Annotated in this window: 197 protein-coding genes and 3 pseudogenes (1 of these 200 cut by a window edge); 121 read left to right on the top strand and 79 right to left on the bottom strand. The window is 69.6% G+C overall.

The window, feature by feature from the left end; genetic code table 11:
* Nucleotides 1-311: pseudogene (locus OV208_RS07710) on the top strand (hypothetical protein); the annotation flags it as partial.
* A gap of 166 nt (nucleotides 312-477) precedes the next feature.
* Nucleotides 478-651, top strand: coding sequence for a hypothetical protein (locus tag OV208_RS07705; protein WP_167509822.1), 174 nt, complete (start codon nucleotides 478-480; stop codon nucleotides 649-651).
* Nucleotides 652-755: 104 nt separating this feature from the next.
* On the opposite strand, the gene OV208_RS07700 is transcribed toward OV208_RS07705, so the two are convergent.
* The 3 genes from OV208_RS07700 to OV208_RS07690 form a co-directional block, all read right to left on the bottom strand.
* The gene (locus OV208_RS07700) at nucleotides 756-1,976 is read right to left on the bottom strand and encodes an ABC transporter permease (protein ID WP_267573167.1); all 1,221 of its coding nucleotides are present in this window, start codon (nucleotides 1,974-1,976) and stop codon (nucleotides 756-758) included.
* Nucleotides 1,977-2,003: 27 nt separating this feature from the next.
* Nucleotides 2,004-3,230 carry an ABC transporter permease gene (locus tag OV208_RS07695; protein WP_267573166.1) on the bottom strand — a complete coding sequence of 409 codons (1,227 nt, stop codon included), beginning with the start codon at nucleotides 3,228-3,230 and terminating at the stop codon, nucleotides 2,004-2,006.
* Between the two features lie 159 nt (nucleotides 3,231-3,389).
* Complete coding sequence (locus OV208_RS07690) at nucleotides 3,390-5,399, bottom strand: lysyl oxidase family protein (protein WP_267573165.1); 2,010 nt, start codon at nucleotides 5,397-5,399, stop codon at nucleotides 3,390-3,392.
* Between the two features lie 253 nt (nucleotides 5,400-5,652).
* Here OV208_RS07690 and OV208_RS07685 point away from each other — a divergent pair, with 253 nt between their 5' ends.
* The gene (locus tag OV208_RS07685; protein ID WP_267573164.1) at nucleotides 5,653-7,425 is read left to right on the top strand and encodes an MDR family MFS transporter; all 1,773 of its coding nucleotides are present in this window, start codon (nucleotides 5,653-5,655) and stop codon (nucleotides 7,423-7,425) included.
* 21 nt (nucleotides 7,426-7,446) lie between these two features.
* On the opposite strand, the gene OV208_RS07680 is transcribed toward OV208_RS07685, so the two are convergent.
* The gene (locus tag OV208_RS07680; RefSeq protein WP_267573163.1) at nucleotides 7,447-8,970 is read right to left on the bottom strand and encodes a M20/M25/M40 family metallo-hydrolase; all 1,524 of its coding nucleotides are present in this window, start codon (nucleotides 8,968-8,970) and stop codon (nucleotides 7,447-7,449) included.
* A 280-nt stretch (nucleotides 8,971-9,250) separates the two neighbouring features.
* Here OV208_RS07680 and OV208_RS07675 point away from each other — a divergent pair, with 280 nt between their 5' ends.
* The 3 genes and pseudogenes from OV208_RS07675 to OV208_RS07665 all read left to right on the top strand — a co-directional run bounded on the left by OV208_RS07675 (nucleotide 9,251) and on the right by OV208_RS07665 (nucleotide 14,084).
* Nucleotides 9,251-10,237, top strand: a complete 987-nt coding sequence (locus OV208_RS07675) for a hypothetical protein (protein ID WP_267573162.1) — start codon at nucleotides 9,251-9,253, stop codon at nucleotides 10,235-10,237.
* Nucleotides 10,155-10,817: pseudogene (locus tag OV208_RS07670) on the top strand (PAS domain-containing protein); the annotation flags it as partial. The gene OV208_RS07675 and the pseudogene OV208_RS07670, both read left to right, overlap by 83 nt.
* A 15-nt stretch (nucleotides 10,818-10,832) precedes the next feature.
* Nucleotides 10,833-14,084 (top strand): PAS domain-containing protein, encoded by a 3,252-nt coding sequence (locus OV208_RS07665; RefSeq protein ID WP_267573180.1) that lies wholly within the window; start codon nucleotides 10,833-10,835, stop codon nucleotides 14,082-14,084.
* Between the two features lie 3 nt (nucleotides 14,085-14,087).
* Here OV208_RS07665 and OV208_RS07660 read toward each other — a convergent pair whose 3' ends face one another.
* The 4 genes from OV208_RS07660 to OV208_RS07645 form a co-directional block, all read right to left on the bottom strand.
* A complete protein-coding gene (locus OV208_RS07660) occupies nucleotides 14,088-14,543 on the bottom strand; it encodes a hypothetical protein (protein ID WP_267573161.1) in 456 nt (151 codons plus the stop codon).
* Nucleotides 14,544-15,074: 531 nt separating this feature from the next.
* Nucleotides 15,075-15,527, bottom strand: coding sequence for a hypothetical protein (locus OV208_RS07655; protein ID WP_267573160.1), 453 nt, complete (start codon nucleotides 15,525-15,527; stop codon nucleotides 15,075-15,077).
* Nucleotides 15,528-15,591: 64 nt separating this feature from the next.
* Entirely contained in the window at nucleotides 15,592-16,035 is a 444-nt protein-coding gene (locus OV208_RS07650; protein ID WP_267573159.1) for a hypothetical protein, read from the bottom strand.
* A gap of 409 nt (nucleotides 16,036-16,444) precedes the next feature.
* A complete protein-coding gene (locus OV208_RS07645; RefSeq protein WP_267573158.1) occupies nucleotides 16,445-19,879 on the bottom strand; it encodes an amidohydrolase family protein in 3,435 nt (1,144 codons plus the stop codon).
* A gap of 178 nt (nucleotides 19,880-20,057) precedes the next feature.
* Between OV208_RS07645 and OV208_RS07640 the strand changes: the two genes are divergently transcribed.
* On the top strand, nucleotides 20,058-20,507 hold the full coding sequence (locus OV208_RS07640; RefSeq protein ID WP_120545859.1) for a PaaI family thioesterase: 450 nt from the start codon (nucleotides 20,058-20,060) through the stop codon (nucleotides 20,505-20,507).
* 5 nt (nucleotides 20,508-20,512) lie between these two features.
* Complete coding sequence (locus OV208_RS07635; protein WP_120545858.1) at nucleotides 20,513-20,965, top strand: PaaI family thioesterase; 453 nt, start codon at nucleotides 20,513-20,515, stop codon at nucleotides 20,963-20,965.
* 13 nt (nucleotides 20,966-20,978) lie between these two features.
* Here the strand turns inward: OV208_RS07635 and OV208_RS07630 are convergent, their stop codons facing one another.
* Nucleotides 20,979-21,329, bottom strand: coding sequence for a pilus assembly protein N-terminal domain-containing protein (locus OV208_RS07630; RefSeq protein ID WP_267573157.1), 351 nt, complete (start codon nucleotides 21,327-21,329; stop codon nucleotides 20,979-20,981).
* A gap of 342 nt (nucleotides 21,330-21,671) precedes the next feature.
* On the opposite strand from OV208_RS07630, the gene OV208_RS07625 reads away from it, so the two are divergent.
* On the top strand, nucleotides 21,672-23,165 hold the full coding sequence (locus OV208_RS07625) for a BTAD domain-containing putative transcriptional regulator (RefSeq protein ID WP_267573156.1): 1,494 nt from the start codon (nucleotides 21,672-21,674) through the stop codon (nucleotides 23,163-23,165).
* Nucleotides 23,166-23,430: 265 nt separating this feature from the next.
* On the opposite strand, the gene OV208_RS07620 is transcribed toward OV208_RS07625, so the two are convergent.
* Both OV208_RS07620 and OV208_RS07615 read right to left on the bottom strand, forming a co-directional pair.
* Nucleotides 23,431-25,152: a serine/threonine protein kinase gene (locus OV208_RS07620; protein WP_267573155.1), complete on the bottom strand. Its 1,722-nt coding sequence runs from the start codon at nucleotides 25,150-25,152 to the stop codon at nucleotides 23,431-23,433.
* A 37-nt stretch (nucleotides 25,153-25,189) separates the two neighbouring features.
* Nucleotides 25,190-26,074 (bottom strand): DUF2381 family protein, encoded by an 885-nt coding sequence (locus tag OV208_RS07615; protein ID WP_267573154.1) that lies wholly within the window; start codon nucleotides 26,072-26,074, stop codon nucleotides 25,190-25,192.
* A 162-nt stretch (nucleotides 26,075-26,236) separates the two neighbouring features.
* Between OV208_RS07615 and OV208_RS07610 the strand changes: the two genes are divergently transcribed.
* Together OV208_RS07610 and OV208_RS07605 are read left to right on the top strand one after the other, a co-directional pair.
* Nucleotides 26,237-26,587, top strand: coding sequence for a DUF2019 domain-containing protein (locus OV208_RS07610; protein ID WP_267573153.1), 351 nt, complete (start codon nucleotides 26,237-26,239; stop codon nucleotides 26,585-26,587).
* 124 nt (nucleotides 26,588-26,711) lie between these two features.
* Complete coding sequence (locus OV208_RS07605; protein ID WP_267573152.1) at nucleotides 26,712-27,302, top strand: imm11 family protein; 591 nt, start codon at nucleotides 26,712-26,714, stop codon at nucleotides 27,300-27,302.
* A gap of 21 nt (nucleotides 27,303-27,323) precedes the next feature.
* Here the strand turns inward: OV208_RS07605 and OV208_RS07600 are convergent, their stop codons facing one another.
* Nucleotides 27,324-27,605, bottom strand: a complete 282-nt coding sequence (locus OV208_RS07600; RefSeq protein ID WP_267573151.1) for a hypothetical protein — start codon at nucleotides 27,603-27,605, stop codon at nucleotides 27,324-27,326.
* Nucleotides 27,606-27,843: 238 nt separating this feature from the next.
* Between OV208_RS07600 and OV208_RS07595 the strand changes: the two genes are divergently transcribed.
* From OV208_RS07595 to OV208_RS07585, 3 genes are all read left to right on the top strand, one after another.
* A complete protein-coding gene (locus OV208_RS07595; RefSeq protein WP_267573150.1) occupies nucleotides 27,844-29,199 on the top strand; it encodes an RtcB family protein in 1,356 nt (451 codons plus the stop codon).
* Nucleotides 29,200-29,270: 71 nt separating this feature from the next.
* On the top strand, nucleotides 29,271-30,236 hold the full coding sequence (locus OV208_RS07590; protein ID WP_267573149.1) for a TIGR02266 family protein: 966 nt from the start codon (nucleotides 29,271-29,273) through the stop codon (nucleotides 30,234-30,236).
* Between the two features lie 264 nt (nucleotides 30,237-30,500).
* On the top strand, nucleotides 30,501-31,961 hold the full coding sequence (locus OV208_RS07585) for a metallophosphoesterase (RefSeq protein WP_267573148.1): 1,461 nt from the start codon (nucleotides 30,501-30,503) through the stop codon (nucleotides 31,959-31,961).
* A gap of 69 nt (nucleotides 31,962-32,030) precedes the next feature.
* On the opposite strand, the gene OV208_RS07580 is transcribed toward OV208_RS07585, so the two are convergent.
* Nucleotides 32,031-33,092: a hypothetical protein gene (locus tag OV208_RS07580; RefSeq protein ID WP_267573147.1), complete on the bottom strand. Its 1,062-nt coding sequence runs from the start codon at nucleotides 33,090-33,092 to the stop codon at nucleotides 32,031-32,033.
* Nucleotides 33,093-33,347: 255 nt separating this feature from the next.
* On the opposite strand from OV208_RS07580, the gene OV208_RS07575 reads away from it, so the two are divergent.
* On the top strand, nucleotides 33,348-34,628 hold the full coding sequence (locus tag OV208_RS07575; protein ID WP_267573146.1) for a clostripain-related cysteine peptidase: 1,281 nt from the start codon (nucleotides 33,348-33,350) through the stop codon (nucleotides 34,626-34,628).
* 42 nt (nucleotides 34,629-34,670) lie between these two features.
* On the opposite strand, the gene OV208_RS07570 is transcribed toward OV208_RS07575, so the two are convergent.
* Nucleotides 34,671-34,952 carry a thioredoxin family protein gene (locus OV208_RS07570; protein WP_267573145.1) on the bottom strand — a complete coding sequence of 94 codons (282 nt, stop codon included), beginning with the start codon at nucleotides 34,950-34,952 and terminating at the stop codon, nucleotides 34,671-34,673.
* Between the two features lie 498 nt (nucleotides 34,953-35,450).
* On the opposite strand from OV208_RS07570, the gene OV208_RS07565 reads away from it, so the two are divergent.
* Together OV208_RS07565 and OV208_RS07560 are read left to right on the top strand one after the other, a co-directional pair.
* Nucleotides 35,451-35,918, top strand: coding sequence for a cupin domain-containing protein (locus OV208_RS07565; RefSeq protein WP_267573144.1), 468 nt, complete (start codon nucleotides 35,451-35,453; stop codon nucleotides 35,916-35,918).
* Nucleotides 35,919-36,102: 184 nt separating this feature from the next.
* Nucleotides 36,103-37,002 carry an MBL fold metallo-hydrolase gene (locus tag OV208_RS07560; RefSeq protein ID WP_267573143.1) on the top strand — a complete coding sequence of 300 codons (900 nt, stop codon included), beginning with the start codon at nucleotides 36,103-36,105 and terminating at the stop codon, nucleotides 37,000-37,002.
* A gap of 10 nt (nucleotides 37,003-37,012) precedes the next feature.
* Here the strand turns inward: OV208_RS07560 and OV208_RS07555 are convergent, their stop codons facing one another.
* Nucleotides 37,013-39,271: a sensor histidine kinase gene (locus OV208_RS07555; protein ID WP_267573142.1), complete on the bottom strand. Its 2,259-nt coding sequence runs from the start codon at nucleotides 39,269-39,271 to the stop codon at nucleotides 37,013-37,015.
* A gap of 310 nt (nucleotides 39,272-39,581) precedes the next feature.
* On the opposite strand from OV208_RS07555, the gene OV208_RS07550 reads away from it, so the two are divergent.
* From OV208_RS07550 to OV208_RS07540, 3 genes are all read left to right on the top strand, one after another.
* Nucleotides 39,582-41,741 carry a tryptophan synthase alpha chain gene (locus tag OV208_RS07550; protein WP_267573141.1) on the top strand — a complete coding sequence of 720 codons (2,160 nt, stop codon included), beginning with the start codon at nucleotides 39,582-39,584 and terminating at the stop codon, nucleotides 41,739-41,741.
* 206 nt (nucleotides 41,742-41,947) lie between these two features.
* Entirely contained in the window at nucleotides 41,948-42,961 is a 1,014-nt protein-coding gene (locus OV208_RS07545) for a hypothetical protein (protein ID WP_267573140.1), read from the top strand.
* Between the two features lie 141 nt (nucleotides 42,962-43,102).
* Nucleotides 43,103-44,290, top strand: a complete 1,188-nt coding sequence (locus tag OV208_RS07540) for a peptidylprolyl isomerase (protein ID WP_267573139.1) — start codon at nucleotides 43,103-43,105, stop codon at nucleotides 44,288-44,290.
* 22 nt (nucleotides 44,291-44,312) lie between these two features.
* Here OV208_RS07540 and OV208_RS07535 read toward each other — a convergent pair whose 3' ends face one another.
* Nucleotides 44,313-44,810, bottom strand: coding sequence for a hypothetical protein (locus OV208_RS07535; RefSeq protein ID WP_267573138.1), 498 nt, complete (start codon nucleotides 44,808-44,810; stop codon nucleotides 44,313-44,315).
* Between the two features lie 212 nt (nucleotides 44,811-45,022).
* Here OV208_RS07535 and ppk1 point away from each other — a divergent pair, with 212 nt between their 5' ends.
* Nucleotides 45,023-47,194, top strand: coding sequence for a polyphosphate kinase 1 (ppk1, locus tag OV208_RS07530; protein ID WP_267573137.1), 2,172 nt, complete (start codon nucleotides 45,023-45,025; stop codon nucleotides 47,192-47,194).
* 12 nt (nucleotides 47,195-47,206) lie between these two features.
* Here the strand turns inward: ppk1 and OV208_RS07525 are convergent, their stop codons facing one another.
* From OV208_RS07525 to OV208_RS07510, 4 genes are all read right to left on the bottom strand, one after another.
* Complete coding sequence (locus tag OV208_RS07525; protein WP_267573136.1) at nucleotides 47,207-47,791, bottom strand: hypothetical protein; 585 nt, start codon at nucleotides 47,789-47,791, stop codon at nucleotides 47,207-47,209.
* Between the two features lie 124 nt (nucleotides 47,792-47,915).
* On the bottom strand, nucleotides 47,916-49,058 hold the full coding sequence (locus tag OV208_RS07520) for an App1 family protein (protein WP_267573135.1): 1,143 nt from the start codon (nucleotides 49,056-49,058) through the stop codon (nucleotides 47,916-47,918).
* A 33-nt stretch (nucleotides 49,059-49,091) separates the two neighbouring features.
* On the bottom strand, nucleotides 49,092-50,942 hold the full coding sequence (locus OV208_RS07515) for a glycoside hydrolase family 15 protein (protein ID WP_267573134.1): 1,851 nt from the start codon (nucleotides 50,940-50,942) through the stop codon (nucleotides 49,092-49,094).
* Entirely contained in the window at nucleotides 50,939-52,036 is a 1,098-nt protein-coding gene (locus OV208_RS07510; protein WP_267573133.1) for a glucose 1-dehydrogenase, read from the bottom strand. The genes OV208_RS07515 and OV208_RS07510 overlap by 4 nt, the downstream gene beginning before the upstream one ends.
* Nucleotides 52,037-52,259: 223 nt before the next feature.
* On the opposite strand from OV208_RS07510, the gene OV208_RS07505 reads away from it, so the two are divergent.
* The 4 genes from OV208_RS07505 to OV208_RS07490 all read left to right on the top strand — a co-directional run bounded on the left by OV208_RS07505 (nucleotide 52,260) and on the right by OV208_RS07490 (nucleotide 55,733).
* Nucleotides 52,260-52,802 (top strand): hypothetical protein, encoded by a 543-nt coding sequence (locus tag OV208_RS07505; RefSeq protein ID WP_267573132.1) that lies wholly within the window; start codon nucleotides 52,260-52,262, stop codon nucleotides 52,800-52,802.
* Nucleotides 52,803-52,932: 130 nt separating this feature from the next.
* The gene (locus OV208_RS07500) at nucleotides 52,933-53,850 is read left to right on the top strand and encodes an ABC transporter ATP-binding protein (protein ID WP_267573131.1); all 918 of its coding nucleotides are present in this window, start codon (nucleotides 52,933-52,935) and stop codon (nucleotides 53,848-53,850) included.
* Nucleotides 53,851-53,860: 10 nt separating this feature from the next.
* On the top strand, nucleotides 53,861-54,616 hold the full coding sequence (locus tag OV208_RS07495; RefSeq protein ID WP_267573130.1) for an ABC transporter permease: 756 nt from the start codon (nucleotides 53,861-53,863) through the stop codon (nucleotides 54,614-54,616).
* 106 nt (nucleotides 54,617-54,722) lie between these two features.
* Nucleotides 54,723-55,733 carry an ABC transporter substrate-binding protein gene (locus OV208_RS07490; protein ID WP_420714987.1) on the top strand — a complete coding sequence of 337 codons (1,011 nt, stop codon included), beginning with the start codon at nucleotides 54,723-54,725 and terminating at the stop codon, nucleotides 55,731-55,733.
* Between the two features lie 28 nt (nucleotides 55,734-55,761).
* On the opposite strand, the gene OV208_RS07485 is transcribed toward OV208_RS07490, so the two are convergent.
* The gene (locus tag OV208_RS07485; protein WP_267573128.1) at nucleotides 55,762-56,187 is read right to left on the bottom strand and encodes a hypothetical protein; all 426 of its coding nucleotides are present in this window, start codon (nucleotides 56,185-56,187) and stop codon (nucleotides 55,762-55,764) included.
* Between the two features lie 245 nt (nucleotides 56,188-56,432).
* Between OV208_RS07485 and OV208_RS07480 the strand changes: the two genes are divergently transcribed.
* Nucleotides 56,433-57,416 carry an NYN domain-containing protein gene (locus OV208_RS07480; RefSeq protein WP_267573127.1) on the top strand — a complete coding sequence of 328 codons (984 nt, stop codon included), beginning with the start codon at nucleotides 56,433-56,435 and terminating at the stop codon, nucleotides 57,414-57,416.
* A gap of 61 nt (nucleotides 57,417-57,477) precedes the next feature.
* Here OV208_RS07480 and OV208_RS07475 read toward each other — a convergent pair whose 3' ends face one another.
* Nucleotides 57,478-59,517, bottom strand: coding sequence for a PilZ domain-containing protein (locus OV208_RS07475; RefSeq protein ID WP_267573126.1), 2,040 nt, complete (start codon nucleotides 59,515-59,517; stop codon nucleotides 57,478-57,480).
* A 459-nt stretch (nucleotides 59,518-59,976) separates the two neighbouring features.
* On the opposite strand from OV208_RS07475, the gene OV208_RS07470 reads away from it, so the two are divergent.
* Complete coding sequence (locus OV208_RS07470; RefSeq protein ID WP_267573125.1) at nucleotides 59,977-60,450, top strand: YkgJ family cysteine cluster protein; 474 nt, start codon at nucleotides 59,977-59,979, stop codon at nucleotides 60,448-60,450.
* Between the two features lie 103 nt (nucleotides 60,451-60,553).
* The gene (locus OV208_RS07465; RefSeq protein WP_267573124.1) at nucleotides 60,554-61,294 is read left to right on the top strand and encodes an SH3 domain-containing protein; all 741 of its coding nucleotides are present in this window, start codon (nucleotides 60,554-60,556) and stop codon (nucleotides 61,292-61,294) included.
* 13 nt (nucleotides 61,295-61,307) lie between these two features.
* Here OV208_RS07465 and OV208_RS07460 read toward each other — a convergent pair whose 3' ends face one another.
* Entirely contained in the window at nucleotides 61,308-63,203 is a 1,896-nt protein-coding gene (locus tag OV208_RS07460) for a ribonuclease R family protein (protein WP_267573123.1), read from the bottom strand.
* Nucleotides 63,204-63,387: 184 nt separating this feature from the next.
* Here OV208_RS07460 and OV208_RS07455 point away from each other — a divergent pair, with 184 nt between their 5' ends.
* A complete protein-coding gene (locus tag OV208_RS07455; RefSeq protein WP_267573122.1) occupies nucleotides 63,388-63,879 on the top strand; it encodes a helix-turn-helix domain-containing protein in 492 nt (163 codons plus the stop codon).
* A 25-nt stretch (nucleotides 63,880-63,904) separates the two neighbouring features.
* Nucleotides 63,905-64,480 carry a PIN domain-containing protein gene (locus OV208_RS07450; protein WP_267573121.1) on the top strand — a complete coding sequence of 192 codons (576 nt, stop codon included), beginning with the start codon at nucleotides 63,905-63,907 and terminating at the stop codon, nucleotides 64,478-64,480.
* 12 nt (nucleotides 64,481-64,492) lie between these two features.
* On the opposite strand, the gene OV208_RS07445 is transcribed toward OV208_RS07450, so the two are convergent.
* Nucleotides 64,493-65,539: a hypothetical protein gene (locus OV208_RS07445; RefSeq protein WP_267573120.1), complete on the bottom strand. Its 1,047-nt coding sequence runs from the start codon at nucleotides 65,537-65,539 to the stop codon at nucleotides 64,493-64,495.
* A gap of 219 nt (nucleotides 65,540-65,758) precedes the next feature.
* Between OV208_RS07445 and OV208_RS07440 the strand changes: the two genes are divergently transcribed.
* The gene (locus OV208_RS07440) at nucleotides 65,759-68,623 is read left to right on the top strand and encodes a serine/threonine-protein kinase (protein WP_267573119.1); all 2,865 of its coding nucleotides are present in this window, start codon (nucleotides 65,759-65,761) and stop codon (nucleotides 68,621-68,623) included.
* Between the two features lie 112 nt (nucleotides 68,624-68,735).
* Entirely contained in the window at nucleotides 68,736-69,467 is a 732-nt protein-coding gene (locus OV208_RS07435) for a head GIN domain-containing protein (RefSeq protein WP_267573118.1), read from the top strand.
* 441 nt (nucleotides 69,468-69,908) lie between these two features.
* On the opposite strand, the gene OV208_RS07430 is transcribed toward OV208_RS07435, so the two are convergent.
* A complete protein-coding gene (locus OV208_RS07430; protein WP_267573117.1) occupies nucleotides 69,909-70,928 on the bottom strand; it encodes an aldo/keto reductase in 1,020 nt (339 codons plus the stop codon).
* A gap of 78 nt (nucleotides 70,929-71,006) precedes the next feature.
* Between OV208_RS07430 and OV208_RS07425 the strand changes: the two genes are divergently transcribed.
* Together OV208_RS07425 and OV208_RS07420 are read left to right on the top strand one after the other, a co-directional pair.
* Nucleotides 71,007-71,750, top strand: a complete 744-nt coding sequence (locus OV208_RS07425; RefSeq protein WP_267573116.1) for a DUF429 domain-containing protein — start codon at nucleotides 71,007-71,009, stop codon at nucleotides 71,748-71,750.
* Nucleotides 71,751-71,930: 180 nt separating this feature from the next.
* Complete coding sequence (locus OV208_RS07420) at nucleotides 71,931-73,184, top strand: hypothetical protein (RefSeq protein ID WP_267573115.1); 1,254 nt, start codon at nucleotides 71,931-71,933, stop codon at nucleotides 73,182-73,184.
* Between the two features lie 18 nt (nucleotides 73,185-73,202).
* On the opposite strand, the gene OV208_RS07415 is transcribed toward OV208_RS07420, so the two are convergent.
* The gene (locus OV208_RS07415; protein ID WP_267573114.1) at nucleotides 73,203-75,380 is read right to left on the bottom strand and encodes a tenascin-X; all 2,178 of its coding nucleotides are present in this window, start codon (nucleotides 75,378-75,380) and stop codon (nucleotides 73,203-73,205) included.
* A gap of 189 nt (nucleotides 75,381-75,569) precedes the next feature.
* Here OV208_RS07415 and OV208_RS07410 point away from each other — a divergent pair, with 189 nt between their 5' ends.
* From OV208_RS07410 to OV208_RS07360, 11 genes are all read left to right on the top strand, one after another.
* Nucleotides 75,570-75,860: a hypothetical protein gene (locus OV208_RS07410; protein WP_267573113.1), complete on the top strand. Its 291-nt coding sequence runs from the start codon at nucleotides 75,570-75,572 to the stop codon at nucleotides 75,858-75,860.
* Between the two features lie 8 nt (nucleotides 75,861-75,868).
* Nucleotides 75,869-76,195: a hypothetical protein gene (locus tag OV208_RS07405; protein WP_267573112.1), complete on the top strand. Its 327-nt coding sequence runs from the start codon at nucleotides 75,869-75,871 to the stop codon at nucleotides 76,193-76,195.
* Between the two features lie 388 nt (nucleotides 76,196-76,583).
* Nucleotides 76,584-78,254 (top strand): serine/threonine protein kinase, encoded by a 1,671-nt coding sequence (locus OV208_RS07400; RefSeq protein ID WP_267573111.1) that lies wholly within the window; start codon nucleotides 76,584-76,586, stop codon nucleotides 78,252-78,254.
* 99 nt (nucleotides 78,255-78,353) lie between these two features.
* The gene (gene gshB / locus OV208_RS07395; RefSeq protein ID WP_267573110.1) at nucleotides 78,354-79,307 is read left to right on the top strand and encodes a glutathione synthase; all 954 of its coding nucleotides are present in this window, start codon (nucleotides 78,354-78,356) and stop codon (nucleotides 79,305-79,307) included.
* 31 nt (nucleotides 79,308-79,338) lie between these two features.
* The gene (locus tag OV208_RS07390; protein WP_267573179.1) at nucleotides 79,339-80,088 is read left to right on the top strand and encodes a tRNA1(Val) (adenine(37)-N6)-methyltransferase; all 750 of its coding nucleotides are present in this window, start codon (nucleotides 79,339-79,341) and stop codon (nucleotides 80,086-80,088) included.
* Nucleotides 80,089-80,205: 117 nt separating this feature from the next.
* Complete coding sequence (locus OV208_RS07385) at nucleotides 80,206-80,712, top strand: DoxX family protein (protein WP_267573109.1); 507 nt, start codon at nucleotides 80,206-80,208, stop codon at nucleotides 80,710-80,712.
* Nucleotides 80,713-80,840: 128 nt separating this feature from the next.
* Nucleotides 80,841-82,889 carry a CapA family protein gene (locus tag OV208_RS07380; protein WP_267573108.1) on the top strand — a complete coding sequence of 683 codons (2,049 nt, stop codon included), beginning with the start codon at nucleotides 80,841-80,843 and terminating at the stop codon, nucleotides 82,887-82,889.
* A gap of 241 nt (nucleotides 82,890-83,130) precedes the next feature.
* A complete protein-coding gene (locus tag OV208_RS07375; RefSeq protein ID WP_267573107.1) occupies nucleotides 83,131-84,399 on the top strand; it encodes an MFS transporter in 1,269 nt (422 codons plus the stop codon).
* Between the two features lie 218 nt (nucleotides 84,400-84,617).
* Nucleotides 84,618-86,345 (top strand): hypothetical protein, encoded by a 1,728-nt coding sequence (locus OV208_RS07370; RefSeq protein WP_267573106.1) that lies wholly within the window; start codon nucleotides 84,618-84,620, stop codon nucleotides 86,343-86,345.
* Between the two features lie 12 nt (nucleotides 86,346-86,357).
* A complete protein-coding gene (locus tag OV208_RS07365) occupies nucleotides 86,358-87,974 on the top strand; it encodes a cytochrome c family protein (RefSeq protein ID WP_267573105.1) in 1,617 nt (538 codons plus the stop codon).
* Between the two features lie 108 nt (nucleotides 87,975-88,082).
* A complete protein-coding gene (locus OV208_RS07360; RefSeq protein WP_267573104.1) occupies nucleotides 88,083-88,460 on the top strand; it encodes a hypothetical protein in 378 nt (125 codons plus the stop codon).
* Nucleotides 88,461-88,764: 304 nt separating this feature from the next.
* Here the strand turns inward: OV208_RS07360 and OV208_RS41330 are convergent.
* Nucleotides 88,765-88,938 (bottom strand): annotated as a pseudogene (locus OV208_RS41330) (IS66 family transposase); the annotation flags it as partial.
* A 46-nt stretch (nucleotides 88,939-88,984) separates the two neighbouring features.
* Complete coding sequence (locus OV208_RS07355) at nucleotides 88,985-89,650, bottom strand: DUF6444 domain-containing protein (RefSeq protein ID WP_267573103.1); 666 nt, start codon at nucleotides 89,648-89,650, stop codon at nucleotides 88,985-88,987.
* Between the two features lie 371 nt (nucleotides 89,651-90,021).
* Between OV208_RS07355 and OV208_RS07350 the strand changes: the two genes are divergently transcribed.
* Nucleotides 90,022-91,209 (top strand): YqcI/YcgG family protein, encoded by a 1,188-nt coding sequence (locus tag OV208_RS07350; RefSeq protein WP_267573102.1) that lies wholly within the window; start codon nucleotides 90,022-90,024, stop codon nucleotides 91,207-91,209.
* Nucleotides 91,210-91,254: 45 nt separating this feature from the next.
* Here the strand turns inward: OV208_RS07350 and OV208_RS07345 are convergent, their stop codons facing one another.
* From OV208_RS07345 to OV208_RS07325, 5 genes are all read right to left on the bottom strand, one after another.
* Nucleotides 91,255-92,130 carry an HlyD family secretion protein gene (locus tag OV208_RS07345; RefSeq protein WP_267573101.1) on the bottom strand — a complete coding sequence of 292 codons (876 nt, stop codon included), beginning with the start codon at nucleotides 92,128-92,130 and terminating at the stop codon, nucleotides 91,255-91,257.
* 8 nt (nucleotides 92,131-92,138) lie between these two features.
* Nucleotides 92,139-93,731, bottom strand: a complete 1,593-nt coding sequence (locus OV208_RS07340) for a DHA2 family efflux MFS transporter permease subunit (protein ID WP_267573100.1) — start codon at nucleotides 93,729-93,731, stop codon at nucleotides 92,139-92,141.
* A 12-nt stretch (nucleotides 93,732-93,743) separates the two neighbouring features.
* Complete coding sequence (locus tag OV208_RS07335; RefSeq protein ID WP_267573099.1) at nucleotides 93,744-94,448, bottom strand: hypothetical protein; 705 nt, start codon at nucleotides 94,446-94,448, stop codon at nucleotides 93,744-93,746.
* A 200-nt stretch (nucleotides 94,449-94,648) separates the two neighbouring features.
* A complete protein-coding gene (locus OV208_RS07330) occupies nucleotides 94,649-95,731 on the bottom strand; it encodes a phosphotransferase (protein WP_267573098.1) in 1,083 nt (360 codons plus the stop codon).
* 17 nt (nucleotides 95,732-95,748) lie between these two features.
* Complete coding sequence (locus tag OV208_RS07325; protein ID WP_267573097.1) at nucleotides 95,749-96,384, bottom strand: HD domain-containing protein; 636 nt, start codon at nucleotides 96,382-96,384, stop codon at nucleotides 95,749-95,751.
* 87 nt (nucleotides 96,385-96,471) lie between these two features.
* Here OV208_RS07325 and OV208_RS07320 point away from each other — a divergent pair, with 87 nt between their 5' ends.
* Both OV208_RS07320 and OV208_RS07315 read left to right on the top strand, forming a co-directional pair.
* The gene (locus OV208_RS07320; RefSeq protein ID WP_420714984.1) at nucleotides 96,472-96,702 is read left to right on the top strand and encodes a hypothetical protein; all 231 of its coding nucleotides are present in this window, start codon (nucleotides 96,472-96,474) and stop codon (nucleotides 96,700-96,702) included.
* Between the two features lie 12 nt (nucleotides 96,703-96,714).
* Nucleotides 96,715-97,248: an imm11 family protein gene (locus tag OV208_RS07315; RefSeq protein ID WP_267573096.1), complete on the top strand. Its 534-nt coding sequence runs from the start codon at nucleotides 96,715-96,717 to the stop codon at nucleotides 97,246-97,248.
* Between the two features lie 12 nt (nucleotides 97,249-97,260).
* Here the strand turns inward: OV208_RS07315 and OV208_RS07310 are convergent, their stop codons facing one another.
* Nucleotides 97,261-97,590, bottom strand: a complete 330-nt coding sequence (locus tag OV208_RS07310) for a helix-turn-helix domain-containing protein (RefSeq protein ID WP_120536151.1) — start codon at nucleotides 97,588-97,590, stop codon at nucleotides 97,261-97,263.
* 52 nt (nucleotides 97,591-97,642) lie between these two features.
* Here OV208_RS07310 and OV208_RS07305 point away from each other — a divergent pair, with 52 nt between their 5' ends.
* From OV208_RS07305 to OV208_RS07280, 6 genes are all read left to right on the top strand, one after another.
* Entirely contained in the window at nucleotides 97,643-98,080 is a 438-nt protein-coding gene (locus OV208_RS07305) for an SRPBCC domain-containing protein (protein ID WP_267573095.1), read from the top strand.
* Nucleotides 98,081-98,165: 85 nt separating this feature from the next.
* Nucleotides 98,166-99,182, top strand: coding sequence for an alpha/beta fold hydrolase (locus OV208_RS07300; RefSeq protein WP_267573094.1), 1,017 nt, complete (start codon nucleotides 98,166-98,168; stop codon nucleotides 99,180-99,182).
* A gap of 4 nt (nucleotides 99,183-99,186) precedes the next feature.
* A complete protein-coding gene (locus tag OV208_RS07295; protein WP_267573093.1) occupies nucleotides 99,187-100,095 on the top strand; it encodes an AraC family transcriptional regulator in 909 nt (302 codons plus the stop codon).
* A 13-nt stretch (nucleotides 100,096-100,108) separates the two neighbouring features.
* Complete coding sequence (locus OV208_RS07290) at nucleotides 100,109-100,534, top strand: VOC family protein (protein ID WP_267573092.1); 426 nt, start codon at nucleotides 100,109-100,111, stop codon at nucleotides 100,532-100,534.
* 120 nt (nucleotides 100,535-100,654) lie between these two features.
* Nucleotides 100,655-102,481 carry an alkaline phosphatase D family protein gene (locus tag OV208_RS07285; protein WP_267573091.1) on the top strand — a complete coding sequence of 609 codons (1,827 nt, stop codon included), beginning with the start codon at nucleotides 100,655-100,657 and terminating at the stop codon, nucleotides 102,479-102,481.
* Nucleotides 102,482-102,493: 12 nt separating this feature from the next.
* The gene (locus tag OV208_RS07280; RefSeq protein ID WP_267573090.1) at nucleotides 102,494-102,985 is read left to right on the top strand and encodes a GNAT family N-acetyltransferase; all 492 of its coding nucleotides are present in this window, start codon (nucleotides 102,494-102,496) and stop codon (nucleotides 102,983-102,985) included.
* A 9-nt stretch (nucleotides 102,986-102,994) separates the two neighbouring features.
* Here OV208_RS07280 and OV208_RS07275 read toward each other — a convergent pair whose 3' ends face one another.
* From OV208_RS07275 to thrA, 4 genes are read right to left on the bottom strand one after another with little or no spacing between them, the layout of a single operon-like run.
* Entirely contained in the window at nucleotides 102,995-103,720 is a 726-nt protein-coding gene (locus tag OV208_RS07275) for a double-CXXCG motif protein (protein WP_267573089.1), read from the bottom strand.
* Nucleotides 103,721-103,747: 27 nt separating this feature from the next.
* Nucleotides 103,748-104,410, bottom strand: coding sequence for a TIGR02269 family lipoprotein (locus OV208_RS07270; protein WP_420714989.1), 663 nt, complete (start codon nucleotides 104,408-104,410; stop codon nucleotides 103,748-103,750).
* A gap of 2 nt (nucleotides 104,411-104,412) precedes the next feature.
* The gene (locus OV208_RS07265; RefSeq protein WP_267573087.1) at nucleotides 104,413-104,790 is read right to left on the bottom strand and encodes a hypothetical protein; all 378 of its coding nucleotides are present in this window, start codon (nucleotides 104,788-104,790) and stop codon (nucleotides 104,413-104,415) included.
* A gap of 31 nt (nucleotides 104,791-104,821) precedes the next feature.
* Complete coding sequence (gene thrA, locus OV208_RS07260; protein ID WP_267573086.1) at nucleotides 104,822-107,278, bottom strand: bifunctional aspartate kinase/homoserine dehydrogenase I; 2,457 nt, start codon at nucleotides 107,276-107,278, stop codon at nucleotides 104,822-104,824.
* Between the two features lie 438 nt (nucleotides 107,279-107,716).
* Between thrA and OV208_RS07255 the strand changes: the two genes are divergently transcribed.
* Nucleotides 107,717-108,016, top strand: coding sequence for a hypothetical protein (locus tag OV208_RS07255; protein WP_267573085.1), 300 nt, complete (start codon nucleotides 107,717-107,719; stop codon nucleotides 108,014-108,016).
* Between the two features lie 64 nt (nucleotides 108,017-108,080).
* Here OV208_RS07255 and OV208_RS07250 read toward each other — a convergent pair whose 3' ends face one another.
* Together OV208_RS07250 and OV208_RS07245 are read right to left on the bottom strand one after the other, a co-directional pair.
* A complete protein-coding gene (locus tag OV208_RS07250) occupies nucleotides 108,081-109,595 on the bottom strand; it encodes a M16 family metallopeptidase (protein WP_267573084.1) in 1,515 nt (504 codons plus the stop codon).
* A gap of 2 nt (nucleotides 109,596-109,597) precedes the next feature.
* The gene (locus tag OV208_RS07245) at nucleotides 109,598-111,004 is read right to left on the bottom strand and encodes a M16 family metallopeptidase (protein WP_267573178.1); all 1,407 of its coding nucleotides are present in this window, start codon (nucleotides 111,002-111,004) and stop codon (nucleotides 109,598-109,600) included.
* 132 nt (nucleotides 111,005-111,136) lie between these two features.
* On the opposite strand from OV208_RS07245, the gene OV208_RS07240 reads away from it, so the two are divergent.
* A complete protein-coding gene (locus tag OV208_RS07240) occupies nucleotides 111,137-111,964 on the top strand; it encodes a DUF4190 domain-containing protein (protein WP_267573083.1) in 828 nt (275 codons plus the stop codon).
* A 41-nt stretch (nucleotides 111,965-112,005) separates the two neighbouring features.
* Here OV208_RS07240 and OV208_RS07235 read toward each other — a convergent pair whose 3' ends face one another.
* The gene (locus OV208_RS07235; protein WP_267573082.1) at nucleotides 112,006-112,776 is read right to left on the bottom strand and encodes a hypothetical protein; all 771 of its coding nucleotides are present in this window, start codon (nucleotides 112,774-112,776) and stop codon (nucleotides 112,006-112,008) included.
* A gap of 498 nt (nucleotides 112,777-113,274) precedes the next feature.
* Nucleotides 113,275-114,630 (bottom strand): chromosomal replication initiator protein DnaA, encoded by a 1,356-nt coding sequence (dnaA, locus tag OV208_RS07230; RefSeq protein WP_267573081.1) that lies wholly within the window; start codon nucleotides 114,628-114,630, stop codon nucleotides 113,275-113,277.
* 485 nt (nucleotides 114,631-115,115) lie between these two features.
* Here dnaA and OV208_RS07225 point away from each other — a divergent pair, with 485 nt between their 5' ends.
* From OV208_RS07225 to OV208_RS07185, 9 genes are all read left to right on the top strand, one after another.
* The gene (locus OV208_RS07225; protein ID WP_267573080.1) at nucleotides 115,116-115,826 is read left to right on the top strand and encodes a hypothetical protein; all 711 of its coding nucleotides are present in this window, start codon (nucleotides 115,116-115,118) and stop codon (nucleotides 115,824-115,826) included.
* 203 nt (nucleotides 115,827-116,029) lie between these two features.
* Nucleotides 116,030-116,182, top strand: coding sequence for a 50S ribosomal protein L34 (gene rpmH / locus OV208_RS07220; protein ID WP_120537283.1), 153 nt, complete (start codon nucleotides 116,030-116,032; stop codon nucleotides 116,180-116,182).
* A gap of 12 nt (nucleotides 116,183-116,194) precedes the next feature.
* Entirely contained in the window at nucleotides 116,195-116,617 is a 423-nt protein-coding gene (gene rnpA, locus OV208_RS07215; protein WP_372241095.1) for a ribonuclease P protein component, read from the top strand.
* Nucleotides 116,614-116,832, top strand: coding sequence for a membrane protein insertion efficiency factor YidD (gene yidD, locus OV208_RS07210; RefSeq protein ID WP_120537285.1), 219 nt, complete (start codon nucleotides 116,614-116,616; stop codon nucleotides 116,830-116,832). The genes rnpA and yidD overlap by 4 nt, the downstream gene beginning before the upstream one ends.
* A 52-nt stretch (nucleotides 116,833-116,884) precedes the next feature.
* Nucleotides 116,885-118,705 (top strand): membrane protein insertase YidC, encoded by a 1,821-nt coding sequence (gene yidC, locus OV208_RS07205; RefSeq protein WP_267573079.1) that lies wholly within the window; start codon nucleotides 116,885-116,887, stop codon nucleotides 118,703-118,705.
* Complete coding sequence (locus OV208_RS07200; RefSeq protein ID WP_267573078.1) at nucleotides 118,702-119,493, top strand: hypothetical protein; 792 nt, start codon at nucleotides 118,702-118,704, stop codon at nucleotides 119,491-119,493. The genes yidC and OV208_RS07200 overlap by 4 nt, the downstream gene beginning before the upstream one ends.
* A gap of 59 nt (nucleotides 119,494-119,552) precedes the next feature.
* Nucleotides 119,553-119,780 carry a hypothetical protein gene (locus OV208_RS07195; protein WP_120545607.1) on the top strand — a complete coding sequence of 76 codons (228 nt, stop codon included), beginning with the start codon at nucleotides 119,553-119,555 and terminating at the stop codon, nucleotides 119,778-119,780.
* Nucleotides 119,781-120,074: 294 nt separating this feature from the next.
* Nucleotides 120,075-121,532, top strand: coding sequence for a tRNA modification GTPase (locus tag OV208_RS07190; protein WP_267573077.1), 1,458 nt, complete (start codon nucleotides 120,075-120,077; stop codon nucleotides 121,530-121,532).
* A gap of 77 nt (nucleotides 121,533-121,609) precedes the next feature.
* On the top strand, nucleotides 121,610-122,218 hold the full coding sequence (locus OV208_RS07185; protein WP_267573076.1) for a Uma2 family endonuclease: 609 nt from the start codon (nucleotides 121,610-121,612) through the stop codon (nucleotides 122,216-122,218).
* A gap of 256 nt (nucleotides 122,219-122,474) precedes the next feature.
* Here the strand turns inward: OV208_RS07185 and OV208_RS07180 are convergent, their stop codons facing one another.
* Nucleotides 122,475-123,470: a general secretion pathway protein GspE gene (locus tag OV208_RS07180; protein ID WP_267573075.1), complete on the bottom strand. Its 996-nt coding sequence runs from the start codon at nucleotides 123,468-123,470 to the stop codon at nucleotides 122,475-122,477.
* Between the two features lie 373 nt (nucleotides 123,471-123,843).
* Between OV208_RS07180 and OV208_RS07175 the strand changes: the two genes are divergently transcribed.
* Nucleotides 123,844-124,362 (top strand): cysteine dioxygenase, encoded by a 519-nt coding sequence (locus OV208_RS07175; RefSeq protein WP_267573074.1) that lies wholly within the window; start codon nucleotides 123,844-123,846, stop codon nucleotides 124,360-124,362.
* 3 nt (nucleotides 124,363-124,365) lie between these two features.
* Here the strand turns inward: OV208_RS07175 and sppA are convergent, their stop codons facing one another.
* Nucleotides 124,366-126,162 (bottom strand): signal peptide peptidase SppA, encoded by a 1,797-nt coding sequence (sppA, locus tag OV208_RS07170; RefSeq protein ID WP_267573073.1) that lies wholly within the window; start codon nucleotides 126,160-126,162, stop codon nucleotides 124,366-124,368.
* 366 nt (nucleotides 126,163-126,528) lie between these two features.
* Nucleotides 126,529-127,086, bottom strand: a complete 558-nt coding sequence (locus OV208_RS07165; RefSeq protein WP_267573072.1) for a hypothetical protein — start codon at nucleotides 127,084-127,086, stop codon at nucleotides 126,529-126,531.
* 249 nt (nucleotides 127,087-127,335) lie between these two features.
* Between OV208_RS07165 and OV208_RS07160 the strand changes: the two genes are divergently transcribed.
* From OV208_RS07160 to OV208_RS07130, 7 genes are all read left to right on the top strand, one after another.
* The gene (locus OV208_RS07160) at nucleotides 127,336-130,149 is read left to right on the top strand and encodes a M16 family metallopeptidase (RefSeq protein WP_267573177.1); all 2,814 of its coding nucleotides are present in this window, start codon (nucleotides 127,336-127,338) and stop codon (nucleotides 130,147-130,149) included.
* A 28-nt stretch (nucleotides 130,150-130,177) separates the two neighbouring features.
* Nucleotides 130,178-130,651 carry a macro domain-containing protein gene (locus OV208_RS07155; protein ID WP_267573071.1) on the top strand — a complete coding sequence of 158 codons (474 nt, stop codon included), beginning with the start codon at nucleotides 130,178-130,180 and terminating at the stop codon, nucleotides 130,649-130,651.
* Nucleotides 130,652-130,725: 74 nt separating this feature from the next.
* Nucleotides 130,726-131,400: a glutathione S-transferase family protein gene (locus tag OV208_RS07150; protein ID WP_267573070.1), complete on the top strand. Its 675-nt coding sequence runs from the start codon at nucleotides 130,726-130,728 to the stop codon at nucleotides 131,398-131,400.
* Between the two features lie 248 nt (nucleotides 131,401-131,648).
* Complete coding sequence (locus tag OV208_RS07145; protein ID WP_267573069.1) at nucleotides 131,649-132,215, top strand: hypothetical protein; 567 nt, start codon at nucleotides 131,649-131,651, stop codon at nucleotides 132,213-132,215.
* Between the two features lie 489 nt (nucleotides 132,216-132,704).
* The gene (gene mnmG, locus OV208_RS07140; protein WP_267573068.1) at nucleotides 132,705-134,552 is read left to right on the top strand and encodes a tRNA uridine-5-carboxymethylaminomethyl(34) synthesis enzyme MnmG; all 1,848 of its coding nucleotides are present in this window, start codon (nucleotides 132,705-132,707) and stop codon (nucleotides 134,550-134,552) included.
* A gap of 76 nt (nucleotides 134,553-134,628) precedes the next feature.
* Nucleotides 134,629-135,282 (top strand): 16S rRNA (guanine(527)-N(7))-methyltransferase RsmG, encoded by a 654-nt coding sequence (gene rsmG / locus OV208_RS07135; RefSeq protein WP_120533117.1) that lies wholly within the window; start codon nucleotides 134,629-134,631, stop codon nucleotides 135,280-135,282.
* Nucleotides 135,283-135,566: 284 nt separating this feature from the next.
* Nucleotides 135,567-136,415 (top strand): helix-turn-helix transcriptional regulator, encoded by an 849-nt coding sequence (locus OV208_RS07130; RefSeq protein WP_267573067.1) that lies wholly within the window; start codon nucleotides 135,567-135,569, stop codon nucleotides 136,413-136,415.
* Here the strand turns inward: OV208_RS07130 and OV208_RS07125 are convergent.
* Complete coding sequence (locus OV208_RS07125; RefSeq protein WP_267573066.1) at nucleotides 136,405-137,358, bottom strand: oxidoreductase; 954 nt, start codon at nucleotides 137,356-137,358, stop codon at nucleotides 136,405-136,407. The genes OV208_RS07130 and OV208_RS07125 overlap by 11 nt on opposite strands.
* A 92-nt stretch (nucleotides 137,359-137,450) precedes the next feature.
* Nucleotides 137,451-138,422: a hypothetical protein gene (locus OV208_RS07120; protein WP_267573065.1), complete on the bottom strand. Its 972-nt coding sequence runs from the start codon at nucleotides 138,420-138,422 to the stop codon at nucleotides 137,451-137,453.
* Between the two features lie 156 nt (nucleotides 138,423-138,578).
* Here OV208_RS07120 and OV208_RS07115 point away from each other — a divergent pair, with 156 nt between their 5' ends.
* Nucleotides 138,579-138,974, top strand: coding sequence for a VOC family protein (locus tag OV208_RS07115; RefSeq protein WP_267573064.1), 396 nt, complete (start codon nucleotides 138,579-138,581; stop codon nucleotides 138,972-138,974).
* 3,391 nt (nucleotides 138,975-142,365) lie between these two features.
* Here OV208_RS07115 and OV208_RS07110 read toward each other — a convergent pair.
* Nucleotides 142,366-143,847, bottom strand: a complete 1,482-nt coding sequence (locus tag OV208_RS07110; RefSeq protein ID WP_267571816.1) for a transposase — start codon at nucleotides 143,845-143,847, stop codon at nucleotides 142,366-142,368.
* A 1,107-nt stretch (nucleotides 143,848-144,954) separates the two neighbouring features.
* Between OV208_RS07110 and OV208_RS07105 the strand changes: the two genes are divergently transcribed.
* The 6 genes from OV208_RS07105 to OV208_RS07080 all read left to right on the top strand — a co-directional run bounded on the left by OV208_RS07105 (nucleotide 144,955) and on the right by OV208_RS07080 (nucleotide 148,787).
* The gene (locus OV208_RS07105; RefSeq protein WP_267573063.1) at nucleotides 144,955-145,746 is read left to right on the top strand and encodes a ParA family protein; all 792 of its coding nucleotides are present in this window, start codon (nucleotides 144,955-144,957) and stop codon (nucleotides 145,744-145,746) included.
* Between the two features lie 107 nt (nucleotides 145,747-145,853).
* A complete protein-coding gene (locus OV208_RS07100) occupies nucleotides 145,854-146,741 on the top strand; it encodes a ParB/RepB/Spo0J family partition protein (protein ID WP_267573062.1) in 888 nt (295 codons plus the stop codon).
* A gap of 3 nt (nucleotides 146,742-146,744) precedes the next feature.
* Nucleotides 146,745-147,185 carry a bactofilin BacM gene (bacM, locus tag OV208_RS07095; protein ID WP_120533124.1) on the top strand — a complete coding sequence of 147 codons (441 nt, stop codon included), beginning with the start codon at nucleotides 146,745-146,747 and terminating at the stop codon, nucleotides 147,183-147,185.
* Complete coding sequence (locus OV208_RS07090; protein WP_420714982.1) at nucleotides 147,186-147,728, top strand: hypothetical protein; 543 nt, start codon at nucleotides 147,186-147,188, stop codon at nucleotides 147,726-147,728. It abuts the gene before it with no gap.
* 107 nt (nucleotides 147,729-147,835) lie between these two features.
* Complete coding sequence (locus tag OV208_RS07085; RefSeq protein ID WP_267573061.1) at nucleotides 147,836-148,288, top strand: CoA-binding protein; 453 nt, start codon at nucleotides 147,836-147,838, stop codon at nucleotides 148,286-148,288.
* A 310-nt stretch (nucleotides 148,289-148,598) separates the two neighbouring features.
* The gene (locus OV208_RS07080; RefSeq protein ID WP_120533125.1) at nucleotides 148,599-148,787 is read left to right on the top strand and encodes a hypothetical protein; all 189 of its coding nucleotides are present in this window, start codon (nucleotides 148,599-148,601) and stop codon (nucleotides 148,785-148,787) included.
* Between the two features lie 121 nt (nucleotides 148,788-148,908).
* Here OV208_RS07080 and egtD read toward each other — a convergent pair whose 3' ends face one another.
* The 3 genes from egtD to OV208_RS07065 all read right to left on the bottom strand — a co-directional run bounded on the left by egtD (nucleotide 148,909) and on the right by OV208_RS07065 (nucleotide 152,171).
* The gene (egtD, locus tag OV208_RS07075) at nucleotides 148,909-149,931 is read right to left on the bottom strand and encodes an L-histidine N(alpha)-methyltransferase (protein ID WP_267573060.1); all 1,023 of its coding nucleotides are present in this window, start codon (nucleotides 149,929-149,931) and stop codon (nucleotides 148,909-148,911) included.
* A 7-nt stretch (nucleotides 149,932-149,938) separates the two neighbouring features.
* Nucleotides 149,939-151,273 carry an ergothioneine biosynthesis protein EgtB gene (egtB, locus tag OV208_RS07070; protein WP_267573059.1) on the bottom strand — a complete coding sequence of 445 codons (1,335 nt, stop codon included), beginning with the start codon at nucleotides 151,271-151,273 and terminating at the stop codon, nucleotides 149,939-149,941.
* Nucleotides 151,274-151,505: 232 nt separating this feature from the next.
* On the bottom strand, nucleotides 151,506-152,171 hold the full coding sequence (locus tag OV208_RS07065; protein WP_267573058.1) for a trimeric intracellular cation channel family protein: 666 nt from the start codon (nucleotides 152,169-152,171) through the stop codon (nucleotides 151,506-151,508).
* Nucleotides 152,172-152,303: 132 nt separating this feature from the next.
* Here OV208_RS07065 and OV208_RS07060 point away from each other — a divergent pair, with 132 nt between their 5' ends.
* Nucleotides 152,304-152,681 carry a response regulator transcription factor gene (locus OV208_RS07060; RefSeq protein WP_267573057.1) on the top strand — a complete coding sequence of 126 codons (378 nt, stop codon included), beginning with the start codon at nucleotides 152,304-152,306 and terminating at the stop codon, nucleotides 152,679-152,681.
* Nucleotides 152,682-152,745: 64 nt separating this feature from the next.
* On the opposite strand, the gene OV208_RS07055 is transcribed toward OV208_RS07060, so the two are convergent.
* Nucleotides 152,746-152,931, bottom strand: coding sequence for a hypothetical protein (locus OV208_RS07055; RefSeq protein ID WP_267573056.1), 186 nt, complete (start codon nucleotides 152,929-152,931; stop codon nucleotides 152,746-152,748).
* A gap of 399 nt (nucleotides 152,932-153,330) precedes the next feature.
* Here OV208_RS07055 and OV208_RS07050 point away from each other — a divergent pair, with 399 nt between their 5' ends.
* The 3 genes from OV208_RS07050 (at nucleotide 153,331) to OV208_RS07040 (ending at nucleotide 154,971) form a co-directional block, all read left to right on the top strand.
* Nucleotides 153,331-153,837 carry a hypothetical protein gene (locus OV208_RS07050; protein ID WP_267573055.1) on the top strand — a complete coding sequence of 169 codons (507 nt, stop codon included), beginning with the start codon at nucleotides 153,331-153,333 and terminating at the stop codon, nucleotides 153,835-153,837.
* Nucleotides 153,838-154,085: 248 nt separating this feature from the next.
* A complete protein-coding gene (locus tag OV208_RS07045; RefSeq protein WP_120544834.1) occupies nucleotides 154,086-154,466 on the top strand; it encodes a helix-turn-helix domain-containing protein in 381 nt (126 codons plus the stop codon).
* A gap of 28 nt (nucleotides 154,467-154,494) precedes the next feature.
* Complete coding sequence (locus OV208_RS07040) at nucleotides 154,495-154,971, top strand: cupin domain-containing protein (RefSeq protein ID WP_267573054.1); 477 nt, start codon at nucleotides 154,495-154,497, stop codon at nucleotides 154,969-154,971.
* Nucleotides 154,972-155,055: 84 nt separating this feature from the next.
* On the opposite strand, the gene OV208_RS07035 is transcribed toward OV208_RS07040, so the two are convergent.
* From OV208_RS07035 to OV208_RS07010, 6 genes are all read right to left on the bottom strand, one after another.
* A complete protein-coding gene (locus tag OV208_RS07035; RefSeq protein ID WP_267573053.1) occupies nucleotides 155,056-157,908 on the bottom strand; it encodes an Ig-like domain-containing protein in 2,853 nt (950 codons plus the stop codon).
* A 257-nt stretch (nucleotides 157,909-158,165) separates the two neighbouring features.
* Entirely contained in the window at nucleotides 158,166-158,969 is an 804-nt protein-coding gene (epsA, locus tag OV208_RS07030; protein ID WP_267573052.1) for an exopolysaccharide biosynthesis glycosyltransferase EpsA, read from the bottom strand.
* 9 nt (nucleotides 158,970-158,978) lie between these two features.
* Nucleotides 158,979-161,159 (bottom strand): GH44 family glycoside hydrolase EpsB, encoded by a 2,181-nt coding sequence (gene epsB, locus OV208_RS07025; protein WP_267573051.1) that lies wholly within the window; start codon nucleotides 161,157-161,159, stop codon nucleotides 158,979-158,981.
* 122 nt (nucleotides 161,160-161,281) lie between these two features.
* Nucleotides 161,282-161,818, bottom strand: coding sequence for a serine O-acetyltransferase EpsC (gene epsC, locus OV208_RS07020; RefSeq protein ID WP_267573050.1), 537 nt, complete (start codon nucleotides 161,816-161,818; stop codon nucleotides 161,282-161,284).
* Between the two features lie 5 nt (nucleotides 161,819-161,823).
* Nucleotides 161,824-162,861 carry an exopolysaccharide biosynthesis glycosyltransferase EpsD gene (epsD, locus tag OV208_RS07015; protein WP_267573049.1) on the bottom strand — a complete coding sequence of 346 codons (1,038 nt, stop codon included), beginning with the start codon at nucleotides 162,859-162,861 and terminating at the stop codon, nucleotides 161,824-161,826.
* Nucleotides 162,858-163,379 carry a hypothetical protein gene (locus OV208_RS07010; protein WP_267573048.1) on the bottom strand — a complete coding sequence of 174 codons (522 nt, stop codon included), beginning with the start codon at nucleotides 163,377-163,379 and terminating at the stop codon, nucleotides 162,858-162,860. The genes epsD and OV208_RS07010 overlap by 4 nt, the downstream gene beginning before the upstream one ends.
* Nucleotides 163,380-163,552: 173 nt before the next feature.
* On the opposite strand from OV208_RS07010, the gene epsE reads away from it, so the two are divergent.
* Entirely contained in the window at nucleotides 163,553-164,779 is a 1,227-nt protein-coding gene (gene epsE, locus OV208_RS07005) for an exopolysaccharide biosynthesis GT4 family glycosyltransferase EpsE (RefSeq protein WP_267573047.1), read from the top strand.
* A gap of 127 nt (nucleotides 164,780-164,906) precedes the next feature.
* On the opposite strand, the gene OV208_RS07000 is transcribed toward epsE, so the two are convergent.
* Nucleotides 164,907-165,746: a hypothetical protein gene (locus OV208_RS07000; RefSeq protein ID WP_267573046.1), complete on the bottom strand. Its 840-nt coding sequence runs from the start codon at nucleotides 165,744-165,746 to the stop codon at nucleotides 164,907-164,909.
* A gap of 394 nt (nucleotides 165,747-166,140) precedes the next feature.
* Between OV208_RS07000 and OV208_RS06995 the strand changes: the two genes are divergently transcribed.
* Complete coding sequence (locus OV208_RS06995) at nucleotides 166,141-166,689, top strand: RNA polymerase sigma factor (RefSeq protein WP_267573045.1); 549 nt, start codon at nucleotides 166,141-166,143, stop codon at nucleotides 166,687-166,689.
* 1 nt (nucleotide 166,690) lies between these two features.
* Here OV208_RS06995 and OV208_RS06990 read toward each other — a convergent pair whose 3' ends face one another.
* Nucleotides 166,691-168,343 carry a mechanosensitive ion channel family protein gene (locus tag OV208_RS06990; protein ID WP_267573044.1) on the bottom strand — a complete coding sequence of 551 codons (1,653 nt, stop codon included), beginning with the start codon at nucleotides 168,341-168,343 and terminating at the stop codon, nucleotides 166,691-166,693.
* A 157-nt stretch (nucleotides 168,344-168,500) separates the two neighbouring features.
* Here OV208_RS06990 and OV208_RS06985 point away from each other — a divergent pair, with 157 nt between their 5' ends.
* From OV208_RS06985 to OV208_RS06975, 3 genes are all read left to right on the top strand, one after another.
* The gene (locus OV208_RS06985) at nucleotides 168,501-169,559 is read left to right on the top strand and encodes a cation diffusion facilitator family transporter (RefSeq protein ID WP_267573043.1); all 1,059 of its coding nucleotides are present in this window, start codon (nucleotides 168,501-168,503) and stop codon (nucleotides 169,557-169,559) included.
* An 82-nt stretch (nucleotides 169,560-169,641) separates the two neighbouring features.
* Nucleotides 169,642-170,283, top strand: coding sequence for a hypothetical protein (locus tag OV208_RS06980; RefSeq protein ID WP_267573042.1), 642 nt, complete (start codon nucleotides 169,642-169,644; stop codon nucleotides 170,281-170,283).
* The gene (locus tag OV208_RS06975) at nucleotides 170,284-170,739 is read left to right on the top strand and encodes a hypothetical protein (RefSeq protein ID WP_267573041.1); all 456 of its coding nucleotides are present in this window, start codon (nucleotides 170,284-170,286) and stop codon (nucleotides 170,737-170,739) included. It abuts the gene before it with no gap.
* Between the two features lie 7 nt (nucleotides 170,740-170,746).
* Here the strand turns inward: OV208_RS06975 and wzy are convergent, their stop codons facing one another.
* Nucleotides 170,747-172,330 (bottom strand): exopolysaccharide repeat unit polymerase, encoded by a 1,584-nt coding sequence (wzy, locus tag OV208_RS06970; RefSeq protein ID WP_267573040.1) that lies wholly within the window; start codon nucleotides 172,328-172,330, stop codon nucleotides 170,747-170,749.
* A gap of 58 nt (nucleotides 172,331-172,388) precedes the next feature.
* On the opposite strand from wzy, the gene epsH reads away from it, so the two are divergent.
* The 4 genes from epsH to OV208_RS06950 are packed head-to-tail and all read left to right on the top strand — an operon-like array spanning nucleotide 172,389 to nucleotide 175,162.
* Nucleotides 172,389-173,696, top strand: coding sequence for an exopolysaccharide biosynthesis glycosyltransferase EpsH (epsH, locus tag OV208_RS06965; protein WP_267573039.1), 1,308 nt, complete (start codon nucleotides 172,389-172,391; stop codon nucleotides 173,694-173,696).
* 43 nt (nucleotides 173,697-173,739) lie between these two features.
* A complete protein-coding gene (locus tag OV208_RS06960; RefSeq protein WP_267573038.1) occupies nucleotides 173,740-174,180 on the top strand; it encodes a hypothetical protein in 441 nt (146 codons plus the stop codon).
* A gap of 57 nt (nucleotides 174,181-174,237) precedes the next feature.
* Nucleotides 174,238-174,678 (top strand): hypothetical protein, encoded by a 441-nt coding sequence (locus OV208_RS06955; RefSeq protein ID WP_267573037.1) that lies wholly within the window; start codon nucleotides 174,238-174,240, stop codon nucleotides 174,676-174,678.
* Nucleotides 174,653-175,162, top strand: coding sequence for a MerR family DNA-binding protein (locus OV208_RS06950; RefSeq protein ID WP_267573036.1), 510 nt, complete (start codon nucleotides 174,653-174,655; stop codon nucleotides 175,160-175,162). The genes OV208_RS06955 and OV208_RS06950 overlap by 26 nt, the downstream gene beginning before the upstream one ends.
* Before the next feature lie 174 nt (nucleotides 175,163-175,336).
* Here the strand turns inward: OV208_RS06950 and epsU are convergent, their stop codons facing one another.
* From epsU to glp, 10 genes are all read right to left on the bottom strand, one after another.
* Nucleotides 175,337-176,548, bottom strand: coding sequence for an exopolysaccharide biosynthesis GT2 family glycosyltransferase EpsU (gene epsU / locus OV208_RS06945; protein ID WP_267573035.1), 1,212 nt, complete (start codon nucleotides 176,546-176,548; stop codon nucleotides 175,337-175,339).
* A gap of 49 nt (nucleotides 176,549-176,597) precedes the next feature.
* The gene (epsV, locus tag OV208_RS06940; RefSeq protein WP_267573034.1) at nucleotides 176,598-178,097 is read right to left on the bottom strand and encodes a PCP family exopolysaccharide biosynthesis protein EpsV; all 1,500 of its coding nucleotides are present in this window, start codon (nucleotides 178,095-178,097) and stop codon (nucleotides 176,598-176,600) included.
* A complete protein-coding gene (epsW, locus tag OV208_RS06935) occupies nucleotides 178,094-178,504 on the bottom strand; it encodes an exopolysaccharide biosynthesis response regulator EpsW (protein ID WP_420714988.1) in 411 nt (136 codons plus the stop codon). Before epsW ends, epsV begins: the two co-directional genes overlap by 4 nt.
* Nucleotides 178,505-178,527: 23 nt before the next feature.
* Nucleotides 178,528-178,704: a hypothetical protein gene (locus OV208_RS06930; RefSeq protein ID WP_167508823.1), complete on the bottom strand. Its 177-nt coding sequence runs from the start codon at nucleotides 178,702-178,704 to the stop codon at nucleotides 178,528-178,530.
* Nucleotides 178,705-178,713: 9 nt separating this feature from the next.
* A complete protein-coding gene (epsX, locus tag OV208_RS06925) occupies nucleotides 178,714-180,033 on the bottom strand; it encodes an exopolysaccharide export protein EpsX (RefSeq protein ID WP_267573032.1) in 1,320 nt (439 codons plus the stop codon).
* Nucleotides 180,034-180,036: 3 nt separating this feature from the next.
* Nucleotides 180,037-180,678 (bottom strand): exopolysaccharide export protein EpsY, encoded by a 642-nt coding sequence (gene epsY, locus OV208_RS06920; protein WP_267573031.1) that lies wholly within the window; start codon nucleotides 180,676-180,678, stop codon nucleotides 180,037-180,039.
* Nucleotides 180,679-180,692: 14 nt separating this feature from the next.
* Complete coding sequence (gene wzx / locus OV208_RS06915; RefSeq protein ID WP_267573030.1) at nucleotides 180,693-182,246, bottom strand: exopolysaccharide biosynthesis flippase; 1,554 nt, start codon at nucleotides 182,244-182,246, stop codon at nucleotides 180,693-180,695.
* Between the two features lie 114 nt (nucleotides 182,247-182,360).
* Nucleotides 182,361-183,845: an exopolysaccharide biosynthesis polyisoprenyl-phosphate hexose-1-phosphate transferase EpsZ gene (epsZ, locus tag OV208_RS06910; protein WP_267573029.1), complete on the bottom strand. Its 1,485-nt coding sequence runs from the start codon at nucleotides 183,843-183,845 to the stop codon at nucleotides 182,361-182,363.
* Between the two features lie 323 nt (nucleotides 183,846-184,168).
* Nucleotides 184,169-185,662 (bottom strand): formate dehydrogenase accessory sulfurtransferase FdhD, encoded by a 1,494-nt coding sequence (gene fdhD, locus OV208_RS06905; protein ID WP_267573028.1) that lies wholly within the window; start codon nucleotides 185,660-185,662, stop codon nucleotides 184,169-184,171.
* Nucleotides 185,659-186,912 (bottom strand): gephyrin-like molybdotransferase Glp, encoded by a 1,254-nt coding sequence (gene glp, locus OV208_RS06900; protein WP_267573027.1) that lies wholly within the window; start codon nucleotides 186,910-186,912, stop codon nucleotides 185,659-185,661. The genes fdhD and glp overlap by 4 nt, the downstream gene beginning before the upstream one ends.
* Before the next feature lie 170 nt (nucleotides 186,913-187,082).
* Between glp and mobA the strand changes: the two genes are divergently transcribed.
* From mobA to OV208_RS06885, 3 genes are all read left to right on the top strand, one after another.
* On the top strand, nucleotides 187,083-187,694 hold the full coding sequence (gene mobA, locus OV208_RS06895) for a molybdenum cofactor guanylyltransferase (protein WP_267573026.1): 612 nt from the start codon (nucleotides 187,083-187,085) through the stop codon (nucleotides 187,692-187,694).
* A gap of 296 nt (nucleotides 187,695-187,990) precedes the next feature.
* Nucleotides 187,991-188,383: a response regulator gene (locus OV208_RS06890; RefSeq protein WP_267573025.1), complete on the top strand. Its 393-nt coding sequence runs from the start codon at nucleotides 187,991-187,993 to the stop codon at nucleotides 188,381-188,383.
* A 99-nt stretch (nucleotides 188,384-188,482) separates the two neighbouring features.
* On the top strand, nucleotides 188,483-189,094 hold the full coding sequence (locus tag OV208_RS06885; protein ID WP_267573024.1) for a TIGR02265 family protein: 612 nt from the start codon (nucleotides 188,483-188,485) through the stop codon (nucleotides 189,092-189,094).
* 9 nt (nucleotides 189,095-189,103) lie between these two features.
* On the opposite strand, the gene OV208_RS06880 is transcribed toward OV208_RS06885, so the two are convergent.
* A complete protein-coding gene (locus OV208_RS06880; RefSeq protein WP_267573023.1) occupies nucleotides 189,104-189,631 on the bottom strand; it encodes a DUF1440 domain-containing protein in 528 nt (175 codons plus the stop codon).
* 33 nt (nucleotides 189,632-189,664) lie between these two features.
* Complete coding sequence (locus OV208_RS06875) at nucleotides 189,665-190,045, bottom strand: phage holin family protein (protein WP_267573022.1); 381 nt, start codon at nucleotides 190,043-190,045, stop codon at nucleotides 189,665-189,667.
* Nucleotides 190,046-190,254: 209 nt separating this feature from the next.
* Here OV208_RS06875 and OV208_RS06870 point away from each other — a divergent pair, with 209 nt between their 5' ends.
* The 11 genes from OV208_RS06870 (at nucleotide 190,255) to OV208_RS06820 (ending at nucleotide 199,820) form a co-directional block, all read left to right on the top strand.
* Nucleotides 190,255-191,253 (top strand): SDR family NAD(P)-dependent oxidoreductase, encoded by a 999-nt coding sequence (locus OV208_RS06870; protein ID WP_267573021.1) that lies wholly within the window; start codon nucleotides 190,255-190,257, stop codon nucleotides 191,251-191,253.
* Between the two features lie 164 nt (nucleotides 191,254-191,417).
* Nucleotides 191,418-192,017, top strand: coding sequence for a hypothetical protein (locus OV208_RS06865; RefSeq protein WP_267573020.1), 600 nt, complete (start codon nucleotides 191,418-191,420; stop codon nucleotides 192,015-192,017).
* 120 nt (nucleotides 192,018-192,137) lie between these two features.
* Nucleotides 192,138-193,076 carry a protein kinase gene (locus OV208_RS06860; protein WP_267573019.1) on the top strand — a complete coding sequence of 313 codons (939 nt, stop codon included), beginning with the start codon at nucleotides 192,138-192,140 and terminating at the stop codon, nucleotides 193,074-193,076.
* A 150-nt stretch (nucleotides 193,077-193,226) separates the two neighbouring features.
* A complete protein-coding gene (locus tag OV208_RS06855; RefSeq protein WP_267573018.1) occupies nucleotides 193,227-194,063 on the top strand; it encodes an AAA family ATPase in 837 nt (278 codons plus the stop codon).
* A 131-nt stretch (nucleotides 194,064-194,194) separates the two neighbouring features.
* Nucleotides 194,195-196,483 carry a hydrogen gas-evolving membrane-bound hydrogenase subunit E gene (gene mbhE, locus OV208_RS06850; RefSeq protein ID WP_267573017.1) on the top strand — a complete coding sequence of 763 codons (2,289 nt, stop codon included), beginning with the start codon at nucleotides 194,195-194,197 and terminating at the stop codon, nucleotides 196,481-196,483.
* Nucleotides 196,484-196,486: 3 nt separating this feature from the next.
* A complete protein-coding gene (locus tag OV208_RS06845) occupies nucleotides 196,487-196,930 on the top strand; it encodes an MnhB domain-containing protein (RefSeq protein ID WP_267573016.1) in 444 nt (147 codons plus the stop codon).
* Nucleotides 196,927-197,292, top strand: a complete 366-nt coding sequence (locus OV208_RS06840) for a sodium:proton antiporter (protein WP_267573015.1) — start codon at nucleotides 196,927-196,929, stop codon at nucleotides 197,290-197,292. Before OV208_RS06845 ends, OV208_RS06840 begins: the two co-directional genes overlap by 4 nt.
* Nucleotides 197,292-198,659 (top strand): complex I subunit 5 family protein, encoded by a 1,368-nt coding sequence (locus OV208_RS06835; RefSeq protein ID WP_267573014.1) that lies wholly within the window; start codon nucleotides 197,292-197,294, stop codon nucleotides 198,657-198,659. The genes OV208_RS06840 and OV208_RS06835 overlap by 1 nt, the downstream gene beginning before the upstream one ends.
* Nucleotides 198,656-199,153, top strand: coding sequence for a Na+/H+ antiporter subunit E (locus OV208_RS06830; RefSeq protein WP_267573013.1), 498 nt, complete (start codon nucleotides 198,656-198,658; stop codon nucleotides 199,151-199,153). The genes OV208_RS06835 and OV208_RS06830 overlap by 4 nt, the downstream gene beginning before the upstream one ends.
* Nucleotides 199,154-199,164: 11 nt before the next feature.
* Nucleotides 199,165-199,452: a monovalent cation/H+ antiporter complex subunit F gene (locus OV208_RS06825; protein WP_267573012.1), complete on the top strand. Its 288-nt coding sequence runs from the start codon at nucleotides 199,165-199,167 to the stop codon at nucleotides 199,450-199,452.
* Nucleotides 199,449-199,820, top strand: a complete 372-nt coding sequence (locus OV208_RS06820) for a cation:proton antiporter (RefSeq protein ID WP_267573011.1) — start codon at nucleotides 199,449-199,451, stop codon at nucleotides 199,818-199,820. Before OV208_RS06825 ends, OV208_RS06820 begins: the two co-directional genes overlap by 4 nt.
* A gap of 61 nt (nucleotides 199,821-199,881) precedes the next feature.
* Here the strand turns inward: OV208_RS06820 and OV208_RS06815 are convergent, their stop codons facing one another.
* From OV208_RS06815 to OV208_RS06800, 4 genes are read right to left on the bottom strand one after another with little or no spacing between them, the layout of a single operon-like run.
* Complete coding sequence (locus OV208_RS06815) at nucleotides 199,882-200,346, bottom strand: hypothetical protein (RefSeq protein WP_267573010.1); 465 nt, start codon at nucleotides 200,344-200,346, stop codon at nucleotides 199,882-199,884.
* Nucleotides 200,347-200,395: 49 nt separating this feature from the next.
* Nucleotides 200,396-201,334 carry a proline dehydrogenase family protein gene (locus tag OV208_RS06810; RefSeq protein ID WP_267573009.1) on the bottom strand — a complete coding sequence of 313 codons (939 nt, stop codon included), beginning with the start codon at nucleotides 201,332-201,334 and terminating at the stop codon, nucleotides 200,396-200,398.
* Nucleotides 201,335-201,371: 37 nt separating this feature from the next.
* Nucleotides 201,372-202,247, bottom strand: a complete 876-nt coding sequence (locus tag OV208_RS06805) for an alpha/beta fold hydrolase (RefSeq protein WP_267573008.1) — start codon at nucleotides 202,245-202,247, stop codon at nucleotides 201,372-201,374.
* Nucleotides 202,240-202,962, bottom strand: a complete 723-nt coding sequence (locus tag OV208_RS06800; RefSeq protein WP_267573007.1) for a lysophospholipid acyltransferase family protein — start codon at nucleotides 202,960-202,962, stop codon at nucleotides 202,240-202,242. Before OV208_RS06800 ends, OV208_RS06805 begins: the two co-directional genes overlap by 8 nt.
* Before the next feature lie 202 nt (nucleotides 202,963-203,164).
* Between OV208_RS06800 and OV208_RS06795 the strand changes: the two genes are divergently transcribed.
* The 10 genes from OV208_RS06795 (at nucleotide 203,165) to OV208_RS06750 (ending at nucleotide 214,807) form a co-directional block, all read left to right on the top strand.
* Nucleotides 203,165-203,662, top strand: a complete 498-nt coding sequence (locus tag OV208_RS06795; protein WP_267573006.1) for a hemerythrin domain-containing protein — start codon at nucleotides 203,165-203,167, stop codon at nucleotides 203,660-203,662.
* A 180-nt stretch (nucleotides 203,663-203,842) separates the two neighbouring features.
* On the top strand, nucleotides 203,843-204,358 hold the full coding sequence (locus OV208_RS06790; RefSeq protein ID WP_267573005.1) for a cell wall protein: 516 nt from the start codon (nucleotides 203,843-203,845) through the stop codon (nucleotides 204,356-204,358).
* A gap of 127 nt (nucleotides 204,359-204,485) precedes the next feature.
* Nucleotides 204,486-205,352, top strand: a complete 867-nt coding sequence (locus tag OV208_RS06785; protein ID WP_267573004.1) for a tryptophan 2,3-dioxygenase — start codon at nucleotides 204,486-204,488, stop codon at nucleotides 205,350-205,352.
* A 404-nt stretch (nucleotides 205,353-205,756) separates the two neighbouring features.
* Nucleotides 205,757-206,350, top strand: a complete 594-nt coding sequence (locus tag OV208_RS06780) for a Uma2 family endonuclease (protein WP_324291354.1) — start codon at nucleotides 205,757-205,759, stop codon at nucleotides 206,348-206,350.
* Between the two features lie 13 nt (nucleotides 206,351-206,363).
* On the top strand, nucleotides 206,364-207,491 hold the full coding sequence (locus OV208_RS06775; RefSeq protein ID WP_267573002.1) for a hypothetical protein: 1,128 nt from the start codon (nucleotides 206,364-206,366) through the stop codon (nucleotides 207,489-207,491).
* Between the two features lie 137 nt (nucleotides 207,492-207,628).
* Entirely contained in the window at nucleotides 207,629-210,256 is a 2,628-nt protein-coding gene (locus tag OV208_RS06770) for a hypothetical protein (RefSeq protein WP_267573001.1), read from the top strand.
* Nucleotides 210,257-210,469: 213 nt separating this feature from the next.
* Nucleotides 210,470-211,933, top strand: coding sequence for an adenylate/guanylate cyclase domain-containing protein (locus OV208_RS06765; protein WP_120543836.1), 1,464 nt, complete (start codon nucleotides 210,470-210,472; stop codon nucleotides 211,931-211,933).
* A 66-nt stretch (nucleotides 211,934-211,999) separates the two neighbouring features.
* Entirely contained in the window at nucleotides 212,000-212,422 is a 423-nt protein-coding gene (locus OV208_RS06760; protein WP_267573000.1) for a type II secretion system protein GspG, read from the top strand.
* Between the two features lie 249 nt (nucleotides 212,423-212,671).
* A complete protein-coding gene (locus OV208_RS06755; RefSeq protein WP_267572999.1) occupies nucleotides 212,672-214,030 on the top strand; it encodes a universal stress protein in 1,359 nt (452 codons plus the stop codon).
* A 195-nt stretch (nucleotides 214,031-214,225) separates the two neighbouring features.
* Nucleotides 214,226-214,807, top strand: coding sequence for a Fis family transcriptional regulator (locus OV208_RS06750; protein ID WP_267572998.1), 582 nt, complete (start codon nucleotides 214,226-214,228; stop codon nucleotides 214,805-214,807).
* 98 nt (nucleotides 214,808-214,905) lie between these two features.
* Here the strand turns inward: OV208_RS06750 and OV208_RS06745 are convergent, their stop codons facing one another.
* Nucleotides 214,906-215,316, bottom strand: coding sequence for a hypothetical protein (locus OV208_RS06745; RefSeq protein WP_267572997.1), 411 nt, complete (start codon nucleotides 215,314-215,316; stop codon nucleotides 214,906-214,908).
* A gap of 216 nt (nucleotides 215,317-215,532) precedes the next feature.
* Between OV208_RS06745 and OV208_RS06740 the strand changes: the two genes are divergently transcribed.
* Nucleotides 215,533-215,985 (top strand): hypothetical protein, encoded by a 453-nt coding sequence (locus OV208_RS06740; protein ID WP_267572996.1) that lies wholly within the window; start codon nucleotides 215,533-215,535, stop codon nucleotides 215,983-215,985.
* Nucleotides 215,986-216,118: 133 nt separating this feature from the next.
* Complete coding sequence (locus OV208_RS06735) at nucleotides 216,119-216,535, top strand: hypothetical protein (RefSeq protein ID WP_120537795.1); 417 nt, start codon at nucleotides 216,119-216,121, stop codon at nucleotides 216,533-216,535.
* Nucleotides 216,536-216,958: 423 nt separating this feature from the next.
* Here OV208_RS06735 and OV208_RS06730 read toward each other — a convergent pair whose 3' ends face one another.
* Complete coding sequence (locus OV208_RS06730; RefSeq protein WP_267572995.1) at nucleotides 216,959-217,624, bottom strand: SCO family protein; 666 nt, start codon at nucleotides 217,622-217,624, stop codon at nucleotides 216,959-216,961.
* A gap of 169 nt (nucleotides 217,625-217,793) precedes the next feature.
* On the opposite strand from OV208_RS06730, the gene OV208_RS06725 reads away from it, so the two are divergent.
* Complete coding sequence (locus tag OV208_RS06725; RefSeq protein WP_267572994.1) at nucleotides 217,794-218,096, top strand: hypothetical protein; 303 nt, start codon at nucleotides 217,794-217,796, stop codon at nucleotides 218,094-218,096.
* On the top strand, nucleotides 218,093-218,619 hold the 5' portion of the coding sequence (locus OV208_RS06720) for a cytochrome c oxidase subunit II (RefSeq protein WP_267572993.1). 379 nt of this gene lie beyond the right edge of the window; the window shows 527 of its 906 coding nt (coding positions 1-527); its start codon is at nucleotides 218,093-218,095; the stop codon falls past the right edge of the window. Before OV208_RS06725 ends, OV208_RS06720 begins: the two co-directional genes overlap by 4 nt.

Here is a 218,619-nt window from a genome sequence, read left to right as displayed (position 1 = left end):
GGCTGGAGCTGGAAGTGGGCGCGTTCGGCGCCGCCTTCGTCATGACACCGCCCATCGCCGCGCTCGGCACCTGGGGCATGGGCGAAATCGCGTTCGGCGACAGCGAACATCGCGGCCACGCGTACCTGGGCGCGCTCGGCGGCGCGACGGTGGGAATGCTGCTCGGCATCGCCGCGCACGAAGGCCTGAAACACCTCGCGGGCACCAGCGAACGGCTGGACACCCTGCGCCGCTACCTCGCGTTCTCCCTCATCGGCTCCGGCGCCACCGTGGGCTACCAGTGGAGTCGCACGCCCACGCAGCGGCATTGACGCATTGTTTCGCCGCAGCGATGTTTCATTTTTCTTCCCGCGTCCGTCGCCTCGGCACCCTGCTCCCCACACCGGCGCACGGGCCTGAAACAACACCCGTGGCGCTGTCAGACGAGGGCCCTAGAGTGCCCCTCGCAGCACGAACACGACCCAGGGAGAAGACACCATGCAGGCTCGCAAGCACGTCCGCCACATCGCCTTCATCGCCGCTGTCGTCGCCACCGTGATGGGCATCGGCGTCGCCGTCGCGCCGGCCTCCGCCACCGCGGGGGACTGCACGCCCACCTGTTTCAAGAACCCCATCTCCGGGCAGATCACCTGTACGTACCCCTGCCCGTAGTCCTTCGCGGGCAGCGAACGTGAGTCCCAGGCCCCACCCACGCACTGTCGGGTCGGGGCCTTCTTCATGCCCGGAAACAGGCTCGGAGGCGCAAGACGGCGCGCCTACTCGGAGCGCATCGCGTCCACGGGGTCCAGCTTCGCCGCGCGCGCCGCCGGGTAGATGCCGAACAGCAGCCCCACCCCGCAGCTCATCCCCAGCGACACCGCCACGGACCAGAGCGGCACCTCCGTGGGCAGTTTGATCATCCACCGCGCCAGCAGCGACAGCCCCACGCCCAGGCCCACGCCCAGCGCGCCGCCCACCAGCGACAGCACCACCGCCTCCAGCGCGAACTGCGCGAGGATGCGGTAGCGCTTGGCCCCCAGCGCCTTGCGGATGCCAATCTCCCGCGTCCGCTCCGTCACCGCCACCAGCATGATGTTCAGGATGCCGATGCCGCCCACCAGGAGCGACAACAGGCACACGCCGAAGCTGGCCGCGGAGATGGCCGTCGACATGTTGTTGAACGTCTCCGTGGTGCTCGCATTGGAGAAGATGAAGAAGTCGTCCGCCTGGTCCGGCTTGAGCCCGTGACGCCGGCGCATGAGCAGCGTCACTTCATCCTGGGCGCGCAGGAGCACCTCCGCGGATCTCGCCTGGATGCTGATGCGCAGGTCCCGGACGCCGAAGATGCCCGCGTACGTGGTCAGGGGAATCATCGCCTGGTTGTCCTGGCTGCCCCCGCCCATGAACCCGCCCCGGCGCTTGAGCGTGCCCACCACCTGGAAGGTGCGCCCCAGGATGCGGAACTCACGCCCCAGCGGATCCATGCCGGGATACAGCGTGTCCGCCAGGTCCGCGCCAATCACCGCCACCCGCCGCCCGTCCACCGTCTCCGTGTCCGTGAAGGGCCGCCCGGTGGCGATGCTGATGGCGTTCGTCTGGAAGTAGCCCGGCGTGCCCGCCCACACGTTCACGTTGGCGCGGGTCTCCCGCTCCGACGTGGACGCCTTCTGGCCGCCCTTGGAGTCCTCCGCCGCCGCCACCTCGATGGAGGGCTGCAACCGGATGGCGTCCAGGTCCGCGTAGGTGAAGCGCGGCCGGCGCGCCAGCTGCGCCGCCGACAGCTCGCCCTGGCCGAAGGGCAGCCGCTGCACCTGGAAGCAGTTGGCCCCCAGGTCCGACAACTGGTTGTTCACCTGGTTCTTCAGGCCCTCGATGAGCGACATCATCGCCACCACCGTGGTGACGCCAATGACGATGCCCAGCAGCGTCAGGAACGAGCGCAGCGGGTTGGAGCGGAACGTGCCGAACGCCAGCCGCACCGTGTCCCAGAATGCCATCCACATCGCCAGCGTCTCCTTGCTGCTTCAGTCGTGGCGGAGGGCTTCCACCGGATCCAGGTTCGCCGCGCGCGCCGCCGGCCAGATGCCGAACAGCAACCCCACCACGGCGGAGAAACCCACCCCCGCCGCCACCGTCACCGGGTCCACCCGGGCCGCCAGTGGCGTCAGGAAGTTCACCAGCCACGCGAGCCCCATGCCCACCGCGGTGCCCAGAGCGCCGCCCACCGCGGACACGCTGGCCGCCTCCATCAGGAACTGGAGGATGATGGTGTGCTTGCGCGCGCCCAGTGCCCGCCGGACGCCAATCTCCCGCGTCCGCTCGCGCACCGACACCAGCATGATGTTCATGATGCCGATGCCGCCCACCAACAGCGTGATGAGCCCCACGCCCGTCGCCGCCCCGTAGAGCGCGCCGGTGAGCTGCTTGTAGATGCCGGCGAGCTGATCCGGCCGGTTGATGGCGAAGTCGTCCGGCGCGCCGGGCTTGGTGTTGCGCTCGCGGCGCAGCGCCTCCGTGAGGCGGTCCTGCACGACGGGGATGTTCTCCTGCGAGTCCACCGCGAGCACCATGTGGGGCGAGCGCTTGCTGCCGAACTGCCCCCGGAACGCGGGGTACGGGATGACGACCTCCATGTCCATGTTCTGCCCCAGCACCGTGCCGCGCTCCACCATGGTGCCGACGATGCGGTAGGGCCGCTGGTCCACGAGGATGCGGTGGCCTACCGGGTTGATGCCCGGGAAGAGCACCTTCACCACCTCCGCGCCCAGCACCGCCACCGTGGAGCGGTTGTCCACGTCCGCGTCGGTGAGGAAGCGCCCCGCGGACATCTCGATGGAGGAGGTCATCAAGTAGTCGGGGCTGGTGCCCAGGGTGTGCACGGAGTTGAGCTTGCGCTCCTGGAACGACACCTCCGCGCTCTCGAAGTACATGGGCGCCACCGCCACCACGTGCTCGGAGGCGTTGCGCAGGGCGGGCACCAGGTCCAGCGTCAGGTCCTTGCGGTTGCGGTACGTCCACCAGTCCCCGCCCATCACCCAGGGGAACTTGGCGACCTGGAGGGTGTTGGAGCCCAGCTTCCCCAGCTGCTCCGCGAACGAACTGTTCAGCCCCTGGATGATGCCCACGATGGCCAGGAGCGTGCACACGCCCACGCCGATGCCCACCGTGGTGAGCACCGTGCGCAGCCGGTTGGAGCGCAGCGAGGACAGCGCGATGCGCGCCCCCTCCCACACGTCGACCCGGAAATTCACCTGGACCACCCCTTTGACCGCGCTGGAAGCCGCGCGGCCCACCGCACCGGGAAACCCCGGCGGGCGGGCCGCGTCAGGCACTCTACGCCCGGGAAGGCCACCCATTGCACGCGGCCTTCACCGAAGGGGGTCCAGGCTCCGGTTTCCCGGGTTCAGGCCTCAGGGCAGCACGGTCACCGTGTCGCCAGAGAGGCGCACCTTGACGGTGACCTCGTTGGGCAGTTTGTCGTCCTCGTCCACGATGTGGTTCTCATCCACGCCCACACGCACGGTGTATTCGCCGTCCGGCGTGTCGGTGACGTCCAGCCACTGGCAGGCGGTGTCCGCGGTGTAGACATCCGACCAGCCGGGCGAGATGCCCGTGCCCGGGTCGTACCAGGTGAACGCACTGCCGTCCGCGCAGTACTGGGTGAAGTCGACGAGGTAGAAGCCCTGCTTGCGCCCCGCCGCGGACTGATTGCCAGACGCGTCGGTCAGCGAGTAGCCGGCGAAGTTCACCAGGTGGTCGTGTCCGTGGCACTCGTCGTAGACGAAGAGGTCCGGCCGCTCCTCCGGCGAGGGCACCACCACCGGCGCGCTGCCCATGTTCATGATGGAGGTGCTGAAGCGCAACAGGCGCCGCTCACCGCCCTCCGGCACGCAGCCTTCGCGCACCTCGCACGAGTCCTGGGCGAAGGTGCGGCGCTCCAGGTACAGCGTGCGCGCGAGCACGTCCCGGTCCACCGTCAGGTCCGGCCTGCCGTTCACCGGATCCACCGGGAGGTTGCACACCTTCGTGGGCGCCATGGCGGGGGCGGGCTCCTCCAGATCCGGCACCGCGCCACCGCCAAACACCACCACCCGGCCCGGGGCGCGGGTGCCGTCCTGCTCCTGCGGCAGCCCCAGCACCAGGTCGTCATATCCGTCCGCGTTCAGGTCTCCACGGCTGGCGACGACGGGGTTGACGAAGCCCAGCATCGTCTGGGGCAGGAGGCGGTTGGCACGAGGCCACGCCCACACCGGCGCCAGGGGGCCCGACACATCGGCCGTGGGACGGAAGAGGTACGCGCGGCCCACCCCGGTGAGGACGAAGTCATGGCCGGTGCTCCCCTCCGCCATGGAGCCCACGGGCGTGGCGCCCCCCAGGATGGGGAAGGCCGCGTCGTCCATCACCTGCCACGTGGGCGAGGCCGCATACCCCTGGACCAGGGCATCCGACAGGTGCAGGAGCAGGCTGCCGCGCAGGGACACGAACAGCTCCGGACGGCCATCTCCGCTCACGTCCGGCAGCGCCCTCAAGGAATCCGCGGTGCCCGTCCACACCGGCGCGGTGGTGAGGGGCCCGGTGCAGGCGCGCGCGCTGTCCGCCTTGCAGCCCAGGAAGAGCCCCTGGCCGTTCTCCTCCTCCACGAGGCTCGCGAACAGGTCCTGGGCGCCGTCCCCGTCCGTGTCCCCCGCGGGCGTCAGGTAGCCGGAGAACACGCGCACGTTGGTGAAGGGGCCCTCCGCTCCGCCGGGGGTCGAACGGTAGAGGGTGGTGCTGCCGCTGAAGGTGGTGACGAGGAGCTCGTCCTTCCCGTCGCCATCCAGGTCCAGCAACTGGGCGGCTCTGAAGCGCGTGTCGGAGGAGTCCGGCACGCGGAACAGCGGCTGGGCGAACACCTGGGACAGGTCCGGGCCACCCTTGAACACGCTGACGCCGTAGTAGCTCTTCACGACCACGTCCGCGTACGCATCCCCGTCGATGTCGCCCGTGGACAACGCCATCAGGTAACCCGACGTGCGCGGGCTGGGGTGCACCCACGTCATCGTCGCGGCGACGGGCACCTTGGAGAAGTCCTCGGCCGCTCCCGCGTACACCAGCACGCGGCCGGGGTCCGTCGCGGTGCTCTTGCAGGGCGGGGACCCCACGAGCAGATCCACGCGGCCATCGCCGTTGACGTCGCCCAGCGCCAGGCCCCGGCTGAAGCACTCCCGGGGGTTCGTGCCGTCTCCTACCACCTGCCAGCGCGGTGTTTCAGAGAGGGTGGGACCCGCCGGTCCGGCATCGGGGATGCCGCCGTCATCAGGAGAGCCCGCGTCCGGCGTACCCGCGTCCGGCGTACCCGCGTCCGGTTGGGGTTTCGGGTCCTTGCAGCCCGTCACCAGCGTCAGCATCACCGCACAGGCAAACACTCCGGGAATCCGCATGCGTCACTTCCTTTGGGGGACACGACCACCGGCCCGGCGCGTCGGAGCTGAGAGGGGCGGGAGGATATGGGCTCCCGCCAACGTCCTGAAAATGCCCTTGTCCCTTGAGTGGCATCCCCGCGCTGGCCCCGGGGTGCGCTTGACGGGCGTGCGCGTTGGTAGGAGGGCAGCCGGGCAGGCGGCCGTGGCCATCGCCCCCGCCCGTCTCCAGGTTTCGCGACGGGCAGCGCGCGAGCGTGTGCCCGCCCGCCATATGCCCGACACCGTCGCCGACACCGCCGCGGCCGCCCCGGCCTCCGAACGGTTCAGCCGCTCACAGAAGGCGTTCACGCTGGCGGGGGCGCTGCTGGGCCTGATGCTGGCCGCGCTGGACCAGACCATCGTGGCCACCGCCGGCCCGGCCATCCAGGCGGACCTGCGCATCGCGCCGGAGCACTACCCGTGGCTCACCACCGCGTACCTCGTGGCCTCCACGATGATGGTGCCGGTGTGGGGCAAGCTGTCGGACCTGCTGGGACGCCGCGCGGTGCTGGTGGCGGGCATCGCCGTGTTCCTCACCGGCAGCTTCCTGTGCGGCGCGGCCCGCTCCACGCTCGTCCTCATCCTCTGCCGCGCGGTGCAGGGCCTGGGCAGCGCGGCGCTCTTCACCGGCTCGCTGGCGGTGGTGGCGGACCTGTTCCCACCGCGAGACCGGGGCAAGTACCAGGGCCTGTTCGGCGCGGTGTTTGGCCTGTCCAGCGTGATTGGCCCGCTGGCCGGCGGCTTCATCACCGACGCGCTGGGCTGGCATTGGGTGTTCTTCATCAACCTGCCGGTGGGCGCGCTCGCGCTGGCGCTCATCCTCCTGCGCATGCCTCCGCTCAAGCCCGACGGACAGCACGGAGGCCGGCTGGATGTCGTGGGCGCGGTGGCGCTGGCCCTGGCGGTGGTGCCGCTGCTGCTCGCGCTCAGCCTGGGGCATGAGGCGTCCGCGCCGCGCGCGGGCGGGTTCGCGTGGAGTTCGGCGCCCATCCTCGGGTTGTTCGCGCTGTCGGCGGTGGCGGGGGCCCTCTTCATCTGGCGGGAGCGCCGCGCGAAGGAGCCGCTGCTGGACCCGTCGCTGTTCCGCCTGCGCGCGTTCACCGCGGGCAACGCGGCGGTGTTCACCATTGGCGCGGTGTTCCTCGCGTCCGTCACGTTCCTGCCGCTGTTCATGGTGAACGTGGTGGGGCTGTCCGCGACGCACTCTGGCCTGACGCTCACGCCCCTGACGCTGGGCGTGGTGGCGGGCAACGTGCTGTCCGGACAACTGGTGTCGCGCATGGGGCGCTACAAGACGCTGATGGTGGGCTCGCTGCTGTTCCTGATGGGCGGCTTCGCCGTGATGGCCTTCACGCTGACGCCCGACTCCAGCCAGGCCGAGGTCACGGTGAAGATGGTGCTCGTGGGCCTGGGCCTGGGCCCGTCCATCCCGCTGTACACCGTGGCCGTGCAGAACGCGGTGCCGCCCCAGCGCATCGGCGTGGCCACGTCCGCGACCACCTTCTTCCGGCAACTGGGCATGACGGTGGGCGTGGCGCTGCTGGGCACCGTGTTCGCGGGCACGCTGGGCCGGGAGCTGACGACGCGCACCGAACAGGCCACGCAAGGCCTGCCCCAGGACGTGCGCCAGGAACTGCAGGCCTCGTCTCCCAATGGCCTGGGCAATGCCCTGGGCGGCGAGGGCGCTCCCGCGGGCAGCCGGTTCCAGCCCGAGGAGGTGAAGGCGAAGCTGCGGCAGGGCTTCGCGGAGGAACGGCGGCAGGCCTCCCAGTCCCTGCACGGCACCGACGAGGCCCGCGCCCACGCGAAGCTGGACGCGAACGAGGCCCGCGCGCTGTCCACCGTGGACCAGGTGGAGCGCGCGCTGAAGGAGTCCTTCACCCGCGCGACGATGGCGGTGTACCGCTTCGCCATCTTCGTCGCGCTGGCGGCCCTGCTCGTCACGCTGCTGCTGCCGGAGATGCCGCTGCGGCGCGGTGCTCCCCGGCAGGCCGTGACGGAGTAGCCGCCAGTCAGGGGACCGCGACTACTTCTTCAACGGGGGCGGACCGTCGGACTCCGGCGCGGTGGGACGCGCGAGCACGCCTGGCGCCTCCGCCAGCGCGTACGCCATCCACGTCACCGCGGCGGTGCTGCGCGACAGGTCCTGCGGATCCACCTTGTCCAGCGTGTCCGCCATGGAGTGGTGCACGTCGAAGTAGCGGCTGCTGTCCACCCGCAGGCCCACGAAGGGCACGTGCGCGGGCTCCATCGGGCTCAGGTCCGCGCCCGTCGCGTGGCCCACCAGGAACGTGGCCGCGCCCAGGCCCTCCAGGGGCGCAAGCCACGGCCGCAGCAGGTCCTCCCCGCCCGGGCCCGCGTGCAGGCTGACGCCCAGGGGCCTGCCGCCGCCCGAGTCCATCTCCAACGCGGCCACGTGCCTGGGCAGCTCCTTCGCATGAGCCTGCGCGTAGGCGCGACCTCCGCGCAGGCCGTTCTCCTCGTTCATGAACAGCACCACGCGCACCGTGCGCCGGGGCGCCTGGGGCAGCTTCGCGATGAGGCGCGCCGCCTCCATCACCATCACCACGCCCGCGCCGTCGTCATGCGCGCCCGTGCCCACGTCCCACGAGTCCAGGTGCGCGCCCAGCAGCACCACCTCGTCTGGCTTCTCGCGGCCCCGAATCTCCGCGACCACGTTGGACGAATCCGCCTCCGGCAGGTCCGAGCATCCCAACACCAGACGCACCTTCACCGTCCCGCCCTGGAGCATCCGGTGCAGCGTGAGCGCGTCCTCCACCGACACCGCCGCCGCGGGCAGGCGCGGGCCGCCGTCATCGAAGCGCGTGGCGCCCGTGTGCGGCGTGCGCAGCGACGCCGTGGCCAGCGAACGCACCAGCGCGGCCACCGCGCCCTGCTTCGCCGCCGCCGCCGGCCCCCGGCTCCTCATCCCGGCGAAGCGGCCGTAGTCCACCGCCTCCGACATGGTGTGGTTGAAGAAGACGATCTTCCCCTTCGCCTTGTCACCCAGCGCGGCCAGTTCCTCCAACGAGCCCACCTCCACCACCTCCGCGGTGAGCCCCTCCGGCGGCGTGGGCGCGCTGCCTCCCAATGCCAGCAATGACAAGGGCAGGCCCCGCGTGCGTTCGGAGGAGAGGATTTCGCCGTGCTCCTCGCCGCGCACCCAGTGCGGCACCTTCACCGGCTCCTTCCACGCCTTCACGCCGTCCGCCTGGAACGAGCGCAGGGCCCACTGCACCGCGGCCTCCGCGTTCTCGGAGCCCGACAGGCGCGGGCCCACGCCGTCCGTCAACTCCGCCAGCCGCGCATACGCATGGCCTTCCGTGAGCGCGGGCCCCACCAGCCGTCCCGCCGTGGCCTGCTGCGCCGCGCTCAGGCCTTTGCTGGAACCGGGGGCAGGCGTCACGGGCGTCTTCACGGGGGCGGTGGCGGGCACCCTGGGAACCTGCGGCGGGTTGGGCGCGGCGGCGGGGGACTGGGGGGCGGGCGCCGCGGAGGTCAGCAGTCGCAGGGCCAGCGAGACAGGCAGGACGAAACCAGAGGTGGACACGCAAATCCTCGAACGTACTTGAGAGGAAGGCGGAGGCCGGAAGTCCCAGGGGCCACCGCGCGCCGAGAGGGGGAACGCGGCGCGCGGGGCTCAACTGGGACGTCACGCACCGGTTCCGCGGTTGGGGAACGCGAGGCCCGGTACATACGCCATCTTCCAAGAAGAAGAGGACGTGCGTGCATTCTTTAAAGAAATTCCTCGCACCGTCAAGGCACGAAGTGAGCATTGCGACTCCCGACCGATGTGAGTGTTCTCAAGTCTCCGCTACGCAGGAAGTCCCATGGCACCCACTCCTCCCTGGCAACCCGACGCGTCCTGCCAGAGCCTGGAGGCCCTGAGCGAACACCTGGCCACCCGTGATTTCGGTCGGTTGGAGGACGAAGCGCTGCTTTCGCTGCTGCTCGCGGTGAGTGGCAGGGACTTCACGCGGGACTTCCGAGAGGAGTTTGGCGCGGAGGATGACTGGACGCAGGCATTAGGACAGACAGCGCGCGCGGTCCGCCACGCCATTGAATTCCTCCGCCAGGACGCGGCCATTGCCCACCTGAGCCTCCTGCCGCGGCCGGACGTGCTGCCGCTGCTGAGCCGCTTCTTCCACCTGCATCCCCAGCCTCCGGCCGCCGTGCGCGCCCGGTTGTCCCACTGGCTGTGGCAGCGCGCCCTCTTCGACACGGAGCGTTTGTTTCCCGACGACGAGGCCCGCGCGAGCCTCGCCCTCCTCACCGGGGACGCGGACGCGACCGTGCGCGCGTTGCTGGCCCGCGTGGGCCCACCGCCCGAGCGCGGGTGGGAGCGTTATTCGCAGCCCGGCATGGCGGGGCTCGCGTCGGTGGCGGACCGGGTGGAGGCCAACGCGCTGCTCGCGCTGCATCCAAGGCACCTGCTCACCGGCGCCGTCCTGGAGCCGGGCCCGCTGCTGGAGGCGCAGGGCGCGGTCGCATTCCTGCCGCTGTTCCCCACGTCGCCTCCAGGCCTGTCCACGTCCTCGGGGTCCGGGGATTCGATGCTGCTCACGCTGGCCAACCAGCTCTTCCACCCCGTGCTCGCACCGGGCGTGACATTGCTGGGACTGGTGCGCAGAGGAGCGCTGCCGCCCGCCGTATTCCCCAGCCATGCCCTGCCGCCCGAAGCCCTGGTCGCCCTGCGTCAGGGCGACGCGTCCAGCTTCCTGGCCCACCGTCGGGATGCGCTCGTCGCCCACATCCGGGGGTTCATCCGGACGCGAACGGGAGCGGACGCACAGGAAGCGACCCCGACCGCGGAATGAAGCACCTGGAATTCTCCGTTGCCCACCCCTGAGGACCGGGCCACAGTTCCGCCGCCGAAGGTGTCCCCCGCCCCGGCCCCCCACACACATGAGCATCCCCCCTTCCGACACCGAACAGGCCTTGAGGGCGGAGCTCGAACGTCTGCGCACCCGCCTGCGCGACGCGGGCCTGGACGCGGGTGAGGCCCCTGCCACGACGGAGACGACCGCGCCCGCGTTTGACCGGGAGCGTTTGGCGGTGCTCTTCCAGCAGGCCAGCGTGGGCATCGCCCAGGCGGACCTCACGGGCACGCTGGAGCTGATGAACCAGCGCTACTGCGATCTGCTGGGGCGCTCGCGCGAGGACGTGCTGGGCCGCGGCCTGCTGTCGCTCACGCACCCGGATGACCGGGAGCGCAATGCCCATCTGTTCCAGCGCATGGTGGAGACGGGCGAACCCTTCACCGTGGAGAAGCGCCACGTGCGGCCGGACGCCAGCGTCGTCTGGGTGCACGACCACGTCTCGCTGGCGAGGGACACGGAGGGCAGGCCCCGCTTCGCCATCTGCGTCTCGCGAGACATCACCGAGAACCGGAACGCCGAGGAGCGCCTGCGCGTGAAGCGCGAGCAGCTGCGGCTGGCGCAGGAGGCGGGAGGCATTGGCGTCTTCACGCTGGAGATCGCCACCAACCTGCTGACGGTGACGCCGGAGTTCTGCCGCCTGTACGGCCTGCCGCGCACGGACACCGTGCCCGCGCAGGTCATCGAATCGATGGCGCGGGAGGAGGACCGGCACCGGCTGTCCAACGCGCGCACGCGGGCGGCCGGACAGTCCACCCTGTCGGTGGAGTACCGCATCCGCAAGCCGGACACCGGGGCGGTGCGCTGGATTTCCCGGCGAGCGTCATTCGTGCACGACGCGGCGGGACAGCCGGTGCAGCTCATTGGCGTCACGCAGGACATCACCGAGCGACGCCAGGCGGAGGACGCGCTGCGCGCGGCCAACGAACGGGTGCAACTGGCGTTGAACACCGAGGCGGTGATTGGCACCTGGGTGTGGGACGTGCCCGCCAACAACGTCATCGTCGACGAGCGCTTCGCGCGCGCCTTTTCGCTGAACCCGCTCCAGGCGCGCGACGGCCTGCCCATCGAACTCTTCGTGCAGTCCATGCACCCGGAGGACCGGCCGGGCGTGGAGGCCATCATCGGGCGCACCCTGAAGGCGGGGGGCGCCTTCCGCGCCGAGTACCGCGTGCGCCGTTGGGACGGCATCTACCGGTGGGTGGAGGCCAGTGGCCACTGCGAATTGACGCCCCAGGGCCAACCGCTGCGTTTTCCCGGCGTGCTGGTGGACATCGACGCGCGCAAGCGCATGGAGCTGCGGCAGACCGCGTTGCTGGAGATGACGGACCGGCTGCGCGAGGCGACGTCTCCGGATGTCGCGGCGCACCTGGCCATGGAGGTGGTGGGGCGCTTGTTGGGGGTTCCGCGCGCGGGGTACGGCACGGTGGACACCGCGCACGCGCTGGTGCGCATGCACCCCAACTGGGTGTCTGGCCCGAAGGTGTCCCGCGTGGAGGGCGTGCACCGCTTCCACGACTACGGCGTGTTCCTCCAGGACCTCCAGCGCGGTGAGGTCGTGGCCATCCCGGACGTGCGGTTGGATCCGCGCACGGCGTCGCAGGCGACCACGTTGGAGAAGGTGGGCATCCGGGCGCTGTTCAACATCCCGCTGATGGAGCACGGCGAGTTCGTGGCGGTGCTCTTCCTGCACGACGTGCGGCCGCGCCAGTGGCTGGAGGATGAAATCGAGCTGGCGCGCAACGTGGCGGACCGCGTGTGGTCCTCGCTTTCGCGGCTCAAGGCGCTGGCGGACCTGAGGCAGGCCAACGAGACGCTGGAGCAGCGGGTCGCACAGCGCACGCAGGAGCGGGACCGCGTGTGGAACGTGTCCCAGGACCTGCTGCTCGTGGGGGACCTGGAGGCGGGCCGATTCCTGAGCGTCAACCCGGCCTGGACCCGGATGCTGGGGTGGACGGAAGCGGAGTTGTTGGGGCGCACGTCCGAGTGGATGGAGAGTCCGGAAGACTACGCGAGGTCGCGCGATGAGGTGGACCATCTGGCGGAAGGCCGGCCGACGCTGAACTTCGAGAGCAGCTACCGGTGCAAGCACGGCGGGGTCCGTCGCATCGCCTGGACGGCGGTGCCGGTCCCGGAGGACGGCGTGCTGTACGCCAGCGGGCGCGACGTCACCGAGCAGCGGCAGACGGAGGACCAGCTCCGGCAGGCGCAGAAGATGGAGGCGGTGGGCAAGCTGACGGGCGGCGTGGCGCACGACTTCAACAACCTGCTCCAGATCGTCGGCGGCAACCTGCAGCTCCTGCAGCGCGACGTGGCGGGCAACGAGCGTGGGTTGCAGCGGGTGCGCACGGCGCTGGGCGCGGTGGAGCGCGGGGCGCGGCTGTCGGCGCAATTGCTGGCGTTCTCGCGGCGGCAGCCGTTGGAGCCGCGTTCGCTGAGCCTGGGCCGGCTGCTGCAGGGCATGGACGACCTCTTGCGCCGCGCGCTGGGCGAGGACGTGGAGCTGGAGACGGTCATCAGCGGCGGGCTGTGGAACACGCTGGCGGATCCGCACCAGTTGGAGAACGTCATCCTGAACCTGACCATCAACGCGCGCGACGCGATGGGTGGCCAGGGCAAGCTGACACTGGAGCTGAGCAACGCGTCGCTGGACGACCATTACGCGCAGCAGCACCCGGAGGTGCTGGCCGGGGCGTATGTGTTGCTGGCGGTGTCGGACACGGGCGGGGGCATGACGTCGCAGGTGATGGAGCGCGCGTTCGAGCCCTTCTTCACGACGAAGCCGGAGGGCCGGGGCACGGGCCTGGGGCTGAGCATGGTGTACGGCTTCGTGAAGCAGTCCGGCGGCCACGTGAAGCTCTACAGCGAGGTAGGGCACGGCACGACGGTGAAGGTGTACCTGCCGCGCGCCTTCCAGGCGGAAGCGCCGGTGCCGGAGGTGGTGACGGGGCCGGTGGAGGGTGGACAGGAGACCATCCTCGCGGTGGAGGACGACGCGGACGTGCGCGCGACGGTGGTGGAGCTGCTCACGGAGCTGGGCTACCGGGTGCTGCGCGCGGTGGACGGGCAGAGCGCGCTGTCCATCCTGAAGAGCGGCGTGGCGGTGGACCTGCTCTTCACGGACGTGGTGATGCCGGGGCCGGTGCGAAGTCCGGAGCTGGCGAAGCAGGCGCGGATGCTCCAGCCGGACATCGAGGTGCTCTTCACGTCCGGTTACACGGAGAACGCCATCGTGCACGGCGGCCGGTTGGATCCGGGCGTGCACCTGTTGAGCAAGCCGTACCGGCGCGAGGACCTGGCGCGCAAGGTGCGGGCGCTGTTGGATCAGCGCAAGCAGCGGCTGTTGACGCCGCCGGCGCCGAAGGTGACGTGGCCGGAGGTGCCACCGCGCCAGGAGTTGCCGGCGACGCTGGAGTCCACGCGGCGGATGCAGGTGTTGCTGGTGGAGGACGACGAGGACATCCGCACGTCCGCGAGCGAATTGTTGGACCTGCTGGGGCACGCCGTGGTGCCGGTGGCGAGCGCGGAGGAGGCGCGGGTGGCGCTGGCGTCGGGCCCGTTCGACGTGCTGTTCACGGACGTGACGTTGCCGGGCATGTCGGGTGTGGACCTGGCGCGCGAGGTGGCGCTGCGAAAGCCCGCCATGCGCATCATCATCGCCTCCGGGCACGGACGCGCGGCACTGGATGGGGATCCGCAGCAGTGGCTGGGCGTGGTGGTGTTGCCCAAGCCGTATGCACTGCCGGAGATCCAGCGGGCGCTGGCCCAGGTGGCCGCGACGCGCTGAGCGTCAGAGGCGCTTCAGGGAGGCCAACAGGCCCTCCGTGTTCCAGCGCTCGTGCTCATCCAGGGACGGCAGGGCCTCACGAACTTCCGCGAGCATGGCCTCGGCGGCGGGCAGATCCGCGGGGGAAACCTGAGACGCCCATCGCCAGTATTCAGCGGCCACGAAGGAGTAGAGCGCGAACCTCAGCGGGTATCGCAGCAGGTCACGCAGCGCGCCGCGTACGATGCGTGGAGTCTGCTCCCAATGCGCGGCACACAGGAATGCATCCTTCGCGAGGGCGCGATGCATCGAAGCCTCCGGTACCCGTCCGGCATGACGCCGCTCCAGGCGCCTGAGGTCCATGCGGAAACGTCGCCAATCCGCGGGCACGCTCATGCTCTCCATGTCCTGGATGAAGGCACGCCAGTGCGGGTCGTGCAGGGACGGATCGGCGAAGGCCTCTTTCATTTTCTCGGACATGTCAGCGGCTTCGCGTTCCAGTTGTAGATGTCGGTGGGCCAGAAGCCATGAGCCATACAGTAGGCCCGGCAGGAGTCACACCGGCTTTCGCCCTCCACCCGGCCAGCCAGACTTCCCCCGCCAGCGTCGATGCAGCGGACGTAATCATCGCCGCAGGAATCCCGGCGCCGTTCGGTCTCCTTCTCCCGTGCCTCCTCCGCCGCCCCGGGCGGTGGCAACGGAGGCGGCACTCGGGGGCGGGGGACGGTTCCAAGCTGCTCGCAGGCCACCACCACCCCATCCTTGCACTGACAATCCACCGTGCTCACGCAGCCCGGCCCGGGCCCAGGCCCCAGGGATTGTCGGAACTGCCGTGGGCCGACCGCGCAGCCCACGACACACCCACCCAGCGCCAACACGAACACCCATCGCATCCCCTCCCAATAGCATGCGTGGCCTCGCTCGGACTCCAATCCCTTCATGCATCCGAACCGGGAGGCCCGGAACTGGGAGCGAGGCGAAAGGTTGATCATTTCGGGCGCACACCGACCTTCAGCGCTTCAAGGAGGCCAACAGGCCCTCCGTGTTCCAGCGCTCGTGCTCATCCAGGGTGGGCAGGGCCTCACGAACTTCCGCGAGCATGGCCTCGGCGGCGGGCAGATCCGCGGGGGAAACCTGAGACGCCCATCGCCAGTATTCAGCGGCCACGAAGGAGTAGAGCGCGAACCTCAGCGGGTATCGCAGCAGGTCACGCAGCGCGCCGCGTACGATGCGTGGAGTCTGCTCCCAATGCGCGGCACACAAGAACACATCCTGAGCGAGGGCTCGGTGCATCGCGGCTGCGGGCACCCGTCCGGTATGCCGCCGCTCCAGTCGTCTGAGGTCCGCGCGAAAGCGTCGCCAATCCCTGCGCGCACTCGTGTCCTCCATGTCCATGATGAAGGCGCGCCAGTGCGGGTCGTGCAGGGACGGGTCGGCGAAGGCTTCTTTCATCTTCCTGGGCATGTCAGCGGCTTCCCGTTCCAGGGGCAGAAAGGCGAGAGGATGCTCGCCTCTGCCGTGCCGGCTTTCAGCGCTTCAAGGAGGCCAGCAGGCCTTCCGTGTTCCAGCGCTCGTGCTCATCCAGGGACGGCAGGTACTCGCGGACCTCCGCGACCATGGCTTCGGCGGCGGGCAGGTCGTCGGGAGAGACCTTGGATGCCCATTGCCAGTACTCCGCGGCGGTGTAGGAGTACATTCTTCTTCCCAGTGGATGTTTCAGATAGGCCCGCAATGCGCCGCGCACGACACGCGGAGTCTGCTTCCAGTGCGCGGCACAGAAGAACACATTCTCCGCGATTTTTCGGTGCATCGAGGCTGTTGGTACCCGTCCGGCATGGCGCCGCTCCAATTGCCTCAGTCCCGTACGGAAGCGTGGCCAGTCCGTGGAGGCAAGTCCCGTCGTCTCCTCTATCTCCTGCATGAACGCCTCCCAGTTGGGGTTGCTGTAGGGAGGATCGTCGAAGCCTTTCATTTTCTGCGACATTCCTGTCGGACTCCCTTCCAGGGATAGATGGCCTCAGGCCAGAATCCCTGAGCCACACAGTAGGCCCGGCAGGATTCACACAGGCTCTCGCCCATGACTCGTCCAGGCTTGCTTCCCCCGCCATCATCAATGCAACGAACATAGTCATCACCACAGGAATCCCGGCGCCGCTCGGTCTCCTTCTCGCGCGCCTCCTCCGCCGCCCCGGGCGGTGGCAACGGAGGCGGCACTCGGGGACGGGGGACGGTGCCAAGCTGCTCGCAGGCCACCATCACCCCCTCCTTGCACTGACAATCCACCGTGCTGACGCAGCCCGGCCCAGGCCCCGGTCCCAGGGATTGCCTGAACTGCCGTGGGCCGACCGCACAACCCACGGCAAACAAACACAGCAACAACCCTAATCGCATACCTGCTCATTGGCATGCGTGGAGGCCTTCGGGCTCCACCCTTCGTTGCCGTCCTTCTCGAAGAAGAACTTCGCCCGCGTGCGCTGCCGCGTGCCCACTTCATTCAACGTGTTGGCGTCGTACAGGTGCCCGTTCACCATCGTGTAGCGCACCGTCCGGCTGTTCGAGATGTCCTCCAGCGGGTTCTTGTCCAACACCACCAGGTCCGCCAGCTTCCCACCCTCCAGCGTGCCCAGGTCCGCGTCCATCCCCAGGTAGCGCGCCCCACTCAGCGTGCCCGCGCGCAACGCCTGCATCGGCGTCATCCCGCCCTGCACGAACATCGCCAGCTCCCAGTGCGCGGCCAATCCCTCGCGCTGGCCGTGCGCGCCCAACTGCACACTCACGCCCAGGTCGTTCAGCTCCTTCGCCACCCGCGCCACGTTCTGATGGTTGAACTCCTCGTCCGGCACCATCACCCGGCGCCGGGACCGCTCATCCACCACGCGCCGGGGCACGAAGGACAACAGCCGCGTGTCCTCCCAGACGTTCGTCTTCTGATACCAGTAGTTCTCCCCCATCAACCCGCCGTAGGACACGCCCAGCGTCGGCGTGTACCCCACGCGCGTGCCCTTCCAGAGCTGGCGCACGTCGTCGTAGATGCGCGCCACCGGCAGCGAGTGCTCCACGCCCGTGTGCCCGTCCACCACCATCGTCAGGTTGTGCTGGAGCAGCGAGCCGCCCTCCGGCACCACCAACATCCCCAGCTCGCGCGCCGCCTGGAGCACCTTCTGCCGCTGGTCGCGCCGGGGCTGGTTGTAGCTCTTCACGCTGAACCCACCCAACGCCTGCATCCGCCGCAGGTGCCGGCGCGCGTCGTCCAGCGAATCAATTTCCACGTGGGCCCCCGCGCTCGCCGCCCCGTACAGGATGGTGCCCGTGGAGTAGATGCGCGGCGACATCAGCATCCCCGCCTTGCCCAGCTCGCTCGCGGCGAAGATGGTCTCCGAATTGTTCGACGGGTCGTGCAGCGTCGTCACCCCGAACGCCAGCGACGCCGCCTGCACCCAGCTCTGCTCCGGCATCAGCCCGTCCACGCCCATGCTCCCGTGCCAATGCACATCCACCAGGCCCGGCATCAGCGTCTTGCCCTTCACATCCACCACCTTCGCCCCCGCCGGCACCGCCACCTTCCCCACCGGGCCCACCGCGAGGATGCGGTTGCCCTTCACCACCACCACGCCCTCCTCCAACACCTCGTCGCCCTTCATCGTGACGATGCGCCCCCCCACCAGCGCCAACGTCCCCTCCGGCACGTCCGACTTCGCCGTGAACGACACGTCCACGCCTTCGAAGGACGGCGGCGGCAACGTCTTCGGTGACCCGTCCAGGAACGTGAACGCATCCTTCAGCGCCCGCGTGTACAGCTTCGGGCCCAGCGCCCAGTTCAATGACAGACGGGCACCGTCCCCGGACCAGTGCAGGTATTCGCCCGCGTCACGGCTCACCTGCGTCACCGGCATCGCCTTGGTGCCCGGCCCCACCTGAGCTTCCTTGGAGCCCCGCACGAACGGCGTCACGTATGCGTTGAAGTCCTCGCGGAAGGCCACCCACCGGTCGTCGGGCGACACCCGCATCTCCACCGCGCCCGCGCTCTTCAGGTGCGTGCGCTCGTTGCCCCCGTCCAGTTCGATGCTCTGGAGCGTGCGGACGTCCTCCACCTCCTTCGACTCCACGCGCAGGAAGTACACGCGGTCCGACTTCGCGCCGAAGTGCGGCTGCTGCCCGTCCCGCGTCAGCTTGCGCCCCACGCCCCCACCCGCGGACGGCACCGCGAACAACCCCGTCTCCCGGCTCCACGTGCCCGGCATCAGGTAGCCATCCCCCGTCGCCCGGTACACCACCCACTTCCCGTCCGGGCTCAGCACCGGCTCCACGAAGTAGCCCGGCTGCGTTGTCACCACGCGCCCTTCCCCACCCGTCGCCGCCACCACGCGCACCGCGCCCAGCCGGTCGTCGTCCCACGTCGTGTAGACGATGGAGCGCCCATCCCGGGAGAACGACGGATGGAACTCCAGGTGCTCGTTCTGCCGCGTCAGCCGGCGCGGCGTGCCCGACGGCAGGTCCTTCACGTAGAGCCGGCCCAGCGCCTGGTACACCACGCGCTTGCCATCCGGTGACACCTGCATCCAACGCAGCATCTTCACGTCGAAGCGATCCGGCGCCACCGCCCTCGCGCTCCTCACCGTCTGGAACACCGTGCGCGTCCCCTTCACGTGGAAGGCAATGGGCGTCACCTTCTTCGTCGCCACGTCGATGCGGTGCAGCGTCCCGCCCGCCCAGAACACCAGCGACTTGTTGTCCGGCGTCCACGCCATCACCGGCGACACCCCGTGGATGGCCCACGTCTCCTGCATGTCCCGGTCAAGCCCGTCGTACAGCGGCCGCTCCGCCCCGGACGCCACGTCCGCCACGTACAGCACGCTCTTCGCGCGCACCCGCCGCACGAAGGCCAGCTGCTCCCCGTCCGGCGACGGCGTGGGCCGGATGGAACCGCCCGGGCCGGTGACGAAGGGCTCCACCTCCTTCGTCTCCAGGTCCAGCCGCTGGATGGCGTAGAGCTCCTTGTTCGGATCCTTGTCGTATTCGAAGGACTTCCCCGGCGTGACGTCCTGGCTGAAGTAGACGTAGCGGCCGTCGGGGGAGAACGCGGGCTCGCCCAGGTCCTTCTGGTCGTTGGCGCGCTCGGTGAGCTTCACGCCCTCACCACCCGCGCGGTGGTACATCCACACCTCGCCCGCGCCCAGCGAACGCCGGCCGGTGAAGTGCTTGCGCCCCACCAGGAACTGCCCGTCCGGACTCCACGCCGGGCTGTTGAGCAGGCGGAACTTCTCCTGCGTCACCGGCTTCGGGTCGGAGCCGTCGCGGTTCATCACCCAGAGGTTGTCGCCGCCGCCCCGGTCGCTCGTGAACGCGATGGACTTCCCGTCCGGGCTGTAGCGCGGCTGCATGTCCCAGGACGCGCCGGACGTCAGCGGACGCGCTTCACCGCCCGCGATGGGCAGCGCGTACACGTCCCCCAGCAGGTCGAAGATGATTTCGTCCCCGCGCGGGCTCACGTCCACGTTCAGCCACGTGCCCTCGCGCACGTCGATGGGCACCTGCGAGGCGGTCGCTCCCGGGGGCGCATCCACGCTCCACGTTTCCTTCTTCGCGTCCGGCGTCCCGGTGACGGCGACAGGGGCGGGGGTGCCGGCGTCTCCCTCGCTCGCTCGGGCGGCATCACGCGCGGTGTCCTTCGGCGCGGGCGGCGGAGGCGGCTCCTGGGGGGCTTCGCCCTTTGGCGGAGGGGCGGTCGCACCCGTGGGCCGGGGCAGGGGCTGCGCGGCCAGGAGCAGGCCCGGCACCAGCAGCGCGAAGCAGAGGGCGGAGATCAGTCGGTTCACTGGTGGAGTCCTCTTGGGGAGACGAAGGGCGCGGCAGCCTAACCGGCCTGCCCCGGGCGCGAAGCGGGAAGCACGCGTGCACCGGCGGACATGCGGGCGTGCGCCAGCCCCCGCGCAGCAGGCGCGGGCGGACGCGCTCCCCACCGCGCGCTCGAATCTGCTATCGCGAGTCATCCCTATGTCGGACCTCACACTTCCAACGGACAAGGCAGGACGGCAGGAGCAGCTCTCCGTGCTGTTCACCGAGGCAGTGCCCCACAACCACGCGCTCGGCCTGCGGCTGGTGGACGTGGGCACCACGGACGCGACGGTGGTGATGCCCTACGCGGACGTGCTGGTGGGCAACCCGGAGACCGGCGTCGTCGCGGGCGGCGCGGTGACGACGCTCATCGACGCGACGTGCGGCACCGCCGTGCTCGCGCGGCTGGGCACCTTCGCCGCCATCGTCACGCTGGACCTGCGCATCGACTACCTGCGCCCCGCGCGCCCGGGCCTGGAGCTGACCGCCCACGCCGAGTGCTACAAGGTCACCCGCCTCATCGCCTTCGTGCGCGCCCTGGTGCACCAGGGCGACCCGGAGCAGCCGGTGGCCTCCTCGCAGGGCACCTTCATGCGGGTGGAGGACTGAGCGCCATGAGCCCCCCTGCCCCTCCGCTCGCGGACCTCGTGCGCACGGTGCGCCAGTCACGCGAATACCACCGCCTCACCAACGCCATCCCCTACACGCGCTTCATGGGCATTGGCGTGGAGAACCTCGCCGGGGAGATGCTCTGCCGCATGCGGTACACCCCGCACCTCATCGGCAACAGCCTGCTGCCCGCGCTGCATGGCGGCGCGCTGGGCGCGCTCCTGGAGTCGTCCGCCATCTTCGAGCTGCTGCTCCAGACGGACACCGGGCGCGTGCCCAAGGTCATCTCCAGCACCGTGGACTTCCTGCGCTCGGGCAAGGCTCAGGACACCTTCGCGCGCGCCTTCATCACCCGACAGGGCCGGCGCGTGGCCAACGTGCGCGTGGAAGCATGGCAGGACGACCGCACCCGTCCCATCGCCAGCTCGCACGCGCTGTTCCTCTTGTCGGAGCCGTGAGCCTGCGGGGCCGCTAGCGGCCCACGTCGATGAGGTACGTGCGGCGCTTGCCCGCGTTGTCCCAGACGATGAGGGTCGTCTTTCCCACCGCCAGGCCGGAGACCTGGACGCCGTCGGCGCCCGTCGTCTCCACGTCCGCGATGGTCGGGTCGCCCAGCGCCACGCGGCTCAGGCCTGGCACCGTGAGCGTGCGCTTCGCGCCCTTCTTCAACGTGAGGGTCTCGTCCGCGGAAGGAGCATCCACCTTCTCCTGGGCCACCTTCTTCGCCGATTCCTTCGTCGCCCTGGACGGCTCCTTCGCGCCCACGGGCACGCACGCCAACACCAGGGTTGCCAACGTCAGGAGCGTGAATCGGGAGGACATGGTGCGACCTTTCAGGTGTCTCCGGTGGACTCCGGAGGAGCCCCAGCGTCGCATGCGTGCGCATCCGACGTCGCCAATGTCTCGCGTCATTCGCTGACGTCATGGAATGCAGCACTGGCGTTGTTACAGCGTCGTTCCCATTTCTACAGGGTCGCTGCCGCGTCTTGCATTGAACAGCGTGCACGGGCGCACGGAGTCTCGCCTCGGGGTCCGCCGGGTGCAGGACACGCGTTCCGGTCCCGGGTCCCGGTAGGGGCGCGCCAGTGAACGGGACCGCACGTCAAGGGCAGTCGGCACGTGCCCTGCTAGCTCCTGGAAGCAGCACTGACGCAGGGGCCTTCCATGAGCGAGCGCGAGACGAAGCTTCGGGAGTTGAAGGAAACCGCCCACGCCCTGTTCCAGCGGGGCAGGTATGCGCAGTGCGCGGAGACGTACTCGCAGTTGGCGAGGCTGCTGCCGCACGATGCGAACGTGCGCGTGCGACTCGCGGAAGCGTGCCGGCGCGCGGGGCAACGGGCCCAGGCGATCGCCGCGTACCGGGATGCAGCGACGATACTGATGTTGCTGGGTTGCGCTTCCCGCGCGCGGGGGGCGCTGAAGGCCGCGCTGGAGTTGGATCCGCGCGACCCCGTCCTCCAGATGGAGGTGGTGCGGATGGGCCAGGGCGAGGTCATCACGACGGCGCTGGAGGATGAACAGCCCTACACCTCCGCGAGCGACTTCTTCGACCGGCTGCCCCCCACGCCCCCGCCGGGGCACATCCGGAGCCTGCCCCCTCCTCCGCCTCCGCCCTTCGTGCTCAACGCCGCGCTGGAAGCGGGCCCTTCCGGGAGCCTGCCCGTCGCGCCGTCCATCACGCCCATGCATGCCTCCGGAGCCCGGAACACGCCGCCTGCGCGGATGTCGGGACCCAGCTCGGGTCCGGGCCGCGAGGCCCTGCTGCCGCATCACCGGCCCGCGCAGGTCGCGGCCCGGGCACCGGAGAGCGCGACGGAGCGCCTCGCGCGTTCCATCGCGCATGTCGCGGCGGGTGAGCACACGCACCCGGCGGTCCGGGCGCCGGGCGCCGCGCCAGTCGCGACGCCCGTGGGTGCACCTTTCGCGGGTCCGGTCCCGCATGGTGCTCCGGCCGTGCGGGGTTCCACGCCGCTCCCCCACGGAGCTCCAGTGCAGGGCATCGCGCCGACCGTGGTTCGGTCACCGGCTTCCAGTCCGGCTCCGCATGGGGCTCCGGTCCAGGGCACTTCGCCGACCGCTCGGGCACCGGCTTCCGGTCCGGCTTCGCACGGGGCTCCGGTCCAGGGCGGTTCTTCGGGCGTGACCGCGGTCCGTTCCCACAACCCCGGTCCGGTCCCGCACATCGCACCGCTCTCGGCGCCGCTTCCTTCCACCCGAGACACCCTCCCGTCGGCATCGTCCCACGCAGCGCCGCAGAAGGCCCTGCCCGGGGCGCTGCTGGCCCTGCCCGCGTTGTCCTGGACGCAGCCGGGGCCCGTGGCGCCCGCCTCCAGCGCGCCGGTGTCGAGGTCCGAGCTGCCTCCGGAGCGCCCCACCGTGAAGGTCATCGCGCTGCTGAACCGCTCGCCGGAAGCCGCGCCGACGCTGCCTCCTCCCGCGCCCCTGCCGCGCTCGCAGGTCGGGCATCCGCATGCGTCCTCGCTGACGATGCCGCCCCTGGCCACGTTGCCCTTCAAGCCGGAGATGCGCCGCCTGGCTCCGAACGTGGTGGCCCTGCGCGTGTCGCCCCAGGCTCGCTGGGTCATCATCCGCTCGGACAGCGACCTGCAGGTGAGCCGTTCGGAGGCACTGCCTGGAGACGCGACCGCGTCCCCTTGAGCGGAGCGGCTTCATGCAGGACGCCCGATGGGCCTCTCACGGCACACGGGACGAGAACACAGGGTTGCCAGCGGCACGCCTCGGACTGCCAGCGATGCATGCCGTGGCGCCGCCCGTACCCCAAGACGCACACTGGGCCTTCGACCTCGTCTTCAAGAGCAACAATCACTTCGAGCACTTCAAGGCAGCCACCTCGCCGAGAGCCTGGCCTCTTGGGACAAGGCACCCAGAGCGTGGGGGCCACGAGCCATCCGGCGACCGTTGTTCACGGCCAGCGCCACACAGAATACACCGTGAATTCGTTGGGCAGCACGGTGGCTCCGGGCTTGGAACCCGGCTGCTTGAGCACGCGCCCACTCTCGCCGCCCAGCACGAGACAGACGGGATAGACCCTCCCATCCGGCAGCCGGGCCTCGGTGTAGCGAGCGATGACGGCCTCCTCATCCCACTCGTAGATGCCTGGGCCCGTCCACAACCGCCCATAGAGCAACGTGCCGGCGGGCAGGGCCGGATCCGTCCAGGATTTGCCAACGATGCGCCCCACGATGGGTCCATCCTGGTAGGTGCCATCCTCACTGGGGTCACCCGGCTGGTTGATGTCGACAATGGCCCGGAGAGGCTTGGTCAGGCGGAGCTGCTGGAACATGGCCTGCGTTGCAGCCTCGGGGCAGCGCACGTTCGTGGCGGGGAGCGTTGGCACACTCGGGCAGGCGAGTCCCACGGTGGCGCACAGCAACGCAGCGGCTTGCCGCACTGGGGTAGAGCGCCGGAGAGCAGCGATGGATGAGGGAGGCGTCAGGGAGGTGGGCACGGACAAACTTCCTTTCTCAGGTGAGGGTACGAGCATGCTGAGCGCCGGCCACAGGGCCAGCAAAACCGCCAGCGCGCCGCACAAGCCCCACGTCACGACGCGACCGCGGGTACGCGGAGGAGGGGCGGCGGCGATAGGTTGAGCGGCGGCGGCCGGCTCCGATTCCTCCGGGACCGGCACGTCCACCTCCGTGCTTCCCGCCTCCCCCTGCACTTCTTGAGGGGCTGGTTCCTCTGGCAGCGGCTGCTCCAGGGAGACCTGCCACTCCGGCTTCCTCTTCTCCTTTGCTGCGTCCCACAGCGCCTGGAGGAGGGCTTCCGTATTGGCGAACCGGTCCTCGGGACGCTTCGCGATCAGGCGCAGGGAGATGTCGCTCAGCGTGCGAGGCACCCTGGGGTTGATGACGTGAGGGGCGGTCGGGTTCTTCGTCGCGATGGCGAGAACAAGCTGGTCGTAAGGTAGCTTCGGATCGAAGGCATAGACATCGGAGAGCGCCTCGTAGAGCAGCGTGCCCAACGCGTAGAGGTCGCCCGCGGTGCCCGGCTCGAAGGAACCCCCTCCCTCCCAAGCGCCTTCTGCAAGAAAAGCCAGACACTCGGGGGGCAGGAGGTGTGGCGACGTTGGTGGCACCCCCACCGTCAGGGTGACCATGCCCGGTTGTCGCGCCACGCCGAAGTCGATGAGGACGGGGTGCCCATCCTCCTTGCGGATAAGGATGTTGGCCCCCTTCAAGTCCCGGTGCCACAGGTGGCGGCGATGCAGCTTGTCGACGAGCCGCACCACCTCGGTGAAGACCTCCAGGAGGCGCGCGGCGGTGGGCTTCATCCGCCAACACCACTCGGTAAAGGTCTCTCCCTCCACGTAGTCCGTCACGAAGTAGAGGTAGCCGGAGGGCCCCAGCCAGTGGTCCAGCGCATGGACCTTCAGCCCGGTGTCATAGGCCATGTGGATGGCCGCCTCGCGTGAGACGCGTCCATCCGCGTTCTCCTCCTCGGACGCATGTTGGCCCGCGGGCCGCAGTGCCACCTTCATCGTGAACGGCCGGCCGGGGTGCTCCGCCCGCTCCACCTTGAAGAGGCGTCCTCCCCCGCCACCACCGAGAAACTCGAGGATCCGCCAGGGACCTACCTGGTTTCCGGCGGTGAGATGGTCGGGATGCAGGGGCGACATCGTCATGTTCGGGTCCTCTTCCCTCGTTCAATCGAGGGGATGCCTACAGCCGCACGCCCCTGATGGGCAGGGATCGTCCATTCGCGGTGTCCGACAATTCGAGGAGCAGTTCATCCTTCTCCTGCCAAACAGGCGCTCCGGTCTCCACGAGCACCAGTCCCTCTTCACCGGGTGCGAGCTGGGGCTTGACCGTGCGCAAGGACTTCACCTGGATGGACTGGCCGCGCACCGTCGACAGGCGCGCCACGCCCGGACTCCAGACGCGTTGGCCCACGAGGTTGCGTACGCGCACCGTGACGACGGCCCATGCCCTGGTCCGATAGCCCATGCCACGTTCCACATTGAGCCCGCTGGCGTTCCCGGGAGGAACCGCCGCAATGAAATCCGAGGTGCGGACGTCCGAATCCAGGAGCCCTGAGAGGATGAGCCCCGTCGGTCCGCCGTCACCGCATCGACCCTGCAACGCGACGAGCTGGGCTTGAACCTGCGTCAACTCCAACTGGAGTGCTTCCGCGTTCCGTGCACGGCGAAGAACCTCCACGGCCGCGTCCACCTGCTCGCCGGCGGGGATGAGGATGAAGATGGCCTCTTGGGGAGCAGCGCCATCCGCGAATCGCACGGTGAGCAGGAGCCGCTCGTCAGCGGTCAGGTCCACCTTGGGCTTGAAGGTGACGGTGCGCTCCTCCACGACGAATCGTTCGAAGTGGGTGTCACGGCCCTGCACCATCACGCTCTTGGGCAGGAGCTGCGAGTCGAAGGTGAGCGTGGTGAGCACCCCCTTCGCCACTTGCACCGAGGCATCCACCGGACTCGACATCAGTGAGACAGCACGTTGCCGAAGCAGCCGGGCAGGGGGAGCGGACTGAGCCGCGGCGGTTCCTGCCACCAGCAGAGCCAGGAGCGAGAGCCAACATGAAAAGTAGGGCACGTGCGGAAGGACCTCCAGGGTTTCATCCTAGCAGGGCGGGTCCGCGACCATCGTTCAGATGCACCTACCGACTCTTCGCCCCCTGAACGACTGGCTCGGGTCCAGCTCAAAGCCTTCGAGGAGCCATGCGATGGTCGAACATGTGCGCAAGGGGTTGTGGTGATGACGCTGGAGGAACGGGTGGCTCGATTCGCGCGGAACGTCGCGGCCCAGACCGATGCCATCCGGCAAGGCGACGCCAGGACGGGGAACCGCCACGCCAGGCAGTACACGGCGGCGCTTCAGGAGCTGCGTGCCCAGGGAGATGCCGGCCGGGAAGCCCTCACCGTCCTGCTGACGCATCCCCGCACGGACGTTCGCGCCATGGCCGCTGGCTTCATGCTGCGCTACCGCACGGCGGAAGCCAGGGCCGTGTTGGAAGCAGCGGCGAAGGAGGGAGGCGTGGGTGCTCTCGACGCCATCATGACCCTGCGACACTGGGACAACGGCACCTGGGCGCTGGATCCGGAGTAGCCCTCCGGCCCCTTCACGCCTCGGAGGCACTGCCTGGAGACGCGACCGCATCGCCTTGAGCGATGCTCTGTTGGCGGAGAGCCCCACCGTCGTCACCCGAAACAAATGACGCGAGGATCGCCTCATGCCGAAACGGTTCTTCAAACTGACCGATGATCCGTACATCTCGGGGCGTTGGGAGCTGGGACATCCCCTGGATGAGCAGGGACACAAGCTGGAGGACCCCTGGCAATTCAGGATCGGCCAGCGGGTCTCCACGCACGAGCGCATCCGGATCCCCATCGACATCGCCGGCGCGCCCCTCGACTACTCCCACGCGGCGTTCAGCATCCCCATCGTCCACGCCCGGGTGGCGTCCCTCTTCACCGCTATTGCCTCCGACGACGTGCAACTCATCCCGGTGGAGCTCGACACCCCGGCCGGGCAGCACTTCATCCTCAACGCCACGCGCCTGATGAAGTGCATCGACGACGCGGCGAGCGAGGAGGTGCGCTACTGGACCCCTGAGGACGGGTTGCCCGAAAAGACAGGCACCTACTCCTCCGTGGCCGGGATGCGCATCGACCCGTCGAAGGTGGGCAACGCCAAGGTGTTCCGGACCTGGGGTTGGACCGTGGCCTTGATTGTCCCTGGAGACCTCAAGGAGGCCCTGGAGCAGGCGGACATGACCGGCATGCGGTTCACCGAGGTGACCGGAACCGGCTCCGACCCCTGAAAGGGGCCGCCCCCACGCGTCCTACATCGACACGGACTTGTTCGGATCAATGAGGCTCTGCAGCGGGCTGCTCGCGTCCTCGGCGTCGTGCTTCTCTTCCGGCTCGTAGGCGCGGACCTGCGCTTCGCAGTGGTTGCTCTTGCGGCTCTGGTGGCAGTGCCGGATGCCGTAGACGTGATGGCAGCCGCACGGATCCACGCGCTTCTTCGCGCACAGCGCCGGGTTGAACACCGGGCCTGCGGTCATCTCCACCGGCCCCGCTTGCAACGACATCGCCAGCACCACCCCAGTCAGAAACCCCATCGCCCACCCCCTTGATGCACGACAGAGAAATGGGAATGCCGATCCAGGGCCGCAAGCCCCAGGCTTGTCCGACTGCCGATCAGTGCACTCCTACCGACAAGCCCCTCGTCCCTGGGCCCTCCCTCCCCACCGCCCCCACCAGGCAGGCAACCTTCCGGATGTCCGAAACCCCACCTCCGTCAGATATGAAGGACGGCTTCGTCCCTGCCGCGGGTTCACCCACCTGGGGTCACACGCCATGAGCTGGAAGCAACACCTGGAAAAGGTCTCCGAGGGCCACTACGTCCTGCCACGCACGAAGACCATGCGCGTGCACGCGGACCTGTTCCTCTCCGACAAGCTCCTCTGGGGAGACGGCACCCCGGAGTCCCCCGGGATGGAAGACGCCGTCTTCGACCAGATGGTCAACGCCGCCACCTTCCCCGGCGTCACCCGCGTCGCCGTCACCCCCGACTGTCACGTGGGCTACGGCGTCCCCATTGGCACCATCGTGGAGACCGACGGCATCCTCCTGCCCACCGCCGCCGGCTACGACATCGGCTGCGGCATGGTCCAGCTCCAGACCTCCCTCAAGGTGGAGGACGTGGCGGACCCCGCCAAGCGCCGCCAGTGGATCAACGAGGTCACCGAACGCATCGCCGTGGGCGTGGGCGCCAAGCGGGTCCGCAAGCAGCGCAAGCTCAGCGAAAGCACCGTGAAGGAGGTGCTGCGCCACGGCGCCAAGGCGCTGGGCCGGGGCAGCTCCGTCACCGAACGCGACTTCATCCCCGTGGAGGACACCGGGGTGGACATCCCCGTGCGCGCCTACGACAAGCGCGGCCAGCTGGGCAGCCTGGGCGGCGGCAACCACTTCACCGAGATGCAGGTGGATGAGCTGGGCCGCGTCTGGGTGATGCTCCACACCGGCAGTCGGGGCTTCGGCTGGAACATCGCCAAGCACTTCTTCGTGGAGGGCGCGGCGCACCTGGGCCTCAAGAGCCGCAGCGAGGACCTCATCTGGCTGGACGCGGACAGCGCCCTGGGCCGCTCCTACTGGAACCTGCACAACATGGCGGCCAACTTCGCCGTGGCCAACCGCCTGCTCATCGGCGAGGCCGTGTGCGGCGCCCTGGAGGACGTGTTCGGCGGCACCGCGAGCATCTACTACGAGATCTCCCACAACCTCATCCAGCGCGAGGCCGGGAAGTTCGTCGCCCGCAAGGGCGCCACGCGGGCCTTCCCCGGCGGCCACCCCGCCCTCAAGGGCACCGTGTGGGAGTCCACCGGCCACCCCATCCTCATCCCCGGGTCCATGGAGACGGGCAGCGCCATCCTCTTCGCCGAACCCGGCGCGGAGAAGTCCATCTACTCGGTGAACCACGGCTCCGGCCGGCGGCTGTCCCGCGCCGCCGCGCGCCGACAGCTCCAGCAGGAGGAGACCGACCAGCGCATGAAGGAGGCCGGCATCCTCCTCAACACCCGCACCACCCCGCTGGACGAGTCCGGGCCCTGCTACAAGAACCTGGACGACGTGCTGGAGACGGTGGAGCAGGCCGGACTCGCCCGGGTGGCCCACCGCCTCAAGCCGGTGGCCTGCATCAAGGGCGCGGACTGAGGGGCTCCGTCGGGGGGCTCGTGGGGGAGCCCTGGCGGCGCTAGAGTGGCTGCCCGCCTGGAGCCCCACCCATGAGTCCCCTGCCCCCCTCCCCCCGGACGCCCGCGCCCTCACGAGAGGCCGAGCTGGCTCGCGCCGAGTCCGACATGGCCCGGCTGGAGGAGCGACTCGCCGAACAGGTGGCCCGCGCCGCCGCCGACGCCGCGTCCCTCACCGAACGGCTCGGTCAGATGCGCAAGGCCCTGGCCCGTCCGGAGAGCGCCGGGGACTCCCGCCTGTCCCAGTGGGCCGTGCGCTTGGAGGACACCGAGTCCCCCGCGCTGCCCCAGGAGTTGGAGCAACTGCGCGAGAAGGCCCTGGATGCTCGCGAGGCCGCCCTGGACACCCGCCGGCAAGCCGGGCTGGACCTCCAGTCCGCGCTGCGCGTGCACCAGGAAGACGCTGGCCGCGTGGTCAAGGCGCTGACGGACGCCGAAGCCGACCTGAAGCGCGTGGAGGCCGCCGCGAAGGCCCGCGCGGAAGCCGAGGCGAAGGCCCGCGCGGAGGCCGAAGCCCGGACCGAGGAGCTGGCCCGGCCCCCCACCCTGACGCCCGCGCGGGCAAATGCGTCCACGGATCGGACCTCCCGCGACGACACGCCCACCCGCTCGGACAAGCCGGCCCGCGGCAAGCTGCCCCCGCCGCCCGCGAAGGACGAGGCGCGCAGCAAGGGCCGGGTGCGGATGCACACGACCATCGACATGCGCAGCGACTCCAACTTCTTCACCGGCTTCTCCATGGACATCAGCGAGGGCGGCATCTTCATCGCCACGGTGGATGCGGTGCCGCGCGGCACGTCGGTGGACCTGGACTTCACCCTGCCCGGCGGCCGGCCCCTCACGGTGAATGGCGTGGTGCGCTGGGCCCGCGACGGCAACGACCGCACCCCGGAGCTGATGCCCGGCGTGGGCGTGCAGTTCACCTCCCTGCCGCCGGAGGTGGCGCACGCCATCTCCTCGTTCGTCGCCACGCGCGACCCGATGTTCTACCCGGACTGAGCTCGCGGCACGGGGCCCGGCGGCCCGCCAGTCGACCCCGACGGCGACAACATCGAAGCGGTCCACCACGGCATGCCGTGAAGCGCGGTCCGTCACAGGGAGCATCCGCCCCCTTGTGATACATGCGACGTTTCTTCGATGCGGTCTTCCCCGACCCGTTCGTCAATGCTATGCGCAGCCGGGTAATCCATTTTTAAGCTGTACACCCGGACATCACTGACGACACCGGAGGGCCTCGGACGAGGCCTCCACGGAGAAGACACCTTGAAGCCCACTTCCATCATCGCCTCCCTGGCCCTGGCCGGCGTGCTGTCCGCCTGTGGCCCGGGTGAATCACCCGAGCAGCAGCCGTCCTCCGTGGAGGACGTGGGGAGCGCCACGGCGGCGCTGGACTGCGCGGCGCTGAACGCGCCCGTGTACATGCGCGTGCGGCCGGCCACCGGCTCCAGCCTGCTGACGACGAACCCCACGGAAGCCACCAACGCGGGCACGACGTACGGCTTCACGGATGACCGGGGCACGCCCTTCAAGGCCTCCAAGAACGCTGTCACCGGCCTGTCGCCCGTGTACCGCCTCTACAGCCCGGGCAAGTCCGAACACATCGTCACCATCGACGCCACGGAGCGCACGAACCTCATCGCCTCCGGCTACACTACCGACGAGGGCGTGGGCTTCTACGCCTCCAAGACGGCGGACGCGTGCCTCATCCCGGTCTACCGCTTCAACAACACGACGCTGCAGAAGCACCGCCACGCCGTGACCCAGGCGGAGCGTGACGGCCTCACCGCCGCGGGCTGGACGAGCGAGGGCATCCAGTTCTACGCGGCGCCCACCACCGCGCAGCCGGTGGACACGAAGTTCACCTTCGTCGTCATCCCCGACACTCAGCAGGAGACGGTCTACCAGCCCGCCCGGCTGACCCACCGCATGCAGTGGATCGCCGACAACAAGACGGCGCAGGACATCCGCTTCGTCATGCACACCGGCGACCTGATGGACTGGGACACCGCCGACCACATCCACTACCAGCGCGCCAGCGATTCGTTCCAGGTGCTGGACACCGCCCAGATTCCCTACGCCATCGCCCTGGGCAACCACGACACGGCGGCGGTGTGCCAGGGCGGCAGCGCGTGCCCGGGCAACGTCAACGCCAACCTGCGCAACACCACCACCTTCAACGCGTACTTCCCGCTGTCGCGCTTCAAGGCGCTGGGCGGCGTGTTCGAGACGGGCAAGTGTGACAACGCCTACCACACGTTCAGCGCGGGCGGCCTGAACTGGCTGGTCGTGAACCTGGAGCTGTGGGCGCGCACGGACTCCGTGAACTGGGCGAAGACGGTGCTGGCGCAGTTCCCCAGGCACAACGTCATCTTCATCACCCATTCGCACCTGAACGGCAGCGGTGGCATCGAGCAGGGCAACGGCGGCTACGGCAACAACAGCCCGCAGTACGTGTTCAACAACCTCATCAGCCAGTACGCCAACGTGCGCTTCGTCTTCTCCGGCCACGTGGGCAACGCCGCCTACCGCACGGACACCGGCGTCCATGGCAACACCATCTACCAGATGCTCAACACGTACCACGACGGCACCACGAACCCGACGCGGCTCGTGGAGATCGACACCGCCGCCAACACCCTCTCCACCCGCGTCTACGCGCCGCTGACGAACACGGAGCGCGCGGATGGGACGAAGGCGTACAGCAACGTGAACTGGGTGCGCTGAGCGCATCCCCGCAGAGGCCACCGGGCCCGCTTCCCTCCTGGGGGAGCGGGCCTTGTCGTGCCCGGTCCTTCAGGGCTGGTTTGGATCCGCGCCAATGCCCTTGAAGGGGTTGAAGGTGTACGTCGTGGAGAACTGGGACGACGGGCTGAAGTAGTACGCCGCGAGCTTCGCGGGGTCCTTGGCGATCTCCCCGCTCAGGATGGGGCCGTCGTTCTGATCATCCCAGCCCCAGGGCGCGTTCGCGGAGTTCGTGCCGCAGTTGCCCGCCGCCAGCCCGCAGCCGCCGCCGGTGTCGCCCCGGAAGGTCCCGTCGGAGACGAACAGCGTGGTGAGGTCCCGGCGCTGCCAGAGGCCTTCGGAGCCGTAGATGTCCAGCAGCTTGTAGCGCACGTCGGAGTCCGTCGCGGAATCGGGCTGCTCCGCGAGCGTGAGCGACGGGTAGTACTTCACGCCGTCTCCGACGATGTCGTAGTACGGCCATGCCTTGAGGCCGTGGCCCTTGGCCTCCTGCGCGGTGATGGGGTGCGCCACGCCTTCGAAGGTCGCGAGCGACAACGTCCCGTCCAGGGACTCCGACCCCGACGTGAGGGGGCTGCCCGTGGGCACGTACGAGAAGAAGTCCTTGTGCGCGACCGTCACCGCGCCGACGAGGGCGCCGTACTCGCTGCCGTCGCGCTTCACGACGAGGAGCACGCCCTCACCGTCGTTCTCGTGCTCCGTGTCGAAGATGGAGTCGGACCAGTCCCGGGGGTGGAAGAAGGTGTAGAGCAGGTACCAGTGCGAACTGGTCTCCACCACCGACTGGTACGCGTGCGCGGTGAGCGCCCGCGAGCCGGTGTTGTCCCAGTTGTTCGTCCCGCTCCAGTCCCCGTCGAAGTCGACGCGGCTGATGAAGTCGGACTTGCCACCCAGCGAGTGCGAGCCCGTGACGTCCACGTCCTGGTAGTGGATGGGCGCCCACCGCTTCGTGAGCGCCGCGCGCGCCGCCGTGGACCCGACTCCGTTGAGCAGCGCCTGGCTCGCCTGCCCGAACGGGTCATCCTCCGACATGCCTTCTCCGCACGCAGTGAGCAACGTCAGGGCCGTGGTGAACGCCAGGACAACCGGAGAGCGACGCAGCGATGACCGCATGGGGGCCTGCCTTTCGGGAGACTCCAGACGCTACCCTGGAATATGCGTCACAGAAGCTTTACTTGAATTTCTTGTGAACCCCGGCTGGCGCGCTGCTGACGGCGCTCGCGGGGCCGTCTCCCCTGTAGGCGAACCCCGCCCGGCTCTCCCCAATCCCAGACAGTGCCCGGCCCCGGCGGAGGGATTCCCTTCCGCGCGGGGCCTGTGCATCTCAGCCAACGCGTCGCGGCGGTCCGCGCCACGCCGGGAGCGGACATGGGTGGGAAGGCAGTGGGGGCGGTGGCGCTGGCGTGCGTGCTGGGGCTGACGGCCTGTGGCCAGGGCACGCCCATCTTTCCGACGACGTCCGCCCTGGATGGGCGACAGCACCCGACGACGGGCGCGAGCTGGACGGTGCTCGTCTACATGGTGGCGGACAACCCCCGGGAAGCGCGGGGGCTGGACTCCTTACGGGAGCTGGCGGATGTGGGCTCCGGCCCGGGGCTGAACATCGTCGCGCAGGTGGACCGCGCGAAGGGCTACAGCGACGTGCCGCTCGCGAACCTGGCGGACTGGACGACCACGAAGCGGCTGCTCGTGCAGCCCGGGGCGTTCCAGGAGCTGGCCGACCTGGGAGAGTTGGACATGGGCGATGCGGCGACGCTCTCCGACTTCATCGCCTGGGGCGTGCGGGCGTATCCGGCGGACCGCTACGCGCTGGTGATGTGGGACCCCGGTGGGGCCTGGACCGCGTTCGGCGTGGACGAGGAAGCACCGGGCGCGGACGGCGGCCGGGACGCGCTGGACCTGACGGAGTTGCAGGCGGGCCTCGACAGCGGACGGCGCGAGTCGGGCCTGGAGCAGTTCGCGCTCATCGGCTTCGACGCGGGCCTGATGGCCACCTACGAGGTGGCGAAGCTCTTGAGCCCCCATGGTGAATACCTGCTCGCCTCCGAGGAGGTGGAGCCCGGCCACGGCTGGGATTACGGCGCGCTGGCGGTGCTGCGACAGGACCCGTCCAGCGGTCCGGTGGTGCTCGGACAGCGGTTGCTGGAGGGATATGCGCGGCGGGCCCTCCAGGGGCAGACGCAGGACGCCTTCACGCTGTCCCTGACGGACCTGTATGCGTTGGCCGACCTCACGCGCGCGGTGGGTCGCTTCGCAGCGCTGATGGCGGAGCCGAACCCGACGGTCGCCACGATGATCGCCGAGGCGCGGTCCTCGGCGCTGGAGTTCGGCCAGTCAACGGACCCCACGCAGGCCTTCCACCTGGTGGACCTGGGAAGCCTGTCAGCCCGCCTGGCGGAGCAGACGCCGCACCAGTCCTCGCGGGATGTGGCGATGAAGGAGGCACTGGGCAAGGCGGTGGTGACCCAGACGAACGGCGCCCGGACCTCCGCGTCCACGGGGCTGGCCATCTATTTTCCCCCGAGCCTGGCGCTGTACGACGCGGGCTACGACGCCCTGCCGGAAATGACGGAATGGCAACGCTTCCTGCGGCGCTTCCTGACGATCCAGGAGCACATGGGCGCGGAGGAGGACGCGTCCCGCGGGTGACGGAGGGCTGCTCCTCGGTCTCCGTGACGCTCCGGCAGGCGGCTACAGGTGCCCCTCCAGCATGCGGCGGATGACCGTCCGGGGCATGGCCCCGACGGAGCGGTCCACCACCTGCCCACTCTTGAAGAGCAGCAGCGTGGGCACCGCGCGGATGACGTAGCGCTCCGCGAGCACCGGCTCCTCCTCCACGTCCACCTTCACGATCTTCAGCGAACGCTTGCGCCGGTCCGCCACCCGCTCCACCCAGGTGTCCATCAGCCGGTACTCCGGAGGGCACCAGCGGGCCCAGAAATACATCAGCACCACCTGCGGCGAGGCCAGCACCTGCTGATTGGAAGGTGTGTTCCGTGAAGTGTTCCATCCGCATCTTGGCTTCCTTCCGGAAAGGGATTGCAGGCATCAAGGCGTGGGGTGTGGATCAACGCGGCCCGGTGGTGGGTTCGAACTGGCGGGACAGGATGAGCTTGTCGCCGCGCCCCAGGTAGTTGCCGCGGAACGCGACGAGGGGCTCCGCGTCCACGTCCATGGCGAAGCTCATCAGGGTCCGCGTGAAGCACCGGGAAAACTACCGGGGTGTTTCACCGTGCGTCCGGGACCGGGGGACCTACCGTCCTTCACCACACTTCGCGAACCCGGGTTGATGGACAGTCGGACCCGAGGGGAATGCACATCGCGTTCGCAAACCCTATCGTATGGCCGCATCCGTCGGATACCGGACCCGGCTTGTCGCCCGAATGCGAAACACCGGCCCGGACCCGGCGGAAAAGACACACAATCCACGAGGGGGGTAAGCCTGCTTCCCCCCAAGGAGACCCTGTCCGCATGAGCACGCCCACCCGGACCTCGCCCCCCATTGGAGGCCGTCCACCCCGCTGGGATTCGCGCCGCCGCGGCACCGTGGCCGTCCCCGCCGAAGCCCAGGCCCCGTCCGCGGATGACGCCCTGCCACCGCCGCTGGAGAAGGTGAACCTGGCCCATGCCTTCACCCACCTGTCCGGTCCGGACACCCCCCGGCCCGTGGGGATGCTCCACGGGCAGCCGGTGCACCTGGTGCGCCTGACGGGCAGCGGACCCTGGTGTCAGCACGCGACCGGGGATGCGCTGTTCTTCGTCACCCGGGGCCACCTGCGCGTGGAGTTGCGCGAGCGCTCCGTGGACCTGGAGGCGGGCGAGCTGCTCATCGTCCCGCGCGGCGTGGAACACCGCTCCTTCACCGCCTCCGAAGCGCTGGTGCTGATGTCGGCGCCGCCGCAGGGCGCGGAGGACGCCGGACAATCCCCGCCGCTCTGAAGAAAGGCGCTGCCAGTCCCCCGCCCTTCCGGGCAGGCGAGCCCCCGTCCTTTCGGGGACGCGGTGATTCCTCCCAGCGAGGCCACGGCGCACTTTTGCCCTGAACGAACGGATGGCGGAACCCCACGGGCTCGGGCTTCGGAGCGCCGGGTTCCCGCCACGCTCACGAGGAGCAGGAGCCGCCATGCGCATCCACCACCTGAACTGCACCACGATGTGTCCGCCCGGTGGGCGGCTCATGGACGGGCGGCGCGGCTTCACCGGCCCGGCGGCGCTCACCTGCCACTGCCTGCTGTTGGAGACGGCTCGCGGTCTGGTGCTGGTGGACACCGGCTTCGGCCTGAATGACGTGTACGCGCCCCGCGAGCGGCTCAGCGGCCTGTTCCGCGACGTGCTGTGCCGGCCCGCCCTGTCGGAGGAGGCCACCGCCGTGCGCCAGATTGAACGCCTGGGTTTCAAGGCCAGCGACGTGCGCGACATCGTCCTCACGCACCTGGACTTCGACCACGCGGGCGGCCTGGACGACTTCCCCCACGCGCGCGTGCACGTGCTGGCGGAGGAGTACCGCGTGGCCACCGCGCAACGCTCCTGGCTGGACCGCGCGCGCTTCCGGCCCCAGCAGTGGGCGAAGGAGCGGCGCTGGGAGACCTACGCCACCTCCCGGGGAGGAGGCTGGTTCGGCTTCGACTGCGTGCGCGAGCTCAGCGGGCTGCCGCCGGAGATCCTGCTGGTGCCGCTGACGGGCCACACGCTGGGCCACGCGGGCGTGGCCATCGATACCGGGGAGGGGTGGCTCCTGCACGCGGGCGACGCGTACTTCCACCACGGGGAGCTGGACCTGGACCGCTACCGGTGCACCGTCGGCCTGCGCGCGTACCAGAAGCTGATGCAGAAGGACGGGTGGATGCGCTGGCACAACCTGCGCCGCCTGCGGGAGCTGGTGCGGCACCATGGCGAACAGGTGAAGGTGTTCTGCGCGCACGACGCGCTGGAGTTCGAACGCCTGGAGGAGCGCGAGAAGCTGCCCGACGACTTCCCCATCCGCCCCGGCCTCGTCGCCCCCGTGTCCTCGCTGCACATGTGACGCACCGGCGTCACTGGAGCACGTCCGGCGCCAGCGGCGCCTCCACGAACCGGGGCATGCGCGGCAGATCCACGGTGAAGGTGGCGCCCTGCCCCGGCACGCTGGCCAGGTGGATGGTTCCGCCGTGCGCCTCCACCAGTTGGCGCACGATGTAGAGGCCCAGGCCATAGCCCGGCTCGGCCTTCGCGGAGGGCTCGCGCTCGAAGCGTTCGAAGACGCGGCGCTGGGCATCCGGCGCGATGCCCACGCCCTCGTCGCGCACCGACAGCCGCACGTGCTCCTCGTCCAGCGCCGCCACCCGCACGCGCACCGGATGGCCCCGGCCGAACTTCAAGGCATTGGAGAGGAGGTTCGTCACCACCCGGTCCAGGCGGATCCGGTCCCAGTACCCCACCAGCATCCCCTGCGCCTCCAGCGACAGGGTGCACCCCACCTGCGCGGCGCTCTCCGCGAAGCGCTCCACCACTTCGCGCGACAGCTCTCCCAGGTCCATGGGCGCCGCGTCCAGGAGCCGCTTGCCGGAGGACAGCCGCGACAGGTCCAGCAGGTCGTGCAGCAATTGCCCCAGCCGCTGCGCCTGGCCGCGCGCCGCCACCAATCCCTTTCGCACCCCTTCGTCCTGGCCGCTGGCCTGCGCGCGCTGCACCTTGTTCAACAGCAATTGCAGCGCTTGCAGGGGATTGCCCAGGTCGTGCGCGGTGACGGCGATGAGGTCCACCGCCTCGCGCGCCTCGCGCAGCAGCCGCGTGTTGTCCAAAGCCAGCGCCGCGCGGCCGGCCAGCTCCTCCACCAGCACCTGGTCCGCCTGGGTGAAGCTGCGGTGTCCCCGGGCCGTCATCAGCACGAACACGCCCAGCGTCTGGTTGCCCGCGCGCAGCGGCACCACCAGCGAGGAGCCAATGCCGATGCGCTCGATGAGCACCCGGTGCTCGGGACTCTCCGAGGAGTCCGTCAGGTCGTCCATGGCCACGTCCACGTCCAGGCGCGAGCGCCCGGTGCGCATCACGGACCAGATGGTGGGGGGCATGCCCGCGCGCGGAGGGAAGCGCCGCAAGGCCTCCCACAGGCTCTCCTCTCGCTCGGGCCGCACGTGCGTCACGGCCCGGGGCCGCAATTCTCCCGCGGGCGTGAGCAGGTAGAGGATGCAGCCATCCGCCACCTCCGGCACCAGCAGCCGGGCCAGCTCCGCCACCGTCAAATCCGGATCCAACGACTGGTGGAAGACGCGCCCGGCCTCCGCGAGCAGCTCCTGCATCCGCTCCGAGCGCCGCTGTTCGGTGATGTCGCGCGTCACCACCGAGAAGCCCTGCGGCGTCCCGTCCTCGTCGCGCAGCGCGGTGACGGCCACCTCCGCCCAGAAGCGCGAGCCGTCCTTGCGCTGGCGCCAACCCTCCATGCGCAGCCGCCCCTCCTTCAGCGCCCGCGACAGGTCGCGCTCGGCCTGGCCCGCCGCCGCGTCCTCGGAGGTGTAGAAGGAGGAGGCCGGGCGGCCCAGGATCTCCGCCTCGCTCCAGCCCTTGATGCGTTCGGCGCCCGGGTTCCAACTGGCCACCCGGCCCTTCGCGTCCAGCAGCACCAGGGCGTAGTCGCGCACGCCCTCCACCAGCGCCTGGAAGCGGTGGGTGTTGGCCTGGGCCTCGCGCTTGAGCGGATGCAGCCGGCGGTGGAGCACCCACGCCAGCGCCGCCGCCACGCCCAGGCCCAGGGCCGACGCCAGGAGCAGCAGGCCCAGCTCCTTCTGGTCCGCCATCACCGCCGCTGTGTTGGCATCGCGCAGCCGCGCCTGCACCGTCTTCTCCAACTGGGCCTGGGCCTCGCGCACCCGCCCATGGGCCTGGGCCAGGCGCCCGCGGGCCGCCTCCTGCTCCGGGGTGGAGGCCGTGTCGCTCAGGGCCCGCAGGGCGGCCTCGTGGGCCTGTTCGGCCCGCCACACCCGGTCCACCAGCGCCTGGTCCTCGGGAGCCGTCAACCGCTCGCGCAGCCGCCCGGCGGTGTCCAGGAAGCGCTGGCGAGGCAGCGCCGTCTCCCGTGAGAGAGAGCGCCCGCCCGCCAGCAATGCGCTGTTGGCCAGGGAGACCTTGTCGCTGAAGGCTCGCCCCAGCTGCTCCACCTCCAGCAGGTCCATGGAGCGCTCCGTCACCCGCGCCTTCGACGAGTCCCGCGTCGTCAGCACCGCCCCCAGGACGACCGCCAACAGGACGAGCCCCACCGCCAGGCTCGCCGCGAGCCCCCACCCGTCTTCCTGTGCGAAGCGTCTGGGACGTGCCATGGGTGTCCCTTCCCCGCCGGACGCGTCCTTGCCCCATCACATCCGCGTCCGTTCACGGTGGGGACTTCGCCCCGTCGCGCCCACCCCCCTCTCTGGCCCGTCCGGTGTCCACCAGTGCGCGGCCCGCCGCCTGGCGGGATGGGGCAGTGACGCCTTTCCAACCGCTGGCGGCCCTTCGGGGCTTGCCACCGCTTCGCGCGGACGGGTGCCGCTCCCAACCTGTCCGACTGTCCGACAGGTTCGGGGCGCGGGACTTCACGGGCGGCGGGGACGGGGCATGGGGAGCGGACGGGGTGCGGGGGTCTTCTGGGTGGCACTGCTCGGGCTGTGGGTGGCCTGTGGCCCCACGCAGCAGCCCTACGACACGGATTTCCAGTTGCTCCCGTCCACCACCTTCTGCATGCCGATGACGTGCGCGTCGCAGGGCCTGGACTGCGGCATCGCCGTGGACGGCTGCGGCGGCACGCTGCACTGCGGCCCCTGCGCGGAGGGGCAGGCCTGCGGCGGAGGCGGCATCCCCAACGTCTGCGGCCCCGCGCCGTGCACCCCGTCCACCTGCGAGGCCTTGGGGGCCACCTGCGGCCCCGTCCCGGATGGCTGTGGCGGCGTCCTTGAATGCGGCACGTGCGCGGCCCCGGAGGTCTGCGGAGGAAGCGGCGTGCCCCATGTCTGTGCACCGCCCGCGTGTGTCGCCACCACCTGCGAGGCCCTGGCGAAGAACTGCGGACAGGTGGCGGATGGCTGCGGCGGCGTCCTGGAGTGCGGCGCGTGCGGGCCCGAGGAGACATGCGGCGGGGGCGGCGCCGCCAACGTGTGCGGCCACGCCGCGTGCACGCCCGGCACCTGCGAGGCCCTGGGCAAGGATTGCGGCCCGGTGTCCGACGGCTGCGGCGGCGTCCTGGAGTGCGGCGCGTGTGGACCGGGCCTCGCGTGCGGCGCGAGCGGCGTGGCCAACGTGTGCGCCCCGGGCGCGTGCCTGGCCGCCACCTGCGCCGTGCTGGGCCGGGACTGCGGCGAGGTGCTGGACGGCTGCGGTGGCACGCTGGAGTGCGGCACCTGCCCGGCGGAGGCGGCATGCGGCGGCGCGGGGAAGGCCAACGTCTGCGGCCCCGGCACCTGCGTGCCCGCCACCTGCCAGTCCCTGGGCAGCGACTGCGGCCGGGTGTCCGACGGCTGTGGCGCGGTGCTGGAGTGCGGCGGCTGCACCGCGCCGGAGACATGCGGCGGCGCGGGCGTGGCCAACGTCTGCGGCCAGGCCCCGTGCACCCCGTCCACCTGCGACGCGCTGGGCAAGGACTGTGGACAGGTGGCGGACGGCTGCGGCGGCACCCTGACGTGCGGCACGTGTCCGGGCGGCCTCCAGTGCGGCGGGGGCGGCACCGCCAACGTGTGCGGAGCGCCCTCGTGCCGGCCGGCCACCTGCGGCGTGCTCGGCAAGACGTGCGGACCGGTGGCGGACGGCTGCGGCGGCACGCTGTCGTGTGGAAGCTGCGCCGCGCCGGAGACGTGCGGCGGCACGGGCGTCCCCAACGTGTGCGCCACCACTGAGCCCGTGTGCGCGGACCGGGACCTGGGCAGCTCGCTGCCCGTCACGGTGAAGGGCTCCACCGTGGAAGCCAACGACGACCACGCCGCCTCCTGCGGGGGCGCGGGGGCCCCGGACCGGGGCTACCTGTGGACGGCGCCCCGGACGGGCACCTTCACCTTCGACACGGCCCGTTCGGCGGTGCGTTCGGTCATCGCCGTGTTCGCGGGGGGCTGCGGCGGCGCGGAGCTGGCGTGCGCCACGGGCGGCATCAGCTACGGCGGCGGCGCGCGGGTGGCGGTGCCGCTGACGAAGGGGCAACAGGTCCTGGTGACGGTGGACGCGGTGGCCGGCGGGCCGTTCACGCAGGGCTTCTTCGAACTGCACATCGACGCGCTCCGCCCCACGGAGGCCGGCGCCTGCTTCGACGGCATGGACAACGACGGCGACCGCTGGGTGGACTGCGCGGACACCGACTGCCGCGACGAACCGGGCTGCAAGGGCCAGGGCTGCGCGCACCACGACCTGGGCAGCGCGCTGCCCGTCACCTTCCAGGGGGAGACCGCGGCGTCGGGCGACGGCTTCCAGGGCACCTGCGGCGCGCTGCTCCAGCAGGACCGGGCCCACCTGTGGACGGCGCCCCGGGCCGGCACCTACGTCTTCGACACCTCGCCCGGCACCGATGCCGCCGCCGCCAACGCCCTCTACGTCCTCACCGGCTGCCGGGGCGTGGAGCTGGGCTGCGCCTCCCATCCCCGCCCCACCGCGAAGAACGCCCCGGCGCTGAAGCTCACCCTGGCCCAGGGACAAACAGTGCTGGTGGTGGTGGACGGCATGGCCCACCCGGAGAAGGACACCCCCATCCACTACACGCTCCACATCGCGGAGGCGTTCGACTCCGAAGCCGGCCACTGCCAGGACGGCGCCGACCGGGATTGTCGCTGACGCAGCGAGCCAACGACACGTGGGTCAACATCCCTATCTACGCGTCCAGGACCGACCTGGACGCACAGTTCGTCTTGACGCACAACCACCTTTCCGTGCTTTGTGGGGGTGCTACGCAACTGATCGCGGGTTGAGGCGATAATCCCCACACAGCAGTCATCGCCTTCCAAATCCCATTCCTCGAATCTCCACGAGGGAGCCCGCAAATGAGCCTCATCGACCGCGCCCGCCGCACCGTCAGCAACACCATCCGCCAGGTGAAGCAGGACCCCATCAAGGCGGCGAAGGACATCGGGACGCAGGCGAAGAAGGGCTACGACACCTTCAACAAGGTGAAGACGGCCGTGCAGGACGGCTTCGACAACGTCAAGAGCCTGAAGACGGACGGCTTCAAGGCGACGCTGAAGGGCAACGTCGACAAGCTGGTGTCCAAGGCGACGGACCCGAAGACGAAGCTCGACCTGAAGGGCAAGCTCGGCATCGCGGGCAAGGCGTTCGGCACGCTGACCAGCGCCGCGAAGCTCGTCGGCCAGACCGGCACGGCCATCAGCGACGTTCGCAACGCGGTGCGCAGCGGCAGCAGCGAGGACTGGAACAAGGCGCTCGGCTCTGTCGCCACCGCCGGCAAGGGCGCGGTCAGCACCGTCAAGGGCGGCCTGGAGATCGCCCGTGACGTGCAGAAGTTCGGTGGCGCCTACAAGGCCGCCAGCAGCGCGTTCAAGTCCGCCGTCCCGGGCGCGGGTCCCAAGCTGGCGCGTGCCGCCGCGGGCGCCGCCGCCAAGGCCGCCTTCGAGGGTGGCACCAGCCAGGCCATCAAGAGCGGCGTGCGCACCGCCGTGAACACGGCCGTGAAGGAGAGCGGCGTCGCCGCCAAGGTCATCACCGGCACGGCTTCCCGCGCCGCCGCCCGCGCCGCGCTGACCGAGGGTGGCAAGGCCGCCGCCAAGGCCGGTGCGACCGCCGCCGCCAAGGCCGCGGGTGGGACGCTGGCCAAGGCCGCCGGCCGCTTCGCGCCGGGCGCCAACATCGCCATCGCCGCCTTCGACACGGCCAACGCGGTCTCCACCGTGCGTGACCCGAACGCCAGCACCACCAAGAAGGTCACGAGCGTCATCACCGCCGTGGGCTCCATCGCCGCCGCCACGAACATCCCGGTGGTCAGCCAGGTGGGCGCCGCCGTCTCCGCCGTCTCCAGCTTCGTCGGCGGCCTGTTCGGGTAGTCGTCGTACCCGGTTCGACCCCCGGACAGTTCGTCCGGGGTTGTCACCGGAGGCTGGTTTTCTGCTAGGCACCACCGGGTGAGACGCGCTCGTTTCAATCCCATCTGGGACCACGGTCGCTATCTGCCAGGAGGCCCACCGGTGGCCAGCAAGAAGACCCCTTCCGAGAAGTCGCCGGGCGCCAAGGCGTCCGGTCCTGCCTCCTCCACCCCGGCGAAGAAGCCGGCCGCCTCCGCCAACAAGCCTCCGGAACCCGTCGCCGCCCCGGCGCAGGCCCCCGTGCAGCAGTTGGTGCAGCGCCTGCCCGTCGCCCCCGGTCTGGGCCATCAGGCGGACCTGCCGGAGGTGAAGGCCCCCTCGCTGGAGAACCTCGACATCCGGGTTCCCGCGGGCGAGGACCTCACGGAGGAGGACCTGCTGGAGCGCTTCCACGAGCTGGCGCGGGCCAAGGCGGAGAGCCGTCCGCGCGCCGAAGGTGAAGCGCTGGCCATGGGCGACGACGTGCAGCTGGACATCCTGGGCTACGCCAACGGCCGGCTCATCCCGCTGAGCACGCGCATGGGCTACTGGATGGAGCTGGCCCCCCAGTTGATGCTGCCCGGCTTCTCGGAGGTCATCGCCGAGGCCAGCGTGGGCGACAGCGTGGAGGTGGGCCTCATCCTGCCGGACGACTACCCGGCGGAGCAGCTTCGCGGCATGCCGGCGCGCTTCCTGGTGGACGTGAAGGCCGCGCGCGAGGTGCGCATGCCCGACACGGAGTCGGACGCGTTCCTCCAGCAGATGGGCCGGGGCGCCACGCACGAGGAGGTCATGGGCTCCATCGTGGAGGAGATGGAAGGCGAGATGTCCGACCTGCTCTGGGTGGACGCGCGCAACATGGTGCTGGACACGGTGGTGTCGCGCACGGACGTCCAGGTGCCCAAGGCGCTCGTGGACGAGGAGATCCGCCGCCGCTGGCTGCAGATGGAGGGTGAGACGCTCGCCCAGAAGTTCTTCAGCCTGGAAGAGCAGAAGGAGGCGCTGGACGGCTGGCTGCACCACCCGGGCATCCGCGAGGACGTGGAGCGCCGGCTGAAGATCGCCCTGGTGCTGCGCGCCATCGCCCAGCGGGACAAGCTGCAACTGACGCCGCAGGTCGCGCTGGAGCTGCTCAAGGAGTCCTCGGAGCCCTTCGGCATCACCGAGGCCCAGCTCCGCGAGTCGCTCATCGACCCCGCCGCCGCCGCGCAGATGAACGACGTGGCGTGGCACCTGCTCGCGGTGGAGCACGTGATGACGCTGGCGAAGGTGACCTTCGAAGGCGCTGAAGCAGGGCTCGCGCAGGGCTGAAGCGCCCGCCGCCCCGTCCTGGCTACGGCTGGACGGGGGTGGGCGGGGTGTCCTGGCCCGGCGCGACGAAGGCGCCGGTGGTCGGGTCCACCTGCCAGGCGGAGTACTGGTGGGCGAGCACGTCGCGCACCTGCCCCTCCTCGTAGCAGACGGAGTAGACGACGAAGACGTCGTTGCGGAAGTTGGGCCGGCCGTAGCGGTAGCAGTCCTGGTCGCCCTGCTTCTGGAGCGTGAGCGGATAGCCCAGGAGGCCCTTCACCTCCTGGCTGCTCATCCCCGAGCGCACCACCTTGATGCCGTGCGGCGTGATGACGGAGAACGTCGTTCCGTTGGTGCGCCACAGGAAGAAGAAGCCCACGGCCAGGAACAAGGGCACCGCGGCGGCCACGAACCACGTGAAGCTGAAGCGGCCCAGCTTCTTCTGATGGCCCTCGCGGAAGGCGGAGAAGAGGGCATCCGGGGACGTGTCCACCGGAGCACCGCCGGGGACGACTCGCAGGGGGCTGTCAGGAGCGCTCACGCCTTCTGAATGCCGCCCGCGCTCCCCGGATGCAAGGGGATGCAAGAAAGTCCACACCGCCCACGCCTCACCGGTCGCTGACAGCGTCAGCCGAGGTGGGATACGTCCGGATGTCCGGTTCCGGGCCAGACGTGCGAGTTCACAATCGGCGCGGTTCGGGGCTGCTAGAGGGCACATCCTGAGTGCGGGTCTGCTCGAGGAGTCACAACGTCATGGCGAAGCGCGCGGCCGCGAAAGGCGTCACCCAGAAGGCCCTGGATCGGGATGCCGTCCCTCCGGGGACGGAGGTGACGGACAGCGACCTGTTCTTCAACCGTGAGCTGTCGTGGCTCGCCTTCAACGACCGGGTGTTGCAGCTGGCGGAGGCCCCGGAAGTGCAGATGATGGAGCGGCTGAAGTTCATCTCCATCTACGCGCGCAACCTGGACGAGTTCTTCATGATCCGCGTGGCGCGGCTGCACGAGCAGATCGCCGCGCGCGTGGGCCGCCTGGTGCCGGACGGCGCGTCCCCGGGTGACACGCTGGACAAGCTGCACACGGGCATCCTGGAGCAGGGCCGCCGCCACGCGGACTGCTTCGAGAAGGTGCTGCGGCCCGCGCTGTCGGAGAAGGGCCTGCGCATCCTGTCCATGAAGGAGCTGGACGCGGACCAGCGCGCGCAGGTGGACCAGAGATTCCGCGAGCAGATCTTCCCGGTGCTCACGCCGCTGGCCATCGGGTTGGGGCGGCACTTCCCGTACATCTCCAACCTGTCCCTGAGCCTCGCGGTGTTGCTGCGCGACCCGGTGGCGGAGGAGGAGAGCGTGGCGCGGGTGAAGGTGCCCAAGGAGATATTGCCGCGCTTCGTGCCGCTGAAGGGCGGTCCGGGTTCGTTCTTCGTGCCGCTGGAGGAGATCATCGCGCAGCACCTGGGGGACCTCTTCCCCGGGATGGAGGTGCTCAACTGGAGCCTGTTCCGCGTGACGCGCGACGCGGACTTCACCGTGTCCGAGGACGCGGAGGACCTGCTCAAGGCGGTGGAGACGGAGCTCTCCCAGCGCCGCTTCGGGAACGTCATCCGCCTGGAGGTGCAGGCGGGGATGAGCCCGAAGCTGCTGGAGCCGCTGGTGGAGGCGCTGTCGCTGGAGCCCCGGCAGGTGTACGAGGAGCACGGCCTCCTGGACCTGGCGGACGTGATGTCGCTGGCGATGACGCCGGGCTTCACGGAGCAGCGCGACCCGCCGTGGACGCCGGTGACGCAGGCGCGGCTGCGCACGGACAACGAGTCCCCGGACGGCGGGGGCACGGTGATGTCGGCGATGCGCCGGGGGGACCTGTTGGTGCACCACCCCTACGAATCCTTCACCACGTCGGTGGAGCGCTTCGTGAGCGAGGCGGTGGAGGATCCGGACGTGTTGGCGCTGAAGCAGACGGTGTACCGCACGTCGGACAGCTCACCGCTGGTGCCCGCGCTCATCCGCGCGACGGAGCACGGCAAGCAGGCGGTGTGCATGGTGGAGCTGAAGGCACGCTTCGACGAGCGCACCAACATCCGCTGGGCGAACGCGCTGGAAGAGGCGGGCGTGCACGTGGTGTATGGGATTCCCAGCCTGAAGACGCACGCGAAGGCCATCCTCATCGTGCGGCGCGAGGGTGAGCGGGTGCGGCACTACGTGCACATCGGCACGGGCAACTACAACCCGAAGACGGCGCGGCTCTACACGGACCTGGGGCTGTTCACGACCGACCCGGACATTGGCGCGGACGTGGCGGATGTCTTCAACTTCCTGACGGGCTTTGGCCGGCCGCGCTCCTTCCGCAAGCTGTTGGTGGCGCCGCTCACCATGCGTGAGGGGTTGATGGAGGAGATCAAGAAGACCCTCGCCGCGCACACTCCGGAGACGCCGTCGCGCATCCTGATGAAGATGAACGCGCTGGTGGACCCGGGCATCATCCGCGCGCTGTATGACGCGTCGCGCGCGGGGGTGAAGGTGGAGCTCAACGTGCGAGGCATCTGCTGCCTCAGGCCGGGGGTGCCGGGCGTGTCCGAGCACATCCGGGTGGTGTCCAACCTGGGCCGCTTCCTGGAGCACCCGCGCATCTATTCGTTCGAACGGGGCGCGACGTCGCGTTGCTACATCGGGTCCGCGGACATGATGCCGCGCAACCTGGACCACCGCGTGGAGATATTGGCGCCGGTGGAGGACCCTGCATTGAGCGCGCAGGTGCGCGACGTGGTGGAGCGGTGCATGGTGGACACGAGCGGCTCCTGGGAGCTGGCCTCGGATGGCACCTGGCGCCGGCGCATTCCGCCGGCCACCGGAGACAAGCGCTCCGCCCAGGGCGAGCTGATGGACCGCGCCATCCGGATGGTCCACGTGCAGAGTGGCCGTCCGGTGACGTGAGGTCCTGACGGCTCAGGTCTCGTGGTTCACGAGGTTGAACACGGCCACGCGGTGCGACTGGGGGTACAGCACGATGAACAGGTGGTTCCAGTCGTGCGCGCCCGCGGCCACCAGGTACGACGCGTAGTAGTAGGCAATCTGCACCTGCTCCGTGCCGTTGCCCAGCTCCGTCAACAGGTGCGGATCCAACGCGTCGAAGAAGAAGAGCTGCTGCGACATGGTGCTGAACGGCACGTTGCCCTGGAACCGGAACGGGATGCGGTCGTCCTGCCGCAGCGCGAACACCGACTCCACCGCGTCCGCCACCGTCGGCGCCTGCGGGGACGTCCACGGGAAGCTGTAGACCTCCAGCGTGCCGTCACACCAGTTGTTGTACGTGTCGCATTCGTCGTTGCCCGCCTCCATGTCGGCTTCGAGCAGCGCCGTCGGGCCCTCGTACTCCAACTCAATCTGGCTCAGCCGCGACTCCACCGAGCGCACCGACCGCGGGGCCTCCGACGTCGGCGTCGGCTCCTCCGTCGGCGCGGGCGGCGCGTTGCACGCACCCAACCACAGCGCGGAAGCCAGCACGGACAACTGCACCCGGTGTCGAAGCATGGTCACATCCTTGAGCAGTGAAACGGGGAGCCCTGGCTCTGCCACACCCCCGTCCCCACCCTCAAGCGACAACACCCGCGTGACGCCTCCGTGACGCTTGTCATCACGGAGTGACTGGAAATCTTCAGCCCCGGTCGCCCAACGCACCCCGGGCGGCGTCCTCGCGGCGGTGTGCCTCCACCTCCGGCACCTCCTCCCAGCGAATCCACCCGGCCCGGGCCGCGTGCCTCGCCGCGGCCACCGTGTCATCCACCACCACCAGTTCGCTGCCTCCGGCGCGGATGTCCTCCGCGATGCTGGTCATCTCCTCTCCGCGCTTGGAGCGCCCCTGCACGTTGCGGATGTAGACGCAGCGGATGCGGCCGGGGAATTCGCGGACGATGGTGCGGTAGTGCTCCGCGTCCTCCTGCCCGCTGTCCCCAATCAACACGAACGGCAGATGCGACAGCGTCTCCAGCACGCCGCGAATCTTGTCCAGCTTGTGCCCATGTCCCCCGCCCGGCGCGAACCCATCCCGCGACAGCCCCCAGTCGCGCAGCAGCAACGGACCAATGGGGATGCGGTGGATGGAGAGGAACTCGTCCAGGTGCTCGTAGAGGTTCCACGGGCTGCTGGACACGTAGAAGATGGGGTTGTCCGCCGTGCCGCTCGCGCCCGCCTGGAGCGCCGCGTAGAAGGCATCCACGCCCGGGAACGGCAGCCGCACCCGGTGCTCCGTGAGGAACAGCGTCCACGCGCGCTTGAGCGGATCCGTCACCCCCGTGGCGATGACCGTGTCGTCGATGTCGCTGATGACGCCCAGCTCCGCGCTCGCCCCCGCCACCCGCACCGGCGCCGACACGCGCTGAGCCCCTTCCGGCTCCGGTGACAGCAGCTCCAGCTCCACCATATGCCAGCCCGAGCGCACCCCCGCCGGCGGCGGAACCCACAGCTCCAGGAAGCCCTCCTCGTCCGTCGTGCCCTCCCAGTGCTTGTCCCCCCAGCGCACCGCCACGTGCGCGCTGGCGATTTCACGCGTCATGTAGCGCTTGTAGGAAGCGACGGCGCTGCTCAGGAGCGTGTGCCGCTGGCGCGAGGGCTTCACCTTGCGCTCCTCCAGCACTCGCGCCTTGATGACCACGCGCTCCGGCGTGCCGTAGCCCCGGTACGGCAGGATGCGCAGCGGCGGGGCGATGCCCAGCCCCTTGCGCACGCGGCGGCTGAACACGTCGTAGTGGGCGTCCGCCTTCACGGCGAAGCGGAACAGCAGCGGGTACAGGTCGGACATGGCGGGTGCCCGCACTCTACCAGTCTCCGTGCATCAATCGTGGCGTCCCAACGTCTTGTCCAGGTTGAACGCGGCGCTGATGAGCGACAGGTGCGTGAGCGCCTGCGGGAAGTTGCCCAGCGCCTCGCCCGACATGCCCGTCTGCTCCGCGTAGAGCCCCAGGTGGTTCGCGTACCCCTGCATCCGCTCGAAGATGAGCCGCGCCTCGTCCAGCAGGTCCGGCCGGGCCGCGCTCGCGCGCGTCATCGCCTCCACCAGCCAGAAGCTGCACAGGTTGAAGGTGCCTTCGCTGCCTTCAATGCCATCCAGCGTCGCGTCCGCCTCGTAGCGGAACACCAGCCCGTCCGACGTCAGCCCCCCCTCGCGCGGCGGCTTGCGGATGAGATCCAGCGTGGAGAGCATCCGCGGATCCACCGGGGACAGGAAGAACACCAGCGGCATCAGGAGGTTCGCCGCGTCCAGCGCTTCATGCCCGTAGGCCTGGATGAAGGCGCCCTTCTCCGCGCACCAGCCCTTCTCCATGATCTCCTCGAAGATGGTGTCGCGCGTGGTCAGCCACTTCGCGCGGTCCGCGGGCAGGCTGCGCTTGTCCGCCAGCCGGATGGCCCGGTCCACCGCCACCCAGCACATCAACTTCGAATAGACGAAGTGCCGGCGCGAACCGCGAATCTCCCAGATGCCCTCGTCCTGCTTCTGCCAGTTCTCGCAGACCCAATCCACCAGCCGGCGCAGGTGCCGCCAGAAGTCATACGAGATGGGCGCCGCGTACTTGTTGGACAGGTACACGGAGTCCATCAGCTCGCCGTAGATGTCCAACTGGAGCTGGCCCGCCGCCATGTTGCCAATGCGCACCGGCTTCGCGCCGCCGTAGCCGTCCAGGTGCTTCAGCTCCTCCTCCTTCGGCACCGGGCTGCCATCCAGGCAGTACATCAGCGGCAGCGGCCCATCCCCGGACTCCGCGCACCGCGCCTCCACCCAGCGCATGAACGCGGCGGCCTCCTCGTCGAAGCCGATGCGCATGAACGCGTAGACGGTGAAGGCCGCGTCCCTGAGCCAGCAGAAGCGGTAGTCCCAGTTGCGCGTGCCCCCCGGGGACTCCGGCAGGCTGCACGTGGGCGCCGCGACGATGGCGCCGGACGGTTCGAACGTCATCAGCTTCAGGGCCAGCGCCGAGCGCTGCACCATCTCCCGCCACCGCCCCGTGTACTTGCACTTGGACAACCAGTGCCGCCAGTAGTCCACCGTGTCCCGGAAGAGCTTCTCCGCGGAGTCGTGCGTGTGCAGGTGCTGGTGGCAGCCCTCCACCCCGCCCTCGCGCAGGGTGAAGACCGCGGACTGGCTCTCCTTCAGCGTGAAGTGCGCGACGACGCCCCGGCCCTCCTGCTTCAGCTTCACCGGCGTCACCAACTGCATGCTCAGGCCCTGGGACACGAAGGCCGCGCCGCCATTCACCACGTGCGTCTCATGTTCGTCCCGGGCGTAGTTGAACGCCGGGAAGCACTCCATGCGGAAGGACATCTCCCCGCGCACCACGCGGATGCGGCGAAGAATCTCGCGCCCCTCCGCCCTCGCGCCCTTGCCCAGGGGCATCAGGTCGATGAGCTCCCCCACGCCGTCCGGCGTGTAGAAGCGCGTCACCAGCACGTTGGTGTCCGGCCAGTAGAACTGGCGCTTCAGCACCCCGTCCGGCTCCGGCGACACACGCCAGTGCCCGCCCTTCTCCGGATCCACCAGCGCCGCGAAGACACTGGGGCTGTCGAAGTGCGGGTAGCACAGCCAGTCGATGGTGCCCTCGTGGCCCACCAGCGCCACCGTGCGCAGGTCTCCGATGACGCCATGGTCCTCGATGGCGACGCCGCCCTTCAGGTCCACATTGGGATTCACCGGGCATGCTCCTGGAACGTGATGACGTGTTTGATGCCGCCCTTCGCCTCCACCACCTTCGCGAACTCCGACGGCGGATGACGCTGGGTGATGAGCGCTTCCACCTTCCCGGGCCAGCGCGCACGGAAGCGGGCCAGGTCCTCCAGCGCCGCGCTGAAGTCCCCGTCCGACGCGTTCACCGTGCCGAACATCACCCGGTTGCCCAGCACCAACTGCCCCAGCACCTCCGCACCTTGCAGCTCCAGCGGCTCCTCGCGCCCGGGCACCCCGGTGAAGATGAGCACGCCGTTCTCCTCCAACACGTTGAGCGAATCGAAGGCCACCTTGGACGCCCCCGTGGCCTCGTAGATGACGTCCACGCCGCCACCCAGTTGCTTCTTCAAGGCCTCCACCGTGACCTCCTTGGAGGACACATACGGAACGCCAATGGACTCGGATGCGGCGGCCTTCTCGTTGGGCTTGGGGCTGCGCGAATACGCCGTCACCTCGTAGCCCGCGCGCATCAGCGCCATCGCGCCCAGCTGCGCCACCGGCCCCGCGCCCAGCACCAGCGCCTTGCCCGGCACGCTCTTCCACGGCAGCCGCGACTGGATGTGCCCCACCTCCCGCAGGCCCTTCTCCGCGATGGTGAGCGGTTCGGTGAGCACCGCCACGCCGCGCAGGGCGTCGTCCGCGCGGTGCAGGTACGCCGCGTCCTCCACGAAGAACTCCGCGCAGAAGCCGTGCGCGCCCTGGATGCCGCGCTCCGTGTAGTCGCCCGTCACGCAGAAGTCCGGATGGCCGTGACGGCACGCCGGGCAGCGCGTGTGCGGACACGGCCTGCGCACGCGCGGCACCACCAGGTCCCCGACCTTCAGGCCCTGCACGTGCACGCCCACCTCCACCACCTCCCCCACGCACTCGTGGCCCAGGATGAGGTGGTCCTCGTCCTTCGGCGCCGCGCCATGGCGGCCCTTCAGGATGTCCTGGTCGGTGCCGCAGACGCCCACCTCCAACGTGCGCACCTTGACCTCGGTGGGGGAATGCAGGCGCGGCTCGGGAACGTCGAGGACCCGCACCTCGCGCGACGGGAACGTGATGGCCACGGCCTTCATGGGCGGAGGACTCCTTGAGTGAGAGGTGCGACGTCCCTGGACAAGGGGTGCGGACCCCCGACCCATGTCGCAAGTGCCTTTCGACCGTCCCGGCCTTCCTCGCCCCGGGCGTCGGGAGTCGTCGGCGCTGAACACCCCGCGCCGCCTGCCTGCCCGGAGGGCGACACTTGCGAGCGCGCGAAAGCACTGCCCCCTGGCGGCTCCCGGGCTATAGACGCAGGCCGTGCGTGCGCTCCCCTACCGTCGCAGTCGCGCCACCGCCATCGGTGCCACGGCCTTCCTGATGCTCTGCCTGCCCTTCCTGGTGCTGGGGGTGTTCTTCCTCGGCCAGAAGGCGCGCATGGACCTGCGGTGCGAACCCCAGGCCCCGTGCGTCCTCACCCGCTCCAGTTGGCTGGACCATGAAGAGGTCGGCCGCTACGCGCCCCAGGACATCCTCCGCGTGGAGGTGGACCGCAGCCGCAGCCGGCGCAGCGGCGCCGCGCCCATCTTCCGGCCCCAGATGGAGACGACCTCCGGCGTCCAGCCGCTCGCCTTCCAGTGGACGGAGGATGAAGCGGAGGCGACGGCCTTCGCGGACACCGTGCGGCGCTACCTGACGGGCCCCCGCACGGACGCGCTGGAGGTGTTCCGGGACGACCGGAAGGCGTCGCTGCGCGTGGGCAGCGCCTTCACCGGCGTGGGCCTGGCGGTGCTCGCCGTCAGCCTCTGGCTGCTCTCGCGCACCCTGGCGCACCGCAAGGCCGAACGCGCCGCCACCCGCTAGCGCGTCCCCTCCCCCGGAAGCAGCCTGCCAGCCGGCCCGGACGCCCCCACCTGTCCTCCAGTGGATGGCGCCTGCCCGCTTCCGCGAGTGGCCCTGTGCGACCTCGGGGCAGATGAATAGGTTGTGGCGAATGGTTCGACGCCTCATCGAGCGGCTGCGCGGCCTGCGCAAGGTGGCTCCCCGCCTGTTGCGGCCCGCGAACGTGAAAGCGGACCGGGCGAAGATCGCCATCGCCCAGTTGGGCCATCAGTTCGCCAACAAGGTCGTCGCGCTCCAGGACGTGAACCTCAACGTCCGCTCGGGCGAATTCGTCTGCCTGCTCGGCCCCTCCGGCTGCGGCAAGTCCACCCTGCTCTACGCGCTCGCGGGCCACGTGGCGCCCACCGGCGGCACGGTGGCCATCGACGGCAAGTCCATCCAGGGCCCCGGACCGGACCGGCTCCTGATGTTCCAGGAGGCCGCGCTGTTTCCCTGGCTCACCGTGCGCGGCAACATCACCTTCGCGCTGGGGGCCCGGGGCGTGCCCCGCTCCCAGCGCCGCGAGCGCGCCGACATCTTCATCCAGCGCGTGCGCCTGGAGGGCTTCGCGGACTCGCTGCCCCATGAGCTGTCCGGCGGCATGAAGATGCGCGCCAGCCTCGCCCGGGCGCTCGCGGTGGACCCCACCGTGCTCCTGATGGACGAACCGTTTGGCGCGCTGGATGCCCAGACGCGCGTGCACATGCAGGAGATGCTTCAGGCCATCTGGCTGCGCTCCGGCAAGACGGTGGTGTTCGTCACCCACGACGTGCAGGAGGCCCTGATGCTGGGCACCCGCGTGGTGTTGATGGCGCCCCGCCCCGGCCGCGTGGTGGAGGACCTGGAGATCCACCTGCCCATGCCCCGCTCGCTGGAGGACCCGTCGCTGGACGCGATGGCCCGCGACATCCGCCACCGGCTGCGCGCCGGGGAGTTCTCCCCGCTGGAAGCCCAGCGCCAGGAGCTTGTGCCCCGCCGCACCCAGACCCCCTCCAGCCTGCCGCGTCCCAGTGCCGTGACCGGTCGGTGAGGTACCCGCCATGCTGAAGTGGGCGCAGAAGCTGGGATTGATCGCGCTGCTGTTCGCCCTCTGGGAGGGCCTGACGCGCGCGGGCGTGTGGAACAAGCACCTGTTCCCCGGCCCGCTGGAGGTGGTGGAGACGCTCATCGCCATGGTGCGCGACGGCCGGATGGGCGGCGCGACGGCGCGCTCGCTGGGACGGCTCTTTCGCGCCTACCTGATGGCGGTGGCCATCGGCGTGCCGCTGGGGCTGCTCATCGCGCGGCTGGCCTTCTTCCGCAACGCGGTGAAGCCCGTGGTGATGGGCCTGCAGGCGCTGCCCTCCATCTGCTGGCTGCCGCTGGCCCTCTTGTGGTTCGGCCTCAACGACGGCGCCATCCTCTTCGTGGTGGTGATGGGCAGCGTGCTGGGCATCTCCATCGCCACCGAGGACGCGGTCAACGGCCTGGACCCGCAGTTGGCGCGCGTGGCGCGGACATTGGGCGTGCGCGGCCTGCGCTTCTACTGCGGCGTGCTCCTGCCCGGCGCCCTGCCCGGCATCGTCACCGGCCTGAAGCTGGGGTGGAGCTTCGCGTGGCGCGCGCTGCTCGCGGGAGAGCTGCTCTTCGTCTCCGGCGGCCTGGGCCAGCTGCTCACCATGGGCCGCGAGTTGATGGACGTGGCGCAGGTGATGGCGGTGATGCTGGCCATCATCCTCATTGGCATCACCGTGGACCGCGTCCTGTTCCAGACGGTGGAGACGCGGCTGCGGCGCCGGTGGGGCCTGACGGCGTAGGCCCGGACTCCGGCCGGGCTTCCGGTGTGCGCCCCACGACGCTTCCCGGCGCTTCGCCCTCAAGGGCATTGATACCGGGCACGGTTTGCCCGTTAGCGTGACGGCAATGCCTTCCGCGCGCCCGATGAAACACCTTCTTGTCCTCTGCGCCGTCCTGACCGGCATCGCGTCCTGCAAGAGCGACACGCCCACGGGCGCCGACGCTCCCTTGCGCGTGGCCTTCTTCCCCAACATCACGCACGCGCAGGCGCTGGTGGCGAACTCCGAGGGCCTCTTCGGTTCGCAGCCCGGCATGGGCCGCGTGGAGGTGCGCCAGTTCAACGCGGGCCCCGCCGCCATGGAGGCGCTGGTCGCGGGCTCCGTGGACGTGGCCTACGTGGGGCCCGGCCCCGCCATCAACACGTACCTCAAGGCCGGCAGGGAATTGCGCATCATCGCGGGCGCGGTGAACGACGGCGCGGTGCTGGTGGTGAAGAACGCGAAGAGCGCCGCGGAGCTCAAGGGCAAGAAGCTGGCGACGCCGCAGTTGGGCAACACCCAGGACATCGCCCTGCGCACCTGGCTCAAGGGTCAGAAACTCAGCATCGCCACGGACGCGGGCGGCGACGTGCAGGTGATTCCCATCAGCAACCCGGACATCCTGGGCCAGTACCTCCAGGGCGCCATCGAGGGGGCGTGGGTGCCGGAGCCCTGGGGCGCGCGCATGCTGGCCGAAGGAGGAGGCCACATCCTGGTGGACGAGCGCGACCTGTGGCCGGACAAGCGCTTCCCCACCACGGTCGTCGTGACGACGAAGAAGGTGCTGGAGACGCAGCGCTCGCGCATCGCCGCGCTGCTTCGCACGCACGTGCGGCTCACCGAGCGCTGGCGCGCGGACCCGGCCGCCTTCGCCACGTCCACCAACGCCGCCTTCGGCCAGCTCACGCAGAAGCCCCTGCCGGGGCCGGTGCTCCAGGACGCCTTCTCCCGCCTGGAGCCCAGCCTGGACCCGGTGCCCGCCGCGCTCGCGACGTCCGCCCGTCACGCGAAGGAGCTGGGCTTCATTCCCAGCGACGACATCGCGGGACTCGTGGACCTGAGCGTGCTGGACGAGGTGCGGGGCGCGAAGGCGAACTGAACGCCGCCTTCGCTCCCCTGATTGAGCGCTAGTCCAGCTTCTCGCCCTGGATGGACAGGGCCATGTTGCTCGTCTTTCCCTCCACCTGGTAGGTGGCCACGATCTCCTGGCCCTTCTGCGGCAGCTTGTTGATTCGCAGCGCGCTCATGTCCAGGGGCACCACCGGCCCCGACACGTCGTGCACATACAGGATCAGCCCGTCCCGCTTCACCACCGGCCCCATCACCTCGCGCATCCGCTCCGCGTCGGGATTGATTTGCCGGATGGCGAGGTTCCGGGTGAGCTGCGAGGGGTTCCTGTCCGAGACGGTGCCCACCACGTTGGAGGGGCTGGTGCTGGCAGGCTCGTTGTAGACGTGCGAACCCACATCCTGGGCTTTGCCCACGTCGGGCGGTTCGGCCTGGCCCATGACCGGGACCAGCAACAGGCCGAGCATGGGCGTGCTCAACAGCATCGCTCGCCATCCTCTGGGGAATCTGCGCATCATCGTGACACCTCCGTGGCGGGGGGCACTGCCCCCTGGCTCACCCCTGAACGTAGGGTGGGAGGCGCTGAATGTTCAGCGGCAGGACACGGGCCGTGCCCGTGGGAGCGGCAACACAGTAGGGTGGAGCGCGCACGGGCCGACAACCCCTCGCGGATTGCCCCCTGTCTGTCTTTTCTCGCGCCGCGTGAGCGCGGCAAAAATACGAGGCACCTTTGGCTGGACGCACCGACGAGCAGCACCGCATCGCCCTCTTCATCGACTTCGAGAACCTGGTGACCAACACCGGGATCAGCTCCAACAACTTCGACCTCCAGCCCGCGCTGGACCAGCTGCTGGAGCAGGGCAAGGTCGTCTTCCGCCGCGCCTACTGCGACTGGTCGCGCTTCGCGGACGCGAAGGTGCGCCTGCACGACGTGGGCGTGGAGCTGGTGGACGTGCCCCCCTCCACCCGCGCTGGCAAGAACAGCGCGGACATGCGCCTGGTCATCGACGCGCTGGAGCTGTGCTACGCGCGCGAGCAGATCGACACCTTCGTCATCGGCTCCGGCGACAGCGACTTCTGCCCGCTGGCGTACAAGCTGCGTGAGAACGGCCGCACCGTCATCGGGCTGGCGGTGAAGGAAGCCAGCTCCCGCATGTTCGTGAACGCGTGCGACCAGTTCATCTACATGCGGCCCAAGTCCCACGGTGGGAAGGACAAGGACCACGGCGGCAAGGGCAAGGGCGACAAGGAAGAGGGCCGCGGCAAGCGCGGCGGCAAGGGCAACAAGGACGAGGGCAAGGGCCACAAGGCCGAGTCCTCCGGCAAGGAAGGCCACGAGGGCAAGGGCGGCAAGAACAAGGCGGAGGTGCCGGCCATCGCTCGCGAGGTGGTGCAGAGCCTGCTGCGCCGCGCCACGGGCCCGCTCAACCCGTCGCTCATCAAGGAGACCATCGTCCGCAAGGAGCCCGACTTCGACGAGCGCGACCACGGCTTCTCCACCTTCGCGCGCCTCCTGGAGGCGCTGGAGCAGGAGGGCCTGTTGCGCCGCATCCAGCAGGGCCGCCAGGGCTACGTCGTGGGCCCGGACACGGACCTGCCGGCCGCGGAATCAACCAAGGGCGGCAAGAACCGCAAGGCCCCAGCCCCGGCGCCCGTGGAGGAAGAGGACGAAGAGCTGGAGTCCTACCCGGACCCGGACGACGAAGGGCTTTAAGGCCCCGACCGCCGCGGGCCAGGGGAGACCCCGGCCCGCCGTGCGGTGAGAGACGGGCCCATCACGCCGCGCGGGGCGTGGTGGACTCGCACAGGTGCTCCAGGAACTCCGGCAGCAGTCGGGCGGACATCACCCACAGCTTGCCGTCGCCCAGGTCCGCCAGCGACACGCGCTCCGCGTACTCCACGCACGTGCCTTCCACGTAGTGGACGAACACCTTGCGGTCGCGGGCCCGGTACCACTCCGCCGCGCGGCCCAGCAGCGCCACGAACGCGTCCTGCACCTCCGGGCGCGCGTCGTCCTCCAACGGCACCAGGCGCACGCCGTCCAGCACGTTGAAGAGGTTGAGGCCCGGCTGCGCGGACTCGAACACCGCCAGCGCCACGGCCTTGCCCTCGTGACGGGCCACCAACAGCTCGCGCTCGCGGGACAGGCCCGCTTCACCCCAGCCGGTGCGCGTGGCGCTCAGGTCGAAGCGCTCCGGCACCAGGTCCAGCGCCTCGCGGTAGGCCTCCGGACGGCTGGTGGCCACCTTCTCGAAGAAGCGCGCGCGCTCCTCGGCGGTGGGCGTGTCCAGTTCGATGCCGGCGGGCGCGGGCCAGGTGCTGTCCACCTCGCCCTCCATCAGGCGGAAGGGCACGAGGCACGTCTGGCCGGTGTGCGCGTACCAGGTGGCGAAGTCGAACTTGGTGTAGCGCACCCAGCGGACGTTGGCCTCGCAGTAGGCGAAGAACCACTTCACCTCCGGGTCCGCCTGCGTGGGCTCGTAGCCGCGCAGGTAGATGTCGCGCAGCGCTTCGCGCGCGGTGGAGCGGCTGTTGGCCGGCTGGTACCGCGCCAGTTGGTGCGCCATCCAGCTTCCCGCGTAGGGCTTGAGCACGGACAGCGTCGCTTCCATGCCGTCGTCCGCGGGGCGCACCACGCGGTAGCCCAGGCGGGGGTTCTCCTGGAGCTTGTCCTGCGTCTGGTCGAACTGTTCGCGCAGGCTGGTGAACTTCACCGGCTCCTTGCCCGGCAGGCGGAAGTAGCCGGAGCGCTCAAAGAGCTTCCAGGTGGAGTCGTTCCAGTCGCCTTCCACCTTCGTCGTCGGATGGGCCTGCGCCTCCACCAGCGCGCGCCACGCCCTGGCGCCCTCGGCATCCAGCGGACGGACGCACACGCCGCAGCGGCGGCCATTGGGCGTGCTGGAGATGTTGCGCACCTCCGCGCGCAGGCGCACCGGCGCGTGGCCATCCAGCGCCACCTCCACCACCGGCAGGCGCAGGCCCGGGTACATCAGGTCCTCGCCAGGCTCGGTGAGGAAGGACAGGCCCTCGTAGGAAACGTCGAGCAGGCCACGGCTCACGTGCACCTGGGGCCAGAGCGGGTGGTCGAAGTCCAGCGTGCACGAGGCGCTGGCCTGCGTGCGGCGCAGCCAGCGGTGGCGGAAGCGCACGATGGAGGTGGGCACCGGCATCACCAGCAGGTCGCCTTCCACACGCGCGGCCTCGCCCTGGAGGTGCACCACGCTGCTGTAGCCGAAGGCCTCCACGGTGAAGGGGCCGGGGGGAAGCGCGCCGTGCAGACGCCAGCCGAACATGTCCTGGAGCGGCTCGAAGAAGGAGGCGGTGACCTCCACGCGCTGACCGTCCTGGGTGCGCAGCACGCCGCGAGCCTGACGCGAGGCGAGCGCCTCACAGATGCGCGCCACGCGGTCCGCGCGGTCGATCTGCTCGCGCCACACCGGCCGCGTCTCCGGCGTGAGCAACAGGCCGTTGTCGCGCAGCGACTCCAGCAGGCCCACGATGCGACGGCCCGCGTCCAGCGGCGGCGCGACGAAGCGCAGGCTGACTTCCGGCCGCGCGTCGTTGACACCAATGACCTCCGCGTCCAGCGCGGTGGCCCACCGTTCGCCTTCACCCACCACCACCGAAGCGGCCTGTCCCTTGCGGGGCACGGTGTGCGACTCCAGGTGGAGCGTGAGGTGTTCCAGCGACAACTGCACCAGACGCCCGGGCGAGAAGTGCGCGCCAAACGATGCCGCCGCGCTCAACTCCGTCCCTACCCGATATCCGAGAAGGGTTTCGCGGCCGGCCGGCGCGTCCTGAGTGTCCGTGTGCATGGGGGGCTCCCTCGATGTCCTACGAGGCATGATCCTACGACGTCCGAAGAAACTGTGCTCTCCCCAGTTACGGCTGACCCGGGGAACTCGGATTCCCACAGAGTGGAGATGATTCATCCTGCTTGCACTCGGACCTTCGGGCCGTGTCGGCAAGCGACCCTTGAATTGTCGCAGAGTGGCTTCTCACGTGTGGAGAATTCCTTCCACGGACAGACGCATGGCCTTCCAAGACGGGTGCATGCGTGTCCCATCCTCGGGTCGTGCGTTACCCACGAAAGGCAGCTCATCCTGAGACGCCGGACGCCCCAGGCATGTCGCATGTCAGGTGGTGGTACGTACCCTGCCTCGGAGGGCGGCGAGCCTTCGTGAAACACGTCCGGGATGACTCACGCCCCTCTGAGCGGTTATGCCGGACGGCCCCGTCCCGCGCCGGAAGCGGGGCCACCCTGAACCCGCGCCATGCCCCTGTCCACCCTCTGTCTCCACTGCGGCATGTGTTGTGACGGCACGCTCTTCACCCACGTGCCGCTCCAACCCAACGAGTCGGGGTCGCTGACCCGACGTGGCCTGCCTCTCACCGCGCGAGAAGACGGCACCGTCGTGCTGCCCCAGCCCTGCGCGGCGTTGAACGGCCGGTGCTGCACCGTCTACACGGAGCGTCCGGAGGCCTGCCGCCGCTACCGTTGCCAACTGCTGAACGCTCTGGCCGAGGGAGAGGTGTCCCTGGACGAGGCGAAGGGCGTGGTGGACGCCGCGCATGCCCGGGTGGAGGCCGTCACGCGGGCGCTGTCTCCAACGGAGGGGGGGCCTTCTTCCCTCCACCAGGCGAGGGCGGCGGCCGCCACGCTTCCGCCCGAGGCCCGCGAGGCGCTGACGCAGGCGGAGGCCTTCCTCGACCGGCACTTCCGGGGACGCTTCCGCCGCTCGGGGTGAACGCCGGGGTGTCCGGGGCGGGGGCGGGCGGCTAGCCTGCTCCGCCTTCGTGCGCTTCCGGGCCTGCGTGCCCGGTCCCTGCCTGACCCAAGGTCCTGCCCCCGTGAAGACGTCCCTCCTGGCCGTGCTGTCCTCCGCCGTGCTGCTCGCCGCCGCCCCCGCTGGAGCCCAGGCTGGGGCCCAGAACGACGCGCCCGTGAAATCCGCGAACGTGGACCTGGACGGCGATGGCAAGCCCGACGCGGTGTCGTTGACGCCGGGCGCTGACGGGAAGTTCACGTTGAAGGTCGGCGCGGCCACGGTGCAGGGCAACGCGGCCGGCAACGAGGTGAGCGGCTTCACCGTGGTGGACCTGGACACGAGCGACAAGTGGAAGGAGCTGCTCGTGCACTCCGTGGGCGACGTGGACGACGACCACCGCTTCTTCCTCTACGGCTACGACGGCAAGGCCGTGAAGCCGCTGGGTGACGTGCGGGCCCTCACGGAAGCGAAGGGCAACGGCATCGTCCTGGTCGATACGTGGATGGGCTTCTGGCACCGGCGGGAGAAGTACGCGCTGGACCGCAAGGCGTGGAAGCTCAACCTGGTGCCGCAGGAGCTGTACGCGGTGGGCGTGGAGGCCACGGTGAAGAAGTCGTTCCCGCTGGCGCAGGCCCGCACGGGCTCCGCGGTGGTGGCCACCACGGCGCAGGGCTCCAAGGTGCAGGTGATGGCCGCGAGCGTGCCGGCGAAGGGCGACTGGGACGACGTCTGGTACCTGGTGCGCTCGGCCAGCGGGCTGCTCGGGTGGGTGCGCGGAAAGGCCCTCGTGGAGTCCACCGAGGGCCTGCCGTTGGCGGGCTGAAGCGCCCGAGCCGTCACTCCACCAGGGAGAACTCCACGCGGCCCAGTTGTTCGTCGGTGGAGACGACCTTGACCTTCACCGGCATGCCCACGGTGAAGGTCCGCTTGGCGCCCACCATGGAAAGCTCGCGCGCGTCCGGGCGGTAGGGACCGCCGGCGAGGCCGTCCGCGGGCACCATGCCCTCCACCCACATGCCATCCAGTTGCGCGACGAGGCCAAAGGGCTTCACGCGCACGATGCGCGCCGGGAACTGCTGCCCGATGCGGGAGGCCATGAAGCGGGCCTCCAGTTCGTGGTGACGGTCCACCTCCGCGCGGTTGGCGGAGCGGGCGCGCAGGTTGATGTGCTGGGAGAGCAGCTCGACCTCGGGATCCTCGTGCACGAAGTCACGGCGGCCCTGGAGGTACGCCTTGATGAGCCGGTGCACGGCGAGGTCCGCGTACCGGCGGATGGGGGACGTGAAGTGCAGGTACAGGGGCGCGGCCAGACCGAAGTGGGGGCCGGGCTTCACGGTGTAGCGGGACGGGCCCAGTGAGCGGCGCAGCACGGAGCGCAGCGCGGCCTCCGCCTTCGCGCCGGAGATCTGCCGGTCGAACGCGGCCAGGGCCAGGGGCGTCAGCTGCGCGCCGAAGCCCGCCGCGAACCCCGAATGCAGCGCGAACGCGTTCACGTCCGCCACGCGCTGCGGGTCCGGCTGTTCGTGGACGCGGAACACGGTGGGCACGCCGCGCGTCATCAGCCACATGGCGATGGCCTCGTTGGCGGCGACCATGAAGCGCTCAATCATCCCGTGCGCGGAGGTGTCCTTCTCGCCGGAGAGGCCGGACACGGCGCCGGTGGAGGTGTCGAAGGTGAAGCGCGCCTCGTCGCGGGACATCGCCATGCCGCCCCGGGCCGCGCGGGACACGGCGAGGCGGGCCGCCGCCAGCCGGAACCAGGGCATGGCCTCGCGCACGGACTCCATGGCGGGGGACACGGTGCCGTCGTCGAGGAACTCCGCGACCTCGTCGTAGTTCAGCCGCGCCCAGGAGCGGATGAGGCTTTCATAGACGTCCGCGGAGGTGACGCGGCCGTCGGGGTCGATTCTCAGCTCCACGGTGAGGCAGTGGCGCTCCTGGTCCGGCACGAGGCTGAGCCAGTTCGAGGACAGCTCCTCCGGGAGCATGGGGAGCACGCGGCCGGCCAGGTACACGCTGGTGGCGCGGGCGCGGGCCTCCAGGTCCAGGGCGCTGCCCTCCTTCACGGACTCGCCGACATCCGCGATGGACACGAGCAGGCGCACGGCGCCATCGGGGCCGGCGGGCAGCACGGAGATGGCGTCGTCGATGTCGCGGGTGGAGGGCGCGTCCACGGTGACGGTGGGGATGGCGCGGAGGTCGCGGCGGGTGCCCAGCGCGTGGGGCACCTCGCGGGCGCTGAGCGCTTCGGCGACGACCTCCTGGGGGAAGTCGCGGTGCAGGCCGTGGCGGGCGATGACGCGTTCGAGGGAGCGGTCAGCGCCGGGCTCCAGCTTGTAGAGCAGCACGACCTTGCCGTCCGCGATGCGGGCGACGACAGCGTCATTGGCTTGGACGGGAGTGGTGCCCGGGTCCAGGGGCCACTCGGTGTTGGAGACCTCCTTGTCGATGCGCAGGAAGAAGGTGCCCCGGCGCGCCACGACCTCGCCATAGACGACGGTGCGGGTGCGCTCCACCAGCGACAGGCCGGACGCGGTCCACCGGCCTTCGCCGGAGGCCGTCACGGTGGCGGAGACGACGTCGCCCGCGAAGAGGGGGTTCAAGTCCGGTGGCGTGATGAAGGCGGACAGCACCTCGGGGGCACCGGGCTTCTGCACGGTGAGGAAGCCGAAGCCACGGGGATGCACGTCGACGCGGCCGGTGACGGTGCGCGGGGAGGCGGAGGTGTCCATGTCGCCGCCGTCGTAACCCACCTCCAGGGCGCACGGGGAGATCCCCGGATTCTTCTCCTCCGGGTTGCGGTTACGGCGTTTTCACGGTTCTTCTTCCAGCCAGACCATATGGGGTGGCTTGCGTTTGCGTCGGATGTGACCATGATTCTTCCTGGCCCGGTGGTGTCCGGCCGAGGAGGCACCCATGACTTCGCCGACCGCTGATGCCCTTCCGCCCCGCGCGTCAGAGCCCGTCGCCGCCAGTGACGTGTCGTTGGAGCAGGTGCGGAAGCTCGCGCAGCTCATCACCCGGGAGCTGGGTGAGAAGGGGGGCGGACATCCGCTCTTCTCGCTGTTGGGCCCCAACCACGAATCCGTGCCCTTGCCGACGGATGTGCTCACGCTGATGCAGCAGCTGCTCGCCATCCTCGCATCGGGCGATGCGGTCACCGTGGTTCCGGTCCACAAGGAGCTCACGACCCAGCAGGCCGCGAACCTGCTCAACGTGTCACGGCAGTACCTGGTGCAGCTGCTCGACGAGGGTCGGATCCCCTTCCATCGCACGGGCACCCATCGGCGCGTCTACAGCAAGGACGTCCTCGAATACCGCGCGCGCCAGAAGTCCGACCGCCGGATCCAGCTCGACGCGATGATGCGCGAGAGCCAGGACGCCGGGGGCTACCCCGAACTCGAATGAAGAGAACTCGAGGGCCCCTCATCTCGTGATTCACGCCCCGTTCCCGGTCGTCCTCGATGCGAACGTCCTGATTCCCCTCACCGTCTGCGACACATTGCTGAGCGCGGCCCATGAGGGACTTATCCAGATCCACTGGACGGAGCTCATCCTCGAAGAGACGCGCCGCAACCTTGTCAGCGCACTCGGTCTGTCGGAGCAGAAGGCCGCCCGACGCGTGGCCGCCATGAAGGCCGCTTTCCCAGAGGCCATGGTGACGGGCCATGAAGGGCTCATCCCATCCATGACCAATTCGGAGAAGGACCGGCATGTCCTCGCCGCCGCCGTGCACGTGGGTGCCCAGACCCTCGTCACGAGCAACCTGCGTGACTTCGGGAAGAAACACCTGCCCACGACCCTCCAGGCACAAGGTCCCGACACCTTCCTTCAACACCTGCTCAGTCAGGCGCCGGAAGTTGTATTGGAAATGCTCAGGGCCCAGGCAGAGGCGCTGCGCAATCCACCCATCTCCCTGATGAGACTCCTGGACGGACTGGCCCGCAGCGTCCCGGTCTTCGCCGGTGAGGTCCGCGCCCTGTTGCCCCCGGCCTTCACGGAGCCGTGAGCAGGCCGGACGTCACTGGAAGCCGGGCGGCCTCCCACTGTCTGTCTTCAACCGCGCGCCCGGGTTCAGATCAAACACAAGCCCGAACTGCCAGAGGCTGATGCGCTCCAGGAAGAGGATGTTGTAGTAGTCCTGCCCCCTCACGTACCGCGCGAACACCCCGAAGCCCGACCCCCACCATGGGTTCGCCGCCAGCTCCACGCTCAGCGTGGTCCGCTGACTCGGTGTCTCACCGAACGGATGCGACAGCGCCCCTTCCAGCCGGAAGCGGCTCCCGTTCACATCACGCTCCCCCACCAGCCCCACCCCCCAGTGCCCGACCCCATACACCGTGCGCTCCTGCGGAGTCAGTCCCCCGGGCCCGATCGCTGTATTCAGTTCGTAGAAGGCATGGCCCCCGATGATCCATGCGCTCAACGTGTGCGGATCCACATCGAACCCCAGCCGCCCGTGCACCTCGAAGCGCAGCATGTTCGTGGAGAAACTCCCCGTCACCTCGTTCAGCGGAAGTTGCCCCTCCGCGGGCGTGCAGTCCGGGTCCGTCCCCGTCTGGTTCCCGAAGAAGCACCCGTCCTCGCCGTTGGAGTGGTGGCCCAGGATGACGTTCAACCCCAGCGCCAGCATCCGGGGCGCTCCTTCAGGGTCCGGGCCATGCAACAGCCGCAGGTGCGCCGCCTGGAGCGTGAACTTCGGCATGTACGACGGCGGCGGGATGGGGTTGCTGTTCGTGTTGAACATCCGCAGCAGGATCTTCGGCGTGAACACCAGGGAGAACAGCGTCTCCCGCCCGTCCTGCTTGAAGTCGTTCTTCCGCAACTGCGGCAGGAAGAGGTTGGGCGCGAACTGACCCTCGAGGAGCAGCGGCGCGGGCGACTCCGGGTCCCCCAGGCGGTGGATGCGGCTGGGCGACGCGAACAGGTACGTGCGGTCCAGGAAGAGCGACGTCTGAAGGTCGACATCCACGTGGAGCCCCGTCGCCCGGGCCTCCCCCATCCCCAGCAGCACGCCCAGCAGGACCCCCGCCCACCACACCGCCTGGCTCCTCGCTCCGGACCGCATGCGCGCACCTTCCCGAACCCAAGACCGCCCACGGTAGCCAGCCCCGCCCCCGGGTCCCCCCCTCCCCGAGCCCCGCCCCTCGGGTGGCGGACACTTCCCGGAGGTCCTGTCCTCACCCGGACGAAGGTCTCATCCCCGGAAGCCCTGGCATCCGTCCAGAAACCGGGGTCCGGGCCTTTCGCGACCGGCCTGCCCCAGGTGTAGAGTCGGACCCCTTCAATGGCTGGGACGACGCTGACGCTCACTCCGGACGGGTTCCGCGGCCGGGTGTTGGGCAAGTACGAGGTGCTCTGCCGCCTGTCCACGGGCGGGATGGCGGAGATTTTCCTCGCGGCCCAAAAGGGCCTCGCCGGCTTCCGCAAGATGGTGGTGCTGAAGCAGATCCTCCCCGACATCCGGGGCGAGGAGGAGTTCGTCCGGATGTTCCTGGACGAGGCCAAGGTGACGGCCGCGTTCAACCACCCCCACATCGCGCACGTGTACGACCTGGACGTGGCGGACGGGGAGCTGTTCCTCGCGATGGAGTTCGTGCCGGGCGCCACCCTGGTGGAGGTCGCCCGCGCCTGCCGCGCCGCGCACGAGCCCATCCCCATGGGCCTGAGCCTGATGGCGGTGCGCGACACGGCGGTGGCGCTCAACTACGCGCACGCCTTCACGGACCCGCTCGGCCGGCCGTCCCCCGTGGTGCACCGGGACGTGGCCGAGAAGAACATCATGGTGACGTACGAAGGCGTCACCAAGCTGCTCGACTTCGGCATCGCCAAGAGCCTGGCGCGCGCGGGCCGCACCGCCGTGGGCATGGTGAAGGGCACCAGCGGCTACATGTCGCCGGAGCAGATCATGGGCGATCCGCTGGACGCCCGAAGCGACCTGTTCAGCCTGGGCGTGGTGCTGCACGAGTGCCTCACCGGCATGCGGCTGTTCTACGCGAAGAGCGCCGACGCGATGATGAACGCGGTGCTCAGCGGAGAGGTGACGCCACCCTCGCGCGTGAACAAGCAGATCCCTCCGGAGCTGGACGCCATCGTCCTCAAGGCGCTCGCGAAGCGGCGAGAGGATCGCTACTCCACCACCCTGGAGTTCGCCCGCGCCATCGAGCGCGCCGTGGGCCCGCGCATCTGGCACCCCGAACAGAGCAGCGAATTGATGCTGCGCCTGTTCTCCGAGCGCCGCGACCAGACCCGCCTGTTGCTCATGAGCGGCCAGGCGACCAGGGACGGAACCTCCAGCGAGACGCAGGTGGCGCAGGTGCTGGCCCGAGGCGCGGAGCTGCCGCCGGACCCCGTCACGCTGCCCCCCACCGGCCTGCCGCAGATCTCCTCCGCGCTGCCGCCGCGCCCGTCCGCGCCGGTGAAGCCGCCCGCGCCACCCAAGGCGCCCCCTCCGCCCGCGAACGCGCTGGGGCGTCGCAACACGACGGAAGAGCTCGCCGTGCGGAAGCCCGCGCCCGCGACGCCGCCCTCGCGCCGGGTCTCGCCTCCCATCACGGAGCCGCACCGTCCGCCGTCCCACGCCCAGGATGCGCTGACCGACAGCGCCGAGGACTCCGATCCCAGCGTGCGCACGCAGCCGGCCCTGCCGCCCGTGGTGCTGGATGCGGTCCTGCGCATCACGCCGTCCACCGTCGAGACCTCCCCCGGCTACGTCGAGGGAGAGACGGTCCTCACGCCCCTGTCCCGCGTGGGAGCACAGCCCGCCGAGGACCCCAAGGCCCGAACCCACCGGGAGCCTCCGGTATTCGTGCCGCCGGAGGAGCCCCGCGCCCGTGCCGGTTCGGAGGACGCCCGTTCGAGGTCCGCGAGGGACCACGCCAACGGCCCAGAGGATGCGCGAGCGCGCCCCACGCGCGATGCCCCGAATGGATCCACCGAGGACGCGCGTCCGAAGCCTCCACGTGAAGCCTTCAATGGCGGCGCGGAAGACTCCCGTCCCCGGCCTCCGCGCGAGGCCACGAACAACAGTGCCGAAGAAACGCGCGTCCGCTCCTCGCGCGATGTGGCGCATGGCGGCGCGGAAGAAGCACGAGGACGCTCCGCACGCGATGCCGGCACCGAGGACGCACGTTCCCGCGCCTCACGTGACGCCACGAACAACTCCACGGAAGACTCCCGTCCCCGACCTCCGCGTGCGTCCACCCAGGACAGCATGCGCGTCACCCTGCCTCACAACGCGGTCTCCGCGTCCATCAACGACAGCGAGACCTCCATCTCCCGCGCGCCGGCCCTGCCTCCGGAAGAGGCGCCGGAGAACACCCCCGCGGTCCGCCGCGCTCCTTCATCCCGCCGCAAGCAGTCCACGCCCCCCACCCGCTCCAACGGGGCGCGCGCCTCCGAACGGGCAACCGAAACCCACGACCTCCTGGACAAGCCCGCGTCCCGCCGGGGTGCGCTCATCGCGGCCTGCATCGTGCTCCTCGCCATCGGAGGCCTCGTCACCACCGTGGCGCTCGGTCTGGATGGCGGGCGCGTGGCCGCGCTGTGGAACTCGCTGCTCGGGCGGAACCCGTCCGGGAAGTCCTCCACAACTTCTCCACCGGTCGTCGCGGAGCCGGAAGCCCCCCAGACCGACCCCGCCGTCCCAGAGCCGACGCCGCCGACGCCGGAACCGTCCACCGAACTCGCCGACAGCGAGCCCGCGAACCCGGCTCCTGCCGACCCCGAGCCCACGACCCCACCGTCCGAAACCACCGACCCGGACGCTCTGACCGACGACGCCCAGGCCGAAAAGAAGAAGCCGGCCACCAGCTTGCGCCGCCCCAAGCGCGACGGCGACGCGACCGCCACCCCGGTCCGCAAGCCCAAGCCCCCCGCAGCTCCCGAAGTCGTCGAAGACGCTCCGGCCGGAACCCCCGAAGCCGCCGCACCCCAGGGCTTCCTGACGCTCGTCACCGAACCTTCCGCCCGCGTGTCCCTGGGCAACCGTTCGCTCGGAGAGACGCCCCTCACCAAGGTCGCCCTCCCGGTGGGCAGGCACACCCTGAAGCTCATGGACGGCACCGGCCGGCCCCTGAAGCTCCTCGTGGAAATCAAACCCGACGACACCACGTCCGTCCGGGTCCCCCTGGAACTGCTGGCCAATCCCTGACAGGCGCCCCGCGGCTTTCGTCGCGGATACGCAATCAACCCATCGGCTCCCGCGTAACGAACGCATCCGCCGGGACGTGCCCTTACGTCCCGCGCCACGCTTGGAGCCGACCATGAGGATCGCCCCTCTTTCCCTGCTCGCCGCCTGCTGCCTCTCCACCGTCGCCTGTACCGCCCACGCCGAGGACGCGAAGGCCCCCTCCAGTGAATCCGCCGGCGAGACGCGCCAGGTGGAGGACTTCCACGGCGTCTCCGTGGGCCACGGCATGCACGCCCAGGTGAAGGTGGGCCCCAAGTCCGTCCGTCTGGAAGGACCCGCCGACTCCCTGTCCCGCGTCCGGCTGGTGGTGGAGGACGGCGTCCTCACCACGCGCATCGACCGCAAGGGCAGTTGGTGGGGCGGCCTCAATGGTCGCGTGCGCCTCATCGTGTCCTCGCCCCGCATCGACCACGTGGAGGCCAGCGGCGGCAGCAACGTGGAGGCCGAAGCCACCGCGTCCGATGAGTTCGAGGCCGAGGCCAGCGGCGGCGCCGAGCTCACCGTGCGCGGCGTGGACTCGAGGGAGGTGGACGCGGAGGTCAGCGGCGGCGCCGAACTGACGCTCATCGGCCGCGCGGAGAAGGTGGACGCCGAGGTCAGCGGCGGTGCCCAGCTCCACGCCCGGCAGCTTCAGGGCGTGAAGGAGCTGGACGTGGACGCGAGCGGCGGCGCCATCGTGGAGGCGGACGCGCCCGGCACCGTCTCCGGCGAGGCGTCCGGCGGCAGCGTCATCAGCCTGTCCGCGCGGCCCAAGAACTCCCGGGTCGAGGTCAGCGGCGGCGCGCGCGTCGACTCCAAGAACTGAAGCCGTCCAGACGGACAGGCGGCATGAAGGTTACCCGGGCCCCGGGGAGTTCCCGGGGCCCGGACAGGCCCCCCACGAAGCAACGAAGCCGCCGCGCACCGGACCTCCAAGGTCATCCGGGCGACCGCACTCTTTTCACGCGACCCCGACCGCACGGGGGTGTTGCCAGGCAGACGCGTGAGCTCCGTGGACCGCGCCCGGGTTCACCGAGCGCTTCACAATCCCCAAGATATCGGGAGTCCGTCCCAATCCCAAACACCCTCCGTGTCTTTCACCTCACCTGGAGGCCCGGCCCCTTCACTGCCTGGATGCTCGCCATCCCGGACTGTCAGTGGAGTCCGAGCATCCCGATTGCACGGTCGTCCGGACACATGCAGCAGGTCGGGTCCATCCAGCGGTTTTGGAAAAGTCCGCACGGATGGGACTCCGGGTGGAACCGGGTCAGCGGGCCGGGGGGAAGCGGTCCGCGTTCTGACGCTCCACCATCCAGCCCGGGTACTCGGGGGGCAGCTTGGAGACGGCGTCCAGCTTCTCCAACTGGGCGGGGGTGAGGCGCAGCTCGGAGGCGGCCAGGTTGTCCTCCAGCTGGGCCTCCGTCTTGGCGCCGAGGATGACGGTGGTGACGTGCGGCTGGTGCAAGAGCCACGCGAGCGCCACGCGGGCCACGGAGGCGTTCTGCTCCTTGGCGATGACGTCCATCACGTCGATGGCGTTGTACGCGCGCTCGCGGTCCACGGGCGGGAAGTCGAAGGCGGCGCGGCGGGAGCCCTCGGGGCCCTGCGAGTCGCGGCGGAACTTGCCGGACAGGAAGCCACCGGCCAGCGGGCTCCACACCATCAGGCCGACGTTCTGGTCCTTGAGCAGCGGCACCACCTCGCGCTCCAGGTCACGGCCGGCGATGGAGTAGTAGGCCTGGAGCGATTCGAAGCGGGACTGGTTCCGGCTGTCGCTCAGGCCCAGCGCCTTCATGAGCTGCCACGCGGCCAGGTTGGAGGCGCCCAGGTAGCGCACCTTGCCCTCGCGCACGAGGTCGTCCAGCGCGCGCAGCGTCTCATCCAGCGGGGTGGCCACGTCGTAGCCGTGAATCTGGAGCAGGTCGATGTGGTCGGTGCCCAGGCGCTTGAGGCTTGCGTGCACGGAGTCGAGGATGTGGTAGCGCGACAGGCCCACCTCGTTCATGCCCGGACCCATGCGGCCGCGCACCTTGGTGGCCAGCACCACCTGGGAGCGTTTCGGGGCCAGTGCCTTGCCCAGCAGCTCCTCCGACAGGCCGTTCGAGTACACGTTCGCGGTGTCGAAGAAGTTGATGCCCGCGTCCAGGCAGCGTCCCACCAGCTTGTCGGCCTCCGCCTGGCCCTGCTGCCCGATGGCCTTCCAGAAGCCCTCGCCGCCAAACGTCATGGCGCCGAAACACAGTTCAGAGACAAACAGGCCGGTGCGGCCCAGAGGGCGGTAGTGCATGTGCGGGTCACCTTCGGTGGAATGGGAGGCGGCCCCTCTTAACGCCGGGCGAGCAACCTCGCCGCAGGAAGGCACGGGATGACGACCCGTTTCGTCGGCTGGGATTTGACGGACCCGTTCGCCCGGGCGCCCCGCCCCGTGGACAAGGCCGTGCTGGATGCGAAGGGCCACGTGCGCTTCTCCCAGCGCGTCTGGCCTCGGGCCGAGGCACGTCACGGATTGGACCCGGACGCCCTGCGGGAGGCCTTCCCCGTGGGGCCCGGGGACGTGGTGGTGGTGGACGGGCCGCAGGCGCTGGCGAATCCCGGCACCCGGGTGAGGGACGCGGAGCGGCGGTTGCGAGCGCCGGGAAGGACTCCAGACGTGTTGCCCCTGCCCGGCCCACCCTTCGCGGGCTTCGTGCGCGGAAGCGTGTTGCTGTTCGCCGCGCTGCGGGGCCGGGCCGGAGTCCCCATGCTGGACCTGGACACGCCGGAGCCTTCGCGAGCGCGCCTGTTCGAAGCCTTCCCCGGCGCGACGTGGCGCACGCTGGCTGTGGAGAAGTTGGGGAGAAAAGCCACGCCGGAGGGACGCGCCCGGCGTCAGGCCCTGCTCGAAGCCAAAGGTCTGCGCTTCGTGGATGGGGGCACGTGCACGCACGACCAGTTGGACGCCACGGTCTGCGCCTGGCTGGGGTGGCTCACGCGCACGCGGCCCGGGGACATCACCGCGGTGGGGCTGCCCCTGACGCAGGACGCGGACGGCACGCTGCGCGAAGGGCGCATCCTGGGCGTCCCAAGGACAAGCGGCTGCGTACCGTCCCGACGCGCCCGGAAGGGTTGATGACATACAGTGCCCGCTCAGGACCGGAGGCCCATGGCTTGCAATTGGTCCGCGCTCTCGTGCCACCCGAAGGAATTCCACATGCCTTGCCTCTGGTGCGATCTCCACTGCTGCGTCCTCCCCGGTCATCCCAACGGGGGCCAGGGTCGGAACGCCGAACCCGATGACCTTCCTCCCCTGATGGAAGAGCCCGACGTGGGCATGACGCCCATTCCCATCTTCGACATCACGGGGCGGAGCCTGCGCCGCGTGCTGGGTCCTCCCCCGACCCTCGCGCCCCTCCCGGCGCCAGTGGACCCAAACGCCTACAGCCGGTTCTGGGACCTGCACCTCACGGACAAACAGGGCTGGTACGACTTCGCCCTCAACATCCTTCCGGAGATTCGCTACCAGGAGCAGAAGAACCTGCTCAATCGCTCATGGCTCCCGGGGGACGGACGCGTCCGCGTGTCCTGGCGCATCGCGCAGGCATTCCGTGCCTCGCTGCGTGAGCAACAGGTGGGGTTGAGCGACCTCGTGGACTTCGCCTCCGCGCGAAGGGCCGACGTGGCCGCGCTCGGTGCGGCCCCAGCCAATGCATTTCTTGTCCGCCTGCAGTCCACCCACAAGGCTCGGATGGATGAACTCCATCGCGTCCACCAACAGCCCGAGGTGTCGAAGCAGCTCAGCGCGTTCACTACATTGATGTTCGATCTGGAATCGTTGATGCGGCAGCACTTCAGGAACCCCAGCCTGAATCCGGTCGGCTTCCAACAGATCATCGTTCGCCTGACCCATATGCGGTCCACCCTTCAGGACTTCAAGGACCAGCTGGCCAATCTGGAATCGCGGCTCGAAACCTTCAATCCGGACGAAGGCTATTCCCCGAACTCCAGCTACTTCACCACCATCATCTCCATGGACGATCTCACCCGGCAGATTCCCTCCGGGCTCGGGGAGGTCATGGTGCGCTGGATCGCTGACTGGAGCCACCGGGGCAAGCTCCGGGTGAGCTCCCATGGCGACGGCAAAGGCCATCTCAACATGGAGGCCGATGAGGTGTCCGGTGCCCGCGTCGCCGACTGGCTCTACCAGAACGGACTCGAGGAGAACCTCCAGCCCATCGGTCAGCGGCAGGACCGCGCGGGCCTCAAGGCGGAGCACGGGTTGATCACCATCAACCTGTCGATTTGCATGGGCGGACGGGCCTTTGATGATCAGACACAGACCACCGTCCCAGGCCTGCTCCAGGCTCAACAGCGGACCACCGTGCCCGCTCCGGGCTCGGCCCTGGACCTGCTGTTGCACCGCCTGCGCCACTACCGGGTCCGCGGCATCGAGGTGACGGGAAGCAACATGGTCGTGCGCGACGAAGGGGGTCAGCTGGGGGAGGCGTCAGGGGATGACTGGATCCGGCTGGCCCATTCCGACCGGAAGGTCCGCGCGATCTCCTGAGGACGGGCGCCTCCTGCTTCAGCGCCCGCGCACCGGATCCTCGTGGTGGTCATGCCCCGGTCCGCCGAAGGTGCCCGGCCAGGGTTCCTCCGCGGGCTGGAGGCCGGGGATGGGAAAGCGCCGGAACCGCGCCTGGCTGTTGGCGAACGGGGGATCGCAGTCCCCGCACGTCAGCGCCCCGTCCATCATCACCACGCTGTCCGGCCCCAGCTCCAGGAACTGCGCGGGCGTCGCCGCGTTGATCATCGGGCACTGGAACACCTCACTGCCGTCGCGCGCGCTCACCGCGAACATCGTGGGCAGCCCGGACCCATTCATCCCCGTGCCCACCACCACCGTCTCCGGCGGCAGCCCCGTGCGCGTCGTCCAGCTCGCCAGCCGCGTCTCGGGGGCCACCGGCCCCGGCCAACCCTGGAACGTGTACGTCCACGCCGCGTCCAGCCCGGGCAACCCGTACCCCTTGAGCTTCCACTCCTGCGTGCTGTCATCCAGGGACGGCGCTGGGATGAGGCGCTCGGAGGTCGCCACCGCGCGGCCCAGCCCCTTGGGGAATGTCTGGGAACCCACCGCCTGTCCGTCCTGCGTGCGCAGCGCCTGCGTGGAGCGCTCGTTGAGCAGCAGCCCGTTCACGATGGCCAGCTCTCCCGCGCTGAACGCCTCCGTCTTGCGCCAACGCGGCACCCCGTCCTGAGAGAACGCCATCAACAACGTGGGCGCCCCCGGAAACAGCGGCGCCCCCACGTTCAGCGTCTGTCCAAAGGACAGGTACAAATCCCCCGACGCATCCGACGCCACGCCGAACGGGTGCGGGTGGTTGCACTCGGAGAGCAGCGGATCCTTGATCTCCTGCGCGGACACCATCCCGCCAAAGGCATCCAACACCACGAGGAAGTACCGCCGACACAACGTCTCACGTGTGGTGCCCTCCGGATACGCCTCGAAGAGCGCCGCCAGCCGATCCGGCTGCATCACCCCCAGCCGCGCCATGAACAGCGTCGTCAGCCCCTTGGCGAAGTCCGGCCGCGCCGTCGACAGGTCGAACGTCCACCGCGGCGCGCCCGTGGCCCTGTCCAACAGCGACACCTGCCCGGACAGCGGCAGGTCCATGCACAACAGCCGGTCGTTCCACAGCATGCACCGCCGGCCCGCCACGCTCGCCCGCACCGGCACCGGGCCCGCCGCGTCCAGCAGCGCCGGCACGAAGAACCCCACCAACGTCACGTCCCCCGTGGGCCCCACCAGCAGGTCGTGCAGCGCCTCGCCGTTGGAGGACGCGTCGTACGTCCAGTCCGGGAACAGCGCCGTCGCGGCGGGGCGCTCGCACACGGACCCCTTGCACCTGCCCGGTCCCTGGCAGGGGCTGGCCGGCGCGCAGGTAAAGTTGTCCGGCGGGTCGCGCCGCTGGCACGCCCCGTCCAGACACACGTCCGCCACGTCGCAGCCGCGCTCCGGGCCGCAGAAGGTGCCATCCGGCGCGTTCGCCAGCGCGCACCCGACCTTCGGATCGCACGTGCCCACCTGGCACTTCCCATCCCCCGGACACGGCGGCGCCGGCACCGCCGTGCAGCCGTCCAGCGGGTTGCACACGTCCGTGGTGCACGCGTTGCCGTCGTCGCAGACGCGCTCCGTCCCCTTGCACCGCCCCGCCGTGCAGGTGGCGTCCTGGAGGCACGCGTTGCCCGGATCGCACGCCGTGCCGTCCGGCTCCTCCGCCTCCACGCACGTCTCCGTCACGAGGTCGAACGTGGCGGTGTGGCAGGCCACCGGCGTGGGACAGGCGGGAATCGGGTTCGCCTGCCCCTGGAGCACCACGCGCACCTCCCCGCCCCCGGGCGCCCGGCCCGTCAGCGTGGCCTCCACCTCGCCCGTCGCCCCAGGCCGGTAGAACAGCTTCACCGGCACCTCCCCCGGCACCATCCGCGTGGGCAGCCCCTGAGCGAAGAAGGGCGGCGCCAGCGCCGTCCACTCCACGTCCAGCGTGGTCCGGCCCGCGTTCACCACCCGGATCTCCACCTCGCGCGGCACCCCGGGGTAGCTGGCCGGGAAGGTCACGAGCTCCTGGGAGACCCGCAGGAGGCTCCGGGCGCCGGTGAGCGGGGGTTCGTCCCGGCAGGCCCCCAGAAGGGCCAGGACGGCCGCCAGGGCCCCCAGGAGGCTTGTTGGAGCCCACCTCTCCACCGTCCGCTCGCGCGTCATCGTGCCTCCCTGACTCCGGCCTATACCACCCCTCTCCATCCCCATGTCCGACGGCACCCCACCCCCCGGGGCTTCAGGATCGTCTCCCTGGAAGGCCGGACTTTTTTCAGCCCAAAGCATTTTGGTCCGCTCCAACCCCCTGAAAACACATCCCTGTTGCAAGGTACGGTTCTGGCAAAGGTTCGCCGCATGACCCTGGCGAGCCCCTCCAGCGTTTCTCTCGGAATGCAGGCATTCACGGTGCTTATCGTCCGGGGCGTCCAGTCCACGGTGGACGGACTGGCACCGGAGGTCCGGCAGGCGGTGCTGGCGGAGCTGTTCCGGATAGGCGCCGATGCATGCCGGGAGCACTCGGACGGTGCGCCCTGCTTTCCCTACACCCTGCGCCTGGACGTGGCGGACTGCCGGATGCACGTGGAGCTGGACCCCATGCGCACCCGGCTGTCCCTGACAGGCCTCACCCGGCCCCGGCCGCACTAGAGGACTGAGTGAACGAGCGGTGGACACAGGGGCAGCCAGTGCCCCGACGCGCGGGTTACGAGGAGAGCTGGGAGCTCACCTACCGCGTCGAACAGCTCCGGGAGCTGGTGGGGCAGGAGCTGCGCCTGGACCCCGAGCTCGGCGACGAGCTGGAGGACACCCTGGCCCGCCTGGTCCAGCGCAACCTGCGCCTGCGCGGCCTGCACCGGATGGTGACCGCCGAACGCGAGCCGGAGGACCTGGCCATGTTCCGCGCCGCGCTGGAGGACCTGGACCGGCAACTGCTGCACGACCTGCCCGGCCTGCTGGACCGGCTGCGTGCCACGCTCCTGTAGCGGATGCAGCCTGTAGCGGATGCCCGTCGGGGTTCCGCTCTCCACGCGAAGGCACAGGCCCCGTCTTCTTTAACCAGTCTATTTGTAGTGTTGATCAACTGGTAGAAGAGGTAGGCGGCGCGGAGTTGGGGACAAGTCAGCAACCCCATGGATTCACACAGGAATCGGCGACCTGCTACATGTGGGCAAGTTGCCGGTTTTCCCCGGGCATCCACAGGCTGGGGATCCGCTGGCCGGTTGTCCACAGCCCATCCCCCGTCCTCCACAGTTCATCCACAGGGACCTGGGGGGCATGCGGGCCCACCCCCAGTGGGTCTCCACCTGGACGTTGCGTCCCCTGGCGCAACAGCCCTGTTATGGTCCACGGGCGATTTTTCCGTTTCTCTTGATGCGGGCGCGCCGGTCCGGGGCGCTGGAGGATGACCTCATCGATTTCCATCGGGGCGAGCGCATCGGGAAGTACGAGGTGCTCACGCAGTTGACCGTGGGCGGCATGGCGGAGCTGTTCCTGGGCTACACGTCCGGTCCGGGCGGCTTCCGCAAGTACGTGGTCATCAAGCGCATCCTCCCGGACGCGCGGTCGAATGAGCAGTTCGTCCGCATGTTCCTGGACGAAGCGCGCATCACCGCGGCCTTCAACCACCCGAACATCGCGCAGGTGTTCGACCTGGGGGAGGAGGACGACGGGCTCTACCTGGCCATGGAGTTCATCGGCGGGCAGAACCTCAACCAGGTGACGAGCGCGTGCCTGAGGAAGCGCCAGCCGGTGCCGCTGGGCTTCACGCTGTCGGTGGCGCGCGACGTGTGCCTGGCGCTGCACTACGCGCACGTCTTCACGTCGCCCGGCGGCCAGCCCAGCCCCGTCATCCACCGCGACGTGGCGCAGAAGAACATCATGGTGACGTACGACGGCACCGTGAAGCTGCTCGACTTCGGCATCGCCAAGGCGAAGAACAGCCTGGAGCGCACTCACGTGGGCACGGTGAAGGGCACCACCGGCTACATGTCCCCGGAGCAGGTGCGCGGCGATCCGCTGGATGGAAGGAGCGACCTGTTCTCCGTCGGCGTCGTGCTGCACGAGCTCATCACCGGCGAGCGGCTGTTCGCCGGCAAGACGGAACGCGATGAGATGGTGAAGATCCTCGAGGATCCCATCCCGTGGCCGTCCGTGCTGCTGCCGCACATCTCCGAGGACATCTCACGCGTGGTGATGCGCGCCCTGGAGCGCAACGTGGACCGCCGGTACGCGTCCGGCCGGGACATGGCGCGCGCCATCGAGAAGGCGGCGGGCACGAAGCTGATGGACGCCGAACAGCGCGCGGCCCTGATGAAGAGCCTCTTCTCCGAACGCATGGCCGCCACGCGCTCGCTGCTGGAGAGCGCGGACGTGACGACGAGCAGCCAGGTGATGGCGTCGGCGAAGCGCGCGCTGCAGAAGGACGACGGCCCCTATCTGCCGGAGCGCAAGGCGGACGCCCTGAGCGTCGTGGAGGCGCGCAAGAAGGCGGAGGTCGCCCGGATGCGGGAGGACGAGGCCTCCAGCGCCGACACCGCACCCCCGGTGAAGCGCTCCAAGCTGGGCGCCGTGTGGGCCGTGGGGATGCTGGCGGTGTTGATGGGCGGGGCCTATGGGGCCTTCCGGCTCACGAAGCTGCTGGAGCAGGAGGAGCAGGAGCTCCCCACGCCCATCGGCATTGGCCCCATGGTGGCCATCCCCATTCCGTCGCCGAGGACGACCACTCCGGACGCGGGTGTGATGGTGGTGGTGGACGACAAGGACAAGGTCCGGGACCGGGACCCCAGCCGGGATGAACCCCGTGGCGGCCGGGGCAAGCGCGGCCGGGGCGAGGTGACGCTCTTCCTGGACGAGCCCGCGCAGGTGTTCCTCAACAACAAGTCCCTGGGGAGCACGCCGCTGGTGAAGCGCGCGTTTCCGGTGGGGCAGACCGATTTGATACTGGTGGGCGAGGACAAGAAGCGCCGCGTGCTCTCCGTGCCGGTGGAGGCGGGCAAGCCGGTGCGCCTCAACCTCAAGTTGAAGGAGCTGCCCGGTCGCTGAAGCGCCGCTCCCCTGCCCCACTGTCTTGCGTCGCGACGCGGACGGAGGGGCATGGGAATGAGCGGCATGGCCGGAAGGGGTCCGCTATCCTCCCGCCTCATGGCGTTCTCCCTTGGCTTCCTGATGGACCCGCTCGAGAGCGTGCGGGTGGACCACGACACGACGTTCTCGCTGATGCTGGAGGCCCAGCGGCGCGGGCACGACGTCTACTATTTCGAGCAGGGGTGGTTGCGCTTCAACGGCCGGTGCGCGGAGGCCCGCATGCGCCAGGTGAAGGTGCGGCGCGAGCCCGGCCGGCACTTCGACGTGTTGAGCGAGGAGGTGCGTCCCCTGTCGAAGCTGGACGTGCTCTTCCTGCGCAAGGACCCGCCGGTGGACGCGAACTATCTGCACGCGACGCAGTTGGTGGAGCTGTGTCCGGAGCGCTCGCCGGTGTTCATCAACAACCCGTCGGGCATCCGCGACGCGAACGAGAAGCTCTTCACGCTGAACTTCCCGGACCTGATGCCGGAGACGCGCGTGACGAGCGAGCTGTCGGTGGTGATGGACTTCGCGGCCCGGAACGAGAAGGGCACCATCCTCAAGCCCATCGACGGGTTCGGCGGCAAGGGCATCCTGTTCCTGGCGCCCGGGGACCGCAACGCGCGCTCGATGGTGGAGCTGCTGACGCAGGGCGGGAAGGAGCCCATCCTCGCGCAGGCCTACGTGCCGGAGAGCCGCCTGGGCGACAAGCGCATCATCCTGGTGGACGGCGACCCGGTGGGCGCGGTGCTGCGAGTGCCGTCGGACGCGGACCACCGGGGCAACATGGCCGCGGGTGGCACGCCGATGAAGGCGGAGATCACCGCGCGCGACCTGCACATCTGCCAGCGCCTCAAGCCGGCGCTCCAGGAGAAGGGGCTCATCCTGGTGGGCATCGACGTGCTGGGCGACTACCTCACGGAGGTGAACGTCACCAGCCCCACGGGGCTCGTGGAAGCCAGCCACCTGGACCACGTCTCCTGCGAGGCGCGCGTGCTGGACGTGGCCGAGCGGATGCACGGCGCGCGCTGACGTGACGGTGCCCGACCCACGGGACGACGAGATGCTGGACTCCATTGGCACCGCGGACGTGCGGGTGTTCCAGCGTCGAACGGGCTACCGCTTCACGGTGGACGCGGTGCTGCTGGCGCACTTCGCGGCCACGGAGGGGCGGGAGCTGTCCGGGCCGGTGCTGGAGCTGGGCGCGGGCAGTGGCGTGGTGTCGCTGCTGCTGGTGAAGCAGTTCAGCGCCGAGGGGCCGGTGGACGCGCTGGAGTTGCAGCCCGGGGTGCACGCACGGCTGACGCGCGCGGTGGCGCTCAACGGGTGTGAAGGGCGGGTGCGGCCGGTGCTCGGGGACCTGCGACAGGCGCGCACGCTGTTGGTGTCCGGAGGCTACGGGCAGGTGGTGTCGAATCCCCCGTTCCGCAAGGCCCAGGCGGGGGTGGTGAGCCCGGACGAGGAGCGGGCCATGTCCAAGTCGGAGGTTGCGTGTGATGCCGAAGCGGTGGTCGCCGCGGCGAGGCATGCGCTACGTCCGGGCGGGGGCGTGAGCCTGGTGTATCCGGCGGCGCGGCTCGCGGAGGTGCTGGGGTTGCTGACCGGGGCGAGGCTGTTTCCCCGGGTGCTGCGAATGGTGCATGCGCGGGTGGACGCCCCGGCGACGCGCTTCCTGGTGCAGGCGCTGCGGGACCAGGACCGGGGACTGTCGGTGCGGCCTCCGTTGATCGTCCACGGGGAGGGGCCCGGAGGCTACGGCGCGGAGGTGGCGGCGCTGATGGACGTGCCGCTGGCGGAGCGGGCCGGGGGTTGAGTGCCTGCCCGCCGAGCCACGGGCCCGGCGGGCGTCCGGGCCGGAAGGGCGGACGCGTCACAACGTAAGGGGCACTTCACCCACCGGACGCGTGCGTCCCGGACGAGGAGAGCACCCATGAACGTGACGATGCTGAATGAACAACCGTCGCTGTTGAAGTCGGCCGCGCTGCTGCCTCCGCGTCTGTCATTGGGCGCGACGATGATCCAGCACGGCCTGGCGAAGCTGAAGAAGGGAGGCGCCGAACAGCACGCGGGCATGTTCGAGCAGCTCGGGTTCAAGCCGGGACGTCCGTGGGTGCTGGCCACCGGCATCACGGAGCTGGTGGCGGGGGTGAGCTCCATCCTGGGCATCGCGACGCGGTTCACGGCGCTGTCGGTCATCGTGACGCAGGCGGTGGCCATCGCGAAGGTGCACGGCAAGAACGGCTTCGACATCACCAAGGGCGGGTACGAGTTCAACGTGGCCCTCATCGCGATCGCCCTGGGGACGTTGATGCGCGGGCCGGGGCGGCTGTCGCTGCACAGCGCGCTGGAGCAGCGGGTGAAGCGCAAGGAGTTGAGGCACTTCCGCTTGCTGCCGCGCCAGCGCCGGGGGTCGGTGCTGCTCGACGCGCTGGGGTAGGCCCTGTCCGGCGAAGGACGGGGGTGGGCGCTGGAAGGGAGGTGGGGGTGTCGCCTGCTCGGCTGCTTTCGAGCCGGCTTTAGCGGTGCCGCCCTCGTCCCGTCACCTTGCCGTAAGATGCGCGGGCCATGGCCCCGTCCGTCCTGTTGATGCTGGCGCTCGCCGCGCCCGCCGCGTCTGTCCCCAACTTCTCCACAGCCGAGCGTCCCAGCACCGCGCTCCTCCTCGACGCGGGCACCGCCTCCGTGCGCTCCGTCATCCGGAACGTGGGTGCCGAGCAGCTCGGCGCGGCCGGTGTCGCGTCGGTGATGGGGGTAGCGCGTGAGGCGTTCGCGGGGACGCGGACGCTCGATGCAGCGGGTCTCGCGTCCGTGAAGGCCGTGGCGAACGGTCAGCGTACGGCCGTGATGGGCTCCGCGCAGCTCACGAACGCGGGCCTCGCCTCCGTGAAAGCCGTCGCAAAGGATTCTTCCTCCGCGCTTGCGGTGGCCGCGCCGATGTCTGGCAATAAGGGCATCGTGCAGGTCGCGGGCGTCGCGCCGCGCACGGCCTCCTCCGGTGTGACCTTCGCGAACGGCACGGCCTCGGCCGTCTCGATGAGGATGCCCGCCGGCATGGCGGCGCCTGCCTCCGCACCGGCTCCGGGCGCGCCGTCGAACACGACGCCCGCGACGGGCACTGCCTCCGCGCGGGCAGCAACTCCTTCCGCCACGAGCACCGGCTCCGCGCAGGCCGCGACGCCCTCGTCCACCACCACCCTCTCCGAAGCAGGCCGCATCGCCGTGGACGCCAGTGTCGCGGCCCTGCGCGCCGCCGCCGTGGCGATGCATGAGAAGTCCGGCACCGCGCCCGGCCTCATCGCCGTGGGTGACCCGGACGCGCACTACGCCCGGGGCGTGGAAGCCCTCAAGTCCAAGGACGGCCCCACCGCCATCGCGGAGCTGTCCGCGTGCGTCCAGGCCGCGCCCTCCCGCGCCGACTGCCGCTGGGAGCTGGGCTGGGCCTACTCCCTCGATGGCCGCTGGTCGGAAACGCTCACGCAGTGGACGCAGGTGCGAGCGCTCAAGCCGGATCAGCCCGACCTGGAAGGCGCGCTCACCCAGGCACGCAGCCAGGCCGCGCTCCAGGCCCGACTCGCGCAGCCCGTGGACGGCCCGCCCCGCCCTCCCCCGCCCCCGGGCGCGAAGGTGCGCATCCGCGCCACCGGGGACCTGATGCTCGGCACCACCGTGCCAGAGGGCTACCTGCCCCCCGAAGGTGGCGCCAGCGTCATCGCCAGCGTGCGCCCGCTGCTGGAGGACGCGGACCTCACCTTCGTCAACCTGGAAGGCCCGCTGTGCGACACCGGCCGCACCACCAAGTGCCGTTCGCCCGCCAACTGCTACGCGTTCCGCTCCCCCACCTCGTTCGGCCAGTACATCAAGGACGCGGGCGTGGACGTCGTCTCCACCGCGAACAACCACTCCGGTGACTTCGGCGAGGAGTGCCGCCGCGCCACTGAGTCCACCCTGGACGCGCTGGGCATCGCCTGGAGCGGGCCGCCGGGCAGCGTGGCCACGATGGAGCGCAACGGCCTGAAGATCGGCCTCGTGGCCTTCCACACGTCGGCCGGGTGCAACCACCTGAACAACCTGCCCAACGCCACCGCGCTGGTGAAGCAGGTGGCCGCCACGCACGACATCGTCGTCGTCTCCTTCCACGGCGGCGCCGAGGGCGGCAAGGCCCTGCACGTGCCCCAGGGCAAGGAGATGTTCTTCGGCGAGGACCGAGGCGACCTGCGCGTCTTCACCCACGCGGTGGTGGACGCGGGCGCGCACCTGGTGCTCGGCCATGGACCGCACGTCGCGCGAGCCATGGAGTTCTACCAGGGCCACCTCATCGCCTACTCGATGGGCAACTTCGCCACCTACGGCCGCTTCAACCTCAAGGGTCCCCAGGGCCTGGGCATGGTCCTGGAGGTGGAGCTGGACAGCCAGGGCCGCTTCTCCAACGGCCGCATCCTCCCCACGAAGCAGGTGGGCGAAGGCATCACCCAACCGGACCCGGCCGGAAACGTCGTCTCCCTGGTGCGCAAGCTCTCCCAGGAGGACTTCCCCGACACGGGCGCCCGCATCGCTGACGACGGCCGCCTGTCTCCGCGACAGGCCCCGGTGACGGCCGCCGGCTCCGCGCCGTAGCGCACCGCCCGCCCCTTCCCGACAACGCCGCACCCCCACCCACGGACTCCAGGTTCCGTGGGTGACCCGGAACACGCCGAGCGCGTGTCCGGACCGTCACGTCCCGCGCGTCGCTGCCACGGAATGCGCGCCTCGTTGAAGCCGGGCTGCTGCCTGGACTGCCGTCCTCTTCATTGCGACTCCAAGCGTGCCGCGCCGTGCCGGGCGCGCCGTCACGCCGTGCGCTAAGAGAAAAGCCGCCGTGTCTTCGACCCACCGACTTGCCTCGCTGCGCCCCTTTGAACACCCCGGCTACTTCGCGGTGTGGATGGGAGCGCTCATCTCCAACATCGGCACCTGGATGGAGACGGTGGCGATGGGCGTGTACGTCACGCAGACGACCGGCCGCGCCGAATCCACGGGCGCCATCGTCGCGCTGTCCTTCCTGCCCGCCGTCATCCTGGCGCCACTGGGCGGGGCACTGGCGGACCGCTTCGACCGGCGCGCGTACGCGGCGCTCGGCGCGGTGCTGCAGGCGGCGCTGGCGGGCATCCTGACGGTGCTGGCGTTCCGGGGGCAGCTGTCGGTGCCCGTCATCGGCCTCATCTCGTTCCTGAGCGGGTGCGTGAGCACGCTCACCTACCCGGCCTTCGGCGCGCTCCTGGCGGAGCTGGTGCCGCCGGATGAGCTGCACCTGTCCACGAGCCTCAACTCGGCGCAGTTCAACCTGGGGCGCATCCTGGGGCCCACGCTGGCCGCGCTGACGTTGCAGGTGAGCGGACCCGCCTGGGCCCTGCTCGCGAACACGCTGTCGTTCTTCGCGGTGCTGGTGGCGCTCTCCCGCGTGGTGCCCCGTCCCCGGGACCCGGCGGTGAAGCGCGAACCGCTCTGGGCCGGCATCCGGCGCGGCGTCACCGTGGCGCGCGACGACGAGGACATCTCCCTGGTGCTGGTGGCCACCTTCTTCGTGGCGGCGCTGGTGGCGCCCTTCATCGGACTGGTGCCGGTGTTCGCCATCCGGGAGTTGGGCCAGGGCGCGGCGGCGACGTCGCTGCTGGTGACCTGCCAGGGCGCGGGCGCGGTGACGGCGGCGCTGGGCGTGGGCACGCTCGCGGAGACGTTCGGCCAGCGCCGGCTGCGCGGCTACGCGGCGACGTCCATCGCGGTGCTGTCCGGCATCTACTGGCTGGCGCCCACGCTCCAGGTGGCCGCGGTGTGTATCTTCTTCCTGGGCGCCAACTACCTCGTGCTGATGAGCAGCCTGAGCGCGTCCTGCCAGAACCGCGTGCCGCGCGAACTGCAGGCGCGCATGGGCAGCCTCTACAGCATGGTGTTGGGCGCGGGCTATTCGCTGGGTGTCTGGTTTCAGGGCGCGCTGGCGGACCGCGCGGGCCTGCGCTTCGTGGCCCTCAGCACCAGCGCCATCTTCCTGGCACTGGTGCTCACCACGCGCATGTTGCGTCCGGCCCCCTTCGAGAACGTGCGCCTGGCCCAGGCCGAAGTGCAGCCCTTCTCGGATGGGTCACATTGACGCGTCAGGGTCCATCCTGACGCGTCGGTTCGCCTTCCCAGGGGACGCAATCCCGTCTCCCGAGGACGCAATCCCTTTCGACCCAGGGCTCGGTTTCCCCTTACGTCTCCTCTGAGGTTGTTTGGAAGACGTGGCATTCGTACCCGTGGTGTCTGTCTTGCAGACGCGGCGTCTGCCTTCCGCTCTCGGGAGGTCCGTCCCTGCAAGGAGCCTCTGTCATGCTTTCGTCCCAGACCGCTGACATCGTCCGGCGCTTCCTGACGCCCGCGAACCAGATTGACTTCCCGCAGAATGCCACGCTTCAGAAACAGCTCGACGAACAGTGGTCGTTCAACCTCACGGGTTTCACGCAGCAGGGCATCACCGGCAACCCGTGGAACAGCCTGAACGCGGCGAACAACAGCTGGTACTTCAACCCGGTGACGACGGACCCCACGAACGTGGTGTACCAGCCCATCCAGTGGAACGCGTTCCCCGGGCGGCTCGACTTCTATTACGGCGAGGGCAACGGTTCGAACAACGTCAAGGGCCTGGAGCTGTCCACGAACGACCTGCTGGCGCTGGGCGACACGGGCAAGACGGTGGATGGCACGCCCTTCTCCTCCCTGCCCCAGATCACCAATCCCTGCACGGCGGCCGTGTCGAACTACGGCCCCTACGGCCCGCGCGGCTGGCAGGACGAGTACTGCGAGTGGAGCGTCGAGCGTGACGCGAACGGCAACATCGTCCGCATCGACTTCACCTGCGAGAACCCGGAGTACTGGAACTCGCTCTGGGCGGTGAGCCCCGAGCGGGTGCTGGAGCTGTACCGGAGCACGCTCGGCAAGCCGCAGATCCAACTGGCGGACCTGTACCTGGTGGATCCGTCGCGGAGGACGCCCGTCGTGGATCCATCCACCGGAAAGCCCGCGTACAACCCGCTGAACAAGTGGAACAGCGGTCCGGTCTCCAGCGCCACGCAGGGCGGCGCCATGCACCTGACGAGCACGCCCAACACCATCCAGACGGAGATTGGCCTGGGCTCCGCCGCCACGGTGCCGCGTCCGGGTGGCAACGGCAACGCGCAGGCGCTCATCTGCTGCGCTCAGTACGGCCAGCCCGCGCGCAACAGCGATCCGCACATCGGCCAGAGCATCAACCAGCTGGTCGCGCCGCCCAACCCCGCGCAGGGCGCGATGAAGGCCACGCTGGCCAACCCGCCCGGCCTCTACATCCAGACGCCGGACTTCCCGGGCTTCAACTACCAGTCGCCGGACGGGACCGACCCGTCGACGTTCTGGACCATCGTGCGGGGCCAGGCGGCGATGCACGATGAGCAGGGTCGCAAGATGCCCGGAAACTACATCCTGCACGCCAGCTTCCAGGTGCCCGCCTCCAAGCCGTACACGGTGTCGGACCTCACCATCAACGGACAGAAGATCCAGTGGGCCGCTCAGGTGGCGCAGACGTTCCTGATGCAGATCACCGGCGCGGGCCTGAAGCAGACGGACACGGCCCCGGTGCAGTCCTGCGTGGCCACGCCGCCGACGGTGCTCGCCCAGCCGCTGCAGATCTTCCACGCCAGCGTGTTCTACGCGCTGGTGGGCACCCAGGTGTCCAATGTGATGGGCGTGGAGATGAACCTGGCGAGCAACAGCACGCTCATCGCGCCCAGGGTCAAGCCAGGCCAGACCAATGTGCAGCTGGTCGTCACCGCGGACACGCTGTCCGGGAGCGGCTTCCCCGCGGTGTCCTTCGGGGATGGCGTCACCGCGAGGGTGGTGAGTCAGGCGAGCATCACGTACGCGGTGCCGGGCAATACCTATCCCGCCCCGGTGGCCGCTCTCCTGGTGACCGTCGATGTGTCCCCGCACGCGCTCCCCGGCCAGCGGAGCCTGTGGGTCACCAACAACGGCCAGGCGCAGTCGGTGGGGTTCCCCGCCGCGATCCACGTCGTGCCGGCCTGAGCCAGGGACCCCATGACCCTTTCCAGAATTCCTCCAGCGCTGTCGCTGGTGGCCGTGCTGTCCCTGACAGCGGGCTGTCTCAAGAATGCACCCTCCTCCGAACCGGGCCCGGTCCGCGAGGAGGCCGCCACGCCACGCGTCGCCGAAGCGCCCGGGGCCGCCGTGCCTTCGAGCTTCTCGTGTGGCAACACGCAGACCCTCCAGTTCGGACCGGACATCCCGCCCGACTTCAGCCAGGTGTCCAGCCAGGTGGACGCGGACTGTTTCGCCTGGCAGCAGTTCATCGCGTTGAACTGGCCCTCCGCCTCCATGGACGGGGGGGTGGACGCGGGCTTCGGCACGGCCGGGGACCTGGGCGCGGTGCAATGGCAGACGTGGATGGACGTGGCGCAGGTGTTCCTTCCGGACGGCGGCCCACCGCCCGCGTGGGGAACGGCGCCCCAGGTGGATCCGGCGTGTCTGGCGGAGGCGGGGCTGACGCGGGTGGAGGCGAAGGGACGGCTGGCGCTGACGGTGGCGTCGAAGTTCGCGGAGCAGTTCGACCCGAACAGCAGCGCGCAGGCCTTTCCCTTCAGCGGGCCCGCGTGGCTGGGGGCGCAGAACGGCACGAACGTCTGGTACGACGTGCGCATCAGCCAGCCGGAGTTCGACTACGTGGTGGACGCGGGGCTCTACAACGCGGCCAACCAGATGGCGCAGGCGGACGCGGGGGTGGCGCTGGTGCTGCCGCAGGGGTCATTCCAGCCGAACACCCTTGGCGCCATCGAGACGAAGTCGGCGTGGATGGAGGTCTCCACGCCGACGGATGCCCGGTGGAACCGCTACAAGCTGGCGCCCGCGGTGGTGTTGGATCCCTCCACGCAGAAGTGCCGTGCGGCGACGGTGGCGTTGGTGGGGTTGCACATCATCCACGCGACGCAGAGCCAGCCGACGTTGATCTGGTCCACCTTCGAGCACGTGGACAACGCGCCGAACCACAACGCGGACGCGGGCTCTACGCAGTGGAACTTCTACAATTCCCAATGCCAGCCGCGCACGCTGTCGGTGCCGGCGAACTGTTCGGCGGACGGTGGGGCCACGCAGGTGACGGTGGGCTGCACGCCCAACACGCCGCCTCCGTACTTCATCGGTGATGGGTGTCCGGCGCCGTCGGCGGTGCAGGTGACGCGGCTGACGCCCATCGACAAGACGGCGGCCGAGGTGACGGCCACGGTCCAGCAGCACCTGCGGCAGGCCTACCCTGGATCCGTCTGGGAGAACTACCTGCTGGTGAACACGCTGTGGTCCACTGGGCCCAGCCCCAGTCCCACGAAGCCGAAAAAGGCGCCCCTGCCCTTCGCGGCGCCGACGCCGTCGGGAAGCCTCCCCATCGCGAACACGACGATGGAGACGTACATCCAGCAGACGGCGGACTTCGGTCAGGGAGCGAGGGCGAGCAACTGCATCGTCTGTCATGCGAGCGCCACCATCCAGGGCCCGTCTGGCATTGCGTCTGACTTCAGCTTCATCTTCGGACTGGCGCAGGGACTGCCCCCTGCCAACCAGGCAGCGCTCAAGTCGAAGCGGGTGACCCCGGCCATCAAGGCGGGACAGCTTCATCCGCCGAGGATGCGCCGCATCCTCCAGTAGGACGTGCGTCGGGAAGGCGCTGGGGCGAAAGCTCCAGCGCCTTTCGGATACGGTGGACTCCATGGGAACTCGTGGGTGTCCAGCAAGCCGTGGAGCGGGAGCAGCCGGATGAAGCTTCAGGGTGTGGTGGCGCTGCTGCTGTTGGGATGCATGGGCTGTGCGACGACGCGGACGGTGGTGCTCGATACCGGCCGGGGGAAGCCACCCATCGTCTACCGCCCCTCGGAGACCCGCCCGGTGGAGATCGCTCGGGATGCTTTCGAGGAGGGCGTGACGCGCCTCGTGCTCGGCATGAAGCTGGATGTGGCCCTCCGTGAATCCGAGGACGAGGCGAAGCGCTCGCTCCTGGCATCCGCCCACGGTGTGGTGGATGGGGTTCGGGGTCGCACCCACGCTCCGATAGGTCTCCTGCTGGAGGGTCTCGCGCTGGGTACGGGAAGTGGTGCCGGACGCATGAAGCCCCCGTGGATTGTCTGTCCTTGCTGACAAGGGGGTGGGCTTCAGCGCGATGGACCGTGCGCTCCTGCTTCCTGAGGATCATCACGGTGGTGAGGATGCGTTCGACGAAGGGGCTGCCGTCCTCGCTCTGGGTGCCGAAGCTCGTCTTGCGCCAGATGACAGCATGGCGCAGGTCCCTGTCCGCGACGTTGTTGGTGGGCCCGACGCCCTCGGTATAGACAAACGTCCAGAGGGCGACCTTGAGTTTGAGGATTTGCCGGGCCGTGCCGGCCACCGTCTTCGGGCACACCTCCGCAGCCTCGGCCAGCCGCTTCGCCTCCCCTCCGTGTTCGACGAAGCCTTCGAATTCGCGCACCAGATGCGCCCAGCAGACCTGCCGTTTCAGGACGTGCACCCAGTTGTAGCCACACCACCGGTCGGAGATGAGCGTGCCCCCGAAGTCCTTTCCCAGCATGGTCGGGGCCACGGCCTTGTTGTGACTCTTGACGATGAGGAAGACCGCCACGGCCAGCGGTGCTGGCCACCCATAGCCAGACGCGTGTGTGCTTCTGCTACCAGCCGGTTTCGTCCTGATGCACGGCCGGCTGCGTCTGGACGTACGCGCGTGCCTTGTCCACCGGAGCCGCCAGAGCGCTGCTCACCGCCTGCTCAAGGTTGCTGACGCTACCGAGCCAGAGTTCCACGCTCAGCACGTCCTCCACCAACTCCTGCACCAGCCGCTCTGACAAACGGAAGCGTCCGGTGCAAAGCGCGATGAAGCCCGTCAGGCGCGGCCCGAAGTTGCCCTCGGGTACGCCCTGCGGCAGCGGTGCGCAGCGCCAGGCATCGCAGTCGGCGCACCAACCCGCGTGCAGTTCGTACTGCTTCACCTCGGGCACGATGCGCGGCAACTCCACCACCTGGTGGACCTGCGTGGGCGGCACCTCTTGCAGCCGAAGCAGCGGCCCGGTGCAGCACGCGCAGCGCTCCAGTGCGGGTACCTCGACGACCTCACCCACCCGGTCCGGCGGCAGCAACTCGCGCTTGCGGTCATTATGGCCGGGCTGGCCTCTGGGCCTCCGGCCGGTCGGCTTTGACTTCCTCGGCGGCGTGCCAAGCGGATCCGAGGAGGGGGGCTTCGAGGCGTTGCGAGAGGTGATCCGCAGCCGCGCCCCCAACTCCGCGATGCGGGCGTCCTGCTCCGCGATTCGCGCATCTCTCGGGTCGAGCGTGGCCACGTCCCAGCATTTCCAATCCGCCTCCGGCTCACGTCGAGGGGGGGAGGCCCACCGTTCGCAGCCCGACTGCCCCCCTCAGGCGAGCACCACCCCGTGAACGCTTACGCGAGGAGAAGCGGATGAAAATGCCTGTCAATGACCGGCGTCTGGAAAGGTGTTACCAAGGCATGCATGGGATTGCCGCACCCGCCCCTCATGGATGTGCCAGGGGCAACCCATCAGATGCGTGAGTCCGGTGACATGCTGGATTTCCGTTATAGGGGGCTGTCACGAAAATGGCTCTTGCAAGATAATCAGCCCTGCTCCCCCAGAAGCTCCAGAAAGGGCTGGACAGGGGTATTTCGAGGACTTGCGCGAGAGAGAAGCAAAATATGTTCATCAGGAAAGTCCAGAACGCGGTGCATGAGCAGAACAAGGCGAAGGGGGGCTACCTGCCAGTGCTTTCCTCCGTGGCGCGCCTCATCGAAAAGACCGCGGACCTCAAGGAGGTCGCGGCGCGCGGCGGGGAGGAGGTGGGGCGCGTGAAGGAGGAGCTTCTGGAACTCTTCGTCACCTCCACCTGCATCGCGAACCAGTACAGCATCAACCTCTACGAGTGGGCCCAGGCCTACAACAAGCTCCCGGGCACGGAGGCCCCCGATCCGGCGCAGGCGGTCCAGTCCTCCACCTGGCGCGAGGGCCTGGTGTCGCTGGCGGGCCACATCGCGCGGACCGTGAACGCCTACGAGGGCGTGGACGTCCCGCCGGAACCACGGCAGCTCTCCCCCCTGGGCCAGCACATCTCCGACCTGCACGTGCACCTGCTGCGCGCCGCAGGGGGCCAGACCCTGGTGTCCTCCCTGATGAACGCCCTGCCAGAGCAGCCTCTGTCGACGCGGGCCCCCGTGAGCGCTCCCGCCGCGCGCCAGCGCTTCGACCCCACGCTGGCCCCGGTGCTCTCCCGCTTCAATCCCATCCAGACGCGCACCCTGTGCCCCTTCGCGCCCCGAGCCAAGGTGTGGGGCGCGCCTGACTGGCAGGTGGGCGCCAGCGTCGAGCAGAACGCGCGGTGGTTCGCCCCCTACCTGGAGCGCTTCACCCAACTGCAGCGGTGGGAGACGCTGGACGGCTTCATCGTGGAGGTGGCGGACCCGGACCTGTACCCGGACCTGGAGACCCTGGCCGCGAACTTCCACCGCTTTCTCGTGCAACTCAACCAGATGGACCCTACGGGCACGCGCATCTTCGAGCGCCAAGTGAAGTCCACCGAGTGGCAGTTCGAGTTCAACGGCGTGCGCCTCTTCATCATCGTCTTCTCGCCGCTCTACGGGGAGCACAGCTCCCGCGACAGCTACGGCGCGCAGGGCACCTTCATCCTGCTGCAGCCCGAGGAGTCCTTCCGCGAGTTCAACATCCCCCGCGAGGAGACCCAGCCCGTCAAGCGCGAGCAGATCCGCGCCCGCTTCCGCGAGCAGGGCCGCCGCTACGACAGCGCCATCATGCAGCAGTCCTTCGAGGCCCTGCGCTACCTCAAACCCCTGAGGCCCGACGAACCCGAAGTCGAGTGGTGGCTGAAGTAGCGCCCGACCCTCCGAGCAGAGCGCCGCCCCGTCCCGCGCTCCAGCTCAGTTCGTGTCGACGATGACCTCCACGGAGAGGCCCGTCGGCATCGCCACGAGCGGGGGCGCATCCAGCGCGATGCGCACCGGCACGCGCTGCACCACCTTCACGAAGTTTCCCGAGGCGTTGTTGGGCGGCAGCAGCGCGAAGCTGGCGTTGGTCCCCCCGGCGAGGCTGACGACCTTGCCTTGCAGGGGCTGCTCCGCGTAGGCGTCCACGAGGATGGTCACCCGCTGGCCTGGCCGCAGGTGGCGGATCTGCGTCTCCTTGAAGTTGGCGATCACCACCCGGGGCGGAGGCACGAGTTGCAGCAGCCGCTGCCCCTCTCCGATGAACTGCCCCTCTCGCGCCGCCAGCCGGGCCACCATGCCGTCGCGCGGGGCCACGACCTTCAGGAACGAGCGCTGCAGCCGGGCCTTCTCCACCGCCTGGCGCGCTTCCTCGAACTGCGCGGCGGCCAGCTCCGGCCGCCCACCGCCCGGCGCGGAGGTGGCGGCCTGCTGCTGGGCCTGGACCAGGGCGAGGCGGGCCTCGGCCCGCGCGACCTCCAGGTTGGCGAGGCGCTCATCCAACTCCACGAGCACCTCGCCCTTGCGCACCTGCTGGTTCTCCTGCACGAACACGCGGGCCACCTCGCCGCTCGCGCGCGCCGACAGCGCCACGATGTCCGAGGTGAGGGTGGCGTCCTCCGTCCGCTCCGTGCCCGCCTGGAGCAGGGTGCGGATGCCCAGCGCCGCCGCGGATGCCAGCACCAAGCCGATCATCACGAGCAGGACCGTGGGCGAGCCCCGGGGCCCGGGACGCGCGGGGGCGGGTGCGGGGGCGGCCGGGACGACGCTGGGGGCCTCGACGGCCGTCGCGGGGGCGGAGGAGTCTTTCATCGCGGGGGTCATCTCGGCCGGGGGCTCGCCCTGGGACGCAGAAGCAGGCTGAGGGGAATGGCGCACAGGAAGAGCACGCCCAGCATCAGGAAGAGTTTCTCGAAGGCCAGCAGCATAGCCTGGGTCGTGACGGTCTGATCCAGCGTCCGCAGGGCGAGCCCGCTCACCGCTCCGGGCTCCAGCCCCGTGCCCGCCAGCCGGGCACCCTCCGCCTGGAGGAAGTCCACCACCGGCGCGCGCCCCTCCTGGAGGCTGGGAACGAGCGCGGCCCGTGAGACCAGCGTGTCATGCGTCAGCAGCATGGCGAAGAAGGCCAGCCCCAGCGAGCCGCACGCGTGCCGCACCACCGTGTGCAGGCCGCTGGCGTCGACCTTCTGATGGATGGGGACGCGGCTGAGCGTCAGCGTCGTCAGCGTCACGCCGATGCCGCTGAAGCCGAAGCCCTGGAGCGCCACCACCGCGGAGATGTGCGCGGGGCTCGTCTGCAGCGTGAACGTGCTCATCTCCAGGCAGCTCACGCCGAAGGCCATCGCGCCCACGGCCAGCACCAGGTGCGGCGGCAGGATGTTGTAGTACCGGCCGAGCAGCGGCGTGGCGATGGCGGAGACAGCCACCCGCGACAGCAGGGTGACGGCCGCCTGGGTCGCGGTGAAGCCCAGCATCTCCTGCATGAAGATGGGGAAGAGGTACTGGCTGGCCATCAGCATGGCGTACAGCACACCCGCCAGCACCGTGCCGGTGAGGAAGGTCGGCTCCTCGAACAGCCGCAGATGCACCGCGGGGGCGCTCGCCTTCAGCTCCCAGAGGATGAACACGAGCAGCCCCAGCACGGTGCCCATGCCGACGAGCAGGCTCACGGGCTCCGCCCACCCCCACTCGTTGCCCTTGGCCAGGAGCAGCTGGAGGCCCGTCAGGCTCAGTGGAAGCAGGATGATGCCCCACCAGTCCACGCCTTGGGCGGACGCGTTGGCCGGCAGCGAGGCCTTGCGCGCCTCCTCTGGCACGTGGACGAACGAGACGACCATGAACAGCCCCAGCAGGCCCACGGGCAGGTTCACGAAGAAGACCCAGGGCCAGCTCAGCTGATCCACCAGGATGCCGCCGATGGTGGGCCCCAGCGCGGGCCCCAGAAGCACCGTCATGGACGCGATGGCGATGGCAACGCCCTGCTGCGAGGGCGGGAAGGTCTGCTGGAGCAGCGCCTGCTCCGTGGGCAGGAGCGCTCCGGCCCCCGCGCCCTGGAACGCCCGGAGGATGACCAGCAGCGGCAGGCTGCGCGTCAGCCCGCACAGCAGGGAACTCGCCAGGAAGACGCAGAGCGAAGCCACGTAGACCCGCTTCTGCCCGTAGCGCCGGCTGAGGAAGCCGGTGAGCGGCATGATGCAGATGTTGGCGGTGGAGAAGCTCGCGATGACCCAGGTGATCTCCTGGAGCGACGCCCCCAGGCTGCCCCGCAGGTGGGGCAGCGCGATGTTGAGCATCGAGGAGCTGAACGTCGCCAGCAGCGTCCCCAACGAGACGGAGAGCGCGACCAACCACTTGTTGCGCGGAGGGCTGAGGCTGACGGCGGTGCTGGCGCTCACGGCGGTGCTGGCGCTCACGGCGGTGGGGCTTCAGCCCTCCTCCGGGTAGAGGCGCGGATCGATCTTCGGGACGAAGAAGGTGGAGGAGAAGAAATCCAGGTACTGCTTGTAGTGCCGCTTCTCGCGGATCCACCCCTTCGTGACGGGTTCGATCTCCAGCCCCAGGGTGGTGGCGTAGTGCAGGTTGCGGAACCAGACCGTCGCCGGGTAGGGAATCTGGTCGTCGCAGATGAACTCCTCGCGCCGGTCGAAGCGCACGCCCCGGAGGATGCGCCGGTTCATGTCCCGGATGCCGTTCTGCGGGTCGATGATCTCCCCGGTGCGCATGTCATAGGCGATGGCGTTGCTCGTGGAGTCCACGCCGTTGCACACGTCGCCGATGTCCTCGCACTGCCAGACGCCCGTGGTCATCCGGCAGACGAGCTGGAACTCCCAGCACCAGCGCTCGCCGGGATGTGGATACCAAGCGAAGTTGCCGAAGGGGCCCACCTTCAAGAGGCCGTGCCCCGCGAGCCCCGCCTTCAGGGGCTCCATCGTGGACGCGTCGATGAGGACGTCCATGTCCTTCGTCTCCGGCAGGCCGAGGACGACGTTCCGGACCGAGCCGCCGATGAGATAGAAGCCCGCGTCGGGCCAGGCGGCCATGCAGTCGCGGACCACGTCGTATCCCGGCCACGCGGAGGACAGCTTCGCGACCCGCTCCCCGATTTCAGCCCTTGTCAGTGCAGTTTTCATCGTCTCCATCCGAAGTCCACGGCTCGGGAGAAGACCGCCCGCGAGGGGCCCTCACGTCCTGGAACCGCGCCCCGACATCTCGAGCGGGCCAAGGACCCGCCGGAGGGCACCGCAGTCACGTCGCCGGGGTGGGCGGGGGCGAGTGTCCTGCCTCCAGGAGGGGCCCTGGTGCGACCGGCCTGCTCCAGGGCTCGACCCTATCAGAGGCCCCCTGCCCCGGGAAGCCGCGCCGCCTTCCGGGAAGGGCGCGCGGGCAGAGGGGCAGGCGGGTCGATGCGGAGGGCGTCGAGCCAGCCGGGCTCCGGCAGGTTGTGCAGGCGGGCGGCCCAGGCGACGAAGGCCTTGAGGTGGCGCTTCTGGCCCTCGCGCAGGCGCGGCAGGTGGGGCATGGGCGGGCGCCAGGCGGAGGCACAGAAGTAGCCCGCCAGGCCGGAGACGCAGGCGGCCAGCAGCGGCGCGTCGAGCGGCAGCACCTGCGCATAGGCCTGGATGAACCGCTCCGGCGCGGGGCCCGGCTCCGCGGCAATAGAGCCGGCGAGCATGGCGGCGTCGAACTCCGCGGGGCCCGCGCTGGCCAGGTTCCAGTCGAAGATGCGCAGCTGGTCGCCGGTGAGCCGCACGTTGTCCGAACGCGTGTCCAGGTGCAGCAGCGTCCTATGGCGCACGGGCCGGGCCAGGCGCGCGGCGGACGCGCCGAGCACGGGCACGCACTCCGACAGCCAGCGCCGGGCGCGCGCGGCCTGCCGACCCGCGAGCACCGCCGGAGCATGCAGGCCACCGGGGCCCGTGGCGAGTTGCTCCCACGGGGTGGCGAACTTGCGCCAGCCCTGCTCGGGCAGCCAGCGCGGCAGGCGCCGCCGGATGTTGTGCTGGTGGAACGCGGCGAAGCTGCGCGCCGCGGCCCGCAGCTTCGCGGGGCTCCAGGGCGGAACGGTGGACCGGCCCAGGTCCTCCATCAGCAGCACGTGCCAGCCGTCGCTCGTGAAGGCGCCGAGGAAGTGCGGGGCCCAGGGGGTGATGAACGGATCCAACCGCCGGTACGTCTGCTCCTCGGCGTGGATGGAACGCGTCATGTAGTCGTCCGCCATGGCGCCGCCCATGCCCTTGAAGAAGACCCGTTGTCCGTCATCCAGTCGCAGCCGGTAGGTCGCGGAAGGGGAATAGCCGCCGTAGACGCGGGCGGCGTGCGCCACGCGCGTGCCCAGCAGGCCTTCCGCAGACTGGCGGACGCCCTCGGGTAGCTGGCGCCACGGGGGTTTCGGTTCCACGCCAAAACGAGACATCGGTCCTCGCTCCTGGCTCAGGAGGCCTGGGCTTCCCGGCGCAGGCTCTCCAGGTCCTCGCCCGCGTCGCGCATCTTGTCGAAGGCCTCCTGCTTGATGAGCCCCAGGAACTGGAGCATCGCAGGATCGAACGCGACGTACTTGTCCAGCTTGTGGAACACCCGCAGCTTCTCCACATGCAGCCACGTGTCCAGCGAGGCCTCGTTGTGCTGCAGCTGCGCCTCGATTTTATCGATGGACTGGGCGAAGCGGGCTTCCGGCGTGGTGGCGTCCTCGAACTCGAACCAGAGCGCCGCCAGCTCGTCCCCGGCCGCGCCGCCCAGCAGGTGCCGCATCTTCTCGATGGCCCGCCGCTCGTTCTCCTGCTTCTGCTCCTTGCGGTCCCCAGTCTCGAACACCGGGATGTCCCCGGCCTCGGCCTCCACCAGGTCATGGATGAGCATCATCCGGAGCGTCCGCTCCAGGTCCACGGGCTGCTCCAGGTGGCGGTGCAGCAGCAGCACCATCAGCGCAGCGCGCCACGTGTGCTCAGCCACGCTCTCCTGACGGCCCGAGGCCAGCCAGCTGTGACGCAGCTCGCTCTTGAGCTTCTCCGCCAGATGCAGGAGCGCGAGGAGGGACTGCAGCGCGGGAACCTTCGTGTCCGTTTCCATGGGCTACCCACTTCCTAACACACACCCGGTGCCCGCTTCTCCGGAACAGGACCGGTCTGGCACATCGGGCAGGCGTTCCTGCGACTCATGGAGGAGACGGCGGATGCGCCGAGCGCCGAGCAACTGAAGGATGTGGGGCACCGCTTCGGAAAGGTGATGGGGGACAACGGGGCCCGGGTGCTGGTCATCGCGATGGCCGCACTGGGTGGCAGGTCCGCGATGGCGGCGCAGGGCCCGCGAATGCCTGGCTTCACGCAAGCGGCGTTGAGGGCGCAGGTGGAAGGTGGTTTCCAGCTGTCGGGGGGGCCTGGCCGGTGAGGTGCGTTCGATGTGCCGGGTCGCTGGTATCTGGCCGAACCGGTTACCCCCGATGGGCAGGAGGTGGATGACATCTGGGAGTTCATCCAGGGCAAGCCGGTCGAGGTTCGTGAACGCTTGCGGATCCCTCTGTCCAGACCCGGCAATCCGCTCGATTTCGACTTTGCTGGAGCGGGGCAGACGCCCATCGTCAATGCCCGCGTCGCCGCCGTGTTCCGCGAACTGGCGCCCCAGAACATCCAGCTCTTCCCCGTCGAAGTGGAAGGCCAGTCCGACCCATACTTCCTGCTGAACGTCGCGCGCGAACTCAACTGCATCGACGACGCGGCCTGTCGGGAAGCAAGACGCTGGGTGCCCGAAGACAACCGGCCGGACCGGCTGGGCGAGTACCACGTCGTGTCCGGCCTGCGCATCGATCGCTCGAAGGTGGGCGATGCACGCGTCTTCCGGCTGTGGGGCTACCACCCGCCCATCATCGTCACGGGCGAAATCAAGGACGCGCTCGAAAGCACGGGCGTCACCGGCGCACGGTTCGTCGAAGTCTGAGGGACACGGCCCTCACTCCCCCTCCAGATCCCGCTTCAGCTTCGACAACAGCGCCACCGCGTGGGCCGCGTACGGGGAGATCCACCGTTCGTGGATCTCCTGGAAGGGCGCCGCGTTGAGGTGGTTCCACCGCGTCCTGCCCTCGCGCCGGACGAGGATCAGCTCCGCCCGCTCCAACACCCCGATGTGCTGCATCACCGTGCAGCGATCCAGCGTGGACGCGAAGTGCTCGCACAACTCCCCGGTCGTCCGGGGCGCGTCCTTCAACAGGTCCAGGATGGCCCGCCTCCGCGAGTCCGCCAGCGCCTTGAAGATGAGGTCGTCCCGGGTGCTGCTTGACATGTTATAAATATATAACCTATTTCTGGACGCGCCAGGAAACAGGAGGGGACCCATGGAGACGAAGTTCCAGGTGCAGCTGAAGATCCAGAAGCCGGTCGCGGAGGTCTTCGACGCGGTCGTCCAGCCGAAGAAGCTCAGCGGCTACTTCGTCCAGCACGCCAGCGGACCGCTCGTGGAGGGCACGACGGTGCAGTGGCGGTTCGCGGAGGTTCCAGGGGACCACGACGTCATCGTCCGGCAGGTGGTCCGGGACGAACGCATCGTCTTCGAGTGGCCCGCGGAAGGCGGCGCCCTCACGCGGGTGGAGATGCTCTTCGAACCGCTCGACGCTGGGAACACGATGGTGCGCATCAGCGAGGCGGGCTGGACGCAGGATGCCCAGGGCTTCAAGTCGGCCTACGGCAACGTGGGCGGCTGGATGCACATGCTCTGCTGCCTCAAGGCCTTCCTGGAGTTCGGCATCAACCTGCGCGCCGGCGGGGCCTTCTAAAAGAATCGGCCCCCGTCGAAGCCGGACGGGAATGTCACCTCCCAGAACCCGTTCCCCCGCGTCCCCACCGTGCCCGAGGAGGCTCATGTCCGTCCGCGTCCCTGCCCTGCTCCTCTCCGCCCTGCTCCTCTCCGCCCCGGCCGCCAACGCGCAGGAGCCGCGACGCGCCCCTGAAGCACTGGGCCTGGGCATGGAGGGCTACCCCTACCCCGCCCCCGTGCAGTTCCTGCCCGTCACGCTGGAGGGCCAGGACCTGCGCATGGCGTACATGGACGTGAAGCCCACGGCCAACGCCAACGGGCGCACCGTCGTCCTGCTCCACGGCAAGAACTTCTTCGGTGCGTACTGGAAGGACACGATCCGCGTCCTTACCGGCGCGGGCTTCCGCGTCATCGCGCCGGACCAGATGGGCTTCGGCAAGTCCTCAAAGCCGGCCATCGCGTACAGCTTCCACACGCTCGCGTCGCTGACGAAGAAGGTGCTCGACACCGCGGGCGTGAAGCAGGCCGTCGTCGTCGGTCACTCCATGGGCGGCATGCTCGCCACCCGCTTCGCGCTGATGTTCCCGGAGACCACGTCCCAACTCGTGCTGGAGAACCCCATCGGGCTGGAGGACTACCGCGAAAGCGTCCCCTGGAAGTCCACCGAGGACCTCTACCGCGAGAACCTCCGGGTCACGGAAGAGGGCCTGCGCAAGTACCAGCGCGGCTACTACGTGAAGTGGAAGCCCGAGTACGACGAGTACGTCCAGGTCCTCTACCGCCAGACGCTCAGCGGCGAGTACCCGCGCATGGCCTGGGTCTCCGCCGCCACGCAGCAGATGATCTACGAGCAGCCCGTGGTGCACGAGTTCCCCCTCGTGCGTTCGCCCACGCTGGTCGTCATCGGCCAGGAGGACCGCACCGTCGTGGGCAAGGGCAGCGTGCCGCCCGCGCTCCTCCCCAAGCTGGGGCAGTACCCCGCGCTGGGAAAGAAGACCGCCGCCGCCATCCCCGGCGCCACGCTGGTGGAGCTGCCCGACGTGGGCCACATCCCCCACTTCGAGGCACCCGACAAATGGCACGCCGCGCTGCTCGATTTCCTGCGCAAGGGCTCGAAGTAGCCGCATGCACTCCATTCGCGTGGTGCGCCACGCGTCGGAGCGGGGCGGCTGGGAGATGGCCCTCGCTGAACCCCCCGCGCACCTGGCCGGCCTCGTCCGCGACTATTGCGGCTATCGCGAGGCCACGGCCGCGCCCCTGCGCCGGCAGGAGCTGCCTGGCGTCCAGGTGGTGCTCATCCTGGAGTTCGGTCCGCTCCTGAAGCACCTGGACGACGCGGGGCGGGTGACGCGGCACCGCTCTGGCTTCACCGCGGGGCTCGACGAGCGCTGGAGCACCACCGAACACGAGGGCGTGTCCCACGGGCTCCAGGTGAACCTCACGCCCCTGGGGGCGCGCCGGGTCTTCGGCCTGCCCATGCACGAGCTCTCCAACCGGGTGGTGGGTTTGGAAGACCTCTGGGGCCTGGAGGCGCGGCGGCTCGTGGAGCAGCTCGCGGAGGCCCCGGGCTGGGCGGCCCGCTTCGCCCACGTGGACGCGTTCCTGACGCGGCGGCTGGAGCGCGGCCCGGAGGTGGATTCCGGCGTGCGCTGGGCCATGGAGCGCATCCACCACGCGGGCGGCAACCTGGACATCGCCGCACTGGCGCGCGAGCTGGGCCGCAGCCACAAGCACCTCATCCACCAGTTCCACGAACACGTCGGCCTGCCACCCCGAAGGCTTGCGCGCCTGCTGCGCTTTGACCGCGCGGTGCAGCGGCTGAAGGCCGGCGGCCCGGTGCGTTGGGCGGAGCTGGCGGTGGAGTTGGGCTACTTCGACCAGGCCCACCTGCACCGGGACTTCCGCCAGTTCACCGGCGGGCCTCCCTCCGCCCTGCTGCGCCGCACGCTGCCGGACGCGGGCGGCTTCGAATCCGGGTCGCAGGTGAAATCCGTACAAGAACCGGCGTGGGGCGATGGGCAGGATGCACGGTGAAAGGAAGCACACCATGTCCACGACCCTGCCCAGCATCTATCCGTTCCTCCGCTACGAAGACCCGGAGGCCGCCCTGCGCTTCCTGAAGCAGGCGTTCGGCTTCGAGGAGCGCGCGGTCTACCGCTCGCCCGACGGTGCCGTGGCCCACGCCGAGCTGACGCTGGGCCACGGGCTCATCATGTTCGGCGGCCCGGACAGCGCGAACCGGATGAAGATGGCGTCGTCGAAGCAGGTGCCCGCGAAGAACCAGGGCGTCTACATCGTCGTCACCGACCCGGACGCCCTCTGCGCGCGAGCGAAGGCCGCGGGTGCGGACATCCTCATGGAACTCACCAACACCGACTACGGCTCGCGTGACTTCAGCGCGCTCGATCCCGAAGGAAACATCTGGAGCTTCGGCACGTATCAGCCGCTCGCCGCGCCGCCGCCGAAGGGCTGAGAGGTTGACGGCCCCACCGGGAGGCGAGCGGGCCTCGAGCCTGCATCGACGGAAGAGGACGTCTATGCAACGCTTCCCGGTCTGGCCGGGTTCCGGCCGTGAAACCCCCAGGGTAACGCGATGAAGCTGCTGCTCGGACCCATCCTGTACGCGAAGGCGCAGTCCACGCCGGACCCGAAGTCCCACGACGTGTGGAGCTTCTACGTCAACGTGTTCCTGGACAGCCCGTCGGTGGGGGTATCCCCGGCCCTGAAGCTGTGTTTCACGGATGCGCGCGGCGTCCAGGTCGCCGCGTTCGAAGAGGTGAGGCCCGCGGCGGACTTCACCCGTCTGCCGAAGGACACCGCAGGCGTGGTGTGGCGCTGGGAGGTGGTTCTGCCGCGCAGGGACGTGGCCTGGCGGTTGTCCTACCACTTCGAAACGGTGGATCAGCCCGGCGTGCCCGTGACGTTCGGGTGTCCGCCACCGCGAAACAACCGGTCCGCGTCCCCGGCCAGTCCCCCGAAGCCGTTGGTCGTGTCCGACGTCGTCGTCCCCGCGAAGGGGGTGTCGCCGAACATCGCGTTCTTCTCCTGCAACGGCGCCAGCCGTGCGAGTGATTGGATCGACCTCGCGGAGCCCTACGCGCTCTGGGACAAGATGCTGCAACAGCATCAGCAGGAGCCGACGGACCCTGCCAAGACGCCGGGCTTCCAACTGCTCATCGGCGGTGGGGATCAGCTCTACGCGGATTCACTCCACAACACGGTGGAGTTGCTGCACGGGCACATGAAGCTGCCCCGGTCCAAGCGGTTGAACCGGCCGGTGCCCGACGGGCTGCGTGAAAGTCTGCTCACCGAATACGTCTGGTTGTACCGGGAGCGGTGGGGAGGCTCCGAGGGCATCGCGCCGCTGCTCCAGCGGGTGCCGGGTCTCTACATGTGGGACGACCACGACATCTTCGACGGGTGGGGTTCGCACGAGGAGCTCCAGCGCTCGCCCTGGTACCGGGCCCTCTACAGCGCGGCGGCGCGGGCCTTCGAGGCCTTCCAGAAGGGCACGCTCGACCAGCCGTGGACGGCGCGCGAGCCGGACGACCAGGAGCTCCTCCAGCCGGTGCTGCGGGAAGCGCAGGACGTGGACCCAAGGGAGACGCGGCACTACTTCCAGACGTTCTGTTTCTCCACGGAGGACTGCGACCTGGACGTGGTGCTGTTGGATTTGCGCAGCGGGCGGACCAGCCGGGTGCTGGACACGGGCGACGCGCATCCGCAGTCCGAGTTCACGGTGATGAGCCGGACGCAGTGGGACGCATTCGACGCCTGGCGAGAGGAGCACCGTCAGCGGCCGGAGAACGGGAAGAAGGCACGGCACGTGCTGGTGGTGTCCTCGGTGCCGCTCGTGCACCTGCGCTTCGGGCCGGCGATGGAGGACATGACCGGAGGTATCAACCTGCGCGACGACCTGCTGGACCAGTGGGAGTCGGCGGTGCACCGCGGCGAGCGCACGCGGCTGTTGATGAACCTGTTTTCGCTGTCGAAGCGCTCCTACTGCGCGGTGACGGTGTTGTCCGGAGACGTGCACGTGGGGGCCAGGGCCCGGGTGCGTTCGCGCAATCCGGACCACCTGGTGCCCGCGCTGGGAACAGTGGGAGAGGTGTTCATCGAACAGGTGACGTCCTCGCCCATCATCCATCCCCCGCCGTGCTGGTTGGCCTTCAAGGGGATGCTCGCGATGTCGAAGGACTCGCGCGAGGACCTGCCCGGGTTTCTCCAGACGGAATTGCTGCCGGTGGGCAAGGAATTGTATTTGAGGGACCGCAACTGGTTGTCCATCCGGTTGGAGAAGCCCAAGCACCGGGAGGACATGACGGTGCGGCCGAAGCTCTGGGTGCGGTGGATCGCGGAGAAGCAGCACCTGCCGATGGAAGTGGTGGTGGAGCCGCCGCCCTTCCCTCCTCGGGGATGACGGGCATGCGTCATGGCCAACATCGTGATTTCAGCACCCCGTGAGCCAGCGGAGCTGGAGGCCGTCCGGGCGCTGTTCGTCGAGTACGCGGAGTCGCTGGGGTTCTCACTCGGCTATCAGGGCTTCGACGCCGAGTTCGCGGAGCTTCCGGGCCGGTACTCGCCACCTACGGGGGCGTTGCTGCTCGCGAGTGTGGAGGGCGCGGCGGCCGGTACGGTGGCCCTGCGGCGATTGACGCCGGAGATCTGCGAGATGAAGCGACTCTATGTGCGACCGGCGTATCGCGGACTGCGCACGAATGAAGGGCTGTCCATAGGACGGGCGCTCACGTTCGCCGTCGTCGCGGAAGCCCGCGCGTTGGGCTACCAGCGGCTCAGGCTGAATACCATCGCCGGGAAGATGGACGCGGCGGTGAGGCTCTACCGGTCGATGGGTTTCGTTGACATCCCGCCGTACTACCCGAGCCCTGTTCCTGGCACCGCGTACATGGATTTGGTGCTGTGATTGCGCTCATCAGCGTACGGGCAGTTCGCGGAACTTGATGCCGACCCAGCCGCCCTGCTCCACAGCGTCCTTGAAGCGGTCGGTGCCGATGATGACGGTGCCGTAGTTGCCAACGCGGAACAGGTCCGTGTCCGTGGGCAGTGAGGCTTCGTCGAGGATGGGGTCGTCTGGCAGCGTGAAGGCTTGTCGTCCGCAAGTAGTGCACGGAGGAGCCAGGTCCGGCGGAAGGCAGTCCTGGTGGAGCAATCCGCGCGGTTCGATCTGGAGTTCGATGAGTTCCGGCGGCGTCTTCTGACGGAACGTCAGAGCTGTCTTGCAACCAATCAGACCGCGCACGCTCGCAGCCTGGAGGCTGTCGAAGGTGTCCCGGCGAACGACGATCCAACAGCTTTCGAGTCCCGAGAAGGGAGCGAACCGACCGGAGGCACTACCTACCAACGGACCGAAGCTGGTGCCGGGTGCAAGCTCGGAGTTTGGAGGAGCCAGGGGACGCACCAAATCCCGGAGACGAACGAGTTCGTGAAAGGGTTCGGGCCGGGCTTCTTCGAACTCGTGTCGTTCTGGAAGCTCCGATAAATCCACGGCGGGATAGTGATCCCCCCAGGTGGCCCAGGTGACACCACATCCCGGGCAGTCCTTCAGCCCTGGCAGAAACCATTTTGGGGAGGCATTGAACTCACCTTTGTAGGTGGTCCAGGTTGCTTTGTCGGGGCGGAGATAAAAATAACGGGTCATGGCCTTGAGTGCTTTGGCTGCGGAAGATCAGTAGTACTGCTGGATGGAATCACCCGTGAGTTGAAAGCGGTAGATGAGGCTTCCGGCGTGTTTGTAGATCTCCGCAGGTGAGGCCTTCCTGTGTGCATCACGGAAATCACGCCAGGCCTGATTCCAATCGCCGCCCTTGGGCCCTCCGCTGTGAATGCGTCGGTGAACGTGAACGGGAATGGGCAGGGTGTAGAGGTGGATGTCGACACCCTGTAGCTTGAACCAATCCGCGAGATCCTTCGCTTGCGGGAAGACATGGTGCTTCTCCATCTTCCCCGCGGACAACCGCCGCTGCGGAACCACCACGGACCGGATTTCTTCGGCCTTGGGGAACACGACGACGGGCTTCTTGCCGCCCGGCAGGTTCATGCTCCCGCCCCAGTTGCGCCGGGGCCCACTGCCCGGCGCAGGGGCCACCGCCATGGGAGGCGGCCGGGGCGGAAGTCCCCGCGCCAGCACCACCTCCCCGGGCACGTCCTCACAGCGATAGAAGCCGCACTGGGTATCCCCGCACAGCAGGGTTACACAGACGTCCTTCCGCGCGTCACCGCACTCCGCTTCGGCCGCCTCCCACCGCTGCTGGAGCGGCGTGCTGGAAGCACACGCCGCCATCAACAAACCCAGCACACCGAACGACAGCCACTTCCCCAGGATTCGCACTGTCACAGAGGCTGAGTCTCGATGCCGGACTCAAGCACCGTGATGACGACGTAGAGCGTGACGTACGGATTGAGGAAGAAATAGCGGAACTCATCACCGGAGAGCGCCCGGATGTGCCAGCGCTCTGCGGCCTCCGAATACCCTCCAAGCTCCGAGGGCAACGGCATGCACCGGACCGCCGTGAGCGCATCCTTCCGGCTCTGGAACACGGGGAGGCCCCCTTCGGGCCCCTCCATCCAGTACTGGCCCAGCAGCTCACCGTCGGCCGTCGCTGCCTCCAGGAGATGGTACGGCTCCCCCGTCGGCGCGGTGTCCTTCGGCATCCGCTGGAGCCGTTCAGCGACCTTCTGGACGAACTCGTCCTTCCCCATCTCCGCCATCTCGACCCTCCAGGGTCCCACTCCTACACCGTCAGGGCAGCGGCCCTTCCACCAATCGCAGCACATCCGCCAGCACGCCGGCCGCCGTCACCGCCGCGCCCGCGCCGTACCCTCGAATCACCAGCGGCGTGGGGCTGTAGCGCTCCGACAGGAAGCTGAGCGCGTTCTCGCCCCCCTTCACCGCCGCCAGCGGATGCTCCAGCGGCACGGGCACCAATCCCACGCGCACGCCCTCCGGTCCCACGCTGCCCACGTAGCGCAGCACCTTGCCTTCCTTCCGGTACGCATCCACTCGCTGCTGGAAGATGCCGTCCGCCTGCGGCAGTCGCGCCAGGAAGTCCGGCAGCGGCCCCGTCGCGTCGAACTCCTCCGGCAGCAGCGACGCCAGCGTCACCTCCTCCAACTCCAGCGTGCGCCCCAACTCACGCGCCAGGATGAGCACCTTGCGCGCCACGTCCGTGCCCTCCAGGTCGTCGCGCGGATCCGGCTCCGTGAAGCCCTTCTCCATCGCCGTGCCCACCGCCTTCGACAGCGGCACTCCCTGCTCCGTCAACCCCAGGATGAAGGACAGCGAACCGGACAGGATGCCCTCCACGCGGTGCACCGTGTCGCCCGTGCGCAGCATGTTCTTCAGCGTGTCGATGACCGGCAGCCCCGCCCCCACGTTCGTCTCGTAGAGGAACTTCCGCTGGTGCCGGGACGCCGTCTCCCGCAGCGCCTTCCAGTGGTCCTGCCGCCCCGAATTCGCCTTCTTGTTCGCCGTCACCACATGAAGCCCAGCGGCCATCAGCGCCGGATACCCCAGCGCCACGTCCTCGCTGCTCGTGCAGTCCACGAAGATGGGCCGGCCCGGTCGCCGCGCCCTCGCCCAGCCCCGGTATGTGTCCAGCGTGAAGCGCTCCGTGCTCGCCTCCAGCCGCGCCTTCCAGCCATCCAGCGCCACGCCCTCCGGCGCCACCAGGCTGTTCCGGCTGTTCGCGATGGCGCACACGCGCAAATCCAATCCATGCGCGCGTAGCTTCGGCGCCTGCTGGTGGATCTGCCGCAGCAACTCCCCACCGACCGTGCCCACACCCGCCACCAGCAGCTCGACAATCTCCGTGGTGCCGAAGCACTTGCGGTGCACGTGCGCCATCGCGCGCGGCCCGTCCACCTGCGCAATCACCGCGGAGATGCTCCGCTCGCTGGAGCCCTGCGCGATGGCCGCGATGCTGCAATCCACATCCGCCAGCGCGCTGAAGAACGTGCCCGCCACGCCCACCCGGTGCCGCATCCCGTCGCCCACGATGCTCAGCACCGCCAGTCCCGGCTGCAGTTCGATGGGGTCCACCTTCCCCGCCGAGCGCTCCACCTCGAACGCATCCTCCAGCGCCTGCACCGCCCGAGCGCCCTCCTCCTTCCCCACGCAGAAGCTGATGGAGGACTCACTGGAGCCCTGGGTAATCAGCACCACGGAGATGGACGCACGCGCCATCGCCTCGAACACGCGCGCGGCCGTGCCGGGAACGCCCTTCAAGCCCGCGCCCGCGATGTTGATGAGCGCGATGTCCTGCAGGAACGACAACCCCCGCACCGGATGCCGCGTCGCCTGCGCCGTGGCCGTCACCATCGTGCCCGGGTGCTCCGGCCGGAAGCTGTTGCACACGCGCACCGGGATGCCCCGTTCGCGCGCGGGGGCAATCGTCTTCGGATGCAGCACCTTCGCGCCGAAGTAGGCCAGCTCCATCGCCTCCTCGAAGCTCACCTCCTCCAACGCGAACGCCTCCGGCACCAGCCGCGGATCCGCGCTGAAGATGCCGTCCACGTCCGTCCAGATCTCCAACAGCCGCGCATCCAACGCCGCCGCCGCCAGCGCCGCCGAGTAGTCCGACCCACCCCGCCCCAGCGACATCGTCTTGCCTCGCGCATCCCCTCCGAAGAAGCCCGGCATCAACAACAGCCCCGGCCCACCCTCCCGGAAGGGCGCGAACCGCGCGCGGATCTCCTCCACGCGGGGCGTCGCCTGGAGCGGATCCCCCGAACACAGCAGCACCCGCCGAGGATCCAGGCTCGTGGGCTGAAGCCCCCGCGCCTCCATCAGCGCCGCGAGCAGCAGACAGGACGCACGCTCCCCCAGGCCCGACAGGTGCGCGAGCACCGACGGCGAGCACTCGCGGAGCAGCCCCACGCCCTGCAGCAACCCACGCAGCTCCACACCTAGCGCCACCAGCCCCTCCGCCAGCGGCCGCGTCTGGGCGGGTTTCAAATCCGCGCTCAGGGCCTTCGCGATGGCGGAGTGCGTGTCCTCGAAGCGGGCACAGACGTCCTGCACCGGCTCGCCCTCCTGCGCCGCCCTCGCCGCGTCCACCAGCAGGTTGGTGATGCCCGACACCGCGGAGGCGACGAGCGCCACCCGCTCCGTCTTGCGAGCCTCCTCGACCAGCGCCACCACGCCGCGCATCCGGTCCGCATCCCCGACACTGGTGCCACCGAATTTCATCACGCGCATGACACGGCCTCCTCGCGGCGGGACAGGGCATGGCGGCGGGAGCTCATCGGGGTCGTCATGGGAGTTCCTGGGGTGTCTCTGGGGTGTGTGGGCAACGAAAAGCCCCGCGCTCGGGAGGAGCGCGGGGCCGGGTTCGGGAGGGGGACCGGGAAGGTCCGTCCGAAGTCAGGCGGTCCGTGCTCCGCGAGGAGTCAGGCCGGTGCAAGTGCACGTCAGGGTGGACTGGAAACGCGTGCCCACGGAGGACGTCGTCCCCCCGTGCCGCACGCTGTCTCCACGCTGTCCGCCCATGCAGTACCCATCCTAGCCGTTTCACTGACACCTGGTCAGTGGGCGGGCAACCAGGCCCCCGCACCCCGGGGCCCACCGTGGTGCGCAGGCCCGAGGCTGCCGACATTCACGGTGTCACCTGTGGACCTACCTCACTGGGAGCACCCCATGCCCACCCGCAAGAAGAGCGACAAGGACGCCGGCGCCCATCACAAGCCCGGCTTCGCCAAGGACCGCGTGGAGCGGGGCCTGGAAGCTGACGACACCAAGCCCCTGTACGCGGACGCCGCCAAGCACTCCACCGAGGAGCAGAAGTTCGCCTTCGACAGCGATGCCCCGGTGGGCGGCAACACCACCCACAGCGGCAGCGTCCTGGAGGACGTGGACGCCGAGGAGCGCGAGATCCAAGGCCGCCTCAAGGCCGAAGCCCGGGAGGACAACGACAACGAAGAGCCCATCCGGGAATGAAGAAGGCCGGAGCCCCGACCCACGTCGGGACCCCGGCCTGAAGCACTTCACCCACGACCCCCGTTTACGGGGTCGCGGCCTTGGGCGCCGCGTCCGAGGCGGGCGTCTCCACCAGGGTCAGCTTGCCCAGCTTGAGCGGCGTCACCTGCTCCTGGATGACCAGCGGGTCGCCCACGAGCACCACCTGCATGGCGGCCGGGTCCAGGTAGGCCTCGGCCACGCGCTGCACCTCGGCGGCGCTGGCGTCGCGCAGGCCCTCCACGCTCTTCTTGTACTCATCCATCGGACGGCGGTGGAAGAACAGCTGCGAGGCGCTGCCGCCCAGGCCCTCCACCGTCTCGAAGGCGCCCGGGAAGGCGCGGATGAGGCCCTCGCGCGCGGCGGCCAGTTCCTTCTCAGTGATGGGGTTCGTCTTGATGCCGGCCAGCTCCTTCATGAACTCCTCGAGCGCGGGGCCCGTGACGTTCTGCCGCACGGCCGCGTACGCGGTGAGCGGACCCACGCCCAGGCGCGTGCCCAGCGAGGCGTTGGCGCCGTAGCTGTAGCCCTTGTCCTCGCGGATGTTCATGTTGAGCCGGCTGCCGAAGAAGCCGCCGAACACCGTGGTGGCCAGCTCCAGCGGGTACTCGTCCGCGTGGCCCGCGGCGAGGCCGGGACGGCCCACCATCACCATCGTCTGCTCCAGGCCCGGCTTGGGCACCACGCGCACCAGCTCACGCGGCGGCGCGGGGGGCGCGGGAGGCGGCTTGGGCGCCACCGCCCCACCCTTCCACCCGCCGAAGTACTTCTTCGCCCACTCCACCGCCTGCGGCAGCGTCACGTCGCCGGTCATGATGAGCGCGGCGGCGCGGGGGCCGGTGTTCTTCACGTAGAAGTTCTTCGCGTCCGCCAGCGTCAGCGACTGCACCGTCTTGGGGGTGCCTCCGGACGGATGGCCGTACGGGTGGTCCGCGCCGAAGACGGCGGCGTAGTAGGCCTGCTGCGCGAGGAAGTTCGGGTCGCCCATGCGGCGCACCAGCTCCCCCAACTGCTGCTTCTTGCGCCGGTCGAAGGCCTTGGCGTCGAAGGTGGGCCGCAGCACCACGTCCGACAGCAGCGCCATCACCGCGTCCACGTTGCGCGTGAGCACGCGAGCGCCCACGAAGGCGCCGTCGGGCTCCACCGACATCGCGGGCGACACGCCCAGGTCCGCGAACGCGTTGTCCAGCGCCACCGTGTCGCGCTTGCCCGCGCCCTCCAGCAGCATCCGGTAGGACAGGTCCGCCACGCCCAGCTTCGCGAGGGGTTCCTGCGAAACCCCCGAAGCAAAGGCGATGCCCGCGAACACCAGCGGCAATTCCTTGCGCGTGCTGACGATGACGGTGAGGCCGTTGTCCAACTGGGCCTTCTCGAACGTGGGCAGCACGATGTCCGGCGGCGTGCCGGGCTTGGGCTGCGTGTCGCGGAACGCCTCGGGATCCGACGCGGGCGTCTGGGGTTGCTGCGAGGCCGGCGTCTCCGGGGGCGTCTCCGCGGGCTTCGTGGTGGCGCAGGCGGAGACGGTCAGCGTGAGGAGGGCGGTGAGGATTCGACGGTGCATGGTCAACGGGCCTCCTTGCCCGAACCGGAAGACGGCGGCGCGCCCTTGCTGGACGGCACCGCGTGGAGGACGACGCGCGCATCGGGACGCAGCACGTCGGTGGCGAACTGCTTCACCAGCGCGGGCGTCACTTCCTGGTAGCGCGCCAGGTCCTGCGCGACGTAGCTGGGCTCGCCCACGAACTGGTTGTAGCTCTGCAGCGTGTCGGACTTGCTGCCGGAGCCGCCCACGGCCTGCAGGCCCGCCAGCTGACGCGTGTCATAGCGGGTGCGCGCGCGGACAATCTCTTCCTGCGTGACGCCCTCCTTGCGGACCTCGTCCAGCACCGCGTCGATCTCCGTCTTCAGCGCGTCCGTGGTGACGCCGGGCCGGGCCACCGCCTCGATGGTGAAGACAGACTGCGCGCCTTGGCTCTGCTGCGTGGCGTCCACGCTCTGCGCCAGCTGCTTGTCCAACACCAGCCGCCGGTACAGGCGGCTCGCGCGGCCGGTGCCCAGCGCGGTGGCGAGCACGTCCGCCGTCGCGTCCCCGGGCTTCAGGTACGGGGCGGTGAGCCACGCCATGGAGAGCAGGGGCAGCGTGGCCACCTTCTCGTCGTGGCGGATGACCGTCTCGCGCGTGACCTTCACGGGCTTCACGTCGGGGCGCTTGGGCTTGGGGCCGGAGGGCAGCGTGGCGAAGTACTTCTCCACCAGCGCCTTGGTCTTCGCGACGTCGAAGTCGCCCACGATGGCGAGCGTCGCGTTGGCGGGCGCGTACCAGGTGCGGAAGAACGCCTTCACGTCGTCCACGTTGGCCGCGTCCAGGTCCTTCATGGACCCGATGACGTTGCCTGAATACGGATGCGGGGCCGGGAACAGCGCCTGCCACGCCTTCTCCTGCGCTTCACCGTAGGGGGCGGTCTCCACGCCCTGGCGGCGCTCGTTCTTCACCACCTCACGCTGGGTCTCCAGCTTCTTCTCCGTGAGGGCATCCAGCAGGAAGCCCATGCGGTCGCTCTCCAACCACAGCGCGGTCTCCAGCAGGTTGCTGGGCACGGTCTCGTAGTAGTTGGTGCGGTCGAAGCTGGTGGTGCCGTTGAGGTCGGAAGCACCCGACTGCTCCATCAGGGCGATGTGCACGTCGTCCGCCACGTGCTTGGAGCCCTGGAACATCATGTGCTCGAAGAGGTGCGCGAACCCGGTGCGGCCCGGCTGCTCGTCATAGGCGCCCACGTGGTACCAGATGTTGACGGCCACCACGGGCAGCTTGCGGTCCACGGAGAGGATGACCTCCAGGCCGTTGGGCAGCGTGTACTTCTCATACGGAATGGCCAGGTTTTCGCGGCCGGGCTCCAACGGCTTCGCCTCGGGCTGCTGGGCGAGCGCCGGAGACCCCAGCAACAGGGCCGCGGCGGCGAGGGCCTTCAATCGGGACAAGGTTCCTCCTCGGTTCAGGACAGTGCTTCGCGCGCTTAACACGCGCCTCGGGGCCTGTAAGCCCGAAGGCGACCGGGTGGGCGTCGAGGTGCCGGAGGGTGCTCTCCGTGAGACACTGCGGCCATGTTCCTGGAGGTGCCCCCTTCCGCGCAGCCGCACTGCGCCGCCCACCCCGAAGTGCTCGCGGGTGGCACGTGTTCCCGCTGTGGCGGCTTCATCTGCGCGGATTGCGTCAGGACCCCGCTGGGGAGTGAGCGCATCTTCTGCGTCGCCTGTTCGCAGCGCCCGGAGGTGGACTACCTGGAGGCCTTCCGCCTGGAGTACTGGGGCCGGCGCGACTCCTGGACCTGGACGGTGGGGATGCTGACCCTGGCCCTGGTGCTGGGTGTGTTCGTCTCCCTCGCGTCCGGGGGGCCGCCCACCCGGAAGGACCTGCTGCTCTCGGCGCTGTTGCTCGCGTCGGTGCCGGTGGGTGGGGCCTTCTTCCTGGGGAAGTCCTGGGCGAGGCACCTGCTGGTGGCGACGCCTTTCCTGCTGGCGCTGGGCGCGAGCGTCGTGGAACCGGCGCAACGCTTCAACCACCTGCTGTCCGCCATTCCCTTCACGTTCGTCGCGGCCCTCATCCACCGCGACGTGCGCACCCGGCTCTTCTTCCGGCAGCCCGTGACGCCCGTCGCGCTGGCGGCGATGTGGAACCGGCTGCGCAACAACCCCACCGCGCGTCAGGCATTCCACTTCGGTTTGAGCAGCTTGTTCATGCCGTTGCTCTCACCGATCGCGGTGGTGTGCGGCGTGGTGGGGCTGATGCGTGTGAACACCCGGGCGCATCCGCCCATCGGGCGGCGGGGGCAGGCCATCGCCGGCATCGTCCTGGGGGTGGTCAGTCCGCTGCTGTGGGTGTTCGTCCTGAACTACCTCGACCAGCGCTTCGGGTGGGTGCGAAAGGATTGAGGGGGGCCTCGCTGTTCCGGGCCCCTCCTCTCCTGGGAGGCTCAGAAAGAATGTGGGCTCATCGAGCCGTGGGCGCGGAGGTTGTCGCGCACGTGTTCCCCGGCGCCCTGGCACTCACCGCGGGCTTCGTCCAGGAGGATCTCGGACGCGTCCGTCCGGGTCAGGTCCCCCTTCTGGAAGCATGACGCCAGGGGCAGGCCCTGGAGCCACGTGTCCTGCTGGAACACCACGCGCAGGGAGCCGGCTTCCTTCACCACGACGTCGGTCGGGGCCTCGAAGCGCAGCACCTCTCCGGCCGGCAGCGTCAGGTCCAGGGTCCAGGCCTTCGACTCCTGGAAGTAGCGCGTGTGGGCATTGAAGCCATTGCCCGCCAGTTGGAAGGCGACCCGCCGGTAGGAACTGGGGGGAATCTCCAGCGGCGGAGTCATTTCACCCGTCGCCAGGTTCACGGAGACCGGCCCCGCGAGGATGACCGTGGACTGTCCACCGTCCTTCACGCAGTCCGTTCCGGCGGGAAGAGAATCCCTCACGTCCGAGCAACTGTCGCCCGAGCCCAACTCCAGACGGATGTCAGCCAGCGTGGCGCTGGCGCCCTCCAGTTGGAAACCGAGCCCATCATCCGAAGTGATGTTGGGAAGCGAGGGAGGGGACTCCATGGCTCGGACACCAGAGGCCAGGGCCCCATTGCCGGCGATGAGCGACGGCTTGAGGGCGAACACGAGCCGGGTGTGGACGCCCGACTCACCACAGCCGGAGAACCCCAGGGACAGTAAAGGCAGACACAGCAGACGCGACCACGAAGGAATGGGCATGGCGGGAGATTGAAACAAGGAGGGAACGTTCCGGCCGGCGTTCCCGTGAGGGACCCCGAGGGTCCCGGTGCAAGGCATCAGGTCCCGACCGGGAATGATGCAGGGTGGATGAAACGAAAAACCTCAGAATGTGAAGACATACGGGTTAGGTCCTGGTGGACGATGGCGTTGGCGGTGGATACCTGACGCAATACGCAGCGTCCCGGCCGGGCTGGTCGTTCCCTGCCTCCAGTCCCCTTCGAGCGGCCCCTGGAGGCCCCGGGTTCCCGGCTGCCCCGCCACGGAGTCGGCGCACGTCATCCGCGGGGACCGCAGCAGGAGGTCAGACCCAGCGCGATGACGGGAAGGCCACAAGCGTGCGGCCATGAGATGTGGGGCATGTCGGAAGTGCGGCGTCAGGGGGAGCGCCTCCGGCCGAGCGTCCCGTTCGGCGGACCCCGTCAGGGTCCGCGACCGCGCAGCATGCCCGGAGCCGGGGACGCCGCGCGAGCCCCCACGTCACATCCCGCCGAGCTTCGTTTCCAGTTCCGACAAATCGCGGTGCACGCTCGGGTCCGTTTCCCGCAGGCCCTCCATCTTGCGCACGGCGGAGATGACGGTGGAGTGGTCCTTGTTGAAGCGGGACGCGATCTCCGGAAACGAGCTCTTCGTCAGCTTGCGGCTCAAATACATGGCCACTTGGCGCGCGTGGGCCAGGGCCTTGTGGCGCCGGTCTTCCTTCAGCGCCTCCACGGTCAGCTTGTAGAAGCGGGCCACCTCGCGCTGGATGGCCTCCACGTCCACGGTGCGCTGCGCGGGCAGGATGTCCCGCAGCACCTGGGCCGCGAACTCCTCCGTCACCGGCTGGCGCGTGAGGCTGTGCATCGCGGACAGCTTCACGAGCGCGCCTTCCAATTCGCGCACGTTCTTCTGCACGTGCCGGGCGATGAAGTGCGCCACGGGGTCCGGCAGGTTCAGGCCCTCCTGCTCCGCCTTCTTCTGGAGGATGGCGACGCGCGTCTCGTAGGTGGGCTCGCGGATGTCCGCCATCAGGCCCATGGCGAAGCGGCTGCGCAGGCGGTCCTCCATGCCCGGCACTTCCGCGGGCACCATGTCGCTGGTGAGCACGATGGCCTTGTTGAGGCTGAAGAGCGTTTCGAAGGTGTAGAAGAACTCCTTCTGCGTCTCCTCGCGCTTGCCCAGGAACTGGATGTCGTCGATGAGCAGCACGTCGCACTCTTCGCGGAACTTCCGGCGGAAGTCCGTCATGCGGTGCTCGCGCACGCTCTCCACGTACTCGTTGGTGAACTGCTCGCTGGAGAGGTAGACGACGCGCTGGGTGGGGTCCTTCTCCCAGATGTGATTGCCCACGGCCTGGAGCAGGTGCGTCTTGCCCAGGCCGGTGCCGCCGTAGATGTAGAGCGGGTTGTAGTTGTGGCCCGGGCGGTGGGCCACGGCCTGCGCGGCCGCGGCGGGGAGCTGGTTGCTGTCCGCCACCACAAAGGTGTCGAAGGTGAAGCGCGCGTTGAGGCGGGACGGCCGCGCGGAGTTCACCTTCACGGTCGGGGCGGGCGGCAGGTTCGCGGACGGCGGAGGACCGGCGACGACCTCATAGGCGACGCGGCCCAGCGAGGGCTCCAGCCGGGACAGGTGCGTCTCCAGCATGGCGCGGTAGTGGTCATCCACCCAGTCGCGGAAGAAGCGGTCGGGCACGCCCAGGACGAGGGCGTTCTCGCGCACCTCCAGGGGGGGCATCCGCTCCAGCCACGTCAACGCGTAGTGGAGGCCCTCCTGGCGGATGGCTTCCAGCGTGCGGGTCCAGATGACTCCGGCACTGGGCAGCGACGGCGGGGCTTGAGTGGCCAGGGCGTTCACACGGAGGCTCGAAGGACGGTGCGGAGGGGAGAACCAGCGGGCGTCCGGCCGTGCTAACAGAGGGTTTCTGGGCGATCAAGGAACCGGCCAGAAGCCCAACAGTTTCCAGGGGTTCACCCACCTGGAGTGATCTGTGGTGGATCCACCCACGGCATGGGTGTCGGAGCGCTGCGGATCCGCCCTGCCTTGCCCTGCGTGGATCCCTTCCGGACGGATCTTCCGAAGTGTTCCGGTGGGTTGTGAAGGACTTGTCCATGGTAGGCGTGGAGGTGGGCGGAGTCTCCACCTGAACGGATCAGCGGTCGGCCGGTCAGAACCGACCAGGACCGTGCGTGATGGTGCGGGAGTCTTGCGCTGGACGGACTTCGGTGCCCCGTTGTCTGGATCCACTGGCCTCCCTTGGAAGTCCGCGCGAACGCATCACCGCCTCCCGGGACCCCCTCATGAAAGAGTCTTCTCCATAATGACTCAGTGAAAGGCAGGACATGAGCATGGATGAGGATGCGCGAAGGACCCTGTTCGCCACGGTGGACGGGGGGCGGACGTTCCTGGTCCACCGGTTCGACCCACCTGGGGAACGCACGTCCTACGAGGTCTCGCTGCATCGGAACTACCTGACGTCCGCTCCCGAGAGGCTGCCCCTTCCGCAGGACTTCCCGGAGGACTTCGCTTCGGAAGCGGAGGCCCTGGACCGGATCCGCCAGCAGTGGCAGGTCGACGCGGCGGAGTTCCAGGACGTCCGTCTGGGCCGCCAGGTGGACATCGACTTCGTGCAGGCGCTGAAGCTCGGAACGGTCGAACCCCTGCGCGCCGGGATGTCTACCGAAGCCGTGGTGGCCCTGCTGGGAGTCCCGGAGGCCGTGATGTCCGCGGTGGAACCCGGGGACGTCTGCTGGTTCCTTGGCTCCGTGCAACTGCTCATGCGGGATGGCCGGCTCCAGTCCTTCGAAATCGATCGGGGCGAGGGGCGCTTCACAAGCCTGCGCTTCACGGGGTGGTTCCTGGAGCCCCGAATCTCCCGGAGTCGGCTCGAAGAGGCGCTGACCTCGCACGGAGTCGGCTACTCCGAGGTGTCCTACCTGGGCGGCCAGGTCCTCTGGGTCGCGGGCGCCCGGTCGCACAGCGGCTTCCTGTTCGACTTCTACGACGAGGAGCGGCTCCACGCGCTCTACTGGAACCTCGCCCCACCGGTGTAGGCGGGCCGGTGGATCGCATTCCTTGCCCCCTCCCCCCTTTTCCCACATGATCGCCCGCGTCCACCCGTCCCCGTGCAACAGGGATGGGGCAGGGTGATCCTGTGATTGACTTGTCCAGGAAATAGGGTTACGGACGCCCCCTTTCCAATGTACGGGTCGCGCCGGGAGTTTCGGGCGCCGCCTTCAGCTCTCAGGGAGTAGTCGTGTCCAAGCGCACGTACCAGCCGTCGAAGATCCGGCGCAATCGCGCCCACGGGTTCCGGAAGCGGAACGGCACCAAGTCCGGCCGGGATGTCCTCAAGCGCCGCCGCGCGAAGGGCCGTAAGCGGTTGGTGGTTTCGTCGTTCAAGAAGTAACTGGACGCACGTGTGATGGCCGAGGGAGCGGCGCCGCGGGTGCCTCAGGCAACCGGCGAGCGCTTCCCCAAGGCCTTTCGCCTGCTTCAGCGACGTGAGTTCCTGGAGGTTCAGGAGGGCGGTCAGAAGCTACCGTCCGACTGCCTCCTGGCGCTCGTCCAACGCAACAACCGGGCGCACTCCCGCGTGGGGCTCACCGTTTCCAGCAAGGTGGGCAACGCGGTGGTGCGCGCGCGTCTTCGCAGGGTGCTGCGCGAGCTGTTCCGCAAGCGCCGCGCGCAATGGCCTCCCGGTCTCGACGTAGTCCTGGTCGTTCGCTCCTCGGCGAAGGAGGCTTCCTTCGCGCAAGTTTCCCGTGCGTTCGACGGCGTCACCCGTAAGCTGCAACGGCTCTTTCCGGCACCGCCCGTGCCTCCTAAAGAGCCAGCCCCATGAGTCCACTCGCCTTCGTCATCGCCCTGCCCATCCGCTTCTACCGGCGGTTCCTGGGGCCGCTGCTGCCGAAGGCGTGTCGGTTCCATCCCTCGTGCTCCACCTACGCCATGCAGGCGCTGGAGAAGCACGGAGGCCTCAAGGGCAGTGCCTTCACCGTCTGGCGCCTGCTGCGCTGCCAGCCATTCCACCCCGGCGGATTCGATCCCGTCCCCTGACGGTTTGCTTCCGCCCGCCCCCCGGCCCTCCGCCGCCGGCTGAGGGAACTCCATGACGAACGACCCGCTGTCGCCCCAGTCCAACGATTCGCAGAAGCGACTGCTCCTGGCGCTCGCCCTCTCCTTCGCTGCCACCGCCGCCTACACCTTCTTCTTCGCCCCCAAGACGCCGACGGACGCGGTGGGCACGGATGGCGGCGTGGAGATGGCCGCCACCCTGGACGCGGGCACCCCGGCGGTCGCCGCCGTGCCGCCTCCCGGAACGCCCACCGGTGACGCCGCGGGCACCCCCGGCGAGGCCCCTCCGCCCCCCGTGCGCACCGCCGACGTCGCCCGTCCGGAGGTCAAGTACACCTTCTCCTCCGAGGGCGCCGGCCTCACCTCCGCCGTGCTCCAGGGCGTGAAGATGCGCGAGCAGCAGTCGCTCACCGTGAGGGAGGGCTTCGAGAAGCTCTTCGGCAAGGAGATCCCCCCGCCGCCGCAGATGAACGTGGCGCACCCGGTGGCCGGTCAGCCCCTGCCGCTCGCGGTGACCATCGAGGGCGGCGCGCCGCTCGCGGCGAACACCCGCTACACGGTGCAGGAGAACCCCACCGACAACGGCGGCACCGTCGTCTTCACCGGCCGCCAGGGCCCGTGGGAAATCACCAAGACGGTGCTGTGGCCTCGCGACGGCTTCGAGTTCGCCTACACCCTCCAGGTGCGCAACACTTCCGCCCAGGCGCAGTCGGGCGAGCTGAAGCTGCACTACAGCCGCGCCATCGACCCGGAGTTCGAACACGCGCCGTCCTTCTTCGGCGGCGTGGGCAACCTGAGCCGCTCCGCGTGCTGGGTGGGGGATGAGCTCCACAAGATGTCCCCGGGCGACAAGCCGCCGGAGGACACGCGCGGGCAGGTCTCCTTCTTCGGCATCGACCAGCAGTACTTCCTGTCCGCGCTCTACCCGCTGGACGGGCCCATCGCCGGCCACTGCACGCTCACCGCCACGCCCACCGCGCGCGAAGTGGCCGCGGCCTTCCCGCTCAACGTCGCCCCCGGCCAGACGACCACGTTCCGCTTCGGCGGCTACCTGGGCCCCAAGGATCCGGAGCTGCTGCGCCCGGCGCCCGGCGCGGAGCTGCGCGCGGTGGCCAACCTGCCCGCGACGACGTACCACCCGATGCTGGAGGACACGGTCGACTTCGGCATCTGGGCGGTGGTCTGCAAGCTGCTGCTCTCCATCATGCGGTTCTTCCACGGCATCGTGGGCAACTGGGGCGTCGCCATCATCCTGCTCACCGTGGTGGTGAAGCTGGCGCTGCTGCCGCTCACCTACCGCTCCATGGTCAGCATGGAGGCGGTGAAGGTGCTGCAGCCGAAGATGGAGGAGATCCGCAAGAAGTTCGCGGAGGACAAGGAGCGCCAGAACCTGGAGATCATGAAGCTGTACCAGGAGGCGAAGGTGAACCCCCTGGGCGGCTGTCTGCCGCTGCTCATCCAGATGCCGGTGTGGATCGCGCTCTTCACGTCGCTGCGCAACAGTTTCGAAATCTACGGCGAGCCGTTCGTCGGGCCCATCTGGCGGGACCTCACGTACAAGGACCCCACGTACCTGCTGCCGCTGGCGCTGGGCGTGTCGATGATCATCACGCAGAAGATGCAGCCGCAGATGATGGACGCGGCGCAGGCCAAGATGATGACCTGGGTGATGCCCATCATCTTCACCTTCACGCTTCTCCAGTACCCGGCCGGTCTGTCGCTCTACATCTTCACGAACAACGTGCTCTCCATCGGGCAGCAGTACGGCCTGCGCAAGTGGCTGGACCGCAAGAAGGGCCAGACGGGCGGCGGGACACCGGCGGTGGTCACCGCTGGGGGAGGCAAGCGCAAGTGAGCGGGCCGCAGGGAACGCAGGTCGCGGGCGGGGCGGACTTCCGCCCCCGGGTGGAGCAGCTGCTCACGGACATCCTCGGGCTGATGGGCTTCCCGGCCCGGCTGGACCTGCAGGACGCCGCCGACGGCAGTCTGTCCGTCGCGCTGCACTTCGAGTCCGGCCCGCCTCCGGGCGTGGAAGCTGGCAAGCGCAGCCAGGTGCTGGATTCGCTCCAGTTCCTGCTCAACAAGATGCTCCACCGCCCCGGTGTCGAACGGCGGTGGGTGATGCTGGGCGCGGGCGGCCACCCGGAACCCAGGCCGCGTCGCGAGGCGGCGCAGGCCCAGGCCTCCGCTCCCGTGGCGACCGTGGCCCAGGTGGCGGCGGCTTCCGCTCCGGCACAGCCGGCCCGGACCGCCCCCGCACCGGCCGCGCAGCCCGCCCGGGCGGCTCGGGGTGCGCAGCCCGCGGCCCAGGCTCCGAAGGCCGCGGCCGCGCAGCAGGGCCCGGCGAAGGGGTCGGAGACGGACGAGCGCTCGGTGCAGTGTGAAGAGGATGCCGTGCTGCGAGAGGCCGTCCGCAAGCTCGCTGAGAAGTCCGCCAGCCTGGGGCGCTTCTATGCGTTCGCCGCGATGAAGACGGAGGACCGCGCGCGCGTCCTCAGGGCAGTAGAAGGAGTAGGAGGCGTGAAGGTGGCGGCCGAAGGCGAGGGCCGCAACCGACGCGTGGTGTTCACTCCGGCGAAGCCCGCCCCGATGCCCAAGCGGAGCATGCTGCCGGACGATGACGAAGACGACGTCGACGCCTGAGCGGGCGCCCGGAAGGGCCCGTCCATGCCGCCGGCGGGCGTCTGGGAGCAGAGGAGCGAATGGGTAAGTCGAAGGGTTTGAAAGACAAGTTGTACGGCGCGGCGGTGCTGAAGATGAGCTTCCGCCTGCGCGGGGACGAGGAGTCCCCTGCCTTCCGCTTCGTCTATCCGGGCGTGCTGCGCGACCTGCAGGTCGAGGACGCCGAGGTGGAGAAGTACATCGAGGCACACCGTGACGACGTGGAGCGCGCCGCCCGGGGTTCCACCCCGCCGCAGGGGCCCCGGTAGTTCCGTACCCGCCGGGAGGAGCCGCCGGACCGCCGAGATGCGCCCTCGCCGGCGGTGGTGCGGACGGTGGGTGTCAGTCATTCGACCTTCGAGGGCAATGACGGGGGCGTCTACGTGACGCGGGACACTCGCGTGAAGCTGGTCCACTCGACGCTGCTTCCCGGAATCCAGGCGGAGTCCAGGGCGCTTCGGGCATGCATCCTGTCGTCGAATGACACCAAGGCATTGAACGCCAACTGCATTTGATTGCCGTGTGAAGGAGCGCCTGCTTCTGGTGCCCTCCCCTGCCCCGCCATGACGACGCTTCCTTCCGCCACCATCGTCGCCCTCGCCACCGCGCCCGCCACGGGGGCGGTGGGCATCCTCCGGGTGTCCGGGCCGGCTGCGCTGGAGGTGGGCCGTGCGCTCGCGCCTGGAGTTCCCGAGGTGCCCACGCCGCGCCATGCGTACCTGGCCACGTTCGTGGACGCGGCGGGCGGTGTGCTGGATGAGGGCTTGTTCCTCTACTTCCGCGCGCCCCAATCCTTCACCGGGGAGGACGTGGTGGAGCTCCAGGCCCATGGCAGTCCGCGCCTGCTGCGGTTGTTGCTCGCGCGGACGCTGGAGGATGCCCGTGTCCGCCCTGCCCTTCCCGGCGAGTTCACCCGGCGCGCGTTCCTCAATGGCCGCATCGACCTGACCCGCGCGGAGGCGGTCGCGGACCTGGTGGCCGCTGATTCCGAAGCGGCCGTGCGCGCCGCGGCGGCCGGGCTCTCCGGGGTGCTGGCGGAGCGGATCCGCGCGCTGGAGGAACCGCTGCGCGCGCTCCACGCCGACCTGGAAGGGGTCCTCAACTTCCCCGACGAGGCGGAGGGCGCGGACGAGGATGCGGGGCCTCGGGTCGCGGTGCTGCGAACCGAAGCGGAGGCCCTGCGCGCGGAGGTGGGGCGGGGGAGGCTTGTGCGTCAGGGGGCTCGGGTGGCCCTGTACGGCCCGGTGAACGCGGGCAAGTCCACGCTGTTCAACCGGCTGGTGGGCGAGGACCGCGCGCTCGTGGATGCGGAGCCCGGCACCACCCGGGATGCCCTGGAGGCCCGCGCCGAATGGGATGGGTTGGGTGTGACGCTCTATGACACCGCCGGTTTGCGCGAGGCCCCCGGGCGCGTGGAGGCCCTGGGCATCGCGCGAACGCGGGACCTGCTCGCGGCCGTGGATCTGGCGGTGCTCGTGTTGGCGCCGGAGGCTTCCGGGGAAGAGACCACGTCCTGGATGCACGAGGCTGGTGCCACGCCCGTGCTTGTCGTCACCGGGAAGTGCGATGTGGCGCCCGGGCTCGCGAGCAATGCGCGCGAAGGCGGCACGGCGTTCATCGCTGTGACGGCCTCCGCTTCGCCATCGTCCGGAGGGGCTGTGCCCGACGCTCCCTCGTTGGGCCTGGGCGCTGCATCCGAAGCGTCCCTCCCCTCCCCCAGGCCTCGCGTCAGCGGCCTCACGGGCGAGGGCGTGGAGGGGCTGCGGACCTCCGTGCTCGCGCGGTTGTGGGGCGGTGGCACTCCCTCCGCGGTGGCCCTGGTCTCCGAGCGCCATGCGGATGCCCTGCGTCGCACCGCCGAGGCGCTGGGCCGCGCGGAGGAGGCCTCGCGCGTGTCCACCCTGGAGGTCCTCTCCGGTGAGGTCGGGCTCGCGCTGGAGGCCTTGGGGGAAGTGTCCGGAACGAGCGTTTCCGAAGCACTTCTGGACACCCTTTTCCAGCGCTTCTGCATCGGGAAATAGCCGTCCGCCGGGCGCCGTCCGGCATGTCAGACCCCTCCCTAGAATGCCTCGCGTTACCCGGCGCTCCCCGAGGATTCATGACGGCACTTCAGCACCTTCAGCCCACCTCCCACTCCCTGCTCTCGGCGCTGCCGTCGGGCTGGGTGGGTGAAATCCTCGATGGCGAGCTGGTGGCCTCGCCTCGGCCTTCCGTGGCGCCCGCGCGCGCGGCCTTCATGATGGGGGTGGAGTTGGGAGAGCGGTTGGACCAGCGTCGCGGGGGCAACGGCCGGTGGTGCTTCCTGCGCGCCCCGGAGCTGCACCTGGGTGAGGACATCCTCGTGCCCGACCTGGCTGCGTGGCGCCGTGAGCGCGTGGCCGCGCCGCCGGAGCCCGGTGCCGCCTTCTTCACCCTGGTTCCGGACTGGATCTGCGAGGTGCTCACCCCCGCCACCACCGCGCTGGACCGGGCGCGCAAACTGCCCCTGTACGCCCGCGCCGGGGTCTCCCATGTGTGGCTCGTGGATCCGCTCGCTCGCACCCTGGAGATCTACCAGCGCATCAAGCGCGGATGGCTCCTCACCGCGAGCCACGAGGACGACGCCCTGGTGCGCGCCGAGCCCTTCCCTTCCGTGTCCCTGGAGCTGGGGGCGCTGTGGCTTCCCGAGGTGTCGGAGGAGATGCCCCGCCTCATCGCGCTGCCCTGATCCGCGAGACCTCCGGGCCCGCCTCGCGTCGGATCCTCCGCGCGAGTTGGAGCGGATCCGTCTCCAGTCCGTGCCCGTGGCTCCGACCCCTCCGGCGAAGTGCGACGTGGATCCGCCTTCAGCCAGGGCCAGGGGTTGTCCTGGACCGTGCGGCTCGGATCCGCTTCCAGCCAGGACCAGGGTCCAGGGGCTGTCCTGGACCGTGCGGCGCGGATCCGTGTGCTTGGCGGATCCGCTTCCGCGCCAGCGAGGTCCTTCAGCTCGCGTGCTTGAGGCGCGCCTCGTCGGAGACGCGCGACAGGCGCCGAACCGCCCGCAGGAGCAGCTCCGGATCCACAGGCGCCGCCACGAAGCCTCGGGCATGCACCGCCTGCGCGCGGGGCAGGTCGCGCTCCGGGGCCTTGCCGGCCACCAGCACCTGCGCCCGTAGCCGCTGCGCCAGCACCTCCATCGCGGGCAGTGGCGCCACCACCACCTGCGTCTCCCCCGCCGCGCACACGTCCCCGGTGCTCGCCACCTTCACCGTGAAGCCCGCGTCGCCCAGCACCCGCACCAGCCCGGCAGCGGCTTCCGCACCCCAGCCGTACACCAGCACCTGCTCGAGCACCGTCACCCGCGTCGCCAGCACCGGCACCGGCGTCCGAGCAGGCTCCAGGGGCGCGAGCATCGGCAGGCCCAGGGCCTCACCTTCCGGGGCCTCCATCTGCGTCAGCTCCGCCAGGGACGAGCCCACCACCAGGGGCAGCGTCTCGTCCCACTCGGGCAGCGAGAAGCCCTCCATCCCCGGACGGCGCTGCGGCGTCGCCGACTCGCCCCGGTACATCCGCCCGATGGCCCGGCCCAGCGCCGCGTCCGTGGCCAGCAGCGGCACCACCCTCGCCTTGCCGGACACGCTCTTCACCACGTCCAGCGCCGCCAGACTCGCCGGCGCGGCGATGGCCACCACCAGCGCCATGTCGCGGGGGCCGTGGCCCTCCAGCCGCAACGGCACCACCCGGTGCGCCTCCGCTACCTTCACGGGGATCAGCTTCGCGAGCGCCAGGTCCAACGGCTGGGCGTCCAGGTCCACCGCCGCCACGCCAGACTGCGCAGCCAATGCGGACAACACCGCCTCCGCCGTGCAGAAGCGCTGGTCCACCACCACCTGCCCGAGCGCCACGCCCCATTTGCGCTGGTACGCCAGCGCCGACTGCAACTGCATCGCATCCACCACACCCCGCGCGAGCAGGATGTCCCCCAAACGCTTCTTCATTGCTCGCTCCCCTCGGCCCCCCTCGGTACTCCGGCCGGGTCGACCTGCCACCACTAGCCTCCCCCTGTACCCTAGGGAGGTGTAAAATTACAGCGAAACCGAACGGCAGCCGGGCAACCAGGCGCTGGCGGAGCAGGTCCCCGTGAAACGCCGGAGGTGGATCCGCCCGGGTGATTCCCGTGCGTTCGCCGTCGTTGAACGGACGAAGTCCCAATCCTTGAGGGGGGGACGACAGAGCGGACGTTCACCGGTCAACCCGAGGGTGGCCGGATGTCGGAGACGTTCCTAGCCTGTAAGCATGGCTGATGCGTGCCTGAGAGAATTCGTGCGGATGCTCCGCGCGCGGCGGTCGTCCCCCGGCGGATTGGCGGGTGTGGACGCCTCCATGGCGGGGCTCCGGTTGGAGCCCTCCAGTCTCAAGCCCTACCTTCATTTCCTACCCGGCCGTTACACGCGCAACCTGGTCCACCGGGACGAGGGCCTGGAGATCATCGTCAACTGCTGGTCCCCGGGCGTGTCCTCGCCCATCCACGACCATGACGGGCAGGAGTGCTGGTTCAGCATCCAGCGCGGCAAGTTCCTCCTGGAGAACTACCCGCTGCTGGCGGGCGGAACCGGCCCGGGCATGGCGCGGCTGGGGGCACCGGAGCGGGTGGGCCCGGTGGGCGCGGGGCACGTGGACTTCCGTGACGCCGGCGCGCCCATCCACCGCGTGTGTTCCACCAGCGCCCCGGGCGTGACGCTGCACGTGTACGCCGGGCCGGTGGCCAGCTGTCTCGTCTTTGATCCGCGCCGCAACCGCTGCGCGGCGCATTCCCTGCGCTACCACAGCATCTTCGGGCGGCCGGTGCGGCCCGACGAAGGCCGCACCTCCCAGCCTGTCTACGTCTGACGGCTACCAGCGCACTTCCGGCGCGGGGGCGTACAGCATGCGGCCCTCGCGGCCCTGCGACGTCAGCCCCAGCTTCGCGCCCACCCGGTACACGGCCCGCACCTGCTCCAGCAACTGGGGTGACACGCCCGCCTGCGTCCCGGCCGCTTCGTCGTCGCTGTTGTCCGCGTCGCTCTTGCCCAGCAGCTCCGACAGCACCTCGCCCGTGGCCTTGGGACGCGGGAACACCTGGAGGCGCACCGGGGCGTCCTTGTCCAGCTTCGCGGCCTCCTTCGCCAGCGCCAGCGCCGTCGCGTAGCCGCCGAGCGCATCCACCAGCCCGCGCTCCTTCGCGTCCTCGCCCGTCCACACGCGGCCCCTCGCCACCGCCTGCAATTGCTCCAGCGGCATGTTGCGCAGCTGGGCCGCGCGGGTGGTGAAGTCCTGGTAGATGGCGTCCAGTTCGGACTCGAACCGCGCGCGCTGCTCGGGGGTGAACTCCAGGTCCGTGCTGCCGTAGGAGGCGTTCTTCCCGAAGTCGATCGTGTCGAAGTTCACGCCGAACTTCGCCCAGAACTCCGCGGTGACGAACTTGCCGTTGTACACGCCGATGCTCCCCGTCAGCGTGCCCGGCTGCGCGACGATCTTGTCCGCGCCCATGGCCGCGAAGTAGCCGCCGCTGGCCGCGTACGTGCCCATGGTGACGATGACGGGCTTGCCCGCCTCGCGCGCCCGCTGCACCTCGCGGCGGATGGTGTCGCTCGCGGAGTAGCTGCCGCCCGGGCTGTCCACGCGGAAGAGGATGGCCTTCACGTTCGGGTCCGCCACCGCCTTGCGGAAGGCCGCCGCCACCGTGTCCGCGCCCATCACCTGCCCGCCGGAGAGCGGGTTGGATTCGCTCTTGCCGCGCTGCACCTCGCCCACGCCGTAGATGAGGGCGATGGTGGACCCCGTCTGGTGCGGACGGCCCGCGCGCTCCAGGTACTTGTCCACGTAGAGGAACCGGGCGCCGTCACCGGCGTGCTTCTTCAGCTCGTCGTAGATTTCGTCGCGGTAGCGCAGCCCGTCCACCAGCTTCGCGTCCAGGGCCTTCTGGCCCATGAAGGGTCCCTGGTCGATGAGCGAGCGCACCTCGTCCTCGGACAGCTTGCGGCCCTCGGCCACGCCCTTCACCACCTGGCCCAGGAGGCTCTTGCCGTAGGCCTCCGTGGCCTCGCGCTGGTGGGCGCCGTAGGACTCGTCGGTGAAGGTGTTGACGGCGCTCTTGTACTCGGAGCGCTTGCCGTACTCCGCCTTCACGCCGAACTTCGCGAAGGCGTCACGCGCGAAGGGCGTCTCCACGGAGAGGCCCGTGAGCCCCACGTCGCCGGAGGGCTGGATGTAGACGGCGTCGAAGGCGCTCGCCAGGTAGTAGGCCCCGGTGCCGTTGCCCGCCTCCCCGAAGCCGTCCGCGTACGCCACCGCCCGCTTGCCCGTCGCGCGGAAGGCCTTCACCGCGTCCCGCAGCTCCTGCACCTGCGAGGAGCTGCCCGGCTGCCCCACCCGCACCACCAGCGCCTTCACCCGGGAGTCCGTCCCGGCCTTCTCCAGCGCCTCCACCACGTCCCGCAGCGACGTGGGCGTGTCCCCGAAGGCGCCCGCGAACGACGTGTCCAGCGTGTACTCCGGCAGCGGCTGCTGGAGGTCCAGCTCCAGCACCATGTTGGAGGGCACGTCCGGCTTGCTCGACGACGCGAGCATCAACAACCCCACCACACCCACCACGAAGAGGACGGACAGCGCTCCAATGAAGGCCAGCGCGCCGATGAAGAAGCGTTTCATCCGGAAGGAACTCCTGGTGTCCACGTGCCCGAGGGACGGCCCCCCGACTCAGGGCGGCCTACCATCAACGCACGCGCGGGACGATGCTTGCCTTGCACGGGGTGATGGACGGCGGACGGCGGGCGGGCCGGCGACCTGGCCCTGAACCGCGGTGCCCACGGTGCACCCCCTCCCCTGGGGAGCCGCGACGGTCACCCAGGCAGGGCAGGCGGGGCCCCGCGCCCTTCTTCTTTCGCTCCCCGGGAGGCACGGATGCAGAAGCGACGGCTGGGCAATTCCGACATGAACCTCACGGTGCTGGGGTCTGGCGCGTGGGCCATGGGCGGGGGCGGTCGGGTGCATTGGGCCGCCCTGTGTCTTGGAGGCTCAGGATTTCCCGGCTCCGTCCAGATGCAGTTCCAGTATCTCGATGCGCTGCCGGTCGGAGTCCTGTTCTTCCGCGAGCCGGTGGATGGACCTGCTCACCCGCTCGAGCATCCTTCCATGCGTGCTCTTGACGCCTCCCAGTTCTCGCGCCAGGGCCAGGAGATGGGTGGAGAGGCCCTCCAGACTTTCTCGAAACGTGTCAGTGCTTTCGAAGAGCACTCCGACATGCCCGGACATCTCATCGGTGCGCTCGAAGAGTGTCCGTGTCTGTTCGGAGAGCACCCGTGTCTGTTCGAAGAGCACCCGTGTCTGTTCGAAGAGCACCCGTGTCTGTTCGAAGAGCACCCGCGTTTGAGCCGAGAGTTCCCGTGACCGCGCGAAGAGCACTCGCGTCCGCTCGAAGTGCAGTCTTGAGTGCGCCAGAAGCATCTCGGTCTGCCGGATGACTGCGTCAATCACCGCGTCCGTCCGCGCATACTGGACCTTGGCTTCCTCCTGCATTTCGCGGAACTCACGCAGCATCTGCATCACCACATCCCCGCCCATCGCCTTCGCCATGCCGTTCCTCCTGTGGAGAGCGGGTCTCCTATCAACCCCTCCTGACATGGGAGGCCTCCACCCCTGGGAGCGGATCCGCGCCAGGATACCGTACAACCTCCTGGGTTGGAAGCGTGGGACCCGACCCGCCACGGCCCGCAGGGTCCTTCCGTGGACGCCCGGCCACCGGGCTTGGCGATGCTCGGGATGGTAGGACCCCCTGGGGCGGTTAGAAGTCCCGTGCCCACTCCCCCGTACCCCGAGGACCGCATGCCGCGTCGTACCCCGCTCGCCCTGCTGGCCGTCCTGCTCGTGGCCGGCCCACCCGTGTGGGCCGCCCCCGCCGCGAAGCCCGCCGTCACCGCGACTGCTCGCTCGCAGGCGAAGCCGTCCGCCACCACCCCCGTGGCGAGCGTCGAGGGCATCACCGAATACCGCCTGCCCAATGGCCTTCGCGTCCTGCTCTTCCCGGACCCGACCAAGCCCACCTTGACGGTCAACGTCACCTACCTCGTGGGCAGCAAACACGAGGGCTACGGCGAGACGGGCATGGCCCACCTGCTCGAACACCTGATGTTCAAGGGCACGCCCACCACCCCCAACGTGCCCCAGGCCCTCACCGAACGCGGCGCGCGTCCCAACGGCACCACCTGGTTGGATCGCACCAACTACTACGAGACCCTGCCCGCGTCGGACGACAACCTGAAGTGGGCCCTCACCTTCGAGGCGGACCGCATGGTCCACAGCTTCATCGCGCAGAAGGACCTCGACAGCGAGATGACCGTGGTGCGCAACGAGTTCGAATCCGGCGAGAACGATCCGCGCGGCATCCTCTTCAAGCGCACCATGAGCGCCGCCTACCTCTGGCACAACTACGGCAAGGCCACCATCGGCGCCAAGGCGGACCTGGAGCACGTCCCCATCGACCGGCTCCAGGCCTTCTACCGGCGCTACTACCGCCCCGACAACGCGGTGCTCGTCGTCGCCGGCAGCTTCCAGCCCGCGAAGGCCCTGGCCCTGGTGCAGTCCACCTTCGGCAAGCTTCAGCGCCCCGCCACGCCCGTGCCCCTGACGTACACCCAGGAGCCCACCCAGGACGGTGAGCGCGAGGTGACGCTGCGCCGCGTGGGCGACAATCAATTGATCACCAGCCTCTACCACGTGCCCGAAGGCGCCCACCCCGACTTCGCCGCCATCGACGTGCTCACCGAGGTGCTGGGAGACGCGCCCTCCGGCCGCCTCTACAAGGCGCTCGTGGAGACCAAGAAGGCCGCGCGCGTCAGCGCCTTCAACTTCCAACTGCGCGACCCGGGCGTGGTGGGCTTCAGCACCGAGGCCCGGCAGGACCAGCCGCTCGCCCCCGTGCGCGAGGCGCTGCTCCAGACCGTGGAGGCGGCGGCGAAGAAGCCCTTCACCGACGAGGAGGTGAACCGCGCGAAGACGAGCCTCGCGAAGCAGACGGAGCTGCTGCTCAACAACTCCGAACGCGCCGCCATCCTCCTGTCGGAGTGGGCCGCCGTGGGCGACTGGCGCCTGCTCTTCCTGCACCGCGACCGCATCGACGCCGTCACCCCCGCGGACGTCACCCGCGTGGCCACCGCGTACCTCAAGGGCTCCAACCGCACGCTGGGCACCTTCGTCCCCACGGCGAAGCCGGACCGCTCCGAACTGCCCCCCGCCATCGACGTGGCGAAGTCGGTGGAGGGCTACCAGGGCCGCGCGCTGGTCGCGCAGGGTGAAGCCTTCGACCCCTCTCCTTCCAACATCGAAGCTCGCGTGCAGCGCGGTGAGCTGCCCGGCGGAATCAAGTACGCGGTGCTGCCCAAGAAGACGCGTGGCGAGATGGTCAACCTGTCGCTCAACCTGCGCTGGGGCACCGAGGAGACCGTGCGCGGCAAGCAGCCCGCCGCCGCGTACGCCAGCCGCATGCTGATGCGCGGCACGACGAAGCACACCCGACAGCAGTTGGCCGACGCCCTGGACAAGCTCAAGGCCCGGGTGGGCGTGGACGGCGGCGCGATGGGCGCGAGCGTCTCCATCGAGTGCCCCCGCGCGAGCCTCCCGGAAGTCCTCAAGCTGATGGCGGAAGTGCTGCGTGAGCCCTCCTTCGACGCGCAGGAGTTCGCGGTCCTCAAGCAGGAGCGCCTGGCCGCGTTGGAATCCCAGCGCAGCGAGCCGCAGACGCAAGGCAGCATCGCGTTCTGGCGCATGCTGTCCGCGCACTACCCCAAGGGCCACCCGTACTACGTGGCCACCCTGGAGGAGCGCCTGTCCGACGTGAAGGATGTCTCGCTGGAGCAGGCGCGTGACTTCTACCGTCAGTTCTACGGGGCCTCGAACGGGGAACTCGCGGTGGTGGGTGACTTCGACGCGAAGGATGTCGTCGCGCTCGCGGGCACGCTGTTCAACGCGTGGAAGAGCCCGGGGCCGTATGCGCGGGTGCCAAAGACATATCAGCCCGTGGGCCCCAAGGCGGTCGCGCTGGAGACGCCGGACAAGGCCAATGCCTATTTCCTCGCGGGACAGACGTTGAAGCTGCGCGCGGATGACGCGGACTGGCCGGGCGTGATGATGGGCAACTTCGTGCTGGGCGGCGGCTTCCTCAACTCGCGGCTGGCCACGCGCGTGCGTCAGAAGGACGGGCTGTCCTATGGCGTGGGCAGCAGCGTGGATTCAGGCGACCTGGACGCGGTGGGGTCGTTCCTCACGTATGCCATCTACGCGCCCCAGAATGCCCAGAAGCTGGAGGTCGCCATGCGCGAGGAGGTCACTCGCGCGGTCGACAAAGGCATCACCCAGGAGGAGTTGAACAAGGCGCGCTCGGGCCTGTTGGAGTATCGCCAGACGTCCCGCGCGCAGGATGGAAGTCTGGCGAGCCAGTTGGCCAGCTACCTGTACTTCGGGCGCACGCTCGCGTTCGACGCGGCGCTGGAGGCGAAGCTGCTCAAGCTGACGCCGGAGGATGTGCGCAAGGCGCTGGCGAACCACGTGGACTGGAGCAAGGCCACCCAGGTGCGCGCGGGGGATTTCGCCAGCGCGGCGAAGCAGGCCGCGACGCCCGTCAACGTTCCGGCGTCACCCTGAGCGTCGTGGCTGTGTAAGGTTGCCGTCCATGCCCGTGGACATCGTGGACGGCGACCTGTTGGACCAGCCGGTGGACGCCATCGTCAATGCGTGGAATCGCAACATCATCCCCTGGTGGTTGTTGTTGCCCCAGGGGGTGTCGGGGGCCATCAAGCGCCGGGGTGGCACGGAGCCCTTTCGCGAACTGGCGCGCGTGGGGCCCATGCCTTTGGGCTCGGCGGTGGTGACGGGACCTGGACGTCTGCCTTTCAAGGGCATCATCCATGTCGCCGGCATCAACATGCTGTGGCGGGCCTCCGCCCGGTCCATCCAGGACTCCGTGCACAACGCGCTGACCCGGGCCGGGGAGCAGGGTTTTCGTTCGCTGGCGTTTCCCATCATCGGCGCGGGCTCCGGGAGCTTCGACGAAGCCCGGGCGTTGGAGTTGATGCGGGAGGCCCTGGGGGACGCGCCCGCGTTCGACGTGCGGGTGGTTCGCTTCCGGCCCCCGAAACGGACGTGAGTTTCTGGCGAGCGCCCCTCCCCTGCCCCGGTTAGACGTGGGCACCTTTTTCATACACGCCGAGGGTGACGCGGATGATCGACCTGTACACGTGGAACACGCCGAACGGACACAAGGTGTCGGTGGCGCTGGAGGAACTGGGCCTGCCGTACACGGTGCAGGCGCTGGACATCTCCACGGGCGTGCAGAAGGGGCCCGCGTTCCTGGCCATCAATCCCAATGGCCGCATCCCCGCCATCGTGGACCGCGCGGAGGGGGACTTCGCCGTCTTCGAATCCGGCGCAATCCTCGTGTACCTGGCGGAGAAGACGGGGCGGTTGATGCCCACGGACGCGAAGGGCCGCTCGCGCGTGATGCAGTGGCTGATGTTCCAGATGGGCGGCGTGGGGCCCATGCAGGGACAGGCCAATGTCTTCTTCCGCTACTTCCCGGAGAAGCTCCAGCCGGCCATCGACCGGTACCAGAACGAGACGCGCCGCCTGTACACGGTGCTGGAGCGCCAGTTGAAGGACCACGAGTACCTGGCCGGGGACTACAGCATCGCGGACATCGCGAACTGGGCCTGGGTGCGCATCCACGACTGGGCCGGCGTGTCCGTGGAGGGCCTGCCGGGCGTGCAGCGGTGGCTGGCCGCCATCGAGGCCCGTCCCGCCGCGAAGCGCGGGCTGGAGGTGCCCGCGCGCAAGCAGGAGGACGCGCCCACCGAGGCGCAGGCTGTCGCGTTTGCCCGCTCGCTGTTGCAGCGCTGACCCCTCCCCTGCCCCGCCGTCGCGGCACCTGACGTCCTGGCGCTTTCGGGCGCCAGGCCTCGGCGCACCGAGACGCCGCGCCCCTTCCTTCCGGGGGCGGGCCCCCAGCGCGTCCGGGCCTCTGCGTCTCCGGACAAGTGGCCCGGGTGTGCGCATGATGCAGCCCGGGCCCGCGCAAGACCTTCTTGGCGGCTCGCCCGTGCAAGCCTTCCGGGCGCGGACGCGTCGGAAGCGAGGGAGTGGACGACATGGAAGCGGTGCGGAGCCTGGGCCGATGGGCGGGGCTGTTCGTGGTGGTGGGGCTGTTCGGGGCGTGCACGTCGGGCCGGAGTGAGGCGGTGCGGGGCTCGGCGGGGGCGTCGCGCGACAACGTGGCGATGGACGGCTGCGCGCCGGCCACCTGCTCCCAGGCGATGGTCTCCTGTGGCCGGACGCCGGATGGCTGTGGCGGCTTCATCGACTGTGGCGACTGCGAGGCCGGCACCTGTTCCGAGGGCCGCTGCGTGGCGCCGTCGGTGCCCGCGGGGCCGAAGAAGGACTCCGGCACCCCCACCAGCACCTGCAAGCCCGGGTGCAAACCCAATGAGTCCTGCGTGGACGACCGCTGCGTCTGCCAGCGCGCGACGTGCTCCTCGCTGGGCCTGCGGTGCGGCGCGGCGGAGGACGGCTGCGGCGGCGTGGTGCAGTGCGGCCCGTGCGTGCCGGGGTGCAAGCCGGACGAGATGGAGTGCTGCGGCGCGTGCATCCCGAAGGCGGAGGGTCGCTGCCCGGAGAACGTGCACTGTCCCGCGGCGAAGCCCCTGCCCACGCGCTGACCGGGAGGTGATTTCCGGGCCGGGAGCCTCTGGAAACCGAGGCCCGGAACCCGGATGTCAGACCCCCTCGCTATACCCTTCCCCGTCGCGCACACGGGAAGAAGGCCGGCCTCGCAGGTTCGAGTCCACACCCCATGCGCCCTCACCGCACGGGCAGGCCCGTCTCCCGTGTGTGCGACGCCATGAGAAGGCACGAGACCGGGGGACTCGTGCGGGCAAGTTCCATGGATGCCATTGGCTGTCCACGGGCCAGACGCCACCGGTGTGCCGGGCGCGCTCGTGGATGGAACCAGTGACCGGTGCGCGCGAGGCGGGCGGCGTAGTTACCCCTCCCACCGTCCGCCTCGCGCAGCTTCCGTGAACGGTGATTTGGCTCGGGCAGGGCAGGGGACCGGCCTTCCAAGCACCCCGGCTTGCCACGGACGCGCTCGGGCGTGATACCCCACGGCGTGCCGCTGCTTCCTGGTGCCTTGCGGCCCTCGTGACGCGATGGAACTCCGATACGACATCGTGGTGGTGGGCCTGGGCCACGCTGGCTGCGAGGCGGCGCTCGCGTGCGCCCGGCTGGGCCTGTCCACGCTCGGGGTGACGCTCAAGCGCGACCGCGCCGCCGTGATGAGCTGCAACCCCGCCGTGGGTGGCACCGCGAAGGGCCACCTGGTGCGCGAGATGGATGCGCTCGGCGGACAGATGGGCCGCGTGGCGGACCTCGCCGGCACGCACTTCAAGACGCTCAACCCCTCCAAGGGCCCGGCCGTGCAGGCCACCCGCATCCTCTGTGACCGCGACGCCTACGCGGCCGGGATGCAGGCGGTGCTCTTCTCGGAGCCGAACCTCACCGTGCGCGAAGGCGAAGTGGCCTCCGTTGTCGTGGAGGCGGGGCAGGTGAGGGGCGTCGTGTTGGGGGATGGCACCCAGGTGCTCGCCCGCGCGGTGCTGCTCACCACCGGCACCTTCCTGCGCGCCCTCATGCACGTGGGCGAGCAGAAGGAGGTCGGCGGCCGGCTGGGCGACGACGCCGCTCGCGGCCTCTCCGAATCCCTGCACGCCCTGGGCTTCACCCTGGGCCGCTTCAAGACGGGCACGCCCGCGCGCCTGGCCCGCGACAGCATCGACTGGGACGCTGTCACGCCCCAGCCCGGGGACACCGGCGTGCGGCCGTTCTCCTGGCGCACGCAGGTGGAGATCACGCGGGGCCAGCCGTTCCCGCGCCAGCCCGCCGTGATGTGCGGCCTCACCGCGACGACGCAGGCGACGCACCAGTTGCTGCGCGACAACCTGCACCGCTCGCCGCTGTTCCAGGGGGACATCGTGGGGCGGGGGCCCCGGTACTGCCCGTCGCTGGAGGACAAGGTGGTGCGCTTCGCCGCTCGCGAGCGGCACCAGGTGTTCCTGGAACCGGAAGGCCCCACGTCGCCGCTGGTGTACCCGGCGGGCCTGTCCACGAGCATGCCCGCGGACGTGCAGCTGGACTTCCTGCGCACCATCCCGGGTCTGTCCCACGTGGAGGTGATCCGTTACGGCTACGCGGTGGAGTACGACTTCGCGCCGCCCACGCAGCTGCACCCCTCGCTGGAGACGAAGGCCGTCGCGGGCCTGTACTTCGCCGGGCAGCTCAATGGCACCTCTGGCTACGAAGAGGCCGCGTTCCAGGGCCTGTGGGCGGGACTCCAGGCGGCGCTCAAGGTGAAGGGCGAACCGGCGCTGATCATCGGGCGGGAGGAAGCGCACGGCGCGGTGCTCGTGGACGACCTCGTGACCAAGGGCGTGGACGAACCGTTCCGCATGTTCACCAGCCGCTCGGAGCACCGGCTCAAGCTGCGTGAAGGCAACGCGGACCTGCGCCTCGCTCGGCACGGGCACCGGGTGGGCCTCCTGCCGAAGGAGGCACTGGAGCGGGCCGAGGCTCGGGCCCACGCGGTGACGCAGGAGGTGGCGCGGCTCAAGCGCGTGGGCCTGGCGTTGCGGCTCAAGCGCCCGGAGGTGTCGTACGGGCAGCTCGCGGAAGGCCGCGAGGACTTTCCCGCCCTGACTCCCGACGTCACCGAGGAGGTGGAGGTCGAGGTGAAGTACGAGGGCTACATCGCCCAGGCGGAACGGGCGGCGGCGCGCGAGTCGGAGGCGTCCGACCGGTGGCGGATTCCGGAGGCGTTCCGGTTCGCGGACGTGCGGGGCCTGGGCTCGGAGGCGGTGGAGAAGTTGTCGGCGCACCGGCCCGGGACGGTGGGGCAGGCGCGCCGGATTCCGGGCCTGACGCCGGCCGCGGTGACGCTGCTGCTGGTCGCGCTCAAGCGGGGAAAAGGGGCGCGGGGTGATCAGGAACCGGGCTGTGGATAACGTGTGGACAATTCTGGGGATGAACATCCCTTGAGCAATTCCAGGGGCTTGAAGGTCCCTTCGTGGTGGAGGTGTTGTGGATAACGCGCGGTTCGCAGATCAGCTTGCCTCGGGATGCAGTGCGTTGGGCGTGACGGTGGGCGAGGACGTGGGCCCCCGGCTGCAGCGGCTGATGGCGGAGCTCCTGAAGTGGAACGCGAAGGTGAACCTGACGGCCATCACCGCGCCGGAGGAGGTGCTGGAGAAGCACTTCCTGGACTCGCTCGCGGTGCTACCGGAGGTGACGGGCGCGACGACGCTGCTGGACCTGGGCGCGGGCGCGGGCTTCCCGGGCCTGCCGCTGAAGCTGGTGTTGCCGACGCTGGGCGTGACGTTGGTGGACGCGGTGGGCAAGAAGGTCGCGTTCATCAAGGCCGCGGCGGCGAGCCTGGGCATGACGGGTGTTCGCGGGCTGCATGCGCGGGCGGAGGGCAAGCCGGAGACGGAAGGGATTCCGCGCGCGCAGGTGCTCATCGCGCGAGCGTTCATGGACCTGCCGGACTGGCTCGCGCTGGCACCCGCGTACGTGGAGGAGGGTGGGCGCGTGGTGGCGATGCTCGGCAAGGCGCAGACGGACGCGGAGCTCCAGGCGCGCGCGGCGGAGCGGAACCTGCGCGTGGTGTCCGCCCGTTCGTACCGGCTGCCGTTCTCCGGCGCGGAGCGCCAGGTGGCGGTGTTCGCGAAGGGGTAGGGGAGGGCGGATGTCCCCAGCGGCCCCGGAGCGTGAGCTTCGGGGCCGTTTTCGTTTCCGCGTCCTTCCGTTCGCGGTGCGTGTTCGCCGCGATGGGCGCCCTGGGGCCCTGCGCTCGCGGTAGGACGCGGAGCCAGTGGATCCGATGGTTGTATTCGATGCTCGACTGCCGTGTCCTTTCTCCCCTCACGGGATGCGCATGCGTGACGGGACCTGGATCCGCACGCCCGCGCGGACGAAACGCGCGCGGCGCCACATCCGGTGATCGCCTAACGTGTCGCCCCGTGACGGATACGCCACGCATCCCAGGGCGCGCGGAGCTCGCGCAATTCCTCCGCAGCCGTCGTGCTCGCGTTCATCCGGAGGACGTGGGCCTTCCGGACGGGGGACGGCGGCGCACGCCGGGCCTGCGCCGGGAGGAGGTCGCCCGTCTCGCGGACGTCGGCGTGAGTTGGTACACGTGGCTGGAGCAGGGGCGGGACATCCACGTGTCGGAGCCGCTGCTCGAACGGCTTTCGCGGGCGCTTCGCCTGACACCGACGGAGCGAGCCCACCTCTTCGAACTCGCGCATGGCCGACCGGCGGCGCGTCCGGTGATTTCGCCCGCAGCCATCAGCGACACCCTCCGGCGGATCCTCGAGGGCTATCCCTTTCCGGCGGTGGTCTCCACGCGGCGGTGGGACGTGCTCTCCTGGAACGAAGCGGCGGCGATCCTCTACGGAGACCTCGCGAGCATGTCCGTCGAGGAGCGCAACGGGCTCTGGGCGCTGTTCATGAACCCGGACCGTCGCGCCCGCATGCCGGGCTGGGACGCGGATGTGCGCCGGGCCGTCGCGGGCTTCCGGCGCGATGCCGCGCGCGCCGCCGACCGCTCGGAGTTCGATTCGCTCGTGACCGCGCTGGCCGCCGTCAGTCCGGAGTTCGCGCGCATCTGGGACGAACACGACGTGGTCGAACTCTCCGAGGGGCTGAAGGTGATCATCCACCCTGGCATCGGTCCCATCGAGTTCGAACACGTCACGCTCTCGCACCTGGAACCCGACGGTCACGAGCTCCGCATCTCGTTCTACTCGCCCCGTCCCGGGGAGAGCATGGAACGCGCGCGCCAGGTGTTCCCGCGCGCTAACCGCTGATCCGCGCGCCGGTCCACGCCTCGCTCGCTGTCCACAGCCGTTCGGCGAGGGCCGGATCCACCGCCCACGGCATCACGCCTCGGGGGATGGGGGCTTCGGGGCCCACGACTTCCGCGATGTCGACGTCATCGCAGTAGACCCCACCCATGCCGTCGAGCTGGGGACTCGTCGCGCACCAGATGCTCGTCGCCGCGCCCTGTTCCACGGTCTTGAGGGGCGCGATCTTGTTCGAGTTCTCGATGGCGCCGCGCTTCTCCTCCTCCGACATGGACCGCATCAGGTCCGTGATGATGCCGCCGGGGTGCACGGAGAACGCGCGCACCCGGTGGGCCTCGCCGCGTGCGTCCAACGCGAGCGCGAACAGGATGTTCGCCGTCTTCGACTGCCCGTACGCGACCCACTTGTCGTAGGGGCGCCGCTCGAAGTTCGGATCCTCGAAGTCCATTCCGGCCAAGCGGTGGCCACGCGACGACAGGGACACCACGCGCGCGTCGTTCGCCTTGCGCAGCGCGGGCCACAGGCGCGTCGTGAGCTGGAAGTGGCCCAGGTGGTTGGTCGCGAGCTGGGACTCGAACCCGCGAGCATCCCATACGAGCGGCGTCGCCATGATGCCGGCGTTGTTGATGAGCAGGTGGAGGGGACGGCCGGACTTCACGAATCGTTCGGCGAAGGCATCGATGGACGCCGGATCCGCCAGGTCCAACTGCTCCAGCTCCACGCGCTCCATGCCCGCGAGCGCCGCACGGGCCTTGTCGGGTGTGCGTGCCGGAACGATGACCGTCGCACCTGCGGCGGAGAGCACGCGCGTGGTCTCCAACCCGATGCCTGCGTATCCACCGGTCACCACGGCGATGGCGCCATCGAGTCGGCGGTCGCCCATCACCTCGCGCGCCGTCGTCCGCGCGCCGTAGCCAGACTTCAGGGGCTTCTGGTTCGTTGTCATGGCCGCAACCTGACGGCGGGTGGCCTTCGCGAAAAGAGCGTCAATTCATCCTATGTCCCGCACCACCAGGATGAGACGGAGCGCGTCCGGGTTCAGCGGGTTGGCGGACGCTGCTTCGCCTTCCGGGTCCAGTCGAAGGCGTAGGTCCGCTCCGCGCGCTGGATGACCGGAGCCTGTCCCTTCACGGTGAAGGCTTCGGTGTCCACGATGCGCACGGAGAAGGGGCGCAGGGTGGTCGGTTCGGTGATCAGCTCCACGGTGGTCACGCTGCTCGCGGATTCGAGCACCTCCGCGGCGCACGGGTCGGACGCATTGCGAGCCAGCGCCGCGCTGCACCGCAGCTCCCGGGTCCGAGCGACGACCTGGCGGTAGGGCGCTCCGCCCAGCGACGTTTCCCATTCCAATCGGACCGCACCGGGAGTTTCCGCGACCGCGCCCCGGTGACGAAGCGTGGAGCGCTGCTCCAGCGGACCGTTGGGATGACGGAGGGCCGTGGTCTTCGTCTGTTCCTGTCCGGGCGCGAGCCGCACGCCGTTCCACGTTCCCACCCAGGCGGTCCACGTCAGCTCCGCGCGGTCTCGGAGCACGGTCTGGAAGAGGGGATTGTCCCAGCGGGCCCGTTGGGTTTCGCGAGCCCGTGGATCCGTTTCGAGCACGGTGACGGCGCGCTCGAACGCGGGTTCCAGTCCCGCGAGGTCGGTGAGGGCGCCGGTCCCGGAGAGCACGAGACCCGGCTTGGTGAAGGTGGTGAGCCGTGCCTTCGGGTCCTCCGTGCTGGCGACTCCCGGTGGGGACCTGGGCGAGGCGGGTTCGAGCTGTTGGAGGTTTTCGAATTGAAGCTCGGAACCTGGCCCGGGTTTCCGCGCGGTGAGCACGCCGTCGTACTTCAGCGAGGCGTGTTCGCGGCCGCTGTCGATCCGCTCCGTGATGCCCACGCGGGACGGCACGGGCCAGGCGAACTTGAAGGCCGTGACCGGAGGGGGAGCACCCTCGCTTCGGGCCGGGCCCGCGCCGAGCAGGACGAGGACGGAGAGCAGCGGGAACCCTGGGGGACGGATGGACATGGGTGCGAGTCCGGTAATGCGCTTCGGTGTTCCGCGCAGCGTTTCGTCAGGCCGGGAGCTTGGGTGTCGGAGCAGGGCAGGGGGCATGCTCCCGGTCGTGGCCTCCGGGATGATGCGCGCGGTGCGCGGTCGGGTCGACGGCGCGAGGAGCACACGATGGACACGGTGATGAAGCTGCGGGTCGCGAGGCCGGCCAGGGACCTGGAAGCGGTGGTGCGGTTCTACCGGGACGGGTTGGGCTTCGAAGTGCTCGGAGGGTTCGAGGACCACGCGGGGTTCGATGGCGTGATGCTCGGGCACCCGGGCGCGCCCTACCACCTGGAGTTCACGGTGGAGCGCGGACACGAAGCGCCGCGCGCGCCGACGGAGGACCACCTCCTGGTGTTCTACGTGCCGGACCCCGAAGCGTGGGCGGCGCGGGTGCACCAGATGGAGGCCGCGGGGTTCGCGGCGGTGCCTTCGCGCAATCCGTATTGGGATGCGCACGGAAGAACTTTCGAGGATCCGGATGGCTACCGCGTCGTGATTCAGCGCGCGGCCTGGACGCGTTGAAGGGGGGCAGGGGAGGGTGGTTGGTTTTTTCGGGGTCCGTGAATGGCGGGGTCCGAATCCGAGCCCTCTCCGGGTCCGCGAGAGTTCGTTGTGCGCAGGTCCTGGGCTCCACCGACCTGCGTCTCCGTCAGGTCCGCGCGAGTCCGTTGTGCGCGGGTCCGGATCCTTGCCGGACCCTGAAGCGCGGAGTCGGTCGGCGAACCGTCCCGGTGATTTCGTCGCGGGTCGGGCCCGAGGAACTCACCGGGTGAACACGGCAACGGACCGTGTTCCACGTGGAACACGGTCCCGGCTGGCGGACCGGCGCGAGGGGACGCTCCTGTGGGCTGGGGTCCCATGCTTCTTGTCCGTGATGGGGCGGATACGTGGAGCCCGTGAACGCTTGGGTGGATGCAGGTACAGGTCTGGAGGCCGTGCGGGTCGCGACTCGGGTGACCCTTCCGGTGCCGGAGCACGTGCCGGTTCACCGGCACCCAGACTCCATGCGCATTCCTGTCAGGAGACCGCACGCGGACGGGCGCGGCGTGCCGTCAGGTGCTCGGTGCATGGGCACAAGCAAGCAGAGGTCGATGCCCGCGCTTCCAGTTCCGAACCGCGAGGCGGGATCCGTGCCTTCCGAAGCGTTGCGTGTCCGCGCGGTGGACAGCGAACCGGAGGGTCCCCATGGAGGCTGTGTTCCACGTGGAACGTGCGCAGCCTGTTTCGGGAGGCGTGGGCTTTGGGGAAGGGGAACGTGTCGTGCGCTTCGACACAGGTCCCGCCGTGCTGCTCACTGCATTGCTTCGCTTCATGGACCCAGCATCAAGCTTGGGGCCGGCATGATGGCTGGGTGCCAATACGATGGGCTCGCTGGGTTCCAGGTCACGGCGACACCGGAGCCCATCCCGTCAGCGACCGTGTTCCACGTGGAACACGCTGCCCCGCGAAGGTCCGGATGGGCAGGTGAAGTCGCGTGGTGGTTGCCCTGCCCGTGCCGAGGCGGAGGCCTCAAGGCCGTGTGCCCCGCGCGGTTCGTGCCGCACCGGTTTTGGATGCGCATGTGTAGCTGTTGAGGGATCCGGTGGAGCATCTGGGTGGCCCACGGAGACTTCGACCTGCCGCTGCTCTTCATCCGAACGCGCCAGATGCGTCAGGCCTCGGGGCATGCGGAACACGTGAATGGCCATGCACTTCGAAGACGCGTGGAAGCTCGCTGCTCCACGGAGGGTGCTTCGGTGTTCCACGTGGAACACGGTTGGGGTGCGGCCATGAAAGACGGAGGCATGAATCGCGGAGCTCCCCCTCCAGCCCTGCGCCCCATCAGGAGTCGTTCGCGGTCCTCATCTGATTCTTCGACCGAGTTCGCATGAGGCGAATCCTGGCCCACGCGATGACCACGGTGGATCCATCACACATCGGTTGAGGGAGCGGAATGGCGATGCGTGTTCCACGTGGAACACTCCACAAGAAGGGGCTCTCCTGGCTGCTCGTGCCCCAGCCTTCGGTGGTGGTCGGGCACCCGCGAAGGACCTGGTCGTGGGCTGGCTGCGAGACGCGAAGACACGCGGGATGCAGCTCAACGACATGGCCTGAACTCGAACACGCACGCACCTGAATCACGCCAGCGAACCGCATGCACGGGAACCTCCGGATCCGCGTGAGGTCTGGTGGCTGCGTGCGGGTCCCGGGCGCTGAATGCGGGACGTGAAAGGAGGCGCTGGTACGGCTGCTCCTTCTCCTGCCTTCATCCCGGATCCTTGTTCAGAAGCACTGCCTGCTGCGCCGCGAGGCCTCGCGGTGAACGAGGTGTTCCACGTGGAACGTCCCTTCGCGAAGACGTCCGAACCCGCATGGGCTTGTTCGCGCGGATGCGTGCTGGAGCCGCTTTCGTGTCATCGGGTGATTCGCACGTGTGCACGGAGTCGATGGTGGCAGCGGCCGTGTTCCACGTGGAACGTCGTGCTGCTCTTCATGCCGCGCCTGCGCATCGACACCGTTGGGTTGAAGCAGGCACTGGAGGCGATGGACTGGGCATCCGGTGACGTGTCGCTTCGATGCGGTGTGCACGGTTGCGAAGGCGGTCGAGGGGCCGGCCGTCGTTGTTCCACGTGGAACGTCGGCTGCGTTGAGCGCGCATGCGGATGGGCAAGCACGGGCCAGGTGGAACGCGTGGCTGCCTGCGTGGTGGTCCGGTGGGGAGAAGGCGCGGCGGGGTGTCTTGTTCCACGTGGAACAGGGTCACGCGTGGGCGGCCCGTGCGCGGCGGGGCTCACCCGCATGACGACGTTCAGGACCGACCGACGCGCATCGGAAGCCGTGACGAAATCCCGTGGCGCGAGCCGTGGCGCCACCGGACGGTCCGCGATGCCGGCCGCATCACGTGTCGGTTCCGAACCGATTCGCGAACGCGTGCACGTGACCTCTTCTTCGCGCGGAGGGTGTCGCCAGGAAGAAGCACGGCGGTTCGTGTTCGTAGACACGCGATGGGATGGGGGACACGCGACCTCGACACCGAACGGTGCGCGGGGGCCCCGGCCCTGGGCTGTTCCACGTGGAACGTCGGAACGGGTGAGCTGACTCATGCATGAGTCAGGAGCGTCGAAGGTCGATGCAGGGCAGGACCGCGCCCCTGCCCATGAACGGTGGGGACGACACGGAGGTGAGGGCTGATGGTCCCGGGGCGCGGCCTGTGGCAGCGCGCTCGAAATCCCGGATGGGATTCGGTGCGCATCTCGCATGGACCTCCTCTCGGTTCATCTGGGACACGGCCCTCCGGATCCAACACACCGGCGTCCGCGATTCGTGGACCGGGGCATCACGCCAGGCTCTGTCCACGCCGCCTCCGCTCGGTCTTGGACATGGGACTTCGGATGAGCAGGCCCTGATGCGCTGAGTGCTCAGCGATGCGTTCAAGTGGAGGCATCCGATGCGAGGTCGTCGAGCCGCCGCGCAGATGCCCCAATGCATCCCGAACCCCGGTGCGAAGCTTCCAGCGCGCCGCGCCTGGTCCCGTCCGAACCCATCAGCCCGAACGCGAAGTCATCGGCCCAGGACAACAGAGGATCCGAAGAACGTTCTCGCGAAAGCCCATGACCGCGCATCGCGAAGCCAGGCAGGTCGCCAGAGGTTCGTTGACGAAGCCGGTGCGAAAGCCCGGCTCAAGAGGATGCACATCCGGCGAAGGGTGTGGTCGCTCACGAAGCGGAGGGGCTTGGGGCGTAGGTTCTGGAGGCTTCGGAGGCGCACAGCCCACCGTCCTGTTGCCCTGGGGGTCGTGACGCAGTCAGCCCCTTACGCACCGCCCCGCGGATTTGTTCGCGAAAGCCGGTGGAGGAAGCTTGGGCTGGAAGCCACACTCCGCGAACGAGGCGTCCCAAACCTGTCCGACAGGAGGGTTGCGCGGAATAGGGGTTCAGCCTGGCTGCGATGCAGGGGGAGGAGCAGGGGCTTCGAAGAGGACGAAGACACAAAAAAGCCGGCTGCGGGTGAGCAGCCGGCTGACGTTATGGGCCAGCAGTTTGAGGAAGACTTCCGCGTCGATGGCGGGCGGGTGCCGGGACGAGAGGCGACGAAAGCCCATGTCCTGCTGCAGCGAGGCGAAGACGGGCTCCACGGTGGCCATCCGTTGCAGGTACCGGGCCTTGGCGTCTGGCTGCCTCATGCGCGCCAGCATGGCCTCCAGCGCGCCTTCGTACTCCCAGCGCACGCTGAAGGTGCGGCGCCTGGCGTGGGTGCACCGAGGACGCAAGGAGCACGTCGGACAGCCCTCGCCGAAGTAGACCTCGCACCGGTCGAAGTGATTGAGCACCGGCCCGCGCATGGTGCGCCCTGCCGGACACACCACGGCCCGCCGCGCGTGCTGGAGGATAAACGCCTCGCGCTGGAGCATGCCGGGCTTGTTGGCCAGAGGGCCGGTGGCCGGGCCCGGGTTGAGCAGCACGTCCACGCAAGGGCGCTGGTGGGCGGCGAAGCGCAGGTCCTCTTCACTCCAGTAACCGGAGTCTCCGGCCACTTGCAGCCGCGTGGGCAGGGGCACCCCGGCCGTGTGCAGCACGCGGCGCGTGCGCTGCATCGCCTCTTCCAGATGGCCCTTGTCATTGCCCGAGGCCGTTAGCAGGACACCTACCACCAGTCGCTGCGTGACGCCGCTGGCCACCACCGTGAGGCGGTGCCCCGGGTGCACGCCATTGCCAGGAAACTGCATGAGGGCCGCGCGGGGGTTGCTGAGGACCACGCTGGCCGCGGCCCGTTGCTCGCACAGGCGTACCGCCTCCTGGTGCTTGCGCACCTGCCGCGAGTGCTGCTCGCGCTGGCAAGCGTCCAGGGAGTCGAGCTCCACCGCGCCCAGGTGCTTCAAGCGCCGCAGGGACTGCGAGTGCACGCGCACCTGGCTGCGACTGGCATGGGCGCGCAAACGCACGCTGTCGATTCCCAACTCCTGCGTCCGCACCAGGCCCTCCTCCACGGCCCAGCGCACCGTCTCTTCCAGTGCCGCCAGGAAGAGGCCGGCATTCTCCGCGCGAAAGCGGTTGAGGACCGCAACGCTGATGCAATGGCCTCCGCTGAGCCACCGCAAGGCGCAATCCGTTTGCAACGCACGCGCGACCCGCGTCCCCTGGTGCAGCCCGATGAGGCTGGCGTAAAGCCAGAGCCCCAGCAGCTGACGCGGCGCGAACCCATTCTGGCCCAGGGCCGAGTAACGGGCCTCCACGGCCCTCATCTCGAAGCGCTCCACCACGCGCTGCACCCTTCTGGCCAGATGCTCCCGGGGCACCAGCCGCTGCGCGAGGGCCAGCGCTTCTCTGTCGGGCGCTTTGAAGCGAGGGGCCGGGTCCTTCGGGATGCGCCGCCTCGGCTGCTTCGCTGGCGGGCGGGGGCCGTTTTCTTCCTCCATCACCCCCTCTCTACCCTCCCCCCAGACTCCCTTATTCCGCGCAACCCTCCAGTCGGACAGGTTTCCCAAGGTGGAGCCCGGCACGTCCCTCCGTGCTGCTCTTCTCGCGAGGCTCGCCGGGGTTGAAGCCCAAGGTGGATCCCTGCGCTTTGCTGGCCCCGGAGCCCGCCGCCACGAAAGTAGATGGCCGCATCGCGAAGTCGTCCGGGAGTTCGAATCAGCGCCATCTCGAAGCACCTCGCCACGAACGGGGATGACCGCATCCCGTGGGTGCCCGCAGAGCCCCGGAGTCATGTGCCGCGTCAGCTTGGGGATCTCCGCCGCGAACTCCCACGGTCGCATCGCGAAGCCATCGCCTACGAACATCGAAAGCCCGAAGAGGTCCGATGCGAACTCCCACGGTCTCATCGCGAATCCATCCGCTCACGAACTTCGGGGGCCCGAAGAGGTCCCCCGCGAAAACCTCCGAAGCTACGGGCTCTCGACCATCACAACTGCGGAGCCCGTCACCTCGAACACCCCACGGACGCGTGTCGAAGGTGCTGCGGGGGAACTAGCCCACGGCCGTTGCAGTCTCGGAACCTGCTCCGCGAACGCCAGCGACGGCATTGATCGACCGGCAACTCCCAACTCGAAGCCACCCGCCCACGACCACCGCATCCACGGAAGCCCATGCCGCGTGCGCCCACGGCCGCATCGCGAAATCGCGTGACGAACCTCGCCCAATTCCACGTGGAACGCCGGACCCGGGAACGCAGCGAACACGAAACGTCGAAACGCGCGAAGTCACCCGCGCGCGCTTCCTGTCGCCGACCCCCCGAAAAAACCAACCACCCATCCGGAGGGCCCAAAACCGGTGTCGGGAGCAGCCGGGCAGGCAGCGCCACGGTCGCTTCGCCGCGTGAATTCCAGCCCATGCGATGCCCGTTCCGCTGGCCTTCGTGCCCACCGAGCAAGGGGGCTGGCAGGGGCTTCCGTTCTTCGAGGACGTGAATTTGATCCGTCCGCGAACCCCGTGCTAGCTGCCTGATCAGCACTAATTAGTGCGGATCGAGCACTAATTAGTGCGGGGCTCCGGTGAACCCGGGGCGAGAGAGGATGGGCCACGTGGGTCGTATCATCTGCATCTCCAACCAGAAGGGCGGGGTGGGCAAGACCACCACCGCCATCAACCTCGCGGCGAGTCTCGCGTCCGCCGAGCGCCGCACCCTGCTGGTGGACATGGACCCCCAGGGCAACGCCGGCAGCGGCCTGGGCCTCAAGCGCGATGCCCTCCACGGCACCGTCTACGACGCCCTGCTTGAAGGCCGCCCCGCTTCTGAGCTCATCCACCCCACCGAGCTGAGATTCCTCCAGGTCATCCCCGCCACGCCCGACCTCACCGGCGCGGAAGTCGAACTCGTCAACCTGGAGCGGCGCGAGTTCCGCCTGCGCGAAGCCCTGCTGCCGCTCAAGGACAAGTACGACTACATCATCATCGACTGTCCGCCTTCGCTGGGCCTGCTCACCCTCAACGCGCTCGTCACCGCGGACTCCGTCCTCATCCCGCTGCAGTGCGAGTACTACGCGCTCGAAGGCCTCTCCCAGCTCACCCACACCATCGACCTGGTGAAGCAGGGCCTGAACCCCGCGCTCAAGATGGAGGGCATCCTGCTCACCATGTTCGACGCCCGCGCGAACATCGCCCATCAGGTCGTCGACGAAGTGCGCGGCTACTTCAAGGACCAGGTCTTCCAGGCCGTCGTCCCGCGCAACGTGCGCCTGTCCGAGTGCCCGTCCTTCGGCAAGCCCATCATCCTCTACGACATCAAGTCGAAGGGCTGCGAGAGCTACCTGGCGCTCGGCCGGGAGCTCATGCGCCGGGAGAACCCCCGGCCGTCCAAGCGCCGGGTCGCCTGATCGCCCACCGCCTTTGATGCGAATGGGCTGACGCCTGCCCCGGTTCGCCGGGTACACCGATGGCCCGATGCGCCGGCACCACGCCAGCGCGGGAGTTCCTGAACACCGTGCAGAAGACCGCAGACACCCAGAAGCGCGCCCTGGGCCGGGGCCTCTCCGCACTCATCCCCCAGGCCGCCCCCGCCGCTCCGGCGCCGGTGCCCCCTTCGAAGGCCGGGGTGCTGAAGCTGGCCATCGAGGCCATCCACCGCGACAACCTCCAGCCCCGCCGCCACTTCGACGAGGCGAAGCTCCACGAGCTCACCGAGTCCATCAAGGCGCAGGGCATCCTCCAGCCCATCCTCGTGCGCAAGGATGGGGACGGCTACAAGATCATCGCCGGCGAGCGCCGCTGGAGAGCCTCGCAGGCCGCCGGCCTCAAGGAGATCCCCGCCATCGTGCGCGAGGTCACGGAGGCGCAGGCCTTCGAACTCGCGCTGGTGGAGAACCTCCAGCGCTCGGACCTGAACCCCATCGAAGAGGCGGATGGTTACAAGCGCCTGGTGGACGAGTTCAAGCTCACGCAGGAGCAGGTGGCCCAGAAGGTGGGCAAGGAGCGCTCCACCGTCGCGAACGCGCTGCGCCTGCTGGCGCTGCCCGCGGACGTGAAGGAGATGGTCGCGAACGGGTCGCTCAGCATGGGCCACGCTCGCGCGCTGTTGGGCGTGCCTCGCCTGCCGGAGCTGCAGAACCTGGCGCGCCAGGTGACGGAGAAGAAGCTGTCCGTGCGCGACACGGAGCGGTTGGTGCAGCAGGGCCGGACCGCGAAGAAGGACACCGGGAAGCCGGCGCCCAAGGTGAGTCCGCAGGTGAAGGCCCTGACCGAAGAGCTGCAACGTCGATTGGGGACAAAGGTGCGCTTGTCGGAGAAAAGCCCAGGAAAAGGCACCCTTGAAGTGGACTTCTTCTCCTACGATGACCTGGACAGGCTGTTGAAGCTTCTGAGGAAGGAGTAGGGCGTGGCGCTCCTTGGCGGAAAGAAAGACGAAGCACCCAGCAAGCCCCTGTTCAAACGGGAGGAGGATCACGTGTCGACGCGTCCGGGTGAGGTTCACACGCTTCTGGGTAAGGGAAGCGAGTTCGAGGGGAAGCTCACCTTCGAGGGTCAGGTTCGAATTGACGGGAAGTTCAACGGGCAGATCATCACCAAGGACGTTCTCGTCATTGGCGATGGCGCCCGTGTGCAGGCGGAGATCACGGCCGGCACCGTCATCATCAATGGCACGGTGGAAGGCAACGTGCGCGCCGCGCAGCTCATCGAGCTCAAGCAGCCGGGCCGCATGAAGGGCAACCTTGAGACGCCTTCGTTCACCATGGACCGCGGCGCCATCCTGGAGGGCGCGGTGAAGATGGAGAACATTGGCAAGGGTGGCCCGCCGCCCATGGGCGAGAAGAAGTAGGTGTCCGTCTTCCCGTCCAGCGTGCGTCGGGTCGCGGGCTTCGTGACCCTCGCGCTCTTCGCGGGATGCCGGGGCTGCCAGGAGGACACGCCGTCCTCCGGGAGCCTCACGGAGGACGCCGGCCTTCGCTCCGGCGTGAAGGTGCCGCTGCCGCCGGGATGGTCCGCGCAGGTGGCCACCGACGGCAGCTTCCAGGCGGGCCCTCCCGGCCGCCCGGCGCTGCGCGTGGACTTGAAGCCGGGGCAGGGCGAACAGATGCCCTCCTCGGAGAAGCTGGCGGACACCGTCCGCGAGCAGATGAAGCACTTCACGCTGTCGCTGGACCAGGAAGAGGACGCGGAGTCCTTCTCCCTCTTGCGCGTCACCCTGGCCCCGACGCTCGTGGATGGAGGCGTGGGCCCGGAAGCGCCCGCGTTCTTCGGCGCCCGGCGCGTGGGCGAGGACCTGTTCCTCTGCGCCAGCCTCCCCGGCGCCTCCACCGAGGAAGTCCGGCTGGCCACCGAGGCCTGCCGCACCATCCAGGTCCAGGCCGCGCCCCGCTGAAGCCGGACGTCCTGCGCAGGACGGTTGGCGCCCTCCAGGCCCCACCCCGGGTTGTGCACGGACTGCTTCGCCTCGTTCGATGGGCTCCTTCCTTCAAGGAGCAGCCCATGGACGACTGGCGCAAGAACCTCATCGAAGACCCGACGGGCATCGGAGCACTGCTGGGCAGCAGCAAGCGCGTCGCGGTCCTGGGCATCCGGCCGGACACCCACCCGACCAAGCCCGCGCACGCCATCCCCAAGTTCCTCAAGGACCATGGTTTCACGGTGCTGCCCGTCCCCACGCACCACGAGCAGGCGGGCGCCACCATCCTGGGTGAGCCCGTGTCCGCCACCGTGAAGGACGTGCCCGGCGAGGTGGATGTGGTGGACGTGTTCCTGCGCCCGGAGGACATCAACGCGCACGTGGACGACCTGCTGGCGAAGAAGCCCCGGGCGGTGTGGTTCCAGAAGGGCATCCGCAACGACGCCGCGGCGGAGCGCCTGGCGAAGGCCGGCATCCAGGTGGTGCAGGACCACTGCATGATGGTGGAGTGGAAGACGCATCATCCGCACGGGTAGGGCGGGCGAAGCCGGCCGGGCCCGGACACTCCGTTGGAGAAGGCGGGCGAAGGCGAGCGAGCAGGAACGTTTTGCGCCGCCCGCGTGTCCCCATTACGTGAAGCGGGTGATGTTTCTCGAAGCTGAGACTGGGTGGGGATGGACTTTGGGGCCGACCCGAGGTGCAATTCCGTCCACGCTCCAGCATCACGTGACCCCGGGACTTCCCGAAAGCCTTCCGACTTCCTAACCTTAGCTTCCCGATCTGCGTCGAGCGCCCGTCGTGGCCCGTATCAGGTCCTTACGCTGTGCCCCTCGAAGGAGTCCGCGCATGACGCTCACCGAGATGCTTCCCCTCCCCCTGGCCGTCGTGGAGATTGGCGCCCTGGGTGAGCAGCTTGCAGCAGCGGGAGGCCTGGTCATCACCGCGGCAGCGGCACTCTGGGCCGCGTGGACCCGTCCGGCGCAGCCGGCCCCGGTGCCCGTGCCGGTGCGTCGCAACCCGCCGCGCCGCCGTTAGTCGTCGCAACGCCGCATCGCCGTACCCCGGGGGGGCGTCTTCGCCCGGTGCCTGACTTCGGGCCCGTGCCCGGCGCCTTCATCAGCGCGCCGGGCGGCCCTGCCGAGCGACGGTTTCCCGCTCAGCGCTTCATCGCCAGCGACAGCGCGAAGTCGCCGTCCGCGTCCGTCCACCACGCGGCCAGGTCCAGACCCGCGTCGCGCAGCTCCTCCTGCACCTGCTCGCGACAGAACTTACAGCTCACCTCCGTGCGCAGACATTCGCCCGCGGCGAAGTCCACGCGCTTCTCCAGGTCCCCCAGCCACACGGACTGGGCCTTGCGGGAGATGAGCCGCATTTCGATCCACGCGTTCTTCTCATCGAACGGGGCCAGGTGTTCGAAGGCCTCCGGGTCGAAGTCCGCGTTCAACTCGCGGTTGAGCACGCGCAGCACGTTGCGGTTGAAGTCCGCCGTCACGCCCGCGCTGTCGTTGTAGGCGGCGAAGAGGCGCTCGCGGTCCTTGATGAGGTCCGTGCCCAGCAAGAGCCCGTCCCCCGGCCGCAGCCCGGAGGACAGCTCGCGCAGGAACAGCGCGCGCTGCGCCGGCTTCAGGTTGCCGATGGTACCGCCCAGGAACGCGATGAGCCGCCGGCCGCCGCCCGGCAGGCGCCCCAGGTGCTGCTCGAAGTCCCCCACGACGGCGTGCACGGCGATGCCCGGGTACTCGCGCGCCAGTCCCTCCGCGGCCTTGCGCAGGAACGCCTCGCTCACGTCGAAGGGCACGAAGCGCTTGAGTTGCCCGGCCGCGTCCATTGCGTCCAGGAGGAGCCGCGTCTTCTCGCTGGTGCCGCTGCCCAGCTCCACCAGCGTGTCCGCGCCGCTCAGCCGGGCGATGTCGTCCGCGTGCGCGTGCAGGATTTCGCGCTCGCGGCGCGTCGGGTAGTACTCCGGCAGGCGGGTGATGTCGTCGAAGAGCTGGCTGCCGCGCTCGTCGTAGAGCCACTTGGGGCTCAGCTCCTTGGGCGCATGGCACAGGCCCTGGAGCGCTTCGGTCCGGAGCGCGCGCTGCGCGTCCCCTGGCTTCACGTACACGTCCACGCGGACGCCCGGTGCTTCGTGGGTGCCCGGAACCTGCGCCTCACCCTGATCCGTCCTCATCCTCATGCGTTCCTCACCTCACGTCCCGTGCACAGCGAAAGCCGGCGAAGATCTGCCGGCGGATGGGGAAGTCCCAGTTGCGGAAGCTGTTGCGCACCGCCACCGGCGCGCTCGCCCAGGCGCCTCCCCGAAGCACCTTCGACTCGGTCCCGAAGAACACCTCCGAGTACTCGCGGTAGGGAAAGGCCCGGAACCCCGCGTACGGCTGGAAGTCGCTCGAGGTCCATTCCCACACGTCGCCCAACAGCCCGAAGACGCCGTCCGCGCTGCGGCCCAGCGGATGGCTGCCCACGGGTGACGGGCCCCAGCGCGTCCCGCCCAGGTTGGCGTGCGCGTCCGTGGGCGCGTCGTTGCCCCAGGGGTAGCCGCGCTCCACGCCGTCGCTGCCCTGGGCGGCCTTCTCCCATTCGGCCTCGGTGGGCAGGCGCTTGCCGGCCCATCTCGCGTAGGCGTCCGCTTCGTACCAGGACACGTGCTGGACGGGTTCGTCCCTGGGCAGCGGCTCCACGGTGCTGAAGTGGCGCCGGAGCCACACGTGCTGGCCCTGGGGCATCCAGAAGAGAGGGTGGCGGATCCCTTCCGCCTGGATCCACGCGAAGCCCTTGGGGTCCCACCAGCGCGGATCCTCGTAGCCGCCGGACTCCACGAACACGAGGTAGTCCCCCGTGGTGACGGGGTGCGCGTCCAGGAGGAAGGGCGCCACGTCCACGGCGTGCCGGGGCTTCTCGTTGTCGTAGGCCCAGGCGTCCGCGCCGCCCAGGTGCACCGGGCCGCCGGGGATGAGGACCTCGTGCTGGGGCACCGCGCCGGGCTGGTGACGCGGCGGCTCCACCGGGTGGTACTCGCCACGCGTCATCAGTTGCAGCGTGGCGGCCAGCGTCTCCGCGTGCTGCTGCTCATGCTGCGCCACCATGCCGAAGACGTAGCCCCCGGCGAGCAGCGGATCCGCGCTCTGCACGGGCAGCACTTCCAGATGTGCAAGCACCGCCTCGCGCACGCGGGTGGCGTAGGCCCAGGCGGCCTCCGGCTCCAGCAGCGGCAGCGTGGAGCGGGTGCTCCGGGGGTGGCGGAAGGCGTCGTAGATGGCGTCGAACGCTGGATCCGTGAAGGCCGGTGCACCCAGGGAGCGCAAGAGCCACTGCTCCTCGTAGTTGGCCACGTGGGCCACGTCCCAGACGAGCGGCGACATGAGCGGCGAGTGCTGCCGCATCAGCTCCACCTCCGGCACGGGCGCCAGCATCGCCTGCAGGCGCGCCCGCCCGGCTTCCAGCTCCTTCAGGGCACGCGCCTTCCAGGCCGTTGCTTCCCCCGTGGCGCTGCCCTCCTGCTTCGTGGCCCTCATCGACATGGTCGGCTCAAGGTAGGAAGGGGCTCCGGGCCTCGCTAACCCCCCAGGCCCCTCGCGTGCGGGGCTCGCGTGAGGGACCACACGTTTGCGAGCCTGCTTCCCCTCCGTCATGACCCGGAGTCCTAACCCGCCAGGGACCCCCTGTTGGGGTCCTGTGAACCTGACTGGTGCTTTTTGCTCAAAATAAATGACCCGGGCATGGGATGACCCGGCGGGTGGGGCCCCGGGGTGGCTACCGCTGACGGCGCTGGCGCCAGGCCTGGAGGCGGTCCAGCAGGTGCGGCAGGTCGACGCGGGCGGGGAGCCACCACCCGCGCCACATGGCCAGCAGGCGCAGCACGGTGGCGAAGGCGATGGAGATGATCTCCGCCAGGGGTACGGGGAGCTCCAGGCCCACCGCGAGCGCCACGTACGTGAGCGCGCACAACAGGGCCACGGACGCGTACAGCTCACCCGGGGCGACGATGGCGGAGGGCTCCCCCAGGAGCACGTCGCGGATGACGCCGCCGCCTACGGAAGTGACGAGCCCCAGGAACACCGCGGAGGGCAGGGGCAGGCCGAATGCGAGCGCTTTCTCCAGCCCCAGCACCACCCAGACGCCCAGCAGCAGCGCGTCCACCACGTCCAGCGCCCGGTGCAGCCGGGCCATCCACGGCGCGAAGGCGACGGCGATGAGGGCGCACGCGGCCACCGCCAGGAAGAAGCGCGAGGAGCGCAGCGCGGCCGGGGGCTCCTGCCCGAGCAGCACGTCGCGCAGCATGCCGCCCCCCACGCTGGTGCTGATGGCCAGGGCCAGCACCCCCATGGCGTCCACCCGCCGCCGCAGCGCGTGCAGCGCCCCCGACAGGGCCCCCAGCCCCACCGCGCCCAGCTCCAGGTAGACGGGCAAGGTCAGCATGGAGCCACCCTCCCAGAGCGGAGGCCCCGGCCCCAAGAGGGGGACCCTCCAGGGCTGGGATGTGTCCACCAGTTGTCGGGGATTTCCGGATTGGCGTGCTTGAGGGTGGGAGGGGGTCCGTATGCTGTCCCCATGGCCCATTCCGCGCCCATCCGTCCCGTGCTGGTGGTGGAGGACGATGACGACGTCCGCGCCGCCATCGCCGAAATCCTGGAGGGGGAAGGCTACGAGGTGGCGGTGGCCGCCAACGGGCACGAGGCCCTGGAGGAGCTGGTCCACCTGGCGGCGCCGTGCCTCATCCTGCTGGACCTGAGGATGCCGGTGCTGGACGGCGCGGGGTTCCTGCGCAACCTGCGCTCGGACTGGCCCCAGCTGAAGTCCGTGCCGGTGCTGGTGCTCACCGCCGTGGACACCGAACCCCCGCCGGACACGCAGGGCCTCCTGCGCAAGCCCATCATCCCGGACGAGCTGGTGGCCATCGTGGACCGGCTGTCCGGCCGGCGCGCCTGAGGCGTCTGGCGAGGCCTCTGGCGAGTCTTCTGGCGACGCGTCTGGAGGTGCTCCGGGCGGTGCTTCAGCCCACGCGCGTCACGGCGAGCAGCGTGAGCGTGCTGGCGCGCGGGTCGCGCTCGTAGACGAGCTCCAGGCCGTGGCCTTCCACCTGGTGCCGCGCGGGCCCCGCCACCGAGTCCTGGCTCCGCGACCGCTCCGCCAGCCGCGTCAGGGCCTGCTGCAGGGCCTCGAACGCTTCAGCGGACATGCGCCCCACTTCCCGCCAGGCAGGCGGCGCGTAGTGGACGCGGTACGGAAGGATCAGTCGATTTCGGGCGGAGGACTGGGACACGGTTTCGGTTCCTTGACGGAGAACCGTCCTTGCGAACCGCGTGCCTGCCTACATCCTGGGGAATTCCGGGCACTTTCGAGCCCGCCTGCCACCGGCCGGACTGAAGAAGTTACGGATCGGCTGGAAATCGTAGGAGAAGAAATGACTGCCGGTGAGGGCATTCCGGGGACGGGGGTGGACGGGGGTCGTCCGCACGACCGGGCTTCGGTGCGGCGGGCATCCGGTGCGGGACGGCTGCCCCCTGCCCGGCGGGTGCGCAGCGTTGAACGGACAGGCCCGGGCATCCGGGCCCACCCATTTCGAGGAGGCACACCCATGGAACGGCGGACCACCCCCTGGTCGGTGACGAACGGGCTGCTCTTCGGCGTGGCCGCGGGCGTGATGTTGGCATTGGCGCAGACGGTGCTGTCGGTGGCGGCGGGGGACGGGGCGTTCCGGCCGGTGCGGATGAGCGCGGCGGTGGTGCTGGGGACGCCCGCCTTCACGCCGCAGGTGTCCACGGGCCTGGCGGTGGCGGTGGGGCTGGCGGTGCACCTGGCCATCTCCGCGGGCTGGGGGCTCATGTACTCGCTGCTGGACGCGATGCTGCCCACGGACGGGCGCGGCCGCTGGGAGTTCCAGGCGGCGGTGGGGATGCTCTTCGGCATCTTCGTGTGGCTGGTGGACTTCCAGTTGCTGGCGCGCGGCTACTTCCCCTGGTTCCTGGACGTGCCGCAGTTCGTCCAGATTGTGTGGCACGCGGTGTTCATGGGCCTGCCGCTGGCACTGCTGTTCACGGCGGCGGAGCGCCGACGCTCGCCGCTGGTGGAACCGTCGCCCTGACAGGGCCTCCCGCGAGGGGGACCGGGTGGGGTGGCCGGTTGGACCTGGCGGGTCGGGTCCGTGAGGCCCATGGGCCGCGCCGGATTCGAGGGGGCATCCCTTCTCGCTCCCAGGCGGGAATCCAGGGGCCAAGGGGGTGAAAAGAGGGTAGGAAAAAACGCCAGGGGTATGGTGACATGACCCGACCTTCAGGGTTATGCGGTGCGCCCGCGGCCATGGGGGCGCTACCTACCGGGGACTGGCAAGGCATGGACACTGAACTGGCGGGCATCCTGGGCGCTGCGGCGCGCACGGTGCGAGTGCGGATGGGCCTGACCCAGGCGGACGTGGCGGACCGCATCGGCATGGCGTCGGAAGTGTATGGCCGGCTGGAGCGCGGGCACATGCTGCCGAGCGTGCAGAACCTGCGCCGTCTGTGCGTCGTCCTGAACATCCCTCCGCACAACATGCTGGGCCTGGGCGAGGAGTTCGCGGCGCCGCCGCCGAAGGAGAAGGTCCGGGCGCGCAGCGACGAGGAGCCGCCGGAGATGCGCCGGCTGCTCAGGAACCTGCGGCGTCTGACGCCGGTCCAGCTCAAGCTGATGAATCTGGTGGCGTCCGCGATGCAGCAGCAGAAGAAGAAGCCCTGAGAGTGTGAGGCGTTAGACTGTGGCCACCATGGTCGAAGAACTGGTGCGCAGGCTGGACCTCAAACCCCATCCGGAAGGGGGCTACTACCGGGAGACCTACCGTGCGGCCTTCCAGGTGCAGACGCTCCGGGGGCGCAGGTCTGCGGGGACGGCCATCTACTACCTGCTGACCCAGGGCATCTTCTCCGCCTGGCACCGGGTGGTGGGGGCGGATGAGCTGTGGTTGTTCCACGACGGGGAACCCCTGGCGCTGCACCTGATGCACGAGGACGGCCGGCTGGAGACGGCGGTGCTGGGCCGCAACGTGATGAAGGGCGAGCAGCCCCAGGTGCTGGTGCCCGCGGGCGTGCTCCAGGCGGCGGAGACGCTGGGTGGGTACACGCTGGTGGGCTGCACGGTGTCGCCAGGGTTTGAGTTCGCGGACTTCGAATTGCCGGACGCGGAGGCCATCGTGGCCCGCCATCCCGCGCACGAAACGATGATCCGCCGGCTGTCGAAGCGCTGACACGACACCGGAAAGGCAGACGGGGCGGAAGGCCCGTGAAGACCTCCCGCCCCGCTCTGGAGTGCATCAAGCCCTGTCAGTGGCTCAGGGGTTGTTCTTCACGGTGAAGCTGAAGCTCTGGATGACGAAGTTGTCCACCGCGTCGGTCATCCAGACATCCACGGTGTGCGTCCCATCCAGCAACTCGCGGGTGTCCAGCTCCGCGGTCCACGTGCCATTCGACTGGAGCGTGCCGGCGCGGATGCCGGACCCGTCCCGCGTGAACGCCACGTTCTTGATGCTGCTCAGCGCGTCCGTCACCCGGGCCGACAGGGTGATGACACCGCTGGCCGTGCCGTTGGGCACCGGCGTGAGCAGCGTGGCCGTGGGCGCCTGCGTGTCATAGCGCACGGTGCGCGTGGTGCGGACGTTGCGGCCCGCCTCGTTCGTCACGTCGATGGTGAGCGTGTTCACGCCCGACGCCAGCGTCACCGACGTCTGGATTTCCCCGCCGCCGCGCGGCAGCTGGAACATCTGGCTGCCCAGCTTCACGGTGGTCGCGGACATGGAGGACACGCGAATCACATACGGCAGCGTGTGGTTGGCGCGAGGCCCGAAGGTGGCCCCGTCCGCCGGGTCCGTCGTCACGGTGGGGATGCCCGCGTCCACGAACACATGCACCACGGCCTCCGTCACGTTGCCCGCGGAATCCGTGGCGCGCACCAGGATGCCCTGCTCGCCGAAGTTCGGCATGCTCACCGGGTGCGTCACCGTGCCGGTGCCGAACTCCAGGAGCGTGCTGTTCACCCACTGCGTCTCCACTCGGGTCGGCGTCTGCTCATCAATGAGGCTGGTGACGTCCACGATGGCCGTGCCCACCACCTGGCCCTGCACCGGCGACTGGATGGTGATGACCGGCGGGATGCGGTCCACCGTGAGGTTGATCTGCTTCGTGTTGATGCCGCCCAGGTTGTCACGGCCCGTGAGCTGGATGATGTTCGGGCCTTCCACCAGCTCCACCGGCGTGTAGACGAGGCCACCGCTCGCCTCGGGAGTCACGACCACCGGAGCGCCGCCGTTCACGATGAAGGCCGCGTAGGTGATGACCGCGCCGTTGGTGGCGGGCTTCACGAAGCCCCACACGGACAGCGTCGTCTCCCGGATGAACGCGGGCTGGTTGCCCATGATGATTTCAGGCGGCGTGTACGGATAGGCATTGATGATGAGCGTCTGGGCCGCCGTGCTGCCCAGCAGGTTCGGCGGCGTCGCCAGCGTCACGCCCGAATACACCGCGCGGTAGTCCTGCGCGCCCGTGACGGTCCACGTGTCCGTGGAGAGGCTCCACGGCAGGGAGAACACGCCGTCGCCATCCGCGTCGTCATCCGCGCCAATGGCCACGCCGGCCACGAAGAAGGTCACGACACCCTTCAGCGGTCCCTTCACCACGACGTTCGTCGCATCCACCACCCGGGCCGACAGCAGCGTCGCCTGGCCAATGGTGAGCTGCGCGTTCGCGGCGGGGGTCAGGATGCTGGTGGTCGTCGCCTTGCCCGTCACCGGAGGCGGCGGCGGGGTGTACGTGCGCACGCGCGCCGAAGCCGACACGCCCGGAGCGCCACCGGAGGCTGCCTTCACGGTGACCTCCGACAGCAGCGACGGCAGGAGGTTCGCGGGTGCGCGCACGGTCAGCGTCACCGTGGACTCCGCACCCGACGCCAGGAACACCGTGGGCCGGTTCAGCGTGGCCGTCCAACCGGGGAGGCCGCCCGCGGCGCTCAGCGTGTACGTGTCCGCCTGATAGCCGTGGTTCTTCACCTTGAACGTGTAGGTCGTCTCCTGGAGGGCCGGGTCGTAGATGGGGAACATCTGGGTGTCCTCGCCCACCACGGACACCTCCACGCTGAAGTCACCGAAGCACGCGAGGCCCAGCGACGCGAACGTCGTCGGGATGTCCGGCGTGGCCGTGCCCGAACCCCAGCTGCCGTCCGCCGCCTGCCGCGACTTCAGCCATTCAATCGCATTGAACAGACGCGCGTTGCTGGCCGGCTCCAGGCCCGCGAGGCACATCGCATACACCGTGATGCCCGTGTCGAAGTCGTTGGACGCGTTCGCGGGCAGGCTGCCCCAGCCCTTGCCGCCCACGGGGGCCATCGCCGTCAGCTGGTTGGCCAGGGTGGTGATGGCATTCGTGTTCACGTTGTTGGCGCCAGCTCCCGCGGCCTTCAGGCCCACGATGGCCCAGGACTTCTGGAAGATGTACGGCATGCCGTCACCGACGACGGACGTGTCGTTGTTGTTGAGGTTGGCGCGCAGGTACGCCGCCGCCTTGTCGATGGCCGTCTGGTATTGCGCCGCCTTGGCCGGGTCCACGCGCTGCTTCGCCTGCGCGAGCATCACGATGTAGCGCGCCGTGATGGGCACGTTGCCGTGATTCACGGGGAAGCCGCTGTGGTCCTCCGGCCACCGGCCGCTGGCCTGCTGGATGCCCAGCGCCCAGTTGGCCGCCATCACCAGCGAGCTGCTGTACTGGGTGGACACGTACTGGTCGTAGCCCGCCAGGCCGAACGACGCCCAGCTCGTCTTCGAGTTCGGGTAGGCGGTGCCCTCGTGCAGCCAGTTGCCCGCGGGCTTCTGGTCCGTCTTGATGCGCGCGGAGATGAACTCCAGGTTGCCCAGGATGGTGCGGCCGGTGGAGGGGGTGGTCTGGGCCATGTTGTAGCCATTGGCCTTGGCGCTCGACAGACCGAACACCGCCGCGCCCTGACGGTGGCACGCGATGCAGTTCTGCGACGTGGTCCAACTGGCCACGTCCGCGCTCAGGAAGTGGATGGCCTTCTGCGTGGCCTCCGTGTTGGTGGCCGCGGCCGCCGGCAGGCTGAAGGCCGACAGCAGCACCGCCGCGAACACGGCGAGGCGCGCCGCCCAACGGGGCGACGAACGGGAGACGGCAGATGTCATGGGTGCATCCGAGGTGTGGGTGAGCACGCCCCGAACGCGGGACCGCCGGCCCCCGGACACACGCCGGCCTGCCCACCCGCGCGTCACTGCTGGCGCCCCGGTGGTTCGGTCCGATGTCTGACTGGAAGGAAGCGCCCCGCCTAAAAGACGTGCGGGGCTAGAATACTGTAGCTTGGCTGGAAATGTCCAGGGTGGGGCAAAGACCTTCAAGCCCTGAATTCAAGGACATACGGCCAAGCGAGCGAGTCTGTTGAGACTCACTCTCCCTGTTTACCGCCGGTGCGCTGCCACAGCTCGCGCACGAGGATGAGGCCGAACTGGGAGTCGTTGAGGATGTACCGGCGCCACAGGCGCTTGGGCTCGTTGGTGAGGCGGTAGAGCCACTCGAAGCCGGCCTTGGCGATCCACTCCGGCGCGCGCTTGGCGGTGCCGGCGATGAAGTCGAACCCCGCGCCGATGCCGATGGCCACCGTGGGCCCCAGCTTCTGGGCCACCTGCGAAATCCACACCTCCTGCTTGGGGCTGCCCAGGGCGACGAAGAGCAGGTGGGGGTCCTGTTCGCGGATTTTGGCGACGATGGGATCATTCTGCGCGTCGCCCGCGTCCAGGTTCACCATGGGCGAGTCCCAGCCCACCACCTCGATGCCGGGGTACTGCGCCTGGAACTGGCGGCCCACCTTCTCCGCGACGCCGGGGCCGGCGCCCAGCAGGAAGATGCGCCACTTGCGCTCGGCGCCCAGCTTCACCAGGGGGAGGATGAGGTCGGAGCCGGCGATGCGTTCGGGCAGGGGCACGTCCAGCATGCGCGAGGCCCAGACGATGGGCATGCCGTCCACGACGGAGATGGTGGCCTTGGAGTACGCGTCGCGGAAGCGCGTGTTGGTCTCCGCGAGCACCACGTGGTCCACGTTGGCGGTGAAGACGTAGCCGCCCTGGTGCGCGTCCACCAGGTCCCCGATGGCCTGCACGGCCTCCGGGAACGTGAGCTGGTCGATGGCGAGGTGGCCGATGCTCAGGCGCGGACGGGGAGAGGCGGCGGCGGGGGCGTGTGCGGTGGTCAAGTCAGCGTCTCACTTCACCGTGAGGTCGAGCACGGTGATGGAGTAGGGGGGAAGGCGTTGTGACAGGGCCTGTTCGGCCTTCGTTCCGGTGGCCTGTTCGGTGAAGCCACCCGGCGCGCCCGAGTAGCCCAGCACGCGCACGGTGTTGAGCGTGCCGCAGCCCTTGAACTCCAGCTGCGCCTGGGCGGCCTGTTCGGGATCGAAGTTGAGGAGCACGGCGGTGAGCTTCTTGCCGGACGCGTCGCGGGACGCGAAGAGGCTGGTGCCCTCCGCCGCGGTGGTGGGCAGGGAGATGTCCTGGAAGCGGCCGCCCTTGCCGTCGAAGTCCCGGTACGCGCGGAACGCCCAGAACGTGGGGCTGCTGTCCGGCGGGTACTGCCAGAAGAACGCGGAGCTGAGCCCCTGCTGGCCGAAGCGGCCCAGGGCCTCCGCCTGCGCGAGCCCCCCGCTCATGTGCTTGAGCGCGCCAAAGTTGTACTCGCCAATGGACATGCCCCGGCCGGGGTAGTTCTCCGCGATCCACTGCTTCACGCGGGGGATGAGCTGGATGGGTTCGCCAATCCAGGACTCGTCCTTGTAGGTGGGGTCCCACAGTGCGCGCGTGGAGCGGATCCGACGTGCGTTGGTGTCCGGGTCGGTGGCGCCTTCCAGGCCCAGGCCCACGTTGCTCTGCGGGTAGAAGTGCACGTCCACCACGTCGAGCACGCGCACGCCCGTCTTCTTCTCGTGGTCGCGCAGCGAGCGCAGATACCAGGGCAGCAGGGCCACGTCGCCATGGGCGCGCCGGTCGGTGTACGGCGGGCGGCCGGGGGCGAAGTCGGCGGCGGACCAGAAGTAGTTGGTCCAACCCCACTCCGCGGGGCCGGCGATGACGGCCTCGGGATCCGCGCGGCGCACGACGGTGCCGTAGTCGATGGTGCGCTTGAGCAGCTCGTCGTAGCCCAGCGGTTCGGGGTGCACGTCCCGGTGCGTGGAGCTCCAGAGGGCGGGCTCGTTGTCCAGGATGTACATGTGCACGCCGCGCGCGCCGCCGCGCTTGGAGTCGGCCTCGCGCAGGGCGCGCACCCATTCGGAGATGAACTCCGGCGGAGCCTGGACGCTGGTCGTGGAGGGCAGGCCCGGGGGCAGGGGCGTTCCGTCGCGGCGGATGCCGTTGCCGCCCGCGGGCTCCGTTTCGTCCACTGCCTGCTGCGGACCGAACTCCGACACCGGGAAGCCGACGGAGGACGTGTCCTTGGCCACCCAGCCAATCAGGGGCAGCGTGAGCGCGGACTGGGTGTTGTTCTTGCGGTTGGACTCCAGGAAGTCATCCGCGCCGAAGCCCAGTTGCACGTTGCGGAAGTACCAGTCGTTGCCGGTGTTCCACGCGCGGCCCAGCTTCCAGTTGTAGCGGGACGTGGGGTTGCCGCCCCAGCGGCGGATGGTGGCGCCCAGCTTCCACTGGTGCGTGTCCTGCGTCTCGCGGTTGCCGTCCAGCGCGATGCCGTAGATGAGCGGGCTGATGGGGCGCGAAGGGGCGGCGCAGTCGATGACCATCTTCGACTCCTTGCCCGCGCCCCGGCCCGCACGGCCACCGCCCGCGGCGCGCGCGGCGGCGATCTCCGGGGACAGCGGCACCAGGGCCACCTTGTCGAAGAGCACCCAGTCGCGGGCCACGTCCTTCGACGCGCGCATCACCAGCCGGTCGAAGGGGAGGCTGCGCGGGTTGAGGACCTCCATGGGGACGACGACCTCCGCCCACTCGCGGTCCTTCTTGACGATGAACTCCGGGCTGATCCGCACGTGGGGGAACACGGCGGCGCCGGGCGAGTCCAGGCGCACGTCCAGGAACTCGCCGTAGGACTCCGGGGCGGTGAAGCGGAAGGTGAGCGCGCCGTACGCGCCCCCGAGCTTCGGCTGGTAGAGGATCCACCCGCCGTAGTTGAACATCCGCAGGCGGGCGGGGGCGCTCTTCGGCAGCTCGCGAGGCGCCCAGCCGATGTCCTTCCATCCGGGCTTCAGGCCGCCGTCGTAGATGACCACGGAGGCGGTGGGGTCCTGCGGCGCGGCGGGCGTCGTCGCTGGCTGGGGGGCGTCCTTCGCGGCGGCGGCGCCCTGCTGGGCCATCGCCACGCCGGCGCTGCTTCCGAGCACCACGCACGTGAGGATGACGTTTCGCTTCCACCGCGTCTGCTTCGCACTGTCAGCCATGACCTTCTTCAACGCATCCCCCGGCACGAAACCACCGCCGACTTGCGACACCTGCAACCGACTGCCACTCCAGCGACCGACCGCGACGGCCGACCGCCACTCCAGCGACCGACCGGCCGCGACTACAGCGCGACCTCGTCCTGGTCCTTGCGCGGGAAGATGCGCGCGGGGATGCCCACCGCGACGCTGTCCGGCGGCACGTCCTGGAGCACCACCGCATTCGCCCCGATGCGCGAACGGGCGCCAATGCGCACCGGCCCCAGGATGCGGGCCCCGGCGCCAATCCAGACATCGTCCTCGATGGTGGGGTAGCCGTTGTCCTTGGCGGTGCCCACGGTGTTGTTGCCGTAGAAGCGCACGCGGTCGCCAATGCGCGCGTCCCCGCCGATGACGATGCCCAGGCTGTGCACGAAGTACACGCCCTTGCCCAGCGTCACGTCCTTGCCGATTTCAATGCCCATCACCGCCGTCTGCGCCACGCGCAGCACGTGGTTGAGCAGCGGGATGCGGAAGGTGACGGCCGCCTCGCGCACGCGGTTGAGCGCGGTGATGCGGTACGAATCACTGGTCAGCACCACCTTGGCCAGCGACTTCGCGTCGGAGTTTCCGGTGGCGGCCTTGGCCATCTCCACCGCGTCCGAGATGAGGGCTCCGATCATGGTCTTCATCCTTGGGGATTTCCCCGGCCCTGCAGGTAGCGCGCGATGCCCCTGGCGATGCCCCGCAGGCCGCCGGCTTCCGTGCGGGCCCCGCGCAGGTACTCCATGCCGTACGCGACGGACGTCCCCGCGAACGCGGCGCCCTTGAGGCCCAGCTTGTCCGCCATCGTGGACGCGTTCACCACCGCGTGGGTCAGCCGGCGCGACGCCTCCGGCGCCACCACCGCGGACGCCAGCAGCGGGCGCGACAGGAGGTTGGTTTCAAAGAGCAGGCGCCACGGGTTCACGCCCTTCACGTCCGGGTGCTTCACGGACACGTGGGTGTCGAACATGCCGTAGCGGTGCGCGCGGCGGATCCACTTCTCGAAGCTGACGTGGTCGCTGCCGTGCAGCACGTACGCGTCCGGGGCGAAGAGGAACGCGCAGCCGGCCTTCTCCAGGCGCACGCCCAGCTCCACGTCCTCGGACTGGCCCAGCGTCTTGTCGAAGCCGCCCACGCCCACGTAGTCCGCGCGAGGGAAGGACACGTTGCCGGTGTACAGGTGGTTGCCGCGCGCCTTCGCGCCGGGGACGGACAGCTCCTCGGCCATGCGGTTGTTGAGGTGCGCGTACCAGCGCTCGAACAGCGGCATGTCGCCGATTTCGGGGTCCGGCCGGATGCGGCCCAGCACGACGTTGCGCGAGCCTTCCGGGTGGTGCGTGAGGTGGCGCGCGAGGAAGTCGGAGGCCACCTGCATGTCGTCGTCGGTGACGAGCACCACGGCGCCCTTCGCGGCGATGACGCCCCGGTGCCGCGCGGCGGCGGCGCCCGCGTTCTGCTGCACCTCCACGCGCAGGGCGTAGGGCAGCTTCAATTCCATCAGCGGCCCGCGCACGTCGGTGGCGGAGCCGTCGTCCACCACGACGACCTCGAAGTCCTCGGGCGGCAGCGTCTGTCCGGCGAACTGCTGGAGCAGGCGCGTGATGAGGGGCAGCCGGTTGTACGTGGCGATGACGACGCTGAGCCGGGGGGCCGGCGCGGCGGAGGAGGCGGAAGGGCTCATGGCTTCTTCTTCTTGTCGCTGTCGGCGCGGCGCTGCTTCTTGGAAGGGCGCGGGAAGGTGACGCTGCCGGCGAAGCGGTCCGCGCCGACCAGGCGCAGCGTCTTCTCCGCGGAGCCGAAGTCCGTCTCACCCAGGGTGATGCACAGGAGCGCGGTGTCCGCGGCCAGGGCCAGCGGCAGGCTGGCCGGGTGGGTGAGCAGCGAGTCGATGACCACGATGACCCGCTCGCCCTGCTCCACGCGGCGGCGCACTTCCAGGACCAGCCGGGGCGCACCCGCGGGTTCGATGCCGGTGGCGTCCACCAGCCGCAGGGGCGGCTCCGGGTAGGGAGAGCCGGCCTCCATCAGCGCCTGCGCCGCGTCCAACGCGGGCGCGCCGGGGTGGGCCGGGACGACGGTGAGGAAGCTCCACGCGCGGCGGTCCAGCGCGAACCACAGCCGCGACAGCTCCGCGGACGGCACGGCGCTGGCCGGTGGGGTCTCCTCGGGAGCTGAGGGCGGGCTCGAATCGGCGGACATAGGAGGCGCGGACGGTATAACGCATGGGGGCGTCACGACCCAACGACCCGGGTGGGCGGGCGAGCGAAGGAGCGCGCCAATGGTCTGCTGTCATCACTGACACCCCCTTTGAGAGCCGGGGTGAGGGTTTCCGGGGGGCCGGCGGTGGGGCCCGGGCGTGTTAAAGAAAGCGCGTGCAGAAGATCGGCTACCTGATTCCCGAGTTCCCCGGGCAGACCCACATCTTCTTCTGGCGCGAGCTGCAGGCGTTGCCGGGGAAGGGCGTCTCACCGGAGCTGGTGTCCACCCGTCCGCCGCCCGCGCGCATCATCAGCCACAGCTGGGCCCGCGAGGCCATGACGCGCACGGAGTACCTGGCGCCGCCGGGCCCGCTGGGCGTGCTCCAGGCCGCGCTGGAGATTGCCCGGGCCATGCCCACGGGTTGGGCGCGGTGTCTGGCGTCCATCGCGAGGGCGGAGGGCCTGGACGCGAAGGGGCGCGCGCAGCTGGTGGCGTTCGCGGTGATGGGGGGACGGCTGGCGTCGCTGGCGCGTGAGCGCGGCTGGACGCACGTGCACGTGCATTCGTGCGCCAACGCCGCGCACGTGGCGATGTTCGCGCACCTGTTGTCGGGGCTCACGTACAGCATGACGCTGCACGGGCCGTTGGACGACTACGGGCCGAACCAGCGGGAGAAGTGGCGGCATTCGAAGTTCGCCTTCGTCATCACGAAGAAGCTCCTGGGGGAAGTGAACCAGGAGCTGGCGGGGAGCCTCCCGTCGCGCATCGAGCTGGCGCCCATGGGCGTGGAGCTGTCGCGCTTCCAGCGCACGGTGCCCTACGAGCCGTGGTCCGGTGAGGGGCCGCTGAAGCTGTTCGCGTGCGGCCGGCTGAACCCGTGCAAGGGCCACGCGGACCTCATCGACGCGGTGGGGATGTTGCGCAAGAAGGGCATCGACGCGCGGCTGTCCATCGCGGGCGAGGACGAGGCGGGCGGCACGACGTACCGCAAGGTGCTGGAGGCGAAGCTCGCGAAGGACGGCCTCCAGGACGCGGTGACGCTCCTGGGCGCGGTGAGCGAGGACGTGGTGAAGGACGGCATCCAGCGCTCGCACATCTTCGCGCTCGCGAGCCTCCAGGAGCCGCTGGGCGTGGCCATCATGGAGGCCATGGCGATGCGCGTGCCGGTGGTGGTGACGGGCGCGGGCGGCGTGAAGGAGCTGGTGGACGACGGCGTGGACGGCGTGCTGGTGCAGCCGCAGGCCCCCGTGGAGCTGGCCGAGAAGCTGGAGAAGCTGTCGCGCGACCCGTCCGAAGCGCTGCGCCTGGGCGAGGCGGGCCGGCTCAAGGTGGAGAAGCAGTTCAGCAGCGAGCGCAGCGCGGACATGCTCGCGGCGATGCTGGGCGCGCGGCCTTCGTAGGCGTGCCCTGGGGGGCCGTGGCCTGGTCGGCGCACGGCCTCCTCGAGCAGTGTGCCGCGGGGTGACGCGTTGGTTCCGCGGGCCGCCCGTCAGGAACCGGGCGCATCCCCTGCGCCTCGGACGCGAGTCAGGGGGTCTCGTACAGGGCGACCACGCCATTCAGGGAGGGCCCCAGGCCGAAGGTGGTCGGGTTCTTGAGGATGACGGAGCCCATGTTCTCGATGGTGCACTGGCTGCGCAGCGTCTGGGCCTCCCCGGCATCCTGACAGCCGGAGCCGCCCACCCACTCGAGCGTGATGCCGTTCATGTTCCCGTTCGAGGAGCGCACCTGGGCTTCGATTTCATAGTGGCCCTGGTTGAGGCTCCAGCTCACCCGGCTTCCGTCGTCGAGCAGCAGGGGGTGTGACTGGAGCTTGCGCACCACCGTCACGGGCGTGGTGGAGGTCCGGTCCCCGGCGGAGACGAGGAGGTTGGCGGTGCCCACGCTCACCGGGGTGAGCGTGCCGGCGTCGACGCGGAAGATGGACGGGTTGGAGGACGTCAGCGTCAACGGCACGTCCTGCAACACGTCACCGCGCACGTCCCGCGCGGACACCTCCGCCACGACGGGGGCGTTGGGGATGATGAGTCGCAGGGCCCTGGGCACCCGGAGCGTCTCCACCAGCCGGCAGCGCAGGGGCTCCGCGCGCGTCACGGTCCCCACGGACACGGAGAGCACCCCGTCGCCGGAGTTCAGACAGCGCAAGCCCGCCGAGGACGTGACGACCGCCAGCCCCGGTGGCGTCACGGCGAAGGTGGGACGGGCGTCCGCCAGCAGGTCGCCCCCCTGTGTCGACACCCGGGGATTCAGGGGCAGCTCGTGGGACGACAGCACGTAGCCGGGCAGTTCGAACTCCACCCGTGAAGGAGACCGGTCACAGGCCCATGCGGACAGCACCACCGGAACGACGAGGACGAAGCGCTTCATGACTCTCCAGGAAGGCGAGGAGCCTGGAGCGTCCTGCATGTGTCCCGAAAACACCCTCACCCGAGGGAGGTATCGGAAACGGGCCTGCCCGCGAGGTCAGCACACCGTCCCATCGGATCCGGTCAATCGCCCCGGAGGGCCACGGGGACTGGAACAGGCCCGGGTGATGACTGTCTGTCATTCCAACAAAGGGGCTGTCGGAAATCCCGGCGCCCCTGCCCCTGTTGGACACCTGAAAGACAGACACTGGATGCATTCGTGACAGCCCGGGTGGAAATCACGGGGTGGGATAGGTTTTCCAGACAGTCTGGGTAAATCCGGGAAAGAAGGCTCTGTCCGGGTTGGACAGCTTTGTCATCATGGTCGTGCACGGACGCCGCTCGGGGGGCACTCCATGGCTGACTCAGAAACGCAGCTGTTCGCAATCCTGGTGATTCAATTCCGTTCGGGGCTCCTGAAGCACGCCCGCCGCATCCTGGGGAACACCGCGGATGCGGAGGACCTGGTGCAGCACGCGTTGGACGAGGCGTGGAAGGAGCGGCTGCACCTGCAGGGGGCGGAGGCGTTCCGGGCGTGGACAGGAAGGGTCATCAACACGCGGGCCATCAGCCTCTTGCGGCACCACCGCGCCGAGCAGCGCAAGGCGGTCAACGCCGGCTGGGTGACGGCGCTGAGCGATGAGTCGGAGGAGCAGGAGGGCGGCGAGCTCTGGACGTTCATCCAGGAGAAGGACCTGAAGGAGGCGGTGGATGGCCTGCCGCCCCAGCAGCGCGAGGTGTTCCACCTGCGCGCGCAGGGCCGCTCCTACGTGAGCATCGGCGCCCAGGTGGGGCGCTCCACCGGCACGGTGGGTTGGTGGCTGCACCAGGTGCGTGAGCAACTGCGCGAGCGGCTGTTGCCCATCGCCGAGGAGCGCCGGCTCTCCGTTGGCGCGTGGCACTGATTCAGCGCGGAGGTTCCACCCGGGCGTTGTTGCCGGGACGCGCGGGCATGAGCCCCAGGCCTGGGGCCTTCTCCTCCGGGAAGGACAGGTGGCTGGCCTCGGCGCGCAAGAGGGGCAGGCCGTGGGGCTGGGCCTGGAGGTAGGCGACCAGCTTCTCCCGCACGAGGCAGCGCAGGTCGAACGCCTTGCCCGAGTCCGCCGCGCTCACCAGGGCGCGCAGCTTCATGGTGCGCTCGCTCAGGTCCGTCACCTGGAGCCCCTGGACCTTCCCGTCCCATAGGCCCTTGGACTCCTCGTCCAGGATGCGCTTGAGCTCCGCGCGCACCGCCGGCACGTCGGTGCGGAAGTCCACGTAGAGCTCCGCCGTGCCCAGGATGTCCGGGGACACCTTGCTCCAGTTCTGGAAGGGCTTCTCCAGGAACTGGGTGATGGGGATGACCAGCCGGCGCAGGTCCCACACCTTCACGACCACGTAGGTGAGGGTGATCTCCTCCACCCAGCCCCACTCGTTCTCGATGATGACCGTGTCGCCGATGCGGATGGGCTGCGTGATGGACAACTGGATGCCCGCGAGCAGCGTGGAGATGGACTTCTGCGCGGCAAGACCAATCACCAGACCCGCGATGCCGGCGGAGGCCAGCAGCGACACGCCCACGTTGCGCACCGCCTCGAACTGGAGGAGCAGGATGGACGCGGCCACCAGCACCACCGCCACCTCCACCACGCGGCGCAGGATGGACAACTGGGTGCGCAGCCCCCGCACCCGCGCCACGTCGGTGCCCTCCGGAGATTTGGCCACCTTCTCTTCCAGGAAGCGCGCGGCCCGGCTGAAGAAGCGCAGGAGGAACAGCGCCACCGCCACGATGATGATGGAGCGCGCCCCCAGGTCCACCAACCCCTGGGCCGGCGGGGGCAGCATCAAGAGCCGCACGCCCGTCGCCGTGAGCAGCGCGCCCAGCACGTGGCGCATCGTTCCCCGGCCCGCCGCCAGCAGTTCGTCATCCCACCCGGACTTCGTCAGCCCGGCGGCCCGCGCCCCCACGCGCAGCACCAGCGCTTCGCCCAACTGACCCAACACCCACGCGGCTGCGAGCAACACCGCGAGCCCCAGCCACTGCCACGCTTCCAGCACCCACAGCGGGCGGGTGAAGAAGACGTGGGGCAGCCGCTCCAGCAGCGGCGAGCCGTGCTCCGCGAACAGCGCGTCGATGGCGCCCACCGTGTCCGCGCTGAAGACCCACACGGGGCCCCCTTCCGTGTCCACGCGCTCCAGGATGATGTCCTGGGGCCCCCGTGCCGTGGCCACCTGGCCCAGTACCTCGCGGCGGGCCCGCTCCCCCGGCCCCACCGGCTCCCGGCCAATGCGCGCGAAGTCCAGCCACAGCGTCCGGTCCATCACCACCACCAGCCGCCGCGCCAGCCTCAGGCCTTCTTCCGCCTGCGTCGCCGGGGGCAGCCGGGACAGGTCCAGGTACTGCGGCGCCCGGAGCGCGTCCCGGGCATGCGCCGCGTCCAGGAACCCCGCCGCCGTCGCCGCGGGCGTGCGCCGGTCCACGCCCTCGGGAGGCGGCGGCAGCCCCCCGTTCAGGGCGAAAGCCCCCCCGGGCCCCAAGAGCAACACCAGCCACATCCACGGCGGAACAGAACGGCGCACGAAGGCACTCCCCAATCTGGGTCTAAGTAATTTGAGAACAAACAATCATCTTGAGCCTGGGCTGTCCACCGGTGTTGACGCGCAAGGCCAAGGGTTGGACGGGCAGGGAGGGACCGGGCCTGCTGCGTCGCGTCGTCATGGTAGGTTCAAGACCTCCATGGCTGCTCCTGCTTCGTCGCTCAAGGCCGTCATCGTCGCGTTGTCGGGCAACGTGTTGGTGACGTTCATCAAGTTCATCGCCTTCCTGCTGTCAGGGTCGGGGGCGATGTTGTCGGAGTCCATCCACTCGGCGGCGGACACCGGCAACCAGGTGTTGTTGTTCCTGGGGTTGAAGCGGGCGGCGCGGGTGGAGGACGAATCGCATCCGTACGGCTACGGCGGCGAGCGCTTCATCTTCGGCATCCTGTCCGCGTCCGGCATCTTCTTCGTGGGCTGCGGGGTGACCGTGTACCACGGCATCCAGTCGCTCCTGCACCCGCACGTGGCGGAGACGGGCGTGGTGACGTTCGCGGTGTTGGGGGCGTCGTTCCTCATCGAGGGCGGCGTGTTGCTGTTCGCGGTGCGCGGGCTCTCGAAGCAGGCGCACGCGGTGGGCGATCCCTTCTTCAAGTTCGTGCGGCACAAGGCGGATCCAGCGTCGGTGGCCATCCTGTTGGAGGACGGCGCGGCGGTGCTGGGCCTGGTGTTGGCGACGGTGGGCATCGCGCTGGCGCACGTGACGGCGAACCCGGTGTGGGACGCGCTGGCGTCGCTGACGGTGGGCGTGCTGCTGGGGCTCATCGCCCTGTACCTGATGGTGGAGAACCGGGAGCTGTTGTTGGGGCGGTCGGTGCCGCCGGACGTGGAGCAGCGCTTCGAGGACCTGCTGCGCGCGCGGCCCAGCCTGGCGGATCTGCACGACGTGAAGACGCGGCAGCTCACGCCGGAGTCGTACCAGTTCAAGGCGGAGCTGCGCTTCAGCGAAGCGTTCGTGGCGGCGAGGCTCGCGGAGGCGCTGCCGCCGCAGGGCGTGCCGCAGCAGGGTGCGGAGCGCGACCGCGTGTTGACGGAGGCGGCGCGTCACCTCATCCGGACGTTGAGCGAGGAGATCGACGCCATCGAGGCGGAGGTCCGCCGCGTGATTCCCCAGGCGAAGCACATCGACCTGGAACTGGAGCATCTGAGCGCCGCGGCCATCGCGGCGGAGGCAGCGGAGGGCCGTTCGCTGGTGGGGTAGGATTTACATTCAAATCTCGTTTTGTCTGGATTGAGCATGCTATGTGCCCCCGCGACCTCCCGCTTGGGAGAGGCGAGGCGGGATGCTCAAGCGGTGGAGATGGAGTGTCGGGGTGATGGTGCTGCTGGGCTGTGCTGGCACCCCGTCCTACTGGCAGCGCGGCAGTGAGGTCTTCTTCGGGCGTCAGGGAGAAGAGGTCTGGGTCCAGGGGCCCTGGCCCGCCGTGCACCCGTCGTCGAACGTCGACGAAGTCATCGACCAGCTCTGTCCGGCGGTCATGGCGTTGGACCTTGCTCAGGCGAAGGACTACGGCCGGGAGTACTGCGGGGTCCTCTACTCCCTTGGTAACGGGGAGTACTCCGCGAGCTGGCCTTCACCCCTGGGGCGGACGAGGCTGGTCGGGACGGACCAACGCCGCAAGAGTTGCAGTGTCCCCGGTAGCGTGCGGGACGACCGGGGTGATGTGTCCATCCTGGCCGACTTCCACAGCCATCCCTGGTTCCCCTCGAAGATGTCCCGAGAGGACCGGTGGGCCGAATCCCAACGCTGGACTCTGCGCATCCAGTTCGATTCCGGGTGCACCCTCACGAAGTTGATTCCGTACAAAGGGGAGCGTCGCCCGGGAGAGGTCTATCTTCGACGGGACAAGGCGTGGAAGCTCATCGGGTACATCCATGAAGGCGACAAGGACATGGGCTTCGTCACGCCCGTGGAGGAGGACTAGATGGGGCGTGAGCGTTCTGTGTTCCAGCATGGGCGTTTGAAGCAGGCGCTGGTGTTGCTGCTGGCACTGACCCTTCCCGCCTGTGCGCTCTTCTACCGGCCGGTGCGCCCCGTCTTCGCTCCGCCCGAAGAGGCGGCCCGCTTCAAATTCCCGTTGGATCTCCCCGCCGAGGGCCGGATGCTGACCCCCGCCACAGTGGTGGTCGCGACCCAACTGGCGATGGACGACTTCCTCCCCCTGGACCTCAAGCCGCACAAGGGCGCCACTCCGGATGAGGTCTGCCTCTACCGGCGTGACTCCTATGACGTGTGGACGTCCCCCGCGTCCGAAGGCGTGTTGCTCGTGAACATTGTTCCCAGGCACAACACCTGTGATTCAGACGGGCCGGTCATGGACATGAGCGGCACCTACGCCATCGACGTGAAACAGTGGCGCATCCTCGCGGTCCAGCGCTGACGCCCCGCTACGCCACCTGGCCCGCGTCCACCGTCACGGGACGCGGTTCTTCAGGAGGCGGTGGCTCCGCGCGCTTCAGGCCCAGCACCTTCTCCCGCTGGGGCCACGGCCACGCTCCCGTCACCATGGCCAGCTTGCCCGCGATGACCGACATCACGGCCACCTGGAACGTGCAGATGTACGAGATGATGCCCATGTCTCCGAACACCTGATTCAGGTACGACGCGACCACGCCCACGATGACCAGACACGCCGTGCGGTGCTCCGCTGCATAGGCCCGGTGGTACGAGCGCGCTGCCAGGTACACCGTCACCACCAGGTACATCCACACGCCCGTGAACCCGAACCAGCCGCCGAAGGCCAACAGGCCCAAGAGCGAGTTGTGCGGATGGAAGCGGTACGTGGGGAACACGAACGCGATGTTGGGCAGCGGGTAGGGCTCCAGGAACTCGTGCCCGTAGCCCGTGCCGAACAGCGGGTTGGTGTTCCAGGTCGCGATGAGGTTCAGGTTCTCGATGTCGCGGTAGTCCAGCTCTCCTTCGGCGTGCTGCCCTTCAATCATGGAGCGGAAGGTCGCCACCGGCTTGAACACGCTGCTGTTCGAACCCCACCCGACGAGGAAGTACACGACGAGCAACGGCGAACACGCGATGATCCCGCGCGTGAGGAACTTCTTCAGCGGCGTCCACGGGTTGAAGAAGTACGCGGCCGCGAGTCCACCCACGAGGCTCACATACGCGAGCCGGCGGTCGTTGAAGAACATCCCGATGAACACCAGGATGATGATGAGGATGCCCCGGATGGCGTGACCCGACTTCGGCTTCTCCAGCCACCGCGCGATGCACACCGTGATGGCGCAGATGAACGTCATCGAGTCCGAGTGGCAGGTCGTGTACTCGACCTCCAACCCCTGGGCCGGGATGACCACGAGCGCGAAGTACGTGCTCACCGCGGACTTGGTGAGCGCCGCCAGGATGATGGTGCGCGCCACCACCGGCCAGTCCTCCGGCCCGCGCAGGCTGTAGTGGTACATCATCGCCACCAGTGGGAGCACGGCGGCCTGGTGCCACTGCCACAGCGAGTTCTTGATGTCCCCGCCCCGGACGATGCCCCACACCTCCATCCACATGATGGAGAAGAAGGAGATGGCCAGCACCACCGCCAGCGGCCGGGGGATGGGCACCACGGGCGGGTCGATGGTGGACTTCTTCGCCCGCCGCCAGATGCCAATCCCAATGGACCCGATGATGAGCCCGTCGATGAGGGGGAACCGCAGGGCGCCAATGCCCACCAGCTCATGCATCTGGGTGAAGAGCAGCTTGCCCAGGGGGAACAGCGGCGAGGGCCAGAACATCGACTGGGGGCGCTCGGGCGTGTAGTCCACCGCGAGCACCAGGTAGAGCACCGTGAGCGCCAGGTAGCGCAGCGGCAGCTTCCAGATGACCCACACCACCGTGAGCGCCAGCGTGGGCGCCAGGGTCACGATGGGGTCGCCGTTACCCACGGCGGCGGCACCCAGGGTGACGGCTCCCAGGCCCGCGACCATCACGATGTACTGGAGCCAGGCGGCGCGGGAGGGTGCGAAGGTCATCGGACGGTGCGGGGGAGGCTATATCCCGGGCCCGGGTTGGGATAGATGCGGAAGGCGTATGGCTGGCTCCCGACCCCGCGTCCTCCTGATTGCTGAGCTGTGCAACCCTGACTGGGTGAGCGTCCCCCTGGAAGGCTGGTCCCTGGCCAGGGCACTCGCCGAAGTGGCGGACGTGCACCTGGTCACCCAGATCCGAAACCGCGAGAACATCCTCAAGCAGGGGCTCGTGGAGGGTAAGGACTTCACGGCGTTGGATTCGACGCCGGTGGAGCGCCCGCTGGAGAAGGTGGGCGAGGTGCTCCGGGGCAAGGCGGGCGTGGGCTGGACGACGGCCACGGCGCTGAGCGTGCTGCCCTACTACTACTTCGAGGAGCTGCTCTGGCGGCGCTTCGGGGACCGCATCCGCGCGAAGGAATTCGACGTGGTGCACCGCTACACGCCCATCAGCCCGACGACGCCCAGCACGCTGGCGGCGCGGTGCGCGGAGGCCGGGGTGCCCTTCGTGATGGGCCCGATGAACGGCGGCCTGCCGTGGCCCAAGGGCTTCGGGGACGCGCGCGTGCGTGAGCGCGAGTGGCTGAGCTACATCCGGGACGTCTACAAGCTGATGCCCTTCTACAAGTCGACGCGGAAGAACGCGGCGGCGATGATGATGGGTTCGCGGGCGACGCGCTCGCAGCTGTCGGCGGAGTACCAGGACAAGACGGTGTACATCCCGGAGAACGCAATCGACGTGCGGCGCTTCGGCGCGTCGAAGGCGGAGGCGCCCAACGGGCTGCCGCTGCGGGTGGCGTTCGTGGGGCGCTTCGTGCCGTACAAGGGCATGGCGATGCTCATCGACGCGGCGGCGCCGCTGGTGCGCGAGGGCAAGGTGGTGGTGGAGCTCATCGGCGACGGCGCGGAGATGCAGAACCTGCGCGCGCAGGTGGCTCGGGGTGGGCTGGAGAACGGCGTCACGTTCGCCGGCTGGGTGAAGCACCAGGAGCTGCAGGGCCGGCTGGCGAAGAACCACATCTTCGGCTTCCCGAGCGTGCGCGAGTTCGGCGGCGCGGTGGTGGCGGAGGCGATGGCGCTGGGGTTGGTGCCCATCGTGATGGACTACGGCGGTCCGGGCGAAATCGTGAGTCCGTCCACGGGCTTCGCGATCCCCATGGGGACGCCGGACGAAATCGTGCAGCGCGTGCGCGGGGTGCTGGAGAAGCTGGTCGCGGATCCGTCCGTGATTGGCCCCATGGGTGAGCGCGCGCGTGCGCGCATCCAGAAGCACTTCACGTGGCGCGCGAAGGCGGAGCAGGTGCTGGAGGTCTATCGCTGGGTGTCCGGCGAGCGTGGACAGCCGGACTTCGGGATGCCGCTGGCGGACTGAGGTTCGCGGGAGGGGGCTTGTCGCTGGGGGTAGAGTTCCCCGCATGAGCCCCGACTCCCCCCTGCTTCGCCGCATCATCCGTGGCAGCGCGCTGTACGACCTGGTCGTCACCCTTCCGTTCGCCACGCCGTGGACAGCGGAGGCGGTGTTGTCGCTGATGCGCTGGACGCATGAGGCGCTGTCGCTGGGCGGGGAGGCCATGCCGGCGTTCTCGGCCATGCCCCTGTTCTTCGTGTCCCTCTTCGGCGTCCTCGCGGTGCTGTGGGCGGTGGTCCGCGTCATCCAGCCGACCGCGTTTCATGGCGCCGTCGACACCGTGGGCCGGGCCGTGGTCGCCACGTGGATGGTGCTCGCGCTCTCCCAGGGCGCGACGCAGGTGCTCATCGCGTTCCTCGTGATGGAGCTGGCGGGGATGTTCGCGCAGGGCGGCCTCCTGCTGGCCGCTCGGAAGGGCCGTGAAGCCGTTCCCGCGACGGCTCGCTGAGCCACGTGCGAGGGGCGCTTGCCTCTGCACCAAGGTGCAGGGGTTAGGGTTTTCGGCATGAACCCTGACTCCTCCCTGTCCCGTCGCGTCGTCCTGGCCAGTGCGCTGTATGACCTGACCGTCACCCTGCCGTTCGCCACCCCGTGGACGGCGGATGCGGTGCTCTCTGGCGTCCGGTCCGTGCACCACGCGCTGTCGCTGGGCGGTGATGCACCGCCCGCGTTCACGCCCATGCACCTGTTCTTCGTCGCCCTCTTCGGCACCATCGTGTCGCTGTGGGCCGGGGTGCGGATCCTCAGGCCCTCCGCGTTCCATGGAGCCTTCGACACCGTGGGCCGGGCGCTGTTCTCCACGTGGATGCTGTTCGCGCTCTCGCAGGGCGCGACGCGGGCGCTCGTCGTCTTCCTGGTGCTGGAGCTGGCGTGGATGTTCGCGCAGGGCGGTGTCATCCTCGCGGGCAGGAGGTGGCGTGATGGCAGCCTCGCGACGGCCCGTTGAAGCAATCCCGGTGGCGCCCCTGCGCATCGGCGCCCTCGCTCGCGCCGCGGGCGTGAAGCTGTCCACGCTGCGCTTCTACGAGCGGCGCAAGCTGCTCACCCCGTTGGAGCGCAGCGAGAGTGGCCAGCGCCTGTATGGCCCCGAAGCCGCCATCCGCGTGCGCTTCATCCGCCGCTCGCAGGAGCTGGGCTTCACCCTCAAGGAGGTCTCCGCGTTCCTCGCGGTGTCCGACCGACGCGGTGCCCCCACCCGCGACGTGACCCGCTTCGCGAACGAGAAGGTCCAGGCCATCGATGCCCGCATCGACGACCTGCGCCGCATGCGCCGCGCCATCACCACGTTGATGGCCGAAGGCTTCTGCGCGGAGGACACCGTGTGCCCCATCCAGGTGTCGCTGGGCTCACCCGTTGCGACGTCGAAGCAGGCCTCCCGCGCCTTGGTAGCGCGACGTTCGCGACGGCCGTCCATCGCTCGGGGCGGTTGAGCCCATCACCCGCCTCGGCGGGGGCTCGACGCCGACCCTCACTCGCCTGGAGCGACCGAGCCATCCGCCCACGTTTTCGCGGGTGCGGCTCAAGGTCTCAACAGAGCGCGGGCTCACCGCGCCAGGGGCCCACCCGTGGGTGGACACCCCGTCCAACGTCACCGCGAAACGCAGCTACCGCCGCTCCGCCTCGCGCGTGGTGCGCACCCACTCGCCGCGCTTCTCCGCGCCGGGGCCGCGCACCATCAGCCACACCTTCCACACCACGTAGATGGGCGCCCACGCCAGATCCAGCAGGCCGCGCGCGCCCACGCCGGACACCCACCAGCCGCGCAGCACGTACAGCGCCAGCGACGTGAGCCCGAACGCCGACAACGCGGAGGCCGCAACCGCCGTGCCTCCCGACAGCCACACCACACCCGTCGCCAGCACCGAACCCGCCACCGTCGCCAGCACCAACTGGCTCAGGGGCGGCACCAGCACGTCCATGGACAGGTCGAACAGCAACCCGCTCTTCTGCTTCAGCGCGTCGCTCAAGAGTGGCCAGCCGTGCAGCTTGCGCATCTGCGCGCGGCCACCTTCCCAGCGCTGACGCTGCGAACGGCTCTGCTTCTCCGCTGTCACCATCTCGCCCAGCACCTCCGCCTCCCAGGCGTAGTGCACGCGGTGCCCCGCGCGCGCCAGGCGGATGCCGTACTCCAGGTCCTCCACCACGCTGAACGCGTCGTGGGGCACCTGCTTGAGCACCGCGAGCGTGAAGCACATGCCGTTGCCGCGCAGGCCGCAGGACACGCCCATCCGTTCGCGTCCCATGGAGCGCACCCGGTGGAACATGCCCAGCGCGATGGTCATCAGCCGCGTGCGCCACGACGCCGTGGGGTTCATCACCCCGTAGTGCGCCTGCGCCGCGTGCGCCCCGTCCTCCAGCCGGCGGGAGAACGCGTGCAGCAGGTTCGGCGTCACCACCGTGTCCGCGTCCACCACCACCACCGCGTCCGCGAAGCCGTCCTTCTGGCTGCGCTCGAAGGCGTGCGCCAGCGCGTAGCCCTTGCCGCGCTTCTCCGCGTCCTGGCGCTCCAGCACCGTGGCGCCCGCCTCGCGCGCCTTCTGGGCCGTCGCGTCCGAGCAGTTGTCCGCGATGACAATGATGCGCCGCAGGTGCGTGGGGTAGTCCACCGCGGACAGGTCCGCCACCGTCCGCGCGATGCCCAGCTCCTCGTTGTGCGAGGGAATCAGCACGTCGAACTTGCGCACCGCGGGCGACGGCGGCACCGGCGCCGCCTTGCGTCCCGACAGCAGCGTCAGCAGCAGCAGGTAGCCGCAGCCTCCCGCCACCGGCAAGAGGCCCACGCACAGCGCCACGTCCACCCAGGTCCAGACCGTCACAGTGTCACCCCCGCGCGCGTCGCCTCCAGGCCACCGCGCGCTTGAACCTTCAGCGGCGTTCCAGCTCCGCCAGCACCGGCAACTTCAAGAGCCGCTCCACCTGCCACTTCTCCAGGATGCGCCGCCGCAGGATGTCCAACGCCACCGCCGCGAACACCGCCAGCGCCACCCCGCCCACCACGCCCGCGATGGCGATGAGCTTCGGGTTCGGCTTGGACGGCTTCTCCGGGAAGAGCGCCGGCAACAGCACGCTGTAGCGGTGCTTCATGGACACCTTCGAAATCTCCAGCTCCGTCTGCGCCTGGTCCAACCGGCGCAGCTTCTCCTGGTGCCGCATCACCACCATGCGCATCCGGTCCGTGGCCACCGCGATCTCCGGATCATCCGGAGTGCCCAGCATCGCGCCCGCCATGGGGCCGCCAAACCCGGACAGGTTCGTGCCCTCCGTGGTGGTGGACTCCACGTCCGTGCCGCCCATGCGCAGGTACTCCTGGATGAGCGACTGCTCCTCCGCGCGCAGCGACGTGAGCTGCGGCGAGTCCGCCTGCATCGTCGCCACCCGCTGCTCCAGGTCGACAATCACCGGGTGCTGCGGGGAGAAGACGACGCGCTGTTCGGCCAGCTGCGAGCGCAGCTCCGTGAGCCGGCGGCTGCGGAAGTCCTCCACGTCGCGGATGGCGCGGCGCTTGGCCTGCACCAGGAACTTCAGCTGCGCGAGCGCGTGGTCCGTCTGCAACAGGGCCTGCCGCGCGCTGGCCTGCTTGGGATCCGCTTCCCGCTTCTTGCGGCGCGCGTCCGCCTGCTTCACCGCGCGCTCCAGGTCGGCGATGGCCTGCTTGATGTTCGCGGCCTCGTTCTCCACCTGGGACTTCAGGATGTTGACGGACTCCGTGATGGCGCCCATCTCCGAGTCGTGCCGCATGTCGAGGAAGTTCTGCGACGCGGCCTCCACGATGTTGAAGGCCATCTGCGGGTCGCTCCAGTCCACCCCGATGGTCACCGTGCCGGAGCCGCCCTCGGCCATCACGTTGAGGCTGGTCTCCAGCATCGCGATGAGCGCCTCTTCCTTGTCCGCGTCGGACATGGGGGGCGGCGCCTTCTTCGTGTACTGCTCCTTCAGGCGGCTGATGGGCGACCGCATGTTGTCCCAGTACTCGATGAGCTTCGCGTTCTTGATGACGGACTTGAGGTTGCCCCGGCTGAGCACCATCTCCCACGCGGCGCGCGTGGGCTGATCCGCCTCCACCGGGATGGAGCGTCCCGGGTTCACCAGCGAGGAGATGATGAGGTTGCGGTACGTCAGCATCCGCGTTTCGACGTGGTACTTGCGCGGCATCAGCTTCGCCGCCGCGGACCCCAGCGCGCTCATCACCGCGATGATGCACAGGCCCAGGAACCAGTGCCGCAGCACCGCCCGGCGCACGAACCCCAACCCGTCGAAGAGAAAGCCCCAGTCGATGAGGTCCGCCGGCGCGTTCGTCTCCTCGCGCTCGGGGACGTACGGCGGGGGCGGGGCGGAGTGGGGCGTGCGGGGGGCGGGCGACGTCACGAGATGGAGCTCCGGGACGCCGCCGCGGCCTTCAGGACCTGGCGCACGCGCTTCTCCAGCTCCTCCGGCGTGAAGGGCTTGCCCAGGTAGCCGTTGGCGCCGGCCTCTTCCGCGTAGGCCTTGTCCTCCGGCAGGTTGCGCGCGCTCACCATCAGCACCGGCACGTGCGAGATGGCCGGCGTGCGGCGGATGTGCTCGCAGACGTCGTAGCCGGACACGTCCGGCAACGTCAGGTCCAGGCACACGAGGTCGGGCTTCTCCTCGCCCTGGAGGTACTCCATGGCGGACTTCCCGTTGGGCTTCTCCACCACGTTCTTCACGCCCATTTCCTGGAGCATGTCACGCAGCATGACGCGGAACATCGGTGAGTCCTCCACGAGGAGGACGGTGAGCTGTTGGAGCTCCATCACGTCGAACGCCTTTCCTTCCCTCACCCGAACCCGTACCTGGGCACGAGGACGAGCACGCCGTATGCGTACGCCACATTGAAGAGGGCCACCCACAGGATGGCTTTCTTCATCCCCCGCCACGGATTCGCGTCGCGCGCCGCCGCACCGGGCAGCGCGACGGTGGCGATGAGAACGGACAAGAGGATGAGCTTCGCCATGGGGGAGCTTCAGAGGATACCAGTTTGCCGTACCGACAGTCCCAGCGTCGCGGACCACACCATGCGGGCCGCCTCCACGTCGGGCGAGCGAGTCCATGCGGTCCGCGTGTCCGCCTCCAGTGACACCCACCGTGACACCGTCCAGCTCGCGCCCACCCCACCCACCACCTGACGGTCTCCCACCGCCCCACCCACCGCGGACGCGCCACCGCCCGTCGCCGACAGCCGCACTCTAGGCCCCAACGCCCACGTGCCGTTCAGCGTCACGTCGGCCCTCGGGTACACCAGCCCTGTCAGGCGGTCCACGAAGGGCGTCACCCGCGCCGCCACCCGGCTGTTGAAGTCCGCCACCCGCGACGGCACCCGGTAGGTCCACGCCAGCGTCAGGTCCGGCAAGAGGTCCAGGCGCGCCAGCGGCTCCTCCTCCGGCGGCGTCACCCCGACCTGAAAGGTCGTAAGCCGTCTCCCACCTGCTGGGGTGACTCCGGGCAGCGCCTCGTCCGGAGCCGCTTCTTCCGTCGCCCGCATGGAGTAGGCCACGCCCACGCCCACGCCCACCTCCACCGCCGAGCGCCGGTCCACCCGGTGCGTCCAGGCGCCGGTGAGCGTGCTCACCGTGGCGCGCGCTCCGGTGGAGAAGCGCGAATCCGTGACGCCCACCGTGGCGGCCAGGGTGTGCCGGGGCGCGGGGGACCAGCCGAGCGCCGCCTGCCCGCGTGGGCCGTACTGGAAGGGCACTGCCTCCTGGGCCGTGGCGTCCAGGCCGCCACTGGCGGAGAAGCCCGCGCTGCCCGACAGCGACAGGCCCCGGCCCAGCCACACCGTCTCCGCCGCGAGCGTCGTCAGCGACGAGAGGAAGAACACGCTGTCCACGCCCTCCGGCAGCGGCTGGATGGGGACGTCCACCACGACGTCGCCCGGGATGGGGTCGCCCAGCGGATCATCCACGCTGCCGCCCAGGGGCAGGTTGGTGAAGAGGTTCACCTGGCCCAGCACGAACTCCTGGGTGCCGTGCAGGGTGAGGCCGCGCGACGGCCGCCAGTCACCCAACAGCCGCCCCACGTGCTGCACCTCCGTGCGCGGGTTGGTGGTGGCCTCGCGGAAGGAGATGCGCGGCGCGTATTCCAGACTGCCCACCGCGTTGCCGTCGTCGAACTTCAGGCCCAGCGTGGGCACCAGGTCCATGTCCCCTGCCACGGGAGGCACGGACTCGCCGGTGGCCTGCGCCTCCATGGAGCGCATGCGGGTGTCCACGCGCGCCTGGACGGCATAGGACACGTTGGCGGACGCCACCTCCAGCCACAGACTCGTCAGGACAGCGTCCAGCACGGGTTACTCCACCACCACCACGTCGCCAGGGCGCAGGCGGAAGGCCGCCGCGCGTCCCTCGCCACGGATGATGTCCTCGTACTTCACGCGAATGCGCGTGGGTTCTTCCGCCTTCGGGTCGTCGCGCCGGAGCACGAAGATGCGGTCGCGGTGGGCGTAGTCGGTGAAGCTGCCCGCGGCGCCCAGCGCCTGGAGCAGCGTCGCGCCCGGATCCAACACGTGCGCGCCCACGTTGGCCACCTCGCCCAGCATCGTCACCGACATGGGGCGCGCTTCCTCCAGCGACACCGTGACGACGGGGTGGTTGATGAAGTCCTTGAGCCGCGTCTGGATCTGCTGCGCCAGCAGGGCCGGCGAGTGGCCGGAGGCCTCCACGTCGTCCAGGAAGGTCAGGCTGATGCGGCCGTCCTCGCGCACCTTCGCGCGCGTCGTCATCGCCTCCTGGCCCCACACCCGCACGTTGAGCACGTCGCCGGGAACGATTTGATAGGCCGCGTCGGATTCGGTCGGCTTCTCCTGGTACTCGTTCACCCAGGTGTACTTGCCCAGGCCGCTGCACGCGGGCGCGAGCAGCAGCAGGCCGGCGCACGCGAGCGCGCGCGACAGGGCGCCGGGACCGCGGAATCGGGAGGGACGGGACGGCATGGCGCTCAGGCTCCTCACACGGTGGGGGTGGCCGTGACGACCACCTCGGAGGGGGCCGGATTGCCCCGCTGCCGCGCCATGCGTACCACCTGGAGCAGCTCCGCGGGGCGAATGGCGCCGGTGACGAGCACGCCCACGACATAGGCGCTGGCCGTCAGCCCCAGCCGGGGCCACGCGGCCACGCTGTCCACCAGGAAGCGGTCCAGGGCCACGCACACGACGCACACCACCGCCGTCTTCGCCACCATGAGGAGCGAACGCCGGTCGAAGGAGTTCCTTCCCATGCGGCTCAGGAACAGCACCGTGACGATGACCTCCGTGAAGAACATGGACAGCGCCGTGGCGGTGGCGCCGCCGGACGGACCGATGCGGCCGTAGAAGAACGGGATGAGCGCCAGGTTGAGCAGCGGGTTCACCACCGCGCCCATGGTCGCCGCCAGCGTCACCCACCACTCCTTGTTGGACATGGTGAGCCAGATGCTGCTGACCATGGTGACGTAGGCCATCACGAAGATGGGCGACAGCACGCGCAAGGGCAGCGCCGCGGGTTCGAAGCCGGGGCCGCACATCAGGCGCACCCAGAGGTCCGCGCCCAGCACCATGGCCATCATCACCGGCACGGTGAAGGCGAGCACGCCCTCCAGCGACCGGCGCGTCAGGTGCGACAGCTCCTGCGGAGAGCGCGACGCCGCGCGCGACATCATGGGCATCAGCACCCAGCCGAAGATGGGGCTGATGAGGAAGGTGAGGCCCGCGATGCTGAACGCGCCGCCGTACCAGCCCACCTCTTCCTTCGACGCGAGCTTGCCCAGGAGCGTCATGTCCGTGCGGCCGTTGCACGCGAGCGCCGCCGCGGTGAGGAAGAACGGCAGGCACGCCTTCATCACCTTCTTCGTCGCGGTGATGTCGATGCGGAACTTCAGCCCCAGGTGCACCTTCGCCAGGCGCCAGCTGATGACGAGCTTCACCGCTTCGGACGCCACCATGGGCACGGCCAACCACTGGATGCCCACGCCCAGCGCGGCCATCAGCGCCAGGCCCCCGCCCCACACAATCTTGGTGATGACGTTGGAGACGGACAGGCCCGCGACCTTGCCCTTGGAGTGCAGCAGCGCCGCCATGGACGCGTTGACGACGATGAGCGACTGGGCCAGCGCGAACCACTGCACCAGGTGCTGCACCTCCGGGGGCTCGCCGGTGTGGTGGAGCACCAGCGCCAGCGCGACCATGAGGATCAGCGTCATGCCCAGGCGCAGCACCATGGTGGTGCCGAAGAAGTCGCTCGCGTGCTCCGGGCGGACCGGCACCTCCTTGCGGATGTACGTCTCCAGGCCCAGGTTGGTGGCCACGAAGAACGTGGCGGCGAACGCCTCCGACCAGTTGAAGTAGCCGAACGCCTCCGGTCCCAGGTAGCGCGGCATCAGCGCCCGGATGCCCAGCGCGATGGCGTACGTCACCATCAGCGAGCCGCCCAGTTGCAGCGTGCTGCGCACGGCGCCGCGGACTTCGTTCGCGCGCGTGCCGTCTTCGACTTCAGCGGAGGAAGGGTTCTGACTGTTCACGGTCATGGAAGACGCGGGCCTTCGGGGGTGACGCGTACACAAGGGGGGGAAGGCCCGCCCCATGGAAAGACAAACGGGCCCGACGCGTCAACGTCGGGCCCGGAGATTCACTACTGGTCGCTAGCTTGCTCCGCGGCCCGTGATGACAACCGGAACCGTTTGGAGCAGCAGGCGAAGGTCGCCCGTGAGGCTCCAGTGGTCGATGTACTGCATGTCCAGGTACATCCACTGCTCGAAGGAGATCTGGTTGCGTCCGGACACCTGCCAGATGCAGGTGAGGCCGGGGCGCACGGACAGGCGGCGGCGCTGCCACGTCTCGTACTTGGCGACCTCGGTGGGCACCGGCGGACGCGGACCCACGACGCTCATCTCGCCGCGCAGCACGTTGAGGAACTGGGGCAGCTCGTCGATGGAGAACTTGCGGATGAAACGACCGATGCCGGTGATGCGCGGGTCGTTCTTCATCTTGAAGACGGGGCCGGTCTGCTCGTTCTGCGCGGCCAGCCGCTCCTTGAGCTCCTCCGCGTTCACCACCATGGAGCGGAATTTCAGCATGTAGAACGGCTTGCCGTGCTGCCCGGTGCGCAGCTGCTTGAAGAAGATGGGGCCGCGCGAGGTGAGCTTGATGCAGGCGGCGACCACCAGGAAGAGCGGCAGCAGCATCCACAGCGCCACCGACGACACCGCGATGTCGAACAGGCGCTTCATGGCCATCTGGTGCGGCTTGGGCGCCACCGCGGCGAAGTGCAGGTAGCCGTCCGCCACCGCGCGGGACTCCACCGGGCGGGCGCGGTCCAGGCGGAACGAGTGCGCGGGCAGCGCGAACGGCACGCCGAAGCGCTCGGCCAGCTTGATGGCGGCCTGCATGGATTCGCCCTGCTTGAGCGTGTTGCCGGCGATGTAGACCTCGCTCACCGGCAGGGTGCGCAAGAGGCGCTCCAGCTCATCCGCGGGCCCCAGCACCTGCGCGGGCAGGCTGTCGCCAGAGGCGTGATCCTCCGGGAAGCGCACGTAGCCAAGGATCTTGCGGCGGCCGCGGCCGGACAGGTCCTCGCCGGTGTAGCGGCCCATGGCGCCGGTGCCGACGATGAGGACCTCGTCGGTGGGGGCCTCCTGCGAGGCCACCTGGCGGAAGACGCCCAGCCGGAGCAGCAGCGCCACCGGCCAGAAGATGACCAGCAGCGGCGCGACGCCCACGTGCGTGGCGACGGGCATGGCCAGCTCCAGCACCGCCTGCACCGTCACGACGGCCAGCGTGGTGACGGACACCAGCGCCACGTGGTCCAGCTTGCTGCGCTCGGCGAAGCGCGAATCGTACAGGCACAGCGCGGTGCCGGTGATGAGCCAGACGAGCACGGCGGTGAGCACCATGCTGGGCAGCTCCCAGCCCAGCGGCAGCGTCTGCCCGCCCCGCATCCACGCGGTGCCCAGCAGCACGCTCACCAGCAGCACCACGTCCACGGTGAGGTTCAGCTTCGCGGCGAAGCCGGGGGCCAGCCGCGGAGGATCCGTGGCTTCTTCCAAGGCCCCGTTTCCCGTCAACGGGGCCGTCGACGGGGATGCCTTGACCTCGGCGCCTGCAGTCGCACTGCTCATCGTGTCCACCCCCCTCTGCTTCGAACGTTCGGGTTTCGCAGAGGATACCGTCATGGCTAGAAAAGTTTAACCAGGAGGAAATGAAAGACTGCCAAATTGTGCGGCGCGGCGCAACCACAGCACAGCAAGAAAAACTGGACTACAGGTGATTCCTAGGACGCCCCCATCCTACGAGGGAAATCGACCTTGTGACTGGGTCAGTGAAGCCCGCTTGGGACAGTGGATCGTCCTTTGAGCCCGGAGCACCCGGACCTGGGGCTGAGTGCATGTACGATGCCGGTCTGACAGGTGGATGCATGGGCCCTGTCCGGTGCATGACGTGGCGGAAGTCATCAAGGGTTCCAAGGATTTGGCGGTGTAGGTCCCAGTCGTTCCGCACCGGTGTAGACGTTGCAGCGGCCGTTCCTTGAGAACGCAGCGAGCGTTATCCCAGAACGCAGGGCCAGGTCGATGGCGAGCGAGCTGGCGGCGGAGACGCTGACGACGACGGGGATGCGGGCGCGGGCGGCCTTCTGGACGATCTCGAAGCTGGCGCGGCCGCTGACAGCGAGGACGGTGGGGGCGGCCGGGAAGGGTGGGACGGGCAGGCGGCGCGGGGCACGTACCGCGCGTGCGAGCACCAGGGCTCCCACGACCTTGTCCACGGCGTTGTGGCGGCCCACGTCCTCATGGGCGATGAGCAGTTCACCCTGGGCGTCGAGCGCGGCGGCGGCGTGGACGCCCCCGGTGTGCTCGAAGTTGTGCTGCACGGCGCGCAGGCGTTCGGTGGCGCGGGCCACGGTGTGGGCGGAGAGGACGGGGCCGGGGGCGACGGGGGCGCAGGTGGCCATCAGGTCGTCCACGTTCCGGCGGCCGCACACGCCACAGGCGGAGGTGGTGAGGGTGCCCCGGCGGGTGGCTTCCACGCGCTCCAGGTCGAGCACGGCGCCGGCGGCGGGGGTGACCTCCAGCACGTTGCCGAAGCCTTCGTCGCCGGGGTGGCCGCAGTGGAAGAGGCTGCCCAGGTCGTCCACGTCCTGGAGGATGCCTTCGGCGAAGAGGAAGCCCACGGCGAGTTCGCGATCATGGCCGGGGGTGCGCATCGTGGTCGCGACAGCGTCGCCGCTGACGCGGATCTCCAGCGGTTCCTCCACGGCGATGCGGTCGTCCTCGGTGGCGCGCAGGACCTCGCCGTCGAAGCGGCGCACGGGACGGTGGGTGATGCCACGGAGGGCGGAGCGCGGTGCGGCGTGCTGCGCGTCCGATGCGTGCGCTGCTCGCGGTGCCTCCACTGCGCGCGGTGTCCCGGATCCAGGCACAGCCAGCGCATTGGATCCGCGCGGCTCCACGCCTTCGCGGATCCACGCGACGATGAAGTCCGCGACGGCGCGCACGTCGTTCGTGGACAGGCGCGGGAGCGAGGCGAGGGCGGGCGGAAGCGGGGCTGCGTCCGTCACCACCGCGAGCACGTCGGGCCGGGAGGTCGCGAGCGGCGTCCCCAGTCCTTCGCGCCACACCTCCAGCTTCGGCAGGGGCCCGTCCTTCCAGCCCTCCACGAGCCACAGGTCCACGGCTTCCGCATGGCGCGCGAGGTGCGCGGGGGACAATGCCTCCGCCGTGGTGAGCTGCGTTCCATCCAACGTGGCGAAGCCCACGCGCACCGCGCCCGCGGCCTGGAGGCGCGCCGTGTCGCTGCCGGCACGGTGGAGCGGATGCGCGTCGGACGAGTGCTTCACGCACGCCACGCGCAGGCCCCTTGAGGACAGCTCCGGCACCAGACGCTCCAGCAGCGTCGTCTTGCCGGAGCCGGACCACCCGATGATGGCGAGCGCGGGCAGCGGCTTCACGCGGCCTCCACGGCCTGGAAGTCCGGCTGCGCGAAGAGCTGCACGTCCACGGACTCGCCCTGGGCGAAGTCGGCCTGGCCCGAGGGCAGCACCGCCCACCCCTGGGCCGCCACGTTCTGGAGGATCTGCCCCGCGCCCTGGGGCCGCAGCCGCGCCCAGGGCGTGGCACCGTCCTCCCGGATGTCGAGCGCCGCGACCGTGACGAGGTAGGTGAGCCCCGCCTGCTTGTGGCGTCCCTCGGAGAGCCGGGCGCGGGTGACGCGGCGCTGTTCGAGCACGCCCTGGTGCTTGAAGAGCAGCGGCCGCGCGAACTGATCAAACGCGACGGTGGCGGCGCCGGGATTGCCGGGCAGCACGACGACGGCGGTGTTCCCCAGGCGCGCCACGGCCACCGGCTTGCCGGGCTTGAGCGCCACGCCGTCCACCAGGAACCGGGCCCCCATCCGCGTCAGCACGCGCTTCACGCAGTCCCGGTCTCCCACGGACGCGCCCCCGGTGGTGATGAGCACGTCCACCTGGGGCGCCAGCCGCTCCAACTGCGCGTGCAGCTCCGATTCGTCGTCGCGCGAACGGGACAGGTGAGTGACGTCCGCGCCGGCCTCGCGGGCGAGGGCGGCCACGAGGATGCGGTTGCTCTCGAAGACCTGGTGGGGCTGGGCGGGCTGACCCGGAGGCACCAGCTCATCCCCGGTGGCGACGACGGCCACGCGCGGCGCGGGACGCACGAAGGCGGTGGCTTCTCCCAGCGACGCGAGCACGCCGAGCACGGTGGCGTCCACGCGCTGCCCCGCGGGGAACAGCGGGGTGCCGGGCCTCACCTCCTCACCCGTGCGGCGCAGGTCGTGGCCGGGCAGGACGCAGATGAAGAGCTCCACGTGCGTGCCGTCGTCGGTGGGGCGCGCGGCCTCCTGGCGGACGACGGCATCAGCGCCCGTGGGGAGCGGGGCGCCAGTGAAGACGCGCGCGGCCTCGCCGGGCCGGAGCGCGTGCCGGGGCAGGTGGCCTGCATAGACGGTGTCGACGATGCGCAGGCGAGCGGGACGGTCGCGCGAGGCGCCCCGGGTCTCCTCGGCGCGCACGGCCCACCCGTCCATGGCGGAGTTGTCGCAGCCAGGCAGCGCGCGCGCGGCGTCCACGCGGGCGGCGAGGAACCGCCCGTGGGCTTCCAGCAACGGAAGGTGCGAGGGGGCCGCGGGCACGATGGCTTCGAGCGCGGCCATTCGCGCGGCGGGGAGGGGAGTCAGCGGCATGCGTCGGAGCGTGAACTCTACGCTCGGGCCGGCTGCGCTTGTCCACGGGGGGGATCCGGATTGCGGCTGCTCCCTCTCTCCCCTTGCCAGGTGAAATCCCGGGAGTGGCACGCTTCCCAGGAGAATGGACAGGCGTGAACGGAGGGAAAGCTGTGTAGCGTTCCGTGGACATGGACGGATCCGCGACCTTTCCCGACGTGACACTGGCCATCCTGGCGGGCGGGCAGGGGAGCCGGCTGGGCGGCGTGGTGAAGGGGCTGCTGAGGGTGGAGGGGCGCACGGTGCTGGAGCGGTTGGTGGGGCTCGGTGCCTGCTTCGGGGACGTGCTGCTGGTGGCGAATGCACCGGCGCCCTATGCGCGCTTCGGGCTGCGCACGGTGGCGGACGCGGTGGTGGGCAAGGGCGCTCCAGGGGGCGTGCACGCGGCGCTGGGCGCGGCGCGCACGCCGTGGGTGTTCGCGGTGGCGTGCGACATGCCGTTCATCACGGAGGCCGTGGCGCGCGTGGTGCTGGAGGCGCGCGCGCAAGACGTGGACGCGGTGTGCTTCGAGCGCGAGGGACGCTGGGAGCCGCTGTTGGCCGTGTACCGCGCGGAGCTGACGGCGCGGTGGGGTGACGCGCTGATGGAGGACCCGTCCCTGCGCCAGGTGCTGTCGCGGTTGCGGACCCGGACGCTGCCCGAGGCCGTGCTGCGCGCCGTGGATCCGCATGCGCGCGCGTTGGCGAACGTGAACACCCCGGAGGACCTGGAGCGTTACGGCGTCGCGTTGCCGGTGGACTGAGGCCGGGCAGTGTCTGGCATTGCATCCCCGAAAAGCCCCTGGGACGCCTTCCCGAGACCGCAAGCCCCGGTACGCGGTGACCCCGCGAAATCACGTTGTGAATCGGACATTCGGGCAGGCGGACCCGAGGGAAACAACGGAATCGGAGAATCCGGAGCGGGTGCTTCCACCGTTCGCGATTCACGGTGCCAATGCCACTCCCGCTTTCGACCGACGACCCCCATATCGTCGGGCGAAATCGCGGAGGCCAGGAGTCACGGGGATGCTCGAACGTGACGGAGCGAGGGGAGACTCATATGTCAGACAGTGCCCCGCTCGTCCTGTTGATCGAGGACGAAGCAGACATTCGCGACGCGCTCAGCACGCTGCTGGAGATGGAGGGCTACCGGGTCGCGCAGTGCGTGCATGGCGAGGACGCGTGGGCGTGGCTCCATGCGAACCCGTCTCCATCCCTGGTCCTGCTGGACCTGATGATGCCGGTGCTGGATGGACAGTCCTTCCTTCTGCGCCTGGCGCAGGCGCGCATGCTGGAGGGTGTGCCCATCGTCGTGCTGTCCGGCAGCCCTTTCAAACCGGATGGAGCGGTGGCCTACCTGCGCAAGCCTGTGTCGGTGAGCGAGTTGTTGGACATGGTGGGCCGCCTCCTACCCTCTCCGGAGCCCGGTCCGGGAGGACCTCACACGTCCTGAAACATGTGTCGTGTGAACAGCCGGGGGCTCGCGGCAAGGCTTGACCTGTGGAATGGTCCAGCCCGGCGGCCTCCCCCTCCGCCCTTCAAAGGACGAACGATGCCGCAAGGAACACTGGACCTTCCAGAGGACATCGCGCGCGACCTGACCGCCCGGCTGGGCGTCACCAACGACGAAGACACCTCACGAGGCATGTTCTTCCTGGGCGCGCTGGACGCGGTGCGCTTCCAGGGCGGCGAGAAGGCGGTGGCGAGCATCCTGGAGCAGACGGGGGAGACGGCGGACTACGTCCCCACGCAGTCGTATCCGTTTCCCCGCTTCCTGCGTCTGGCCTATGCGGCGGCCTGGCAACTGGCGCCGCAGATGGGCGATTTCGACGGGGCGATGCGCCAGATTGGCACCCAGGCCATGCTGGACTTCCTCCACTCCATGTTCGCCCGCGAGTTGGTGCATCAGGCCGGTGGGGACCCGAAGCGGCTGATGGAGGTGATGCAGTCGGCCTACCGGATGGCCCTGAACTTCGGCGAGCGCACCGTGGAATGGGTGGGCCCGACGGCGGGGCGCATCTCCATGACGCGCACGCTGATGCCGGTGCCCTACACGGAAGGCATCCTGCGCGCGGCCCTGGAAGTCACCGGCGTGCGTGACGTGCAGGTGAAGGGCCACGCGCTGTCCATCGTGGAAGCCTTCTACGACATCTCCTGGAGCTGAAGCCGGGCTTCAGCTCAGGGCGCGGCGCACGACGCGGTAGGTGCCTTCCGCGGCGGTGCCGTAGACGAGGTGCGCGGCGAGCGCGCTCAGGTGCGTCTTCACCGGCACCTTTCGAGGCGGCGGGGCCAGGCCCAGCACGGGCACGGCCAGCTCGTCACCGAAGAGGAAGAGGCCCAGGCCGAAGCCCACGCCGAACAGCCTCCCCGCCAGCGGCACACGCTCATGCATCGCGCCGTGGATGGCGCCCCAGAGCGTGCCGTAGCTCCAGTGCACGGCGTTGCCCGCGCGCTTCTTCTGTTCGCCCTCCAGGTGCACACCCACGGGCTCCGCGAGCTTGCGCGCCGCCTTCTCCGTGGCGGGCTCCTGCTGGGGTGAGGCGTCCTGTTGCTTCGACTCGCCGAGCTTCGCCATCAGCGCCTGCGCCTGGTTCATCGCGAAGGTGCCCAGGGCGCCTCCGACGGCGCCAATGAGGATGTCCTTCAACAGCGCGCCGCGTCCGGGGCGCGCGAAGGGAAGGCTTCGGTTCCAGCGGATCATGGAGGGTCCTTTCGTGGAGCGTGGGTGAAGGCTTCAGGAGAGGGAGGGGCGAAGCGCGTCCAGGTCCCGGCGCAGGTTTCTGACGGGCGTTGGCCACGGTTGCCCGGGCAGCCGTCGCGCGCCCTGCCATCCCAGCGCGGCCCCCGCGCCGCCCAGGCCCAGCGCCAGCAAGGGGCCGCGGGTGGACGTCAGCAGGCCCAGCGACACCGCCAGCGCCAGCGTGCCCCCCAGGACGAGCAGGGCCCCGCTGCCCAGCAGGACCGCCGCCTTCAGCGTCTGGCGTGCGTCGCGGCGCAGCTCCTCCTTCGCCAGCTCCACCTCCGCCTGCGCCTGCCTCCGGCTCTGGTCGATGGCCCGCGACACCAGCCGTTGGGGCGATTCGTCCGTGACGGCGCTGGGGCTGTGCTCTGGCATGGCGTGCTCCTGGGGGTCGGGTCCTCGTGCTCCTGGCCCATAGGGTGGGGCGGCCTTCCGGTGGGTGCACTGGAGGGACAGCGCGGGACACGCCCTGCCCCTGGCACGCAGGGCGACCGGGCGAGGGAGGGCTGTCGGGAGGTTTTCGGGCGCTTCGCCGTGCCGCCCGGGGCCGGAAGGCCCACCTGATGGGGGAGGAGCGAACGCGCATGGCACATCACGAGGACTTGAGGGGACAGGTCGCCATCGTCACCGGCGCGTCGAGCGGCGTGGGCTGGCAGTCCGCGGTGCGGCTGGCGGAGGCCGGGGTGCGGCTGTGCATCACCGCGCGGCGCCAGTTCGCCCTGGAGCAACTGCGCATGGAGGTGCTCCAGCGCGGCGGTGAGTGCCTGGTGTCCGAAGGCGACGTGACGGTGCCCGGGGATGTGGAGCGCGTGGTGCGCGAGTGCGTGGCGCACTACGGTCGCGTGGACCTGCTCGTGAACGCGGCGGCGGTGCAGTCCTACGGTGCCTTCGAACAGCTCCCGTGGGAGCACATCACGCGCGTGTTCGACGTGGCGTGCTTCGGCTACTTCCGCTTCGCCCGCGCGGTGCTGCCGCACTTCCACGAACAGGGCCACGGCCACCTGCTCAACATCCAGTCCATGCTGTCGTCGGGCGCGGCGCCGCTGTTGTCGGCGTACTCGGCCGCGAAGCACGCGACGCTGGGATGGGCGAAGTCGCTGGAGCTGGAGCTGGCGGGCACCGGCATCCACGTGTCCAACGTGATGGTGCCCTCCGTGTCCACGCCCATGTTCGACCACGCGCCGACAATGCTGGGGCGCAAACCCGTGCCCGTGCCGCCCACGTACGACGTGGACCTGGTGGCGCGCGCGGTGGTGCGGCTGGCGAAGCGGCCGGGCCGCACGTCGGTGCCGGCGTTCCTCCAGGGGCGCTTGCTGCTGGCACTCGACGCACTGGCGCCGTGGGTGGGCAAGGCGGTGCTGGGCCGCTTCGGCGCGCGCATGCAGACGACGGGCACGCCGCTGGAGCGCCCCGAGGGCAACCTGTTTTCCCCCGTGGAGGCGGGGGTGGGCCCCCGGGGCAGCGTGCCGCCGACGCCCGCGTGGGTGCGCTTCACGGCGACGCTGGGACTGACGGCGCTGGCGGGGAGCATGCTGGGCGGGGCGGCCCTGGGAGCCCGGAGCGTGGCCCGCATGGCGCGCTGATGGCCGCGATCAGGATTCGTGGCGCTGTTCAGCAGATGGAGTTGTGACACCCGAAGTGTCGTCGAGTGGCGAAACATCCTCGCATCGCGGCGGCCTTTGATTAGAAGGGGCCCCGCATGCGCACCGGGAAGGGTCGGCCGGGCGCGAACGTGAGGGGATGCTCGATGCGTGGAAACAACAAGTGGATGGGGCTGGCGCTGGTGGCGGGTCTCGCGGTGTCGGCGAACGCGGTGGCGGCGGAAGCCCCCAACCTGAACAGCGATCCGGGCCGGGCCTCGGACTTCGGTCAGCCGGGCCAGCTGGTCATCAGCCAGGATGCGTCCGGCTTCCTGGGCTACAACACCGGCAACGAAATCTTCCAGATCAACCTGGAGCCGGCGGCGGACTACTTCCTCCAGCAGAACCTGTCGATTGGCGCGGCCGCGCAGCTGGCGCTCGGCTTCGGTGACGCCACCATCGTGGGGCTCGGCGTGCTGGGTCGCGTGGGCTACAACCTGCCCCTGAACGAGCGCGTGTCGTTCTGGCCGAAGGTCGGCTTCGGCATCCACTTCGGGCACATCCCCGACAACAGCGACGTGTCCTTCGTCCTGGACGTCTACGCGCCCATCCTCTTCCACGTCACGGAGCACTTCTTCGTCGGCGCGGGTCCGCAGATGCGCGCGCTCATCAGCGACCGGGGCTTCAGCTTCGGCAGCAGCCAGGGCAACTTCTCCGGCAACGACGTGACGATCGGCATCTCCACGACGGTCGGCGGCTACTTCTAGGCGTCCGCTTCGCTTCCGACACCCTGGCCCGCGTGCCCGGGTGTTGGAAGCAGGCAGGACCCGTGCGGTAGGGACGGAGGGTTTGACGTCCCGGTTGGATGTGTTGGGTTGGAGGTTGTCATGTCCGTGCTTCCGTTCGCCTCCCGGCTGCCCGCGTTCGCGCCCATCCATCCGTTGGGGCGGGGACCGCTGGGCGAGTGGGTGTCCCTGGTCTGGCCGCTGGAGCAGGGTCAGCGGGGCGAGTACCCGCTGGTGGTGAAGACGTACCTGCTGGCGGCGGGGCTGGGGCCAGAGGCGCGGCAGCCGCTGGAGGAAGCGCTGACGCGGGCGGTGCCGTTGCGGCATCCCGGCATCGCGCGGCTGCACGGCTTCCAGGTGGACGCGCGCGACACGCTGACGGTGGTGTCGGACTACGTGCCCGGCTGTTCGCTCGCGACGGCGCGGCGGCGGGTCGCGGGACGGGGTGCGCGGCCGTCGGAAGCGTTCGTGTGTCATGTGGGCGCGGAGGTGGCGGGCGCGCTGCACGCCGCGCATGCGACGAAGGTGGTGCACGGGGACGTGCGCGCCAATCGCATCCGGCTGGGGCCCCAGGGCGACGTGACGCTGACGGACTTCGGGTTGCGGCCCGCGTGTCGGTTGCTGCGGCGCTTCACGGCGCCGGCCCGGCCGGACGAGGTCGCGCTGGCGCCGGTCCCGGAGGACGCGGTGGACGTGCCGTTGGAAGCGCACGCGGACCTGCGCGCGCTGGGTCGGGTCTTGTTGGAGCTGGCCACCGGCCAGGCCGCGGCTTCGGTGGAGGTGGAGGCGGGGCTGCGCGAGGTGTCTCCCATGCTGCGGGAGGTGCTGGGCCGGCTGCTGCTGGAGGCGCCCCGGGAGGAAGACACGGGTGCGCGGCTCCAGGCGGACCTGCGGGCGTGTTGTCACACGGGCGCGGAGGTGGTGCGAGAGGTGGTGGCGTTGCCGGGTGCGGGGCCGCTGTCGCCGGTGGATGCGTACGTGGGGGCGGCGTCGATGATGGCCGCGCCGGTGTCCGTGCGGACGCACGTGCTGAAGTCCTGAGCGACGCCTTCCTGCCATGCCCGGGAGCGTGCGGGCGTGGGCTCCGCCGAGGGCTCCGGAGAGGGAATGGACGACCCCTGGGGGGAGCCCGTTAGGCTCACAGGAGTGATTTCATCCGTCCACTTCGCGCACTTCCGGTGTCTCCTTGGCGTGAGGCTCTCGCTGGAGCCGTTGACCGTCCTGGTGGGGCCCACGGCCTCCGGGAAGACGGCGGTGTTGGAGGGCCTCCAGCATCAGCTCGCGTACGAGCCCACCGACTTCTGGCGTCTGGATGACTCGCGGCCCCTGTCCATCGAGTGGACGTACGCGCACGGTGACCGCACGGGCGTGGTGTATCCGTTCAGCGTGATGGACACGTTGCCGGGGCAGGGACATTCCACGCAGCAACTGGCGCTGAGCATGGAGGCGCTGCGCGCGGGAGGCTCTTCCGCGAAGGCCACGTGGTTGGAGCGCAAGGGCGGCAACCTCGCGAGCGTCTTCGCGGCGCTGCCCATGTCCACGCGCGAGGTCGTCTCGAAGGAGCTGGCGCGGCGCGTGCCGTCCGTGTCCGAGGTGGACGTGGCGCGCGACCTGGAGGACCGCTCCTTCCGGCTGCGCTTCCGGGACCGCTGGAGTCCGGACGTGTGGTTCGGCCCCGAGCATGTGTCGGACGGGGTGCTGTGGTTGCTGGCGTTCCTGCTGCTGCCGTATCAGCGGCCGCTGCCGGAGCTGCTCACGCTGGATGAGCCGGAGCGCGCCCTGCATCCGGGGCTGGTGCGCGAGGTGCTGGAGATGCTGCGCGCGATGACGCGCGGGGAGTCCACCGGAGGCCAGCCCGTGCAGGTGGTGCTGTCCACGCATTCGCCGGACCTGCTGGAGCAGGTGCGCCCGGAAGAAGTGCGCCTGTTGTCGCGAGAGCCTTCCGACGGCTCCGTGCGAGTGCGTCAGGTGGACACCGCTTCGCTCCACTGGCGGCGTGAGTGCCGGGAGCTGCTGGAGTCGCTGTAGGGCCCTGCGCTGTCCACCATCGCACGGCATCCGCACGCCGAGTGACCGGGGGGGAACGCTCCACACAGCAGGATGACGGTTGTGTGCCTGCCTTGGTGGGCCACTCCTAACGTGGGCCCCTTCGCCCACCCATGCCCGTCCTCGTGCTTCCCATCCTGCTGTCCCTGGCGTGCGCGCCGCTCGCGTACTTCGCGGGCCGGTGGCGTCCGGGGGCCGCGGCCTGGGTGGGGGCGGCCTGCGCAGTGGCTGCGCTGGCCGCGCTCTGCTGGGAGCTGACGCTGGGGCCCGCGCGCCTCGTGCTTCCCTGGGCGCCGACGTGGGGCCTGTCGCTGGAGTTCACGCGGGATGGGCTGTCCGGCCTCTACGCCGCGATGGCGCTGTCCGTCGGCGCGCTCGTCGTCCTGTACTCGCGCGCGTACATGCCGCACCACCTGAAGGAGGAGGGCCGGCCCGCTCGCGACGAGGTGCGCTTCCAGGTCCTGATGCTGTCCTTCATGGCCGCCATGGTGCTGCTCGTCACCGTGGACGACCTGCTGCTGCTGTTCGTGGCACTGGACCTCACCACCATCGTCTCGTACCTGCTCATCGGCTTCGACCGCGATGACCCGGAGTCGCGCGCCGCCGCGCTGCTGTCCCTGGTGCTCACCGGCGCCACCTCCGTCGTCTTCTTCGCGGGCGCGATGGCGCTGGGCCTCCAGTACGACACCTTCTCCCTGCCGCTCGTCTTCGAGCGCGCCGCCACCCAGCCCGCGTCCACGGGCGCGCTGGTGTGTCTGGCCGTGGGCGCGCTGGGCAAGAGCGCGCAGGTGCCGTTCCACTTCTGGCTGCCGCGCGCCATGGCCGCGCCCACGCCGGTGTCGTCGTACCTGCACTCGGCCGCGATGGTGGCCGCGGGCGTCTTCCTCCTCCAGCGCCTCTACCCGCTGTTCGCGCCCGCGGTGGCCGTGCGCGACGGCCTGCTCGCCATCGGCTTCCTGTCCATGACCGTCGGCAGCCTGATGGCCCTGGTGGCGGATCCGTTCAAGCGCGTGCTCGCGTACTCCACCATCGCGCAGTACGGCTATGCGCTGGTGCTGGTGGCGCTGGGGTCGGAAGGCGCGCCGCTCTACGTCGCCGCCCATGCGCCCTGCAAGGCGGCCCTGTTCCTCACCGTGGGCGCCATCACCCAGGTGACGGGCAAGAAGAAGCTGTCCGAGGTCAGCGGCCTGCGCCACTCGCTGCCCGTGCTCGCGGGCGCGAGCGCCGTGGGCGCCGCCGGGCTCGCCGCGCTGCCCTTCACCGTGGGCTTCTTCAAGGACGAGGTCTTCTTCCACGCGCTCGTGGAGAAGGGGCCCCTGTTCATGGCGGCGGGACTCGTGGGCGCGGGCCTGACGCTCGCGTACACGCTGCGCCTGTGGTGGGGCCTCTTCGGAGGACCGCGCCAGGACGCGCCCGCCGCGCCCCGGCTGCTCGTGGCTCCCGTGGTCGTGCTCGCCGCCTCCGTGCTCGTGGGCGGCCTGCTGCCCGGCCTCCTCGTCGCGCCCTCCCGCGCCGCCGCTGCCGCCTCCATGGTGCACGGCGGGACGTCAACGCTGGCGCTCGCGTACCACCTGGATGCGCGCGCGGAGAACCTGCTGGCTGTGGGGGCCTGGGCGCTGGGCGCGGCCCTGTTCGCCACGCGCCGGGCGTGGACGCCCCTGCTCACGCGCGTGCTGGAGGGCACGTCGCAGGTCGGCCCCGCGCACGGCTACCGGGTGCTGCTGCACCAGTTGGACAGGCTGTCCACGTGGCTGCACGAGAAGGAGGTGCGCGACCTGCGCGACCGGGTGGCGTCGGTGCTGGTGCCCACGGGCCTCCTGGGCATGACGGTGTTGTGGGTGACGCCGCTGCGCGACCGCTTCATCACGGGCAGCGTGGGCTGGGCGGACGTGACGCTGGTGATGGCGCTGGCCTTCGCGTCCGCGGCGGCGTTGGCCACGCTGCGCGCGCGCAACCACCTGGTGCTGGTGATGCTCATCTCCTGCGTGGGCTTCAGCCTGGCCATGGTGTTCGCCTTCGCCGCCGCGCCCGACGTGGCCCTCACCTCCGTGCTGGTGGAGACCACCTTCACGCTGCTCTTCGCGGGCCTGCTCGCGCTGCTCCCCGACCGTCGGCTGGAGCGCGCACAGCAGGAGGCCCAGAAGCCCCGGGGCCGCGACCGCATCTCCGCGGGCATCGCGGGCGCGAGCGCCTTCCTGCTGAGCTGGAGCGCGCTGTCCCACCTCCAGGCCGACCGCGTGGGGACCCAGACGGTGAAGCTCGCGGAGGCCGCGCATTCACCCAACGTCGTCGCCGCCGTGCTCACCGACTTCCGGGGCCTGGACACGGTGGGCGAGATGAGCGTCGTGCTGGCCGCGCTGCTGGGCGTCACCAGCCTCCTGAAGCTGAAGGGCAAGGGCTGACCCATGCGCTCCTTTGTTCCGCCCCTGTCGCGGATGCTGCTGTGGCCGTCGTTGATCATCGCGCTGTCCTTCTGGCTGAAGGGCGGCGGTGAGGTGGGCGGTGGCTTCCCGGCCGGGGCGCTCGCGGGGCTCGCGGTGCTGTTGCAGTACGTGGTGGCGGGACGGGAGCAGACCCGGCGCTACGTGGTGGTGCGGTACGCGGCGCCGCTCGCGGGGGTGGGCCTGCTGCTGCTGGTGGGCACCGCGTTCCTGCCCGTGCTCGCGGGCTACACGCCGGTGAGCCTCTTTCCCCGTCCGGGACAGCCTGAAATGGGCGCGGGCGCGTTCCACCTGCACACCGCGCTCGTGTTCGAAGGGGGGTTGATGCTCATCGTCTTCGGCCTGGTGGTGACGGTCATCGACCGGTTCGCGCTCAGCACGGCGAACCAAGGGGATGAAGGACCATGAACCTCATCGCATCCCTGGTGGTGGGCCTGTTGTTCGCGTGTGGCGTGCGCATGGTGCTGGAGCGCGAGCTGGTGCGCGTGGCGTGCGGCACGGTGCTCATCACCAACTCCAGCGTGCTGCTCATCCTCGCGGGCTCGTTCGCGGAGCGCGGCGAGGCGGTGAACGTGACGCAGGGCTATCCGGTGACGGACCCGGTGCTCCAGTCGCTGGCGCTCACGGCCATCGTCATCGGCTTCGCGGTGTCCGCGCTCCTGCTCACGCTGGTGCACCGCACGCAGCGCGCGCACGGCTCGCTGCGCACGGACCGACTGGTGGAAGCGGAGATGAAGCGCGTGCACGACACCGAGAAGGAGGGCCCCTGATGCCGCTCTGGGGACCGCTGCTCCTGCCGTGGGTGATGGCCTGTGTGCTGGCCTTCATGGACGGCCGGCGCGCGTGGGTGGCGTGGCTGGGCATCGCGAGCCTCGCGGCGACGCTGGTGTGCACGGCGCTGCTGTTGCCCCAGGCGTGGAGCGCGCACCCGCCCGAGTTCGTCACCGGGGACTGGCCGGTGGGCGTGGGCATCCGCCTGCGCGCGGATCCGCTGTCCATCGTGTACACGCTGGTGTCCACGGCGGTGCTGCTGGGCACGCTCGTCTACGAGCACGTGGCGGGGGGCATCACGACGCGCAGCTTCCCCTCGCTGGTGGTCTTCCTGGGCGCGGGGCTCACGGGCGTGTTCTTCACGTCCGACGCGTTCAACTTCTACGTCTTCTTCGAGCTGGCGATGACGGCCGCCTTCGCGCTGGCGTCCTATGGCGAGAAGGCCCGCAACCTGCGCGCCGCGTTCACCTTCGTGGTGGTGAACCTGATGGGCTCCACGCTGTTCCTCACCGCCGTGGTGATGCTGTACCTGACCACGGGCACGCTGGACATGCAGTCCATCGGCGCGTGGGGACAGGCGGGGGCGTCGTATGCGCTGGACGTGCCGGGGACGCTGCTGTTGTGCGCGTTCGGCGTGAAGCTGGGCTTCTTCCCGTTCCACTTCTGGGCGCCGGCCGTGTACCGGGACGCGGGGCCCACGGTGGCGGCGCTGCTCGCGGGGGCGTTGGCGAACATCGGCAGCTATGGCCTGCTGCGCTTCGGCGCGGACGTGATGCCTCACGTGCTGGAGCGGGCCCGTCCGCTGCTGGAGGTATTGGGCGCGGCGAGCATCCTCTACGGCTCCGTGCTGGCGCTCTCCCGGCGCGACACGCGCGAGGTGCTGGCGTACGCGTCCATCACGCAGGCAGGGCTCATCATCGCGGCGCTGGGGTTGGGGGGCCGGGAGGGGTTGTCCGCGGCGGTGGCGCTCGCGCTGGCCGGTTCTGTGGACAAGACCGCGCTGTTCCTCGCGCAGGACCGGGGCGGCGAGCGCGCGCGGAGGGCGTATTCCGTGGCGGCCTTCAGCACCGCGGGCGTGCCCCCCACGGCGGGCTTCTGGTCGAAGGCCTGGCTCTTGAGGGCCGCGCTGGAGCGGGGCCACCCGTGGCTCGCGGGGCTGGTGGTGCTGGCGAGCATCCTGTCGCTGCTGGCCCTCTTCCGCGCCTACCAGCGTGAGCAGTGGCTGCGCGAGGGCGCGGCCCTGCACCGGGGCACGGGCGCGGTGGTGTTCGCGCTGTCCCTGGCGCTGGTGGCCACGGGCCTGTGGCCAGAGCCCCTGCTGCGCGCGGGGCGCGATGCCATCGCGGGACTGGGAGTGCTGCCATGAGCCGCCGTGCCGTCGCCCAGGCGCTGGCCCTGGCGCTGCTGTACGCGGTGATGGTGGGCAGTTTCCACCCGGTGGATCTCGCGGTGGGCGTCGTGCTGGCCGTGGGCGTGATGCGACTGTTCCCGCTGGCGGGCCTCCCCCCCGACCTGGACCCGGACGAACGCTGGCGGCGCATGCGCCACCTGCCGCGCTTCGTCTGGGCCCTGGTCGTGCTGGTGGTGCGCAGCTGCACCCATGTGCTGATGATCATCTTCGGACGCAGCCGCCGCGCGGACCACGCGGGTGTGGTCGAGGTCCCCATGGGCGAGCGCACCGCGCGAGGTGTGCAGGTGTCCTCGTGGGTGATGTCCCTGGCGCCGGGCACGGTGCTGCTGGAACTCGACTGGGAGCGCCGGGTGATGCGCATGCACGCGCTGGACGCGTCGGATCCGGACAAGCTGCGCCAGCAACAGGAGAACTTCTACCAGCGCTATCAGCGCGTGGTGTTTCCGTAAGGGAGGGCGCGGTGCACGAAACCTTCTTCACCCTGGCCATCCTCTGGATGGTGGGCCTGCTGGGCGCGCTGGTGCTGCTGGCCTCGCGACAGCGCTCCGCCGCCGACGTGCTCATGTCGGTGGACACCCTGGGCCTGGTCATCTGCGCGGTGCTGGCGCTGTACGGCGCCACGCGCGGCGAAGCGGGCTACCTGGACGCGGCGCTGGTGCTCGCGCTGCTCTCCTTCGTGCAGACCGTGGCCGGCGCGCGCTACCTCCACCACGGCCGCGCCTTCCGCGAAGAGAAGGACGGCCAATGACCTCCGCGCTCCTGCAATGGACCGCCGACGCGCTGGTGGTGCTGGGCCTGCTCTTCATCACCGGCGCCATCATCGGGATGTACCGGCTGCCCTCGGTGCTCACGCGGGTGCACGCCGCGGGCGCGGTGCCCTTCGGCGCGGTGCTCGTGGTCATTGGCGCCACGCTCTCCACCGGAGACCCCAAGCTCATCCTCCGGGGGCTGCTCGTCGCCGCGTTCCTGATGCTCACCATCCCCAGCTCCGCCCATGCCATCGCCTGGTTGGCGGAGGGACGCCCCGACACCGCCCACGAACCGACCCGACGCAACCCCTTCGCGCGCAAGGCCCCCGCCCCTGCACGCAAACGCGGTCCCGGTCCGGGAACCTGACCGGAATTGGGAACCGCCATCCCATTTCCGGCAAGACGCTTGCGCGAACACACCCCCGACTTCAGAGGTGGGCTTCAGCGGTCGCGAGCGCCCGCAGCGATGCTTCCGTCGCCACGCCGAACACGGCGGTCTGCGCCACCAGCCAGGCGTGCTCCTCCCCCGTCCAGGTGTTCATGGGGGCGGTGGCCCGCAGCAGCGGAAACGCCACGTGTTCGAAGGCCAGTACGCCCAGGCCCAGCAGCAGCCCCCGGGGTACCAGGGGCCACCCGGCCACGGAAGGACGCGCCACGCCCCATGCGAGTCCCAGCAAGGGGCCGTAGACGGCGCGCATCGTCCAGGCCCAGTCCTTCGCCTCCTGCTTGCTCAGGTCGCGGCGCAGGAAGCGGCTCACCAGCCGGTGCGCGATGCGGCGGGCGGCATAGGGCGGCGGATGGCCCAGGGAGGGGTTGCGCACGGACACCAGCGCCCGCAGCACGCCTCCGCCCACGGCTCCAGCGACCAACGCGGCGGCGAATCGGTTCTTCATGTCCTTGAAGGTATCCACGGCCCCCGGTGCAGGAGGGGGCCCTGGGGGTCTACCCCTTCATCAGGTTGCGCATCACGAACCACAGGTTGGCTGGGCGCTCCGCCAGCCGTCGCATGAAATACGGGTACCAGTGCTTCCCATACGGGACATAGACACGCACCGGATGGCCGTCCTTCACCAACCGCTCCTGCAGGTCGCGCCGGATGCCATACAGCATCTGGAATTCAAAGGCCCCGCGCGGCAGGCCCTGACGGGCCGCGTGCGCAAGCGTGGCGTCGATCATCCGCTCATCATGGGTGGCGATGCCGTGATACACGCCGCTGTCCAACAGGATGCGCATGCAGCGCACGAAGTTGGCGTCCACGTCCTTCTTGTCCGGGAAGGCCACCTGCGGACCCTCCAGGTAGGCGCCCTTGCACAGCCGGATGCGGATGCGTTCGGCGCACAGGGCCTTCGCGTCCGCCTCCGTGCGCCGCAGGTAGCTCTGGAGCACCGCGCCCACGTGCGGCTCCCCGAACTCCGCGTGCAATTCCCTGACGATGTCCAGGGTTGCCTGGGTGACCGCGCCCTCCTCCATGTCCACACGCACGAACGAGTCGCGCGCCGCCGCGTCCGCCACCACCGCGCGCGCGTTCTGGAGCGCCAGCCCCTTGTCGAACAACAGGCCACACTGCGTGAGCTTCATCGACACGTTGGCCCTCACGCCCACCTGGTCGATGCGCGCGAGCAGCCGTTGATAGTGGCGCACCTCGTCGCGCGTCTCCTGGGGCGTGCGCACCGCCTCGTTGAGGTGGTCGAAGCTGGCCATCAGCCCGCGCTCCGTGAGGGACTTCACCGCGTCCACCGCCTCCTCCAACGTCTCACCGGCGATGAAGCGCGAGGCCAGTTCGCGGAAGGGTTTGAGCCGCGTGGCCACGTCCTTCAGGTTGGGCTGGCGCGACAGGAACAGCAGGGCGGAGCGGGACAGTTGGTCGGTGGCGGTCGTCATGAAGGTGTCATCCCCTGCTCGAAGAGATAACGCCTGTTCAGTCCGGGTGCCGCGCGAGGAAGTCCGACACGCGGGCATTGAACGCTTCTGGATGGCTCATGTACGGCAGGTGACTGGCCGTCGGAAGGAATTCCATCTGCGCGCCGGGCACGTGCTCCGCCACGCTCCGCGCGGCCGAGGGCGGCACCAGCAGGTCGCGTCCTCCCTCGATGATGAGCGTGGGCACGCGCAGCTCCCCCAGCCGGTGCAGGAAGTCCGCGGCCAGGATGTCGCGCAGCCTTCGCAGAAGCTCCATCGGCGACAGCCGCCGGGCCTCGCGGACGATCTCCGCCCGTCCCTCCGGCGGCAGCCACTTGCCGCCCATCACCCGGGCCACCGTGGGCGCGACGAGATACGCCAGGGGCCGGGGCGCTCGCACCAGCGTGGACAGCGACAGCGCCAGCCGCCGCACCCGGCGCACGCTGGCCACCGGCGACACCAGCACCAGCGCCTTCACCCGCTCCGGGTGCTCCAACGCATACGCGATGGACACCAGGCTTCCGTAGGAGGAACCCATCAGCGCGAAGCGCTCCGGAAGCCGCGCCTCCGGGTGGTTGAGCACCGACAGGTTCCACTGCAACGGCGTATGCGTCGCGGGCGTCTTGAGCGGCGGCGTCCACAAGAGCAGCCGGTACGCTTGCGCCAGGGGCTCCATGGGCGCGAAGGATCGGCCGCTGGCGCCCAGGCCCGGAAGACACACCACCGTGCGCGACACATCCGTGCTGCCCTGCGGGAAGGTGAACAGTCGCACCGGGGTGCCCCGGATGCACCGCTCTTCACACAGGAGCTGGTCATAGCCGCGCTGGATGTCTTCCACATCCGGCACCAGCGGCGGCGTGCGTTCGCGGGGCGGCGGGGCGGCGGCATCAAGCATGGCAGGCCCTCAACAAGAGGCGGCGAACGCTGGCGGCCACCCTGTCACGGAAGGCCTGGAGGCGCGACTCCGACGCGCCCGTCGGGGGTGGCTCATGGGGCTCGCCCACGGCGAAGGTGAGCTGCACGGGCAGCGGCAACGGGCCCAAACCCATCACCAGCGGCACCCGGTACTTCTCCTCCTGTGCCAGTTGCCAGCACAGCCGGTCCTCGCCCGGGGGCCAGAAGAAGGTGTCATCCACCCCGAAGCCGGCGAAGGGCACCACCGGCACCCCGGCCTTCATGGCCAGCCGGACGAAGCCCAGCGTGCGTTCCCATCTCAGGCGGTAGCGGCCCTGGCTGCGTTTGAAGGTCTCCCGCGCGCCCCCCGGGTAGCACACGACCAGTTGCCCCTCCCCCAGCGAGCGCAGCGCGTTCTCCGGCGTGCCCTCCACCCCGCCCAGCCACGGCAGCACCGTGCGCACGAGGGGAATCTTGAAGAACCCCCGCTCCGCGAGCCCCAGCGGGTAGCGGCCCGTAGCGGCATGTAGCAGGTGGAAGAAGGCAGGGGTTTCGTATCCCCAGACACCATGGTTGCCCACGAGCAGCAGGGGGCCCGAACGGGGCAGGTGTTCGCCACCCATCAGTCGGGCGCGGTGATAGCGCGCGGACAGGGCGGCGCCGGTCTCCGCGAAATGGAAGACGGCCTGACGGACGCGGTTGAGTGGGTTTTCCACGGTGGAGCCAAGATGGAGCCGCTCCCGCCCGCCTGCAGCGTGGCGGCAGCCGGCCGGGCAGGGGCTCAAGCCGCTGTCATCGGACAGGTCCCCGCCAACCTCCCGCCTCCCGCCAGATGGGAATTGCCTGCCAGCAGGCTGGCTTTCACGGCCGGGGACCGGTGCGGTTGTCTGCCTCCAGGGGCGTGCCGATGCTTGATGCATGGCGGGGTCATTCGACATCCTCGTGGAGCAACACCGGGCACTGGAAGCCTTGTTGGAGGGGCTGGACACGGAGCCCGACGATGATGATTTGCGGTCGCGTCAGGAGGACCTGGCCCGCCTGTTGCGCCTGCATTCCCGCCTGGAGGAACGCCACGTCCACCCCCTGGTGGCGCGCGTGGAGGGCCGCGGCCGGGCCCGCGAGGAGGCCGAGGATCACCTCACCCTGCGCGAGTTGATGGAGGAATTGCAGGAGCTGACGCCGCGCGGCGAGGACTGGCAGGCGCGATTGTTCACCCTGCAGGACTTGCTGGTCGCGCACGTGCAGGCCTCGGAGCATTTGTTGCTGCCCCGACTGGCCACTGCCCTGGACTCCGAGGAACTGGAGACCCTGGAACACGACCTCGCCCTCACGTGTGAGGAACTGCTGGAGCGCTCGCAACGCACCCCCGCCCCGGGGCAGGGTGCGTTGTTGGAAGCCCTGCATTGGGATGCGTAAGGACCACGTCTCAGCGCCGGCCGGGCCCGTTTTCCGGGCCGCGGATGCCCGCTGATACGCACTCCCGTCACAACTTTTTATCGCTTCCTTCGACAATTGCCTTTCTGGGAGGTATTGATAGTCCGGCGTGCCGGTTCACGCCGATGGCAATGCTCCCCCCTAAACCGAGGATTGTTCGAAATGTCAGTTGACAAGGCGTTCCGCGAGATGATTCGCAACGAGATTGAAGCCCAGCTCAAGCCCCTGCGCGACGTGGTGTCTCGTCTGGAGGCGGGCACGGCGGACCTGGATGCGCTGCGCAGCGTGGCCGAGCGTCTGGCGCCCCTGGCTCAGGTGGTGGGCCCGCTCTTCGGCGCGCAGGCGCCCGCGGCGAGCAAGGCCGGGCGTCGCCCCGTTGGCCGTCCGGCCCGCGCGGCGGTGAGCGCTCCGGTGGCGGCGGTCGGTGGCAAGCGTCGCGGCCGCAAGCCGGCGGCGGACGGCGGCGCGCGTGAGTGCGCCATCAAGGGCTGCGGCAAGCCCAGCCGCACCAAGGGCTACTGCGCGGCGCACTACCAGAAGCTGCGGATGCTGGAGAAGACCAACCGCCGTCCGGGTGCGTGGAGCGACTACGCCGAGCCGAACAGCGTGGAGGACATCAAGCTGCCCCGTGGCCGCGCCGCCTCCAAGGCGCTGGCTGAAGCCGCGAAGAACGCTTAAGCAGTACGTTGCCCCGGCCCGGGCAGAGGTAGGTGAACCACACTCCCGAACGGGGGCGTGGGAGGATTATCCGCGCGGAGGATGTGCTTGCGCCGCGAGGGGGTTGGTGCGCATGAATGCCCGGGCCATGAACAAACGCGACCTGGAGCCTGGAATCGTCACGGACCTCGCGGGCCGGACGACCTACGGTGACTATCTGCAGTTGGACCGGTTGTTGTCCGCGCAGGTGCCCCGTTCCCAGCCTCCCCACCACGACGAGTTGTTGTTCATTGTCCAGCACCAGACGAGCGAGCTGTGGATGAAGTTGCTCATCCACGAGCTGTCCGCCTGCATCCGCTACATCCAGGCGGACCGGCTGGAGCCATCCTTCAAGATCTTCGCGCGCGTCGCGCACATCCAGCGGATGCTCTTCGAGCAGTGGAGCGTGCTGGAGACGCTGACGCCCAATGAGTACCTGGAGTTCCGCGACACCCTGGGCCACGCGTCGGGCTTCCAGAGCGCGCAGTACCGGGCGCTGGAGTTCCTGCTGGGCAACAAGGACGGCAGCACCCTGGGGCCCTTCCAGCACGTGCCGCACGTGCACGCGGAGCTGGAGCGGCTCCTGGAGTCACCGGGCATCTACGACGAATTCCTGCGCCACCTGGCGCGCCAGGGCCATGACATCCCGGCCAGCCATGTGGAGCGCGACTGGCGTCTGCCGTATGAGAAGAGTCCTCAGGTGATGGAGGTGTTCCGGCGCATCTACCAGGACACGGACAAGCACTGGGATGCGTATGAGATGTGCGAGAAGCTGGTGGACACCGAGGAGCGGTTCCAGCTCTGGCGCTACCGTCACATGATGACGGTGATGCGCATCATCGGGTTCAAGCAGGGCACGGGCGGCTCCTCCGGGGTGGGCTTCCTGCGCAAGGCCCTGGACCTGCGCTTCTTCCCGGAGCTGTGGGACGTGCGCACGACCCTGGCGCCGCCCTCCCGGCCTCGGGGCCCGGCGTAGGGCTCCTGTTCCCCCGCACGCCCTTCGGCCGGGGGGAGGCGGGATGCCAGACGCGGCGCGGGCTCCCTAGCTTGGGGGAGGCAAAACCTCTCATCACGCGAAGGAGTCGCCCCATGGGCGAGCACGAAAGCCCTCGGAAGGAACCGCAACTTCCGGAGGATGAACAGAAGAACAAGCGTCAGGCCGGGGACCGCCCCGTTCCCACGCCTGGCCATATTGGCAATCTGCCAGATGATGCGCGGGGGCCCGGTGAATCTGGCGTCACCCTGCCCAAGGGCGGTGGGGACTGATTTGAGCCATCCGTGAAACATCCGGACATTCCGAGCAGAGGCCCTCCTTCCGGGGCTTCCGGCGTCGGGGTACATGGTGGGAAGCGTGTCAGACGGCCATGAGAGCGTCAGCGCATGGCCCTACCTGCTAGATGGGTTGCTCCAGAGATGACCCGAAAGCCCGCGACCTACGCCGACCTCGAAGCGCTTTCCCCCCATCAAGTGGGAGAGATTGTCGCTGGGGAATTGTACGCAAGTCCAAGGCCCGCGACCCCTCATGGGTCCTCGGCCTTTGTGCTTGGCGGAGAGCTCCACAATCCGTTCGGTCGGGGCAAGGGAGGGCCGGGCGGATGGATCTTCATGTTCGAACCGGAGCTGCACCTGGGGCCGGATGTCCTGGTGCCGGACATCGCGGCGTGGCGCCGGGAGCGCCTGCCGAAGCTGCCCAATGTCGTGGGCATCAAGATGGCGCCGGACTGGCTGTGTGAAGTGTTGTCGCCCTCCACGGTCCGCATGGATCGGGTCCGGAAGCTGCCAGCCTACGCGCGGGAAGGCGTGAAGCACGTCGGGTTGGTGGACCCGCTTGTGCGCACCCTGGAGGTCTTCCGCCTGGAGGGGCCGCACTACCTCCTGCTGGCGACCCATGAGGAGCAAGAGGTCGTCCGGGCGGAGCCCTTCGAGGCGCTCGCGCTGGAACTTCGGGTCCTGTGGGAAGACGTCGAAGAGTAGGCTTGGGTGCACCATGTCCGTGTCCACGGAACTTCCGCTGCTCTTCGAACAGGCCCACATCCTCTGCTACCGCACGTTCGACATCGCGGAGGAGATCGACCTGGAGCGCGCGCGCAAGGCGCTGTCGGAGGACTCGCGCCGCCTGAAGCTGTCGCGTGAGAACAGCCAGTACATCCAGCTCCCCAATCCCCCGGTGGCCTACGAGCTGGGACGCAAGGCGCTGGCGATGCGCGGCGGTCCCGTCACGGTGGACGCCACCGCGCGCCTCTTCGACCACGGCGCCGCGTCCATCATCCTGCGCGTGCCGGTGACGCATGGCACGACCTGGGAGAAACTCACCGACGTCGCCGACGAGCTCTATGACAGCCAGGCGCTGGAGGACCTGGCGCGGGAGCTGGTGGAGGGCGTGCGGCGCACCATCGCCACCGCGGTGCAGGGGCCGCACCTGTGGGACCAGAGCGAGAGCTACACCGTCATCTTCGCCGAGCGCATCCAGGGCAACCCGTCCGCGGAGGAGCTGTTCCAGCGCGCGGACATCGCCCGGCTGCTGTTGGGCGAAGTCGGCACCATGGACCTGGCCCCGCGCGAACGTGAGGCCGTCACCCAGGTGCGCTTCAGCTACACCGTCAACGACCTGGTCGTCGTGGACTGGAACAGCGCGTTCGTCTACGAGCCATCCGGTTCGCGCGACATCCCGGACCTGTTGGAGATCGCCAACGCGCAGCTCCTGGAGTTCCGCTACTACGACGAGCGGTTGGACAAACACATCGCCCGCATCCACGACGAGGTGCAGGCGCGCAAGCGGGGCTGGCTGACGTTGTTCCGCAGCCCCTACCGCGACCTGGCCCGTGAGACGCTGGGCACGCTGGTGGACCTCAACGAGTTCGTGGAGCGGGTGGAGAACAGCCTCAAAATCATCGGCGACTTCTACCTGGCCAAGGTCTACGAGGGCGCCGTGCGCCGCATGCGCATCCCCGCGTGGCAGGGCTCCGTCACCCGCAAGCAGCAGCTCCTGGCCCAGACGTATGGCCTGCTCAAGGGTGAGGTGGACATCGACCGCTCCCACATCCTGGAGGTGATGATCGTCGCGTTGATCATCCTGGAGATCGTCCTGGCTTTCGGCCGGGTCTTCCAGCACTGACGCACGCTTGCACCCCGCGTGATGCCGGGGTGCGCCATGGCTCCCGCTTCATCAAGAAGTGAGAGCCGCGCGTAACTTTCACGGGGTTCCGCCCGATACCTTCTGAGCGAGAGGTTTTCGACTTCAGGAGCAGGCACATGGCGGTCAACGGCCCGGGCACCCCCACGTCTTCCAACGCGGCGCAGGCGGCGGCGGAAGCGGCGCGCAGGGCGGCGGAAGCTGCGGCGAAGGCCGCGGCGGAAGCGGCTCGGAAGGCGGCGGAGGCGGTGGCGAAGGCGGCGGCCAACACCGTGCGCCCGGATGCGGGTGGAGCCTCGCGCTTCGATGCGGCGAAGGCGGATGCGCGCAAGCCCCGGCTGGATTCGGTCGCCGCGCCCGCGACGTCGCTGCTGAACGAGGACACGCGGGACGGCAGCGTCAACTGCCTGGACCGCGCGGCGGACTGGGTGGACAAGGCGAGCCCGCAGCTGCGCGCGCGCAGTGAGCTGGTGTTCCTGGAGGACACGCGGCCCGGCGCGCAGGGACAGACGGGCCACGTGGTGGTGCGCCAGGGCGAGCGCGTGTTCGACCCGTCCAACAACAAGAGCTACGACTCGCTGGCGGACTACCAGCGCGCGCAGCCGCAGTACCGCGAGGTGGGCTTGCTGCCGGCGACGCAGGCCTCGCGCATCTTCTCCACGGCTCCGGGTTCGCCGGAGCGGCAGGCCGCGCTCGCGCAGGCGAAGGTGGCGCCCGCGCTGCAACGGATGCTGGTGGCGGATGCGCCCGTGGCCGGCGCCAACGTGGCCCCGACCACGGCCGCTGAACCGCGTGCACTCAACCCGGAGTCCGTGGCGCAGGCGGAGGCGTGCGTCGCGGAGCTGGAGCAGGCGCACCCCCTGAGCCAGCCCTACCTGGCCGCGGAGATGCTCCTCCAGCACGCGGGGGACCCGGACTTCCAGGCGGCCTTCATGGGCATGCTCGCGGAGGGCGGTTCGCAAGGCATCCTGCAGAACGTGGTGACGGGCTTCGAGGGGCTCTTCATCACGTCCGGCGCCGGCGAGTTCCGGGGCTCCGCCGAGCAGCGGCAGGCGGTGATGGACGGGCTCCAGGCCGGGCTCGACGCGGGGACGCTCACGCAGGCCGACCTCCAGGGCATGAGCCAGGCTTCGCCGTACATCTGGGAGCCCATCCTGGCGGGGCTGAGCGTGACGGCCGCCCAGCGTCCGGAGGGCGCGGACGCCGCCATCGAACAGGTGGAGGGCGCCACGGCCGAGTACGAGGAGGCGCAGGCGGCCGCGCGCGAGCGGGACGAGTGGATGGCCAAGCAGCTCGCGGGCCTGGGGGACACGCTCACGCCCGAGCAGAAGCAGGCGTACATCAACGCGTACCACAACGACCCGGCGAACAAGGCCGTCTACGACAACCTGGACGCCAAGGCGGCGTCGCTGGCTCGGGTGGTCCAGGACAACGCCTCCGTGTTGGAGGCCGCCGCGTACGCGAACCCGGAGAAGGACGGCGCCGTCCTGCGCAAGTCGCTGGAGATGCTCGCGGACTCCAGCCAGGCCGCCGTGGCGGTGGAGCTGGGCGCGAAGTACCTGGGGGACCCGTCCAGCCCCATGGGCCAGGTGGCGGCCGGCTGGGGCGAGGACTTCTCCAAGAAGATATTGGAGACGGGTGTCCCGAACGCGGCCTCGCAGCTGCTCGCGGACGGCGACCCGGAAGCGGCGCTCGCGAAGCTGGAGGGGATGCTCGAGCCGCTGAAGAAGGCGGGCGCGGCGGGCGTCGCCGCGTACTCGGACATCAAGGACGGCCTGGAGGCCATCAAGCAGGCGAAGGCGGGCAACTACGACCGGCTCACCCAACTGGCGAACAAGTGGGACGCGTCCGGCCCGTTGCTCAAGGGCCTGGTCGTGGCGGGCTTCGCGTTCGGCGCGGTGGGCGCCATCGCCGCGGGCAAGGAGGGCGACTACGCGGCGATGGTGAAGGGCATCGCGGCCGCGGGGGAGAGCGGCGCGAAGCTGACCGCCAGCATCCTCCAGTCCATGGCCTCCGCGGGCGACGTGGCCCGGGTCGCCTCGTTCGCGACGAAGCTCGCGCCCGCGCTGGGGTTGGTGGCCAACGCGGTCTCCGCCGGCATCCACATCAACCAGTTCGCGAAGGACAACAACCCGGGCTACCTGGTGGCCGCGTTCGGCGACGTGGTGGGCGTGCTGGGCTCCGTGCTGGAGTTCACCCCGGCCGCGCCCCTGGGCCTGCTGCTCAGTGGCATTGGCGCGGCCATCACCGCCATTGGCGAGCTGTTCGCGGGCTTCGTCGAATCCGGCCAACTGGACGACGAGCAGAAGCGATACCTGGAGGAGATTGGCGTGGACCCCGCGCTCAGCGAGACGCTGCGCGACGCGGACTTCGAGCGCATCCAGGAGCTGACCCAGGAGCTGGGCATCCCGCCGGAGGACGTGCAGAAGCTCGCCCAGCAGTATCCGTGGCTCCTGACGGATGGCGCTGGCAACGGGCTGAGCCTGGACGCGACGGTGAAGCTGTTCAAGGCCTACGGCATCCAGGGCCACGAAGCCTACGAGCTGCTGTCCACGATGGGCGACGGCACCGAGGACCCGGCGCTCACCACCTACGCGGTGTTGAACAATCTGGCGCGCGAGGCGAGCTGGGCCCAGACGTCCGCCGACTTCGACCAGGTCCTCAACAGGCTCAGGGACTACCTGCCCGAGTTCTCGTCCGCTTTCCTCGAGCTGCTGCTCGCGGGCGAGGCGCACCGGGGCAACTAGTCCGGAGTCTCAATCCACCCGGAAGGAGGGGACGGCCGTCGGGCGTCAGACGGACCGTCCATGATTCGGGCCCATGAAGCGCGGGGAGCATGGGCCCGGCAAGGGTGGAGGATCGCTGGAGGACGGGGTTGGGCTACACTGTGGGACAGGGCGTGCGCCGAGCCGTCCGTGTCTCGCCCCGGGGCGTGGTTGTCTGGGGGCGGAGGTTGCCGCATGAGTGCTTCAAACCCCCTCTTCGGTGACCTGTTGCTCAAGCTGGGCGTGGTTTCGCCGGGACAGGTGCAGGAAGCGCTCGCGTTGCAGGCCCTCACCGGCCAGCGCGTGGGCGAGGCCCTCATCTCCCTGGGCTACGTGTCGCGCGAGCAGATTCAAGACGCATTGGGGGAGGCGTTGGGATTGAACCAGCAGGAGAAGGGGCCGGCGCAACCGCCGCTGGGCGAGCTGTTGGTGGGGCTCAAGTACGTGACGCTCGCGCAGCTGGGCGAATCGCTGACGCGCCAGCGCCGGGACGGCCGGCGGCTGGGGGAGATCCTCGTCGAGCAGGGCCACTGCACGTACAAGCAGATCTACGAAGCGCTGGGCCTCCAGAACCGCATCGCCGGACGGCAGGACCTGCCCCGGCCCGCGATGGAGGGCCGCCGCCGCGTGGTGGTGGTGGACGACAGCCCGCTCGCGTGCGCGTTCGTGCAGGAGGGACTGGTGGCGCTGGGCTACGAAGTGCTGTGCTTCCAGGACCCGTACGAGGCGCTGGAGGGCATGAGCCGGCTGCAACCGGCCATCGTGCTGAGCGACCTGGAGATGCCGGGGCTGGATGGCGTGGAGCTGTGCCGGCGGCTGAAGGAGGGCCCGCGTAGCGCCATCCCCATCATCGTGCTCACCGCGAACGACCGGGAGGCGGAGCGCGTGCGGGGCCTGCGCGCGGGCGCGGACGACTACGTGAACAAGTCCGCGTCCATGGACGAGCTGGCGGCGCGGATTGAAAGCGTGGTGCGCCGCACGGGCGAGACGGAGCGCATGCGCAAGCTGTTCGCGCGCTACACGTCCGACGCGGTGGTGGAAGAGATTCTGAAGAGCGCGGACGCGGCGGTACTCGCCGGTGAGAAGCGCGAGGTGACAGTGCTGTTCGCGGACATCCGCAACTTCACGGGCCTGGCGGAGAGCCTTCCGCCCGAGCAGGTGGTGGCGGTGCTCAACCAGGTGCTGGGCCGGCTGTCGGACGCGGTGCTCACCTGCGGCGGCACGCTGGACAAGTTCCTGGGCGACGGGCTGATGGCGGTGTTCGGCGCGCCGGTGGGGCGCTCGGACGACGCGCTCCGGGGCCTGCAGTGCGCGAAGATGATGATGGAAGCCTTCGTGGAGCTGCGCGCGGTGGCGGAGTCCGAATGGGTGGCTCATGGCCGCGAGGGCCGGCCCCTGGTGCTGGAATTGGGCGTGGGGCTGAACTCGGGCGTGGTGGTGTCCGGCAACATCGGCAGCGCGCTGCGGGCGGAGTACACCTGCATCGGCGATGCGGTGAACGTGGCCGCGCGGCTGTGCGCGCTGGCCGGGCCGGGGGAAATCCTGGTGGGCGAGCGCACGCGCGAATTGGTGAACGCGAACGAGACGGCCTTCGAGGACCTGCCCCCGGTGCGCTTGAAGGGCAAGCAGCAGCCGGTGCCGCTGTACCGGGCCCTCTGACGCCGCGTCCCTTCGGCGAAGTCGTTTCATGACCGGCGCGGCCGGGAGCGGTAGGGTGGGCGGGCCATGGCCGCCTTGTCCCAAGCCCCCGACGCCTCCGAGAAGTCCCGCCGTTCGCCGCTGCCGTGGGTGGCGGTGGTGTTCGCCATGGGGATCGTCCTGGCGGTGGTGCTCACCGCCTTCCACCGCCGCGACAACGAGCAGGCCCACCGCATCCACGCCGACTTCTCCGTCATCCTGGACGCGCTGGAGCGCTACCGGGGCGAGCACCAGGGCCGGTTGCCGGAGGAGGGCGACCTGGACGAGATGCTGGTGCCGAAATACCTGCCCATCGTGCCGTTGGACCCGTGGGGCCGGCCGTACCAGTACGCGAGCAACTCGCAGGGCGTGTTCCTGGCCACCTTCGGCCGGGAGAACGGGCGCGGCGGCGTGGGCGAGGACCAGGACCACACCAACCACGACGGGCACCAGGAACTGCTGCGCAGGTAGCGCCCCGCGGGGCCGGTCGCGAGGTGCGTCGCCCCGACGGGTGGTTCGAGCCAGCGCCCTGGCTGGATGGATCCGGCGGTGGCGCACGAGAGCCCTCGCCTGGGAGCGGCGCTACCGGGGGACGCCCAGGTGCACCCTTCCTGGAGGGCAGGCAGGCCGGCATGCACGGCCGGCCTCCACGGGGGAAGGGACGTGCGCATCTTCCGCGAGGGAAGCCCAGCGGGCATCGCTTCCTCCAGGGGGTCCGCCATGGCCATCATCTGCGCAACGAACCTGTCCGCCGAAGCCACCCACGCGGCGACCGTGGCGGCGACGCTCGCCGGACGACTGGGCGAGCCCCTGCTCCTGTTGGGCGTGGACGACGAGGCCCCCGGCGCGCCGGTTTCCGACACCCCGTCCAGCGTGGAGGCCGGACTCGCGGCGGAGGCCACGCGCCTGAGGGCCCTGGCCGGCACGGTGGAACCCCGGATGCAGCGGGGCGCCTCGGTGGAGACGCTGCTGGGGGATGAGGAGTGCCGCAGCGCCCGGCTGGTGGTGGTGGCCGCGGAGGGCTGGCGCACGTCGGCCTGGCGAAAGACCTCCCTGGCCGAACGCCTGGCCCGTCACGGCTGCGCCCCGGTGATGGTGGTGCGGCGGGACACGGCGCTCCTGGACTGGGCCCGGGGCCGGCGCCGGCTCAACGTGATGGTGGGGGTGGATCCCCGCTCCTCCACGTCCGACGCGGCGCTCACCTTCCTGCGCGAGCTGCGGCGGATGGGCGGCTGCGACGTGCTGGCCACCTACGTGTGTTCGCCCGCGGAGGAGCGCCAGCGGCTGGGCATCCACTCGCCGGTGCACGTGGAGCTGCTGGGCCCTCAGCAGCGCGACATCGAATCGCTGGACCCGGTGGTGGAGCGGGTGCTGCAACGCGAGGTGCGCGAGCGCATTGGCGACCTGGAGGGCGAGGGCCGCGTGGAGGTGGTGCTGGAGCCCGGCTTCGGCCGCCCGGCGGACCACCTGCTGCACGTGGCCCACGCGCAGGGCGTGGACCTGACGGTGGTGGGCATGCACCTGCGCGGCGGGGTGCTGCGGCTGTGGCACGGCTCGGTGTCGGAGGGCGTGCTGCGCCACGCGGAGCGTTCGGTGGCGTGCGTGCCGCCCACGCTGCGCGAGCCGCGCCGCCTGCCTCCGCCCCGGAGCGCGCTGGTGCCGGTGGACTTCACCGCCGCCTCCGGACAGGCCATCGCGCAGGCGTGCACGCTGGTGGGCCCGGGGGGCCGGGTGCACCTGCTGCACGTGCACCGGCTGCGCGGTCGCGAGCGGGGCCCCCGGGACTTCCACGGCGTGCTCCCGGAGCCCGCGGGCGAGCGGGACGCGGTGCTCGCGAGGCTCTGGGACCAGATTCCCCGGGACGCCGTCGCCCTGTCGGTGCATTGGAGCGTGGAGGGCGTCAGCGGAGAAGACGTCGCGCTCGCCATCTGCCAGGCCACGGAGCGCGAGGGCGTGGACCTGGTCTGCGTGGGCACCTCCGAGCGCCGCGAAGTCGTGCCCGACGCGCTGGAGGGCGCGGTGGCGCACGAGCTGGTGGTGCGCTGCCGCCGCCCGGTGATGGTGGTGCCCTCCGTCTGAAACAGGGCCGTACGCTGTACAGGGATACAAGATGACCCGGGTGCGCGGTCCCCTTGTCCGATGAACGGATGTCCAGGTTTCCGCCCGCCGTGATACGGGTCCCTGCTCATTTCTCTCAAGTAAGGGATTGAACAGGCGACCCGTGAGGGCGTTAGACTTTGCAAGGACCCGTTTTCCCAGAAGGGTAGGGCATCCGTGGCGCTCCGAGGCTATCGAGAAGAAGACCTCGTCTCCAACCGTGCATCGCTGCTCATCCACGGAGGTACGGAGGACGAGCGCAGGGCCTGGGCGGAGGAAGCCGCGCTCCACTTCGGCGTCCCGCTCACGGAGGTGCGTCAGGCGGCGGAGCTCGCTGGGGCGCTGCGGCAGCCCAACGGCGTGCTGTTCATCGCGGACGTGGCGAAGCTGCAACTGGACGCCCAGGGGCTCATCCTGCGCTGCCTGCAGATGCAGGAGGAGCGGCCCAAGGTGGTGGTGGGCGTGTCGGGCACGGCGAGCGCGGCCCTGGGGCGCGGCACGCTGCGCGAGGACCTGCACTACCGGCTCCACCAGGCGCAGGTGGACCTGCAGACGGACGGCCTGCGCGACGTGCTCAAGCGGCGTTGGGCGCAGCAGGCGGAACAGCTCGCCGAGCGCACCGCGGCGCTGAAGGCCGCCGAGGAGCGGGAGCGCGCCGCCGCCGTGGCCCGGCGTCCCGGCTCCGTCACCCGCACCGTGCCCAAGCGCAAGGCCCCGTCGACCCCTCGCAAGAGCGCGACCCGCAACGCGGTCCGCTGAAACCACCCCGCCGGACCCGGAGGACGCCCCGGGACCGGCTGCCCGCGCGCTCCAGCCCTGAGCTGCCTCAGGGACGGTCCGCGCGGGGCCTTTTGAAGCTACTTGCGGCGCGACGGCTTCGCGGCCGTCTTCACGGCCCGCTTCGCGCGGGACGCGGACGGCTTCGCCACCGGGGCCTTCTTCGCGGTGCGGCGCTTCGCCGCGGCGGGCGCCGCCACGACCTTGCTGCCCGTCTTGCGGACCGCTGCCTTGCGAGCAGGCGCCGCCGCCTTGCCGGCCGGAGCGGCCGCCTTGCGCGTGGAGGGGGTGTGCTTCGCCGCCTCCACCTTCCGGACCGTCGTGGCCTTGCGGCGCGCCGGGGTGGCCTTCTTGACCAGCTTCGCCTGGAGGGTGTCCACCGTCCGGACCGTCGCCGTCGCCGTCTTCACCAGCGCCCGCGCTCCCCGCGTGCCCACCTGGGTCACAGCGCGCTTCACCTGCTCCACCAACCCACGCTTCGACGTCGCCATCCGCAGCCTCGTTTTCATCTGGAAAGGGCCTGTTCGTTGAGGCCCAAGGTAGTCACGGCCCCCGGCTGGAGCAGCGGCCAGGCACGTGGGAACCCTGGCAGGACGGGCTTGTCACAGGGGGCGGGGGACGTCCAGGGCCGGGGAATGGGTAGTACTGGAAAGATGGGCTAGAGTCGTTCCGTCCTCATCTCCCCTCCTTTTTTGGAGCGAAATCACATGTCCCAGCAAAGCCCTGGCAAGAAGCGTGGTCTGTCCCGTCCCGTGGAAGTCGTCCGCGCGGAGCTGCTCAAGGATCCCGAGACGAAGCGCATCGCGGATGCGGTGGGCATGAAGCTGGAGGACTACGTCGAGCTGGTGCTCGAGTACGCCCAGGACAAGGACAAGGAGCCCATGCTCAACGTCGTGTCCGACGAGGAGCTGAAGGCGAACGGCTTCCCCGTGCACACGGTGGAAGAGGTCGGCGAGTTCCTGGTCGCCGGCGCCAAGGGAGAGCTGCCCGGCCAGGGCAACCCCTTCGCGAAGTCGGAGTTCGAGGCCTCCAAGGGGGATGCGTCGGGCAAGCCCAGCCTGAACCCCGCGGGAGAGTCCGCCCAGGCCCCCCAGGACGAGGCGAAGCGCCAGGATCTCATCGATCAGCTCAAGAAGGGGAGCGGCGGACCGCGGGGCTGAGGCCAGCCCGCATCCGCCGTGAAATTCGATCGGAAATTCAGGAGGAAACCTTTTCCTCCTGCCTCCGAGAATCCTTTTGTAGCTTCACTTCGGCGCACACTCTCCAAACCAGACTTAAGCAGGGGGTATTACCATGGGCGGCATCGGCAAGATTGTCAGCAGCGTTGCGAAGACGGTGAGCAAGGTTGCCGGCGGCGTCGCGAACATCGCGGGCAAGGCCCTCAGCTTCGTGCAGAACCCGATGGGCGCCATCACGGGCGGTCTGAAGGGTCTGGCGGGCGGCCTCCTGGACAAGCTCCCGTTCGGCCTGGGCAAGCTGGCGAAGCCGTTCGTCGACAAGTTCATCGACTCCGGCGCGTCGCTGCTCTCCAAGGGCCCCCTGGCCGGTCTGTCCCAGCTGACCAAGTTCGCCCCGACCGTGAAGTCCATCGCGGACATCGCGACCACCGTGAAGGACGGCGCGGACAAGGTCGGCGCGCTGGCCTCCCAGCCCGCGCAGCAGAACGTGCAGAACCTGTTCGCTCACGCGCAGGCTGCGCTCATCAACTAAGTTTCACGCTGAAGTTGGCGTGATGCTCAGGTCCGAAGGCCGGTACTCACCGCGAGGTGGGGGCCGGCCTTTCGGCTTTGCGGGCCACGCTTCGGGCCGGTTCCCTCCTTCGGGCAGGGACGCCGGCCCTTTTGTGCGTCCCGGGTCCTGGGTCACCCAGCCCTTGTCCTGTGCCGGGAGGGCCTGGCGCTGGAGGCCTTCTGGGGCGCGGTAGGACCTGGCCCCTTGATCCCGTCGAAGGGGCGCTTCCGCGGGTTTGGAGCTGCCTTGGGGCCGGTGAGGGCCCTTCGGGGGCAGTCCTGCTCGGACAATCACAAATTGAGAGGAGTTGGGGTGGGCGCGACCTGGGTGACACCCCGGGTGCGGGGCGGATCATCCGGCCTTCCGGCGGGTCGCGGCCGGAAGGGGTGCGACTCCGGGATTTCAGCCTTCGTCGCGGGCGAGGTGTTGCGCGTCCGTTTCGAGGCGCCCGGTGGCTTCGGGATCCGCGCTGTCGTAGTAGCCGCGGATCTCTCCGGTGCCATCCACCAGGACGAAATGGGTGCCGTGGAAGATGGAGAGCAGGTCGTCCTCGGCGGCGCCGGGTTCGCGGCCCATGCTGATCTTGAAGCCCTGGACGATGGTGTTCTTCAACTGGCCGTAGTCGCCGGTGAGGAAGTTCCAGCGGGTGAAGTCGGCGCGGTACTTCTGGCCGTACTCGGCGAGCCGCTCCGGGGTGTCGTAGGCGGGGTCCACGGAGAAGGACACCAACTGGAGCCGGGGCCCGAGCGTCGCGGTGCGCTCCTGCAGGCGCGCCATCTTCTGGGTGAAGACGGGGCACACGGTGGGGCAGCGGGTGAAGATGAAGTTGGCGACGAAGGGGCGGCCGTGGAGCTGCTTCAGGCCAAAGGGCTGCCCGTCCTGCCGCGTGAAGGTGAAGTCCGGCAGGGCGCCCAGCTTCGGAGGTGAGGCGGCGCGGCCCCCAGCCAGTTCCCGGGCCGTCACCACGACGAGCCCGAGCGACGCCACGACGACGCCCGCCCAGAGCATGGAGCGCCGGAAGTTCCGGGGACGGGGGGCCGGGAGGGAGGAAGGCGAGTCAGCGGACATGGTCCGGCACGTAACGGCATCCCCGGGGGGGGCACAAGCGCGGGGCGCGCCGGGGGTAGGGGCTGGCCGCATGCGAGGCATGAGGGAGAGTGGCCCCTGCGGGAGGGGGCGCCTGCCGCGACGGGGTGTGCCTTGAGGGGGCCCTGGGTGCGTGCTACCCGGGAACTCCATGCGCCCCGTCTCGTCGCCGCTGGATGGTGGATGCCTTCCGCGGGGTTGGCGGGAGGGCGTCCGGTCGCTCCCGGGCTGGCTCTTCGGGGGCCTGGGAGTCCTGGCGCTGCTCGTTCCGCTGGAGGCGCTGGCCTGTCCCTCGTGCACGGCCCGGGCGCCCGAGTCCCCCGGAGGCGCGGGGGGACTGCTGCTGGCGTTGATGCTGGTGCCCTTCGTCCTGGTGGGCGTGGGCATCTGGGCGGCCCGGCGGGTGATGCGTGAGGAGCGGGCTTCGGCCCCCGTGGAACAGGAGCGCCCGTGAAGCCCGTGCCCGGACTTCCGTTGCCCGTGTTGCTCGCGTCCGTCTCCGCGCCGTCCGTTTCCGCCGCGCCGCCCGGGACTTCCGGCCCCGCGCAGCCCGGAGCCTCCACCGCGCCGCCGGATGCGCAGGCCCCCCTGGCGGTTGCTCCCGTGCGAGGGGCGTGGACCCTGTCGCTTCCGGAGAACGCGAGCGCCCACGGGGGCCGCATCGACGCGCTGCTGGCCTCGAGCCACCGCTTCGAGTTCGCGCTGGCTGTGGTGATGTTCGGCTGGCTGCTGGTGGCGGTGGTCCGCTTCCGGAACGCCCGGCGGGTGTCGCCGGACGGAGGCACGCGCCGCTCGCGGGCGTGGGTGCTGGGCCTGGCGCTGGGCGTGTTCGGCGTGGTGGACGGGACGCTGTTCCTGGGCTCCGAGAGCTACCTGCGCGACGTGCTCTGGAACTTCCGCGTCCCCGCCGAGGATCCGCGCACGGTGCGCATCGAAATCAACGCGCATCAGTGGTCGTGGGAGGCGCGCTACGCCGG

The organism is Corallococcus sp. bb12-1 (genome assembly GCF_026626765.1).
GTDB lineage: Bacteria > Myxococcota > Myxococcia > Myxococcales > Myxococcaceae > Corallococcus > Corallococcus terminator.
The sequence above is the reverse complement of the archived record's forward strand: the minus strand, read 5'-3'. Positions and strand labels throughout refer to the sequence as shown.

What these genes read in the sequence shown, in the direction of transcription:
- epsC (WP_267573050.1), bottom strand. Translation starts at nt 161,818, where the DNA reads ATGATCGGAGCCCTCATCTCGGACGCGGTGGAGATGGCCAAGGCCGCC.
- OV208_RS07520 (WP_267573135.1), bottom strand. Translation starts at nt 49,058, where the DNA reads ATGTCCGACCTGTACCCGCTGCTGTTCCGCTTCGCCGTGAAGGCGGAC.
- wzx (WP_267573030.1), bottom strand. Translation starts at nt 182,246, where the DNA reads ATGACCGTGAACAGTCAGAACCCTTCCTCCGCTGAAGTCGAAGACGGC.
- OV208_RS07625 (WP_267573156.1), top strand. Translation starts at nt 21,672, where the DNA reads ATGAGCGAGCGCGAGACGAAGCTTCGGGAGTTGAAGGAAACCGCCCAC.
- OV208_RS07385 (WP_267573109.1), top strand. Translation starts at nt 80,206, where the DNA reads ATGAACGTGACGATGCTGAATGAACAACCGTCGCTGTTGAAGTCGGCC.
- egtB (WP_267573059.1), bottom strand. Translation starts at nt 151,273, where the DNA reads ATGTCGATGAGGGCCACGAAGCAGGAGGGCAGCGCCACGGGGGAAGCA.
- OV208_RS07150 (WP_267573070.1), top strand. Translation starts at nt 130,726, where the DNA reads ATGATCGACCTGTACACGTGGAACACGCCGAACGGACACAAGGTGTCG.
- OV208_RS07410 (WP_267573113.1), top strand. Translation starts at nt 75,570, where the DNA reads ATGACCCTGGCGAGCCCCTCCAGCGTTTCTCTCGGAATGCAGGCATTC.
- OV208_RS07255 (WP_267573085.1), top strand. Translation starts at nt 107,717, where the DNA reads ATGCCCACCCGCAAGAAGAGCGACAAGGACGCCGGCGCCCATCACAAG.
- OV208_RS06880 (WP_267573023.1), bottom strand. Translation starts at nt 189,631, where the DNA reads ATGATCCGCTGGAACCGAAGCCTTCCCTTCGCGCGCCCCGGACGCGGC.
- mbhE (WP_267573017.1), top strand. Translation starts at nt 194,195, where the DNA reads ATGCCCGTCCTCGTGCTTCCCATCCTGCTGTCCCTGGCGTGCGCGCCG.
- OV208_RS06755 (WP_267572999.1), top strand. Translation starts at nt 212,672, where the DNA reads ATGGCCATCATCTGCGCAACGAACCTGTCCGCCGAAGCCACCCACGCG.
- epsY (WP_267573031.1), bottom strand. Translation starts at nt 180,678, where the DNA reads ATGCCGTCCCGTCCCTCCCGATTCCGCGGTCCCGGCGCCCTGTCGCGC.
- OV208_RS07055 (WP_267573056.1), bottom strand. Translation starts at nt 152,931, where the DNA reads ATGTCCGCTGAAGCGTTCGAGGCCCTGCAGCAGGCCCTGACGCGGCTG.
- OV208_RS07275 (WP_267573089.1), bottom strand. Translation starts at nt 103,720, where the DNA reads ATGACCCGTTATTTTTATCTCCGCCCCGACAAAGCAACCTGGACCACC.
- OV208_RS07460 (WP_267573123.1), bottom strand. Translation starts at nt 63,203, where the DNA reads ATGGACACCTCCGCCTCCCCGCGCACCGTCACCGGCCGCGTCGACGTG.
- OV208_RS07350 (WP_267573102.1), top strand. Translation starts at nt 90,022, where the DNA reads ATGTTCATCAGGAAAGTCCAGAACGCGGTGCATGAGCAGAACAAGGCG.
- OV208_RS07240 (WP_267573083.1), top strand. Translation starts at nt 111,137, where the DNA reads ATGTTCCTGGAGGTGCCCCCTTCCGCGCAGCCGCACTGCGCCGCCCAC.
- OV208_RS06740 (WP_267572996.1), top strand. Translation starts at nt 215,533, where the DNA reads ATGTCCCAGCAAAGCCCTGGCAAGAAGCGTGGTCTGTCCCGTCCCGTG.
- OV208_RS07690 (WP_267573165.1), bottom strand. Translation starts at nt 5,399, where the DNA reads ATGCGGATTCCCGGAGTGTTTGCCTGTGCGGTGATGCTGACGCTGGTG.
- OV208_RS07250 (WP_267573084.1), bottom strand. Translation starts at nt 109,595, where the DNA reads ATGCACCGTCGAATCCTCACCGCCCTCCTCACGCTGACCGTCTCCGCC.
- OV208_RS06780 (WP_324291354.1), top strand. Translation starts at nt 205,757, where the DNA reads ATGGCCCTACCTGCTAGATGGGTTGCTCCAGAGATGACCCGAAAGCCC.
- OV208_RS06930 (WP_167508823.1), bottom strand. Translation starts at nt 178,704, where the DNA reads ATGGCGAAGCTCATCCTCTTGTCCGTTCTCATCGCCACCGTCGCGCTG.
- OV208_RS07155 (WP_267573071.1), top strand. Translation starts at nt 130,178, where the DNA reads ATGCCCGTGGACATCGTGGACGGCGACCTGTTGGACCAGCCGGTGGAC.
- OV208_RS07490 (WP_420714987.1), top strand. Translation starts at nt 54,723, where the DNA reads ATGCCTTCCGCGCGCCCGATGAAACACCTTCTTGTCCTCTGCGCCGTC.
- glp (WP_267573027.1), bottom strand. Translation starts at nt 186,912, where the DNA reads ATGCCGCTGACTCCCCTCCCCGCCGCGCGAATGGCCGCGCTCGAAGCC.
- mobA (WP_267573026.1), top strand. Translation starts at nt 187,083, where the DNA reads ATGGACGGATCCGCGACCTTTCCCGACGTGACACTGGCCATCCTGGCG.
- OV208_RS07360 (WP_267573104.1), top strand. Translation starts at nt 88,083, where the DNA reads ATGAAGCTTCAGGGTGTGGTGGCGCTGCTGCTGTTGGGATGCATGGGC.
- OV208_RS06785 (WP_267573004.1), top strand. Translation starts at nt 204,486, where the DNA reads ATGAACAAACGCGACCTGGAGCCTGGAATCGTCACGGACCTCGCGGGC.
- OV208_RS07115 (WP_267573064.1), top strand. Translation starts at nt 138,579, where the DNA reads ATGGACACGGTGATGAAGCTGCGGGTCGCGAGGCCGGCCAGGGACCTG.
- OV208_RS07085 (WP_267573061.1), top strand. Translation starts at nt 147,836, where the DNA reads ATGGACGACTGGCGCAAGAACCTCATCGAAGACCCGACGGGCATCGGA.
- OV208_RS07190 (WP_267573077.1), top strand. Translation starts at nt 120,075, where the DNA reads ATGACGACGCTTCCTTCCGCCACCATCGTCGCCCTCGCCACCGCGCCC.
- OV208_RS07415 (WP_267573114.1), bottom strand. Translation starts at nt 75,380, where the DNA reads ATGACGCGCGAGCGGACGGTGGAGAGGTGGGCTCCAACAAGCCTCCTG.
- ppk1 (WP_267573137.1), top strand. Translation starts at nt 45,023, where the DNA reads ATGGCGAAGCGCGCGGCCGCGAAAGGCGTCACCCAGAAGGCCCTGGAT.
- OV208_RS07650 (WP_267573159.1), bottom strand. Translation starts at nt 16,035, where the DNA reads ATGAAAGGCTTCGACGATCCTCCCTACAGCAACCCCAACTGGGAGGCG.
- wzy (WP_267573040.1), bottom strand. Translation starts at nt 172,330, where the DNA reads ATGACCTTCGCACCCTCCCGCGCCGCCTGGCTCCAGTACATCGTGATG.
- OV208_RS06835 (WP_267573014.1), top strand. Translation starts at nt 197,292, where the DNA reads ATGCCGCTCTGGGGACCGCTGCTCCTGCCGTGGGTGATGGCCTGTGTG.
- OV208_RS06870 (WP_267573021.1), top strand. Translation starts at nt 190,255, where the DNA reads ATGGCACATCACGAGGACTTGAGGGGACAGGTCGCCATCGTCACCGGC.
- OV208_RS07555 (WP_267573142.1), bottom strand. Translation starts at nt 39,271, where the DNA reads ATGGCACGTCCCAGACGCTTCGCACAGGAAGACGGGTGGGGGCTCGCG.
- OV208_RS07610 (WP_267573153.1), top strand. Translation starts at nt 26,237, where the DNA reads ATGACGCTGGAGGAACGGGTGGCTCGATTCGCGCGGAACGTCGCGGCC.
- OV208_RS07575 (WP_267573146.1), top strand. Translation starts at nt 33,348, where the DNA reads ATGGGTGGGAAGGCAGTGGGGGCGGTGGCGCTGGCGTGCGTGCTGGGG.
- OV208_RS07445 (WP_267573120.1), bottom strand. Translation starts at nt 65,539, where the DNA reads ATGCGGTCCGGAGCGAGGAGCCAGGCGGTGTGGTGGGCGGGGGTCCTG.
- OV208_RS07365 (WP_267573105.1), top strand. Translation starts at nt 86,358, where the DNA reads ATGACCCTTTCCAGAATTCCTCCAGCGCTGTCGCTGGTGGCCGTGCTG.
- OV208_RS07300 (WP_267573094.1), top strand. Translation starts at nt 98,166, where the DNA reads ATGTCCGTCCGCGTCCCTGCCCTGCTCCTCTCCGCCCTGCTCCTCTCC.
- OV208_RS07470 (WP_267573125.1), top strand. Translation starts at nt 59,977, where the DNA reads ATGCCCCTGTCCACCCTCTGTCTCCACTGCGGCATGTGTTGTGACGGC.
- OV208_RS07295 (WP_267573093.1), top strand. Translation starts at nt 99,187, where the DNA reads ATGCACTCCATTCGCGTGGTGCGCCACGCGTCGGAGCGGGGCGGCTGG.
- OV208_RS06960 (WP_267573038.1), top strand. Translation starts at nt 173,740, where the DNA reads ATGAGCCCCGACTCCCCCCTGCTTCGCCGCATCATCCGTGGCAGCGCG.
- OV208_RS06845 (WP_267573016.1), top strand. Translation starts at nt 196,487, where the DNA reads ATGCGCTCCTTTGTTCCGCCCCTGTCGCGGATGCTGCTGTGGCCGTCG.
- OV208_RS07580 (WP_267573147.1), bottom strand. Translation starts at nt 33,092, where the DNA reads ATGCGGTCATCGCTGCGTCGCTCTCCGGTTGTCCTGGCGTTCACCACG.
- OV208_RS06815 (WP_267573010.1), bottom strand. Translation starts at nt 200,346, where the DNA reads ATGAAGAACCGATTCGCCGCCGCGTTGGTCGCTGGAGCCGTGGGCGGA.
- epsH (WP_267573039.1), top strand. Translation starts at nt 172,389, where the DNA reads ATGGCTGGCTCCCGACCCCGCGTCCTCCTGATTGCTGAGCTGTGCAAC.
- OV208_RS07110 (WP_267571816.1), bottom strand. Translation starts at nt 143,847, where the DNA reads ATGGAGGAAGAAAACGGCCCCCGCCCGCCAGCGAAGCAGCCGAGGCGG.
- OV208_RS07370 (WP_267573106.1), top strand. Translation starts at nt 84,618, where the DNA reads ATGCTTTCGTCCCAGACCGCTGACATCGTCCGGCGCTTCCTGACGCCC.
- OV208_RS06765 (WP_120543836.1), top strand. Translation starts at nt 210,470, where the DNA reads ATGAGTGCTTCAAACCCCCTCTTCGGTGACCTGTTGCTCAAGCTGGGC.
- OV208_RS07010 (WP_267573048.1), bottom strand. Translation starts at nt 163,379, where the DNA reads ATGTCCGCCGATTCGAGCCCGCCCTCAGCTCCCGAGGAGACCCCACCG.
- OV208_RS06875 (WP_267573022.1), bottom strand. Translation starts at nt 190,045, where the DNA reads ATGCCAGAGCACAGCCCCAGCGCCGTCACGGACGAATCGCCCCAACGG.
- OV208_RS06840 (WP_267573015.1), top strand. Translation starts at nt 196,927, where the DNA reads ATGAACCTCATCGCATCCCTGGTGGTGGGCCTGTTGTTCGCGTGTGGC.
- OV208_RS07180 (WP_267573075.1), bottom strand. Translation starts at nt 123,470, where the DNA reads ATGAAGAAGCGTTTGGGGGACATCCTGCTCGCGCGGGGTGTGGTGGAT.
- thrA (WP_267573086.1), bottom strand. Translation starts at nt 107,278, where the DNA reads ATGCGCGTGATGAAATTCGGTGGCACCAGTGTCGGGGATGCGGACCGG.
- OV208_RS07330 (WP_267573098.1), bottom strand. Translation starts at nt 95,731, where the DNA reads ATGTCTCGTTTTGGCGTGGAACCGAAACCCCCGTGGCGCCAGCTACCC.
- OV208_RS06770 (WP_267573001.1), top strand. Translation starts at nt 207,629, where the DNA reads ATGGCGGTCAACGGCCCGGGCACCCCCACGTCTTCCAACGCGGCGCAG.
- epsB (WP_267573051.1), bottom strand. Translation starts at nt 161,159, where the DNA reads ATGGCTGACAGTGCGAAGCAGACGCGGTGGAAGCGAAACGTCATCCTC.
- OV208_RS06820 (WP_267573011.1), top strand. Translation starts at nt 199,449, where the DNA reads ATGACCTCCGCGCTCCTGCAATGGACCGCCGACGCGCTGGTGGTGCTG.
- OV208_RS07675 (WP_267573162.1), top strand. Translation starts at nt 9,251, where the DNA reads ATGGCACCCACTCCTCCCTGGCAACCCGACGCGTCCTGCCAGAGCCTG.
- OV208_RS07305 (WP_267573095.1), top strand. Translation starts at nt 97,643, where the DNA reads ATGGAGACGAAGTTCCAGGTGCAGCTGAAGATCCAGAAGCCGGTCGCG.
- OV208_RS07160 (WP_267573177.1), top strand. Translation starts at nt 127,336, where the DNA reads ATGCCGCGTCGTACCCCGCTCGCCCTGCTGGCCGTCCTGCTCGTGGCC.
- OV208_RS06985 (WP_267573043.1), top strand. Translation starts at nt 168,501, where the DNA reads ATGGCTGCTCCTGCTTCGTCGCTCAAGGCCGTCATCGTCGCGTTGTCG.
- yidD (WP_120537285.1), top strand. Translation starts at nt 116,614, where the DNA reads ATGAGTCCACTCGCCTTCGTCATCGCCCTGCCCATCCGCTTCTACCGG.
- OV208_RS07125 (WP_267573066.1), bottom strand. Translation starts at nt 137,358, where the DNA reads ATGACAACGAACCAGAAGCCCCTGAAGTCTGGCTACGGCGCGCGGACG.
- OV208_RS07455 (WP_267573122.1), top strand. Translation starts at nt 63,388, where the DNA reads ATGACTTCGCCGACCGCTGATGCCCTTCCGCCCCGCGCGTCAGAGCCC.
- epsD (WP_267573049.1), bottom strand. Translation starts at nt 162,861, where the DNA reads ATGAGCCCTTCCGCCTCCTCCGCCGCGCCGGCCCCCCGGCTCAGCGTC.
- OV208_RS07335 (WP_267573099.1), bottom strand. Translation starts at nt 94,448, where the DNA reads ATGAAAACTGCACTGACAAGGGCTGAAATCGGGGAGCGGGTCGCGAAG.
- OV208_RS06760 (WP_267573000.1), top strand. Translation starts at nt 212,000, where the DNA reads ATGGCCGCCTTGTCCCAAGCCCCCGACGCCTCCGAGAAGTCCCGCCGT.
- OV208_RS07430 (WP_267573117.1), bottom strand. Translation starts at nt 70,928, where the DNA reads ATGCACTACCGCCCTCTGGGCCGCACCGGCCTGTTTGTCTCTGAACTG.
- OV208_RS07685 (WP_267573164.1), top strand. Translation starts at nt 5,653, where the DNA reads ATGCCCGACACCGTCGCCGACACCGCCGCGGCCGCCCCGGCCTCCGAA.
- OV208_RS07280 (WP_267573090.1), top strand. Translation starts at nt 102,494, where the DNA reads ATGGCCAACATCGTGATTTCAGCACCCCGTGAGCCAGCGGAGCTGGAG.
- OV208_RS07145 (WP_267573069.1), top strand. Translation starts at nt 131,649, where the DNA reads ATGGAAGCGGTGCGGAGCCTGGGCCGATGGGCGGGGCTGTTCGTGGTG.
- OV208_RS06805 (WP_267573008.1), bottom strand. Translation starts at nt 202,247, where the DNA reads ATGCTTGATGCCGCCGCCCCGCCGCCCCGCGAACGCACGCCGCCGCTG.
- OV208_RS06725 (WP_267572994.1), top strand. Translation starts at nt 217,794, where the DNA reads ATGCGCCCCGTCTCGTCGCCGCTGGATGGTGGATGCCTTCCGCGGGGT.
- OV208_RS07265 (WP_267573087.1), bottom strand. Translation starts at nt 104,790, where the DNA reads ATGGCGGAGATGGGGAAGGACGAGTTCGTCCAGAAGGTCGCTGAACGG.
- OV208_RS07345 (WP_267573101.1), bottom strand. Translation starts at nt 92,130, where the DNA reads ATGAAAGACTCCTCCGCCCCCGCGACGGCCGTCGAGGCCCCCAGCGTC.
- OV208_RS07595 (WP_267573150.1), top strand. Translation starts at nt 27,844, where the DNA reads ATGAGCTGGAAGCAACACCTGGAAAAGGTCTCCGAGGGCCACTACGTC.
- OV208_RS06735 (WP_120537795.1), top strand. Translation starts at nt 216,119, where the DNA reads ATGGGCGGCATCGGCAAGATTGTCAGCAGCGTTGCGAAGACGGTGAGC.
- OV208_RS07630 (WP_267573157.1), bottom strand. Translation starts at nt 21,329, where the DNA reads ATGTCCTCCCGATTCACGCTCCTGACGTTGGCAACCCTGGTGTTGGCG.
- OV208_RS07380 (WP_267573108.1), top strand. Translation starts at nt 80,841, where the DNA reads ATGGCCCCGTCCGTCCTGTTGATGCTGGCGCTCGCCGCGCCCGCCGCG.
- OV208_RS07325 (WP_267573097.1), bottom strand. Translation starts at nt 96,384, where the DNA reads ATGGAAACGGACACGAAGGTTCCCGCGCTGCAGTCCCTCCTCGCGCTC.
- OV208_RS07620 (WP_267573155.1), bottom strand. Translation starts at nt 25,152, where the DNA reads ATGACGATGTCGCCCCTGCATCCCGACCATCTCACCGCCGGAAACCAG.
- OV208_RS07660 (WP_267573161.1), bottom strand. Translation starts at nt 14,543, where the DNA reads ATGTCCGAGAAAATGAAAGAGGCCTTCGCCGATCCGTCCCTGCACGAC.
- OV208_RS06995 (WP_267573045.1), top strand. Translation starts at nt 166,141, where the DNA reads ATGGCTGACTCAGAAACGCAGCTGTTCGCAATCCTGGTGATTCAATTC.
- OV208_RS06790 (WP_267573005.1), top strand. Translation starts at nt 203,843, where the DNA reads ATGTCAGTTGACAAGGCGTTCCGCGAGATGATTCGCAACGAGATTGAA.
- OV208_RS07635 (WP_120545858.1), top strand. Translation starts at nt 20,513, where the DNA reads ATGAGCCCCCCTGCCCCTCCGCTCGCGGACCTCGTGCGCACGGTGCGC.
- OV208_RS07390 (WP_267573179.1), top strand. Translation starts at nt 79,339, where the DNA reads ATGCTGGACTCCATTGGCACCGCGGACGTGCGGGTGTTCCAGCGTCGA.
- yidC (WP_267573079.1), top strand. Translation starts at nt 116,885, where the DNA reads ATGACGAACGACCCGCTGTCGCCCCAGTCCAACGATTCGCAGAAGCGA.
- OV208_RS07705 (WP_167509822.1), top strand. Translation starts at nt 478, where the DNA reads ATGCAGGCTCGCAAGCACGTCCGCCACATCGCCTTCATCGCCGCTGTC.
- OV208_RS07000 (WP_267573046.1), bottom strand. Translation starts at nt 165,746, where the DNA reads ATGAAGCGCTTCGTCCTCGTCGTTCCGGTGGTGCTGTCCGCATGGGCC.
- OV208_RS06950 (WP_267573036.1), top strand. Translation starts at nt 174,653, where the DNA reads ATGGCAGCCTCGCGACGGCCCGTTGAAGCAATCCCGGTGGCGCCCCTG.
- OV208_RS06980 (WP_267573042.1), top strand. Translation starts at nt 169,642, where the DNA reads ATGCTCAAGCGGTGGAGATGGAGTGTCGGGGTGATGGTGCTGCTGGGC.
- OV208_RS06810 (WP_267573009.1), bottom strand. Translation starts at nt 201,334, where the DNA reads ATGACGACCGCCACCGACCAACTGTCCCGCTCCGCCCTGCTGTTCCTG.
- epsW (WP_420714988.1), bottom strand. Translation starts at nt 178,504, where the DNA reads ATGGAGCTCCAACAGCTCACCGTCCTCCTCGTGGAGGACTCACCGATG.
- OV208_RS07510 (WP_267573133.1), bottom strand. Translation starts at nt 52,036, where the DNA reads ATGAAGGCCGTGGCCATCACGTTCCCGTCGCGCGAGGTGCGGGTCCTC.
- OV208_RS06730 (WP_267572995.1), bottom strand. Translation starts at nt 217,624, where the DNA reads ATGTCCGCTGACTCGCCTTCCTCCCTCCCGGCCCCCCGTCCCCGGAAC.
- OV208_RS07185 (WP_267573076.1), top strand. Translation starts at nt 121,610, where the DNA reads ATGACGGCACTTCAGCACCTTCAGCCCACCTCCCACTCCCTGCTCTCG.
- OV208_RS07290 (WP_267573092.1), top strand. Translation starts at nt 100,109, where the DNA reads ATGTCCACGACCCTGCCCAGCATCTATCCGTTCCTCCGCTACGAAGAC.
- sppA (WP_267573073.1), bottom strand. Translation starts at nt 126,162, where the DNA reads ATGAAACGCTTCTTCATCGGCGCGCTGGCCTTCATTGGAGCGCTGTCC.
- OV208_RS07040 (WP_267573054.1), top strand. Translation starts at nt 154,495, where the DNA reads ATGGTCGAAGAACTGGTGCGCAGGCTGGACCTCAAACCCCATCCGGAA.
- OV208_RS07425 (WP_267573116.1), top strand. Translation starts at nt 71,007, where the DNA reads ATGACGACCCGTTTCGTCGGCTGGGATTTGACGGACCCGTTCGCCCGG.
- OV208_RS07700 (WP_267573167.1), bottom strand. Translation starts at nt 1,976, where the DNA reads ATGGCATTCTGGGACACGGTGCGGCTGGCGTTCGGCACGTTCCGCTCC.
- OV208_RS06860 (WP_267573019.1), top strand. Translation starts at nt 192,138, where the DNA reads ATGTCCGTGCTTCCGTTCGCCTCCCGGCTGCCCGCGTTCGCGCCCATC.
- OV208_RS06955 (WP_267573037.1), top strand. Translation starts at nt 174,238, where the DNA reads ATGAACCCTGACTCCTCCCTGTCCCGTCGCGTCGTCCTGGCCAGTGCG.
- gshB (WP_267573110.1), top strand. Translation starts at nt 78,354, where the DNA reads ATGGCGTTCTCCCTTGGCTTCCTGATGGACCCGCTCGAGAGCGTGCGG.
- mnmG (WP_267573068.1), top strand. Translation starts at nt 132,705, where the DNA reads ATGGAACTCCGATACGACATCGTGGTGGTGGGCCTGGGCCACGCTGGC.
- OV208_RS07560 (WP_267573143.1), top strand. Translation starts at nt 36,103, where the DNA reads ATGCGCATCCACCACCTGAACTGCACCACGATGTGTCCGCCCGGTGGG.
- OV208_RS07600 (WP_267573151.1), bottom strand. Translation starts at nt 27,605, where the DNA reads ATGGGGTTTCTGACTGGGGTGGTGCTGGCGATGTCGTTGCAAGCGGGG.
- OV208_RS07525 (WP_267573136.1), bottom strand. Translation starts at nt 47,791, where the DNA reads ATGCTTCGACACCGGGTGCAGTTGTCCGTGCTGGCTTCCGCGCTGTGG.
- OV208_RS07165 (WP_267573072.1), bottom strand. Translation starts at nt 127,086, where the DNA reads ATGGCGAAGGCGATGGGCGGGGATGTGGTGATGCAGATGCTGCGTGAG.
- OV208_RS07065 (WP_267573058.1), bottom strand. Translation starts at nt 152,171, where the DNA reads ATGCTGACCTTGCCCGTCTACCTGGAGCTGGGCGCGGTGGGGCTGGGG.
- OV208_RS07605 (WP_267573152.1), top strand. Translation starts at nt 26,712, where the DNA reads ATGCCGAAACGGTTCTTCAAACTGACCGATGATCCGTACATCTCGGGG.
- OV208_RS06885 (WP_267573024.1), top strand. Translation starts at nt 188,483, where the DNA reads ATGCCGCAAGGAACACTGGACCTTCCAGAGGACATCGCGCGCGACCTG.
- OV208_RS06775 (WP_267573002.1), top strand. Translation starts at nt 206,364, where the DNA reads ATGTCCGTGTCCACGGAACTTCCGCTGCTCTTCGAACAGGCCCACATC.
- OV208_RS07400 (WP_267573111.1), top strand. Translation starts at nt 76,584, where the DNA reads ATGCGGGCGCGCCGGTCCGGGGCGCTGGAGGATGACCTCATCGATTTC.
- egtD (WP_267573060.1), bottom strand. Translation starts at nt 149,931, where the DNA reads ATGAGGATGAGGACGGATCAGGGTGAGGCGCAGGTTCCGGGCACCCAC.
- OV208_RS06975 (WP_267573041.1), top strand. Translation starts at nt 170,284, where the DNA reads ATGGGGCGTGAGCGTTCTGTGTTCCAGCATGGGCGTTTGAAGCAGGCG.
- OV208_RS07420 (WP_267573115.1), top strand. Translation starts at nt 71,931, where the DNA reads ATGGAAGAGCCCGACGTGGGCATGACGCCCATTCCCATCTTCGACATC.
- OV208_RS06745 (WP_267572997.1), bottom strand. Translation starts at nt 215,316, where the DNA reads ATGGCGACGTCGAAGCGTGGGTTGGTGGAGCAGGTGAAGCGCGCTGTG.
- OV208_RS07485 (WP_267573128.1), bottom strand. Translation starts at nt 56,187, where the DNA reads ATGCTGTTGAGCACGCCCATGCTCGGCCTGTTGCTGGTCCCGGTCATG.
- OV208_RS07655 (WP_267573160.1), bottom strand. Translation starts at nt 15,527, where the DNA reads ATGCCCAGGAAGATGAAAGAAGCCTTCGCCGACCCGTCCCTGCACGAC.
- OV208_RS07285 (WP_267573091.1), top strand. Translation starts at nt 100,655, where the DNA reads ATGAAGCTGCTGCTCGGACCCATCCTGTACGCGAAGGCGCAGTCCACG.
- OV208_RS07060 (WP_267573057.1), top strand. Translation starts at nt 152,304, where the DNA reads ATGGCCCATTCCGCGCCCATCCGTCCCGTGCTGGTGGTGGAGGACGAT.
- OV208_RS07475 (WP_267573126.1), bottom strand. Translation starts at nt 59,517, where the DNA reads ATGCACACGGACACTCAGGACGCGCCGGCCGGCCGCGAAACCCTTCTC.
- OV208_RS07565 (WP_267573144.1), top strand. Translation starts at nt 35,451, where the DNA reads ATGAGCACGCCCACCCGGACCTCGCCCCCCATTGGAGGCCGTCCACCC.
- OV208_RS07640 (WP_120545859.1), top strand. Translation starts at nt 20,058, where the DNA reads ATGTCGGACCTCACACTTCCAACGGACAAGGCAGGACGGCAGGAGCAG.
- OV208_RS07495 (WP_267573130.1), top strand. Translation starts at nt 53,861, where the DNA reads ATGCTGAAGTGGGCGCAGAAGCTGGGATTGATCGCGCTGCTGTTCGCC.
- OV208_RS07035 (WP_267573053.1), bottom strand. Translation starts at nt 157,908, where the DNA reads ATGACATCTGCCGTCTCCCGTTCGTCGCCCCGTTGGGCGGCGCGCCTC.
- OV208_RS07080 (WP_120533125.1), top strand. Translation starts at nt 148,599, where the DNA reads ATGACGCTCACCGAGATGCTTCCCCTCCCCCTGGCCGTCGTGGAGATT.
- OV208_RS07590 (WP_267573149.1), top strand. Translation starts at nt 29,271, where the DNA reads ATGAGTCCCCTGCCCCCCTCCCCCCGGACGCCCGCGCCCTCACGAGAG.
- OV208_RS07045 (WP_120544834.1), top strand. Translation starts at nt 154,086, where the DNA reads ATGGACACTGAACTGGCGGGCATCCTGGGCGCTGCGGCGCGCACGGTG.
- OV208_RS07440 (WP_267573119.1), top strand. Translation starts at nt 65,759, where the DNA reads ATGGCTGGGACGACGCTGACGCTCACTCCGGACGGGTTCCGCGGCCGG.
- OV208_RS07310 (WP_120536151.1), bottom strand. Translation starts at nt 97,590, where the DNA reads ATGTCAAGCAGCACCCGGGACGACCTCATCTTCAAGGCGCTGGCGGAC.
- OV208_RS07545 (WP_267573140.1), top strand. Translation starts at nt 41,948, where the DNA reads ATGAGCCTCATCGACCGCGCCCGCCGCACCGTCAGCAACACCATCCGC.
- OV208_RS07225 (WP_267573080.1), top strand. Translation starts at nt 115,116, where the DNA reads ATGAGCATGGATGAGGATGCGCGAAGGACCCTGTTCGCCACGGTGGAC.
- OV208_RS06795 (WP_267573006.1), top strand. Translation starts at nt 203,165, where the DNA reads ATGGCGGGGTCATTCGACATCCTCGTGGAGCAACACCGGGCACTGGAA.
- OV208_RS07435 (WP_267573118.1), top strand. Translation starts at nt 68,736, where the DNA reads ATGAGGATCGCCCCTCTTTCCCTGCTCGCCGCCTGCTGCCTCTCCACC.
- OV208_RS07120 (WP_267573065.1), bottom strand. Translation starts at nt 138,422, where the DNA reads ATGTCCATCCGTCCCCCAGGGTTCCCGCTGCTCTCCGTCCTCGTCCTG.
- OV208_RS07235 (WP_267573082.1), bottom strand. Translation starts at nt 112,776, where the DNA reads ATGCCCATTCCTTCGTGGTCGCGTCTGCTGTGTCTGCCTTTACTGTCC.
- OV208_RS07320 (WP_420714984.1), top strand. Translation starts at nt 96,472, where the DNA reads ATGGAGGAGACGGCGGATGCGCCGAGCGCCGAGCAACTGAAGGATGTG.
- OV208_RS06865 (WP_267573020.1), top strand. Translation starts at nt 191,418, where the DNA reads ATGCGTGGAAACAACAAGTGGATGGGGCTGGCGCTGGTGGCGGGTCTC.
- OV208_RS07050 (WP_267573055.1), top strand. Translation starts at nt 153,331, where the DNA reads ATGGAACGGCGGACCACCCCCTGGTCGGTGACGAACGGGCTGCTCTTC.
- OV208_RS07195 (WP_120545607.1), top strand. Translation starts at nt 119,553, where the DNA reads ATGGGTAAGTCGAAGGGTTTGAAAGACAAGTTGTACGGCGCGGCGGTG.
- OV208_RS06830 (WP_267573013.1), top strand. Translation starts at nt 198,656, where the DNA reads ATGAGCCGCCGTGCCGTCGCCCAGGCGCTGGCCCTGGCGCTGCTGTAC.
- OV208_RS06890 (WP_267573025.1), top strand. Translation starts at nt 187,991, where the DNA reads ATGTCAGACAGTGCCCCGCTCGTCCTGTTGATCGAGGACGAAGCAGAC.
- OV208_RS07500 (WP_267573131.1), top strand. Translation starts at nt 52,933, where the DNA reads ATGGTTCGACGCCTCATCGAGCGGCTGCGCGGCCTGCGCAAGGTGGCT.